Source organism: Demequina sp. NBRC 110052, assembly GCF_002090075.1.
GTDB lineage: Bacteria > Actinomycetota > Actinomycetes > Actinomycetales > Demequinaceae > Demequina.
In genome coordinates this window covers 1-230686 of the sequence record NZ_BBRI01000003.1, presented here as the reverse complement: position 1 = coordinate 230686, position 230686 = coordinate 1, and the positions used below count along the sequence as shown (strand labels likewise).

Annotated in this window: 199 protein-coding genes, 6 tRNA genes and 1 other RNA gene (1 of these 206 cut by a window edge); 122 read left to right on the top strand and 84 right to left on the bottom strand. The window is 69.1% G+C overall.

The window, feature by feature from the left end; genetic code table 11:
• Positions 1-1312, top strand: partial view of an excinuclease ABC subunit UvrA gene (locus B7K21_RS08490; protein ID WP_084075017.1) — the 3' portion only. The gene continues 1043 nt to the left of window position 1, outside the view; the window shows 1312 of its 2355 coding nt (coding positions 1044-2355); the start codon falls outside the window, past its left edge; it ends in the stop codon at positions 1310-1312.
• On the opposite strand, the gene B7K21_RS08485 is transcribed toward B7K21_RS08490, so the two are convergent.
• The 3 genes from B7K21_RS08485 to B7K21_RS08475 all read right to left on the bottom strand — a co-directional run bounded on the left by B7K21_RS08485 (position 1309) and on the right by B7K21_RS08475 (position 4582).
• Entirely contained in the window at positions 1309-1938 is a 630-nt protein-coding gene (locus B7K21_RS08485; RefSeq protein WP_144016148.1) for a vancomycin high temperature exclusion protein, read from the bottom strand. The two genes, B7K21_RS08490 and B7K21_RS08485, sit on opposite strands and share 4 nt — an antisense overlap.
• A 139-nt stretch (positions 1939-2077) precedes the next feature.
• Positions 2078-3784: a phospho-sugar mutase gene (locus B7K21_RS08480; RefSeq protein ID WP_084075015.1), complete on the bottom strand. Its 1707-nt coding sequence runs from the start codon at positions 3782-3784 to the stop codon at positions 2078-2080.
• On the bottom strand, positions 3785-4582 hold the full coding sequence (locus B7K21_RS08475) for a purine-nucleoside phosphorylase (RefSeq protein ID WP_084075014.1): 798 nt from the start codon (positions 4580-4582) through the stop codon (positions 3785-3787).
• 115 nt (positions 4583-4697) lie between these two features.
• On the opposite strand from B7K21_RS08475, the gene B7K21_RS08470 reads away from it, so the two are divergent.
• On the top strand, positions 4698-6083 hold the full coding sequence (locus B7K21_RS08470; RefSeq protein WP_234989256.1) for an NAD(P)H-quinone dehydrogenase: 1386 nt from the start codon (positions 4698-4700) through the stop codon (positions 6081-6083).
• A 12-nt stretch (positions 6084-6095) separates the two neighbouring features.
• Here B7K21_RS08470 and B7K21_RS08465 read toward each other — a convergent pair whose 3' ends face one another.
• The 12 genes from B7K21_RS08465 to B7K21_RS08410 all read right to left on the bottom strand — a co-directional run bounded on the left by B7K21_RS08465 (position 6096) and on the right by B7K21_RS08410 (position 17896).
• A complete protein-coding gene (locus tag B7K21_RS08465) occupies positions 6096-7091 on the bottom strand; it encodes a pirin family protein (protein ID WP_084075012.1) in 996 nt (331 codons plus the stop codon).
• 159 nt (positions 7092-7250) lie between these two features.
• Complete coding sequence (gene efeB, locus B7K21_RS08460; RefSeq protein ID WP_084075011.1) at positions 7251-8594, bottom strand: iron uptake transporter deferrochelatase/peroxidase subunit; 1344 nt, start codon at positions 8592-8594, stop codon at positions 7251-7253.
• Between the two features lie 11 nt (positions 8595-8605).
• Positions 8606-9766 carry an iron uptake system protein EfeO gene (gene efeO / locus B7K21_RS08455; protein ID WP_084075010.1) on the bottom strand — a complete coding sequence of 387 codons (1161 nt, stop codon included), beginning with the start codon at positions 9764-9766 and terminating at the stop codon, positions 8606-8608.
• Between the two features lie 22 nt (positions 9767-9788).
• Positions 9789-10646 carry an iron uptake transporter permease EfeU gene (gene efeU / locus B7K21_RS08450; protein WP_084075009.1) on the bottom strand — a complete coding sequence of 286 codons (858 nt, stop codon included), beginning with the start codon at positions 10644-10646 and terminating at the stop codon, positions 9789-9791.
• Between the two features lie 151 nt (positions 10647-10797).
• Positions 10798-11202, bottom strand: a complete 405-nt coding sequence (locus tag B7K21_RS08445) for a hypothetical protein (RefSeq protein ID WP_084075008.1) — start codon at positions 11200-11202, stop codon at positions 10798-10800.
• Positions 11203-11441: 239 nt separating this feature from the next.
• Entirely contained in the window at positions 11442-11927 is a 486-nt protein-coding gene (locus B7K21_RS08440; RefSeq protein WP_144016147.1) for a hypothetical protein, read from the bottom strand.
• 10 nt (positions 11928-11937) lie between these two features.
• On the bottom strand, positions 11938-12267 hold the full coding sequence (locus B7K21_RS08435) for a hypothetical protein (protein ID WP_144016146.1): 330 nt from the start codon (positions 12265-12267) through the stop codon (positions 11938-11940).
• A gap of 68 nt (positions 12268-12335) precedes the next feature.
• Entirely contained in the window at positions 12336-12806 is a 471-nt protein-coding gene (locus B7K21_RS12460) for a hypothetical protein (protein ID WP_144016145.1), read from the bottom strand.
• Positions 12807-12822: 16 nt separating this feature from the next.
• Positions 12823-13230, bottom strand: coding sequence for a hypothetical protein (locus B7K21_RS08425; protein ID WP_144016144.1), 408 nt, complete (start codon positions 13228-13230; stop codon positions 12823-12825).
• 337 nt (positions 13231-13567) lie between these two features.
• A complete protein-coding gene (locus tag B7K21_RS08420; RefSeq protein WP_084075003.1) occupies positions 13568-15352 on the bottom strand; it encodes a biotin carboxylase N-terminal domain-containing protein in 1785 nt (594 codons plus the stop codon).
• Positions 15353-15510: 158 nt separating this feature from the next.
• Positions 15511-16173, bottom strand: coding sequence for a nucleoside triphosphate pyrophosphatase (locus B7K21_RS08415; RefSeq protein WP_084075002.1), 663 nt, complete (start codon positions 16171-16173; stop codon positions 15511-15513).
• 58 nt (positions 16174-16231) lie between these two features.
• Entirely contained in the window at positions 16232-17896 is a 1665-nt protein-coding gene (locus tag B7K21_RS08410; protein WP_084075001.1) for an MFS transporter, read from the bottom strand.
• 123 nt (positions 17897-18019) lie between these two features.
• On the opposite strand from B7K21_RS08410, the gene B7K21_RS08405 reads away from it, so the two are divergent.
• Complete coding sequence (locus tag B7K21_RS08405) at positions 18020-18463, top strand: MarR family winged helix-turn-helix transcriptional regulator (RefSeq protein WP_159448458.1); 444 nt, start codon at positions 18020-18022, stop codon at positions 18461-18463.
• Between the two features lie 46 nt (positions 18464-18509).
• The gene (locus B7K21_RS08400) at positions 18510-18947 is read left to right on the top strand and encodes a MarR family winged helix-turn-helix transcriptional regulator (protein ID WP_144016143.1); all 438 of its coding nucleotides are present in this window, start codon (positions 18510-18512) and stop codon (positions 18945-18947) included.
• A gap of 15 nt (positions 18948-18962) precedes the next feature.
• On the opposite strand, the gene B7K21_RS08395 is transcribed toward B7K21_RS08400, so the two are convergent.
• From B7K21_RS08395 to B7K21_RS08380, 4 genes are read right to left on the bottom strand one after another with little or no spacing between them, the layout of a single operon-like run.
• Entirely contained in the window at positions 18963-19553 is a 591-nt protein-coding gene (locus B7K21_RS08395; RefSeq protein WP_084074998.1) for a vancomycin high temperature exclusion protein, read from the bottom strand.
• The gene (locus B7K21_RS08390) at positions 19546-20496 is read right to left on the bottom strand and encodes a hypothetical protein (RefSeq protein ID WP_084074997.1); all 951 of its coding nucleotides are present in this window, start codon (positions 20494-20496) and stop codon (positions 19546-19548) included. Before B7K21_RS08390 ends, B7K21_RS08395 begins: the two co-directional genes overlap by 8 nt.
• A 17-nt stretch (positions 20497-20513) precedes the next feature.
• A complete protein-coding gene (locus tag B7K21_RS08385) occupies positions 20514-20756 on the bottom strand; it encodes an acyl-CoA carboxylase subunit epsilon (protein WP_084074996.1) in 243 nt (80 codons plus the stop codon).
• A complete protein-coding gene (locus tag B7K21_RS08380) occupies positions 20753-22441 on the bottom strand; it encodes an acyl-CoA carboxylase subunit beta (RefSeq protein WP_084074995.1) in 1689 nt (562 codons plus the stop codon). Before B7K21_RS08380 ends, B7K21_RS08385 begins: the two co-directional genes overlap by 4 nt.
• A gap of 259 nt (positions 22442-22700) precedes the next feature.
• On the opposite strand from B7K21_RS08380, the gene mtlA reads away from it, so the two are divergent.
• The 15 genes from mtlA to B7K21_RS08305 all read left to right on the top strand — a co-directional run bounded on the left by mtlA (position 22701) and on the right by B7K21_RS08305 (position 41083).
• Positions 22701-23816 (top strand): mannitol-specific PTS transporter subunit IIC, encoded by a 1116-nt coding sequence (gene mtlA / locus B7K21_RS08375; RefSeq protein ID WP_084074994.1) that lies wholly within the window; start codon positions 22701-22703, stop codon positions 23814-23816.
• An 85-nt stretch (positions 23817-23901) separates the two neighbouring features.
• Entirely contained in the window at positions 23902-24213 is a 312-nt protein-coding gene (locus tag B7K21_RS08370; protein WP_084074993.1) for a PTS lactose transporter subunit IIB, read from the top strand.
• 2 nt (positions 24214-24215) lie between these two features.
• Positions 24216-24644, top strand: coding sequence for a PTS sugar transporter subunit IIA (locus B7K21_RS08365; protein WP_084074992.1), 429 nt, complete (start codon positions 24216-24218; stop codon positions 24642-24644).
• Between the two features lie 46 nt (positions 24645-24690).
• Positions 24691-25731 (top strand): zinc-dependent dehydrogenase, encoded by a 1041-nt coding sequence (locus B7K21_RS08360; RefSeq protein WP_084074991.1) that lies wholly within the window; start codon positions 24691-24693, stop codon positions 25729-25731.
• Positions 25732-25808: 77 nt separating this feature from the next.
• Entirely contained in the window at positions 25809-26570 is a 762-nt protein-coding gene (locus B7K21_RS08355) for a DeoR/GlpR family DNA-binding transcription regulator (RefSeq protein WP_084075458.1), read from the top strand.
• A complete protein-coding gene (gene pfkB / locus B7K21_RS08350; RefSeq protein ID WP_084074990.1) occupies positions 26567-27547 on the top strand; it encodes a 1-phosphofructokinase in 981 nt (326 codons plus the stop codon). Before B7K21_RS08355 ends, pfkB begins: the two co-directional genes overlap by 4 nt.
• Positions 27548-27551: 4 nt before the next feature.
• On the top strand, positions 27552-27827 hold the full coding sequence (locus B7K21_RS08345) for an HPr family phosphocarrier protein (protein WP_084074989.1): 276 nt from the start codon (positions 27552-27554) through the stop codon (positions 27825-27827).
• Positions 27827-29497 carry a phosphoenolpyruvate--protein phosphotransferase gene (gene ptsP, locus B7K21_RS08340; protein ID WP_144016142.1) on the top strand — a complete coding sequence of 557 codons (1671 nt, stop codon included), beginning with the start codon at positions 27827-27829 and terminating at the stop codon, positions 29495-29497. Before B7K21_RS08345 ends, ptsP begins: the two co-directional genes overlap by 1 nt.
• Before the next feature lie 57 nt (positions 29498-29554).
• The gene (locus B7K21_RS08335) at positions 29555-30376 is read left to right on the top strand and encodes a biotin--[acetyl-CoA-carboxylase] ligase (RefSeq protein WP_084074987.1); all 822 of its coding nucleotides are present in this window, start codon (positions 29555-29557) and stop codon (positions 30374-30376) included.
• Between the two features lie 340 nt (positions 30377-30716).
• Positions 30717-33083: a glycoside hydrolase family 3 N-terminal domain-containing protein gene (locus B7K21_RS08330; protein ID WP_234989255.1), complete on the top strand. Its 2367-nt coding sequence runs from the start codon at positions 30717-30719 to the stop codon at positions 33081-33083.
• 145 nt (positions 33084-33228) lie between these two features.
• Positions 33229-33642, top strand: coding sequence for a hypothetical protein (locus B7K21_RS08325; RefSeq protein WP_084074985.1), 414 nt, complete (start codon positions 33229-33231; stop codon positions 33640-33642).
• A gap of 166 nt (positions 33643-33808) precedes the next feature.
• Complete coding sequence (locus B7K21_RS08320; protein WP_234989254.1) at positions 33809-36781, top strand: glycoside hydrolase family 3 C-terminal domain-containing protein; 2973 nt, start codon at positions 33809-33811, stop codon at positions 36779-36781.
• A gap of 109 nt (positions 36782-36890) precedes the next feature.
• Positions 36891-39314, top strand: a complete 2424-nt coding sequence (locus B7K21_RS08315; protein ID WP_200806283.1) for a glycoside hydrolase family 3 C-terminal domain-containing protein — start codon at positions 36891-36893, stop codon at positions 39312-39314.
• Between the two features lie 17 nt (positions 39315-39331).
• Complete coding sequence (locus B7K21_RS08310; RefSeq protein ID WP_200806282.1) at positions 39332-40051, top strand: hypothetical protein; 720 nt, start codon at positions 39332-39334, stop codon at positions 40049-40051.
• A gap of 15 nt (positions 40052-40066) precedes the next feature.
• Positions 40067-41083: a glycosyltransferase family A protein gene (locus B7K21_RS08305; protein WP_084074983.1), complete on the top strand. Its 1017-nt coding sequence runs from the start codon at positions 40067-40069 to the stop codon at positions 41081-41083.
• On the opposite strand, the gene B7K21_RS08300 is transcribed toward B7K21_RS08305, so the two are convergent.
• The 4 genes from B7K21_RS08300 to B7K21_RS08285 all read right to left on the bottom strand — a co-directional run bounded on the left by B7K21_RS08300 (position 41080) and on the right by B7K21_RS08285 (position 45543).
• Entirely contained in the window at positions 41080-42417 is a 1338-nt protein-coding gene (locus B7K21_RS08300; RefSeq protein ID WP_084074982.1) for a sensor histidine kinase, read from the bottom strand. The genes B7K21_RS08305 and B7K21_RS08300 overlap by 4 nt on opposite strands.
• Positions 42414-43130 (bottom strand): LytTR family DNA-binding domain-containing protein, encoded by a 717-nt coding sequence (locus B7K21_RS08295; RefSeq protein WP_084074981.1) that lies wholly within the window; start codon positions 43128-43130, stop codon positions 42414-42416. Before B7K21_RS08295 ends, B7K21_RS08300 begins: the two co-directional genes overlap by 4 nt.
• 111 nt (positions 43131-43241) lie before the next feature.
• Positions 43242-43952 carry an SOS response-associated peptidase gene (locus B7K21_RS08290; RefSeq protein WP_144016141.1) on the bottom strand — a complete coding sequence of 237 codons (711 nt, stop codon included), beginning with the start codon at positions 43950-43952 and terminating at the stop codon, positions 43242-43244.
• A gap of 205 nt (positions 43953-44157) precedes the next feature.
• The gene (locus tag B7K21_RS08285) at positions 44158-45543 is read right to left on the bottom strand and encodes a hypothetical protein (RefSeq protein ID WP_084074979.1); all 1386 of its coding nucleotides are present in this window, start codon (positions 45541-45543) and stop codon (positions 44158-44160) included.
• Between the two features lie 357 nt (positions 45544-45900).
• Here B7K21_RS08285 and B7K21_RS08280 point away from each other — a divergent pair, with 357 nt between their 5' ends.
• Together B7K21_RS08280 and B7K21_RS08275 are read left to right on the top strand one after the other, a co-directional pair.
• Positions 45901-46716 (top strand): hypothetical protein, encoded by an 816-nt coding sequence (locus B7K21_RS08280; RefSeq protein ID WP_144016140.1) that lies wholly within the window; start codon positions 45901-45903, stop codon positions 46714-46716.
• 72 nt (positions 46717-46788) lie between these two features.
• On the top strand, positions 46789-47436 hold the full coding sequence (locus B7K21_RS08275; RefSeq protein WP_234989282.1) for an AbiV family abortive infection protein: 648 nt from the start codon (positions 46789-46791) through the stop codon (positions 47434-47436).
• A 211-nt stretch (positions 47437-47647) separates the two neighbouring features.
• Here B7K21_RS08275 and B7K21_RS08270 read toward each other — a convergent pair whose 3' ends face one another.
• From B7K21_RS08270 to B7K21_RS08260, 3 genes are all read right to left on the bottom strand, one after another.
• Positions 47648-48322 carry a DUF2290 domain-containing protein gene (locus tag B7K21_RS08270; protein ID WP_159448457.1) on the bottom strand — a complete coding sequence of 225 codons (675 nt, stop codon included), beginning with the start codon at positions 48320-48322 and terminating at the stop codon, positions 47648-47650.
• The gene (locus B7K21_RS08265) at positions 48315-50486 is read right to left on the bottom strand and encodes a DEAD/DEAH box helicase (RefSeq protein ID WP_084074975.1); all 2172 of its coding nucleotides are present in this window, start codon (positions 50484-50486) and stop codon (positions 48315-48317) included. The genes B7K21_RS08270 and B7K21_RS08265 overlap by 8 nt, the downstream gene beginning before the upstream one ends.
• A 517-nt stretch (positions 50487-51003) precedes the next feature.
• Entirely contained in the window at positions 51004-52299 is a 1296-nt protein-coding gene (locus B7K21_RS08260) for an ABC transporter substrate-binding protein (RefSeq protein ID WP_159448456.1), read from the bottom strand.
• Between the two features lie 255 nt (positions 52300-52554).
• Between B7K21_RS08260 and pflB the strand changes: the two genes are divergently transcribed.
• From pflB to B7K21_RS08200, 13 genes are all read left to right on the top strand, one after another.
• Positions 52555-54840, top strand: coding sequence for a formate C-acetyltransferase (gene pflB / locus B7K21_RS08255; RefSeq protein ID WP_084074973.1), 2286 nt, complete (start codon positions 52555-52557; stop codon positions 54838-54840).
• 99 nt (positions 54841-54939) lie between these two features.
• Complete coding sequence (gene pflA, locus B7K21_RS08250) at positions 54940-55761, top strand: pyruvate formate-lyase-activating protein (protein ID WP_084074972.1); 822 nt, start codon at positions 54940-54942, stop codon at positions 55759-55761.
• Between the two features lie 124 nt (positions 55762-55885).
• Complete coding sequence (locus tag B7K21_RS08245; protein WP_084074971.1) at positions 55886-56317, top strand: rhodanese-like domain-containing protein; 432 nt, start codon at positions 55886-55888, stop codon at positions 56315-56317.
• A gap of 135 nt (positions 56318-56452) precedes the next feature.
• Positions 56453-61432 (top strand): fibronectin type III domain-containing protein, encoded by a 4980-nt coding sequence (locus B7K21_RS08240; RefSeq protein ID WP_084074970.1) that lies wholly within the window; start codon positions 56453-56455, stop codon positions 61430-61432.
• Positions 61433-61617: 185 nt separating this feature from the next.
• Positions 61618-62991, top strand: a complete 1374-nt coding sequence (locus B7K21_RS08235; RefSeq protein WP_084074969.1) for an OFA family MFS transporter — start codon at positions 61618-61620, stop codon at positions 62989-62991.
• 1 nt (position 62992) lies between these two features.
• Positions 62993-63121: a hypothetical protein gene (locus B7K21_RS12860; protein ID WP_255373753.1), complete on the top strand. Its 129-nt coding sequence runs from the start codon at positions 62993-62995 to the stop codon at positions 63119-63121.
• Positions 63122-63359: 238 nt separating this feature from the next.
• Entirely contained in the window at positions 63360-66083 is a 2724-nt protein-coding gene (gene adhE / locus B7K21_RS08230; protein WP_084074968.1) for a bifunctional acetaldehyde-CoA/alcohol dehydrogenase, read from the top strand.
• A gap of 209 nt (positions 66084-66292) precedes the next feature.
• Positions 66293-67405, top strand: coding sequence for a peptide chain release factor 2 (prfB, locus tag B7K21_RS08225; protein ID WP_084074967.1), 1113 nt, complete (start codon positions 66293-66295; stop codon positions 67403-67405).
• A gap of 289 nt (positions 67406-67694) precedes the next feature.
• Positions 67695-68387, top strand: coding sequence for a cell division ATP-binding protein FtsE (ftsE, locus tag B7K21_RS08220; RefSeq protein ID WP_084075456.1), 693 nt, complete (start codon positions 67695-67697; stop codon positions 68385-68387).
• On the top strand, positions 68384-69295 hold the full coding sequence (ftsX, locus tag B7K21_RS08215) for a permease-like cell division protein FtsX (protein ID WP_084074966.1): 912 nt from the start codon (positions 68384-68386) through the stop codon (positions 69293-69295). The genes ftsE and ftsX overlap by 4 nt, the downstream gene beginning before the upstream one ends.
• Positions 69292-70605, top strand: coding sequence for a M23 family metallopeptidase (locus tag B7K21_RS08210; RefSeq protein WP_084074965.1), 1314 nt, complete (start codon positions 69292-69294; stop codon positions 70603-70605). Before ftsX ends, B7K21_RS08210 begins: the two co-directional genes overlap by 4 nt.
• A 168-nt stretch (positions 70606-70773) precedes the next feature.
• The gene (smpB, locus tag B7K21_RS08205) at positions 70774-71241 is read left to right on the top strand and encodes an SsrA-binding protein SmpB (RefSeq protein ID WP_084074964.1); all 468 of its coding nucleotides are present in this window, start codon (positions 70774-70776) and stop codon (positions 71239-71241) included.
• 68 nt (positions 71242-71309) lie between these two features.
• Positions 71310-73169 carry a DUF2207 domain-containing protein gene (locus B7K21_RS08200; protein WP_159448455.1) on the top strand — a complete coding sequence of 620 codons (1860 nt, stop codon included), beginning with the start codon at positions 71310-71312 and terminating at the stop codon, positions 73167-73169.
• 156 nt (positions 73170-73325) lie between these two features.
• Here B7K21_RS08200 and B7K21_RS08195 read toward each other — a convergent pair whose 3' ends face one another.
• Positions 73326-75995 carry an MMPL family transporter gene (locus tag B7K21_RS08195; RefSeq protein WP_084074962.1) on the bottom strand — a complete coding sequence of 890 codons (2670 nt, stop codon included), beginning with the start codon at positions 75993-75995 and terminating at the stop codon, positions 73326-73328.
• Between the two features lie 134 nt (positions 75996-76129).
• Here B7K21_RS08195 and B7K21_RS08190 point away from each other — a divergent pair, with 134 nt between their 5' ends.
• The 6 genes from B7K21_RS08190 to B7K21_RS08165 all read left to right on the top strand — a co-directional run bounded on the left by B7K21_RS08190 (position 76130) and on the right by B7K21_RS08165 (position 80891).
• Positions 76130-76717, top strand: coding sequence for a TetR/AcrR family transcriptional regulator (locus B7K21_RS08190; RefSeq protein WP_084074961.1), 588 nt, complete (start codon positions 76130-76132; stop codon positions 76715-76717).
• 75 nt (positions 76718-76792) lie between these two features.
• Positions 76793-77560, top strand: a complete 768-nt coding sequence (locus B7K21_RS08185; protein ID WP_084074960.1) for a nucleoside phosphorylase — start codon at positions 76793-76795, stop codon at positions 77558-77560.
• 115 nt (positions 77561-77675) lie between these two features.
• Positions 77676-78041, top strand: a transfer-messenger RNA (tmRNA) gene (gene ssrA, locus B7K21_RS08180).
• A 175-nt stretch (positions 78042-78216) separates the two neighbouring features.
• Positions 78217-79209, top strand: a complete 993-nt coding sequence (locus B7K21_RS08175; RefSeq protein WP_084074959.1) for a methionine ABC transporter ATP-binding protein — start codon at positions 78217-78219, stop codon at positions 79207-79209.
• Positions 79206-79949, top strand: a complete 744-nt coding sequence (locus tag B7K21_RS08170; protein WP_084074958.1) for a methionine ABC transporter permease — start codon at positions 79206-79208, stop codon at positions 79947-79949. The genes B7K21_RS08175 and B7K21_RS08170 overlap by 4 nt, the downstream gene beginning before the upstream one ends.
• 105 nt (positions 79950-80054) lie before the next feature.
• Positions 80055-80891 (top strand): MetQ/NlpA family ABC transporter substrate-binding protein, encoded by an 837-nt coding sequence (locus tag B7K21_RS08165; RefSeq protein WP_084074957.1) that lies wholly within the window; start codon positions 80055-80057, stop codon positions 80889-80891.
• 84 nt (positions 80892-80975) lie between these two features.
• Here B7K21_RS08165 and B7K21_RS08160 read toward each other — a convergent pair whose 3' ends face one another.
• Positions 80976-82040: an acyl-CoA desaturase gene (locus B7K21_RS08160; protein WP_234989253.1), complete on the bottom strand. Its 1065-nt coding sequence runs from the start codon at positions 82038-82040 to the stop codon at positions 80976-80978.
• A 170-nt stretch (positions 82041-82210) separates the two neighbouring features.
• Positions 82211-83086 carry a VOC family protein gene (locus tag B7K21_RS08155; RefSeq protein ID WP_144016138.1) on the bottom strand — a complete coding sequence of 292 codons (876 nt, stop codon included), beginning with the start codon at positions 83084-83086 and terminating at the stop codon, positions 82211-82213.
• Positions 83087-83180: 94 nt separating this feature from the next.
• Here B7K21_RS08155 and B7K21_RS08150 point away from each other — a divergent pair, with 94 nt between their 5' ends.
• The 11 genes from B7K21_RS08150 (at position 83181) to B7K21_RS08100 (ending at position 91456) form a co-directional block, all read left to right on the top strand.
• Entirely contained in the window at positions 83181-83663 is a 483-nt protein-coding gene (locus B7K21_RS08150; protein WP_084074955.1) for a MarR family winged helix-turn-helix transcriptional regulator, read from the top strand.
• Between the two features lie 66 nt (positions 83664-83729).
• Positions 83730-84701, top strand: coding sequence for a calcium/sodium antiporter (locus B7K21_RS08145; RefSeq protein WP_084074954.1), 972 nt, complete (start codon positions 83730-83732; stop codon positions 84699-84701).
• A 63-nt stretch (positions 84702-84764) separates the two neighbouring features.
• A complete protein-coding gene (locus tag B7K21_RS08140; RefSeq protein WP_234989252.1) occupies positions 84765-85520 on the top strand; it encodes an ABC transporter ATP-binding protein in 756 nt (251 codons plus the stop codon).
• Positions 85502-87160 (top strand): hypothetical protein, encoded by a 1659-nt coding sequence (locus B7K21_RS08135; RefSeq protein WP_084074952.1) that lies wholly within the window; start codon positions 85502-85504, stop codon positions 87158-87160. Before B7K21_RS08140 ends, B7K21_RS08135 begins: the two co-directional genes overlap by 19 nt.
• Before the next feature lie 32 nt (positions 87161-87192).
• Positions 87193-87477: a DUF3039 domain-containing protein gene (locus B7K21_RS08130; protein ID WP_084074951.1), complete on the top strand. Its 285-nt coding sequence runs from the start codon at positions 87193-87195 to the stop codon at positions 87475-87477.
• Positions 87478-87520: 43 nt separating this feature from the next.
• Entirely contained in the window at positions 87521-87808 is a 288-nt protein-coding gene (gene clpS / locus B7K21_RS08125; protein ID WP_084074950.1) for an ATP-dependent Clp protease adapter ClpS, read from the top strand.
• Entirely contained in the window at positions 87805-88476 is a 672-nt protein-coding gene (locus B7K21_RS08120; RefSeq protein WP_084075454.1) for a DUF2017 family protein, read from the top strand. The genes clpS and B7K21_RS08120 overlap by 4 nt, the downstream gene beginning before the upstream one ends.
• Positions 88469-89275 (top strand): glutamate racemase, encoded by an 807-nt coding sequence (murI, locus tag B7K21_RS08115; RefSeq protein WP_084074949.1) that lies wholly within the window; start codon positions 88469-88471, stop codon positions 89273-89275. The genes B7K21_RS08120 and murI overlap by 8 nt, the downstream gene beginning before the upstream one ends.
• Complete coding sequence (locus B7K21_RS08110; protein ID WP_084074948.1) at positions 89272-90039, top strand: MBL fold metallo-hydrolase; 768 nt, start codon at positions 89272-89274, stop codon at positions 90037-90039. Before murI ends, B7K21_RS08110 begins: the two co-directional genes overlap by 4 nt.
• A 75-nt stretch (positions 90040-90114) precedes the next feature.
• Positions 90115-90843, top strand: a complete 729-nt coding sequence (gene rph / locus B7K21_RS08105) for a ribonuclease PH (RefSeq protein WP_084074947.1) — start codon at positions 90115-90117, stop codon at positions 90841-90843.
• A complete protein-coding gene (locus B7K21_RS08100; protein ID WP_084074946.1) occupies positions 90800-91456 on the top strand; it encodes a non-canonical purine NTP pyrophosphatase in 657 nt (218 codons plus the stop codon). The genes rph and B7K21_RS08100 overlap by 44 nt, the downstream gene beginning before the upstream one ends.
• On the opposite strand, the gene B7K21_RS08095 is transcribed toward B7K21_RS08100, so the two are convergent.
• Complete coding sequence (locus B7K21_RS08095; RefSeq protein WP_084074945.1) at positions 91453-91998, bottom strand: DUF4916 domain-containing protein; 546 nt, start codon at positions 91996-91998, stop codon at positions 91453-91455. The two genes, B7K21_RS08100 and B7K21_RS08095, sit on opposite strands and share 4 nt — an antisense overlap.
• A 131-nt stretch (positions 91999-92129) precedes the next feature.
• Here B7K21_RS08095 and trxA point away from each other — a divergent pair, with 131 nt between their 5' ends.
• Positions 92130-92492, top strand: coding sequence for a thioredoxin (gene trxA / locus B7K21_RS08090; protein ID WP_084074944.1), 363 nt, complete (start codon positions 92130-92132; stop codon positions 92490-92492).
• Between the two features lie 78 nt (positions 92493-92570).
• Here trxA and B7K21_RS08085 read toward each other — a convergent pair.
• Positions 92571-92652, bottom strand: a tRNA-Leu gene (locus tag B7K21_RS08085).
• Positions 92653-92756: 104 nt separating this feature from the next.
• Here B7K21_RS08085 and B7K21_RS08080 point away from each other — a divergent pair.
• The gene (locus B7K21_RS08080; protein WP_084074943.1) at positions 92757-93533 is read left to right on the top strand and encodes an EAL domain-containing protein; all 777 of its coding nucleotides are present in this window, start codon (positions 92757-92759) and stop codon (positions 93531-93533) included.
• A gap of 30 nt (positions 93534-93563) precedes the next feature.
• Here the strand turns inward: B7K21_RS08080 and bcp are convergent, their stop codons facing one another.
• Positions 93564-94034 (bottom strand): thioredoxin-dependent thiol peroxidase, encoded by a 471-nt coding sequence (gene bcp, locus B7K21_RS08075; protein WP_084074942.1) that lies wholly within the window; start codon positions 94032-94034, stop codon positions 93564-93566.
• Between the two features lie 290 nt (positions 94035-94324).
• Here bcp and B7K21_RS08070 point away from each other — a divergent pair.
• Positions 94325-94397: transfer RNA gene (locus B7K21_RS08070), tRNA-Lys, on the top strand.
• A 269-nt stretch (positions 94398-94666) separates the two neighbouring features.
• Here the strand turns inward: B7K21_RS08070 and B7K21_RS08065 are convergent.
• The 3 genes from B7K21_RS08065 to B7K21_RS08055 all read right to left on the bottom strand — a co-directional run bounded on the left by B7K21_RS08065 (position 94667) and on the right by B7K21_RS08055 (position 97274).
• Positions 94667-95665: a glycine betaine ABC transporter substrate-binding protein gene (locus B7K21_RS08065; protein ID WP_084074941.1), complete on the bottom strand. Its 999-nt coding sequence runs from the start codon at positions 95663-95665 to the stop codon at positions 94667-94669.
• A 218-nt stretch (positions 95666-95883) separates the two neighbouring features.
• Entirely contained in the window at positions 95884-96615 is a 732-nt protein-coding gene (locus tag B7K21_RS08060; RefSeq protein WP_084075453.1) for an ABC transporter permease, read from the bottom strand.
• Positions 96612-97274, bottom strand: a complete 663-nt coding sequence (locus tag B7K21_RS08055) for an ABC transporter permease (protein WP_084074940.1) — start codon at positions 97272-97274, stop codon at positions 96612-96614. The genes B7K21_RS08060 and B7K21_RS08055 overlap by 4 nt, the downstream gene beginning before the upstream one ends.
• A gap of 109 nt (positions 97275-97383) precedes the next feature.
• Here B7K21_RS08055 and B7K21_RS08050 point away from each other — a divergent pair, with 109 nt between their 5' ends.
• A complete protein-coding gene (locus B7K21_RS08050; protein ID WP_144016136.1) occupies positions 97384-98142 on the top strand; it encodes an ATP-binding cassette domain-containing protein in 759 nt (252 codons plus the stop codon).
• Between the two features lie 12 nt (positions 98143-98154).
• On the opposite strand, the gene B7K21_RS08045 is transcribed toward B7K21_RS08050, so the two are convergent.
• The 3 genes from B7K21_RS08045 to orn form a co-directional block, all read right to left on the bottom strand.
• Positions 98155-98982, bottom strand: coding sequence for a DUF4126 domain-containing protein (locus tag B7K21_RS08045; protein WP_084074939.1), 828 nt, complete (start codon positions 98980-98982; stop codon positions 98155-98157).
• Between the two features lie 122 nt (positions 98983-99104).
• Positions 99105-99180 (bottom strand) — tRNA-His (locus B7K21_RS08040).
• A 61-nt stretch (positions 99181-99241) separates the two neighbouring features.
• Complete coding sequence (orn, locus tag B7K21_RS08035) at positions 99242-99853, bottom strand: oligoribonuclease (protein WP_084074938.1); 612 nt, start codon at positions 99851-99853, stop codon at positions 99242-99244.
• Between the two features lie 94 nt (positions 99854-99947).
• On the opposite strand from orn, the gene B7K21_RS08030 reads away from it, so the two are divergent.
• Genes B7K21_RS08030 through B7K21_RS08020 form a run of 3 tightly spaced genes read left to right on the top strand, consistent with a single transcriptional unit; the run spans position 99948 to position 101967 of the window.
• Positions 99948-100304, top strand: a complete 357-nt coding sequence (locus B7K21_RS08030; protein ID WP_084074937.1) for a GntR family transcriptional regulator — start codon at positions 99948-99950, stop codon at positions 100302-100304.
• Positions 100301-101188 (top strand): ABC transporter ATP-binding protein, encoded by an 888-nt coding sequence (locus B7K21_RS08025; RefSeq protein ID WP_084074936.1) that lies wholly within the window; start codon positions 100301-100303, stop codon positions 101186-101188. The genes B7K21_RS08030 and B7K21_RS08025 overlap by 4 nt, the downstream gene beginning before the upstream one ends.
• Positions 101185-101967 carry a hypothetical protein gene (locus B7K21_RS08020; RefSeq protein WP_084074935.1) on the top strand — a complete coding sequence of 261 codons (783 nt, stop codon included), beginning with the start codon at positions 101185-101187 and terminating at the stop codon, positions 101965-101967. The genes B7K21_RS08025 and B7K21_RS08020 overlap by 4 nt, the downstream gene beginning before the upstream one ends.
• Here B7K21_RS08020 and B7K21_RS08015 read toward each other — a convergent pair whose 3' ends face one another.
• The 6 genes from B7K21_RS08015 to B7K21_RS07990 all read right to left on the bottom strand — a co-directional run bounded on the left by B7K21_RS08015 (position 101968) and on the right by B7K21_RS07990 (position 107520).
• Entirely contained in the window at positions 101968-103077 is a 1110-nt protein-coding gene (locus B7K21_RS08015; RefSeq protein ID WP_084074934.1) for an NADH:flavin oxidoreductase/NADH oxidase, read from the bottom strand. It lies immediately after the preceding gene.
• Positions 103078-103166: 89 nt separating this feature from the next.
• The gene (locus tag B7K21_RS08010) at positions 103167-103778 is read right to left on the bottom strand and encodes a TetR/AcrR family transcriptional regulator (RefSeq protein ID WP_084074933.1); all 612 of its coding nucleotides are present in this window, start codon (positions 103776-103778) and stop codon (positions 103167-103169) included.
• Positions 103779-103807: 29 nt separating this feature from the next.
• Positions 103808-105217: a Re/Si-specific NAD(P)(+) transhydrogenase subunit beta gene (gene pntB, locus B7K21_RS08005; protein ID WP_084074932.1), complete on the bottom strand. Its 1410-nt coding sequence runs from the start codon at positions 105215-105217 to the stop codon at positions 103808-103810.
• Positions 105217-106770, bottom strand: a complete 1554-nt coding sequence (locus B7K21_RS08000; RefSeq protein ID WP_084074931.1) for a Re/Si-specific NAD(P)(+) transhydrogenase subunit alpha — start codon at positions 106768-106770, stop codon at positions 105217-105219. Before B7K21_RS08000 ends, pntB begins: the two co-directional genes overlap by 1 nt.
• Before the next feature lie 220 nt (positions 106771-106990).
• Positions 106991-107362, bottom strand: a complete 372-nt coding sequence (locus B7K21_RS07995) for a VOC family protein (protein WP_084074930.1) — start codon at positions 107360-107362, stop codon at positions 106991-106993.
• An 81-nt stretch (positions 107363-107443) separates the two neighbouring features.
• Positions 107444-107520, bottom strand: a tRNA-Arg gene (locus B7K21_RS07990).
• Positions 107521-107844: 324 nt separating this feature from the next.
• On the opposite strand from B7K21_RS07990, the gene B7K21_RS07985 reads away from it, so the two are divergent.
• The 12 genes from B7K21_RS07985 to ettA all read left to right on the top strand — a co-directional run bounded on the left by B7K21_RS07985 (position 107845) and on the right by ettA (position 125011).
• Complete coding sequence (locus B7K21_RS07985; protein ID WP_084074929.1) at positions 107845-108849, top strand: ABC transporter substrate-binding protein; 1005 nt, start codon at positions 107845-107847, stop codon at positions 108847-108849.
• A gap of 100 nt (positions 108850-108949) precedes the next feature.
• Positions 108950-110485 (top strand): sugar ABC transporter ATP-binding protein, encoded by a 1536-nt coding sequence (locus tag B7K21_RS07980; RefSeq protein ID WP_084074928.1) that lies wholly within the window; start codon positions 108950-108952, stop codon positions 110483-110485.
• Entirely contained in the window at positions 110482-111534 is a 1053-nt protein-coding gene (locus tag B7K21_RS07975; protein ID WP_084074927.1) for an ABC transporter permease, read from the top strand. The genes B7K21_RS07980 and B7K21_RS07975 overlap by 4 nt, the downstream gene beginning before the upstream one ends.
• Positions 111531-112565 (top strand): sugar ABC transporter permease YjfF, encoded by a 1035-nt coding sequence (locus B7K21_RS07970; RefSeq protein WP_084074926.1) that lies wholly within the window; start codon positions 111531-111533, stop codon positions 112563-112565. The genes B7K21_RS07975 and B7K21_RS07970 overlap by 4 nt, the downstream gene beginning before the upstream one ends.
• 50 nt (positions 112566-112615) lie before the next feature.
• On the top strand, positions 112616-114136 hold the full coding sequence (locus B7K21_RS07965; RefSeq protein WP_084074925.1) for a sugar ABC transporter ATP-binding protein: 1521 nt from the start codon (positions 112616-112618) through the stop codon (positions 114134-114136).
• A gap of 4 nt (positions 114137-114140) precedes the next feature.
• Entirely contained in the window at positions 114141-115148 is a 1008-nt protein-coding gene (locus tag B7K21_RS07960; protein WP_084074924.1) for a LacI family DNA-binding transcriptional regulator, read from the top strand.
• A gap of 35 nt (positions 115149-115183) precedes the next feature.
• Entirely contained in the window at positions 115184-116773 is a 1590-nt protein-coding gene (locus B7K21_RS12455) for a GTPase domain-containing protein (protein WP_144016135.1), read from the top strand.
• Entirely contained in the window at positions 116770-118083 is a 1314-nt protein-coding gene (locus tag B7K21_RS07955; RefSeq protein WP_144016134.1) for a GTPase, read from the top strand. Before B7K21_RS12455 ends, B7K21_RS07955 begins: the two co-directional genes overlap by 4 nt.
• A 222-nt stretch (positions 118084-118305) precedes the next feature.
• Entirely contained in the window at positions 118306-119847 is a 1542-nt protein-coding gene (locus tag B7K21_RS07950; protein ID WP_084074922.1) for an Ig-like domain-containing protein, read from the top strand.
• 32 nt (positions 119848-119879) lie between these two features.
• Positions 119880-122444: a LamG-like jellyroll fold domain-containing protein gene (locus B7K21_RS07945; protein ID WP_084074921.1), complete on the top strand. Its 2565-nt coding sequence runs from the start codon at positions 119880-119882 to the stop codon at positions 122442-122444.
• Between the two features lie 187 nt (positions 122445-122631).
• Positions 122632-123222, top strand: a complete 591-nt coding sequence (locus tag B7K21_RS07940) for a single-stranded DNA-binding protein (protein WP_084074920.1) — start codon at positions 122632-122634, stop codon at positions 123220-123222.
• A 106-nt stretch (positions 123223-123328) separates the two neighbouring features.
• Positions 123329-125011, top strand: a complete 1683-nt coding sequence (ettA, locus tag B7K21_RS07935) for an energy-dependent translational throttle protein EttA (RefSeq protein ID WP_084074919.1) — start codon at positions 123329-123331, stop codon at positions 125009-125011.
• A 340-nt stretch (positions 125012-125351) separates the two neighbouring features.
• Here ettA and B7K21_RS07930 read toward each other — a convergent pair whose 3' ends face one another.
• From B7K21_RS07930 to B7K21_RS07920, 3 genes are all read right to left on the bottom strand, one after another.
• Complete coding sequence (locus tag B7K21_RS07930) at positions 125352-126260, bottom strand: glycine betaine ABC transporter substrate-binding protein (protein WP_084074918.1); 909 nt, start codon at positions 126258-126260, stop codon at positions 125352-125354.
• 132 nt (positions 126261-126392) lie between these two features.
• Complete coding sequence (locus tag B7K21_RS07925; RefSeq protein WP_200806281.1) at positions 126393-127343, bottom strand: proline/glycine betaine ABC transporter permease; 951 nt, start codon at positions 127341-127343, stop codon at positions 126393-126395.
• Positions 127343-128638, bottom strand: a complete 1296-nt coding sequence (locus B7K21_RS07920; RefSeq protein WP_084074916.1) for a glycine betaine/L-proline ABC transporter ATP-binding protein — start codon at positions 128636-128638, stop codon at positions 127343-127345. The genes B7K21_RS07925 and B7K21_RS07920 overlap by 1 nt, the downstream gene beginning before the upstream one ends.
• Before the next feature lie 667 nt (positions 128639-129305).
• On the opposite strand from B7K21_RS07920, the gene B7K21_RS07915 reads away from it, so the two are divergent.
• Genes B7K21_RS07915 through B7K21_RS07895 form a run of 5 tightly spaced genes read left to right on the top strand, consistent with a single transcriptional unit; the run spans position 129306 to position 134654 of the window.
• A complete protein-coding gene (locus tag B7K21_RS07915) occupies positions 129306-130007 on the top strand; it encodes a hypothetical protein (RefSeq protein ID WP_084074915.1) in 702 nt (233 codons plus the stop codon).
• Positions 130008-130040: 33 nt separating this feature from the next.
• Complete coding sequence (locus B7K21_RS07910; RefSeq protein ID WP_084074914.1) at positions 130041-131054, top strand: BMP family ABC transporter substrate-binding protein; 1014 nt, start codon at positions 130041-130043, stop codon at positions 131052-131054.
• Positions 131054-132610, top strand: coding sequence for an ATP-binding cassette domain-containing protein (locus tag B7K21_RS07905; RefSeq protein WP_084074913.1), 1557 nt, complete (start codon positions 131054-131056; stop codon positions 132608-132610). Before B7K21_RS07910 ends, B7K21_RS07905 begins: the two co-directional genes overlap by 1 nt.
• Positions 132607-133746: an ABC transporter permease gene (locus tag B7K21_RS07900; protein ID WP_084074912.1), complete on the top strand. Its 1140-nt coding sequence runs from the start codon at positions 132607-132609 to the stop codon at positions 133744-133746. The genes B7K21_RS07905 and B7K21_RS07900 overlap by 4 nt, the downstream gene beginning before the upstream one ends.
• A complete protein-coding gene (locus B7K21_RS07895) occupies positions 133743-134654 on the top strand; it encodes an ABC transporter permease (RefSeq protein ID WP_084074911.1) in 912 nt (303 codons plus the stop codon). Before B7K21_RS07900 ends, B7K21_RS07895 begins: the two co-directional genes overlap by 4 nt.
• Before the next feature lie 18 nt (positions 134655-134672).
• On the opposite strand, the gene B7K21_RS07890 is transcribed toward B7K21_RS07895, so the two are convergent.
• From B7K21_RS07890 to B7K21_RS07875, 4 genes are read right to left on the bottom strand one after another with little or no spacing between them, the layout of a single operon-like run.
• Complete coding sequence (locus B7K21_RS07890; protein ID WP_084074910.1) at positions 134673-135434, bottom strand: creatininase family protein; 762 nt, start codon at positions 135432-135434, stop codon at positions 134673-134675.
• A 25-nt stretch (positions 135435-135459) separates the two neighbouring features.
• The gene (locus tag B7K21_RS07885; protein ID WP_084074909.1) at positions 135460-136350 is read right to left on the bottom strand and encodes an acyl-CoA thioesterase II; all 891 of its coding nucleotides are present in this window, start codon (positions 136348-136350) and stop codon (positions 135460-135462) included.
• Complete coding sequence (locus B7K21_RS07880) at positions 136350-136790, bottom strand: globin (RefSeq protein ID WP_084075452.1); 441 nt, start codon at positions 136788-136790, stop codon at positions 136350-136352. The genes B7K21_RS07885 and B7K21_RS07880 overlap by 1 nt, the downstream gene beginning before the upstream one ends.
• A 23-nt stretch (positions 136791-136813) precedes the next feature.
• Positions 136814-137992 carry a mechanosensitive ion channel family protein gene (locus B7K21_RS07875; RefSeq protein ID WP_159448454.1) on the bottom strand — a complete coding sequence of 393 codons (1179 nt, stop codon included), beginning with the start codon at positions 137990-137992 and terminating at the stop codon, positions 136814-136816.
• A 77-nt stretch (positions 137993-138069) separates the two neighbouring features.
• On the opposite strand from B7K21_RS07875, the gene malQ reads away from it, so the two are divergent.
• Positions 138070-140214 carry a 4-alpha-glucanotransferase gene (malQ, locus tag B7K21_RS07870; protein WP_084074908.1) on the top strand — a complete coding sequence of 715 codons (2145 nt, stop codon included), beginning with the start codon at positions 138070-138072 and terminating at the stop codon, positions 140212-140214.
• Positions 140215-140454: 240 nt separating this feature from the next.
• Here malQ and pepN (B7K21_RS07865) read toward each other — a convergent pair whose 3' ends face one another.
• Positions 140455-143028, bottom strand: coding sequence for an aminopeptidase N (gene pepN, locus B7K21_RS07865; RefSeq protein ID WP_084074907.1), 2574 nt, complete (start codon positions 143026-143028; stop codon positions 140455-140457).
• A 236-nt stretch (positions 143029-143264) separates the two neighbouring features.
• Between pepN (B7K21_RS07865) and B7K21_RS07860 the strand changes: the two genes are divergently transcribed.
• Positions 143265-145205 (top strand): hypothetical protein, encoded by a 1941-nt coding sequence (locus B7K21_RS07860; protein WP_144016131.1) that lies wholly within the window; start codon positions 143265-143267, stop codon positions 145203-145205.
• Positions 145206-145327: 122 nt separating this feature from the next.
• Here the strand turns inward: B7K21_RS07860 and pepN (B7K21_RS07855) are convergent, their stop codons facing one another.
• Entirely contained in the window at positions 145328-147934 is a 2607-nt protein-coding gene (pepN, locus tag B7K21_RS07855; protein ID WP_084074905.1) for an aminopeptidase N, read from the bottom strand.
• 132 nt (positions 147935-148066) lie between these two features.
• Here pepN (B7K21_RS07855) and B7K21_RS07850 point away from each other — a divergent pair, with 132 nt between their 5' ends.
• On the top strand, positions 148067-149416 hold the full coding sequence (locus tag B7K21_RS07850) for a carboxylesterase family protein (RefSeq protein WP_159448453.1): 1350 nt from the start codon (positions 148067-148069) through the stop codon (positions 149414-149416).
• A gap of 16 nt (positions 149417-149432) precedes the next feature.
• On the opposite strand, the gene B7K21_RS07845 is transcribed toward B7K21_RS07850, so the two are convergent.
• Positions 149433-150647 (bottom strand): MFS transporter, encoded by a 1215-nt coding sequence (locus tag B7K21_RS07845; RefSeq protein WP_084074903.1) that lies wholly within the window; start codon positions 150645-150647, stop codon positions 149433-149435.
• A gap of 193 nt (positions 150648-150840) precedes the next feature.
• On the opposite strand from B7K21_RS07845, the gene B7K21_RS07840 reads away from it, so the two are divergent.
• The 4 genes from B7K21_RS07840 to B7K21_RS07825 all read left to right on the top strand — a co-directional run bounded on the left by B7K21_RS07840 (position 150841) and on the right by B7K21_RS07825 (position 155188).
• A complete protein-coding gene (locus B7K21_RS07840) occupies positions 150841-152040 on the top strand; it encodes an SPFH domain-containing protein (protein ID WP_084074902.1) in 1200 nt (399 codons plus the stop codon).
• 21 nt (positions 152041-152061) lie between these two features.
• On the top strand, positions 152062-153384 hold the full coding sequence (locus tag B7K21_RS07835; RefSeq protein ID WP_084074901.1) for a TFIIB-type zinc ribbon-containing protein: 1323 nt from the start codon (positions 152062-152064) through the stop codon (positions 153382-153384).
• The gene (locus B7K21_RS07830; protein WP_084074900.1) at positions 153384-153731 is read left to right on the top strand and encodes a hypothetical protein; all 348 of its coding nucleotides are present in this window, start codon (positions 153384-153386) and stop codon (positions 153729-153731) included. The genes B7K21_RS07835 and B7K21_RS07830 overlap by 1 nt, the downstream gene beginning before the upstream one ends.
• 62 nt (positions 153732-153793) lie before the next feature.
• Complete coding sequence (locus B7K21_RS07825) at positions 153794-155188, top strand: MFS transporter (RefSeq protein ID WP_084074899.1); 1395 nt, start codon at positions 153794-153796, stop codon at positions 155186-155188.
• Between the two features lie 36 nt (positions 155189-155224).
• Here B7K21_RS07825 and B7K21_RS07820 read toward each other — a convergent pair whose 3' ends face one another.
• The 4 genes from B7K21_RS07820 to B7K21_RS07805 all read right to left on the bottom strand — a co-directional run bounded on the left by B7K21_RS07820 (position 155225) and on the right by B7K21_RS07805 (position 159781).
• Positions 155225-155788, bottom strand: coding sequence for a DUF3558 family protein (locus tag B7K21_RS07820; RefSeq protein WP_084074898.1), 564 nt, complete (start codon positions 155786-155788; stop codon positions 155225-155227).
• 132 nt (positions 155789-155920) lie between these two features.
• Positions 155921-157348: an MFS transporter gene (locus tag B7K21_RS07815; RefSeq protein ID WP_084074897.1), complete on the bottom strand. Its 1428-nt coding sequence runs from the start codon at positions 157346-157348 to the stop codon at positions 155921-155923.
• Complete coding sequence (locus tag B7K21_RS07810; protein WP_159448452.1) at positions 157345-158316, bottom strand: AraC family transcriptional regulator; 972 nt, start codon at positions 158314-158316, stop codon at positions 157345-157347. The genes B7K21_RS07815 and B7K21_RS07810 overlap by 4 nt, the downstream gene beginning before the upstream one ends.
• Before the next feature lie 85 nt (positions 158317-158401).
• Positions 158402-159781 (bottom strand): MFS transporter, encoded by a 1380-nt coding sequence (locus tag B7K21_RS07805; RefSeq protein WP_159448451.1) that lies wholly within the window; start codon positions 159779-159781, stop codon positions 158402-158404.
• A 105-nt stretch (positions 159782-159886) separates the two neighbouring features.
• Here B7K21_RS07805 and B7K21_RS07800 point away from each other — a divergent pair, with 105 nt between their 5' ends.
• Positions 159887-160462 (top strand): dihydrofolate reductase family protein, encoded by a 576-nt coding sequence (locus B7K21_RS07800; RefSeq protein ID WP_084074894.1) that lies wholly within the window; start codon positions 159887-159889, stop codon positions 160460-160462.
• 24 nt (positions 160463-160486) lie between these two features.
• Here B7K21_RS07800 and B7K21_RS07795 read toward each other — a convergent pair whose 3' ends face one another.
• Both B7K21_RS07795 and B7K21_RS07790 read right to left on the bottom strand, forming a co-directional pair.
• Entirely contained in the window at positions 160487-160960 is a 474-nt protein-coding gene (locus tag B7K21_RS07795; protein ID WP_084074893.1) for a tRNA (cytidine(34)-2'-O)-methyltransferase, read from the bottom strand.
• Positions 160961-160985: 25 nt separating this feature from the next.
• Positions 160986-162740 (bottom strand): chloride channel protein, encoded by a 1755-nt coding sequence (locus B7K21_RS07790; protein ID WP_200806280.1) that lies wholly within the window; start codon positions 162738-162740, stop codon positions 160986-160988.
• A 68-nt stretch (positions 162741-162808) separates the two neighbouring features.
• On the opposite strand from B7K21_RS07790, the gene B7K21_RS07785 reads away from it, so the two are divergent.
• The 3 genes from B7K21_RS07785 to B7K21_RS07775 all read left to right on the top strand — a co-directional run bounded on the left by B7K21_RS07785 (position 162809) and on the right by B7K21_RS07775 (position 167002).
• Complete coding sequence (locus B7K21_RS07785; RefSeq protein WP_084074891.1) at positions 162809-163282, top strand: MarR family winged helix-turn-helix transcriptional regulator; 474 nt, start codon at positions 162809-162811, stop codon at positions 163280-163282.
• A 104-nt stretch (positions 163283-163386) separates the two neighbouring features.
• Positions 163387-165234, top strand: a complete 1848-nt coding sequence (locus tag B7K21_RS07780; protein WP_084074890.1) for an ABC transporter ATP-binding protein — start codon at positions 163387-163389, stop codon at positions 165232-165234.
• Between the two features lie 67 nt (positions 165235-165301).
• The gene (locus tag B7K21_RS07775; RefSeq protein WP_084074889.1) at positions 165302-167002 is read left to right on the top strand and encodes an alpha-glucosidase; all 1701 of its coding nucleotides are present in this window, start codon (positions 165302-165304) and stop codon (positions 167000-167002) included.
• Positions 167003-167326: 324 nt separating this feature from the next.
• Here B7K21_RS07775 and B7K21_RS07770 read toward each other — a convergent pair whose 3' ends face one another.
• Together B7K21_RS07770 and B7K21_RS07765 are read right to left on the bottom strand one after the other, a co-directional pair.
• On the bottom strand, positions 167327-169261 hold the full coding sequence (locus tag B7K21_RS07770) for a M13 family metallopeptidase (RefSeq protein ID WP_084074888.1): 1935 nt from the start codon (positions 169259-169261) through the stop codon (positions 167327-167329).
• A 53-nt stretch (positions 169262-169314) separates the two neighbouring features.
• The gene (locus B7K21_RS07765; protein ID WP_159448450.1) at positions 169315-170568 is read right to left on the bottom strand and encodes a GNAT family N-acetyltransferase; all 1254 of its coding nucleotides are present in this window, start codon (positions 170566-170568) and stop codon (positions 169315-169317) included.
• 58 nt (positions 170569-170626) lie between these two features.
• Between B7K21_RS07765 and B7K21_RS07760 the strand changes: the two genes are divergently transcribed.
• Positions 170627-171076 carry a ribose-5-phosphate isomerase gene (locus B7K21_RS07760; protein ID WP_084074886.1) on the top strand — a complete coding sequence of 150 codons (450 nt, stop codon included), beginning with the start codon at positions 170627-170629 and terminating at the stop codon, positions 171074-171076.
• Positions 171077-171206: 130 nt separating this feature from the next.
• Here the strand turns inward: B7K21_RS07760 and B7K21_RS07755 are convergent, their stop codons facing one another.
• Both B7K21_RS07755 and B7K21_RS07750 read right to left on the bottom strand, forming a co-directional pair.
• Positions 171207-172466 carry a GNAT family N-acetyltransferase gene (locus B7K21_RS07755; protein ID WP_159448449.1) on the bottom strand — a complete coding sequence of 420 codons (1260 nt, stop codon included), beginning with the start codon at positions 172464-172466 and terminating at the stop codon, positions 171207-171209.
• Between the two features lie 113 nt (positions 172467-172579).
• Positions 172580-173062, bottom strand: coding sequence for a CoA-binding protein (locus tag B7K21_RS07750; protein WP_200806279.1), 483 nt, complete (start codon positions 173060-173062; stop codon positions 172580-172582).
• A 237-nt stretch (positions 173063-173299) separates the two neighbouring features.
• Here B7K21_RS07750 and B7K21_RS07745 point away from each other — a divergent pair, with 237 nt between their 5' ends.
• Positions 173300-173800 (top strand): Dps family protein, encoded by a 501-nt coding sequence (locus B7K21_RS07745; RefSeq protein WP_200806278.1) that lies wholly within the window; start codon positions 173300-173302, stop codon positions 173798-173800.
• Positions 173801-174077: 277 nt separating this feature from the next.
• Here B7K21_RS07745 and cysE read toward each other — a convergent pair whose 3' ends face one another.
• Both cysE and cysK read right to left on the bottom strand, forming a co-directional pair.
• On the bottom strand, positions 174078-174710 hold the full coding sequence (gene cysE / locus B7K21_RS07740) for a serine O-acetyltransferase (RefSeq protein WP_200806277.1): 633 nt from the start codon (positions 174708-174710) through the stop codon (positions 174078-174080).
• A gap of 40 nt (positions 174711-174750) precedes the next feature.
• Positions 174751-175686 carry a cysteine synthase A gene (cysK, locus tag B7K21_RS07735; RefSeq protein WP_084074884.1) on the bottom strand — a complete coding sequence of 312 codons (936 nt, stop codon included), beginning with the start codon at positions 175684-175686 and terminating at the stop codon, positions 174751-174753.
• A gap of 426 nt (positions 175687-176112) precedes the next feature.
• On the opposite strand from cysK, the gene B7K21_RS07730 reads away from it, so the two are divergent.
• From B7K21_RS07730 to B7K21_RS07710, 5 genes are all read left to right on the top strand, one after another.
• Positions 176113-176607: an SRPBCC family protein gene (locus B7K21_RS07730; protein ID WP_159448448.1), complete on the top strand. Its 495-nt coding sequence runs from the start codon at positions 176113-176115 to the stop codon at positions 176605-176607.
• Positions 176608-176693: 86 nt separating this feature from the next.
• Positions 176694-177113 (top strand): DUF1761 domain-containing protein, encoded by a 420-nt coding sequence (locus tag B7K21_RS07725; protein ID WP_084074882.1) that lies wholly within the window; start codon positions 176694-176696, stop codon positions 177111-177113.
• A 331-nt stretch (positions 177114-177444) separates the two neighbouring features.
• Complete coding sequence (locus B7K21_RS07720) at positions 177445-179505, top strand: bifunctional diguanylate cyclase/phosphodiesterase (RefSeq protein ID WP_159448447.1); 2061 nt, start codon at positions 177445-177447, stop codon at positions 179503-179505.
• Between the two features lies 1 nt (position 179506).
• The gene (locus tag B7K21_RS07715; protein WP_084074880.1) at positions 179507-180058 is read left to right on the top strand and encodes a DUF5317 domain-containing protein; all 552 of its coding nucleotides are present in this window, start codon (positions 179507-179509) and stop codon (positions 180056-180058) included.
• 256 nt (positions 180059-180314) lie between these two features.
• Positions 180315-181040, top strand: a complete 726-nt coding sequence (locus B7K21_RS07710; protein ID WP_084074879.1) for a hypothetical protein — start codon at positions 180315-180317, stop codon at positions 181038-181040.
• Between the two features lie 71 nt (positions 181041-181111).
• Here B7K21_RS07710 and B7K21_RS07705 read toward each other — a convergent pair.
• Positions 181112-181185 (bottom strand) — tRNA-Gly (locus B7K21_RS07705).
• Between the two features lie 75 nt (positions 181186-181260).
• Here B7K21_RS07705 and B7K21_RS07700 point away from each other — a divergent pair.
• The 3 genes from B7K21_RS07700 to B7K21_RS07690 all read left to right on the top strand — a co-directional run bounded on the left by B7K21_RS07700 (position 181261) and on the right by B7K21_RS07690 (position 183368).
• Positions 181261-181334 (top strand) — tRNA-Pro (locus tag B7K21_RS07700).
• A gap of 238 nt (positions 181335-181572) precedes the next feature.
• Positions 181573-182154 (top strand): hypothetical protein, encoded by a 582-nt coding sequence (locus tag B7K21_RS07695; protein WP_084074878.1) that lies wholly within the window; start codon positions 181573-181575, stop codon positions 182152-182154.
• The gene (locus B7K21_RS07690) at positions 182151-183368 is read left to right on the top strand and encodes a nucleotidyl transferase AbiEii/AbiGii toxin family protein (protein ID WP_084074877.1); all 1218 of its coding nucleotides are present in this window, start codon (positions 182151-182153) and stop codon (positions 183366-183368) included. Before B7K21_RS07695 ends, B7K21_RS07690 begins: the two co-directional genes overlap by 4 nt.
• Here B7K21_RS07690 and B7K21_RS07685 read toward each other — a convergent pair.
• The 4 genes from B7K21_RS07685 to B7K21_RS07670 all read right to left on the bottom strand — a co-directional run bounded on the left by B7K21_RS07685 (position 183353) and on the right by B7K21_RS07670 (position 187990).
• Positions 183353-184285 carry an aldo/keto reductase family oxidoreductase gene (locus tag B7K21_RS07685; RefSeq protein WP_084074876.1) on the bottom strand — a complete coding sequence of 311 codons (933 nt, stop codon included), beginning with the start codon at positions 184283-184285 and terminating at the stop codon, positions 183353-183355. The two genes, B7K21_RS07690 and B7K21_RS07685, sit on opposite strands and share 16 nt — an antisense overlap.
• A gap of 66 nt (positions 184286-184351) precedes the next feature.
• Positions 184352-185743, bottom strand: coding sequence for a DASS family sodium-coupled anion symporter (locus tag B7K21_RS07680; protein ID WP_084075447.1), 1392 nt, complete (start codon positions 185741-185743; stop codon positions 184352-184354).
• Between the two features lie 131 nt (positions 185744-185874).
• On the bottom strand, positions 185875-187476 hold the full coding sequence (locus B7K21_RS07675; protein ID WP_084074875.1) for a xylulokinase: 1602 nt from the start codon (positions 187474-187476) through the stop codon (positions 185875-185877).
• Positions 187477-187600: 124 nt separating this feature from the next.
• Positions 187601-187990, bottom strand: a complete 390-nt coding sequence (locus B7K21_RS07670; RefSeq protein WP_084074874.1) for a DUF1304 domain-containing protein — start codon at positions 187988-187990, stop codon at positions 187601-187603.
• A gap of 54 nt (positions 187991-188044) precedes the next feature.
• On the opposite strand from B7K21_RS07670, the gene B7K21_RS07665 reads away from it, so the two are divergent.
• Positions 188045-188638 (top strand): cation transporter, encoded by a 594-nt coding sequence (locus B7K21_RS07665; RefSeq protein ID WP_084074873.1) that lies wholly within the window; start codon positions 188045-188047, stop codon positions 188636-188638.
• 109 nt (positions 188639-188747) lie between these two features.
• Entirely contained in the window at positions 188748-190115 is a 1368-nt protein-coding gene (tig, locus tag B7K21_RS07660) for a trigger factor (RefSeq protein WP_084074872.1), read from the top strand.
• Positions 190116-190257: 142 nt separating this feature from the next.
• On the opposite strand, the gene B7K21_RS07655 is transcribed toward tig, so the two are convergent.
• Positions 190258-190593 (bottom strand): hypothetical protein, encoded by a 336-nt coding sequence (locus B7K21_RS07655; RefSeq protein ID WP_084074871.1) that lies wholly within the window; start codon positions 190591-190593, stop codon positions 190258-190260.
• Between the two features lie 185 nt (positions 190594-190778).
• On the opposite strand from B7K21_RS07655, the gene B7K21_RS07650 reads away from it, so the two are divergent.
• The 4 genes from B7K21_RS07650 (at position 190779) to B7K21_RS07635 (ending at position 194872) form a co-directional block, all read left to right on the top strand.
• Positions 190779-191363 carry an ATP-dependent Clp protease proteolytic subunit gene (locus tag B7K21_RS07650; protein ID WP_084075446.1) on the top strand — a complete coding sequence of 195 codons (585 nt, stop codon included), beginning with the start codon at positions 190779-190781 and terminating at the stop codon, positions 191361-191363.
• Positions 191360-192076 carry an ATP-dependent Clp protease proteolytic subunit gene (locus B7K21_RS07645; RefSeq protein ID WP_084074870.1) on the top strand — a complete coding sequence of 239 codons (717 nt, stop codon included), beginning with the start codon at positions 191360-191362 and terminating at the stop codon, positions 192074-192076. The genes B7K21_RS07650 and B7K21_RS07645 overlap by 4 nt, the downstream gene beginning before the upstream one ends.
• Before the next feature lie 232 nt (positions 192077-192308).
• Positions 192309-193571 (top strand): ATP-dependent Clp protease ATP-binding subunit ClpX, encoded by a 1263-nt coding sequence (gene clpX / locus B7K21_RS07640; RefSeq protein ID WP_084074869.1) that lies wholly within the window; start codon positions 192309-192311, stop codon positions 193569-193571.
• Between the two features lie 404 nt (positions 193572-193975).
• Positions 193976-194872: a DUF559 domain-containing protein gene (locus B7K21_RS07635; protein ID WP_144016130.1), complete on the top strand. Its 897-nt coding sequence runs from the start codon at positions 193976-193978 to the stop codon at positions 194870-194872.
• Positions 194873-194976: 104 nt separating this feature from the next.
• Here B7K21_RS07635 and valS read toward each other — a convergent pair whose 3' ends face one another.
• The gene (gene valS, locus B7K21_RS07630; protein ID WP_084074867.1) at positions 194977-197724 is read right to left on the bottom strand and encodes a valine--tRNA ligase; all 2748 of its coding nucleotides are present in this window, start codon (positions 197722-197724) and stop codon (positions 194977-194979) included.
• A 174-nt stretch (positions 197725-197898) separates the two neighbouring features.
• Here valS and B7K21_RS07625 point away from each other — a divergent pair, with 174 nt between their 5' ends.
• The 6 genes from B7K21_RS07625 (at position 197899) to B7K21_RS12770 (ending at position 202247) form a co-directional block, all read left to right on the top strand.
• On the top strand, positions 197899-198516 hold the full coding sequence (locus B7K21_RS07625; protein ID WP_084074866.1) for a hypothetical protein: 618 nt from the start codon (positions 197899-197901) through the stop codon (positions 198514-198516).
• A gap of 271 nt (positions 198517-198787) precedes the next feature.
• Positions 198788-199426 (top strand): hypothetical protein, encoded by a 639-nt coding sequence (locus B7K21_RS07620; RefSeq protein ID WP_144016129.1) that lies wholly within the window; start codon positions 198788-198790, stop codon positions 199424-199426.
• A gap of 39 nt (positions 199427-199465) precedes the next feature.
• Positions 199466-199882, top strand: a complete 417-nt coding sequence (locus tag B7K21_RS07615; RefSeq protein WP_084074864.1) for a carboxymuconolactone decarboxylase family protein — start codon at positions 199466-199468, stop codon at positions 199880-199882.
• Positions 199883-199982: 100 nt separating this feature from the next.
• Positions 199983-200375 (top strand): phage holin family protein, encoded by a 393-nt coding sequence (locus B7K21_RS07610; RefSeq protein ID WP_084075445.1) that lies wholly within the window; start codon positions 199983-199985, stop codon positions 200373-200375.
• Between the two features lie 168 nt (positions 200376-200543).
• The gene (locus B7K21_RS07605; RefSeq protein WP_084074863.1) at positions 200544-202091 is read left to right on the top strand and encodes an NAD(P)/FAD-dependent oxidoreductase; all 1548 of its coding nucleotides are present in this window, start codon (positions 200544-200546) and stop codon (positions 202089-202091) included.
• A gap of 12 nt (positions 202092-202103) precedes the next feature.
• Positions 202104-202247, top strand: a complete 144-nt coding sequence (locus tag B7K21_RS12770) for a hypothetical protein (protein ID WP_200806274.1) — start codon at positions 202104-202106, stop codon at positions 202245-202247.
• Between the two features lie 117 nt (positions 202248-202364).
• Here the strand turns inward: B7K21_RS12770 and B7K21_RS07600 are convergent, their stop codons facing one another.
• Positions 202365-203189 carry a DeoR/GlpR family DNA-binding transcription regulator gene (locus B7K21_RS07600; protein WP_084074862.1) on the bottom strand — a complete coding sequence of 275 codons (825 nt, stop codon included), beginning with the start codon at positions 203187-203189 and terminating at the stop codon, positions 202365-202367.
• Positions 203190-203391: 202 nt separating this feature from the next.
• On the opposite strand from B7K21_RS07600, the gene B7K21_RS07595 reads away from it, so the two are divergent.
• The 6 genes from B7K21_RS07595 (at position 203392) to B7K21_RS07570 (ending at position 209831) form a co-directional block, all read left to right on the top strand.
• Positions 203392-204693 (top strand): sugar ABC transporter substrate-binding protein, encoded by a 1302-nt coding sequence (locus B7K21_RS07595; protein WP_084074861.1) that lies wholly within the window; start codon positions 203392-203394, stop codon positions 204691-204693.
• Between the two features lie 81 nt (positions 204694-204774).
• Complete coding sequence (locus tag B7K21_RS07590; RefSeq protein ID WP_084074860.1) at positions 204775-205725, top strand: carbohydrate ABC transporter permease; 951 nt, start codon at positions 204775-204777, stop codon at positions 205723-205725.
• 1 nt (position 205726) lies between these two features.
• The gene (locus B7K21_RS07585; RefSeq protein ID WP_084074859.1) at positions 205727-206611 is read left to right on the top strand and encodes a carbohydrate ABC transporter permease; all 885 of its coding nucleotides are present in this window, start codon (positions 205727-205729) and stop codon (positions 206609-206611) included.
• 45 nt (positions 206612-206656) lie between these two features.
• Positions 206657-207517, top strand: a complete 861-nt coding sequence (locus B7K21_RS07580) for a ketose-bisphosphate aldolase (protein WP_084074858.1) — start codon at positions 206657-206659, stop codon at positions 207515-207517.
• Between the two features lie 20 nt (positions 207518-207537).
• Positions 207538-208836, top strand: coding sequence for an ADP-dependent glucokinase/phosphofructokinase (locus B7K21_RS07575; protein ID WP_144016128.1), 1299 nt, complete (start codon positions 207538-207540; stop codon positions 208834-208836).
• Positions 208833-209831, top strand: a complete 999-nt coding sequence (locus tag B7K21_RS07570) for a class I mannose-6-phosphate isomerase (protein WP_144016127.1) — start codon at positions 208833-208835, stop codon at positions 209829-209831. The genes B7K21_RS07575 and B7K21_RS07570 overlap by 4 nt, the downstream gene beginning before the upstream one ends.
• Here B7K21_RS07570 and ybaL read toward each other — a convergent pair.
• Positions 209828-211468 carry a YbaL family putative K(+) efflux transporter gene (ybaL, locus tag B7K21_RS07565; protein ID WP_084074856.1) on the bottom strand — a complete coding sequence of 547 codons (1641 nt, stop codon included), beginning with the start codon at positions 211466-211468 and terminating at the stop codon, positions 209828-209830. The two genes, B7K21_RS07570 and ybaL, sit on opposite strands and share 4 nt — an antisense overlap.
• A gap of 55 nt (positions 211469-211523) precedes the next feature.
• Positions 211524-212804 (bottom strand): alpha-amylase family protein, encoded by a 1281-nt coding sequence (locus B7K21_RS07560; protein ID WP_084074855.1) that lies wholly within the window; start codon positions 212802-212804, stop codon positions 211524-211526.
• A gap of 37 nt (positions 212805-212841) precedes the next feature.
• Here B7K21_RS07560 and B7K21_RS07555 point away from each other — a divergent pair, with 37 nt between their 5' ends.
• Positions 212842-213453 (top strand): TetR/AcrR family transcriptional regulator, encoded by a 612-nt coding sequence (locus B7K21_RS07555; protein ID WP_084074854.1) that lies wholly within the window; start codon positions 212842-212844, stop codon positions 213451-213453.
• A gap of 12 nt (positions 213454-213465) precedes the next feature.
• On the opposite strand, the gene B7K21_RS07550 is transcribed toward B7K21_RS07555, so the two are convergent.
• Both B7K21_RS07550 and B7K21_RS07545 read right to left on the bottom strand, forming a co-directional pair.
• Positions 213466-215196, bottom strand: coding sequence for an alpha/beta-hydrolase family protein (locus B7K21_RS07550; protein ID WP_084074853.1), 1731 nt, complete (start codon positions 215194-215196; stop codon positions 213466-213468).
• Positions 215197-215282: 86 nt separating this feature from the next.
• A complete protein-coding gene (locus B7K21_RS07545) occupies positions 215283-216590 on the bottom strand; it encodes an arginine deiminase (protein ID WP_084074852.1) in 1308 nt (435 codons plus the stop codon).
• Between the two features lie 86 nt (positions 216591-216676).
• Between B7K21_RS07545 and B7K21_RS07540 the strand changes: the two genes are divergently transcribed.
• Positions 216677-217765, top strand: a complete 1089-nt coding sequence (locus B7K21_RS07540) for a substrate-binding domain-containing protein (protein ID WP_159448446.1) — start codon at positions 216677-216679, stop codon at positions 217763-217765.
• A gap of 75 nt (positions 217766-217840) precedes the next feature.
• On the opposite strand, the gene B7K21_RS12765 is transcribed toward B7K21_RS07540, so the two are convergent.
• Positions 217841-218017: a hypothetical protein gene (locus B7K21_RS12765; protein ID WP_200806273.1), complete on the bottom strand. Its 177-nt coding sequence runs from the start codon at positions 218015-218017 to the stop codon at positions 217841-217843.
• Positions 218018-218211: 194 nt separating this feature from the next.
• On the opposite strand from B7K21_RS12765, the gene B7K21_RS07535 reads away from it, so the two are divergent.
• The 3 genes from B7K21_RS07535 to glpK all read left to right on the top strand — a co-directional run bounded on the left by B7K21_RS07535 (position 218212) and on the right by glpK (position 222737).
• Positions 218212-219366 carry a hypothetical protein gene (locus tag B7K21_RS07535; protein WP_084074850.1) on the top strand — a complete coding sequence of 385 codons (1155 nt, stop codon included), beginning with the start codon at positions 218212-218214 and terminating at the stop codon, positions 219364-219366.
• Positions 219367-219431: 65 nt separating this feature from the next.
• The gene (locus B7K21_RS07530; protein ID WP_084074849.1) at positions 219432-221174 is read left to right on the top strand and encodes a glycerol-3-phosphate dehydrogenase/oxidase; all 1743 of its coding nucleotides are present in this window, start codon (positions 219432-219434) and stop codon (positions 221172-221174) included.
• A 36-nt stretch (positions 221175-221210) separates the two neighbouring features.
• Positions 221211-222737, top strand: coding sequence for a glycerol kinase GlpK (glpK, locus tag B7K21_RS07525; RefSeq protein WP_084075443.1), 1527 nt, complete (start codon positions 221211-221213; stop codon positions 222735-222737).
• A gap of 22 nt (positions 222738-222759) precedes the next feature.
• Here glpK and B7K21_RS07520 read toward each other — a convergent pair whose 3' ends face one another.
• Entirely contained in the window at positions 222760-222993 is a 234-nt protein-coding gene (locus B7K21_RS07520) for a TM2 domain-containing protein (protein ID WP_084074848.1), read from the bottom strand.
• 13 nt (positions 222994-223006) lie between these two features.
• Positions 223007-224431 carry an MFS transporter gene (locus tag B7K21_RS07515; RefSeq protein WP_234989251.1) on the bottom strand — a complete coding sequence of 475 codons (1425 nt, stop codon included), beginning with the start codon at positions 224429-224431 and terminating at the stop codon, positions 223007-223009.
• 105 nt (positions 224432-224536) lie between these two features.
• Here B7K21_RS07515 and B7K21_RS07510 point away from each other — a divergent pair, with 105 nt between their 5' ends.
• Complete coding sequence (locus tag B7K21_RS07510) at positions 224537-226273, top strand: hypothetical protein (RefSeq protein ID WP_234989250.1); 1737 nt, start codon at positions 224537-224539, stop codon at positions 226271-226273.
• A gap of 89 nt (positions 226274-226362) precedes the next feature.
• Here the strand turns inward: B7K21_RS07510 and B7K21_RS07505 are convergent, their stop codons facing one another.
• The 3 genes from B7K21_RS07505 to B7K21_RS07495 are packed head-to-tail and all read right to left on the bottom strand — an operon-like array spanning position 226363 to position 227993.
• Positions 226363-226602, bottom strand: a complete 240-nt coding sequence (locus tag B7K21_RS07505; RefSeq protein ID WP_084074845.1) for a thioredoxin family protein — start codon at positions 226600-226602, stop codon at positions 226363-226365.
• A 22-nt stretch (positions 226603-226624) separates the two neighbouring features.
• A complete protein-coding gene (locus B7K21_RS07500; RefSeq protein WP_084074844.1) occupies positions 226625-227680 on the bottom strand; it encodes a permease in 1056 nt (351 codons plus the stop codon).
• Positions 227681-227684: 4 nt separating this feature from the next.
• Positions 227685-227993, bottom strand: a complete 309-nt coding sequence (locus B7K21_RS07495) for a helix-turn-helix transcriptional regulator (RefSeq protein ID WP_084074843.1) — start codon at positions 227991-227993, stop codon at positions 227685-227687.
• Between the two features lie 135 nt (positions 227994-228128).
• Between B7K21_RS07495 and B7K21_RS07490 the strand changes: the two genes are divergently transcribed.
• Both B7K21_RS07490 and B7K21_RS07485 read left to right on the top strand, forming a co-directional pair.
• Positions 228129-229064: a 5'-nucleotidase gene (locus tag B7K21_RS07490; protein WP_084074842.1), complete on the top strand. Its 936-nt coding sequence runs from the start codon at positions 228129-228131 to the stop codon at positions 229062-229064.
• Positions 229065-229146: 82 nt separating this feature from the next.
• The gene (locus B7K21_RS07485) at positions 229147-230412 is read left to right on the top strand and encodes a DUF2254 domain-containing protein (protein ID WP_159448445.1); all 1266 of its coding nucleotides are present in this window, start codon (positions 229147-229149) and stop codon (positions 230410-230412) included.
• The last annotated feature ends 274 nt before the right edge of the window (positions 230413-230686 follow it).

Below are 230686 nucleotides of genomic sequence, written 5' to 3'. Positions count from 1 at the left end.
GTTCGTCGAGATCGGTCTCGGCTACCTCTCGCTCGACCGCGCCGCCGGCTCGCTCTCGGGTGGCGAGGCGCAGCGCACCAAGATGATCCGCCACCTCGGCTCTGCTCTCACCGACATCACGTACGTGTTCGACGAGCCCACCGTGGGCCTGCACCCGCATGACATCGCGCGCATGAACCGCCTCCTGGAGCAGTTGCGGGACAAGGGCAATACGGTGCTCGTGGTGGAGCACAAGCCCGAGACGATCGCGATCGCCGACCACGTCGTGGACCTCGGCCCCGGCGCTGGCTCCGCGGGTGGCGAGATCACCTTCGAGGGCACCGTGGAGGAGCTCAAGGCCTCGGACACGCTCACGGGGCGCCACCTGGGTTACAAGGCGAGCCTCAAGCCAGAGGTGCGTACGGCGTCGGGCGTGATCGAGATCAGGGGAGCGAGCGCCAACAACCTGCGCGACGTGGACGTGGACCTGCCGCTCGGCGTGCTCACAGTGGTGACTGGCGTGGCGGGTTCGGGCAAGAGTTCGCTCATCCACGGGTCGATCCCGGCCGACGACGTGGTCACCATCGATCAGCGGCCTATCAAGGGCTCGCGGCGGTCCAATCCTGCGACCTACACGGGCGCGCTCGAGCCGATTCGCAAGGCCTTCGCGAAGGCCAATGGCGTCAAGCCCGCGCTGTTCAGCGCCAACTCCGAGGGCGCGTGCCCGGTGTGCAACGGGGCCGGCATGATCTACACCGAGCTGGGCGTCATGGAGACGGTCGCGAGCGTGTGCGAGGCGTGCGAGGGCCGACGCTTCAACGAGGACGTGCTGCGGTACACCCTGGGTGGGGCCTCCATTGCGGACGTCCTAGAGATGCCCGTGACCGACGCGCTCGCGCTCCTGTCCGAGGGCGACGCCAAGACGCCCGCCGCCGCGACGATCCTGCGCCACCTCGTGGACGTGGGGCTGGGCTACCTCAACCTGGGGCAGCCTCTCACGACCCTCTCGGGCGGCGAGCGCCAGCGCCTCAAGCTCGCGACGCACATGGGGGAGAAGGGAGGGGTCTATGTGCTCGACGAGCCCACGACGGGGTTGCACCTCGCGGACGTCGAGAACCTGCTGGGGCTCCTGGACCGGCTGGTGGACGGCGGCAAGACCGTGATCGTGATCGAGCACCACCAGGCGGTGATGGCGCACGCGGACTGGATCATCGACCTTGGCCCCGGCGCCGGCCACGACGGCGGCCTCGTCGTGTTCGAGGGGATTCCTGCCGACCTGGTGTCCCAGGGTGAGACGCTGACCGCACAGCACCTCAAGGAGTACGTGGGCTAGCCAGCCGCCTCGACCGAGGCGTCGCGCCCCGTCACGTGGTCGAGCACTGCCTTCGCGGTGGCGGGGACCTCGCGGATGTTGCCGATGATGGTCGAGTTCGTGAGGCGGATGCCGGGGAAGCGGCCCTGCGCGTCGAGCCCCATCTCGCCGCAGAGCCAGACTGCGCGTGCCATGTGGAACTCCTGCGTCGCGACGATCACGGACGATGCGCCGTAGACGTCGTGGGCGCGCGCGCAGGACGAGTAGGTGTCAAGGCCCAGGGGATCCTCGATGATCGCCTCGGCAGGCACGCCCATCGACTCGGCCACGGCGCGCATGATCGTGGGTTCGCCGAAACCTGACGAGTCGTCTCCGTCGCCGCTCATGATGAGCAGATCGACCTCGCCCGCTTCGTACAGCGCGACGCCGACCTCGATGCGTTCGCGCAGGAAGCGTGAGGGCGTGCCGTCCTCATAGACGCGCGCGCCGAGCACGAGCGCGGCATCGGCATGCTCGGCAGGCGCCCCCGATTGCTCGATCTCGCCGTAGGTGGTCAGGTGCGTGTACAGCCACGGCGCCGCGATGAGCGCCGGGATCAGCACGAGCGCCGCGATGTACCAGCGCATACGGGAATGCAGGCGGGTCACCCCGTCACGCTATCGCAGCACCGTCGGGGGTCTCGGGATAGTTGCCCGACGCTGTGTGCAACGTGTCGCGCCGCACCCTCCGAGAATCGACACCCAGTGCAATCTGTCGGGTGGGTGCGGTGGGTGCGGCGGGGTGGAGCTACAGTCCCAGCGCCGCGTGCACGTCCGAGTCGAGCGCGTCCATCGCCTCGGTGGCCCTGGCGCGCGCGGCCGCGACGTCTCCGTCGTCGCCGAGCGGCTCGATGACCTCGAGGTAGGCCTTGACCTTGGGCTCCGTGCCGGAGGGGCGGATGATCACGCGCGCGCCCGATGCGGTGGCCAGGTGCAGGCCCGTCGTCGGGGGCAGGCCCTGGAAGCCTTCGCCCATGTCGTCGGTCGCGACCACGTCGGAGCCGCCGAGGGAAGCCGGGGGAGCCGAGAGTAGCCGGTCCATCGTCTCGCCGATGAGGGACAGGTCCGCGAAGCGGGCCGAGACCTGGCGCGTGAGGTACACGCCGTACGAACGGGCGAGGTCGTCGATCGCGTCTGCGAGTGTCCTCCCCGAAGCCTTCAGCTCGGCCACGTAGTCGGCGAGCATCACGGCGGCGGAGATGCCGTCCTTGTCGCGCACGAGGTCGGGTGCGACGCAGTACCCGAGCGCTTCCTCGTAGCCGTAGACGAGGCCTTCCTCGCGGGAGATCCACTTGAAGCCGGTCAGCGTGTGTCGGTAGCCCAGTCCGTGCTCCTTGGCGATCGCTCCGAGCTGCTGCGACGAGACGACGGAGTTGGCGAGGACCGCGCCCTCCGGGTGGCCGCCGCGCGACGCGACACGCTCGCCCAGGAGCGATCCGACCACGTCGCCGTGAAGCATCGTCCAGCGTCCGTCGATGATGGTCGCGACGGCCGCACGGTCGGTGTCTGGATCATTGGCGATCACCACGTCGGCGCCCAACTCCTCGGCGAGTGAGAGCGACAGGTCGATCGCGCCCTTCTCCTCGGGGTTGGGGAACGACACGGTCGGGAAGTCGGGGTCGGGCTCGGCCTGCTGCGGCACGGTCGTGAGGTCTTCGAAGCCTGCACCGCGAAGTGCGCGCTCTACGGTCTCGGCGCCGACGCCGTGCAGCGGGGTGAGGACCACCTTCAGGGTCCGCCGGGCCTCGGCCAACGCGCCCGACGCTGCGGGCACCACGGCCGCCGCGGCCGCCACATAGGCGTCCACGACGTCCTCGCCCAGCACGGTCCAGCCCTCGGCGGCGCGGGGCACGGACTCGACGGACTCGACGGCGGCGATGCGCGCGGCGATCTGCGCGTCGTAGGGCGGCACGATCTGCGCGCCCTGGCCGGCGCCGGTGACGACGCGCCCGCCCAGGTAGACCTTGTAGCCGTTGTCGCGCGGCGGGTTGTGTGAGGCGGTCACCATGACGCCGGCGTCGGCGTCGAGGGCGCGCGTCGCGTAGGCGAGCACGGGGGTGGGAAGCCTGCGGGGCAGCAGCAGCGCCTCGTGGCCTGCCGCGGTCATCACCGCAGCGGTGTCACGCGCGAACTGCTCCGAGCCGTGGCGCGCGTCGTAGCCGATCGCCACGCGTGCGGGGCTCTCGCCGAGAGACTCGGTGAGGAACGCCGCGAGGCCCGCGGCCGCGCGGATCACCACGGCGCGGTTCATGCGGTGCGGGCCGGCGCCGATCTCGCCGCGCAGGCCGGCCGTGCCGAACTGCAGCAGCCCCTGGAAGCGGTCGGCGAGGTCGACCTGGGCGGAGTCGTCGCCGGACTCGGCGCGCTCGATGATCGCGGCGAGCTCCTCGCGGGTCACGGCGTCGGGGTCATCGGCGAGCCACGCTCGCGCGGTCTCGAGCAGTGCGGAGTCCATCTACATCACCTTCACGATCTCGGCGAGCAGCGCGGAGATGCGCGGCGCGGCGGCGGCGCCCGCGTCGAGCACCTCCTGGTGGTCCAGCGTCTCGCCGCCGAATCCTGCGGCGAGGTTCGTCACGAGCGACAGCCCCAGGATCTCCATGCCTGCCTCGCGGGCCGCGAGCGACTCGAGGGCGGTGGACATGCCCACGAGGTCGGCGCCCAGGATCGACGCCATGCGCACCTCGGCCGGGGTCTCGTACTGGGGGCCGGTGAACTGCATGTAGACGCCCTCGGGCAGCGAGTCGTCGATCGTGCGTGCGAGCTCGCGCAGGCGGGGCGTGTAGGTCTGCGTCATGTCGACGAACGTCGCGCCCTCGAGCGGGGTCGCCGAGGTGAAGTTGATGTGGTCCTTGAGCAGCACGACAGTGCCGGGGACGAAGTCCGGGTTCACGGAGCCGCAGCCGTTGGTGACCACGAGCTGCGTGCAGCCGGCAGCGGCGGCCATGCGGACCGCGTGCGCCACCGTCGACGCGTTGCGCGACTGGTAGAAGTGCTGGCGAGCGCCGAGCGAGAGCACGGTGCGTCCGTTCGGGGTGCGGAACGAGCGGTGCACGGCGTGGTGGCCGGCGACGGCGTGGCCGGTGAATCCGGGGATGTCAGCGGCGTTCACGGATGCGATCTCCTCGCCGAGCAGCTCGGCGGCGCCTCCCCAGCCGGAGCCCAGGATGAGGGCGATGTCGTGGTGCTCGATGCCGGTCTTCTCGGCAAGGACGCGGGCCGCCTCGGCGGCGAAGTCGTGGGCTTCAGTCATGCCTCCGAGCCTATCCGGGCCAAGCGGGGTCCGCCGCGCGCGGCAGCGGCGGGGACAAGGCGCGAACCCGGCCACGGCGTCGGGCATGTGGCGTCCGTGTGGAACGATGGCGGGCATGACCCATGTGGTGATCCTCGGCGGCGGACCCGGCGGCTACGAGGCGGCACTGGTGGCGCGCAAGGCCGGCGCCCAGGTGACGCTGATCGAGCGGCACGGGCTGGGTGGCAACGCGGTGCTGACGGACGTCGTGCCGTCCAAGACGGTCATCGCGACCGCGGAATGGCGCACCATCGCGGAGCGCGCACCGGAGCTCGGCATCGTCGGCGACGCGGGGCCGGCGAGCCTTCGCGTGGACCTCGGTGCCGTCAACGCGCGCGTGAAGTCTCTCGTGGAGCGCCAGAGCGGCGACATCGAAGCGCGGGTGACCGGCGAGGGCGTGCGCGTCGTCCGTGGTGAGGGCCGTCTCGTGGGGCCGCTCACCCTGGCGGTAGGGGATGAGGAGATCACGGCCGACGCTGTCCTCCTCGCGCTCGGCGCGCGCCCCCGCGTGCTTGATTCAGCCATGCCCGACGGCGAACGCATCCTCAGCTGGAACGACCTCTACACGCTTGAGGAGCTGCCCGAGCACCTCATCGTGGTGGGTTCGGGTGTGACGGGCGCGGAGTTCGCGGGCGCGTACCGGCTGCTGGGCTCCGAGGTCACGCTGATCGCGTCACACGACCGGGTGCTGCCGCGTGAGGACCCCGAGGCGTCGGCGATGCTCACCCAGGTGTTCAAGGACCGCGGCATGACGCTCGTCGGTGGTCGGGCGGCGGCAGCACGTCGCGAAGGTGACGGTGTGGTGGTCACGCTCGAGGACGGCCGCGAGGTGGCGGGCAGCCATGTGCTCATGGCAGTCGGCTCGATCCCGAACACCGAGGGTCTGGGGCTCGAAGAGGCGGGCATCGCGCTCGACGAGCGCGGCTACATCAAGGTCGACAGGGTGTCGCGCACCAGCGTGGCCGGCGTCTATGCGGCCGGCGACTGCACAGGAGTCCTGCCGCTCGCGTCGGTCGCGGCCTCGCAGGGGCGCATCGCGATGGCGCACGTGCTGGGCGACGCGGTGCACCCGCTGGAGCTTGCGACGGTGTCCTCGACGGTGTTCACCGCGCCGGAGATCGCGACGGTGGGCGCGTCGGAGGCGGAGCTGCGCGAGCGCGGCATCTTCTATCGCGTGGAGCGGTTGGATCTCGCGCGCAACCCGCGCGCCAAGATGCTCGGAATCGACCAGGGCTTCGTCAAGATCTTCGGCCACACGGTCACCGGGCTGGTGCTGGGCGCCGTCATCGTCGGCTCGCGGGCCTCCGAGCACATCTTCGCGCTCTCTCTCGCCGTGGCGAACCACCTCACCGTGGATCAGGTGGCCGACGCCTTCACGGTGTATCCCTCGCTGTCCGGCACCACGGGCGAGGTCGCACGGCGACTGCACGGCATCCGCGAGAGCGATCCTCAGGGCGTCTAGCGGGTCGCGAGTTCAGGCGCGAGGCCGGAGCCGCAGCGGAGGCAGGGTCGGCGCGGGCAGAGGCGCAAGCTCGCCCGGCGGGAAACTCCCGAACAGTGGGGGCTTGCCCTCGTCCGCGGGGTCCGCCGGCTCGAAGCCGAGCTCGGCCTGATACCGCCGCCGGAACTCGACGATCTCGTCGTGGTCGCGTCCCACGAAGTTCCACCACATGACGATGCGCTCGCCCAGCGGGACGCCGCCCAGGAGGATGACGCGCGCGCCGCGCGGTCCGGCGGTGACGTGGATCGTGTCCGACCCTGTGGGCACGTAGGCCAGCGAGCGGTGTTCGACCGCGGTGCCGTTGACGTCGATGTGGGCGTTCTCGGCCAGCAGCGCATGCTCGAAGTCGGCGCGCACGGGGAGGACCGCGGTGGCGCCCGGCTCCACGAGCAGTTCAGCTCCGAGTAGGTCTGGCGTCCTCGTCTCGACGGGCGAGGACGATCCGAGCAGCTCGCCGATGAAGACTCGGGCGGTCACGCCTGGAGCAGTGACCGGCTCGGGAACGTGGTGGAGGAACTGGTTCTCGCTGAACCGGGTGCTCTCAGGTAGCGCGAACCACAGTTGGACACCGTGCAGCACGCTTGTGCTCGCCGTGCTGATCTCGGAGTGAGTGATGCCGCGGCCCGCGATCATGAGGTTGAGCTCGCCTGGCCGCACGCGTGCGGCGTTGCCGCCCGAGTCGAGGTGGTCGATCCCGCCGGTGAACAGCCAGCTCACCGTCGCGAGGCCCGTATGCGGGTGGCGCGGCACCACCATGCCGCCGGACCCGGCGACGTCGTCAGGGCCGTAGTGGTCGAGGAAGCACCAGGCGCCGACGAGGGAGCGCTGCTTCTGGGGAAGCGTCCGGTAGACGGTCATGGCGCGTGGGCCGCCGAGAGGCACCTCGCGAGGTTCCAGCACTTCGACCCCGGCGCACGGTTGACCTTGTTCGAGCACGGACTCTTGCGGTCGGGTTTCGAGGTCGCTCACCGGGGCATGCCTCCCTCACGATCGTGCGAGCGGGACACCTGATCCGCCCGACGCTTCCGGCGAGGGGCCATTGTCACCGCACCACGAGCGTACGCGAGCGACGCCGACGGATGGTCGACTGTGGGGCCGAGGCGCGGCGACCGCGCCCGATGGCGCGTCTCAGGTGAACAAGCCCTGTCCGATGTAGGCACCGTCGGAACCGTCGAGCGTCGCACCCGCAGGAACCCCTGGTGGCACCGCGAAGAGCGCCGAACCCACTGCACGCACGTACTCGACTGTCATCGCGTCGGACGACGAGATCGCCGTCTGCATCGGGACGAACTGCGTCTCGGGGTCGCGCACGAAGGCCAGGAAGAAGAGGCCCGCGTCCAGCCGGCCCAGGTCGTCGGCGCCGTCCGTGTAGTTGTAGCCGCGCCTCAGCATCATCGCGCCGCCGTTCGCGCTCGGGTGCGCGAGCGCCACGTGCGAATCGGTGGGGATGAGCGGGCTGCCGTCCGCTCCCGGTCGCGTGAAGTCGGGGTCGGTGAACTCGTTTCCGCCAGACAGCGGCGCGCCGGATCCCTTGGTGCGTCCGACGAGCGCCTCCTGCTCGGACAGCGACGCGCGGTCCCAGATCTCGGCGAGGATGCGCAGCTTGCGGGCCACGAGGTACGTGCCGCCCGCCATCCAGTCGGCGCCGTCTGAGGCGTCGGCCCACAGCCACTCGCGGACGTTCTCCGTGTCCTCGGCCTTGAGGTTGCGGGTGCCGTCCTTGAAGCCCATGAGGTTCCGCGGCGTGGTCTGCTCGCGCGTCGTCGACGAGGTGCGGCCGAAGCCGAGCTGCGCCCACCGCACCGACGCGACGCCGAAGGCGAGACGCGAGAGGTTCCGGATCGCGTGCATCGCCACCTGCGGGTCGTCGGCGCACGCCTGGATGCACAGGTCACCTCCGGTGAGGCGGTCCTGGAGAGTGTCGCCGGGGAAGTGCGGCAGATCGATCAGCGCGGCTGGCCGGCGGCCGGCGAGGCCGAACCTGTCCACGCCGTCCTTGACGAACAAGCCGGGCCCGAACCCGAACGTGATGGTGAGGCCCGACGCGGGGAGCCCGGTGGCATCGCCCGTGTCCTCGGGCGGGGCGAGGGGGGAGCCGCCGGCAATGCCCGTGCCGAGCTCAGAGCCGGACATCAGCGTCGCGGCCGCCTCCGACCACGCGCGTAGCAGCCCGATCAGCGCGTCACGGTCGGACGTGGTGACGTCGAAGGCCGCGAAATGCATGCGGTCCTGCGCGGGCGTGACGATGCCGCTCTGGTGCTCGCCGAAGAAGTCGTACTGGCGCAACTGCATGGGCGACGCCGTCGCGCGCCCGGCAGCGAACCCGCCGCCTGCGAGCGCCGCCGCTCCGGCGACGACGCCCGCCCCGCCGAGCACGGCGCGCCGTGACGGCCCGCGACGAGTCTCCCCAGCGTCGGGCTGCTGGGACGTCGGGGCTGTCGCGCCGTGCTCGGGCGAGGAGGTGTCGTTCATGAGGGTCGCTCTCAGGCGGCGACTGCGGCGGCGGTGAGCTGCGAGAGTGACTCGCTGAGCGCCTCGACGAGGCGGGAGAGTTCGAGCACCTGGTCCTCGGTCAGCTCCGAGTAGGTGAGGAAGCCGGCCTCGAGCGAGCCGTACTGCGCGAGCTCGGCATCGAGCGCGGCGAAACGCTCCTCGATCTCGGTGCTCAGGTCTGTGTCGGTGAGGTCGGCGGCGGGCTTGAGGACGATGAAGGCCTCGTGGGCGCCGTCGAGGTTGGCGCGGAAGTCCCACAGGTCGGTGCCGGACCAGATCTCCTCCTCGCCGGTGATCTTGCCGGTCGCGACCTCGTCGAGCAGCTCCTTGGCTCCGTTGCCGATCTGGAAGGCCTCGAAGGTGAAGTCGTCCGCGTTCACGCGGGTAGAGAGCTCGGCGGTGTCGGCGACCAGGCGCTCGGCAAGGGCGGTGCGCTCGTCGACGGTGAGGGGCGTGTAGTCGGCGGGCTGCCACAGGTCCTTCTCCATGGCGTGCCAGCCGGTCCACTCCTCGCCCTCGGCGAGGTCGGCCTCGCGCAAGTCCATCGAGGGGTCGAGGTCGCCAAAGGACTCGGCGACGGGCTCGATCGCCTCCCAGTGGGAGCGTGCGGAGGCGTAGATGTCGCGCGCCGCGTCGTCGTCGCCGGCCACGAAGGCGGCGACGAACTCGTCGGTGGCGGTGACGAGTGCCGCGACCTCCTGCTGCACGTACGCCTTGTACGTGGCGGCTGCCTGGTCGAGCAGCGCCTGGCGCTCCTCGTCGACCTCCACCTCGCCGGTGGCTTCGGTGACGGTGAAGGCAGCGGGGACCGCGTCGGCGGTATCCGACTCGCGGCACGACGTGAAGTAGTCACCCGCAGCGACCTGCACGGTGAGATCGCGTGTGAGCCCGGGGCCGATGTTCTCGACCTCGGAGACGATCGACGAACCATCCGAGGCGAGCAGGTAGAACTCAGTCGCGGACGAACCCTCGTTGGACACCGAGAACACCAGGGTGCCCGCAGGCGCCTCGACGGCGGAGAGCGTGCAGCCCTCGTCGGTCGCGGTGACAGCGACGGCGTCCGCGCCGGCCGGTGTGTTGGGCACGCAGCCAGCGAGGGCGATGACGGCGCCGGTGAGGACGAGCGAGGGCAGAGCGAAGCGGGCGTTCATGCGGAGAGGAGTCCTTCGGTGATCAGGCCGCGGTCGCGGCGGTCTCGGTGACGCGCGGGGCGCCGGCGGGCTTCGGAGCGCCGCGGAAGGCGGTGCGCACGAACAGCCACATGACGGGAACGACGTAGAGGACCCACGCCACGGCCTCGAGCACGGTGGTCGCGGGGGAGAAGTTGAAGACGCCCTTGAGCACGGTGCCCAGCACCGAGTCGGAGGTGATCGTGCCGCTGACGTCGAAGGCGAGGGTGTTCAGGCCAGGCAGCACGCCGGCCTCCTGGAGGTCGTGCACGCCGTACGCGAGGACGCCGCCGGCCACGATGATGAGGAACACCCCGGTCCACTGGAAGAAGACGCGCAGGTTGATGCGCGCGGCGCCGCGGTACACGACCCAGCCGAGCACGATCGCTACGGCGAGGCCGAGCGTGGCGCCCAGAATCGGCGCGGTAGACGAGCCCGCGGACTGGATGCCAGCCCAGAGGAACAGCGAGGTCTCGAGTCCTTCGCGGCCCACGGCGAGCAGCGCCATCGCGATGACGGCTCCCTTACCGACGGCGATGGCCTTGTCCATGCTTCCTTCGAGGTGCCCGCGCAGGTGGCGCGCGGTCTTGCCCATCCAGAAGATCATCCAGGTGATGAGCCCCACGGCGACGATGCTGAGCGAGCCGCCGATGATCTCCTGCGCCTCGAAGCTGAGCCCTTGCGGGCCGAGCGTGAGCAGCGCTCCGAAACCGAGCGAGACTGCGATCGCAATGCCGACGCCGAGCCACACCTGCACCAGCAGATCGCGGCGCTCGATCCGCACCAGATACGCGACGAGGATGCCGACGATCAGCGAGGCCTCGAGGCCCTCACGCAGTCCGATGAGGAAGTTGGCGAACACAGGCGGCTCCTTGCGCGGCGGAAAATGGTAAGGCGTGCCTTACCCACTGCGGCGAGCGTAGGGGTGTCCGAGGTTGCGTGTCAAACTTCCGCAACATGACTGTTGCGTAATAGATAGGCCCGACGGTGGGGCCGGGTGGCCTCGCCGCTAGCTAGTTGTCGAGTTCGGTGTATTCGAGTTCGCCCGCCTCTGTGATCGTCAGCACCCAGTTCGGGCAGGCCCGCTCCTCGAGTCTGTCGAGTACTTCGCCTGAAGTGGTCTCCACTCGGATTTCGCTGCCCACGCAGTTCGGTACGAGAATGACGGTGGCATCACCCGCCTCTAGCGGCGTGTCCTCCTCTCGCGAACCGTTCCCGACCCAGACAACAACGTCTTCGCTGTATTCGTTCGAAATCGTCATCTCTGGTTTGGCGGAGTCGTAGTTGACCAGGCAGCCCGTGAGTGCGACAGTCAATGTGCCGATGAATGCGGCCGCGGGAAGTGCCTTCTTGACCTTCGTTCCCTTCGCTCGCGACCACGGCTTTCCGCTGTTCGACCGTGCTGATCGTGCGGTCATGATCTGGTCCTTTCGTCTATGTGGGGCTCCAGGTCGATCGTTGCTTTGGTAGCGAGCGCGCACATGCGGAAATGGTGCGGCGATGCACGACGTGCCGACGCGGCATGCCGGGCGGTGGTCGGCGCACCAGATGACCGGGAGGCGCCGTTGCCCGCCGAACTGACTGGGACTGTGTTCATGGTGGCCATGTCAGTTGGTCGACGTGACTGATTGTGTTCACGGTCTCGCGCGCATGGCACCTAACTCTTGTCCTCGTACGTGAGCGTTCCGTCTTCGTGGACCGTCAGTAGCCAGTTCGGGCAGGCAGGTTCGGTTGTCCGCCCCAGGACCTCGCCGGTCTCGGTTTCCACGCGGATGCTCTGACCGGTGCACACGTCTACCGAGGAGGAGCCCACCAAGTGCGGCTCGACGACCACAGCTTTGGCGTCTGGGCCTCCGTCGTTGTACTCGACCGTGAAGATCACTGTCTGATTGGAATCGTTGAAGAATTCGACAGTGGGGTGCGGGGGGTCGATGGCGAAGACGCAGCCGGTGAGAGTGAGTGCGGTGATCGCTGCGGTTGTCAGTGTGTGGATGAGCCGGCGCTGTGATGGGCGGGTCGTGGTGGTTCGCATGGTGTTGCGCAGTGCGTCGCCGGTGTCTGGCCGCGCCGGTCGGTCTCGTAGTGCACTGTGCTGACGTCCGGTCCCAGGCATGGCCGATATCTCTGGCTCGGGCTGATGCATCCCGCCTCCTTCAGTTGGACGGTGTGGGCTGGTAGGTGGGTGTTCCGATGGCGAACAGTCCGATGGTGTCGCCGCTGGTGGCTTGTGCTGAGACGACGTGTTCGATGTCGTGGAGGGCGAGTTCGGCAGTCTCACCGTTTGGCGCGAGGCCGATGTAGAGCGTGAATGCCACGGATTGTCCGACGGCGAGTGAGCCGAGGTTGAGTCGTGCCATCGTGCCTTGGTCGTCAGGGCCGCAAGTGGTGTCGAGTTCGACGGGTTCACCGATGTCGTCGACCTCTGCCAGCGGATCGCCGGAGTGGAATCCGTTGTTGCTGAGGTGTGCGATGTATGCGGGCACGGCTCCGGTGGTGGAGTGCCAGGTAGTCGACGTGCTTGATCGCATTCGTGGCCTCGCATGAACGGGGCCTAGCTCTTGTCCTCGTAGGTAAGCGTTCCGTCTTCGCTGACAGTCAACTGCCAACCTGCGCACGCCGGCCCATCTGTCGTGCCGACGACCTTGCCGTCCTCGCTCTCGACCCGGATCCTGTCACCAATGCAGTCATCTATCGATGTGAACTGCTCGGAATATGGGCTCACGACGAGTAGCACTGCTTCGCGAGTTTCGCCGTCGTACTCGATCGTGAACGTCAGCGACTCGGCGGTATCGTTCACGAACGTGGCGGTCGGGTGTGCCGGATCGATGGCGAAGACGCACCCGCTGAGCAGCATGGTGAGGACTGCGGTCGTGGTGAGCGTCTGAGTTGGGCCGCGAAAGCGCTTCCTGCGTGGGGTTTGGGGGCTGTCTGTGATGTCAGGAACCGCTGAGTCTTTCGTGGTCGTCTCGCCAGATGACCGGGAGTTGCCGTGACCCGCCGAACTGACTTGGACTGTGTTCATGGTGACTCTCTCATTTTTACGGTGTGGGTTGGTAGGTGGGTGTTCCGATGGCGAACAGTCCGATGGTGTCTCCGCTGGTGGCTTGTGCTGAGATGGCGTGTTCGATGTCGTGGAGGGCGAGTTCGGCAGTCTCACTGTTTGGCGCGAGGCCGATGTAGAGCGTGAATGCCACGGATTGTCCGACGGCGAGTTCGCCGAGATTGAGCAGTGCCATCGTGCCTTGGTCGTCAGGGCCGTTGGTGGTGTCGAGTTCGACGGGTTCACCGATGTCGTCGACTTGTGCCAGTGGATCGCCGGAGTGGAATCCGTTGTTGCTGAGGTGTGCGATGTATGCGGGCACGGCCCCGGTAGTGGAGTGCCAGGTGATCGACTCGTTGAAGACGTTGGGTGGCATGTCGAAGTCGAGCGCATAATCGAAGAGCACGTCGCCGCCCGTAGGATTCATCGTTTCGCGCTCTATAGTGACGTCGCCTTGTGCGGTGCAGTCGCAGGCGAGAACGACACGATCTGCGGACTCTCACCCGCCGCGGCCGCCGCGACAGGCGTCGCGAACATCGCAACCAGCGCCAGCAGTACCGACGCAGAAACCCCCTGTAAAGCACCCACCACGCGCCCCCCGGCGAACTGGCTCTTCGGCACAAAGCCGACGAATGTGCTCGCAACGTATTCCCGGCAACCTCACCACGTCAATGGAAGACGGTTCAGGAAGTGACAAACACCACCCCGTCACCCCGCGGCGACCGAGCACCCACGTCGGGAGGCTACGAAGCGTCGGCGATGTCGCAGATGACTGTGCCCGCCGAGACGCCCGCACCGACGGCGGCGGCGAGTCCCGTGATGACGCCTGCCTTGTGCGCGATGAGCGGCTGCTCCATCTTCATCGCCTCGAGGACCACCACGAGGTCTCCCTCGGCGACGGTCGCGCCGTCCTCGACGGCGACCTTGACGATCGTGCCCTGCATGGGGGAGGTGAGCGTGGTGCCGTTCGTGGTGCGGACGGGACCGCCGTTGCCACGCCGGCTCGAGCGTCGGGCTGGCCCGCCCGACGCCGCGGCAGCCCGGCCTGCCCGTGCAAGGGAGGCGGGGAGGACGACCTCGAGGCGCTTGCCACCCACCTCGACGACCACGCGCTCGGTGGCGGCGTCGTCCTCGTCGCTCGCGGCGGTAGAGCCGCCGCCGAGCGAGGCGACGGTCTCGGCGAACTCGGACTCGATCCACGTCGTGTACACGCCGAACGTGCCGTCCTCAGCCGTGTAGGCGGGGGAGCCGAGCACTGCGCGGTGGAAGGGCAGCACCGTGGGGATGCCCTCGACGTTCATCTCGGCGAGCGCGCGGCGGGCACGCTGCAGCGCCTGCTCGCGCGTGGCGCCGGTGACGATGACCTTGGCGATCATCGAGTCGAAGTTGCCGGAGACGGTGTCGCCCTGACGCACTCCCGCGTCCACGCGGACGCCGGGGCCCGAGGGGAAGTGCAGCCGGTGGATCCGACCGGGGGCGGGCATGAAGTTTGCCGCCGGGTCCTCGCCATTGATGCGGAACTCGATCGAGTGGCCGCGAACCTCGGGCTCGAGCACGGAGATCGGCTCGCCCGCGGCGATGCGGAACTGCTCGCGCACCAGGTCCACGCCCGTGACCTCCTCGGTCACCGGGTGCTCCACCTGGAGGCGCGTGTTGACCTCGAGGAAGCTGATGGTGCCGTCAGAGCCCACGAGGAACTCGCACGTGCCGGCGCCAAGGTACTTGGCCTCGCGCAGGATCGCCTGGCTCGATTCGACGAGGCGCGCGCGCTGATCGTCGGTCAAGAACGGCGCGGGGGCCTCCTCGACGAGCTTCTGATGCCGGCGCTGGAGCGAGCAGTCGCGCGTCGAGACGACGACGACGTTGCCGTGTGCGTCCGCGAGGCACTGCGTCTCGACGTGCCTGGGCTTGTCGAGGAAGCGTTCCACGAAGCACTCGCCGCGGCCGAAGGCTGCGACGGCCTCGCGCGTGGCGGAGTCGAACAGTTCGGGGATCTCCTCGCGGGTGCGGGCGACCTTGAGTCCGCGTCCTCCACCGCCGAAGGCCGCCTTGATGGCGACCGGAAGTCCATTCGCGTCGGCGAAGGCGACCACCTCGTCGGCCGTCTCCACGGGGTCAGGGGTGCCGGGCACGAGCGGTGCGCCTGCGCGCTGCGCGATGTGGCGGGCCGAGACCTTGTCGCCCAGCGCGTCGATCGCGTCGGGGGAGGGTCCGATCCAGATCAGTCCTGCGTCGATGACTGCGCGGGCGAAGTCCGAGTTCTCTGCGAGGAAGCCGTAGCCGGGGTGCACCGCCTCGGCGCCGGAGCGCTGGGCGACCTCGATGATCTTGGCGATGTCCAGATAGGTCTGGCGTGCGGTCGCGCCGCCGAGTGCGTACGCGTCGTCCGCCATGGACACGTGCGGGGCGTCGCGGTCGGGGTCGGCGTAGACGGCGATGGACCTCAGTCCGGCGTCCGCGCACGCGCGGACGATGCGGACCGCGATCTCGCCGCGGTTGGCGATCAGGACGCTGGAGAAGGCAGACACGCAGTCACGTTAGCGTGCGGCGGCTCGGCAGTCCTAGCCGGTGCCGGGTACCCCGGGCAAGTTTGGATGCGGGACCAAGGTCTCTCACCACGCGTTGTGGGATTCCGACAACGATTTTGGCTGGCCTTTACCGTACGGGGCCGTAGGTTGTCGGCGATCTACAAACTCGCGCCCTGATCGCGCTCCCACAGCTCGTGGAAGCGCACGCCGCATGGGGTCAGCAGGTGACGCAGCAGCGGCAGGGACACACCCACGACGGCGTGGAAGTCTCCGTCGATCGACTCGACGTACGGCCCACCCAGCGAGTCCACGGTGAAGGCACCCGCGACGTTCAGCGGCTCGCCTGTGGCCACGTACGCATCGATCTCGTCGTCTCCCAGGTCTGCGAAGCGCACCAGAGTCGAGGCGGTCTCGCCGATCGTCGCGCCGGAGCCACTCTCACGGTCGTCGACGAGCCAGTGGCCGGTGTGCAGCACGCCGGTGCGGCCGCGCATGGCCCGCCAGCGCTCGCGTGCGGTCGCCGCGTCCCCCGGCTTGCCCAGGATCTGCCCGTCGATCTCGAGCATCGAGTCGCAGCCCAGCACCAGCGCGCCCGTGTCGTGAGACGACGCGACCTCCTCCGCCTTGGCGCGAGCCAAGGCCAGCACCGAGGCGTCGAATGCGAGGTCCCCGAGCCCGGCGTCGGCGTGGTCGGCGCGCACCCGTGCGAGCACTGCGTCCTCATCCACGTGCGAGACGATCACGCGGGGCTCAACTCCGGCGGAGCGGAGCGTCGCCAGGCGGGCAGGGGACTGGGAAGCGAGGACGAGCGGCACGGCCATGGCCGCGAGCCTAGCCGTGCCTGGCGAGGTTCTCACATGCCCGACGCCGTGGCCCGGCTTAGTCGACGACGGCAGCCTCGTCGTGTTCCTCCTCCAAGCCCGGCGCGGTGCCGGGCTCGGCGGAGAGCGACTTGTCGCCGCGGGGCAGCGCGATGAGCATGAGCAGCGCCGTGCCGATGGCGATGATCGCGGAGATCAGCATGGAGTGCTGGTTGGCGTCCATGAACGCGGTCTGAGCGGCGAAGGCGATCTGTGCCGCCGCGTCGGCCGTCTCGCCCCCTGCCAGCGCGAGCTGGTCGGTGACCGCGATGGCCCCGGCAAGGGAGTCCTGCACCGCGCCAGCAGCCTCGGCGGGCAGGTCGGCGACGGTGGGGGCGATGTTGTCGGCGTACTGGTTGGCGATGAGCGAGCCGAGCACGGCGATGCCGAGCGAGGCGCCCAATTCGCGGGTGGTGTCATTCATGGCGGAGCCCATGCCGGAGCGGTTGCGCGGCACCGAGGACATCAGCATGTTGGTCGCGGGGGTCATGACCATCGCCATGCCCAGCGTCACGAGCGACATCGCGAGGAGGAAGTCCCAGTACGAGGGGATCGTGGGCCATGTGGTCATGAGCAGGAACCCGCCCGCGATGATGAGCAGGCCGGGGATGACCGTCCAGCGGGTGCCGAAGCGCTCCAAGTACTTGGGGATGAGCGGGCCGATGAACATCATCGGCAGCATCGACGGGATGAAGGCCACGGCAGTGGTGAGCGCGTCGTAGCCCATGACGAGCTGGAAGATCTGCGTCATGCCGAAGAAGGCGCCCATCATCGCGAAGAAGGTGAGCGTGACGGAGATGACGGAGAGCGAGAAGCGCGAACGAGCGAACAGCGTGAGGTCGAGCATCGGCTCGGCGACGCGGCGCTCCCACCAGATGAACAGTGCGAGGCTAACGGCGCCCACGGCCGCGGCGACGATCGTGAGGGTGTCGTCGAAGCCGTGCGACGGCGCCTCCATGATCGTGTAGACGATGCCGGCCAGCGCGAGCGTGATGAACAGTCCGCCGATCCAGTCCACGGGCGTGGCCTTCTCATCCACCGACTCGGGCACGATGAGCCACGTCACGGCGAGCGCGACCACGCCGAAGACGGCGCCTAGCAGGAAGGCCGAGTGCCAGTCGAAGAAGTGCAGCAGGATGCCTGTCAGCACGGAGCCGATCATCATGCCGACGCCGGAGACGGCCGCCCAGATGGCGATCGCCTTCGGGCGCTCCTTGGACGGGAAGACGACGTTCACGAGTGACAGCGTCGTCGGCATCACGAGCGCGCCGCCGATGCCCATGAGCGCGCGCGAGGCGATGAGCTCGCCGCCGGTGCTGGCGAAGAAGGGTGCGTACAGCGACGCGAGCACAAAGATGACGAGCCCGACGAGCATGACGCGCTTGCGGCCGTAGCGGTCCGCGATGGAGGCGGAGATGAACAGCAGCGCGGCGAAGACCAGGGTGAACGCCTCGACCACCCAGGTGAGCTGCAGCTGCGTCATGAAGAACTCGACCGCGAGCTCGGGCAGCGCGAGGTTGAGGCTCATGTTGGCGATCATCGCGGTCATGAGTCCCAGGCACAGGGTGGCGAGGATCGCCCAGCGGCGCTGGTAGACGGCGGCGCTGATGCCCTCGGCGAGCGCGTCATCGAGCGCGGCATCGCGCGGCGTGGCGTCAGTGGGCGAGGCAGGGGACGCTGACATGGGACCTCCGGGGTCGGTCGTCGGGGAAGGGGGTGGCCACGTCTGCGGGGCGTGCACCAATATAATTCGTGTGAGGCGAATCAACAACCCGGAGGCGGTGCTGGCATGGGAGGCTACGGCTCTATGGACGACTCCAGGGCTGCGCTCACCGCACGCGTCACCGCGCTGCAGCGCGAGCTCGTGATGTCCCAGATGCGCCCGCAGTCGGAGTCGCTGTTCAGCAGCGGCATTACCGTCGCGCAGCTGCACACGTTGCTGTACGTGCACGCCGTGCCGGGTCGCCCCACCGCGGAGGTCGCCGAGGCAGTCGGCATGAAGCCCAACATCGCGACCGGCGTGGTCCAGCGGCTCGCCGCGCGCGGATGGCTGGCTCGCACGCCCGACGCGCACGACGGCCGGGTGCGCAGGCTCGCCCTCACGCCCGAGGGCGCCGCGTTCGTGGAGAGCGTCGCGGGCGCTGCAGAGCAGCAGTTCGTCGACCACCTCGATGTGCTGAGTGAGGATCAGCTGGCACAGCTGGCCGACATGCTCGCGACCATCGCCGCGTCGATTCGACCCGGAGATTGACGATCCCGCCGCTAGAGTGGGCGCAATCGATGAGAGGGCGAGGCTGATGACGGACCGCGAGAGTCTGCTCGACACCACGGTGGCCGAGTTCATGCGCTTCCTTCACCGCTCGTCGCCGAACCAGGTGGGCGCCGTCGCACGCCTGGGGCTCACGCTCCACCAGTTCCGCGGAATCATTATCGTCTACGTCGAGCCGGGCATCACGACCTCGGACTTCGCGGACGCGATCGGCGTGCAGCCGTCCGTCGCCACCGGAGTGGTTCAGCGACTCGTCGCGCGCGACCTCGTGCGCCGCGAACTCGACGCCGACGACCGCCGCGTGCGGCGCCTGTACCTCACCGATCAGGGAAACGAGGTCGCCGAGGAGGCCGCCGGCATCGCACGATCGGCACGGCGCACGCAGCTCTCGGCGCTCGACGACGGCCAACTCGAGCAGCTCCGTGAGCTGCTCCGCGTGCTCGACAGCGGACTCGACCGGGCCTGAGTCACTCCACACCGCTCAGGAGCGCTCGAGCACACCCGCCTCGCCCAGCAGCGCCTTCCACGAGGCGGCCGTCTCACGCGCGTAGCCGAGCGCCGTGTGCTCCCTGAGCGAGATCGCAGGGTAGGCACCCTGCGCGTCGAGCCCGGCGCGGCCGCACAGCCACACCGCGCGCGGCAGGTGGAACTCCTGCGAGCAGACGATCACGCTCGCAAGATCGGCCTCGCACGCGTGCGAAGCCGAGGCGAAAGTGTTGACTCCGTGCGGGTCGAGCATGATCGCCGACTCGGGCACACCGAGTTCGAGAGCGGTGCGGCGCATCGACGCGGTCTCGTCGAGTCCCTCCCGGTTGCTCCCCGCGCCTGACATCAGCAGCGTGGGCACGAGCCCCGAGTGATACAACGTCGCCGCAGTCTCTACGCGCTCGCGCAGGAACCTGCTCGGACGGCCGTCCTCCCACACGCGCGCGCCGAGCACGAGCGCGGCGTCGGCGGCGTCGAGCTCGGGGGAGCCCACGGGATGCACGGCGCCGAAAGTCAGCGCGCGCATCGCCAGGTTCGGTGCGGCGATCGCCGCGCCCGCGAACCCGAAGGCGAGTTCCCTACGCATCGTCGCCCTCCGTCGCCTCGTCCGCGCCCGCGTGCGGTGGCAGGCCGTTCATGGCCTCCGCGAACGCTCCCGTGGCCAGCACCTTGGTGGAGCCGTCGGCCTCCGTCGCGGTCACCTGCTGCACCGCGCCGCGATACCACCAGAACACCTCGGGCGAGAGCGCTCCAGGCGCGCTCGCGTAGCCGTCGCGCGCGACGGCGGCGAGCGCGGATACGGCCTGCACGGCGCCCAGATCCTCGATCACGTGGAAGAGCAGACGGTGGCGGTCAGGCACCGCGACGAGCACCCCGCGCCGCGCGTCGCCGACGCGCTCGATCTCGTCTTCGAGCACCATCAGGCGGCTGGCGACGAAGTACGAGCCGCCGGCGAGGCGGTGGATGGGTCCGCCTGGCGATTCGAGCACGTCTCGCTCCTCGACCTCGACCGCGCGCAGCCGTGCGGTCGCCGCGCTCCAGGCGGCAGCCATGTCGGTGTCGGCGAGCACGCCCGCCGGAACAGTCATGACGGACTCGGGCGTGTCGACAGCGAGGACTGCGCGCATGCCCGCGCCGATCGTGGTCGAGTAGGGTGCCAGCTCGGCGTCCCAGCCGGCGGGCAGCGCCGCGCGATCCATGAGTCGCAGGCATGCACTGTCGAGCACCGTCTGCGGCGTGAGCGGCGACGCCGACTGCTGCGCGCGCAGCACCGCGCCCACGTGGTGGAACACCGCTCCCGCGCGCTCGTCCGGGGCGGCGGAGGAGAAGACGGCGGCGAGGTTGCGCAAGGGGTGCACCGCGCCGTCGGGGGTGCGCGCAGCATCGGGCCCCACCTGGGCGTCGACGCCCGACTGCCGGAACGCTGCGGTCACGAGAGCGCGCAGGTGGGCGCCCTCCTCCATCGTGAGGAAGGGGAAGGCCGGGTCGGCCGTGGGCGTGCGGTCCTTCTTGCGTCGGAACAGGGCCATGCTCGCACGCTACCCGGTCATCTCAGCGAGTGTCGCCAGGCGTCGTCTCCACGCCCCAGCGGGAGCATGATGCGCCGGCCCTGCATGCGGCGCGTGCGGTCCATCCACGCGGAGCGAGGCGAGCCGGGGCCGTCTGCGGGAGCATCGGCGGAAGCGACGGCGACCATGCCCGCGACCAGGGCCGCGAGCTCCGCCTCGTCCGGGGTGCCGCGCACCACGCGGAGCGAGGCTGCCGCCGCAGTGACGTCTTCGCCGTTCACAGCGGGATGTTCCCGTGCTTCTTGGGCGGCAGCGACGAGCGCTTGGTGCGCAGGGCCCGCAGCCCCTTGACGATCTGCGCGCGCGTCTCGTGGGGCTGGATGACGGCATCGACGTAGCCGCGGTCGGCGGCGTCGTACGGGTTGACGATGCGGTCCTCGTAGTCGTCGATCAGCGCCTGGCGCTCCGCCTCGACGTCCCCGCCCTTCGCCTCCACGTCGGCGAGCGTGCGCCGCGACAGGATGTTGACCGCGCCGGCCGCGCCCATGACCGCGATCTGGGCGGTGGGCCACGCGAGGTTGATGTCAGCGCCCAGCTGCTTGGAGGCCATGACGATGTACGCGCCGCCGTAGGCCTTGCGCGTGATCACTGTGATGAGCGGCACGGTCGCCTCGGCGTAGGCGTAGATCAGCTTCGCTCCGCGGCGGATGATGCCGCGATGCTCCTGCGCGACGCCCGGCAGGAAGCCGGGCACGTCCACGAACGTGAGCACCGGGATGTTGAAGGCGTCGCACGTGCGCACGAAGCGCGCGGCCTTCTCGGAGGCGTCGATGTCGAGGGTTCCCGCCATCTGCTGCGGCTGGTTCGCGACCACGCCCACGGAGTGGCCCTCGACGTGGCCGAAGCCCACGACGACGTTCGGTGCGAACAGCGGCTGCACCTCGAGCAGCTCGCCGTCGTCGAGCACGGTCTCGAGCAGGGTGCGCATGTCGTACGGCTGGTTGTCGCTGTCGGGGACGAGTGCGTCGAGCGCCATGTCCTCCTCGGTGAGCTCGAGCTCGGCGGGCTGCTCCCACGTGGGCGGGTCGGTGAGGTTGTTCTGCGGCAGGTACTGCAGCAGGTGCTGCACGTACTCGATCGCGTCGTCCTCGTCGGACGCGAGGTAGTGCGCGACGCCCGACTTGGCGTTGTGCGTCTCGCCGCCGCCCAGCTCCTCGAACGTGACCTGCTCGCCGGTGACCGCCTTGATGACGTCGGGCCCGGTGATGAACATCTGCGACGTGCCGTCGGCCATCACGATGAAGTCGGTGAGCGCCGGGGAGTACACGGCGCCGCCCGCGGACGGCCCGAGGATGAGCGAGATCTGCGGGATCACGCCCGAGGCGGCCACATTGCGGCGGAACATCTCCGCGAACTGCGTGAGCGCGGCGACACCCTCCTGGATGCGCGCGCCGCCGCCGTCCGAGATGCCGATCAAAGGCACGCCCGTGCGCAGCGCAAAGTCCTGCACCTTGGCGATCTTGTTGCCGTGCACCTCGCCGAGCGAGCCGCCGAACACGGTGAAGTCCTGGCTGAACACGGCCACCTGGCGGCCGTCGATGGTGCCGTAGCCGGTGACGACCCCGTCGCCGTACGGGCGGTTGCGGTCGAGCCCGAAGTTGGTGGAGCGGTGGCGCGCGAACTGGTCGAACTCGACGAACGAGCCCTCATCGAGCAGCTGGAGCACGCGCTCGCGCGCGGTCTTCTTGCCCCGCGCGTGCTGCTTCTCGCGGGCGGTCTCCTCCGGTGCTGTCACCGCGGCGTCGTGGCGCTTGCGCAGCGCGGCGGCAGCGCCTGCGGTGGTCTTCCTCGGCTCGGTGCTGGACACGTCTCTCCCTTGACTTGAACGGGGACAGCCTAGCCGGGAAGGCTCGCGCGGGGCCCGCCCGACGCGGGGGCTGGGGGAGTGCGAGCGTGACCCGGCCATGACGTCGGGCGGGCGGGAGAGCAGGCCTCAAACGGGCTGAATCGGGCGAGAAGGGCGTCGCATTGGTGACGCGTCGGCAGGGTTCCGTGAGCGCGACGCGCCTGTTTGCGGAAGCGAGGGAGTCCGAACATGCCCGTTTAAGTTTGACTCGCGCCGGTTTGCGCGCTACCGTCGGTCGCGTCAACGAAGACAGGCCCGCGGGCCAGCATGCGAACTGTCCGGTGCAGAGTGGCACAGGACGTGGAAAGGGAAGGCACGCATGTCACTACCTGATGCTCAGGTCAACAAGAACCGGGAGGGCGGCATGGGCGCCGCCGTCCAGAAGTTCGGACGATTCCTGTCCGCCATGATCATGCCCAACATCGGCGCATTCATCGCGTGGGGCCTCATCACGGCCTTCTTCATCGAGACCGGATGGGTGCCCAACGCGGGCTTCGCCGAGATGGTCGGTCCGATGATCACCTACCTGCTGCCGCTGCTGATCGGCTACACCGGCGGAAAGCTCGTCCACGACACCCGCGGTGGCGTCATCGGCGCCATCGTCACGATGGGGGTCATCACCGGCGCCGACGTGCCGATGTTCCTCGGCGCGATGATCGCCGGTCCCGCATCGGCCTGGCTGCTCAAGCAGTTCGACAAGGCCATCGAGGGCAAGGTCAAGGCCGGCTTCGAGATGCTCATCGACAACTTCTCGATCGGCATCCTCGGCATGCTGCTCGCCATGCTCGGCAAGCAGCTCATCGGCCCCGTGGTGAGCCAGCTCGTCGAGTGGGCGGGCAACGGCGTGGACTTCCTCGTCAACAACAGCCTGCTGCCGCTGGCCTCGATCATCGTCGAGCCCGCCAAGGTGCTGTTCCTCAACAACGCGATCAACCACGGCGTCTTCACCCCGCTGGGCAGCCAGCAGGTGCTCGAGGACGGCAAGTCGATCCTGTTCATGATCGAGTCCAACCCCGGACCCGGCCTGGGCATCCTCGTGGCCTTCATGTTCTTCGGCCCCCGGATGCTGCGCGCGTCCGTCCCCGGCGCGATCATCATCCACTTCTTCGGCGGCATCCACGAGATCTACTTCCCGTACATCCTCATGAAGCCGAAGCTGATCGCGGCCGCCATTCTCGGCGGCATGTCCGGCGTCCTCACCGGCGTCATCCTGGGCAACGGCCTCGTGGCGCCTCCGTCTCCGGGAAGCATCTTCGCCTACTTCACCTTCACGCCGAAGGGCGAGTACGTGGGCATGCTGCTCCAGGTCTTCATCGCCGCCGCGGTGTCCTTCGTCGTGGCGTTCTTCCTGCTCAAGTTCGACAAGGAGCTGCGCCAGGAGGCCCGCGAGGAGAAGGAGGCCGAGCAGGCCGCCGTCGAGCCCGCGAACGCGTAAGCGAGCACAATCACAGGTGACGGGGGCCGCAGCCGTGCGGCCACGGCCCCCGTCCCCCACCATCCCCCAGGAAGGAGCGGCAAGGATGCCCTCGATCAACGGATCCGACGTCAAGAAGGTCATCGTGGCCTGCGACGCAGGCATGGGCTCGAGCGTGATGGTCGCCAGCACGCTCAAGGGCAAGCTCAAGAAGTACGGCGTCGAGGTGTCCCACACCCCGGTCAACGAGATCCCCAAGGACGCAGGCACCGTCGTGCTGTGCCACCAGGGCCTCGCCGCTCGCGCACAGGCGACGGCGCCCGATGCAGTGGTCGTGCCGTTCGCGATCTTCATGGGCGACCCGGCGTTCGCGAAGGTCGAGCAGGCCATCGCGAACGGTCAGGACCTGGAGTCCTGAGCATGGCGATTCTCCCCGCCGAGGGCGTCCGTCTTGGCCTCACTGCCAAGGACAAGACGGACGCCCTGAACCAGTGCGGCGCCGCGCTCGTCGAGATCGGCGCCGCGAGCCAGGAGTACGCGGATGCGCTGCACGAGCGCGAGACGTCGGTCTCCACCTACATCGGTGAGGGCGTGGCGATCCCCCACGGCACCAACGAGAGCCGCGAGCACATCGCCCGCGCGGCCATCGCCTACCTGCAGTTCCCCGACGGAGTCGACTGGGACGGAAACGACGTGCGCGTCTGCATCGCGATCGCGTCCAAGTCCGAGGAGCACGTCGGCATCCTCCAGCAGCTTGCGGGCGTGCTGATGGATCCGGAGTCCGCGGCCGCCTTGAGGGAGGCGTCCACGGTCGACCAGGTCCTCGCACTGCTCGACACCGACGCCTAGGCGTCGACCACCCCTACACGCGTCCCCAGGAAGAAGGAACCCCACCATGAAGGCGCTCAAGTTCTATGCCCCCGAGGACGTCCGCATCGAGGACGTTCCCGAGCCGCAGGTCGGTCCGGGCGAGGTCAAGATCCGTGTCCGGAACTGCTCGACGTGCGGCACCGACGTCAAGATCTTCTACAACGGTCACCAGAACCTCACTCCGCCGCGCACCATCGGCCACGAGATCGCCGGCGAGATCGTCGACATCGGCGAGGGCGTCGAGGGCTGGGAGGTCGGCGCGCGCGTGCAGGTGATCGCCGCCGTGCCGTGCGGAGACTGCTACGAGTGCTCGCGCGGCTGGATGGAGGTCTGCCAGAACCAGACCTCGATGGGCTACCAGTACGACGGCGGCTTCGCGGAGTACATGATCGTGCCCCGCGAGGTCATGAAGGTCGACGGGCTCAACCGCATCCCCGACGGCGTCGGCTTCGACGAGGCCTCAGCCGCCGAGCCGCTCGCGTGCGCGATCAACGCGCAGCGCATCCTCGGCATCGAGGAGGGCGACACCGTGGTCGTGTTCGGCGCCGGGCCCATCGGCGCAATGCACATCCGGCTCGCCAGGGCCAACGGCGCGGGCCGCATCTTCCTCATCGACGTCAACGACGAACGCCTCGCCATGACGGCCGACGCGGTCCACCCCGACGAGGTCATCAACGGCGCCACGGTCGACGTGGTCGAGAAGGTCAAGGAGCTCACCGACGGCAGGGGCGCGGACGCGATCATCACCGCCACGGCGGCGAACATCGCGCAGGAGCAGGCCATCTCCATGGCGGCTCGCAACGGCAAGATCTCGTTCTTCGGCGGCCTGCCCAAGACGAACCCGACCATCACCTGCGACTCGAACCTCGTGCACTACCGGCAGCTGCGCATCTTCGGCGCGAACGGCTCGGCACCGCACCACAACAGGGCGGCCCTTGAGATGATTGCGTCAGGCAAGGTGCCGGTGAAGGACCTGATCACGGAGCACATTCCGCTCGAGAACGTGCTGGATGCCTTCGACATCGTCAAGCGCGGCGCCGCCATCAAGGTGACCGTCGAGCCGTGACGCGAGCCGTGGGCGCCGCGATGGCGCCCACGGGTCACGTCGGGGACGATGACATGAACGTACGAGGAGGTACCGCGTTGTATGCGGCGGAGCGTCAGCAGGAGATCCTGACCCAGGCACGCGCACAGGGACGGGTCGAGGTCGGCTCGCTCGCAGAGGCGCTCGGGGTCACGGTCGAGACCGTGAGGCGGGACCTCACGGCGCTCGAGAGGCTCGGCGTCGTGCGGCGCGTCCATGGCGGAGCGCTCCCCGTCGAGCGGTTGACGCTCGAGCCCAACCTGGCCGCGCGCGAGACCCAGCACTCCGAGGAGAAGCGCCGGATCGCCGCCCGCGCGGTGCTCGAGATACCCGAGGGGGGCTCGGTGCTCCTCGACGCGGGCACCACGACGCTCGCCATCGCCGAGCAGATCCCGCAGGACCTCAAGGTCACCGTGATCACCAACTCTGTGGTCATCGGCGCCCAGCTCGCGGAACACGCGAGCGTGGACCTGCTGCTGCTCGGGGGGCGCGTGCGCCACCGCACGGGCGCCGCCGTCGGCCCGTGGATGCAGGACGCGCTCGCGGGCACCTACGTGGACGTCGCGTTCCTCGGCACGAACGGCTTCGACCCCGAGCGAGGACTCACCACGCCCGACCAGGCCGAGGCCGCCGCCAAGCGCGCCATGGTGGCCGCGGGCCGCCGCGTGATCGCCGTCTCCGATGCGTCCAAGGCCGGCCACGTGCACCTCCACAGGTTCGCCGCCGCGTCCGAGGTGGCGATGCTGATCACCGACGAGGACCTGGACGACGACACCGTCGAGGACCTCGACGCCGCCGGCATGGAAGTGGTGCGCGCATGATCGTCACCCTTACGCCCAATCCGAGCCTCGACCGCACCATCGAGGTCGAGCGACTCGAGGTGGGCCAGGTGCATCGGGCGCTCGGCATCCGTGTGGATCCGGGCGGCAAGGGCGTCAACGTCTCGCGCGCGCTCGCGGCGAACGGTCGCCGCACCGCCGCCGTGCTCCCCGCCGCGGGCGGCGGGGCCACGCAGTTCGCCGAGCTCCTCGACGACGCGGGGGTCGAGCACGACTTCGTGCCGCTCGACGACGCGTTGCGCACCAACATCACGCTCGTCGAGTCGGACGGCACCACGACCAAGATCAACGAGAAGGGCCGCCGCTCGAGCGCCGCCGACGCGGAGGCGATGCTGGCCGCGGTGAGTCGTCGACTCGACGACGCACGGTGGCTTGTCGGCTCAGGCAGCCTCCCGCCCGGGCTCGACGCCTCGCTCTATACGGACCTCGTGGCGCTCGGCCGCTCCCGCGGCGTGCGCGTGGCGATCGATACCTCCGGACCCGCGCTCGCGGTGGCGGTCGAGGCGCAGCCCGACCTCATCAAGCCCAACCACGAGGAGCTCGAGGAGCTCGTGGGTGCCGCGCTGCCGACGGTAGGAGACGTCCTCGATGCCGCGCGTGCGCTCGTGGCGGCCGGCATCGGCGCGGTCGTCGTCAGCCTCGGCTCCGACGGCGCCCTCGCCGTCGACGCGGCCCGCGCCGTCCATGTGCGCGGCATCGTCGAGCGTCCGCTGTCCACCGTCGGGGCAGGCGACTGCCTGCTCGCAGGCTGGCTCGCGGCCACCGCGGAGGGTGCGCCGTTGGACGTGGCTCTCACTACCGGGGTGCGCTGGGGTTCGGCAGCGGTCGCGCTTCCGGGAAGCCGCGTGCCGTCGCCTGCCGACCTCTCTCTCGCCTCCGTCACGGAACCGCGCGAGCCCGCATCGGACACAGCCCTCACCGACCACCCGGCCACTCCGGCCACGATCACCGAAGGATGACACCATGACCACTCGCACCGTCGCGATCGGCTCTTCCGTCGGCCTCCACGCGCGCCCCGCCGCGCTGTTCGTGCAGGCCGTCAACGAGGCCGGGATCCCGGTCACCATCGCCAAGGAGGGCGGCACCCCCGTGCCCGCCAACTCGATGCTCGGCATCATGGCGCTCGGCGCCAAGTGCGGCGACGTCGTTGAGCTCACCTCCGACGCGGACGGCGCCGATGCCGTCCTCGACTCACTCGTCGAGCTTCTCGCCAAGGACCTCGACGCCGAGGGCTCCTGATGTCCGTGGGCGTCGTCCAGGGGATCGGAGTCAGTGCGGGCTCCGCCTTCGGGCCAGTCGTCAAGGTCGGTGCAGCCGTGCGTCCTCCCGCCGACGAACCGCCCGCTGACAACGGCGCGGAGAAGGTGGCAGACGCGCTCGAAGCGGTCGCGACCGAGCTCGAGCGTCGGGCGCTCACCGCCCTGGACACCGCCGCATCCATCCTCCAGGCCACCGCGATGCTTGCGCGCGACCCGGGCCTGCTCGCCGCCGCGACGACCGAGGTCGAGGGCGGCGCCGGTCCCGCGACCGCGCTCGACCGTGCCGTGCAGTCCTACATCGACCAGTTCACCGCGCTCGGCGGCTACTTCGCCGAGCGCGCCACCGACCTGCGGGACGTCGGCGACCGCGCGATCGCGCACGTGCTCGGGGTTCCCGCCCCTGGTGTGCCGACGCTGACCGAGGAGTGCGTGCTCGTCGCCGTCGACCTCGCGCCCGCCGAGACCGCGACGCTGGATCGCGCCAAGGTGCTCGGCATCGTCACCCAGGAGGGCGGCCGTACGAGCCACACCGCGATCCTCGCGGCGCAGATGGCGATCCCCGCAGTGGTGAAGGTCGCCGGCGCGACCGACCTCGAGGACGGCGTGCACGTGCTGGTCGACGGGGACACGGGCGAGGTGCACGTCGAGCCGACCCCGGAGCTCGTTCGCGAGCTCAGGCAGCGCAGCGAGCGCCGTGCGGCCGCGCTCGAGTCGACCACCGGCCCCGGACGCACCAGCGACGGCAGGGGAGTGCAACTGCTCGCCAACATCGGCGGCGTCGAGGACGCGGAGGCCGCAGGCAGGGAGGACCTCGAGGGCGTGGGACTGTTCCGCACCGAGTTCGTGTTCCTCAGCGCCTCGACCGCGCCCACCGTCGAGGAGCAGACCGACATCTACCGCAAGGTGTTCGCGCCCTTCGAGGGCCGCAAGGTGGTGGTCCGGACGCTCGACGCCGGAGCCGACAAGCCGCTCGCGTTCGCTGACCTGGGCGCGGAGGAGAACCCCGCGCTCGGCCGACGCGGACTGCGCCTCTCTGCCGAGCGTCCCGACCTTCTCGATGCGCAGCTCGAGGCGCTATCCATCGCCGCGTCCGAGACAGGCGCGGACGTGCAGGTGATGGCGCCCATGGTCGCGATCGTCGAGGAGGCGGCATGGTTCGCGCGCCGGGTCCGTGAGAACGGGCTTCCCAAGGTCGGCGTGATGATCGAGGTGCCGGGCGCGGCGATGCGCTCGGCGCACCTCATGGAGGAGGTCGACTTCGGCTCGCTCGGCACGAACGACCTCGCGCAGTACACGCTCGCCGCCGACCGCATGCAAGGAGAGCTCGCCGATCTGCTCGACCCGTGGCAGCCCGCGCTGCTCGATGTGATCGCGACCGCGTGCCACGGCGCCGCGATCAACGGCAAGCCGATGGGAGTGTGCGGAGAGTCCGGAGGCGACCCGCTGCTCGCTCTCGTGCTCGTGGGGCTCGGTGTGTCCAGCCTGTCGATGGCGCCCAGCAAGGTCCCCATGGTGCGCTTCGCGCTCGCGCAGCACACGTTCGCGCAGTGCCAGCGACTCGCGCACCTCGCGCGGTCAGCGCGCACCGCCTATGACGCCCGTGAAGCGGTGCTCGCGGAGGCGAGCCCCGCGCTGCGCGAGGTCATCTAGCTCAGCGGCGCGCGCGGGTCTCGCGAGACGGCGGGAGGAGCCGTCTACGCTGACGGCATGGACCCGCGCGCGCCGCTGACCCCCGACCTGGTCGAGCCGCTGATCGCCCCGCGCGGCCCGCTCGCGCTCGCGGCCGTCGTGCCCGACGAGCCCTCGACCAATACTGCGCTCGCGGCGGCGCTGCGCCAGAACCCCGACGCGTGGCCGCACCTGTCGGCCTACGTGGCGGACCATCAGACTGCGGGTCGCGGGAGGTCCGGTCGCGTCTGGGAGACGCCGCGTGGGGTGGCGCTGACCGCGTCGTTCGTGCTGCGGCCCCGCGCGTCGGGGCCCGACCTCGCGTGGGCGCCGCTCGTGGTGGGCCTGGCCGCGGTCCGCGCCGTGCGCGCGCTCGGCGTCGACGCAGCGCTCAAGTGGCCGAACGATGTGATCGTGGACGTCGCGGGCGCGGACGACATCGCCGGGTGGGGGACGTGGCGCAAGGTCGTCGGGATCCTGTGCGAGATCGTCGACGGTGCCGTCGTCGCGGGCGTGGGCGTCAACGTCGCGCAGGGGGCGCACGAGCTGCCCGTGCCCCACGCCGCGTCGCTCGCGTCGCTCGGGATGGAGGTGACGCGGGTCGCGGTGCTCGACCGGCTGGCGAGCGAGATCGCCGCCGCGTGCCGACTGTGGGACGCGGATCCGGAGGCGATCCGTGCCGAGGTGACCGATGTGTGCGCGACCCTCGGGCTGCCCGTCGCGGTGGACGCCGGTGGACCGTCTCCCGTGGTCGGAACCGCGACCGGGCTCGGGGGGGACGGCGCGCTCCTGGTGACCACGGCGTCGGGCGTTATCACCGCCGTGCTCGCCGGCGACGTGCGCGTGCGGCGCGCCCGCTGACCCTCGTCAAATTGTCACGCGTCCATCACGCGTATGTCACAAGGTGGTAACGAGGCCGCAGTTTGTGCATGGCAGGCGACAGGTTGTGCGACCGGCGAACCCGGTTCGATGCCGCGCTGTTTCACTTTTCTTCAGCGCGCCGACCAGCACGCACCACCGCAGGACACCGCCGTCAGACATCGGAGTCCCACGGCACGGGCATCTGGTCACCGCGTCAGAACGATCGCCACGCGATCGCGGCTCGGAAGCCGTCCGGGCTCACGCGAACGGGTGCGGTCATCGATCCAGCTCCACTGGACACAGGGGAGAACACGATGCAGTCAATGATGACGAAGGAGGCATGAGCATGAAGCCCATGCACATCAAGGGCGCGGCGGCGTTCGCGGGCCTGACGCTCGCGATCAGCCTGGCCGGATGCTCGACGGACGAGCCCGGCAGCACCGAGGCAGGTGGCAGCTACACCACCAGCGAGGTGTCCGATGGCGACACGACGTTCACCGTCGTGGACAACCCCGGCGACTACCCGGACCTGTCGTACGGCTCGGAGAGCGGCGTCACGCTGCTCGAGGAGGAGATCGACGGCTCCACGGTCGCGTTCAAGGACATGAACGCCAATGGCGAGCTCGACACGTGGGAGGACTGGCGCCTCGCGTCGACCGAGCGCGCGGCGGACATCGCCGGCCAGATGTCGATCGAGCAGATCGCGGGCCTCATGCTGTTCAGCTCGCACGAGCGTTCGCCCGGCGACGGCCTCACCGACGCCCAGAAGACCTACCTGTCCGAGTCGAACCTGCGCGCCGTCCTGAACGCTGCGGGCTCCGACGCCGGCACGACCGTCCCGTGGGTCAACGCGATGCAGGCCTACGTGGAGACCCTCGCGACCGAGGACACCCCGTACGTGCCCGTCAACTTCGCCTCCGACCCGCGCTCGACCGCCGGCTCCGGCGGCTACAACGCCGACGGCGCGGACATCTCGCGCTGGCCCTCGAACCTGGGCCTCGCGGCGACGTTCGACCCGGCCTACACGCTGCAGTTCGGTCAGATGGCCTCCGCGGAGTACCGCGCGCTGGGCATCACGACCGCGCTGAGCCCGCAGATCGACCTCGCCACGGAGCCCCGCTGGCTCCGCGTCGGCGGTACGTTCGGTGAGGACTCCGACCTCGCCGCCGAGCTCACCGCCGCGTACGTCTCTGGCTTCCAGGGCTCCGACGGCGCCGCTGACTGGGGAACCGAGTCGGTCAACGCGATGATCAAGCACTGGCCCGGCGACGGCCCCGGCGAGGGCGGCCGCGAGTCGCACACCGAGGTCGGCAAGTACGGCGTGTACCCGGGCGGCAACCTCGACGAGCACATCAAGGTCTTCCAGGCCGCACTCGACTCCGCTGCGGTCATGACCTCGTACTCGATCTCGCTGGACGGTGACGGACAGCCGCTGTTCGAGGACCGCATGGGCACCGCGTACGACACGGGCCTCATGTCGATCCTGCGCGACGACAACGCCTTCGGCGGCGTCGTCGTGACGGACTGGGGCGTCATGACCGGCAAGAACGACGAGGGCGCGTTCATCGCGACCGCGCACGGCGCCGAGGACCTGGCGCCGGCAGAGCGCTACGTCGAGGTGCTCGGCACCGGTCACGACATGTTCGGTGGCGTCAACGACGCGACGATCCTCCTCGAGGGCGCCGCGCTGTGGCAGGAGAAGTTCGAGGCCGGCGAGCTCGACGTGGACGCGGAGACCCGCTTCCAGGAGTCGGGTGCCCGCATCCTCAAGATGTTCTTCGACGCCGGACTGTACGAGTCCGCGTTCCTCGACCCTGAGGAGTCGGCCTCGGTGCTCGCCTCGGACGACAAGGTCCAGGCAGGCTACGACGCGCAGCTCGCGTCGATCGTCATGCTGAAGAACGACGGCGTCATCGCCGAGGGCGTCGACCCGTCGGAGCTCACCGTCTACATCCCGCAGTCTGAGGACAACGGTGTGGCGAGCCTCTTCGGCCCCGCCACCTACTCGCAGGGTCCGACCATGGACCTCGACGCGGCCGCCGAGATCTTCGGCACCGTCGTGACCGACGAGGTCGTGCTCAACGATGAGGGTGTGGCGACGTCGATCACTGCTCCCGACCTCACCGACGTGGACCTGGTCCTGGTCGGCATGGACAGCCCGAACAACGGAGACAACTTCTCCGGCGCGGGTCACGACGTGGAGACCGGCGAGTGGTACCCGTTCTCGCTGCAGTACCGCCCCTACACGGCGGATGGCGACAACGTCCGCAAGGTCTCGATCGCTGGCGACATCCTCGAGGATGGCACCCAGGAGAACCGCTCCTACTTCGGCAACACCTCGCGCATCTCGAACGAGGCCGACCTGGACGCCTTCGAGCGTGCGGTCGCGGCCGTCGAGGCCAGTGGCTCCGACATCCCCGTGGTGGCGGTCCTCAAGGCCGTGAACCCGATCATCCCCGCCGAGTTCGAGGCCGACGCTGACGCGATCCTGGTCAGCTTCGGCACCTCGGACAAGGCAGTGTACGACGTCGCGACTGGCGCCTACGAGCCGTCGGGCCGCCTGCCGATCCAGTTCCCCGCGAACATGGACACGGTCGAGGCCCAGCTCGAGGACGTCGCGAAGGACATGACGCCTTACACCGACGCCGCAGGCAACGCCTACGACTTCGGCTTCGGCCTCAACTGGTCCGGCGTCATCGCCGACTAGCACTCCCGGGTGTGGCCGGCGGCTCCGGTCGCCGGCCACACCGCCCGGGCCGAACGAACGCAAGTTCGCTCGGCCATACAACCGCATAGACCATAGACATGGACCGTGAGACCCCCTCGCGGCTCGATCCCCTAGAGGAGCAATCATGAACATCAAGAAGGTGCAGACCACGGGTGCTGCTCTGCTGATCGCCGCGATGGGTGCGTTCGGACTCGCCGCCTGCTCGAGCGACACCGGCTCGACCGGTGGCGAGGACGGCGGCGCCGCATCGGCCGCCTGCGAGGCGCTCACGACCGACCTGGAGACCGCGAAGACTGCCGTCGACGACGCTCTCGCCGACGATGACTGGGCGCAGGTCATGCTCGCGTCCGACGTCAGCGAGCCGACCGTCAAGTACGGCCTCATGGTGATGCCGTTCGTCAAGACGGACGCCGCCGAGCGCGTGACCGGCACCGTCAACATCGACGGTGGCAACTACGTGATCGAGGCCGAGGGCGCCGACGGCGTGCTCTGCCAGATCGACCAGGACGGCGCCATCACCGAGGCCGCCGCCGAGTAGTTCGGCCCCTGAGGCCCCACCGGTGTCGACCGGGGGAGCCTGCCCGCCCCTCAGCGGGGCGGGCGGGCCCCTGGTCCGCCGCAACCCAGACTTCACTGCCTCGAGCGGCCCCCGGAGCCGCTCGGCACCCACCTCCCATCCACCCGCGTAGCCAAGGAGAAGCACCGTGAGCGCGAGTCCGAAGAAGGACAAGGCGGCCAAGGCCCCGATGTCCAACAAGAAGTACCTGTCGATCTGGATCCCTGTGCTCGCACTCGTGACCGCGATCGCCGTCGTGGCGAACATGGCGCTGATCGTGGCCGGCGGCTGGGTCGGCTCGCAGTTCGGCAACGGCACCTACACCTTCACGAACTCTGAGGAGTCGGCTGGCTGGGACACCTCCTACTACGAGTCGGACTTCGCTGACATCGACGCCGTCGATGCGGCGGCACGCGACCTCGTCGAGGAGATCGCCGCCGGCGGCATCGTGCTCGCGAAGAACGAGAACGGCGCGCTGCCGCTCGACTCGGGCGCCGCGGTGACCATGCTCGGCCGCTCCGTGACGGACCCCGTGTTCGGCGGCTCCGGTTCGGGCTCGGTCGACACGAACACGGCCGTCACGCCCCGCGTGGGCCTCGAGAACGCCGGCTTCAGCATCAACGAGGACGTCTACAACGCTATCGAGGCGTACACCGCCGAGACCAAGCGCGGCCACATCGAGATGGACGTGCCGGAGAAGTCGACCTACACCGTCGGCGAGCTTCCCGTGTCCGACTACGAGGCCGTCTCCGGCTCGTTCGCGTCCTACGACGACGCGGCCGTGGTGTTCATCGGCCGCCCCGGCGGTGAGGGCGGCGACCTGACGCAGGACATGCAGGACATCGCGAACCCCGACAACATCGACCCGGCAGCCGCCGAGGGCGAGCACCAGCTCGAGCTCAACCAGGACGAGAAGGACCTGATCGCCCTGGCCAAGGCGGAGTTCGACACCGTCGTGGTCGTCGTCAACGCCTCCACCACGATGGAGCTGGGCGACCTCCAGGACGACGCGGGAGTCGACGCGATCCTGCTTGCGGGATCGCCTGGCGCGACAGGCTTCAACGCCCTGGGCTCGATCCTCAATGGCGACGTGAACCCCTCGGGTCGCACCGTGGACACGTGGGCGGCGGACTTCACTGCCGACCCGACGTGGAACAACTTCGGCGACTTCATCTACAACAACATCGAGGCCTCGTACCCCGTCTCGGCCACCGAGTCGGCCACGTCGAACGCCACCGTCACCCCTGACGCTCCGTTCGTGAACTACGCCGAGGGCATCTACTTCGGCTACCGGTACTACGAGACCGCTGCCTACGAGGGCTTCATCGACTACGACGAGGCCGTCGTGTACCCGTTCGGGTATGGCCTGTCGTACACCGACTTCGCGTGGAACGTGCTCGCCACCGACGCCGGCGAGGTCGACGGCAGCATCGTCGTCACCGTCGAGGTCACCAACACTGGCGATGTCGCCGGTCGCGACGTCGTCGAGCTCTACTACTCGGCGCCCTACACGCCGGGCGGCATCGAGAAGTCCGAGGTCGTCCTGGGCGACTTCGCCAAGACCGACGTGATCGCGCCTGGCGCGTCCGAGACGGTCCAGCTCGAGATCGCGGTCGAGGACATGGCGTCCTACGACTACCTCGGCGAGGCGGCGTACGTCCTCGAGGCAGGCGACTACGACATCACCGTCCAGACGAACTCGCACGACGTCGCCGGGGGCACCGAGCCCTTCGTCTACACCGTCGACGAGACCGTCGTGTACGCGGGTGACGACCACCGCGCGTCCGACGTCGGCGAGGTCACCAACCAGTTCGACGACGTCTCCGCGGAGTTCTCGACCATGGGCGGCGACATCCAGGCGTTCTCGCGTGCGGACTTCGCAGGCACCTTCCCGACCGCCCCGACCGAGGAGATCTACACCGCCTCGGACGCCACCGTCGCAGGCTTCGAGGCCTGGGACTACGACGAGGCCGCCGCAGGCTTCGAGGGCGAGATGCCGACCACGGGCGAGAGCTCGGGCCTTGCCCTCATCGAGTTGCGCGGACTCGCCAAGGACGACCCGAAGTGGGACGAGCTGCTTGACTCGATCTCGCTGGGCGACATGACGAGCATGCTGCTCAACGGCGCCTACCAGACCGAGGCGATCGGCTCGATCGCCAAGCCTGCGACCGTCGAGCCCGACGGCCCGGCCGGCTTCTCGTCGTTCATCAACTCGTCGATCAACGGCACGGCCTACCCGTCCGAGGTTCTCATCGCGCAGACCTGGGATGTGGACCTGGGCACCGCGATGGGCGTCATGCTCGGCGAGGAGGCCCTGCAGAAGGACCTCAACGGCTGGTATGCACCTGCGGTCAACCTGCACCGCTCGCCGTTCGGCGGCCGCAACTTCGAGTACTACTCGGAGGACCCGGTCCTGTCCGGTCAGATGGCCACCTCGGTGATCAACGGCATCGGCACCAAGGGCGTCTACACGATGCTCAAGCACTATGCGCTGAACGAGCAGGAGACCAACCGCGTCAACAACGGCATCGCGACCTTCGCGACCGAGCAGACCATCCGTGAGGTGTACCTCAAGCCGTTCGAGATGGCAGTCAAGGGCGTCACGATGGACGTGAAGTACATCGCCGACGACCAGGGCACCATCGCGGAGACCACGGTCGGCCTCGGCGGCCTGATGAGCTCGTTCAACCGTGTCGGCGCGACCTGGGCCGGAGGCTCGGAGGCGCTGATGACCGCGGTGCCGCGCGGCGAGTGGGGCTTCGAGGGCTTCGTGATCTCGGACTTCAACCTGTACCCGTACATGAACCCGAACCAGGGCATCCACGCGGGCACGGACCTGACGCTGACGTTCCAGCCGTCCAAGTCGTTCGGCGACACGTCGTCGGCGAAGGCGGTCACGGACATCCGTGAGGCGACCCACAACATCCTGTACACGGTCGCGAACTCGAACGCGATGGACGGCCTCGCGCCGGGTGCGACGGTCTCGTACACCCCGCCGATGTGGGTCTACATCCAGATCATCGCGACCTCCGTCATCGGGCTGCTGGTCCTCGGCGGCGTCGTGATGGTGTGGCGTCGCGTGTCCACCCACCGTGCGCCGAAGGCCTCCTCGGAGTCCTGACGCCTGACCACGCGTGGCGGGAGACCGTCGCGCAACCCTGACAGGGGAGGTGCCGGGTCGGTAGATCCGGCCCGGCACCGACCCGACAGTCATCTTGGAGTGAAGAATCGTGAAGTCCGTCGACGAGCTGACCACGCTTGAGAAGGCCGCGCTGCTGAGCGGCGAGACCGTGTGGGACTCGCGGCCCCTGCCGCGGGTGGGCCTGCGGTCCCTCGTGCTCGCCGACGGCCCCCACGGCGTGCGTCGCCAGCTGGGAGAGGGCGACCACCTCGGCATCAACGCGTCTGCGCAGGCCACGTGCTTCCCCACGTCCGCCACCGTCGCCAACAGCTGGGACCCCGCCCTCGCCGAGCGCGTGGGCCGGGCGCTGGGCTCGGAGGCCGCCGGACTCGGAGTCGACGTGCTGCTGGGCCCGGGGCTCAACATCAAGCGCAGCCCGCTGTGCGGACGCAACTTCGAGTACTTCTCCGAGGACCCGCTGCTCACCGGCGTCCTCGCGGCCGGCTACGTGCGCGGCATCCAGTCCCAGGGCACGGCCGCGTGCCCCAAGCACTTCGCGGTGAACTCGCAGGAGCACCGCCGCATGTCCTCCGACTCGATCGTCGACGAGCGGACGCTGCGCGAGATGTATCTGGCCGCATTCGAGACGGTCGTGCGCGAGTCCTCGCCGCGCTCGCTCATGTCCTCGTACAACAAGGTCAACGGCGCCTACGCGCACGAGAACCGACACCTGCTGACCGAGATCCTGCGCGACGAGTGGGGCTTCGACGGCGCGGTCGTCTCCGACTGGGGCGGCAGCAACGACGCAGTGGAGGCCATCAAGGCCGGCGGCACGCTCGAGATGCCCTCGCCCGGCTATGGGTCGGTGCGCGAGATCATGGCCGCGCTCGACGCGGGCGAGCTCACTGAGTCAGAGCTCGACGTGCGCGCCGCCGAGATGCTCGCCCTGACCGAGTGGATCGAGGGCGGCACCGCCGAGCCGGTGGATGCCGACGCGCACCACGCGCTCGCGCGCCAGGTCGCCGAGCAGTCGGCCGTCCTGCTGCGCAACGAGGACGCTGTGCTCCCGCTGGCCGCGGGCACGCGCGTCGCGGTGGTCGGAGACTTCGCCGAGACCCCGCGCTACCAGGGCGCGGGCTCGTCGCTGGTGAACCCCACGCGCCTCACGACGCCACTCGAGGCGCTCGGCTCCTCGGAGCTCGACGTCGTGGCCTACGCGCAAGGCTTCCGACGCGACGGCACGCCCGACGCTGCGCTCGCCGAGGCGGCGCTGACCGTCTCTGCCGACGCAGACGTCGTGCTGTTCTACATGGGACTGGACGAGACGCGCGAGTCCGAGGGCAAGGACCGCGAGGACCTCACGGTCGCCGCCAACCAGGTCGAGCTGCTCACGAGCCTCGCCGCTGCCGGCCGTCGCGTCGTCGTGGTCCTCGCCGCCGGCTCGGTGGTCGAGACCCCGTGGCTCGACAGCTGCGCCGCGCTGCTGCACGGCTACCTGGGAGGCCAGGCCGGTGCCGAGGCGGTGGTGAGCGTGCTGACCGGCGAGGTCAACCCGTCGGGCCGGCTCGCCGAGACCTACCCGGTTGCGCTCGAGGACAACCCCAGCCACGCCTACTTCCCGGGGCGCGGCCAGTACGCGCAGTACCGCGAGGGCCTGTTCGTGGGCTACCGGTACTACACGACGGCCGACGTGGCCGTCCGGTTCCCGTTCGGGTACGGGCTGAGCTACACCACGTTCGAGTACAGCGACCTCAAGATCACCACCACGGGTGCCTCGTTCACGGTCACTAACACCGGCGACCTGCACGGAGCGGAGGTCGCGCAGCTGTACATCTCGCGCGCCACCGCCGAGGGACTCCCGCGGCCCGCCCGCGAGCTCAAGGGCTTCCAGAAGGTGCAGCTCGCCCCGGGCGAGAAGGCGCGGGTGACCATCCCGTTCGACGAGCGCACGTTCCGCGCGTACGACGTGGAGGCCGACGCGTGGGTCGTGGAGACCGGCGAGTACCGCGTGCTCGTGGGCGCCTCGGTCGAGGACATCCGCCTCGACGGCAAGCGCAACGTCAAGGGCGTGGACCCCGTGGCGGCGGCCGTGCCCGGGACCTACCGGACGGGAGCCGTCACCGACGTCTCTGACGCCGACTTCGCCGCGCTGCTCGGCAGCGACGTACCGACCGAGTCGGGGGAGCGCCGTGACCTGGGGATCAACGACCCGCTGCTCGCGATGCACCAGGCAAAGAGCCCGCTCGCGCGTCTCGTGGCGCGCGTCCTGCGGTCGCTGATCGCGCGCTCGGAGGCCAAGGGCAAGCCCGATCTGAACCTGTACTTCCTGTACAACATGCCGTTCCGCGCCATCGCGAAGATGACCAACGGCATGGTCAGCACGGAGATGGTGACATCAATCACATCCATCGTGAACGGGCACTTCTTCCGGGGCGTCGGCGGCACCGTCGGCGGCTTCTTCCGGAACGCCCGCGAGACCAAGGCGCTGCGCGCGCGACTGACTGAGGGCGCGGCCCAGGCCGCCCACCGCTGAACCTGAGGGGAACGACGATGTTCAAGCCGATCACACGCATGTGGAACCGCTTCTACGAGAAGCGGCCGGGGCTCGCGCAGTTCCTCATGTTCTTCCTCCTGAGCAACGGCGTCACCGTCCTGCAGCTCATCCTCATGCCGATGTTCAAGGCCGCGTTCAACCAGACTGCCCTGGTAGACGTTCCCTTCCAGATCTGGCCGATCGGCTCGAACCTGGACGGCACCCAGTACTTCATCTTCGACTACCCGGCCGGCGAGGTGCAGGCCGACGGCACCGGCGGCGGGCTCGCGTACTTCCTTGCCGTGCAGATCACGATCGCCATCGCGCAGGTCATCAACTTCTTCGCGCAGCGGTCGATCACGTTCCGCGCGAACAACTCCGTGTGGAAGGCGGCGATGTGGTACTTCATCGCCTACGTCCTCATCACGATCTTCGCCGCGGCCGCCCAGGGCTTCTACAAGGTTCCGATCTACAACCTCTTCATCGATACCTGGGGCATGGGGTCCACCGGCGAGACCATCGCCGATGTCATTACAATGATCATCAACAGTGCGATCGCGTTCTGGGTGTTCTTCCCGATCTTCAAGGTCATCTTCAAGCAGGTGCCTGAGGAAGCGGAGGAGGACGCAGACGCCGTCACGGCTCCCGCCACGGGTTCCCCCCAGGACCTCTCCACGGCGCAGGGGCAGGAGGGCGCCGCGAACGCTGATGGCAACTCGGGCGTCCGCGCCCCCTGAAAGGTCCCTGGAACCATGACCACGCTCTCGGTCGTCGTGCCGTGCTACAACTCGGCCGACTACATGCGCCACTGCCTCGACACCCTGCTGACCGGCGGGGACGACGTCGAGATCCTCATCGTCGACGACGGGTCGCGCGACGCGACCTCTGACATCGCCGACGAATACGAGCAGAGGCACCCGGGACGCGTGCGCGCGATCCACAAGCCCAATGGCGGCCACGGCTCGGCGATCAACGCGGGCCTCGCGGTCGCCGAGGGCGAGTTCCTCAAGATCGTCGACTCCGACGACTGGGTGGACGAGAGCGCGTTCGCCGCGCTCCTCGCGCAGCTGCGCACATTCATCGCCGAGCGCACCGTGATCGACATGGTCGTCTCGAACTTCGTGTACGAGAAGGTCGGCAAGCGCAACAAGACCGCAGTGCGCTTCCGCGACGTGCTGCCCGAGGGGCGTGTGTTCGGTTGGGACGAGGTGGGCCGCTTCGGCAAGCGCCAGTACATGATGATGCACGCGCTCGTGTACCGCACCGCGCTGCTGCGCGAGGCCGGCCTGCGCCTGCCGGAGCACACGTTCTACGTGGACAACCTGTACGCGTTCGAGCCACTTCCGCACGTGCGCCGCATGTTCTACCTGGACGTGGACATGTACCGGTACTTCATCGGCCGCGAGGGCCAGTCGGTCAACGAGGACGTGATGATCTCGCGCCTCGACCAGCAGCTGCGCGTGAATCGCATGATGATGCGCCATCTGCCGCGCCGCGGCACCCTGCCCGCCGGCCTGCAGCGCTACATGAGCCACTACTTCGAGATCATCTGTGCCGTGTCCTCGACGCTCTCGGTGCGCGCGGGCACGCCCGCCGCGCTGGACCGCAAGGACGCGCTGTGGGACGACATTCGCGAGTGGGACCCCGAGCTGTACTGGCGCCTGCGTCGGCGCATGCTCAACCTCGTGATGAACCTGCCCGGGCGTCCCGGCCGCCAGGTGACGGTGCTGGCCTACAAGGCCGCGCAGAAGGCCGTGGGCTTCAACTAGCCCTGACGGCGTGAGCCGGCGCCAGCGTCGGGCACGGGCAGGAGCATCCGCAGCACGAACCAGCCGTCCTCGGACGCGATCGTGAGCGAGCCCCCGTACGCCTCGGCGACGTTGCGGATGTTCTTGAGTCCGTAGCCGTGGTGGTGCGCGTCGTCCTTCGTGGTGGGGGGCAGGCCGTTGACGAGCTCGACCGAGCCCGCGAAGTAGTTCTCGAACCTCAGCATCGCGAACGCGCCCTGACGGCTGACCGCGACCCGCACCAGTCGGCGGTCCTCCTCGGGCACGTGCTGCGTCGCCTCGATCGCGTTGTCGAGCGCATTGCCGAACACCGTGACGATGTCGATCACGTCCATGAAGTCGAGCGCCGCGCCGTCCACGACGCTCGTGACGGTGATGCCCTGCTGCGCCGCCTGCGTCGTCTTGGTGGTGAGCATCGTGTCCACGACAGTGTTGCCCGTGTCGAGAGAGACCGCCTCGTAGCCCTTGATCTGCTGCTCGAGGCGGTCCACGACGGCCGCGCGCACCTCGCTGTCGGGCTCCGAGCGGATCGCCTGCATGTACTGCTTGAGGTCGTGATAGCGCGAGTTCACCTCGTCCATCAGCTCGCGCGACTGCAGATAGCGGTCGTGCTGCGACTTGAGCAGGGTGTTCATGGACTGCACCTCGATCGCGCGCTGAACCTCAAGGCGCTGGCCGCGCTGCGCGTACAGCACCACGAAGCCCGCAAGGTCCACGAGGGTGCGGATGTACATCACCTCAGGCCCCAAGCGCCCGCTGAAGGGCGTCGAATCCGTGAGGAAGCTGAGGTTGGAGACGAAGAACGTGGCCGCCGCGATCGCCATCGACGTGACCAGCGCGCGGTTGTCGATCACCAGGTGCACGTCGCGAGGGAACTGCCGGCGCTCGAACAGATATGCGCCGCCGAAGCCGCCGGCGAAGACGACCAGAAGGACGATGATGCTGCTGGCGCCGAAGCTCGCGTCGCCCCGGAAGAACACGTGGAGCTGCCATTGGAGCGATGCGACGAGCTCCGCGAGCACGAACGCGCGCGCGACGAGGTCGCCCGCCTCGCGCGCCGTCACCTGCGCACACGCGAAGATCAGGGCGTACATGGACACGACCGCCATGAGCATGCCTGCGGTCCACAGGCCGAGCGGCAGCGAGCCTGCGATCTCCTGGACGCCCCAGATGATGACGAGGCCCGAGAGCAGCGTCGCGATGAGGGGCGCCGTGGGGATGCGCTTGCGCATCAGCAGGATGTAGACGACGCATGCCGACCATTCGGCGAGTGCGGTGATCCAGCGGGGGATGTCGGGGATGAGCTCCGGCGTCACGAGGGCTTGCCGCCCACGTAGTCGGTGAGCGCCTCGAGGAAGCCCTTCTTGCGCGGTCGGCTGACCTGCAGCTCGTCGCCGCCGAGCATGGTGCAGCTGCTCTGCTGCACGGCGCGCACGTGCTGCAGGTTCACCAGGTAGCAGTTGTTCGACCGGTAGAAGCCCTTGCCGTCCAGCTCGGCCTCGAAGGCCTTGAGCGTGCCGGTGAAGGTGAGCTCGCCCTGGTCCCTGGTGTGGACGATGATGCGGTGCCGGATGGACTCGATGTACACGATGTCCGGCAGGTCCACGCGCGTCATGCTCCCGCCGACGTTCAGCACGATGCTGGCCTCGTCGCGCGCGTTCAGCCGCGACAGGGACCGCGTGAGCTCCTGCGAGAGCGAGAAGTAGGGGACTGGCTTGAGCAGATAGCTCAGCGCGTCGACCTCGTAGCCCTTGATCGCGTACTGCGCCATGTTGGTGACGAACACGATGATGACGTCGGTGTCGACCTGCCGCACGTGGCGCGCGGCCTCGAGCCCGCCGACCTGCGGCATCTCGATGTCGAGGAACAGGATGTCGAAGTCGGAGGCGAACGTGTCGACGAGTTCGGCGCCGTCGGCGAACGTGCGCACGTCGAAGACCACGGAGTTCTCCTCCTGGTACCGGCGCAGGTGAGCGAGCAGCGCGTCGCGCGCGTACTCGTCGTCCTCGACGATGCCGATGCGGATCACTGCGTTCCTCGCCTCTCGTCGCTCGGGCGCCGCTGGTGGACGCGTGTCCTTCAGTCTATCGACGGCGGCGTGGTGCGACACCCTCGTCGAGCGCCCCGGGGCGCCGGCTCGCTACGCGGGCTCGATCAGCTCGGCTGAGTTGTGGCGCACTGAGCCGACCGCGCGGTCCACGGCATGCCATGCGAGCTCAGGCGCGGGCGCGGCGATCGCGTCGTGCAGAGCGGAGGGCTCGGACGTCGGGTCGAGCCAGGCCTCGAGCGCGTCCCGCGCGAGCATCGCGGGCTGGCGGTCGTGGATCTCCTGCATCTCGTCGCGCGACGCGACCGTCACGATCGAGCAGCTTGCCATCCACGGAGCCTCGTCACCATGCCCCGAGTCGACCAGCGTCTTGTCGCGCCAGAACTCGTACAGCCCCGCGAAGGCCAGGGGAGAGTCGTCGGCCGGGTGGATGTAGTACGGCGTCTTGCCCTCGGCGCCGGCCTTCCACTCGTAGTAGCCGGAAGCCGGGACGATGCAGCGTCGCTTGGTGAAGGCGGCGCGGAACGAGGGCTTCTCTGCCATCGTCTCGGAGCGCGCGTTGAACATCTTGGAGCCGATCGAGGGGTCCTTGGCCCACGACGGCACGAGGCCCCAGCGCGCCACCTCCACGCGACGCCCACCGACGGGCTGTTCGATGCGATCAGGCAGCACGATCGGCACCTTCTGCGTGGGCGCGATGTTCCACGACGGAGGCAGCAGCCGCGCGTCGTCCGCGATGACGGCGACCTCGAACGCGTCGATGAGGTCCTGCTCGGTGAGGAAGTTCGCGTAGCGGCCGCACATGCCCCCAGTGTGCCTCGCGCCTCTGACGCGCGGGGCCGATCGCATCCCGGGCTTCCCGCGCCTCGGTGAGCGCGTCCCTGGACCCCCGGCTCCTCCCGAAGTGACGGCTGCTCGCGCATCGTGTGCCGATACACGCCCGCGCGCGCCTTGCTGGCCGTCACTTCGGCGCGGGGCGGAGCGGCCTACGCCCGACGCGGCGGTCGGCTCAGACCGGGTCCACCGCCGGATCACTTGCGGGCTCGGGCGACGAGCCCGCGCTCAGCACGCCGTACGCGCCCGCGACGAGTGCGAGCAGCACTCCTGTGAGGGCCACGTCCCATGGCGTGAGCGGCTTGAGCAGCGCGAAGCACAGCGCGAGCACCGCAACGAGCGCCGTCCACAGCAGCCAGCGGTGCGACGCGAGCGCGCGTGCCAGGTCGGATGAGCGCCATCCCCTGGCATCCAGCCACGCCCCGAGGCGGTCGCCGACGCCCGCGCCCGCGCGTCGGGCGGATGCCGCGGCAGCGGAGGTTCCCGCGACGAGCCCGGCGACGAGCGCGACCGCGCCGGCGAGCGCGAAGGCGAGCGCGGCCGCAGTGACCGAGCCGGTGAGCCCGTCGTACAGCGCGCGCGTCGCGGCAGTCGGGATATCGGTGGCGAGCGTGGCGGCCGCAATCGCGCCCACGGCGGCGAGCACGCTCGCGACGACGAGCCCGACCACGAGCATGAGCGAGCCCGCGAGCACCACGGCGCGCGGACGGCGCGGATGCACGACCACGCCGATCACGAGCAGCCCGAGCACCGTCCACGGCAGCACGTCGCCGACGGTGGTGAGCACCGCATAGCCGAGCCGGGCGGTGGCGATCTGCGGCACCTCGGTGATGGTGATCGCGACGTCCACCGCGGGGATGCTCGCGGCGAGCGTGAAGCCCTGCTCCACGAGGTAGGGCTTGAGGGAGTCGAGGATCGGCTGGAGCTGGATGACGACGGCGCCGGAGTCGTCGATCGCGAGCGCGCCGTCGCCATCGCCCTCGAGCACGGCGACCACCTGGCTGTGCGTGAGCGTGAGCGTCTCGGTCCACACTGTCGCGAACTGCTCGGATTCGACGACCGCCGTCAGGGCCGAGCGCACCGCGGTGCGCGTCTGGTCTGCGAGCAGGGGCCCCAGCAGGTCCGCGGCGGCGGCCAGGCGCGGCGTCGAGTCCTCGTCGAAGACGCCGTCCAGCAGGTCGGCCACGAGCGCGTCCGTGTCGAGGGCGTCGTCGATCGCGACCGCCGCCTGGTCCACGACGAGCGACTGGATCGCAGGGTCCTCCGCGAGGGGAGCGAGCGTGGCGACGAAGCGGCCCGTGTCGCTGATCTGGCTCGCCGCGTAGCTCGCGACGGTGCTCAGCGGGGCGAGGATCGCGGCGATGACGATGAGCGTCGCGCCCAGGAATGCGCGGCCCCGGTGGCGTGGGGCGTCGGCGAGTGCAGCGCCGGGAGTGCCCGACGCGCGGGCGGGCTCGGGGGAGGGCGCGGCGGCGAGGTCGTCGCGAAGTCGGGCGTTCTCGGCTTCGAGCGCCGCGAGGCGCTCTTCCAGCTGAGCCTTGGTGAGCCTGCTTGCAGCCATAGTGGGACCCCCGGTGTGCAGTCGGCGCACCCCGCGGGCGCGACCCGTATCGTCGAGACTATCGGCGCGAATCGGCTCGCACGAGAGCGTCCGGCACCGCACGCTCGCGTCTGCTGCGGCGTGCGACCGCGGCTATCCGGTACCGCACCAGGCACGTCTTGTGTGCCGACTTGCCGATCCCCAGGGGCTAACCTGTGCAATCTGCAGGGGTGGCGGAGGGTGCGTAGTTCGACACCGAGACGTGGGGACGCCTTCGGGAAAGGGATGAGCTGTCCGCGTACGCTGTCTAGGGAGAGCCAGTCCAGGCTCCCAGTCACGAACTCCTGGAGGACTCTTGATATCGAGTGAGGGCACGGCGTGAAGGTGCTGGTCCGGAACCGAACGTCGCTCGTGCGTGGCATGCTCGCATTTGCACTCGTGGCGCTCGCCAGCGGCCTCGCGGCGATGGTGGCTTGGGGGGTCGTGTCTCGTGTCCCGGACGAACCTGTTGATCGGTGGATGCTCTTCGCGCAACTCGGCACTGCCATCGGGACGTCTCTGCTGGCGATCTCAACCCTCGTAACTGGGTTCGCCGCTGAGGACTCCGCGTCCGCGGCCGCGGACCTCGCGAGTGAGGGCAGAGTGCAGGCCGAACTCGCCCGGCGCTCGGTACTGGAAGCAGCGAAGACGCGTGTCGACGCAAGGTCCCCATTGATTGCCACTCTCGTGACTGTTCCGCGTGTCGTTTGGTTCGAAGGTGACCGCAGCGCTCGGGGAGTGAAGTTCGGAGAGTCTGCGTTCCCGCAGGCGATGAGTACTCCACACATCGAAGTCACGCTCAGGTTTGAGTTTGTGAACGTCGGACAGGGGCACGCGCGAGTTGAACTAAGGGGCGACGCGGCTACGTCGTCCCATGTGAGGCGCACAGGGCGAACCTACGCGTACCTCACTCCTCACACAGCGGGCTTCTCCACGGAGCTGAAGGTGCTGATCGACGCTAGCAAACCTGATGTGCGTGTCCCCGTGCACGTCGAGGCGACATGCACTTCACAGTTTGAGGGCGACGTACTCGACGCAATTGTCTACGACGCCCAGATCAGAGTCCGAGATGGAGGTCGCCTTGTGGAGCGTCCGGATCTTGTATCGTCTGATGGGCCTTCGATTCGGAGGACGTATCCCAGCCTCGAGCCGTAGCGCGACAGTTCAGCGCTTTGCGCCCGTCGGCCAGTGTTCGGTTATCTCTCGTAGTCTCTCAGTGTGATCAACATGTGTCCGGACGAGGCGCGCGAGTACTGGATGGCGCTTGTTGAGAACGCGACAGCACTTATCGAGGATGCCGCTACGCTCGCGCCATCCTCACCGGCCCGCGCGCAGTCGTTGCTTGTGCTCGCCTACGAAGAGCTGGGCAAGGCAGTATGGGTATACGACGCGTTTGAGACGGCTTGGCAGGAGGGCGCAGGCGAACCGGTGGCTGTGCCATCGCTCGGAGCTGGCGCAAGGCGCCACTCGGCGAAGTTCTTGAGTGCCTATTCGTTTAGTGACGTCCTCCCGCGCTTTCCGATTTGGGTAGTCAATGATGAGTACCCACGTCCACCTGCGGGCGATCCGCTTTGCGAGCGCTATCCCGGGATGGTCTTTGTGCCTCCGGAGATCCTCGAGCTTGCAGCCAAGCGCGCGAACGACGCGAAGCAGCGGGGATTCTACGTTGATAGGTCAAGCGACGGTAGCGTCCTGACGCCGGGCGAGGCGAGAGTCTTCGACCTGGATGTTCATCTTGGTCATGTCGCCGCCGCAGTTGTCACAATGCTCGTAGTTGACGAGTATGGAGCGCGACTAATGGGATCGTCACCTGAGCGGTACTCAACACTGATGTGGCGACTCGATCGTTTCGCACATGATGAGCACTACGCCTAGAACGGACCCCGTTGCTGGCAGCAGTGAACTGTTGGCGCAGCGGCCTTGCTCGGAACTGCAGGGAAGGTCCAAGTAGAAGCTCTCAGCACCTCGAGCGTCCCGCCGATCAGCACCTGGCTTCGGTTACCTGTCGCGGATGCAGCTCTTGGATGTTGCTTCGCGCGGACAGCCTTTGGGCGGCCGCTGCTTCGGGGCGCCTATCCTCTTCGCTTCACACACGCCTCGGAGCCCTAATGTGCAATACGTCCAGGCCTATCTGGGGCTCTGTGGGATCGAAGACGCGGTCAAGGTCCACCTCCACGACCGCAGGTACTACTCCCGGTGCTCTGTAAAAATGTCGAATGACGAAATCGACGAAGACATCCGGGGTCAGGGGTCCGCTTACTGGGACCCTGCAGTGACGGTACTGGCCTATCGTGAAGTGCGCTGGTGGATGATCGGGACCATCCGGCACATCCGGCCTGGCGTCGAAGTCAAAACGGAGTGGCACCGCAGTTGACTGGGAGCCAACGACTTCGACCCAAGGTACTTCAGCGAAGTACAAGTCGGGTTCGTCCTGGAAACGATCCAGGTTCGGTGAGGGGAGGAAGGCCAGTCGATGCCGCACCAATGCACTGCCCTCATACTCATAGCTCATCTGAACGAGCGCCCGATCGAGCATCACAAAGTTGAACGACCGCCTGTCGAGAATCGACTGATATAGGTCTTCGTACGAGACGCTCTTCAGGACCTCGGCGTTGACAGGCTTTGGGACGTCCACACGTTCGACCGAGCCGACACTCGAGAGCTTCGGCCACTCTTGGTCGTCGACGATGCCGCTTCGCACCAGCTGAGTAGTAATCGCGGTGATCGCCTTCAGCGTGGCCTTCGCTTGTGTGCTACCCATCGTCCTCGCCAAGTAGAGATCGGAGTCTTTCGCGGACTTCTGGGTCGAGGTCGTCGGCGAAGAACTGAGCATTCTCTAGGTTGTCGAGCAGTTGACGTGCGGAGTTGCGCCCCTCAGTGATCTTTCGCTCTTGTTCGGGCGATATCTCACGGTGAACGAGATTGATTCTCGCACGCTCGGCCTCAGTGGGGTAGTGGAACTGCAGAACAAACTCGCGGCGCCGAGTCTCCTCCAGCTCCTTAACCAATGCGTCCATATTCGGTCCAACTCCGACGATTCTCACCCAGGCTTTGCTCCGTGTAATCGCTGTGAAGAGTCGGTTTCGTACAGCCGCCTGATTGGTCAAGGCGTCCAGTCCTTCTTGCGCGTTGACTATGTAAACCATTCCGGCCTCATTGCCCTTCGCCCGGTGGATGCCAGTGAAGGTGACTGACTCTGAATCGCGGTCGAAGAACACATCCGCGGAGGTGTCGACCCCCGCGAGATGATTCGCGATACCCGCGTCGAGCAGTTGCGAGCGCAGTGGCGCAAGGTTATTCCGCGCTGTAATTCCGTTGGGGTTGATGACGACGATATCGTCATGACGGAGTTCATCGTCGTCCAGGTTGCGCCGGATCTGTTCCGCAACCCAACTGTTCTGCTCCTCAGCGGTAGTGAAGGACCTGAAGACGACGAGATCATCAGTCTTCGAGTGCTGTTCCAAGAATGCCGGGCTTGATTCCTCAGTCCTGGCTAGAGTGACGTCAGAGTCTTCCCTGAGGAAGCCAGCTTTCACCTCGTATCCGATGTCAGTCCAGAGTTGCTCGTTTCCAAACATCTGGACGAGCCCGGTAGTGCGGCCTGCTGGCGGCTGTCGGTACACGCCGAAACCCACGGCGTGCGCTGCCACGAGGATCGGGCGCGAGTTCCTGTAGCACTTCTGGAGGACGATGTCGCGGTTCGAAGTCGTCTCGGCACTGTCGACCAAGTCAACAAGCGGTGTTCCGTCGCGATCAGACCCGAAAATCTCGTCGGGAGAGGGTACCCCGCGGCCCTCGAGGCTCTGAAGCTCGTCATAGGCGTAGACGAGCCGCTTGTTCTCGTCAAGCATCAGGTAGCACATTCGAAGGAACTCCGGTGGCAGGTCCTGTGCTTCATCCACGAGGATCGCGTCGAAGAGGGCGCGCTCACTTGCACCTGCTGCGTTCAGCGCTGTCTCGCAGGCCCAGTCGAAGGCGAGGCCATTTGCTCCTGCGAAGGCGGCCGCGCTTCGGAAGTTGAAGTACTGGGTTCCCGCAGCCTCACAGAAGATGCTGTAAACGCCCGCACGGTCGCCGCTTCCGGGGCTCCCCCATGCCTGGAGAATCCTCAAGCGGGTCCAGTCGGGCTCTGCTCTCGTTTGCGAGATTGTGAAGTCGTTGATCAGTCGCCGAAACTGCTCCTTGAGCGACCGTGTATTGAATGTGACGGCAATTCTCCATTCGGGGTGAAGCGCGTGGAGGTAAGCCGCCTTCAACGCCAGGACCACGGTCTTGCCACTTCCAGCGAGGCCGCGCAGTCGCTGAACTCCGTCGACGCTCTCTATTACGGCCCGACTCTGCAGGTGATCGAGCGTCGCAATTGAGTCCTCAAGCTGCTTCAGTCGCGCGCCTCGGGAACCCTCAGTGACATTGTTCCGGTCTGTTCGCGATCGTTTCATTGTCGCGAGGTTGTGTATCGAAGAAAGCAGTGGCTCGTATGTATCCTGCTGCGGGAGCATTGGCTCGAGCGTCACGATGGTCTTGAACAGTTCGCCCCGGTTCGCGAGGGGATAGTCATCGTCGCCGTTGTCTCTTGCTGGCGAGATGGCCGGTGCGTACGTGACCGTATGCACGTCGACAGTCAGGCGACCCCGCTTCGCAAGGCCTTTCGCTTCGAGCAAGCGCATGCTGACCATTCGCGCAAGGTCGTCCTGGCGCGTCTTGAACTCGCCAAGAGTTGTGCCTTCGACGATGTCGAACACGATCGCACCGTATGTCGGGGAGACTAGTAGCGCGTCTGCAACGTCGATGTCGCCTATCCCTGGCAAGATCGGGAAGCCCGTGAAGAGTTCGCCCTCAAGTTCTTCGATGGCAAGCAGTTCGTCGACGAGTCGCTGAGTTGCGACTGGTTTCTTCGAGCTTCCATTGTTGACGTTCACAGTCATGCACGCATCCTATTGCGCCCAGAATGGCGACGCAGGCTCCCCCCCGTGAGGTGCCCACGCCCGGTACCCGCACTCGCACTCGCCTTTGCCGATGTCGGCGCAAGCGACTCCCGAGGGTGTTTCTCTGGGACAAGCGCTTGAACCGCTGAAGGGGGAGTCTGTTCTTGGTCGTCGCGTCCAATGGGCGCAGTCGGCGACAGTTGTGTCGGTCTGGCCCAAGGCTCGACTGGCCGTGGAGGCGGCATCACGTGGTTCACCTGCCTGCGGTCCGTGGGGCGCGCGCCGCTTCGCCCGCTCGCGAGCGGGCGTCGACAACGGCCAGCGTGCTTCCGCCGGGCGACAAGTGCGTCCCCAATCTCGAAGGAACTACTGCGAGTCGCCACTGCCGACGGTGCGCTGTCCTTGCACTTGAGACCGCCGTGACTCGGGCTCCAGGCGGTTCGACGAAGGAATCTGGTTGAACTCGTAGCGAACCCAGCCTCCCCTTGTCGGTCGTAGGTCCCGCTAGGAGCGAGCTCTACGAAGCGCCGGCCGCCTCTGCCGCCTCGACCGCTTTGGCCCACGAGTCCTCGACCGAGACTGAACCCACCGCGGTCTGCGCGAGCACCAGCTCGACGGCGGTGCGCACGGTGAGGTTGTCCATCGCGTAGTACACGGAAGGCGTCAGGTCGGCTGCGGTCTTCGTGAAGATCGCGCCCACAGGTGCGCCGTTGAAGAACTCGTTGGCGTAGGCCTGAACCCCGGAGTCCTCGTACAGCGCCGGGCGCGACGGGAACGTGCCGACGGACTGGAACATCGCCAGCTGCTGCGCGTCCTCCATGAGCCACTGGATGAACTCGTATGCCGCCTGCGTGGTCGCCTCATCGCCCTGCGCGGGGATCGTGTAGAAGTTGCCGGCCCAGTTGCCGCCCTCGCCCGGGATGTCCATGACGTCCCACTGGCCCTCGAAGTCGTCGCCGACAGTGGTCTCGATGTAGGAGGTCATCCACGAGGGGCACAGCACCGCGGCGAAGGTGCCGTCGCTGAGCGCCGCGTCCCACTCGGCGGACCACTGCGCGATGTTCGCGGAGATGCCCGCGCCGGCGACAGCCGTCGCGGTCGCGTACGGCGCCTCCACGGGTCCCATCGCGAGCGCGTTGTCGGCGTCGAAGTAGCTGACGCCCTGCTGCATGAGGATCGGGTTGAGCACGCTCGACGCGTTGTCGAGGAAGTGGCGGCCGCTCGCGGCGACGTACTGCTGGCCGACCTCGATCAGACCCTCCCACGAGTCGCCCATGAGGGTCGAGAGCTCCTCGCGGTCGCCCGGCAGGCCCGCGTCCTCGACGAGGTCGCGGCGGTAGCACAGCGCGAGGCCCGAGACGGTGGCGGGCAGGCCGATAGTGGCGGAGCCGTTCGCGTTGGTGGCCTCGCCCCACGCCCATGGCAGCACCTGCGACTCGTACTCGGCGGCACCCAGGTCCAGGAGGTTGACGAAGCCGTCGGACTGGCCCACGAAGCCCGGCATGTACGCCTCGTCGACGACCGCGATGGTGGGTGCGCCCTCGCCCGCGACGAGCGACTGCTGGAGAGAATCGTGCAGCGACGCATACGAGGTGGATGCGAGCTCGATCGTGACGTTGTCGTGCTCGTCCATGTACTTCTGCGCGAGCGGCTCGAGTCCGATGTCGCCCACGAAGGAGACGGTGAGGGTCACGTCGGGGTCGACGGTCGGGGTCGGCGAGGGGGCGGTGTCGACGTCGGGCTCGGCGCATCCGCTCACGAGCAGCGTCGCCGCCACGACGGCTCCCGCCGCCACCTTCGTCGTCCAGCTCATCGGCATGCTCCTCGTGTACTCCCTGCGTCCGGCCCGGACGCATCCCCAACTGTAGCCGTGGCGCTCGCGTCTCCAGCCCCGTCCTCGGCGTCTCCGTGCGGGAACTGGGGTCAAAAGTCCCGAGCAATCCGCACACCGCAGTCCTAACGTGAGGAGTGGACATACGGCCTACAGGGCCGCGTGATCGCAGCCCCGGCGGGGTCCAGAACCGCTGAGGCACGAGGCCCCACAGGGCCGAGAGATGAGGAGCACGCTATGACAATCACTTCCCCGGACCGCAACGCGAGCAGCGGCCCCGACCTCGACGCCCTCCGCGAGCAGGCCTGGCGCGGCTTCACCTCGGGACCCTGGCGCGACGGAATCGACGTCCGCGACTTCATCCAGCAGAACTACGTGCCGTATGAAGGCGACGACTCGTTCCTCGCCGGCCCCACCGCCCGCACCAAGGGCGTCTGGGACAAGCTGTCCGCGATGTTCCCGGAGGAGCGGGAGAAGGGCGTCTACGACGTCGACTACAAGACGCCCGCGACGATCACGGCGCACGCGCCCGGCTACATCGACAAGGACGCCGAGGTCATCGTCGGCCTCCAGACCGATGCGCCGCTGAAGCGCGCGATCATGCCGTTCGGCGGCTGGCGCATGGTCGTCAAGGAGCTCGAGACCTACGGCTACCCCGTGCTGCCGGAGCTCGAGGAGACCTTCTCCAAGTACCGCAAGACCCACAACGACGGCGTGTTCGACGCCTATCCGCCGAACGTCCGTGCGGCGCGCAGCTCGCACATCGTCACCGGCCTGCCCGATGCGTATGGCCGTGGCCGCATCATCGGCGACTACCGTCGCGTGGCACTGTACGGCGTCGACGCTCTGATCGAGGGCAAGAAGGTCGAGCGCATGCAGCTCGACATGGAGCGCTCCACCGAGGACATCATTCGCGACCGCGAGGAGAACTCGGAGCAGATCAAGGCGCTGAACGAGCTCAAGCAGATGGCGGCCTCGTACGGCTACGACATCGCAGGGCCCGCGAAGACGGCGCAGGAGGCGGTGCAGTGGCTGTACTTCGGCTACCTCGCCGCGGTCAAGGAGCAGAACGGCGCCGCGATGTCGCTGGGTCGCACCTCGACCTTCCTTGACATCTTCATCGAGCGCGACATCGCTGACGGCACCCTCACCGAGGAGACCGCGCAGGAGATCATCGACGACTTCGTGATCAAGCTGCGCATCGTCCGCTTCCTGCGCACCCCCGAGTACGACGCACTCTTCTCCGGCGACCCGACCTGGGTCACCGAGTCGATCGGCGGCATCGGCACCGACGGACGCTCGCTCGTGACGCGCACCTCGTTCCGCTTCCTGCAGACGCTGTACAACCTCGGCCCGGCCCCCGAGCCGAACCTCACGGTGCTGTGGAGCGACAAGCTGCCGCAGGGCTTCAAGGAGTTCTGCGCGAAGGTCTCGATCGACACCTCGTCCATCCAGTACGAGTCCGACGACCTGCTGCGTGGCCAGTGCGGTGACGACGCGGCGATCGCCTGCTGCGTGTCCGGCATGGAGGTCGGCAAGCAGATGCAGTTCTTCGGCGCTCGCGTGAACCTCGCCAAGGCGATGCTGTACGCGATCAACGGCGGACGCGACGAGGTCTCGGGCAAGCAGGTCTCGCCGGTGTCCGCGCCGGTCGAGGGCGACGTGCTCGACTTCGACGACGTGATGGAGAAGTTCGACGGCCTGCTCGACTGGCTGGCCGAGACCTACGTCGACGCGCTGAACTGCATCCACTACATGCACGACAAGTACGCGTACGAGCGCATCGAGATGGCGCTGCACGACCGTGAGATCCTGCGCACCATGGCCTGCGGCATCGCGGGACTCTCCGTCGCCACGGACTCGCTGTCGGCGATCAAGTACGCGAAGGTCACGCCGATCCGCGACGAGACCGGGCTCGTGGTCGACTACACGACCGAGGGCGAGTACCCCACGTACGGCAACGACGACGACCGCGCCGACAACATCGCGGTGGACCTGGTGCACCGCTTCATGGAGAAGGTGCGCAAGCAGCCCACGTACCGCAACGCGAAGCACACCCAGTCGGTCCTGACGATCACGTCGAACGTGGTCTACGGCAAGGCGACGGGCAACACGCCTGACGGTCGACGCAAGGGCGAGCCGTTCGCTCCGGGTGCGAACCCCATGAATGGCCGTGACAACCACGGCATCGTGGCCTCGGCCCTCTCGGTGGCGAAGCTGCCGTACGAGGACGCTGAGGACGGCATCTCGCTCACCACGACTGTCGTGCCCACGGGTCTCGGCCGCGACCGTGCCGAGCAGGTGAAGAACCTGGTCGGTGTGCTCGACGCCTACACGGTCAGCTCTGGCTTCCACATGAACGTCAACGTGCTCAACCGCGAGACGCTCGAGGACGCGATGGAGAACCCGGAGAAGTACCCGCAGCTCACGATCCGTGTCTCGGGCTACGCCGTGAACTTCGTCCGCCTCACGCGCGAGCAGCAGCTCGACGTGCTGTCCCGCACGTTCCACGCGGGCCTGTGAGAGACGGCCTGACACACTAGAAGTCCAAGGACGGAGCCCCGCCCTGATCAGGGCGGGGCTCCGCGTCCTTTCCTCACTTTCGGCAAGGAGATCCCCACCATGCCTGACGAGCCCACTCCCGTGACCCTGCTCACCTCTCCTCCGATGGAGATCGCCGACCAGGAGCTCGCGGACAGCGAGAAGCTCAAGTCCAACACCAGCGGTTCGGTCCACTCGTGGGACCTCGTGACAGGCGCCGACGGTCCCGGAACTCGCATGACGCTGTTCACCGCGGGCTGCGGCATGCGCTGTCAGTACTGCCAGAACCCGGACACGTGGCGCATGAAGGACGGCGTGCGGCACACCGTCGACGAGGTGATGGAGCGCGTGACTCGCTACGCGACCGTCATGAAGGTCACGGGTGGCGGCCTCACGATTTCGGGTGGCGAGCCGCTGCTGCAGTCCAAGTTCGTGATGAGCATCTTCCGTCGCTGCAAGGACCTCGACATCCACACTGCGCTGGACACCGCTGGCCTGCTCGGATCGCGTCTGACGGACGACGACCTCAACTACGTCGACCTCGTGCTGCTCGACATCAAGTCGGGGCTGCCGGAGACGTACCAACGCGTGACTGGTCGCCCGCTGCAGCCCACGCTCGACTTCGCGCATCGCCTGGATGCGCTGGGGAAGAAGGTGTGGGTCCGCTTCGTGCTGGTGCCTGGACTGACCGACGCGGTCGAGAACGTCGACGCGGTCGCGGACTTCGTCGCCGGGTTGGGCAACGTCGAGCGCCTCGAGGTGCTGCCGTTCCACCAGCTCGGCCGTGAGAAGTGGGAGCTGTCGGGGGAGCCGTACCTTCTCGAGGACGCGCAGCCGCCGTCCAAGGAGCTCATCGAGAGAGTCAAGCAGCAGTTCGCCCAGTGCGGCATCAACGTCATGTGACGCGCGCCGGCGTGCACCGAATGCGCCGCGGGCCGGCACACCGGATGCGCGCGTGCCCGACGCGCGGGTCGTCGGGGGAGCGGGGCTTGCGTACTTTTATACCCCCTGGGGTATAGTTGCGCGCATGAAGAAGCATCTTGTACGCGGCGCCCTCGCCGGCGCCCTTCTCGTCCTGTCCGCACCCGCCCTCGCTGCCTGCTCGTCGGAGCCTGTAGAGGTCGCCTCGCCGGCCGACGTCGTCTTCGATGGTTCCCACGTCGGGTACTCGACCTTCGCTGCCGCCACTGAGGTGGAGGGTGTCACCGTCGTCGACGTGCGCACCGCGGCCGAGTTCGCCGAGGGGCACCTGCCTGGAGCTGTCAATATCGACGTCAACTCGCCCGCCTTCGCCGATGAGATCGCCGCCCTGGACCCGGCGGCGGATTACGCCGTGTACTGCCGCTCGGGCAATCGCTCGCGCGCTGCCATGGCGCAGATGGCGTCTGCCGGATTCGAGTCGATGCTCGGCCTCGAGGGCGGCATCGGTGCATGGTCCGGCGAGGTTGTCGCGGGCTGAGGCGCTTCCCGACAGGGGGCTGGGCTGATCGCAGCCCGGCCCCCTCCTTCTTTCTTGCGTTCACTGAGAGGTCGGCTCTCTAGCAGGCAACATCGACACTTGCTCGGCAATTACATACCGACTAGTATCCACTACATGCGCACCCCGGAGATGTCTGACGCTGCCCCACGCCCCTCTCGCCCTGTCGCGGAGCCAGCCCGCTCCGGCCCTCGCGCAGCGGGTGTGCTCACGGTGTTGGCGGCTGTCTTCGCCAGCCTGCTCGTGGCAGCTCCCGCGAGCGGCGTCGACCGCGTGGCTTTGGTGCAAGCGGGAACGACGATCGATGCGCTCGAGGTCACTGGCGACGGCAGGTACGTCTATGCCGCGGGTGGCTGGTTCGGCAAGGACAATCACGAGATCGCGGTGCTCAGAGCGGCGGACCGCACCATCGTGGAGCGCTTCGAGATCGACTTCAACGTCGCGGATCTCGAGCTCGACAATGCCGCAGGCCTTCTCTACGTCGCCCGGTACGAGTCCGGCGGTTGGGGCGGAGTCTCGTACCACGACGATTTCACCGGTGAGCAGCTCGGGATGATCGCCACCGGCGACACCAGTGCAGGCATCGAGCTCAATGAGGAGTCCGGGTCTCTGTACATCGCGAACGGCGGCGCGGGATCTCTCTGGCGAGTCGACACGACCTCGTATGAGCGCACGGGTGGCGTCGCCCTCGACCGAGCGCTCTACGACCTGGCTCTCTCGCCCGACGGGTCGATGCTGGCCCTGATCGGAGCCTCGGGACTGATCCTCGTCGACGAGGAGACTCTCGAAGTGACGCACCGTGACTCCTCCTTCGCGTACACGTCCGGGGTCTCCTTCGGCCCCACCGGAGATCGCGTCTTCGTGGTCGAACCTGGTGAGGACACGCTCACCGTCATCGACGCCGAGGATGGCTCCGTGGAGCGAACGATCCACGTTCCTGGTGGTCCTGTCGCCGTCGAGGTGGCGCCGCGCGGCGACGTCGCGTACGTCGTCACTCCGCACACAGCCACCCGGGGCACGCTCACCGTGGTCAGTGTGGAGACAGGCTCCGTGCTGCAGGTGGTCAGGGTGACCGGCGGCGCCAACCCGAACCCGCGTTCCATCGTGCTGGACCCCGAAGGTGAGGAGGCGTATGTCGGAGTCTTCGGCACCGGTGAGGTGGGCGTCTTCGAGCTGCTGACGGCGCCGTTGGCACCAACCAGCACTGCGCTGAGCGCCACGGAGACGTCGCTGACCCTCACCTGGGAGCCTCCGGTGTATGACGGTGGCGCGGACGTCACGGGATACACCGTGAGCTATCGCGCGACAGGCGAGGTGAGTTTCAACGCGGTCGCACTGGGTCCCGCGGTGCGGTCCTTCACTCTCGACGGGCTGACCCGTGGCGAGGTCATGCAGTTCCGGGTGCGCGCCGCCAACGAGAGGGGCGAAGGGGCCGAGTCGCCGCTCCTGTATGGCGCCGCATCGGCGCCGCCCGGGGTGCCCAGCGACCTTCAGGCCCAGCCAGGAGACGGTCAGGTCGAGCTGACCTGGGCGAACTCCACCGACGACGGCGGATCCGCTGTGACCGACTACCGGATCGAGTACCGCGCCGGAGGCGGCGACTGGCGGGTTGGCTCGACGACGCCGGGCGGCAACGCCCCGCGACGTGTCGTCCACGGCCTCACCAACGGGACCGAGTACGAGTTCCGCGTGTCGTCAATCAATCTCGCCGGTGCGAGTGAGCCTTCAGAGTCGATCTCTGCGACGCCCTTCGTGATCCCCGCGGCGCCGACGGCGGTCACCGCGCGGCCGGGCGACTCCTCGTCGTGGGTCACATGGGACGCTGCCCCGAACTCGATCGTGGAGGCCTTCAACGTGACAGTGCGCCAAGGCGGCACGGTGGTGGCCGAGTACTCGATCGCCCCGCACCTCCGCGGCCTCACGCTCGAGGCGCTCGAGAATGACGCAACCTACTCGGTGACGGTCACGGCCGTCACGCCGTACGGAGACTCGGCTGCCTCGGCGCCCGTCGAGGTGACTCCCGTCGCCAGCGACCGCCCCAATGCCATGGCGCGCGTCCTTGCGGGAGGATTCCCCCGCATGTTCGGCTTCATGTCCACGCCCGACGGCGAGCGGTTGCTGCTTCCGCACTACTTGGACGACGAGGTCCACGTGATTGACACGGCGACCGGATCGCTGGTCGAGCGTCTGACCACCTTCCCGATCCCGGGCGCTGGAGTCGAGCCTGCGACCGCGATCGTCAGTCCCGACGGGCGCACCGTGTACACGCTCGACTTCTCCGGTGCCAGCGTGACGCACCTCGATCTGGCGACGGGCGAGCTGCGCGCCCGAGCGAAGCTGAGTGGGCTCCCGACGTCGGGTGCGCTCGCTCCCGATGGGTCTCGACTGTGGGTGGTCAACAACTTCGACGATGGCCTCGAGGTGCTCGATGCCGTCACACTGGAGGGCATCGCTGAGGTGTCCGCGCCGTACCGTGCCTCCGGTGCGGCCTTCTCAGCGGATGGCGCCAGGGTCTACGTCGGCTCCAGCTCGCCGTCGGTGAGGTCTGTCGCGGTCTACGACGCGCAGGCACTCACGCTCGTAGCGGAGATCGAGGTGGCCGGCGGACCCGTGGACCTCGACGTCACGCCCGACGGCAGCCGACTCGTGGTCATCTCGGAGAGCGAGAACGTGCTGACGGTGTTCGATCTGCGAGGCTCCGCCGACCCGGTGGTCATCCCGCTGGGAGGCGTCCCGCAGGGCGTGGCGACCAGTCCTGACAGCACCGTCGCCTATGTGTCTCTCCTCTCGGGCGGCGGCGAGACCGCCGTCGTGGACCTCGGGACGTATGAGATCGTCGACCGTATCCCCACGCCGGGAACACCCGAGGCGATTCACGTCTCGTCCGCATCGGGTGCGCTCTATGTCTCTCTCGTCGATCAGGGTGTTGCGGAGCTCGTGGAGGCGGCCATGCCGGGCGCACCCTCCGGCCTCACGGCGACGCGCGGAGATGGCGAGGTGTCCCTGGCCTGGACCGCGCCGGCGGATGACGGTGGCGGTGCGGTCCTCGATTACGTCGTGGAGTACGCGGACTCGACCGAGCAGTGGCAGGTGCTGAGCCGCTCGCGCTCCTCTGCGACGTCGGCCACGGTCTCCGGGCTCGCGAACGGTGAACTGCACGGCTTCCGCGTCAGCGCGGTCAACGGCGCCGGCACCGGTCGTGCGTCCGAGGTCGCCACTGCCACGCCGGCGGCCGTGCCGGGCGCAGTGACTGAGCTCGAGGCGACCGCGCGGGACCAGGCGCTGACGGTGACGTGGGAGGCGCCGGTGAGCGACGGCGGCGAGCCTGTCACCGGGTACCGCGTGGAGCTGCGGGAGGTGGGCGACGACACGGTGCTCGCCACCTCAACTCCCACCGAGATGACGGCCACGATGTCAGGCCTCGTCAACGGCGCCGCGTACGAGCTGTCCGTGATCGCCATCAACGCCGTCGGCGACTCCGCCGCCGCGACCGTGGAGGCGACGCCGCGCACTGTCCCTGGTGCCCCGACCGGCCTGGTCGCCGCGCGCGGCAACGGGCAACTGTCGTTGAGCTGGACGGCGTCCATCGACGACGGTGGAGACGACGTCTTCGACTACGTGATCGAGATCCGCGAGGCAGGCGGCACGTGGGGGAGCGTCGATGACGACGAGTCCGCTACGACGTCCGCGACCCTCACGGGGCTGACCAACGGCACGGCTTACGAGGTGCGCGTGAGCGCGGTCAACGGCGCAGGCAAGGGTGCGGCGTCCGGCGTGGCGAGCGGGGTTCCCGCGACGGCGCCTGGCGCCGTCGAGAACCTCATCGCGACGCCCGGCAATGGCGAGATCGCGCTTGCGTGGGATGCCTCCGAGGACGACGGTGGCGAGGCGGTGACGGGCTATCGCGTGCAGTGGCGCATCGCCGGTGGCACCTGGAGCACGGCCCAGCCTCTGAGCTCCCGCCGCGCCACGCTGGCGGGGCTCGCGAACGGTGAGGAGTACGAGTTCCGCGTGTGGGCCGTCAACGCGGTGGGCGACGGCCTCATCGACGCGGTCTTGGCGACGCCCCGGACGAGCCCCGATGCACCCACGGCGCTGGTCGCGACGGGTGGTGACGGTGAGATCGCGTTGACCTGGAACGCGCCGGGCGACGATGGCGGCGATGCCGTCTCTGACTACGTGATCGAACTCCGCGAGGCGGGCGATGCCTGGGAGACCGTCGACGACGGAGAGTCCGCGAGCACCGCGGCGACTGTCACGGGCCTGACGAACGGCATCACGTATGAAGTGCGCGTCAGCGCGGTCAACGCCGCCGGGCCCGGGCTCTCGGCGGAGGCGTCGGCCACTCCCGAGGCCCTGCCGTCCGCGCCTCTGGCTCTCGAGGTCACGCCTGCGGACGGTGCGCTGAGCCTGGCGTGGCAGGCGCCCGCCGACGACGGCGGCAGGGCCGTGTCGCACTATCTCATCGAGCATCGGGTCGAGGGCGGTGTCTGGGAGGGCATCGAGACCGCCGCCGACGACGGCACCGCGTATGAGCTTGGCGGGCTCGTCAACGGCACGTTCTACGAGGTGCGGGTGAGCGCCCGCAACAGCGTCGGCGTGGGCCCCGCGATCGAGGTGGTGGCCGCCGCTCCGAGGACGACGCCCGATGCGCCGACGGGCCTGGACGTGACCCCGGGCGCAGATCGGGTGCAGGTGCGCTGGGTCGAGCCGAGCGACGGTGGCAGTGCGATCACGGGGTATCTCATCGAGTACCGGTTGCCAGGCGGATCCTGGATGCCGTTCGTGCCGGGCGGGGGAGCGGGCGCCGGCGGGGTCGTGAGCGCGCCGGTGGCGCTCGCGGCTGTCGCGGACACCGAGGCCACGATCCTGGGACTGACGCCTGAGACGACCTACGAGGTCCGGGTCACCGCGCTGAACGAGGCTGGTCGATCGGCGGCGTCGGCTCCGGTCTCCTTCACGACGCTGGCAGCGGGAGCGGGCGGGCTGCCGGTGACCGGACCGGGTCCGACGCTCGCGTTCGCCGCGCTGGCGGCGCTGGTGGCGGCATCGGCTGGTCTCGCGCTGCGGCGGAGGGCCGTGGCGGTGCGTCGGTAGGGGTCGTATGGCCGAGGCGCGCGCCTCGGCCATACGACGGGATCTCGGGCCCTTGCACCATGTGCCACCGAGTGACGGACCTAGGTCCTTCATGATCGGCTCCGAAAGAGGGGACCATTCTCCACAAGGTCCGTCACGCGGATTCCTCGAACGGCAGTGTCGCCGCTCCCGGAAGGAGAACAACGATGTCCATCCTCGATCGCGAACGCACGGTGGCCCCACCGGGGTACAACCGTTGGCTGGTCCCTCCCGCCGCGCTCGCCGTGCACCTGAGCATCGGCCAGGTCTACGCCTACTCAGTCCTCAAGGACGCGCTGCTCGAGCGCTTCGACGCGTCCCACACCCAGATCGGCGTCGTCTTCTCGATCTCCATCGTCATGCTCGGTCTCTCCGCCGCCTTCGGCGGACGCTGGATGGAGCGGCACGGGCCGCGCAAGACGATGGTGATCGCCGCGGCGGCGTGGGGCAGCGGCTTCGCGATCGCGGCTGCGGGTGTGTCCATCGGGCAGTTGTGGATCGTGTACCTCGGCTATGGCGTCATCGGCGGCATCGGTCTGGGGCTCGGCTACATCTCGCCGGTGTCCACGCTCATCAAGTGGTTCCCTGACCGGCCCGGCCTCGCCACCGGTCTCGCGATCATGGGCTTCGGTGGCGGTGCGATGCTCGCGGCTCCGCTCACGCAGTATCTGCTGGGCCACTACGGGGCCACCGAGGTCGAGTCCCTGGTGCCGACCTACCTCACGCTCGGCGCGATCTACACCACGCTGATGCTGCTGGGCGCCGCGGTCGTCCGCGTTCCCCCCAAGGGCTATGTCCCGGAGGGTTGGGTTCCTACCGAGCATGTGTCCAAGGTGTCCAGCGGCGGGCAGGTCACTGCGCGCAACGCGATTCGCACGTTCCCCTTCTGGATGCTCTGGCTCGTGCTGTTCACGAATGTGACCGCAGGCATCGGCATCCTCGAGAACGCGAAGCCGATGATCGAGGACTACTTCCCGACCGTGACGGCTGCTGCCGCCGCTGGGTTCGTGGGTCTGCTCTCGCTCGCGAACATGGGCGGACGCATCGGCTGGTCGAGCTTCTCCGACGTCATCGGACGCAAGGCGACGTACATCATGTACCTGGGTGTGGGCGCGCTCGCGTACACGTCGGTGGCGCTGTTCGGCCCCGCGAACCTGGTGCTGTTCGTGATGCTGGTGTTCCTGATCATCACGTTCTACGGCGGCGGCTTCGCGACGATTCCGGCCTATCTGAAGGACGTGTTCGGCGAGCTCGAGGTGGGCGCGATCCATGGTCGCCTCCTGACCGCGTGGTCGGCGGCGGGCATCGCAGGCCCGCTCATCATCAACAGCGTGCTGGACCTGCTCGAGTCGCGCGGCCTGAGCGGGGCCGACCTGTACCGTCCGTCGATGCTTGTCATGGTCGGCGTGCTCGCGATCGGATTCATCGCGAACCTCCTGGTGCGTCCGGTGCACAGCCGGTGGCACGAGGCGCCCGAGATCGACGAAGCCGTCGATCAGATCGAGGACGACGGCCTCGTGGCCGCCGGGAAGGAGTCCTGAGATGGAGACTGAGAAGAAGGCCTCGACTGGCAATCCCCTTGCGGTGGTGCTGTGGGTCCTCGTCGCGTCGGGCCTCGCCTACGGCGTCGCCATGACGGCGATCAAGACCGCGGCGCTGTTCACCGGCTGAGGCCAGCCCGCGAGCGCTGAAAGGGCGCGCATCCAGTCGGATGCGCGCCCTTTTCCATGCCCGACGCGGGTGCGGGGCGGTCGGCATCCCTCCTGGTGATGATGCCCCTAGGGGTATGAAGTCCCTGGTAATAGGCCCATGGTCCCCGGGACCTAGGCCACGCGAGAACCGCGTGAACCCGACCTACATTCGAGAGTGTCGGGACCCGAACCGGGAACCGTAGGAGGAGAGAGTAGAGATGACCACCACAGCCCCCGAGAGCAAGGCAGACGCCCAGGTGGACGTCGCCGCCGCCATCGACCAGCTCGTCGCGAACGCGCAGCGCGCGCTCGACGCCTACAGCACCTTCACTCAGGACGACGTGAACCTGCTCGTCAAGAAGGCTTCCGTCGCGGCGCTCAACCAGCACGGCGAGCTCGCCGTCCTCGCGGTCGAGGAGACCGGTCGAGGCGTGTTCGAGGACAAGGCCGTCAAGAACATCTTCGCTTGCGAGCACGTGACCCACTCGATGGGCCCCATGAAGACCGTGGGCATCATCAACGAGGACCCGATCAAGGGCATCATCGAGATCGCGGAGCCCGTCGGCGTCGTCGCCGGCGTGACCCCCGTCACGAACCCCACCTCGACTGCGATCTTCAAGTCGCTCATCGCACTGAAGACCCGCAACCCCATCATCTTCGCGTTCCACCCGAGCGCTCAGAAGTCGTCCGTCGCGGCTGCCAAGATCGTGCGCGACGCCGCGATCGCCGCGGGCGCCCCCGAGCACTGCATCCAGTGGGTCGAGACCCCGTCGCTCGAGGCGACCGGCGCGCTCATGAATCACGACGGCGTGGCCCTGATCCTCGCCACCGGCGGCAACGCCATGGTGAAGGCGGCCTACAGCTGCGGCAAGCCGGCCCTCGGCGTCGGCGCCGGCAACGTGCCGTCCTACGTGCACAAGTCCGCCAACCTGGACCGCGCCATCAACGACCTCGTGATCTCGAAGGCGTTCGACAACGGCATGGTGTGCGCCTCCGAGCAGGCCGTCATCCTCGACGCCGAGGTCTACGACCGTGGACTCGAGCTGTTCGAGCGCCTGCACGCCTACAAGGCCACCCCCGCCGAGAAGGCCAAGCTGGAGGAGTTCATCTTCGGCGTCCAGGCCAATGGCGAGAACTGCGCCGGAGCCAAGCTCAACCCGAACGTCGTGGGCAAGTCGCCGCAGTGGATCGCCGAGCAGGCGGGCTTCGAGGTCCCCGAGGAGACCTCGATCATCCTCGCCGAGGTCTCCACCGTCGGCGAGAGCGAGCCGCTCACCCGCGAGAAGCTGGCCCCCGTGCTGGCCGTGCTCAAGGCTGAGACCACCGAGCAGGGCCTCGACTACGCCCAGCGCATGGTCGAGTTCCACGGCCTGGGCCACTCGGCCGCGATCCACGCGACCGACGAGGAGCTCATCAAGGAGTTCGGCAAGCGCTGCAAGGCGATCCGCATCATCGTCAACTCCCCGTCCTCGCACGGCGGCATCGGCGACATCTACAACGCCTTCCTGCCCTCGCTCACCCTGGGCTGCGGCTCCTACGGCCACAACTCGGTGTCGAACAACGTCACCGCGGTGAACCTGATCAACGTCAAGCGCATCGGCCGGAGGAACAACAACATGCAGTGGTTCAAGGTGCCGGCGAAGACCTACTTCGAGCCGAACGCCATCCAGTACCTGATGGACATGAACGGCGTGAACCGCGTCACCATCGTCACCGACGCGACCATGACGCAGATCGGCATCGTCGACAAGGTCCTGGACATGCTCCAGCGCCGCGACAACCCGGTCTCCGTGCAGATCATCGACAACGTCGAGCCCGAGCCGAGCGTCGCGACCGTCCGCAAGGGCACCGAGACCATGCGCGCCTTCCAGCCCGACACGATCATCGCCGTCGGCGGTGGCTCGCCCATGGACGCCGCGAAGGTCATGTGGCTGCTCTACGAGCACCCGGACATCGACTTCGCCGACCTGAAGGAGAAGTTCTTCGACGTCCGCAAGCGTGCCTTCCAGTTCCCCAAGCTGGGCGAGCTGGCCAAGCTGGTCTGCATCCCGACCACGTCGGGCACCGGCTCCGAGGTGACGCCGTTCGCGGTGATCTCCGACCCGGAGAACGGTCGCAAGTACCCGCTCGCCGACTACGCGCTGACCCCGACCGTCGCGATCGTGGACCCGGTCCTGACCGCGAACCTCCCGGCCCGCGTGGCCGCTGACTCCGGCCTGGACGCCCTCACGCACGCCACCGAGGCGTACGTGTCGGTCTACGCGAACGACTACACCGACGGCCTCGCGCTGCAGGCCATCAAGATGGTCTTCGAGAACATCGGCGAGTCGGTCAACACCGGCGGCTCGGCGGTCAAGGCCCGCGAGAAGATGCACAACGCCGCGACGATCGCTGGCATGGCCTTCGCCAACGCCTTCCTGGGACTGGTGCACGCCATGAGCCACGTGACCGGCTCGACGTTCCACATCGCGCACGGCCGCACCAACTCGATCTACCTGCCCCACGTGATCCGCTACAACGGCAAGGTCCCGACCAAGCCCACCTCGTGGCCCAAGGCCGAGTCCTACGTGGCGCCCGAGCGCTACCAGGAGATCGCGAAGCACCTCGGCCTGCCGGCCTCGACCCCCGAGGAGGGCGTCGAGTCCTACGCGAAGGCCGTCGAGGAGCTGCGCGCATCGATCGGCGTCGAGGGTTCCTTCAAGGAGGTCGGCGTCGACGAGGCCGAGTTCATGTCCTCGCTCGACACGCTCGCGATGAACGCTTACGCCGACCAGTGCGCGCCGGCCAACCCGCGTCTGCCGATCCTCGAGGACATGAAGATCATGATGGAGGCCGCGTACTACGGCACCACCTGGGACGAGGTGAAGGCCAACCGCAAGCAGGAGGCCGCGCCCGCCAAGGCCGCCGCCAAGGCTCCCGCGAAGAAGTCCGCCAAGAAGTAGCGGCGGCCGCCTCGCACGGCAGCTGAGCCTCGCCGGCTCTGGACACGCCGGCGACACCGACGAAGCCCTGGTCCTGACCTCCGAAGGACCGGGGCTTCGTCGCGCCCGCCCGACGCGGCCGCGACGTGAGGACCGCCCTCGCCGCAGCGTCGGGCGGGCGCGACGTATGCGTGGATGGCCTCGTGGGCCCGCGACTAGACTGGAGCACCGTGGCTACCGACTTCCCGACCGAGATCGCCGCGCTGCGCGGCACCTTCGAGCAGATCGAGGCGGTGCTCGAGCCGACCAAGCTCAAGGAGCGCATCGCCGACCTGGAGCGTCAGGCCTCTGCGCCGGACCTGTGGGACGACCAGGACAACGCGCAGGCCGTCACCAGCGCCCTGAGCTCCGCGAACGCCGAGCTCGCGCGCATCACCGGGTTCGGACGTCGCATCGACGACCTCGAGGTGCTCGTCGAGATGGCAGAGGAGATGGACGACGAGGACACGCTCGCCGAAGCGGACGCCGAGCTCGAGAAGCTCCGCAAGGACCTCTCCGCGATGGAGGTGCGCACCCTCATGTCGGGGGAGTGGGACGAGCGCAACGCCGTCGTCACGATCCGCTCGGGCGCGGGCGGCGACGACGCGACCGACTTCGCCGAGATGCTGCTGCGCATGTACCTGCGGTGGGCCGAGCGCCACGGCTACGGCACGAAGGTGCTGGACACGTCGTACGCGGAGGGTGCGGGCATCAAGTCGGCGACGTTCGAGGTCAACGCGCCGTACGCGTTCGGCACGCTGTCCGTCGAGGCAGGAACGCATCGCCTCGCGCGCATCAGCCCGTTCGGCTCCGCCGACAAGCGTCAGACGTCGTTCGCGGCAGTCGAGGTGATCCCCCAGATCGAGTCGACCGACCACATCGAGGTCGCCGAGGCGGACATCAAGGTGGACGTGTTCCGCTCCTCCGGTCCTGGCGGCCAGTCGGTCAACACGACTGACTCGGCCGTGCGCCTGACGCACCTGCCCACCGGCATCGTCGTCTCGATGCAGGACGAGAAGAGTCAGATCCAGAACCGGGCCGCCGCGATGCGCGTCCTCCAGTCGCGACTGCTGCTCCTCAAGAAGGAGGAGGAGGCCGCGCAGAAGAAGGAGCTCGCGGGCGACATCAAGGCGTCCTGGGGCGACCAGATGCGCTCGTACTTCCTGTACGGCCAGCAGCTCGTCAAGGATCTGCGCACGGGCTACGAGGTGGGCAACCCGCAGGTCGTGTTCGACGGCGACCTGGACGGCTTCATCGACGCGGGAATTCGCTGGCGCCGCGCGCAGCAGACTCAGCAGGACTGACGCGCGCCGCTGCGGTACAGGAACGTCCACTGCGAAGCGGTGCATGACCGAGAACGGCATTGAGCGTCCACATGGCGACGCGGGCTGCGCGCCAGGAGTGGACGCCCAGTGACGTTCTCATGCCGTTCATGCGTCCCAGTGGACATCGGTGTACCGCGGATCGCCCGCGCGCAGTGTGACACTTCGGACACCGCGCACCTTCGGCGGCGCGCCCTGACAGGTTCGCGCCCGGCGCCTGCTTACCATGCACGCAGGAGGCATGGGTCCGTCCCCCCGTGCCCGGATGGCTGTGATTCGTCTAGAGAACGTGACCAAGGTCTACTCGCGTGGAGCTCGACCGGCGCTTGACGCTGTGGATGTCGAGGTCGAGCGCGGGGACTTCGTGTTCCTCGTGGGCTCCTCCGGCTCCGGCAAGTCGACCTTCCTCAAGCTGATCCTGCGTGAGGAGCGTCCCACGGGCGGCGACGTCTACGTGGCGGGTCGCCACCTGAACCGGCTCTCCGCGTGGCGCGTGCCGCACCTGCGGCGCGAGATCGGCGCGGTGTTCCAGGACTTCCGGCTGCTGCCGAACAAGACCGTGTATCAGAACGTGGCCTTCGCGCTGCAGGTGATCGGCAAGGGACGCCGTGAGATCGACGCGACCGTGCCGGAGATGCTCGAGCTCGTCGGGTTGGCGGGCAAGGAGCGCCGCTTCCCGCATGAGCTCTCCGGCGGTGAGCAGCAGCGAGTCGCGATCGCGCGTGCGTTCGTCAACCGCCCGCCGATCCTGCTGTGCGACGAGCCGACGGGAAACCTCGACCCCGGCACCTCGGTGGGCATCATGCGTCTGCTGGACCGCATCAACCGCACAGGCACGACTGTGCTCATGGCCACGCACGACGACGAGATCGTGGACCAGATGCGCAAGCGCGTCATCGAGCTCAAGGGCGGCCACCTGGTGCGCGATCAGGATCGCGGCGTGTACGGGCTGGAGCGCGCATGAGGCTGCGGTTCATCTTCGGCGAGGTGATCAACGGTCTTCGCCGGAACTCGACGATGGCGCTGTCAGTGGTGCTGGTCACATTCGTGTCGCTCACGTTCGTGGGCGCGGCCTCGCTGATCCAGGCGCAGATCGGGCAGCTCAAGGACGACTGGTACGGGCGCGTCGAGGTGTCGATCTTCCTGTGCCCCACGAACTCGCTGCAGGAGCAGTGCGCGCAGGGCGAGGCCACGCCGGCGCAGGAGGCCGCGATCCTCGACGTGCTCGAGAACGGCGCGGTCGCTGACCTCGTGGAGACCGTCGAGTACGAGTCCAAGGAGGAGGCGTACGAGAACCTCGTGGACCGCGGCGACTCGTCCGTCACCGACTTCCTCACCGCAGACGACATGCAGGCGAGCTTCCGCGTCAAGCTCACCGACCCCGAGCAGTTCCAGGTGGTCGCGGACGCGACCGCGGGCCTCGTGGGAGTCGAGTACGTGAAGGACCAGCGCGAGATCTTCGACGACCTGTTCGCGGTGCTCAATGCAGCGACGCTCGTGGCCGCCGGGCTCGCCGCCGTGATGCTGCTGACTGCCGTGCTGCTGATCACCACGACCGTGCGCCTCAGTGCGCTCAGCCGCAAGCGCGAGACGACGATCATGCGCATGGTCGGCTCGTCTCGCACGCTGATCCAGCTGCCGTTCATGCTCGAGGGCGCCGTCGCGGCTACCGCCGGTGCCGTGCTCGCGATTACAGGTCTGTGGCTTTCCGTCCGATATCTCGTTCAGGACTGGCTGGGCTCGTCCGTGGGCTGGGTCGACTACGTCACGGGCGACGATGTGCTCACGATCGCCCCGTGGCTGCTGCTCATCGCCGTGGGGCTCGCGGCCTTCGCGTCCCTGCTGACACTTGGGAGGTACACGCGCGCATGACGATCTCGCGCCGCATCACCACGCTCATCGCACTCATCCTCGCCACCGCCGTCGCGGGCGGCCTGCTCGTGGGTGCGGCGTCAGCGCAGGGCACGCGCACGCCGACGGCGTCGTCGTACGACGACGAAATCGCCGACGCCAAGAAGGAGCAGCAGTCGAACGAGCAGAAGCTCGATGACTTGGAGAGCGCGCTCGAGAACACCGATGCGGCGATCGTGGAGGCGAACCGTCAGCTCAAGGAGCTTGAGGGCAGGCTGCCGGTCGTGCAGGCCGAGCTCGAGCTCGCGCAGGAGCGCTACGACTCCGCGGTGCTGGAGCAGAAGATCGTCGCGGACAAGCTCGCGGCCGCGCAGGCGCAGGACGAGGCCCTGACCGCGCAGATCGCCAAGGACGAGGAGCGGATCGAGCTCATCCGTCAGGCGATCGCGGTCCTCGCGCGTGAGAGCTACGTGGGAACCGACATCTCGAGCCTGGGCGTCGTGTTCGGCGCGCAGTCCGCGCAGGAGTTCGTGGATGACTTCGCGGCGCGCAGCTCCGCAGAGCGCGTGCAGGCCAACGCGCTCGCGGAGATGGAGCAGATCGCCGCGGTGAACGTGAACCGCGCCGCTCGCCAGGAGGCGGTGCGCGAGGTGATCGAGGAGCTCAAGCGACAGGCCGACGCGCTGGTCGTCGAGACCGAGACCGCGCGGGTCGCGGCCGAGGAGAAGAAGGCCGAGGTCGAGAAGCTGCTCGACGAGGCCCAGGACCTGCGCGACTACCTCGAGTCCAAGCGCCAGGAGTACCTCGCGAAGCAGGCTGAGCTCGAGGCGCAGCAGGAGGCGGTGCGCAACGAGCTGCGTGACCTCCTCGCCAAGAAGGCGGCCGAGGAGGCAGAGCAGAGCACGTCCACGCCGGTCGGCAAGGGCATCATGAACTTCCCGACGAAGGTTCCCTACGTCACGTCGAGCTACGGCTGGCGCCTGCACCCGGTGTACGGCTACTACCGCCTGCACGCGGGCACCGACTTCCGCGCGTACTGCGGCACGCCGATCTACGCCGCCGCGGACGGCGAGGTGCTGTGGGCGAAGACCGTAGGCGGGTTCGGCCAGCAGGTGATGCTCAACCACGGGCGCTACAACGGCGACTCGGTCGCTTCCAGCTACAACCACCTGAGCCGGTTCGCCGTCAGCACCGGCCAGTACGTGCTGAAGGGCGACCTGGTGGGCTACTCGGGCACCACGGGCACGTCCACCGCATGCCACCTGCACTTCGAGGTGTACGTCAATGGCTCGACCGTGGACCCGATGAGCATCCTGGGCCCGGTTCCCTGATCCGTCGACGCGAGTCCCAGCCGCCGCGTCGGGCATATGCCCGACGCTGAGGCGGGGGAGGGCGACACGTCCCACCTGGGTGCGGGGCAGGTGGCGTAGACTCGTTCCTCGCGTCTCCACGGCTGGAGGCGCATACGCCCGCACGGGCCGGATCCGAGGAGGTGAGTCATGGCGGACGGCGTGAAGGTGATCGCGACCAACAGGGCCGCGCGTCACGACTACTTCATCGACGACGTCTTCGAGGCAGGGCTGGTGCTCATGGGCACCGAGGTGAAGTCGCTGCGCATGGGGCGCGCGACGATCGGCGAGGGCTACGTCTACGTGGATCGCGGCGAGGTGTGGGCGGAGAACCTGCACATCCCCGAGTACGTGCAGGGGACCTGGACCAACCACTCGGTGCGACGCAAGCGCAAGCTGCTGCTGCACGCGCACGAGATCGAGGACCTCGCCCGCAAGACGAGCGAGAAGGGCTTCACGATCGTCCCGTTGCGCCTGTACTTCAAGGACGGCCGCGTGAAGCTCGAGATCGGGCTCGCGCGAGGCAAGAAGCTGCACGACAAGCGCCAGACGCTGCGTGAGAAGCAGGACCGTCGCGAGGCCGAGCGTGCGATGAGCCTGCGCCGCCAGCGCGACTGACGTGCCGCGTCGGGCCGGCGGGACCAGAGGTCCTGGCCGTACTGCCTGATAGAGGCATGATGGGTGGCATGACGCGTCTGCTTCGACTGACCGCCCTTCCGTTCGCTCTCGCCATGGCCGCTGCTGGATTCGCAGCCACGTCCGCGGCCGCGGACACCGACCACCCGGACTTCCGCCACGTGGACCGGTGGGATGCGACCTACGAGCTCACCGACGACGGGAGCGTGTACGCGCACGTCGAGATCGACTTCGACTTCGCAGGCGAGCCCGGACACGGCATCTACCTGAACCTGCCGACCACGCAGCCGGTGGACGACGAGCTGGAGCGCGTGTGGGACATCACGGGACCGTGGGTGTACAGCCCCACCGGCGCGCCCGATCTGGTCGACACCCAGGAGGCCGATGGATGGCTGTCGATCCGCATCGGCGACCCTGGCATCGGGGATGTCTCTGGCGTGCAGACCTACGTGATCGAGTACGCCGTCGCGCACGTCATGAACGCCACCACCGCTGACGAGACCGATGCGGGCGTCGCGGGTGACGAGTTCTACTGGAACGTCATCGGCTCTGCATGGGACACCCCGATCAGCGACATCCACGTGGTCGTGACCGCGGAGCCGGACGTGCTCGACGCCGCGTGCTTCGCTGGCTACGAGGGCTCGAGCGAGCCGTGCGCGTCGCTCGGCGTCGACGGCTCGACCGCGGAGTTCACGATCGATGCGCTCGACCCGCACGAGCCCGCCACGGTGGCGGTGCTCTACCCCGAGGGGACGTTCGACACGACGGCGAAGGTGCGTGTGGCCGACGACTTCCAGCGCGCGTTCGCGCTCACGCCGTGGACGGTCGGCGGCGCGATCCTCCTGCTGGGCGGCGGCATCGCGCTGCTCGTGCGGCAGCTGCGCCGCACCGCGTTCGACGTCGAGTACGCCGACGAGGTGCCGGGTCTCGCGCCGGCGCCGGGGGCATCGGGCGCGACGAGGCGCCGCCGCAAGCGCGCGGTGACCGTGCAGTTCGAGCCGCCCGAGGGGCTGCGGCCCGGGCAGCTCGGCACGCTCATCGACGAGAAGGCCGACGTGCGCGACGTCACCGCCACGATGGTGGATCAGGCGGTACGTGGATTCCTGCGCATCGACCCCGTCGGCGACGCGGAGAAGCCGGACGACTACCGGCTGGTGCGCCTGCGCGATGCGGACGACACCATGCCGGCGTACGGGCGCACGTTGTTCGACGCGCTCTTCGACGGGCGCGACGAGGTGCTGCTCAGCGAACTGAAGACGACGTTCGCTGCGGATCTCGCCAAGGTGCAGGCCGAGATGTACCGCGACGTGACCGATCGCGGCTGGTTCCGTCGCAACCCCAACACCGCGCGGCTCACGTGGGCAGGAGCCAGCGTCGCCGGGCTCGTCGCGGGAGTGCTCGCGACGGTGTTCCTCGCCGTCTCCACGAGCGCGGCGCTGCTGGGCGTGGCGCTCGTCGTCGTCGCCATCGTGGCGCTGTGCATGAGCCCTGTCGCTCCCGCGCGCACCGCCGAGGGCACGCGCATCCTGCACCAGACCGAGGGATTCCGGCTCTACCTGACCACGGCTGACGCGAACCAGCTGCGGTTCGAGGAGGGCCAGGACATCTTCAGTCGCTACCTGCCGTTCGCGATCGCGTTCGGGGTGGCGGACAAGTGGTCCAAGGTGTTCGAGCAGCTCGCGCGCGAGGGCCACGACGTGCCAGCGCCCTCGTGGTACGGAGGGATGTACGCGCCTGCGCTGTTCTGGACCTCGGCGCACTCGTTCGGGTCGCAGATGCAGGACTTCACGCACACGGTGGACACGGCGATCTCCGCGCCGACGCCTGGATCGAGCGGCGGCTCAGGCTTCTCGTCAGGCGGCGGTTTCAGCGGCGGCGGCAGCTTCGGCGGCGGTGGCGGAGGCTGGTGAGTCGCGACTGGCTCCTGTGAGGCACTGAGTGCTCTGGCGCGGCCGCAGAGAGCACTGGTTGCCTCACAGGGCACAGGCGCGAATGGTCATGTGCTGCGGATGCGCGAGGGGCCGCGAACCTCACGGTTCGCGGCCCCTCGCGCTGGCCGGGTCGGGTCAGGACTTGGCGTCATCCTCGGGCGTGCCCGACGCCGGGGCGGGGTCAGCAGGCGCGGTGACCGGGGCGTCGGACGAGTCCTCATCGTCGTAGTGGTGCGTCACCGGGTGCGAGCGCTCGAGCGCGGCGCCCTCGACGTCCACATCCGGGACGATGCGGTCGAGCCACTTCGGCAGCCACCAGGCCTTGTCGCCTGCGAGGTGCATGAGCGACGGCATGATGAGCATGCGCACCACGAACGCGTCGAAGAGCACTCCGATCGCGAGGCCGAAGCCCATGGGGCGGATCAGTGCGATGTGGGAGAACATGAACCCGCCGAAGACGGACGCCATGATGATCGCGGCAGCCGTGACGACCGCGCGCCCGTGGTTGAGTCCCGCCACGACGGCTTCCCGTGCCGGCGTGCCGTGCACATAGGCCTCGCGCATGCCGGTGGTGAGGAACAGCTGGTAGTCCATCGCGAGGCCGAAGAGGATTCCGGTCAGCAGGATGGGCAGGAAGCTGAGGATCGGGCCCGGGTCGTGCACGCCGAACAGTGAGCCGAGCCAGCCCCACTGGTACACGGCGGTGAGCGCCCCGAACGCGGCGAAGAGCGACAGCACGAAGCCGAGCGTCGCGATCACGGGGACCAGCAGCGAGCGGAACACGATGATCAGGATGATGAGCGAGAGCCCCACGACGATGGCGAGGTAGAGCGGGAGCACCGAGTCGAGCTTCTCGGACACGTCGATGTTGCCCGATGCCTCGCCCGCGACGCCGATCTCGGTGCCGTCGTCGAGCGGCGACTGCGCGCGTAGGTCGTGCACGAGCTGCACGGTGGACTCGCTCGACGGTCCCTCCACGGGAATCACCTGGAATGCGAGGAAGTCGTTGTCCTCCGAGACGCCCGCGGGCGCGACCGCGGCGATGTCCTCGTTCTCCATGAGCGCGTCGATGAGCTCGACCTGCGTGGCAAGAAGATCGTCGTCGGTCACTGCCTCCGGGAGGTCGGCCGTCACCAGCAGCGTGCCGTTGACGCCTTCGCCGAACTTCTCGCCGACGGTCTTGTAGGCGATGTACTGCGTGGAGTCGGTGGGCTCCTGGCTGCCGTCGGGCAGGCCCAGGCGCATGGACAGCGCGGGGATCGCGATGACGAGCAGCGCGGCCACTGCGGCGACGAACGACACGACCGCGCGACCGGTGCTCATCGCCTTGGCGGGCTCCTCGTGGTGCTCCGCCGAGCCGATGCTGGCGCGGTCCTTCTTGGACAGCACGCGCGTGCCCATGAGGCCGAGCAGCGCGGGCGTGAGGGTGACGGCGGTGAGGACCGCGATGCCGACGCTGAACGCGGCGACCGTGCCCATGATGCCCAGGAAGGGGATGGCGGTGATGTTGAGCGCGAGCAGCGCGACGATGACGGTAGCGCCCGCGAAGACCACTGCATTGCCCGAGGTGCCGTTGGCGAGGCCCGCGGACTCGTGCACGTCCATGCCGGTGCGCACCTGCTTGCGGTGGCGGTTGACGATGAACAAGGAGTAGTCGATGCCGACGGCGAGCGCCAGCATGACGCCCAGCACGGGGGTGACAGACGACATCTCGACGACGTCGGAGAACGCGAGCGCCGTAGCGACGCCGACTCCGACGCCGATCACAGAGGTGAGGATCGGCTGCGCGGCCGGCAGGATCGCGCGCATCATGACGAGCAGCACGGCGAACGCGAGGAGAACTCCCACGACCTCGCCGATGCCCAGCACGCCCGAGACGTCCGTGGCGATGTCGGCGGAGAAGTTGACCGTGACGCCGTCGAGCGGCGCCGACGAGATGGCCTCGAGGACGGCGTCCTTGTCCTCCTGGACCACCTCGTACACGTTGGTTCCGAACTGGATGATGCCGAGTGCGGCGGAGCCGTCCTCGGACACCGTGCTGATGCCGGAGGCCGCCTCGGCAAGGCTCGTCGAGAACTCGAGCTGCTCGGTCTGTGCGGCGAGCTCGGCGGCGCCGTCATCGAGCTGTGCCTGCTGCTCATCGATGGTCGCCTGGTTGGCGTCGATCTGCTGCTGCTGGGAGTCGAGCTGTGCGAGCCCGGCGTCGATCTCGGCCTGCTGCTGCGCGAACTGGTCAGCGGCGAAGTCGTAGGTGCCGTTGGCCTGCGCCTCGGCGATCGCGGCGTCGAGCTGCTGCTGGCCCGCCTCGAGCTGGGCGCGTGCAGCGTCGAGCTGCTCCTGGCCGGCGTTCAGCTGCTCCTGCGCGGCGTCGAGCTGAGCCTGGCCGTCATCGAGCTGGGCCTGCGCGTCGGCGATCTGCTGTGGCGCGCCCTCGAGCTGGGCCATCTGCTCCTCGAGCTGGGCCTGCGTGGCGAACGGGTCGATCACCCCGGTGACCGAGGAGACCTCGGTGGCGGCCTCGAGCGCGGCGCTGACCTGCTCCTTCTGCGTGCCTGTGAAGGGTGAGCCGTCCTCGGTGGCGAACACGGCGCGCGACGAGCCTCCGACGAGGTCGGGGATCTCCTCCGCGAGCTGGTCGGTGACCCGCTCGGTCTCGAGCCCGGGGATCGAGAAACTGTCGGTGAGGGTGCCTCCGAAGCCGAGGAACGCGGCGCCCGCGATCAGGAGCGTCGCGAGCCACGCGCCGATGACGACGAACGGGTGCCGGGACGACGAATGTCCCAGGCGGTAAAGGAAATTGGCCACGTCAAAGCCTTTCTCAGACGAGGGGTGGGGAGATGGCGACGATGCCTGACCCCACTGTAACCCGGTTCCGCACGTTGCCCAACACCTGTCGGTTTTTGGTGGCAAGCGCACACCCGACCTGGCACCATGGGGCCATGGACGCCCGCGTCGTGAGGACCCGCCGTCGCCTGCAGCAGGCGTTGCTCGCGCTCGCGCGCGAGCGTCCGCCGAGCGAGATCTCGGTCAGCGACATCGCGGAGCGCGCCGAGGTCAACCGCAGCACGTTCTACCAGCACTATGCGGATCGCGACACGCTCCTCGCCGACGCCCTCGACGAGGCGGCAGCCGCCGCGGGCGCGCAGCTCATGCATGTGGACCTCGATCCGCACACGCCTCCGCAGCTGCTCATCGACTTCCTCGCGCACATCGCGGAGAACGCGGAGATCTACCGTCAGACGCTGTCCGGCGCCGCCAGTGGGGCGGTGATCGTGAGGCTGAGGGCGCGCGTCGCCGAGATGGTCCAGGTCAGCGCCGTGCCGGATCCTGACGGGCACATCCAGGGCGTGCCGCTGGACGTCGTCTCCGCGGGGCTCGCGGGCTCGGTGCTCGGCGTCATCACCGCGTGGCTCGCGCGCGATCCTCTTCCGCCGGCGGCGGAGGCCGCGGGCTGGGCGTGGAGCGTGCTGTTCAGCCCGGGGCGTGCGCTCGATCCGCGCAACGTCGCCGAAACACCGCAGTCGTAGCATCGCGATCACGCAGGCCCTCCGCTAGGGGCGGGCCCCGCCCCTCGGGTCCTGCGACGGAAGGTCCCCACGACCATGACCGACATCGTCGACAAGTCCGCAGTCGGACTCGATGCCCGCCAGTACCACATCGACGTCGCGCCGGGGGAGGTGGGGACGGTCGCGCTGCTGCCAGGCGACCCGTTCCGCGTGCCCTTCGTCGCGGAGTTTCTCACCGACGTGAAGGACGTCGCGCACAAGCGGGAGCATCGCACCATGACCGGCTACTACAAGGGTCGCCTCATCACCGCGACCTCGACGGGCATGGGCTGCCCGTCGACGGCCATCGCGGTCGAGGAGCTCGCGCGCGTGGGCGTCACGAGCTTCATCCGCGTCGGCTCCTCCGCCGCGCTCCAGCCTGGAATCGAGCCCGGCGACCTGCTCGTCTCAGAGGGCTCTCTGCGCAACGACGGCACCACCGCCGCGTACGCGCACCCTGGCTATCCGGCGGTGCCTGACCTCGCGATCGCGCAGTCGCTCAAGGCCACCGCGGCCGCGGTGATGGAGGGCAAGGAGCGCACCGTGTTCTCCGGAATCAACGCGACGGACGACGCCTTCTACGCCGAGGGGCCCGAGTGGATCGCCGAGCTCGCGAAGCTGGGCATCCTCAACGTCGAGATGGAGAGCTCTGCGATGTATATCGTCGCGCGGCTGCGCGGCCTCCGAGCGGGCATGGTGTGCGCGTGCTCGTCCAACCTCGTCACGGGTGACAGCGTGTACGGCGACAAGAACGCGCGTCTCAAGGAGGGCTGGATGGCGTCCATCGAGGCGGCCCTCGAGACGGCAGTAGCGCTTGAGCTGTAGGGCGCCGGCCCGACGCTGGGGTGAGGTGCGTACGTGGCCCGCCCCCGCGTCGGGCCTGTCCCCAGGCGCTTCCCAGGGCGCGACTGGCCACGTACAATGGTGGGACAACTCCACAGGGGATGATCGGTTTCGACGTGTGTTTACTTCCTAGGGGAAGCGGGCCGAGAATGCAGAGTTATCTCGTTAACGCCCTCTGCAAACCATAGGTGCCGATTCCAAGCGCACCGACTTCGCCCTCGCTGCCTAAGCGAGCTTCGAAGTCCGTCAGCCCAGGCTAGATCCCGACCTGGACCCTGGCGTCATCTAGGGAACTGGCTGCACCTCCTCGTCGTCGGGAGGTGCGGGACTCTTAGACGACTGGGCCTATCTCACTTGCTCGCCTGATGCGGGTGAGGGGCCGAGAAACATCTCTCAGGCTGCGCCCGGAGAAGACCTGGGTTTGAACATGCGGACGCGGGTTCGATTCCCGCCATCTCCACTCATCCCTGTTGTAGGCAGAAGGCCGCCGCACCCGGTCCGGGTGGGCGGCCTTCTGCGCGCCACGCGCCGTTGCGGCAGCCACGATTTGGACAACGTGTCTCGACTGTCGGTACTCTTGGGCGGTTCCCTTGCGCTCAACGGTGTGCGCCTCCGCGCCGTACATCCTTGAGGAAGCAATGATCACGCTCGAGCAGGTCTCCAAGACCTTCGCCGCCCGTTCCGGGCCTGTGCGCGCGCTCGACCAGGTCAGCCTCGAGGTGCAGCAGGGCGAGATCTACGGTGTGATCGGTCGCTCCGGCGCCGGCAAGTCCACCCTCATCCGCACTGTCAACATGCTCGAGCGTCCCGACTCGGGCACGGTCACCGTGGACGGCGTGGACCTGACTGGCCTGGGCGCCGCCGAGCTGCGTCGCGCGCGCCAGGGCATCGGCATGATCTTCCAGCAGTTCAACCTGCTCGAGTCGCGCACCGTGCGCGGCAACGTCGAGCTCGCCCTCGAGATCGCAGGCGTGGATCGCGCCGCGCGGCGCGCCCGCAGCGGGGAGATTCTCGAGCTCGTCGGGCTCACAGACCGCGCCCATGCGCGCGTGTTTGAGCTCTCTGGCGGCCAGAAGCAGCGCGTCGGCATCGCCCGTGCGCTCGCGGCGGACCCCAAGGTGCTGCTCTCCGATGAGGCGACCAGCGCGCTCGACCCCGAGACCACGGCCTCGATCCTGGGCCTGCTGCGCGAGCTCAACCGCGAGCTCGGCCTCACGATCCTGCTCATCACCCATGAGATGGACGTGGTCAAGACCCTATGCGACTCGGCTGCGCTCATGCGCGACGGACGGATCGTGGAGCACGGCCGCCTCGACGACATCGTGCTGCGCACGGACTCGGTGATGTCGCGGGACCTCTTCCCGCTGGGCGAGCTGCCCGAGCCGCGCGGTACCGCGATCATCGAGATCACGTTCGTGGGCCTCGCCTCCGAGGAGCCGGTCATCTCGCGCCTCGCCCGCACGCACGAGCTCGACGTGAGCCTGCTGGGCGCCGCGATCGAGACCATTCACGGCCGCCAGACCGGCCGCACGCGCCTCGAGCTCTCCGGCAGCGCGGCACAGATCGACGCCGCCGTCGCGGACCTGCAGGGTCAGGGCCTCACCGTGAACCGGGTGAGGGAGGCCGCATGATCGACAGCAGCGATCCGGACTTCTGGCCCGACCTGTTCGCGACCGTGTGGAAGGCCACAGGGGAGACCCTCTACCAGGTGGGGTGGACCCTCCTGCTGACCGCAATCCTCGGCGTGATCGTCGGCACGCTCCTCGTCGTGACGGACAAGGGCGGCATGCTCGAGCGGCCCCTGGGCTCGCGCGCACTGGGCCGGACCATCAACGTGGTGCTTCAGCTCATCGTCAATCTGGGCCGCTCGATCCCGTTCATCATCCTGATGATCGCGCTGATCCCGTTCACGCGGCTGATCCTCGGCACGGCGTTCGGTGTGACCGCCGCGATCGTGCCGCTCACGGTGGCCGCCGTGCCATTCTTCGCGCGCATCGTCGAGATGTCGCTGAGAGAGGTCGCGCCGGGTCTGCTCGAGGCCGGCAGCTCGCTGGGTGCGACGCGCTGGCAGCTCGTCTCCAAGGTGCTGCTGCCTGAGGCGCTTCCCGGGCTCATCCTCGGCTTCACCACGACCGCAGTGTCCGTGGTCAACTTCTCCGCGATCGTCGGCACCATCGGCGGAGGCGGACTCGGCGACGTGGCCATGCGCTACGGCTACCAGCGCTACTCCACCGAGTACATCGTCGTCGTCATCATCGTGCTCGTCGCCATCGTCGCCTGTATCCAGGCCCTCGGCGGCTGGATGTCGAACCGAATGCGTCGGGGTGGCACCCCTTCCGCGCGCTCTGCCGCCGAGGTGCCGCCCGCCTAGGGTGCTGGGCCCCGCCCTGCACCCTCCCCCGCAGAACCCTCGGGCCTGCGCACGTCCTCGGACGCGCGTCGGCCCTCTTCACCGACACGAAAGCGATACCTCATCATGCGCAAGAACTTCCTGCCCCTCACCGCCCTCGCCGCGACCGCGGCCCTCACGCTCGCGGCCTGCTCCGGCTCGGCCGATGCGGACTCGACCGCCACGGGCGAGTCCGGCGCCGAGCTCCAGACGCTGCTGGTCGGCGCCACCGCGGTGCCGGCGGGCGAGCTCGTCCAGTACGTCATCGACTCGGGCCAGGCCGAGGCCGCCGGTCTCGACATCCAGGTCACCGAGTTCTCGGACTACAACACGCCCAACCCGGCGCTGTCCGAGGGTGCGGTGGACGTCAACCTGTTCCAGCACGGCCCGTTCCTGGACCTCTACAACGAGAACGCGGGCGATGACCTCGTGAACGTCGGCGAGGTCTACCTCCCGCCGCTCGCGCTCTACTCGAAGACCGTCGAGTCGCTTGAGGACCTGCCGGAGGGCGCGACCATCGCGCTCCCGAACGACGCGTCCAACGAGTCGCGTGCGCTGCTGCTGCTGGCCGCCGCTGGCCTCATCGAGGTGACGGACGCCCCCTCGACCGTCAACGACATCACCGCGAACCCGAACGGCTTCGAGTTCCTCGAGGTCGACGCGGCGAGCCTTCCGGCCGCGCTCGACGACCAGGATGCTGCGATCGTGAACTTCTCGTTCGCCTCCGCCGCGGGCCTGTCGAGCGACCTGCAGCTCCTGTCCGAGGGCGAGGAGTCGATCTACTTCAACATCCTCGCGACCCGCGCCGAGCTGGCAGACGACGCCCGCGTCGCCGCGTTCTACGACGCGCTGACCTCGGAGGAGACGCAGGCGTGGATCCTTGAGACCTACAACGGCCTCGTGGTCCCCGCGTCGGTCGCGTAGCCGACGCCGCACAGCGCAAGGCCCCCGTCCTCCTGGTGAGGGCGGGGGCCTTGCGTATGCCCGACGCGCGGCCCGGCGGTCCTGTCAGCGGCCCATGGCGACGCGCTCGGGGCAGTCGAACGGGTCGCGCGCCGCGAGGCCGACGCGGTTGAGGTAGGCGATGACGATGCCGTACGACTCGACGAGCCTGGTCTCGGTGTAGGGCATGTCGATCGAGGCGCAGTGCTCGCGCACGATCTCGCGGGCGCGTGCGAGGTGCGGGCGCGCCATGTTGGGGAACAGGTGGTGCTCGATCTGGTAGTTGAGGCCGCCCATGAAGATGTTCATGAACCAGCCGCCGCGGATGTTGCGGCTGGTGAGCACCTGCTTGGAGAGGAAGTCGAGGCGCGCATCGGCGGGCACGAGGGCCATGCCCTTGTGATTGGGGGCGAACGACGCGCCCATGTAGACGCCGAAGACCGCCATCTGGACGCCGACGAAGGCAAAGGCGAGTCCGAGCGGCAGGAACAGGAACACGGGCACCAGGTACAGGCCGAAGTGCAGGGCGATCGACGGCAGCTCAGTCCACTTCTGGCGGCGGCTGCCGTGCATGATCAGCGAGGCGACGGAACGGTAGTGGAGGTTGAGTCCCTCGAGCGTGAGCAGTGGGAAGAACAGCCAGCCCTGCCGCTGCGTGATCCAGCGGATCGGCCCGCGCGCGGCGGCGGCGTCCTCCTCGACGAACGAGATGGTGTCCTTCTCGATGTCGGGATCGGCGCCGCGCTTGTTGGGGTTCGCGTGATGACGCGAATGCTTGTTCATCCACCACTGGTGGCTGATGCCCACCACGACCGTGCTGAGGAAGCGTCCAAGCCTGTCGTTCGCGGGACCGGTCGAGAGGACCGCGCGATGCGAGGCCTCGTGGCCGACGAAGGCGACCTGGGTGAGCACGATGCCGAGCGCAGCAGCCATCAGCAGCTGGAACCACGAGTCCCCCAGCAGGATGAAGCCGGTGATGACTCCGCCCAGGGCCAGCGCGAGGGCGGCGCCGTAGAGGGCGTAGAACACCGGCGCGCGGCGCAGGAGCCCGGTGTCGCGGACCGTGGCGGCGAGTTCGGTGAACGAGCGGGTGACGTGGTTGACGGGCGGCAGAGGGTGCGTGGAGGTCACGTGCGGCTCCAGAGGTCGGGTCGGGGGAACGTCGACTTCTCAGCCGAATGCCTCGCGCGGGGCTTTCGCCGCGCTCGGTTCCCCTCACCCTACGTCACCGTAGGTTCGATGTCACCGACCTCGTGGAGATTGCACGGAGGGTCAGTTGCCTGTGGTGCACGCGCGCCTTGTCACGCGTCGACGGTGACACGGATGCGCGAGCCCCAGGGGTCGGCGAAGGTGGCGGCGAGGCCGTCGTCGACCACCGCGACGCCCCGGGAGGCGAGACGGTCGTGCAAGGCGCCCAGCGCGTCGGGCGTGGGCAGGACGATGTCCATGCGGCCCAGGCCGAGCGAGGCGGCGCGCGGGCCGGCTCCTCGCGAGTTCCACGTGTTGAGCCCCACGTGGTGGTGATAGCCGCCCGCGCTCACGAACAGTGCGGAACCCATGTCCATCACCTCGTCGAAGCCGACGGCGTTCACGTAGAAGTCCTTCGCTGTGGGGATGTCGCCGACCTGCAGATGCACGTGCCCGACGCGGGCGACACCGGTCGGCGCGCTCGCCTCGGTCTCGGACAGGTGGGTGGTGAGGTACTGGTTCGCGTCCAGGAAGAGGGAGTCCATCAGCGGACGACCTGTCGCGTCCCGCTGCCAGGACTCACGCGGGCGATCGAAGTAGAGCTCGACCCCGTTGCCTTCGGGGTCGTCGAAGTAGAAGGCTTCCGAGACCAGGTGGTCGGCGGAGCCGGTGTAGCGGCCGAGTCCGGACTGCGCGACGCGGGCGACCGCGGCCGCGAGCGCCTCGCGAGTGTCGAACAGCACGGCGGTGTGGAACAGTCCCGCGCCCGAGCGTGCGAAACGGGGCAGTCCGGGCGTGTGCCGGAGGCTGACTGTCGCGACGCCGTGGCGGCCGAGCAGGTGGGCGCCGTCGATCTCGGCGAGGTGGTCGAGCGCGAGGACGTCGCGGTAGTACGCGAGCATCGCGTCGAAGTGCTCGACGTGCAACTCGACTGGTCCCATGCGCGTCCCTGCTGCGAGCGCGTCTTCGTGGGGGCGCGAGAGGGGCATGTTCGCCTTCTTACTTGAAAGTTGAAATAATCCGCGTCTCGGCACTCTAGGCGGCAACACTTGAACTGTCAACTAATGCGCGTATGATCGTCACATGACCACCGAGCAGCTCGACACGCGTGAGGCCTCCCTGTGGCAGGACCTCATGGCGTTCAGCACGCTCATGCCCGCCGCGATCGAGGAGGAGCTGCGGCGCGACGCCGGACTGAGCCTGTTCGAGTTCTCCGTGCTCGCGCTGCTCGCGCGCTCCCCGGAACGTACCGAGACCATGTCACGCGTCGCGGAATCCACGCACGTCTCCGCCTCAAGGCTCTCGCACGCCGCCGCACGACTCGAGGAGCGCGGGCTCATCGAGCGCACGGCCTGCCCCACGGACCGCCGCTCCGTGTTCGCGGTCCTCACCGACGCCGGGCTCGAGAAGCTCGAGGTCTCGCTTCCGATCCACACCGCGGGCATCCGACGCGTCGTACTCGACGCGCTCGACGACGCCGACCGCGACCACCTCGCCCGCATCCTCGCGACCCTGCTGCGCCACGACCGCATCGGCGGCGAGGCCTGCGCGACGGACGAGGCGTAGCCACCGCCACCCGCGCATCCACCCGGCCGCCGCGTCGGGCATGCACGCGCCGGTAGGCTCCAGTCCATGGCCCTCGCAGTCGTCGCCACCGTCGTCGGCCTCGCGGCCCTCGCATTCAGCGCGGACCGCTTCGTCGCTGGCGCAGCCGCCGTCGCACGCTACCTGGGCCTCGCGCCCCTGCTGATCGGCATGCTCGTCATCGGCTTCGGCACGTCTGCCCCGGAGCTCGTGATCTCAGGCATCGCCGCCGCGCAGGGAAACCCCGGTATCGCGCTGGGAAACGCGTTCGGCTCCAACGTCGCCAACATCGGGCTCATCCTGGGCACCACAGCCATCATCGTGCCCATCGCGGTGCACCGCGGCGTGCTGCGCCGTGAGCTGCCGATCCTGCTCGTCGCCACGATCATCGCGGGCCTCCTGCTGGCTGACGGCGCGCTGTCCCGCGCCGACGCGGCCGTGCTCGCGGGCACGCTCGTGCTCTACCTCGCGTGGTCGCTCATCGTGGCACGGCGGGCATCCCGAGACGAGCTCGCGCGCGAGGTCGCGGTCGCCGCCTCGGGGATGTCTCGCCGCGCGGCGTGGACCACGATGCTGGTGGGCCTCGTCGCGCTCGTGATCTCGTCCCGGGTGCTCGTGTGGGGAGCGGTCGGGATCGCGGAGCGGCTGGGCTGGTCCGACCTGATCATCGGTCTCACCGTCGTCGCCGTCGGGACCTCGGCGCCGGAACTGGCGTCGGCGCTCGCGGCCGTCCGCAAGGGCGAGAACGACCTCGCGCTGGGCAACGTCATCGGGTCAAACCTCTTCAATACGCTCGGCGTGCTCGGCCTCGCCGGGCTCATCGCCCCCACGGTCGTCGGCTCGGAGATTCTCACCCGCGACCTGCCGGTGCTGCTTTCGCTCACGGTGCTGCTCCTGCTGTTCGCAGTGGGCATCCCCGGCCGACGCGATGGGCGCGGCCGCATCAATCGGGTCGAGGGTGCGGTGCTGCTCGCCGTCTGGCTCGGGTACACGGGCTTCCTGCTCGCCACCGCAGGCTGAATGCAGGATGGGGTGTCTCACAGACACCCCCGTGAGGAGGCGTGCGGGCGTTAGCCTGTGGCGGTGACTCCCGCCCTGACCCTCGCAGGCCTGCGCAAGGTGTTCGGCGCCACCGTCGCGGTCGACCGCGTCGACCTGGAGATCCCGCAAGGCTCCTTCTACGGAGTCGTGGGTCCCAACGGCGCCGGCAAGACCACCACGCTGTCCATGGCCACCGGACTGCTCGTGCCGGACGCCGGCACCGTCCACGTGCACGGCGTCGACCTGTGGCGCGACCCGGAGGCCGCCAAGCCGCTGCTGGGCGTGCTGCCGGACGGTCTGCACTCGTTCGATCGCCTCACCGGCTCCGAGCTCATCAGCTACGCAGGCCTCCTGCGCGGCATGCACCGAGACGTGGTGGAGCAGCGGCGAGACGATCTGCTTGCGGCGCTCGACCTCGACTCCGCGGGCCGCACGCTCGTCTCGGACTACTCGGCTGGCATGACCAAGAAGGTCGCGCTCGCGTGCGCGCTGGTGCACGCGCCCCGCGTGCTGGTGCTTGACGAGCCCTTCGAGGCGGTCGACCCGGTCAGCGCCGGCGCGATCCGGCGCATCCTCGCGTCATTCGTCGAGGGCGGCGGCACGGTCGTGATGTCGTCGCACGTCATGGCGCTCGTGGAGCGGCTGTGCGACCGCGTCGCGATCGTCGGGTCCGGGCGGGTGCTCGCCCACGGCACGCTCGACGAGGTGCGGGCCGGTGCCGACCTCGAGGAGAGGTTCGTCGCGCTCGTGGGAGACGTCGCCGATCAGCGGGACCTGACGTGGTTGCGCCGGTCCTGAGTCTCAAGTGGCGCTCGACGCTGCACTCGATGCGCCGCGACTGGTGGCGCGTCCTCGTGCTCGTCTCCGGCGTCATCTGGTCGATCACGCTCGTGCCGTCCGTATGGTTCGCGCAGCGCGTGCTGTCATACCAGCACCCCGATCTCAAGACCGATGCGCTCGTCGCGACAGCGTCCGTCCTCGTGCTGGGCTGGTGCGTGGTGCCGCTGCTGCTCACCGGACTCGACGACACGCTCGAGCCGACGCGCTTCGCCTCGCTCGGCGTCTCCGCCCGGCGTCTCATGCCGGGGATGACCGTCGCCGCCTTCCTGACCGTGCCCGCGCTGTTCTTCCTCGCGGCCATGCTGGTGCTCGCCCTCGCGTGGGAGCCCGAGCCGTGGCCCGCGCTGCCCGTCGCGCTCGCGGGAGCCGGGCTCACCGTCGCCGTCATGGTGATGAGCGCCCGGGTCGCCGTCGGCTGGGGCACGCGCGTGCTCGGATCGCGTCGCGCGCGCCTGGTCGCGCTCGCTGCGGGCGCCGTCATCATCGCGGCCCTCGCGCCAGCGGCAGTCCTGCTGTTCCGCGACGGGCTCGAGCTCGTGCTCGACTACGACGTGCCGGTGCTGATCTCCTCGCTCGGAGCCACACCGATCGCCTCGGGCATGGCCGCGCCGCACGCCGCGGCCGACGGTGACCTCCTCGGCGTCGCGTGGCGCCTTGCCCTGCCGGCGGCCTGGGTGGTGCTGCTGCACGGCGCGTGGCGTGCGTCGGTCGCCCATGCGCTCGTGCATCCACGCCAGCGCGGTGGGGGAGAGCGCCGCCGCGACGACCGCATCCTCGCCACGCAGGCGCGATCCGAACGCTGGGATGCGACGCTCGCACGCGTCCCGGGGCCGCTCGGGGTCGCGGCTCGACGCGTGCGCGCGAGGGCGGCAGCGCCACCCGCAGCACGAGCGGTCCGCAGCCGCGCGTTGCGTGCCTGGGCGTCGGACCCCCGGTATCTCTCCGCGGGAGTGGGCGCGATGGTGTTCCCGCTGCTGTTCTTCGCTGTCGTGATGCCCTCGCTGGGGCTCGCGACCTGGTGGGCGTATGCGGTCCCGCTGCTGCTCGCCGCCTCGATCGGCTGGGGCAGGCACAACGACGTCGCGTACGACTCGACGGCGATGTGGCTCGACCTCGTCAGCGGGCGTCGCGGCCACGCCGTCATGCGCGGGAGGGTCGAGGCGACGCTCGCGTGGGCAGTTCCGGCTGTGCTCGCCGCATGCGTGCTCGCGGTGCTCGCGACCGGCGAGTGGGCCCTCGCGCCGGGGCTCGTCGGCGCCGCGATCGGTGCGCTGGGCGCGACCGTCGGCGTCTCCGCCGTGATGGCGGTCGCCATGCCCTATCGCGCTCCGCAGCCAGGGTCAAATCCGTTCACGGCGGAGGTCGGGTCGCTCGGCGCGGGCCTCGCCGCGCAGGTCGTGTCCTCGTTCGCGTCGGCGGCGATCGCACCTCTCGTGACGGTGCCGTTCGTGCTCGGCGTGATCGTGCGTCCCGCATGGGCCGGCGTGAGCGCCGTCACCGGCCCCGTGCTGGGCGTCGCGGCGGTGGTGCTCGCGGTGCGCGTCTCCGGCACGCTCTACGACTCGCGCAGCGGCCGCCTGCTGGGCGCCGTCGCCTGAATCGCACGCGCCGCGCGACTACGATGGGCCGCATGAGCGAGCCGAACTCTCCCGTCGAGCAGCCGCAGGGCGGCACCGCCACCATCGAGCGCACGGACACGCGTCAGGTCGTCGAGCCCGGCGACGCCGAGCGGTTCTCGCACTACGTGCGCAAGGAGAAGATCCTCGAGTCGGCGATGACGGGCGACCCCGTGATCGCGCTGTGCGGAAAGGTGTGGATCCCCGGACGTGACCCGCAGCGCTTCCCGGTGTGCCCGGCGTGCAAGGAGATCCTCGACGGCCGGTTCGGCCCCGAGGACGGCGACGGCGAGTCCTGACCGCTTCCATGGCGGCGAGCGGACGCTGACCTAGGCTGGGACCGTGGCCTTCCAAGAGGAGCTCGAGCCCGAGGGCGGGGTCGCCACGCGCCCGGACGACGCGTGGGTCACCCTCGTGTGGAACGACCCCGTCAACCTCATGAGCTACGTGACCTACGTGTTCCAGACCTACTTCGGCTTCTCGCAGGCCGAGGCCGAGCAGCGTATGCGCGAGGTGCATGAGAACGGCCGATCCGCGGTGAGCACCGGCTCGCGCGAGAAGATGGAGGTCGACGTGCAGGCGATGCACGGGTACGGCCTGTGGGCCACGCTGCAGCGGAGCGGCGAGTGAGGGGCTTCGAGCCGCGCGACGCCGCCATGGTGGCCGAGCTGGACGACGAGGAGCGCACGGTGCTCGCACGCATCGTCGCTGACGTGGGCCTGCTGCTGGGCGGCGAACGGTTCGGCCTTGAGGGCGAGGGCGAGCCCGAGCCGATCGACTCCGAACGCGCGCTGTTCGCGGCATTGCAGGGACTCGAGGAGGCCCTCGCCGAGCCAGACGACCCCGCCATCCTGCGGCTGCTGCCCAACGCGTCCCCCGAGGACCGCGAGGTGGCGGACGAGTTCCGGCGGCTCACCGAGGCCGACCTCAGGGGCCTCAAGGTGGACAGGCTGCGCCGCATGTGGCGCCAGCTCAGCGAGGACGGCGAGCAGTGGCGCGTCGAGCGGGTCGAGGCCGATGCGACGGCCGCGGCGCTCACCGACGTGCGCCTGGTGCTCGCCACGCGCCTGGGCCTCAGCACCGATCTGGAGGTCGATGCGCTGCACGCCGAGATCGACCTGGCTGTGCGCACGCTCGACGAGGATGAGGACGCGACCGGCGTCGACCACGAGCGCGTGTGGCTCGGCATGCTGTACGAGGCGCTCACGTGGCTCCAGGAGTCGCTCGTGCGCTGCCTCATGGACGGCGACGAGCCCGACGCCGCCCGCTCACAGGACCTAGGGGAGGACGATGTCTGACGCGCCCATCGGGGTGTTCGATTCAGGCGTGGGCGGCCTCACCGTCGCGCGCGCCATCATGGACATGCTCCCGCACGAGTCGATCCACTACGTGGGCGACACGAAGTACGGCCCGTACGGCCCGTTGCCCATCCGCGAGGTGCGCGAGCATGCGCTGTCGATCATGGACGCGCTCGTGGACGACGGCGTGAAGCTCCTGGTGATCGCATGCAACACCGCGTCGGCCGCGGTGCTGAGAGACGCGCGCGAGCGGTTCTCTCGCGAACGCGGAGTGCCCGTCGTGGAGGTGATCGTGCCGGCCGTGCGCCGCGCCGCGACGCTGACCCGGTCCGGGCGCGTGGGTGTGATCGGCACCAAGGCGACCATCACGTCGGGCGCGTACGACGACGCGCTCGCGGCGGCGCCGGGCGTCGCGATCACGAGCCAGGCGTGCCCGCGTTTCGTCGAGCTCGTCGAGGCGGGCATCACGAGCGGACCCGAGGTGATCGAGGTCGCCGAGGAGTACCTGGCGCCCCTCAAGGACGCGCAGGTGGACACCGTGATCCTGGGCTGCACGCACTATCCGATGCTCGCCGGCGCGATCGGCTACGTGATGGGACCCGACGTCACGCTCGTCGACTCCGCGACGGAGACTGCGATCGATGTGTACCGCGCGCTGACCAAGGCGGGGCTCGAGCGCCCCGTGGACGGTGAGCCGCCGCGTCACCGCTTCTTCGCGACTGGGGAGTCGGAGCGCTTCGAGGCGCTCGCACAGCGGTTCCTGGGCCCCGTGGTGGGTGCGGTGGAGCCGCTCGGATGAGGCTGACCGTGGTCGGCTGCTCCGGCTCCGCGCCGGGAGCGGCGTCTCCGGCCTCGTGCTACCTCGTCGAGGCGGATGACGCCGACGGGCGCACGTGGCGCGTGGCGCTCGACCTGGGCTCGGGCGCCCTCGGGCCTCTGCAGCGCTACGCGGATCCGCGCTTGCTCGACGCGATCCTCATCTCGCATTCGCACGCAGACCACTGCGCGGACCTCGCCGTCATGGACGTCTACCTCAAGTACCACCCCGACGGTGAGGCGAGCGTGCCCGTGCATGGTCCCTTCGGGCTCGGCGGGCGGATCGCGGAGCTGCGCGGCGTCGCCGAGACGACCGCGGCGCTCCCGGTGACGGCCTGGCAGCCGGGAGCACCCGTGACAGTGGGCCCGCTCACGGTGACGTGCGCGGCGGTCGCCCATCCCGTGCCCGCCTACGCGATGCGCCTCACCGGGCCGTCCGAGAGCGGGGGAGAGGCGACGCTCGTCTACTCCGGGGACACCGATGTGTGCGACGGCCTCGCGGAGCTCGCGTGGGGAGCCGACCTGTTCCTGTGTGAGGCGTCCTTCCTCGAGGAGGAGGACGGGCCGCGCGGGCTGCACCTGACCGGTGCGCGTGCCGGTGCCGTCGCCCAGGAGGCGAGCGTCGGGCGTCTGCTGCTCACGCACGTGCCGCCCTGGACCGATCCGAACGCGATCGTCGCCGAGGCCGCCGAGCAGTTCACGGGCCCTCTGCAGGCGGCGCACCCAGGGCTTCGCAGGAGCCTGTAGCGCTCGCCCGTCCGACGCGCGGTGCGGGGCGTCTCGGCGGCCGGGGCGTCAGCGCTCGCCGGTAGGCTCGTGCGCATGACGACTCGTGCCGATGGACGACTTCCCGACCAGCTCCGACCCGTGACGCTTCAACGTGGCTTCCAGGCCAATGCCGAGGGCTCGTGCCTCGTGACGTTCGGAGGCACGCGAGTGCTGTGCTCCGCCTCGTTCACGGAGGGCGTGCCGCGCTGGAAGAAGGGCTCGGGCGAGGGTTGGGTGACCGCCGAGTACGCGATGCTTCCGCGCGCCACGAACACGCGCAACGACCGAGAGAGCGTGCGCGGCAAGATCGGCGGACGCACCATGGAGATCTCGCGCCTCATCGGCCGCTCGCTGCGCGCCGTCGTGGACGTGAAGGCGCTCGGCGAGAACACGATCGTGCTGGACTGCGACGTGATCGACGCCGACGGCGGCACGCGCACCGCGGCCATCACCGGCGCGTACGTGGCGCTCGCCGATGCGATCGCGTGGGGACGCGCGAAGGGAGCCATCGCGTCGGGCGCGAAGCCGCTCACCGGTTCCGTGTCCGCGATCTCGGTGGGGATCATCGACGGCACACCCATGCTGGACCTCCCCTACGTGGAGGACGTGCGCGCCGAGACCGACATGAACGTCGTGATGACCGGCGTGGGCGGCTTCGTGGAGGTGCAGGGCACCGCTGAGGGCGCGCCGTTCAGCAAGGCCGAGCTCGACGCGCTGCTCGCGCTCGCGACTGCGGGCAATGCGGAGCTCGCGCAGCTGCAGGCCGCGGCGCTCGAGGGCTGACGTGGCACGCCTCGCGATCGCGACCCACAACGCGCACAAGGTCGACGAGATCTGGGCGATCCTCGCTCCGCTCGTGCCGGGTCTGACGCGTGAGGACGTGGCGTCCGCCAAGGAGCTCGACGCACCCTCGCCCGTCGAGGACGGTGTGAGCTTCGCCGGCAACGCGCTGATCAAGGCGCGTGCGCTCGCGGCGTCGACGGGGCTGCCGGCGATCGCCGACGACTCCGGCATCGCGGTGGACGTCATGGGTGGCGCCCCCGGCATCTTCTCGGCGCTGTGGTCGGGGCGTCACGGCGCCGACCGCGAGAACCTCGAGCTGCTGCTCGCGCAGATGGCTGACATCCCCGACGAGCACCGCTCCGCCGAGTTCGTGTGCGCGGCGGTGCTCGTGACGCCCGACGGACGTGAGTTCACGCAGGTGGCGAACCTCAGGGGAGAGCTGCTGCGTGCGCCGGCGGGCGAGGGCGGCTTCGGCTACGACCCGATCTTCCAGGCCCACGGCGAGTCCGTGTCGAATGCCCAGATCAGCGCCGAACGCAAGAACGAGATCTCGCACCGCGGGAAGGCGTTCCGGGCGCTTGCACCGATCGTCGCGCAGGTCCTCGGGGACTAGGCGGGCAGCGCGCCGACGTGTGCGAGCGCCTGGCGTACCACGAGGTGCTGGCCGCCGGACATCTCCTGGGCGACGTCGTCGGAGGCGGCCTCCTCGGGGGTGAGCCACACGATGTCGAGGGCGTTCTGGCTGGGCTCGCACGTGCCCTCGACAGGCACCACGTAGGCGAGCGCGACGGCGTGCTGGCGCGAATCGTGGAACGCCGTGACGCCGCGCGTGGGGAAGTACTCGGCGATCGTGAACGGCGTGGGAGACAGCGGCACCTGTGGCAGCGCGATCTGGCCCAGGTCCTTCTCGAGATTGCGGATCAGTGCGTCGCGGACCGTCTCGTGATACATCACGCGGCCCGCGACGATGGCGCGCGTGATCATGCCTTCGTCGGCTCGCAGCAGCAGTCCGACGTGCGTGACTTCGCCGCGGGGATTGATTCGGACCGGAACTGCGTTCACGTACAGCATGGGGAGGTTCCCGCGCACGTGGGCGAGTTCACGGTCGGGTAGCCAGCCCTGCGGCTCCGGCGGAAGTTCGGCCATGTCCGTCATGAGTCTTTTCTACAACGCCGGTGCGTAAGCCTCGCGATGCGCGCCGGTGAGTGACATGGTGAATACGGAATAGCAACGTCGAAAGAGACGTTAGAATACCCCCTAGGGTATTCATTCGACGAGAGGAACACATGGCTACTGTCGAGCTGACCACTGACAACTTCGAGGACACCGTCTCCAAGGACGGCATCGTCCTCGTCGACTTCTGGGCCGACTGGTGCGGCCCCTGCAAGCGCTTCGCGCCCATCTACGAGGACTCGTCGAACGAGCATGCGGACATCGTCCACGGCAAGGTCGACACCGAGGCCCACCAGGAGCTGAGCATCAAGTACGGGATCACCGCGATCCCCACTCTCATGGCGTTCCGCGACGGCATCATGGTCTTCAACCAGGCCGGCGCGCTCCCCGGTCCCGCGCTCAAGCAGCTCGTGGACGCGGTCGAGGGCCTCGACATGGACGAGGTCCGCGAGAAGATCGCCGAGCAGCAGGGCTGATCGGCCCCGGGCGGAGCGCCCGGCACAGACTCCACGCGGGGGTCGGCACCATGCCGGCCCCCGCGTCGTCGTCTCAGGTGCGCGAGGGGGGACTTGAACCCCCACGCCCGAAGGCACTGGAACCTAAATCCAGCGCGTCTGCCAATTCCGCCACTCGCGCGCGAGCGGCAGTCTACGCGGCAACGGACACGCGCCGCGGCCCTCCATGCGCCCGACGCGAGGCGCGCCTAGTCTGAGAGCGCTGGGGAGAAATGGGGTTGCGCCATGAGGGGCCGCCGCGCAGGGCACGACGCCCGCTGGCTCGCGCTGCTCGACGACGCGCTCACCGGCGACGGGGTGGACATCGAGGTCCAGCCGATCGTCGACATCGTCGCGGGCCGCACGGACGGATACGAGGCGCTCGCGCGTTTCGAGCATGAGGACGCCGAGGGAGTGGGCCCGGATGTGTGGTTCCAGCGGGCGCGCGAGCACGAGCTGCTTGCGGAGCTCCAGGCAGCCGCGGCCGTCAAGGCGCTCGCGCTCACGGGCAGCCTCGCGTCCGATCGGTTCATCGCGATCAACGTCGAGCCCGACGCCATCCCGCACCCCGCCGTGCGCGCCGCGCTCCTTGACCACGGCGACCTCTCCCGCGTCGCGATAGAGCTCAACGAGCACGCCGTCTGGCACTGGGAGCAGATGGCCCCCACGATCGCTGAGCTGCGCACCCGCGGCGCCTCGTTCGGCATGGACGATGCGGGCACCGGCGCCGAAGGCCTCGCTCACCTCGAGAGGCTCGCGCCCGTGTACGTGAAGGTGCATCGCGACGTGATCGACGGCATCGCCAGCGACCCGTCGCGCGTCGCCGTCCTGGGCGTGGTGCAGCAGTTCGCCGCGCGCGTCGACGCGGGTCTGGTCGGCGTGGGGGTGGAGCGGCTCGAGGATGCGCTCGCCCTGCGCTCGCTCGGCGTGCGCCACGCGCAGGGCTACGCGCTCAGCCCTCCCGCGCCGCCGTGGCCCGACGCCGATCCGGCAGCGCTCGGCAGGCTCGCACTGGGGGAGTGAGGCCCCGCAGCAGGCGTCTGCGCCCGAGCGTCAGTCGATCCCCAGGTCGCGGCGCAGCTTGGCCACGTGGCCGGTCGCCTTCACGTTGTACTGCGCCAGCGCGACGGTGCCGTCCTCGTTCACGACGACGGTCGAGCGGATCGACCCCTCGACCTCCTTGCCGTACAGCTTCTTGAGGCCCCACGCGCCGTACGCGTCCTGCACGGCACGGTCCTCGTCTGACACCAGCGTGAAGGTCAGGCCCTCCTTCTCGCGGAACTCCGCGAGCTTCGCGGGCGAATCCTTCGAGATGCCCACGACCGTGTAGCCGGCGGCGTTCAGCGCATCGAGGGAGTCGCGGAAGTCGCACGCCTGGGTGGTGCAGCCCGGGGTCATGGCCGCCGGGTAGAAGTACAGGATGACCTTCTTGCCCTGGTGGTCCGACAGGGTGAAGGAGCCCTCGTCGGTGGCGGCGGTGAAGTCGGGGGCGGCGTCGCCCTTGCTCAGTCGGTTCTCGCTCATGATGCCGCCAACGCTAGCGGAGCCGTGCTGATTCCAGCCGACGCGACGGTCCGGTACGCCGCCGTCCACTGGGGCCCATGCGAGTCGCGAAAGCGTCACTGACTGTCCACTTGCGCCTGGTGCGGAGCTCGCCGCGGGGGCTCTCCCCGTGGACGCTCAGTGACGGTTCTGAGCGCCCCGTGCACCGCAATGGACGCTGTTGTACCGCGCGTCCGGCACCCCCGCACAGCCGATTTCACACATCGCGCGAGGCCTGCTAAAGTTGACTCTCGCGCACGAGCGCAGCACGAGCGCCTCTAGCTCAATTGGCAGAGCAACTGACTCTTAATCAGTGGGTTCGGGGTTCAAGTCCCCGGGGGCGTACGAACAGCGAAGGCCCGGTCCGAATGGACCGGGCCTTCGTCGTTCCTCCGGGGAGTGAGAACTCTCAGTCGAGCTCGACCCAGCGGTCGATGGACCACGCGATGGCGAGTGCGATGGCCGGGTCGAAGCCGTCCGCGACATCGAGCGTGTACTGGTCGCGCGCACGCGCGTCACCGATCACGCGGGCGGCGCGGCAATGCCGGGGCGTCCAGATGCGACGCGGGGCCGGTCCCCGAAGGAACCGGCCCCGCGTGCGGAGGAGGTGAGCGTCAGCCGAGCGCCGCGTCGGACGAGAACACGAGGCCGATGGCGACCTGCCCGTCAGTGATGGCGGTCTTGGTGAGCGGGCCGCCCGGGTCGAGCGACAGGAACGAGTCGATCTCGATCCCGTAGGTGTTCTCGAGGCCCACCTGGCAGAAGTCGCGCTCGGGGCACTCGGCGGGGCCGCCGAGGACGATCGGGCCGCAGGTCTCTGCGAGCTCGGAGAGCGTCGTCACGCCGTAGGCGTCGATGAACCCCTGCGTGGTCGCGAAGGCGTTCTGATCCTGCGCGGCCGAGGGCTCGCCGAACACGATGCCAGCCTGCTCCGCGAGCGGTGCGGCGGCTGCGAGGGTCTCCTCGACGTCGCCGCTGGCGACCGTGGCAGCCTCGGCGCCGTTGATCGACTTGTTCAGGTACTCGGTCGCGGTCGCGGCGTACTCGGGGACGATGTCCACCTCACCCGACTGCAGCGCGGGCATGTACGTCTCGCGCGTGCCGATGGTGCGCACCTCGACGGTGTACCCGGCGGTGCGCAGCACCTCTGCGTAGATCTCGCCGACAGTGATCGCCTCGCTGAAGTTCGCCGTGCCGATCACGAGGCTGCCCTCGCCGGTGGAGGGTGCCGTCAGGCCGTTGTCGGCGACGAACTGCGCGGCCACGTCGCCCGAGGTCTGGCGGTCGATGTCCACGGACTTGTTCAGCTGGATGAGCGTGGGCGTATCGAGCGAGTCGGAGACGACCGCGAGGGCGCTGAGGACGGGCTCGGTCGCCGAGTCCGCGTTGACGGCGGGCACGACGTTGTCGGACAGCTGGAGCTGAAGGTCGTCCTCGAGCACCACGATCGTGTCGCCCGCGACGGGCGTGCACTCCTGGGCCATGGCGGTCTCGGACATGGAATCGGAAGGAGTGGCGGAGCCGCTTGACTCGCCCTCCTCGTAGCTGGTGCAGCCGGCGAGGGCGATCACGGAGATCGCCGCTGCCGCAAGAATGCCGGAACGGGTGTGCATGGGTGCTCCTCGTCGAGAGTGTCGGTCGTCGGGGACAACCCGGCGACGACCCAGGTTGTTCCCGCCCGGGCCCGCCGATCAGGCCCGGCGAGGTTCGTTGCCAGGGGCCGCACGGATGGGTGCCGGTCGGTTCCAGTCAATCGCGGATTGCCTTGGCGTGCAGGCGAAACACCCGACGCTGTGGTCCGGCGCGCGCTCGACTGGCCGTCGTTGGGGGCCTAGGACGCGATGAGCGTGCGGTGGCGCAGGGCCGCGGGGGTGAGGCGCCGCTGCAGGAGCCCCATGAGCGCGTCGACGCCCAGGCACACGACCGCGACGATGAGGCCGCCCGCGAGCACCTGCCCGTAGCGCTGGGTCGCGAGCCCCGTGTTGATGATCACGCCCAGTCCTCCGCCGGCCACGAGCGCCGCGAGCGGCACGGTCGCGACGGTCTGGGTGGTCGCGGTGCGCAGGCCGGCGGCGATGAGCGGCCACGCGAGCGGCAGCTCGACCCTCGTGGCGACCTGGAAACGCGTGAGGCCTTGACCGAGCGCGGCCTCGCGCAGGTCCGGGTCCACATCCGCCATGCCGGTGTACGCGTTCGTGAGGATCGGCGGGAACGCGAAGATGGCGGCGGCGAGCACCACGGCGCGATTGCCGAACCCGATGGCGGACGCGGCGAACAACGTGAGGAGGGCCAGCGTCGGCATGGCGCGCGAGACGTTGGAGACGATGACGGTAGCCGCACCGCCGCGTCGGACATGGCCCAGCAGCACGCCGAGCGGCAGCGCGAGAGCGGCCGCCGCCAGCACGGCCCCTGCGGACATGCCGAGGTGCTCGATCGTGAGCGCGAGGATCGAGTCGCGGGGCAGCACCCACTCGCCGGGGGAGACCTCGCGCAGCACGCCGTAGTCGCCGAGCCAGCTGTGCGGATCCGTGAGGTAGGCCCACGCGTCGCCGAGGGTGCTCATGCGGCCCTCCTGCGCGTCCACGGCATCGCGAGGCGGCCCGCGAGCACCAGCAGCAGATCCAGCACCAGCGCGAGCAGCAGGCACAGGAGCGCGCTCGTGGCGATCTGTGCGCGGTAGTCCGACTGGAAGCCGCGGAACATCAGCTGCCCGAGCCCTCCGTAGCCCACGACGACGCCCACCGTGACGAGCGCGACCGTGGAGACCGTGGCGATGCGCAGTCCCGCGAGGATCGCCGGCAGCGCGTTGGGCAGCTCGACTGACACGAGCAGCCTCGTAGGGGTGTAGCCCAGGCCGCGCGCGGCGTCCACGACGTCAGGGTCCACGCCCTGCAGCCCCACGACGATGTTGCGCACCAGCACCAGGAGCGCGTACACGACGAGGCCGATCAGCACGGTGGTGCGCCCGATCCCCGTGAACGGCGCCAGGAGCGCGAACAGGGCGAACGAGGGGATCGTGTACAGCACGGCGCTCGTGCCCAGGATGGAGCCGGCCAGGCGAGGCACCCGATGCGCGAGCACCGCGAGCGGGATGGCAATCAGCAGTGCGATCGCGATCGCCTGGAGCGTCAGCGTCGTGTGAATCGTCAGCTGACGGATCACTTCCTCGCTGTTGCGCTCGACGTAGTCCCACGACAGCCAGGGATTGGGGACCTCGTCCATCCGGCCACTGTAGCGGCCATCCCCGACGTCGGGTCCAGCGCGCGTGGGGCGGCTCGCCCGACGCGCGGGCCAGGTGCGCTCGCTGCCCTACAGGCGCTAGCGTGGCCGGATGGCCACCACCGGCATCGTCCTGACCGACGTCACCAAGACCTACCCCGACGGCACCGTCGCGGTCGGGTCGCTCTCGCTCGAGGCGCGCCAGGGCGAGGTGCTCGCGCTCGTGGGGCCGTCGGGCTGCGGCAAGTCGACGACGCTGCGCATGGTCAACCGGCTCGTCGAGCCCACGTCGGGCACGATCGAGGTGGGCGGCGAGGACGTCATGGCCGCCGACGCGGTGCAGCTGCGCCGCAGCATCGGCTACGTCATCCAGCACGTGGGGCTGTTCCCGCACCGCACCGTCGCGCAGAACGTCGCGACAGTGCCGGGGCTACTCGGCTGGGACAAGGCCCGCACCGCCGCGCGAGTCGACGAACTGCTCGCCATGGTGGGGCTTCCCCGTGAGACGTACGGCGCGCGCTACCCGCACGAGCTGTCCGGGGGCGAGCGTCAGCGCGTCGGCGTGGCACGCGCCCTCGCGGCCAGGCCTTCGGTGCTGCTCATGGACGAGCCCTTCGGCGCCGTGGACCCCCAGGGTCGCCGACGCCTGCAGCGCGAGTTCCAGGCGATCCAACGCGACCTGGGCACCACCGTGATGATGGTGACGCACGACATCCGTGAGGCTGTGCTGCTGGCGGACCGCATCGCCGTGCTGTCGCGCGGGGGAGTGCTCGAGCAGCTCGGCACCCCTGACGAGGTCACGGGCGCGCCCGCGAACGACTTCGTCGAGGACTTCCTCGCGGACTTCGACGTGGAGCCGAAGGCGTCCTGAGCCGCGGAGGCGTCAGGCCTCGGGACGGTGACTCTCGCCTGCGGGAGGTGCCGACGCCGCGTCCTGGCGTGACGTGTCGAGTGCCTCCTCCAGCGCGGCCGCCTCGTTGCCGCCGTGATCGCCGTTGTCGCCCGAACGGCCTCCGATGCGCTCGCGATACTCTCGCGTCCACGCCCGCCAGCGTTCGCGTCGCGACCCGCCGGTGGCCTCCCGCTCCGCCTCGTCGGCCTCGCGCGCCTGCCGGCGCTCGGTCTGGAGCAGTTCCTTGTGCCGTCGCCTGCGCCGTCCCGTCGTGACGATGCGGTACACCGCGATGCCCATCGCGATGAAGACCAGCACCACGAGGAAGGGGATGAAGATCGCGAGGAACGACAGCGCGACGGACACGGCATCCTCCGCGAAGGACGCGAGCGGTGCACCCGTGCCGCCCGTGGCGGCGTTCACGGCGGGGCGCGAGGCGGCCTTGGCGGTGTGCACGATCGCGGTGATGATCGCGCCGACGACGCCGGCGATCAGCGGGTTGTCGGACCAGAAGCTCGCGCCGTCCAGCTCCGCGGCGGCCGAGGTCGCGGCGAAGATCACGCCGCCGACCAGGGGTCGCACGGCAGTCTGGATGAGGTCGTTCACGTGGTCCACGCCGGGGATCTTGTCCAGCACCACATCAGCGGCGAGCAGCAGCAGCGCGATGATGAGCGTGGGCCATGACTGCAGCCACATCAGCTCGGCGGGCAGCGTGATCACGTCCGTGAAGCGGGCGAACAGGCCCACGATCACGAGCGGGATGAACGCGTTCAGACCCGCCGCAGCGGAGAGCCCGGCGCCGGTCAGCGCTGCGATCATGGAGGACCTCCCTTGTCCCCGGGCGGGGAGATGACTTCCCGGCTATCTTCCCACTCCCGCGAGCCAGGCGGCGCATGCGGCACCAACACGAAGGGCCCCTCCGGAGAGGGGCCCTTCGACAGTGGGGTGGCTGACGGGACTTGAACCCGCGGCCCTCGCGACCACAACGCGATGCTCTACCTGCTGAGCTACAGCCACCATCGGCTCTCAAGGAGAGCCAGCGAAAAGTGTACCGTGCCGCGGCAGGTGGCGGCGACGCTCAGGGCGCCGACGCGTCGGGCGAGACGGAGGTGGCTGCGGCCTTCGCTGCGTCGGAGTCAGGTCCGGGCAGTGGAACGAGCACGGTCTCGCGGTAGTAGCGGAGCTCGCGGATGGAGTCCTGGATGTCGCCGAGAGCACGATGCCCGCCAGTCTTCTCCGGTGCGTTGAAGAACACGCGGGGATACCAGCGGCGCACAAGTTCCTTGAGCGAGCTGACGTCGACCACGCGGTAGTGCAGGCGTCCCATGAGGTTCGGCATGTCGCGCTCGAGGAACGCCTTGTCCATGCCGACGGTGTTGCCCGCGAGCGGCGCGCGTGCGCCGGCAGGGACGTGCGCGTCGACGTACTCGCACACGAGTCGCTCGGCCTCCTCCATCGTCATGCCGTGCTCGAGCTCGGGCAGCAGGCCGGACGTCACGTGCATGTCGCGCACGAAGTCGTTCATCTGCGCGACGGCCGCGGGGGAGGGCTTGATCACCACCGAGACTCCCTCGCCGAGCACGTTGAGCTCGGCGTCCGTGACCAGGCAGGCGACCTCGACGAGCGCGTCGTTCTCGAGGTCGAGCCCGGTCATCTCGCAGTCGATCCACACCAGATGATCAGAGGCCATGGAGCCACTCTAGGGGGTGCTCGCGGGCTCGCAGTTGACATTCCTCAGGTCATGTGGTTAGTTAGTTGAGTAACTAACCAATACGGAGGTTGTCGTGGACGACTCCAGACCGCTGTTCCAGCAGATCGCCGAGGCCCTCGAGGGCGCGGTGCTGGACGGCTCCATGCCCGAAGGGTCCCAGGTGCCGTCGATCAACGAGCTCGCCGCATTCCATCGCGTGAATCCGGCGACCGCGCTCAAGGGCGTGACGCTGCTCGTCGACGCAGGGATCCTCCACAAGAGAAGGGGGATCGGAATGTTCGTATCCGAGGGGGCGAGGGCGCAGCTGCTCGCCGCCAGAAGGGCCGACTTCGTCGAGCGCCACGTGGCGCCCGTCGTGGCGCAGGCCCGCGCACTCGGCCTCACCGCCGCAGAGGTGTCGGCACTGATCGTGAAGGAGATGGAGCGATGACAGCAATCCTCGAGGCTCAGGGCCTCTCGCGGCACTTCGGGCCGGTCAAGGCCGTCGACGACGTGTCGTTCCGCATCGACGAGGTGGGCATCCACGGTCTGCTGGGGCGCAATGGCGCAGGCAAGTCGACCCTGATGAACCTGCTCACGGGTCAGGACTTCGCGACGGCGGGCTCGGCGCGAGTGCGTGGCGAGAGCCCCGTGGAGAACCCGCGTGCGATCGGCGAGGTCGCGCTCATCAAGGAGTCCCAGGTCTACCCCGAGGGGTACAAGGGCAGGCACGTCCTCAAGGCCGCGTCGTGGATCTTCCCGCACTGGGACGACGACTTCGCCTCCCGCCTCGTCGAGGACTTCCATGCGCCGCTCGACCGCTACATGAAGAAGCTGTCGCGCGGTCAGCGCTCGTCCATCGGTGCGATCGTCGCCCTCGCCTCCCGCGCCGAGGTGACTCTTCTCGACGAGCCGTACGCAGGGCTGGATGCCGTCGCGCGCCAGCTCTTCTACGACCGGCTGCTCTCGGACTTCGCCGAGCACCCCCGCACGGTCCTGATGTCGACCCACCTGATCGACGAGGCCGCGGATCTCTTCCAGAGGGTGCTGGTGATCGACGACGGCCGCCTCGTGATCGACGAGGACGCCGACGCGCTTCGTGGCACGGCGCTGCGGATCGTCGGCCCCGTCGACGCGGTCGAGGCCGTGGTCCGCGGGCACCAGATCCTTCACCGCGAAGCGCTCGGCGGCACCGCCGCCATCACCATCGACGGCGCGAACGGCGAGCTGCGGGCCGCCGCCGTCGCGGCGGGGCTCGAGCTCGCGCCCGTCTCGCTTCAGCAGCTCATCGTGCGCCGCACCGGCGCGCCGTTCACCCAGGAGGTGGCCTCATGACCGTCTACACCGAGACTCAGCCCGCCCCCGCGTCGGGCCCGACCGCCGCGCCGGTCGTGCACCGTATGCGTGCCGTGCTGCGCATCCACATCGCCAACCCTTGGCAGACGCTGATCCTGCCGTGGATCATCACGCTGCTGATCTTCGGTGGCAACGCCGCGATCTGGGGCATGATCACGTACTCCGCCGGCGGCTCCGACAACGTCGAGACCTCGGCGTTTCAGTCCAACGGCGGCATCACGTGGATCTACGTGTACATGCTGATCGTGGCTGTGCAGGCGATGCACTTCACCTTCCGCTTCGCGCTGGGCTTCTCCGTCACGCGCCGCGACTACTACGCGGGCACTCTGCTCTACTTCATCACGCTCGCCGCGTACTACACGGTGGGCCTCACCGCGCTCGTGCTCCTCGAGAGGGCCACGGATGGCTGGTGGCTCGGCGGGTCCTTCTTCGCTCCACTCGGCCTGACGACTGCGCCCGTGGCCTCCGTGGCCTACACGAGCTTCGCCGCCATGCTCCTCGCCTTCGGCGTCGGCGCCGCCTCGGCTGCGGTGTGGGTGCGCTGGGGCGCGCCGGGACTGTACTGGATGTTCGGCATCCTCACCGTGGTCGGCATCGTCGCGCTGTGGGGAGCGACGGTGCTCGAGGCGTGGCCCACGGTGTGGGAGTTCCTGTCCACGACGTCCGTCGTGGCACTCGTGAGCTGGACCCTGCCTGTGACTGCGCTCGCCGCTCTCGCCGGCTACGTGCTGCTGCGCAGGTCGCCCGTCAGGTCCTGATCAGTCCTCAGACGCCACCGTCGCGGGGCGCGAGTCGAACGTCCCGCGACGGAACGGCGCCGGCCAGTAGTCCACCTCGACGCCCAGCTCGTGAGCCGCGCGCAGCGCGAAGCGCGGATCGCGCAGGAACTCACGGCCGGCGAACACCGCCGTGGCCTTGCCGCTCGCGACGATCTCCTCGGCCTGAGGGCCGTCGACGATCTGGCCGACCGCGGCCGTCATGATGCCGGAGCGCTCGTGCACGGCGGCGGCGTGGGGAACCTGGTAGCCGGGGCCGACGGGGATCGAGGCGCCCGGAAGCAGCCCGCCCGACGACGTGTCGATCAGATCGGCGCCCGCCTCGCGCAGCCAGGCCGCGAGCGTGACGGTGTCCTCGAGGGTCCAGCCCTCGGGCTCGAGCCAGTCGGTCGCGGACACGCGCACGAACAGAGGCACGTCCGGTCCGGCGATCGCGCGCACCTCACGCACCACGTTCAACAGCAGTCGCGCGCGGTTGACGATCGAGCCCCCGTAGTCGTCGGTGCGGTCGTTCGACAGAGGCGACAGGAACTGGTGGATTAGGTACCCGTGCGCCGCGTGCACCTCGAGTACGTCGAAGCCGGCAGCGAGCGCTCGGGCGGCCGACTGGCCGAAGGCGTACACGACGTCGTTGATCTCGTCCGTCGACAGGCCGTTGGGCTCGGCGTAGCCGGGGAAGGCGATGGGCGACGGCGCGACCGTCGTCCAGCCCCCGTCCTCGACCGGCACGCTGCCGTGTCCACTCCAGTCGCGATACGTCGAGGCCTTGCGGCCCGCGTGCGCGAGCTGGATGCCCGCCTTTGCGCCCTGCGAGTGGATGAAGTCCACGACCCTCTTCCACGCCTCCTGCTGGTCGTCTTCCCAGATGCCGGGGCACCACGGGCTGATCCGACCCTCCGGCACCACTGCCGTGGCCTCCGCCATCACGAGCCCCGCGCCGCCCTGCGCGAACGAGCCGAGCGTCGCAAGGTGCCAATCGCCGACCACGCCGTCCCTGTCCTCGCACGAGTACTGGCACATCGGGCTCACCCAGAGCCGATTGCGGAACTCAGTCGAGCGGATGGACAGCGGCGAGAACAGCACAGAGGTCATGGGGACATCTTTGCGCAGATCTGAAGCGGTGCGAACCCTCGTCCTCCGGTGACCGGCGAGGGCAGGGGTGCCCGCCGCGTCGGCCCTGCTCAGGCGCCGATGCTGTCCGCGAGCGTGAACCAGTAGCGCGGGGTGGCCTCGATGATCGCCTCGACCGCGAAGGAGGCGTCGCGCGGCTCCGGGGAGAGGAGCCAGGCCCGCAGCGCGCCGACGAGGCCATGACTGGTGAACGCGGCCTCCATGGCGAGCCTCGTGCGGTCGTCCGTGCTGAGCTCATCGAGGGGGCGCACGCCCGCCGCGAACGCGAGCAGCGTCGCCTCGAAGTGGCGCGACAGAATCGACGCGAGCGCGGTGCCGTGACCCTCGGGAGTGGGCGTGAGACCGGTGCGGTAGACCCGTTCGTGCGTGAGCACGTGCGAGATCAGCGCGTGCTCGGAGGCTCGCCACGATGCCATCAGATCGGTGGTGTCGCTCACGGCCTCGAGGAACTCGCGGCGCACCTGGTCGAGGCCGGTCTCGACGGCGCGCGCAAGCAACTGCTCGGGGGAGTCGGCGTGGTTGTAGAACGTGGCGCGCGTGACGCCCGCCGCGCGCGCGATGTCAGCCACCGCGAGCGACTCCACGGGCCGCTCGGCAGCGAGCGCGAGCACGGCCGCTCGCAACGCCTCGGAGCTGCGCACGAAGCGCGGATCATCGCTCATGTGCACACCCTAGCGGCGCTCCGGCATTCTTAGGCGTGCGCGCCCTCGGCGGAACGCACCTCGGTGAGGATCTCCTCGACCTTGGTCTTTGCGTCACCGAACAGCATCGCCGAGTTCTCGCGGAAGAACAGCGGGTTCTGCACTCCTGCGTAGCCAGTGGCCATGGAGCGCTTGAAGACGATGCACTGCTTGGCCTTCCACACCTCGAGCACGGGCATGCCGGCGAGCGGCGAGCCCGGGTCCTCGAGCGCGGACGGGTTGACGACGTCGTTCGCTCCGATCACGAGCACCACGTCCGTCTCGGGGAAGTCATCGTTGATCTCGTCCATCTCGAGCACGATGTCGTACGGCACCTTCGCCTCGGCGAGCAGCACGTTCATGTGTCCGGGCAGGCGCCCCGCGACGGGGTGCACGCCGAACCTCACCTCGACGCCGTGCGCACGCAGGTTCGCCACGAGGTCCGCGACGGGGTACTGCGCCTTGGCCACCGCCATGCCGTAGCCGGGAACGATGATCACGGACTTCGCCTCGGTGAGCAGCTGGGCCACCTCGGGCACCTGCACCTCGGTGTGCTCACCCTGCTCGGCGTCGCCGGAGGACGTGCCGCTCTCGGTCCCGAATCCGCCCAGGATGACCGAGATGAACGCGCGGTTCATGGCCTTGCACATGAGGTAGGACAGGATCGCACCCGAGGATCCGACGAGCGCGCCGGTGACGATGAGCAGGTCGTTGCTGAGCATCAGGCCTGCCGCGGCGGCGGCCCAGCCGGAGTACGAGTTCAGCATGGACACGACCACGGGCATGTCGCCGCCGCCGATCGCGGCGACGAGGTGGAAGCCGAGCAGCAGCGCGATCGCAGTCATGATCAGCACCGGCACGATGCTGTCGGTCGCCATGTAGACGAACATGAGTCCGACGCTGACGACGATCGCGCCGAGGTTCAGCCAGTTGCGGCCAGGCAGGGTCAGCGGGCTGGACTTCATGCGCGCGGAGAGCTTGAGGAACGCGACGATCGATCCGGTGAGGGTGACGGCGCCGATGAAGATGCCGAGGAAGACCTCGATCTGGTGGATCGCGTCGGCGTGGGTGGCGGTGAGGTGCGAGTTGAAGCCCACCAGCACCGCGGCCGCGCCCACGAAGCTGTGGAGCATGGCGATGAGTTCGGGCATCTGCGTCATCTCGACGGTGCGTGCCCGCCAGATGCCCACGCCTGCGCCGATGGCGAACACGCACGCGATCAACAGCGCCGTGACCAGCACGGAGCGCTCCGACACGTCGAGGGAGAGGATGACCGTGGCGGCCAGCGCGAGACCCATCCCGACCATGCCGAGCATGTTGCCGCGTCGGGCAGTCTCCTGCTTGGACAGGCCCGCGAGGGACAGGACGAAGAGGACGGCTGCCACGACGTAGGTGGCCTGGGCGAGCGAGGTGAGGGTCATCACGCGTCCTTCCTGAACATGCCGAGCATCCGGTACGTCACCAGGAAGCCTCCGAAGATGTTGATGCTGGCGACCGCCGCGGCGACGAACGCGAGCGTGGACACCAGCGCGTCGGACGAGCCGATCTGCAGGAGCGCGCCGACCAGGATGATGCCGGAGATCGCGTTGGTCTGGCTCATGAGCGGCGTGTGCAGCGAGTGCTTGACGTTGCTGATGACGTAGAAGCCGACGATCACGGCGAGGGCGAACACCGTGAGGTGCTGCACCGTCGCGGAGTCGGCGAACGACAGCAGCAGGAGCGAGGCGACGGCGCCGAGCCCGTACAGGATGTTGCGCCGCTTGGACTTGCGATCCGCCTCCTCGGCTGCGGCAGCGGCCTTCGCCGCGAGCTCCTCGTCGGAGGGCCCCGCGGGCGCCGGGGGAGCGGCGGAGACCGAGACGGGCGGCGGCGGCCACAGGATCTCGCCGGCATGTGCGACGGTCATGCCGCGCTGCACCACGTCCTCGAGGTCGAGCGTGAGCTCACCGTCCTTGCCTGGGGTGAGCAGCTCCATGAGGTGCACGATGTTGGTGCCCAGCAGCGTGGACGTGTGGCGCGGCATGCGGCTCGTGAGGTCGGTGTAGCCGACGATCGTGACCTCGTTGTCGGAGGTGACGGTCTTGCCAGGCACGGTGAGCTCGCAGTTGCCGCCGCCCGAGGCCGCGAGGTCCACCACCACAGAGCCGGGCCGCATCGACGCGACCATCGCGGCGGTGATGGTGGTGGGAGCAGAGCCGCGCACGAGCGCGGTGGTGATCACCACGTCGGCGTTCGCGGCCTCCTTGGCGTACACGTCCATCGCCGCCGCCTGCTGCTCTGCGGTGAGGGGCTTCGCGTAGCCGTCGGCGCTGATCTCCTGCTGCGCCTCGGGGGCGACGACGAACTCGCCGCCCATCGAGCCGATCTGCTCCGCAACCTCAGGCCGGACATCGAACGCGCGCACCTGGGCGCCGAGCGAGGCCGCCGCGCCGATCGCCGCAAGGCCCGCGACGCCAGCGCCGATGACGAACACCTTGGCCGGCGCGGTCTTGCCCGCCGCCGTCACTTGGCCCGTGAACATGCCGCCGTAGACCTCGGCCGCCTCGATCACCGCGCGGTAGCCCGCGACGTTGGACATGGTGGACAGCACGTCGATCGACTGTGCGCGGGAGATGCGCGGCACTGCGTCGAGCGCGAGGGCCGTGACGCCCTTCTTCGCGAGCGTCCCGACCAGCTTCTCGTTGGACTGCGGCGCCATCGTGGCGACGAGGGTCGCTCCCTCGCGCAGCAGCTTGATCTGCGCGGGCTTGGGCGCGTTGACGCACGTGACGATGTCAGCGCCCCACGCATCGGCCGCGTCGACCAGCGTCGCGCCAGCGGCCTGGTACTGCTCGTCGAGGAAGCTCGCCTGCGTGCCTGCGCCCGCCTCGACGGCGACCTCGTAGCCCAGCTTGATGAGCTTCTCGACTGACGCCGGGCTCGCGGCGACCAGCCGCTCTCCGGCGCGGGTCTCCCGAGGGACACCGATTCTCATGCGCGGTCCTTGTCCGCCGCCCCAGGCGGACCGCCGTGCGGCGGCACGCGGGTCCGGGGCGACCTTGCTGAGTCGGGCGGCCGTCGCGCCGGGGGAGCGCGGGCCGTCTGTGGACTTCCGTCGCTCGCACCCTATCCAAGTGGACAGGTCCCCGACGTGGTACCTAAGGCCCGGTGTGCACGTCGTCACCGCGATTGCCCGACGCTGCGGCCAGCTGCATTCAGGCCTCGCCGACGTCGGTGGTGCCCTCGTACAGGCCGATGACGTTGCCGTCGGGGTCGGCGAACGCCGCCCACCAGCTCGTGTCGGAGATCGGGTCCTTCGGGATCAGCACGATCACCCCGCGCTCGACCGCGGCCGCGAGCGTGGCGTCTATGGAGTCGACCTCCACGTAGCTGCGCGGCTGCGAGAAGCCCTCGGACCGAGGAGCGAGCCCGCCGCCGCTGATCTCGTTCGGCGCCTGCCACATGGGGTAGCCCTCGAAGCCGGGCGGCGCCGCGATCTGCCAGCCGAACAGCGCGGCGTAGAACTCCTTCGCCGCGTCGATGTCCGCGACGGGGATGTCGATGTGGGTGATGTCGCCGTGAGCCATGACGCCTCCTCGAGCGGCCGGCTCCGGGGCGGGCCGGTCCACGGCACGATCGTCGTACGGCCGGCGCGGCTCGGCAAGAGGTGGCGCCCCCGGCAGGATTCGAACCTGCGACCAACGGATTAGAAGTCCGACGCTCTATCCAGCTGAGCTACGGGGGCGGGCGCGCTCGTGCGCGGCACCAGCGTATCCAAGTGCGCGGGGCGCTCAGGCGCCTCCCGCGCGTGTGAGAGTCGTCGCGCGCGGGAGGAGGGCGCTTGGGTGCGCGTGGCCGGAAAATTGTGAGCACTCACATTTGCGACGTGGGCGGATACCGGTTCGACGCCCGCGTGTGCGTGTGCCGTTACAGAAACGTGACCTGTGAGCAGTTGATAGCGCTCACATTGTGAGCGCTAATATGCGAGTACACGGTGTCATCGACGACGCCGTGGATCATCGCTCTCGATCCGGCAACGTCGCCGGAACGGAACAAGGAGGTTCTGAGCATGAAGAAGCGTTTCCTGTCCACCCTCGCGTTCACTGCCACGGCAGCGCTCGCACTTGCCGCTTGCTCGAGCGGCTCTGACGGCGGCACCGACGCAGGCACCGACGGAGGCTCCGACGGAGGCTCCAGCGGCGACGTCATCACCGTCGGCTTCGCCCAGACCGGCTCGGAGAGCGGCTGGCGCTCGGCCAACACCGAGTCCATGAAGACGGCGTTCTCCGCAGAGAACGGCTTCGACCTGGTCTTCAACGCTGCGGACAACGACCCCGCCGCACAGATCCAGGCAGTCCGTAGCTTCATCAACCAGGGCGTCGACGCCATCGTCATCGCTCCCATCGTCGAGGACGGCTGGGACGACGTGCTGCAGGAGGCCAAGGACGCGGGCATCCCCGTCATCCTCGAGGACCGTACCGTCACCGCCAGTGACGACCTCTACGCCTCGTGGGTCGGCCTCGACTTCGAGCTCGAGGGCCAGAAGGCCGGCGAGTGGGCCGCGGCGGAGTTCACGGAGCCGACCAACATGGTCGTCCTCGAGGGCACCACGGGCTCGGCTCCTGCGAACGACCGTGCCACCGGCTTCGACAACGCCATCGCAGGCTCGTCCATCACCAAGCTCGACTCGCAGACGGGTGACTTCACCCGCGACGGCGGCAAGACGGTGATGGAGGGCTTCCTGCAGAAGTACGGCGTCGACGAGATCGACCTGGTCTACGCGCACAACGACGACATGGCGCTCGGCGCCATCGAGGCGATCGAGGCTGCCGGTGCTGAGCCGGGCGTCGACATCAAGATCGTGTCGATCGACGCCGTGCGTGACGGCATGCAGGCTCTTGCCGACGGCAAGATCAACTACATCGTCGAGTGCAACCCGCTCCTGGGCGAGAAGGCGGCCGAGCTGGTGAAGGCCGTGCTTGCTGGCGACGACGTCGACAAGCGCACCATCGTCGAGGACCAGGCGTTCGACCAGGCCGCTGCTGAGGCAGCCCTGCCGGACCGCAAGTACTGATCTCCTCCAGAGACAGCCAGTGACGGCGCTGGCCCGCCGGGGACTCACCTCTCCAGGTCCCCGGCGGGCCGGCCCACTCGACCAGAAAGCTGCACATCACATGACCGCGGACAATGACGTCCCCCCGATCGTCGAGATGCGGGGAATCACCATCCGGTTCCCAGGCGTCCTCGCGCTCGACGGCGTCGACTTCACGCTCCGACCCGGCGAGGTGCACTCGCTCATGGGCGAGAACGGAGCCGGCAAGTCCACGCTGATCAAGGCGCTCACCGGCGTCTACTCCATCGACTCCGGCACCATCGTGGTCGGCGGTGAGCGTCGCGCATTCGCGACGGCCGCGGACGCGCAGGAGGCCGGCATCTCCACGGTGTACCAGGAGGTCAATCTCTGCGAGAACCTCACCGTGGGCGAGAACGTCATGCTCGGTCACGAGCCGCGCGTCGGCGGCGTGATCGACTGGCGCGCGACCCACGAGGCCGCGACCCACCACCTCGACAGCCTTGGACTGCGCATCGATCCGCGCTCGCGCCTCTCGAGCCACTCGATCGCCATCCAGCAACTCGTCGCGATCAGCCGCGCGATGGTGCTCGAGTCCAAGGTGCTCGTGCTCGACGAGCCCACCTCCAGCCTGGACCGCGGCGAGGTCGAGCGACTCTTCGACGTCATCCGCGGCCTGCGGGACAAGGGCGTCGCCATTCTCTTCGTCTCCCACTTCCTGGAGCAGGTGTACGAGATCTCCGACCGCATCACCGTGCTGCGCAACGGCGCGCTCGTCGGTGAGCATCCCATCGCGGAGCTCCCGCGCGACGCCCTGGTGACCAAGATGATCGGCCGCGAGCTCGACGACCTCGCGACGCTGTCGAGCTCGGCGCACCGCGACATCGACCGCACCGGCACGCCCGTCGTCAAGGCGAGCGGCCTGGGCAAGCGAGGGATCCTCGAGCCCGCTGACCTCGAGGTGTACCCGGGCGAGGTCGTCGGCCTCGCCGGCCTCCTCGGGTCAGGACGGACCGAGTTGGTCCGCCTGCTCTATGGTGCCGATCGGGCCGACGAGGGCTCGATGGAGATCCACGGGCAGCACGCGAAGGTGCACTCCCCGCGCCACGCCATCGACCACCGGATCGCCTTCTCGTCTGAGAACCGACGCGAGGAGGGCCTCGTCCCCGACCTGACCGTCGCAGAGAACATCGTGCTCGGCATGCAGGCCCGCCAGGGGTGGGTGCGGCGCCTGGGCAAGGCAGAGTCCGATGCGGTCGTCCACGGATGGATCGAGGCGCTCGGCGTCCGCCCCGCGAACCCGCACGCGCTCGTCGGCAACCTGTCCGGGGGCAACCAGCAGAAGGTGCTGCTCGCACGCTGGCTTGCCACCGCACCCGAACTCCTCGTGCTCGACGAGCCCACTCGCGGCATCGACGTCGGCGCGAAGGCCGACATCCAGCGCAAGGTGTCCGAGCTGTCCGCCGACGGACTCGCCGTCGTGTTCATCTCCTCCGAGCTCGAGGAAGTGCTTCGATTGGCACAGAGGATCGCCGTGATGCGCGACCGTCGCAAGATCGGGGAGCTCGAGTCCGCCGACGTCGACATCGACGGCCTCATCGACTACATCGCCAACGAGGGCGAGGGGAGCGCAGCATGAACCGCATCTACAAGCATCGGCTCTTCTGGCCGGTGCTCTCGCTCCTGGTGCTCATCGTGGTCAACACGATCGCGCGCCCCCAGTTCATCGAGATCACGCTGCAGGACGGCCGTCTGTACGGTGCGTTGATCGACATCCTGCGCAACAGCGCTCCGCTGATGCTGGTCGCGCTGGGCATGACCATCGTCATCGCTACCCGCGGCATCGACCTCTCCGTCGGCGCCGTGATGGCCGTCTCCGGCGCGGTCGCGCTCACGATCATCGACAGGTCTGGGTCCCCTGGCGCCGTCGGGACCGTGTTCGTGGCAGTGATCGTCGCGATCCTCGTGTCGCTCGTGCTCGGAGCATGGAACGGGTTCCTGGTTTCCGTGCTCAAGATCCAACCGATCATCGCGACCCTGGTGCTGATGCTCGCGGGCCGCGGCGTCGCGCTGCTCATCACCGGCGGCTTCATCACCACCGTGAACTCGGAGCCGTTCGCGTTCATCGCGAGCGGATACGTGCTGCTGCTTCCCGTCGCCTTCTTCATCTCGATCGCGGCGATCGCCGCCGTCGCCCTTGTGGAGCGACGCACGGCGCTGGGCGTGCTCACCGAGTCGGTCGGCATCAATCCCGAGGCGAGCAGGCTCGCGGGCGTGCGCTCGCGCGGCATCATCTGGGGGGCCTACATGGTCTCGGGCACGCTCGCGGGCGCGGCCGGAGTCATCTACGCGTCCAACATCAAGGCGGCTGACGCGAACGCGGCGGGACTGTTCATCGAGCTGTACGCGATCCTCGCGGTCGTGCTCGGTGGCACGTCGCTCGCTGGAGGGAAGTTCTCCATCGCCGGCACCGTGATCGGCGTGTTCATCATCCAGACGCTCGAGTCGACGATCCTCTTCCTCGGAGTGCCGTCCGCGCAGAGCCCCGTGTTCTTCGCGGTGGTCGTGGTGGTGGTCGTGGTCGCACAGTCGCAGCGCATGCGAGGGGCGATCGCGCGAGTCGGTGACGCATTCAGGAAGCAGGACGCGCCCGAGCGCGACGACGAGAAGGTGGAGGTGGCGCGATGACCGCGACGATGACCCGCAGCGAGGGTCGCAGCGAGAAGCGCACCGGCGCCTCCGTGTCCGTCCAGGGATTCTTCACGCGGCACTCCGCGCTGATGCCCACGTTCGCCGCACTCGCGATCCTCCTGCTGCTGTTCGCCGGCGCGGAGGCGTTCCTCAGGGGCGACTTCATCACGCCGCGCAACATCTCGGCACTGCTGCTCGACAACGCGTATTTGCTGATCCTCGCGGTCGGCATGACGTTCGTGATCGTCACCGGAGGCATCGACCTCTCGGTGGGCTCGGTGATGGCCTTCACAGGAATCCTCGGCGCCAAGCTGCTTGCGGAGGGAATGCCCGTCGCGATCGCGATCCCGGTGATCCTCGCGGGCGGCGCGGTGATCGGTCTGATCATCGGCGTGCTCGTCCAGTACTTCAACGTGCAGCCGTTCATCGCCTCTCTCGCGGGACTGTTCCTCGCCCGCGGCCTCGCGTTCGTGGTGAGCCTGTCGTCGATCAAGGTCGAGGAGCCGGCGATCCTGTGGCTGCAGTCCACGCGTTTCAGCGTGGGCGGCTGGTACATCACGCCCACGGGCATCATCGCGCTGCTCGCCGTGGCGGTCGCTGCCTTCGTCATGCACCTGACCCGCATGGGTCGCACCGTGTATGCGATCGGTGGCTCCGAGAGCTCCGCCCGGCTCATGGGTCTCAAGGTCGCGCGCACCAAGGTGATGGTCTACGTCATCTCGGGCTTCTGCGCCGGACTCGCGGGCCTGGTGCTCACCGCATACTCGGGTGCGGGCTATCCCCGCAACGGCATCGGCACGGAGCTCGACGCGATCGCCGCCGTCGTGATCGGCGGCACACTCCTCACGGGAGGTCGCGGCTACGTGATCGGCTCGATGATCGGCGTGTTCGTCTACGGCACGATCAAGACGATCATCACGTTCATGGGCGCCGAGCAGTCGTGGATGCAGATCATCGTCGGAGCGCTGCTACTGCTGTTCATCGTGGTGCAGCGCGCGATCGTCGCACGCTCGGAGGGTCGAGGCTGACCGCCGCGTCGGTCACGGGTGTGCCTGGTCCTCCCCCCGATAATGGGGGCGTGGACCAGGCACATCCGCTTCTCGAGCTCACCGGTGCGACGGTGCGCTTCGGCGCGGACGCGGCGCTGCGGGATGTCAGCCTCAGGCTCTTTCCCGGTGAGGTCCACTCGCTCATGGGTGAGAACGGCGCGGGCAAGTCGACGCTGATCAAGGCCGTCACGGGCGCGCTGCGGATGGATGAGGGCGAGCTGCGGCTCGACGGCGAGCGCGTGGAGTTTGCGACGCCGCACGAGGCGCAGCGCGCCGGCATCAGCACGGTGTATCAGGAGATCGAGCTCCTGCCGAACCTCTCGGTCGCAGAGAACATCTTCATCGGCCGCGACGTGGGTCGCTCGGGCCTCGTGAGCCGCGGCGAGATGGTCGCGCGGGCGCGCGAGGTGCTGGGCGGGCTCGGTCTCACCGACGTCGATCCGCGCGCGCTCCTCGGCTCGCACTCGGTCGCTGTGCAGCAGCTCGTCGCCATCGCGCGCGCCGTCACGGCGGACGTGAGGGTGCTGGTGCTCGACGAGCCGACCTCGAGCCTCGACGTCGATGAGGTCGCCGAGCTGTTCCGCGTGATCCGCGAGCTGCAGTCCCGCGGCGTCGCGATCCTGTTCGTGTCGCACTTCATCGAGCAGGTCTACGAGATCTGCGACCGCATCACGGTGCTCCGCGACGGCGTGCTCGTGGGGGAGTACCTCACGCGCGAGCTGCTCCGCATCGATCTGGTGCACAAGATGCTCGGTCACGACGCCACCGCGCACCGCGAGCGCGAGAATCCGAGCGCGGACAGGCCCGAAGGCGAGGTTCTGCTGAGCGCCAGGGGGCTGCGCGTCGGGCAGTCGCTCGAGGCCGCGGACGTCGATCTCGGCAAAGGGGAGGTGCTGGGGGTCGCCGGCCTGCTGGGCTCGGGCCGGACGTCGCTCGCGCGGGCGCTCACGGGCGTCGCAAGGGCCGACGCGGGGATCATCCGCATCGAGGAGCATGCGGTCGATCTCGACTCGCCTCGGCGCGCGATCACTCTCGGCGTCGTGTACTCGTCGGAGAACCGACTGCGGGACGGCATCGTCGCCGAGCTCTCGGTGCTCGAGAACATCACGCTCGCGCTGCAGGCCGAGCGCGGTGCGCTCAAACCCATTCCGATGGACAGGCGTCGCGAGCTCGCGCAGAGCTGGGTCGATGCGCTGGACATTCGACCCGCCGACCTTGACCGGCCTGCGGGGCTGCTGTCGGGCGGCAATCAGCAGAAGGTGCTCCTGGCGCGTCTGCTCGCGCTGTCGCCGCGGCTGCTCGTGCTCGACGAGCCCACCCGCGGCATCGATGTGGGGGCGAAGGTCGAGGTGCAGAACCTCGTGGGCGAGCTCGCTGACAACGGCGTCTCCGTCGTGTTCATCTCCGCCGAGCTCGAAGAGGTCATGCGGGTCGGGGATCGGGTGGCGGTGCTGCGTGACGGGCGCATCGTCGACACCCTCGCCTCCGGCGAGCTCACGGCCGACGCGCTGCTCGCCCTGGTCGCGCAGCCCGAGGACGAAGGGGAGTAGGCGCGTGGCGGAGGAGCGCAACGGCAAGGCCGCGAACATCTTCGATGTGGCGCGCCTCGCGGGCGTGTCCCACCAGACCGTGTCGCGCGTCCTGAACGGCCTGCCGAACGTGCGCCCCGCCACCAAGGAGCGCGTCGAGAAGGCGATCGCGCAGCTCGACTACAGTCCGTCGCCGGCTGCCCGCGCGCTCGTGACCCGCCGCACGCGCACGATCGGCCTCATCATGCCCAACAACGTCGACTACGGGCCGGCGTCCATCGCGATGCAGGTCAACATCGCGGCGCGCGAGGCTCGCTACAGCGTGGATGCGGTGTCCGTCGCGAGCGACGACGGGCCCGCGGTGCGCGCGAGCATCGAGGCGCTCCTGCGGCAGCGGGTCGACGCCGTCGTGGTCGTCGTGGCGCACGATGCCGCGCTCGAGGTGGTCAACTCGATCGACGTCTCGATCCCCCTCGTCGCCTCCGCCTCCGCGCCACGGCGCGGGCCGCGCCTGGTCGCGATCGATCAGTACCGCGGCGCGCGCAGCGCGGTCACGCATCTCGCCGAGCTGGGATACGAGCGCATCCTCCACCTCGCCGGGCCCGAGCATGCGCCCGACGCGTCGGAGAGGGTGCGCGGATGGCGCGACGAGCTCGGCGCTCGCAGGCTCGAGGTGATCGAGCCGACGCACGGCGACTGGTCCGCCGCGAGCGGTCACCGCATCGGCGGGGAGCTCGAGATCACGCCGGGCACGGCCGTCTTCGTGGGCAACGACCACATGGCGATCGGCCTGCTGTCAGCGCTGCGCCAGCGCGGACTGCGCGTCCCTGACGACGTGTCCATCGTCGGCTTCGATGACATCCCCGAGGCGGGCTTCCTGTATCCGCCGCTGACGACCGTGAGGCAGGACTTCGCGGCGTTGGGCCGCAGCATCGTGCAGAAGGCGCTCGTCGATCTGGAGGAGGGCGAGCAGTCAACCGTGGAGACGCCGCTGCCGACCAGCCTCATCGTGAGGGAGTCCACGGGACGGTAGCCTGGGACCATGATGCTTAGGCGGGGATACCAGGCATGAGCATCCGGCCGATCAAGACGTGGTCGTACCCCGGTGCGCTCCTGGACGCTCTCGTCGACACGCGCAGGGTCGTGGCGACGACGGAGCTGCCTTTGCCGACCGGTCACGCGGGCGAGTCGGGCGAGCTCATGGAGCACATGCTCGACCAGCTGGACCACCATCTGATCCCGCGCGTGCGCGAAGAGGCGTCGCCCGCGATCGTGGTCGTGGCCGGCTCTACCGGGGCCGGCAAGTCGACCGTGGTGAACGCCCTCATGGGAGCCGAGCTCACCGCGTCGGGCGTGCTGCGTCCCACGACGAAGGTGCCGCACCTGTTCCACCACCCCCTCGACACTCAGCTGCTCACCGAGGTGGAGCGCCGCGCGAAGGTGATCTCGACCGAGGAGGTGCCGCGCGGTCTCGCGATCGTCGACAGCCCCGACATCGACTCCGTGTCCGGCGAGAACCGCGACGTCGCGCACGAGCTGCTCGAGACGGCAGACCTGTGGCTCTTCGTCACTACTGCCGCGCGCTACGGTGACGCCGTGCCGTGGGAGGCGCTGCGCAGGGGAGCAGAGCGCGGCGCGTCGATCGCGGTCGTGCTCAACCGTGTCACCGCGGATGTGGCCGCGCAGGTGCGCCGCGATCTCGTGGACAGGCTCCAGGCCGAGGGGCTCGAGGGGCTCCCGCTGTTCGTCATCCCCGAGGACCCGGACGGCCGCGGCTCGGTGCCGCGTGATGTGGTCGGCTCGCTCGCGCGCTGGCTCGAGTCCGTCGCCGCCGCCTCGGCCGAGTCCATCGTGGAGCGAACGCTGCACGGCGCCGCAGAGTCCCTCAAGGAGTGGCTCGAGCGGCTCGCCGAGATCATGGACGACCAGTCCGCCGCCGCGAAGGACGTCCGAGCCGAGGTGCGCCGCTGCGCTGCCCAGGCCGAGGCGCGCGGCGGCGACGAGTGGTACCTCGGAGTGCCCACGTCGTCGCTGCAGGCGCGATGGCAGCGCGCTGCCAGCGAGGGTGGCCCGCTGTTCCGCCTGCGCCGCTCCATGTGGACCAAGCGCCGGCTCGCGCGCGAGGAGCGCGAGGAGGTGCTCGACGCCGTCCGCAAGGAGATCGTCGAGGCCGTCGAGGCGCACCTGGTCCTCGCCGCGTCGGACGCGTCCGACGCGATGGTGAACGCCCTCACCGAGGCCGGCAGCGGTCCCGGCCCGTGGCTCGCCGCGCAGCGCGACCCCCGCACCGCACGCGAGGTGCGCGAACGCAACGCGGCCGACGCGGTGCGCAGCTGGCTCGCGCGCGTCGACGAGCTCGCCGCCTCCCTTCCCGGAGCCGAGCGCGCCGCCGAGCTGCTCGGCTCGCAGGGGGTCTCCACGTGCCTCGCCTCGGTGGCGCTCGGCATCGAGCCTGCGCGCACGTTCCTGACCGTGGTCGTCTCTGGTTCCGTGTCCGACGCGGCGACCGAGGCACGCGCCGAGCTCACCTCCGCGCGCAGATACGTGATCAACCGGGAGGCGCTCGACATGATGAAGCCCACCGACGTCACGTCCCTGCTTCCCGAGGCCTCCGCCAAGGTGCGCCTGCGACGCGCCGAGCTCAGAGGCCTGCTGTGAGCCCCACCTTCCGCGAGCTGGAGCCCCGCACCGAGACGACGCGGCTGCGCGAGCGGCTCGACCGCCTGCGCGCCTCCATGGAGTGGGCGTCCGACGCGATCCCGCGCGACGTGCGCGCCGAAGTGCGCGAGACCATCGGCCGCTGCGACGAGCGACTCTCTCTGGGGGTCGACTGGACCATCGTCGCGCTCGCGGGCGGCACCGGCTCGGGGAAGTCCAGCCTGTTCAACGCCATCACCGGCTCCGATTTTGCCGTGCCGGGCGTGACGCGACCCACGACGTCCCACGCGTCGTCGGCCTCGTGGTCGCGCGGCTCCGGCGGGCTGCTCGACTGGCTGGGGGTGCAGGATGAGCACCGCTTCGAAGTGCCGCACGCGCCCGAGGCGCTCGCGGGCTTGGTCCTCATCGACCTGCCCGACCACGACTCGATCAACGTCGCCAACCGCGACGTCGCCGACCGCATCGTGCCGCTCGCGGACCTGCTCGTGTGGGTCGTCGACCCGCAGAAGTACGCCGACCACGCGCTGCACTCCGCGTACCTGCAGGTGGCTTCCGTGCACGGGCAGCCGTCGCTCGTGGCGCTCAACCACACGGACCGCCTCTCCGACGAGGACACGATGGCGATCGTCCAGGACCTGCAGCGCCTGCTCGGCGAGGACGGCCTCGTGGAGGTGCCTGTGATCCCCGTCAGCGCACGCACGGGACGCGGGCTCGACAACCTGCGCGCCGAGCTCGCAGGCGCCGTCGAGTCCCGCACCGTCGCGTCGGAGGCCGTGCGCGCCGACCTGGTATCCGCAGGCAAGGCTCTGGCTCGTGCGCTCGCGAAGGACGCCGAGCCCACGATGCCCGACCCGGCCGAGATCGTCGGGTCGCTCGCGCGCCTTGCCGGCATCGACGCGCGCGCCGAGGCGGCCGCCGCTGTCGCTGCGGGGCGCGCCCACGCCATCCCCTCGCTCGAGCCGATCTCGCTCGCGTCAGTCGAGCGCGAGCGGCTCGACTGGGTCGACGCCGCCACGGACGGGCTGCCGCTCACGTGGCGTCGCGTCCTGACTGACACCATCGCGACCGGCGAGGAGCTCACCGCATCCCTCAACGAGGAGCTCGCGGCGATCGAGTGGCCCGAGGTGACCGCTCCCTCTGGCTGGCGTGCGCGCCTGAGCCGTGGACTGCGCGGAGGCGCCGAGTCGAAGGCGGTCGCGGCGATTGGCCGCGAGGCGGTCGCGCGCGTGGTGCGCCGCTCACTGCACGACCCGACGCTGATGATCCACCAGGCCTACCGCAACCTCGACGAGCTCACCGAACTCGACTGAGCCTCCTCGCCCGACAGTTCGTGCGGCGGACGCGACAACGTTCCCACTGGCCACCGGACCGTCACCCGCTAGACATCTGACCAGCACCGTGCCGTCACCTGCGCGACCTAGAGTCACCGCGTCTGCGTGGGGGCGGCAATGTCTTGGAGAGACATCTGATCTCTCGCGCCCCTTCGCAGTGGCGCGCCCCTTCCCCCGGGGCGGCGGAAAGGGACGGAAACGATGGCTTGGAAGAGACCTGGTCTCAGGGCAGGCGCCGCCGCTGCGCTGACCGCGATGGCGCTCACAGCGGGAGTCGGCGCGATGGTGCACGCCGCCGGAGCAGGCGGACTGCTGCCGCAGGGCGAGCAGCTCACTGGCGAGCTCATCGGCGCACCGACGCCGGTGCTGCTGGAGAGCGCATATGCCACGGGAAAGGTGGCAACGATCATCGGGGACGCGGCGCCCGTCGAGAGCCGCACGATCGCGGACGACGCCGCTGGCGTGCTCGCGCAGACCGTATGGATGTACCCCGTCGTCGGTGCTGACGACACCTTCGTGCTCGCGGCCGGCGACGGCGAGGTCCTCAGCCGCCAGGACGGCTCACGCATGGTCGAGCTGCTCGACATCACCGGCGACGAGGCCGCCGAATCCGGCCTGTCCACCTGGATCCAGGGGGCCAACGGCTCGTCGGCCAAGTTCCTCAACGTCGCACCGTTCGACGGCATCATCCAAGCGCTCGACCTCTACGACTGGGATACCAGCGAGAACGCTGACGTCAATACGTGGGACGACAGCGGTGCGGCAGTGCAGTCATGGACCGTGCACAGCTTCGACGCGCAGACCGACACCGTCGGTTCCCTCGTCGAGCCCGGTACCGTCCCGGACGTCCCGACCACAGCGACAGCCACCTACAGCTGGGGGATGACTACCGAGCTTGTCGGCATCGACTGGACAATGCCCGAAGCGACGGTATGGGACGCGGACGGCGTGGTCGAGTTCACGGGCACCGCGCCCGGTGCCTTCGGCGAGACCGTCACGGTCGAGGCCTCCTACCGGGTCGGCACCGTGGGCGACGCGGTCGACAGCACACTCGACACGTACGTCGGAGTGACCGTGAGCCAGCTGAGGATGGCGGCGCCGCGCACCGTCGAGCGGCCCATCTCGGGCTCGACGCTCACGGTGACCGCAGACGTCACCTGGGATTGGGCGAGCGTGTCCGATGCCGACTTCTCGTCCGTCGGCGAGGTGCGGATCCCCGCCGTCGAGGGCACTGGCTTCGCCGCCACCCTCGTGGTCACCGTGGCCGAGGCCGAGCCGGTCAACCTGCTGCGCTCCGGTGTGGCCTTCCACGCGATCGCGGAGGTCGGCAGCGGCGTCGGCGGCCTCACGGACGGCAGCCGCACCTCGGGAGGACTGTACGACTGGCGAAGCGGAGGCGCGGGCAACCGTGCGAACCCCAACCTCGTCACGTTCTACCTGGACGTCCCGCAGCAGATCACCGGCGCGGGCGTCTACGCCCTCGTCGATGACCCCCAGAACCGCAACGTCGGCGCCGTGACCGTGCAGTACCGCGACCTCATCGGCGGCTGGTACGACCTGCCGATCGCCGACGGCGCCTGGCCCCTCGCCAACGAGGGCGCGGGGCTCTCGCTCGAGGTCGAGGCCGCTGAGCCCGTCGTCGCGACCGCCGTGCGCGTCCGCTTCTGGAACAAGTCGAACGACACGTGGATGGGCCTCAGCGAGATCGAGATCCTCGGTCCGCGATCCGCCCAGGCCCGTTGACCCGGCTCCGTCACCTACGAGAGAGACCCCTGATGACTTCGCGCTTCACCAGATCCGCCGCGGCCGCCGCGGCGTTGCTCGCGGGCGCCGTGGTGCTCGCGCCGACCGCCGCCTCCGCGACCAGCGCTGCCACCGCGTCCGCCCCCGCGGCGCCCGAGGAGCCGGCCGCCACGTCGAGCTTCACGCTGCCCGTGCTGCCGGACACCCAGTTCTACTCGCGCTACAGCGCGTCGCAGTTCTACCCGCAGTACGGCACCAACCCGTTCGAGGTGCAGACCCAGTGGCTCGTCGACCACCAGGACGAGCTCGACATCCCCTTCGTCGTGCACGTTGGCGACGTCGTCGACCAGGAATGGGTCGGCGGCGAGTGGGACGCCGCAGTCAAGGCCATGAACATCCTGACCGACGGCGGACTCACCTACTCGGTGCTCCCGGGCAACCACGACGTCGCGGACATGGGGGCCCGCTCATCCGTCGGCAACTCGTGGCAGTACCTGCAGCGCTTCGGTGCGAGCCAGCTGCAGGCGCAGGGCGGCGATGCGCTGCTCGGTACCTTCCAGGAGGGGCTCTCGTCCGCCTACCTGTTCGAGGCCGAGGGTCACGAGTGGATCTCGCTCGCGATCGCCTGGAACGCGTCCGACGACACCTTCGCGTGGGCTCAGGGCATCCTGGACGCGCACCCGAACACGCCCGTCGTGCTGTCCTCCCACGCCATCATCAACATCGCCGAGGATCAGGTATCGCCTGCGTACTGGTGGTGGGGCGACAACCTGTGGGAGAACCTCATCCGCGGCAACGACCAGATCATCGTGACCCTCAACGGGCACTTCCACGGCTCCACGATGCAGCAACGCACCAACGATGCCGGCAACCCCGTCTACCAGATCCTCACCGACGCGCAGATGGCCGCTGACGGGGGCAACGGCATCATGACGATGCTCGAGTTCGACCTCACCCACGACCGCATCGACGTCGAGACCATCTCGCCGTGGGTGACGGTCAAGAAGCCCGAGGCGCGCGCATCGAGCGACACGCCCGTGCTTGACGGCACCTGGCAGTCCTTCTCAGTCGACATGGACTTCGGTGCGCGCTTCGGTTGGTCCGATCAGGCTGTTGCCGACGGCCCTGACCTCTCCGAGCTGGCGAAGACGCTCGTCTCCGCAGGCTGGGACGGCGAGGGCTCCGGCAGCGCCATCGAGGCCGCAGGCGCGCGTGAGGACTACATCCAGGTCGACGGCACCATCGCGCACTGGCGCTTCGGAGGCCTCGCGGAGGGTGTCGTGGACGAGAGCGTGGAGATCCCCGACGTCGCAGGCGCCTCGCCGATGCGCCGCAGCCCGATCGACGCCACCGACGCTCCCGACGAGGTGGAGGACGTGACGATCACCCACGACGACGTCCCGTTCTACTCCTCCGACGCTGGCGCCATCTGCTTCGACAACGTCTCCCGCAACGCGCAGGGAGGGGAGCGACTCGCCTACGTCTCCACCGAGTTCGGCGCGCCGGCCACCTTCGCCGAACTCGACGCCGGGTCCGGATACACGATCGAGACGTTCCTCAAGCTCGACGCCGACTGGGCCGAGGGCGACAACCGGTGGGGCGCGGCGCTCACCCGCGGCGGAGCTCGATCATGGATCGGCATCAACGACTCGGCAGACCCCGGCGCGGGCGCCTCGTGGCTCGGCATCTCGAGTCTGCGCGAGTACCAGTTCTCCGCAGGCGACAGCACCTCCGGCAACTCGTACACCCTGTGGTCGGGCGAGATCATGCCCACCGCGTGGCACCACGTGGCGATCGTCAACGATCCCGTGGACCGCACCGCGATCATGTACGTCGACGGCGTGCCCGTGCTGCGCAACGCCTCGAACGTGGCCGGCATGATGGCGGCCGACTACATGCCCTGGGTCATCGGCACGTCCACGTGGAACACCGAGCCTGATCACGGCTGGTTCGGATGCGTCGGCGAGACGCGCATCGTCGATCATGCGCTGACGGCGGACGAGTTCCTGACGGCCCGCGCCGACCTCGACGCGACGGGCGAGCACTTCTCGGTCGACGACGCGCCCTCGGGCGAGCTTCCCGCCGGCACCGAGATCGCGCAGCTGTCCGGCACCGGCTACCCGGGTGCGGCTGTGCGTGTCGAGGTGACCGATGCTGTGGGCGCCGGAGCAGGCATCCTCACCGCGCCCACCGTCGGCACGGTGCTCGGCACCGCGACGGTTGCTCCGAACGGCACGTGGTCCATGTCGCTCGCGACCCCCGTGGCCGGCTCCGGTGCGCATCTGCTCAACCTCGTACAGAGCATCGGTACGCGCGACGGAGCGCCGGGGTCCCTCGTCTTCAGCATCGCGGCGCCGTCTGAGCCAGGAACGGGCGGCGGCGAACCTGGTGGAGGCGGCGATGGCGGTTCCGGAGGCGGCAGTGCCGGCGACGGTCCCGATGGCGGCGGCGCAGACGGCGCCGTGGGCGGAGACCTCCCGCGCACGGGAGTGGACGACACCGTGTGGGCCACGCTGCTGATCTCGGGTGTGCTGATCGGAGCAGGTGGATTGGCCCTGTACGGGCTGCGACGCTCGCAGAAGGCGCGGCTCTCGTGAGTCTCTAGCGCTCAGCGACGGTGCGGGGTCCTACGTGTTCGCCGGGGCCCCGCACCGAACGTCGTCCCCAGCCCCGCGCGCACCCCCGCCTCTCCACGGATCCGGCGCGACGCGTCGGGCTGGCGGGAGCGTCGCCTCACCCTGGACCTGGCCGCACCGTGCGGCGCACGGATCCCAGGAGGGGCGCATGAATGAACTGACCATCGCAGTGAGCGGGTGGGTCGCCACCGACCCCACGCTGCGCATCGGTGCCGGCGGCACCACCATGACCACGTTCCGCATCGCTTCCACCGCGCGATATTTCGATCGCGATCGGAAGCAGTGGGTGGACAGCAAGACGGAGTGGTTCAACGTCAGGGTCTTCCGCGGCAACGCGATCACGGTCGAGAAGTCGCTGTTCAAGGGCCAGCCGGTCGTCGTCACCGGGCGGCTGCGGACGAACGTGTGGGAGTCGCAGTCAGGCCCGCGCACCGACCTCGTGATCGACGCGCACGCGGTGGGCCACGACCTCACCAAGGGCATCGCCACGTTCACGCGAGCCACGGGGGACGCCACGCTCGACGCCGAGCCGGCCACACCGGGCGCGCCAGCAGACGCAGACGGCGCGGCGGACGAGGGCGCGGCAAGCGTGCGTTCCGTCGACGAGGCCCCGACCGACGCGCTCGAGGTGCCCGACGGCGAGCAGCAGGACGACGGCTACGCGGACCTCGATCTCGAGGACGAGCAGACCGGTGACGCGGTCGAGGACGACGACCTCGAGCCTGCGGCCGCGCGCTGATCCCAGGGCGGCGGGCCGATGGCCCGTCGTCCCCGGTGCCGCGTAGGCTAGGGGCGTCGAACGCGGGCCGCAGAGGCCCTCCCACCCCATCCCACACGGAGCTTCAGTGGCTGAGTTCATCTACACCATGCAGAAGGCGCGCAAGGCGCACGGCGACAAGGTCATCCTCGATGACGTCACCATGGCCTTCTACCCCGGCGCCAAGATCGGCGTCGTCGGACCCAACGGCGCAGGAAAGTCCACGATCCTCAAGATCATGGCGGGGCTCGAGCAGCCGTCCAACGGAGAGGCGCGCCTCACGCCGGGCTACAGCGTCGGCATCCTGCTGCAGGAGCCGCCGCTGAACGAGGAGAAGGACGTCATCGGCAACGTGCGGGAGGGCATGGGCGAGCTGTACGGCAAGCTTGAGCGCTTCAACGCGATCTCCGAGGAGATGGCGAACCCCGACGCCGACTACGACACCCTGCTCGCCGAGATGGGCGCGCTGCAGGAGGACCTCGACAACGCGAACGCGTGGGACCTCGACTCCCAGATCGAGCAGGCCATGGACGCGCTCCAGTGCCCGCCAGGGGACGCCGATGTGAAGGTGCTGTCCGGCGGTGAGCGCCGCCGCGTCGCGCTGTGCAAGCTGCTGCTCGAGAAGCCCGACCTGCTGTTGCTCGACGAGCCCACCAACCACCTGGACGCCGAGTCCGTGCAGTGGCTCGAGCAGCACCTAGCCAAGTACCCCGGCGCCGTGCTTGCCGTCACGCACGACCGCTACTTCCTCGACCACGTCGCAGAGTGGATCTGTGAGGTCGACCGCGGTCGCCTGTACCCGTACGAGGGCAACTACTCGACCTACCTCGAGAAGAAGCAGGAGCGCCTGCAGGTGCAGGGCAAGAAGGACGCCAAGCTCGCCAAGCGACTCAAGGACGAGCTCGAGTGGGTGCGTCAGAACGCCAAGGGCCGTCAGACCAAGTCCAAGGCGCGACTCAACCGCTACGAGGAGATGGCCGCCGAGGCAGAGCGCACCAAGAAGCTCGACTTCGAGGAGATCCAGATCCCGCCGGGCCCCCGACTGGGCAACATCGTGCTCGAGGCGAAGAACCTCCAGAAGGGCTTCGGCGATCGCAAGCTCATCGACGGACTGTCGTTCACGCTGCCGCGCAATGGCATCGTCGGCGTCATCGGCCCCAACGGCGTCGGCAAGACCACGCTGTTCAAGACCATCGTGGGTCTCGAGCCGCTCGACGGGGGAGACCTCAAGGTCGGCGAGACAGTCAGCATCTCGTACGTCGACCAGAGCCGCGGAGGCATCGACCCGAACAAGTCGCTGTGGGAGGTGGTCTCCGACGGGCTCGACTACATCCAGGTCGGCAAGGTCGAGATGCCCTCGCGCGCATACGTGAGCGCGTTCGGATTCAAGGGCCCGGACCAGCAGAAGCCCGCAGGCGTGCTGTCCGGTGGTGAGCGCAACCGCCTCAACCTCGCGCTCACGCTCAAGGAGGGCGGCAACGTGCTGCTGCTCGACGAGCCGACCAACGACCTCGACGTCGAGACGCTCGGCTCGCTCGAGAACGCGCTGCTCGAGTTCCCCGGCTGCGCAGTCGTCGTCAGCCACGACCGCTGGTTCCTGGACCGCGTCGCGACGCACATCCTCGCGTACGAGGGCACCGACGAGGACCCCGCGAACTGGTTCTGGTTCGAGGGCAACTTCGAGGCGTACGAGAAGAACAAGGTCGAGCGCCTCGGCGCCGAGGCCGCGCGCCCGCACCGCGTGACCTACCGCAAGCTCACACGCGACTGATAGCGCTCCGCCGAACGCCCCCGCCTCTGTGGTGGGGGCGTTCGCATGTCCAGTGCGCGTGTCGCACAGACTCGCCGGTCACTGAGCGTCCACTGCCGCGCGCGCTGGCGGCGGGAACGTCACTGAGCGTCCACTGCCGCGCGCGCTGGCGGCGGGAACGTCACTGAGCGTCCACAGGGGCACGGGTGCAGGGAAGTGGACCGCCAGTGACGCTCCGGAGCCCGCCGTGCATCGCAGTGGACAGTTCTGTACCGCGCGACTGCCCGTATGCACGACGAAGGCCCCGGGGCATGCGCCCCGGGGCCTTCGTGTTCCGACGCGTCAGCGCCGCGAGTGAGACTTACGCGGTGAGCGAGTCGACCCACTCCTGGTTGTCGGCGATGAAGCCGGCGACGATCTCGGGGTACTCCGACTCACCCGAGGCCGCGTTGAGGCGGTTCTCGAGGTCGTACAGCAGGTCGGACTCCATGGTGAAGCCGGCGAGCCAGCCCTCGACCTCGGCGAAGTCGTCACCGAAGCCGTTGCGGGAGTAGGTGTAGATCGACTCGGCGTCACCCAGGGTGCCCTCCGGGTCCTCAAGGTTCTTGAGGTCGTAGGCGCCGTAGGCCCAGTGCGGCTCCCACAGCGTGACGGCGATGTTCTCGCCATCCGCCATGGCCGAGTCGAGCTCGGCGAGCATGGCCGGGGTCGACGAGGTGATGAAGTCCATGCCCTCAAGGCCGTAGACCGGGATCGCACCCTCGACGGCGGCGGTGAGGCCGGCGCCGGGCTCGATGCCGACGATGCGGTTGCCGAACGCGTCCGCGTTGTCTGCGAGCTCGGCGAGCGAGTCGATCGGGGCGTCGGCGTTCACGGCGACCGTCAGGGCGGCGCTGTCGAACCAGGCTCCCACCTCGGTGATGTCGTCGCCGAACTCCTCGAGGTATGAGGCGTGCGTCGCGGGCAGCCACACGTCGGTGACCAGGTCGTAGTCGCCGTCGGCGAGGGCCTGGAAGGTCACGGCGGGGTCCGCGTACTCGAGGGTGACGTCGTAGCCCTTGTCCTCGAGGATGGCCTCCCACAGCAGCGACGAGGCAACCGACTCGTCCCAGCCGTTGAACACGCCGAAGGTGATCTCGCCGCCGGCGGTGTCCTCGGTCGAGGTGGCCGAGTCAGTGGGCTCGGCGTCGTCCCCGGTCGAGGAGCAGCCCGCGAGCACGAGGCCCGCGGCGGCGGTGAGGGCGAGAGGCGCGAAAGAGCGCATCTTCATGATGAGTGTCCTTTCCCAACGAGGGGAGTCTCCCCACGTCGTGAGCACCGGTTCCGCCCATCGGTCGGGGCGGGGTGCGCGCGATCCGACACGAATCGCGAGGTCTAGTGGTGTGCGGTCAGGGGATGGGGGTCAGCGGCCGGGGTTGCGGCGGTTGCCCGAGTTCTCCGCGAGGATGCGCTCGGTGTCCTTGCCCTCGGTCTCCTTGATGGGGGAGTCCTTGAGCACGGTGCCGCGGATCCTGCGGATGAGGTGCAGGCCGCGCTTCTGCCCGAACGCGCCGGTGAAGCGGTCCAGGATGATCGCGAGGATCACCACGGAGATGCCTGCCTCGGCCCCGATGGCGATGTCGAGGCCCGAGACGGCGCGGGTGACCTGGCCACCGAGTCCGCCGGCGCCGACCATTCCGGCGATGACGACCATCGACAGCGACAGCATGATGACCTGGTTGACGCCGGCCATGATGGACGGCATCGCCAGGGGCAGCTGGATCTGGCGCAGGATGCGTCGAGGCGAGGCGCCGAAGGCCTGGCCGGCCTCGACTACCTCCTTGTCCACGTTGCGGATGCCGAGCTCGGTCAGGCGCACGCCGGGAGCGATCGCGAACAGCACGGTGGCGAAGATTCCCGGGGCCACGCCCACGCCGAAGAAGGCGATCGCGGGGATCAGGTAGACGAACGCGGGCATGGTCTGCAGGAAGTCCATGACGGGCTTCACGATGTTGGACACATGCTGGTTGCGCGCCGCCCAGATGCCGAGCGGGATGCCCAGGAGCAGTGCGAGCACTGCGGAGACGAGCACCAGGGACAGCGAGTCCATGGAGTTCTCCCACTGGTCGACGCCGATGATGAACACCAGGCCGGCCACGGTCCCGAGCGCGAACTTCCAGCCGCGGGCGAAGAGTGCCGCGATGGCAAGCACGATGATGATCGCGATCGCGGGGGGCGTCGCGAAGACCCAGTTGACCGCGTCGTACATGCCGGTCCACAGGTCGCCGAGGAAGCTCAGCAGCCAGTCGAGGTTGTTCTCGATCCAGTCCTTGCCGGTCTCGATCCACGTGCCGAAGGGGATGCGGAATTCCATCACTGCACCTCCTTGGTGTCGATCGAACCTGAGTCGACGGCGGCCTCCAGGGCCTTGTCGACCACGTCGGTGGGAAGCGGGTCAGGGCGCGCGGCCGCCTGCGCCGCCGCGTCTGGCTCGCCACCCAGCGTCGCGAGGAGCGTGACGCGCGGGATGACTCCCACGAGGCGGCCCTTGTCGTCCTGCACGCCGAGCGGCAGCTGCGACTCGAGCGCGGGGATGAACAAGTCGGACAGCGAGGTGTCGGCGGGTACGGCGCCGTGGTCCTCGCGCACGATGCTGGTGAGGTCGCGCTCGCCCTTGCGTACCAGCTCGAGTGCGTCGCGGTCGCTGACCCAGCCGACGAGGCTGCGGTCGCGCTTGGTGACGTACACCGCGCTGAGCTGCTCGTCGCGCATGATCTTGAGGGCGCCGTGCGGTCCTGCGGAGGGGTGCACGACGGCGCGCGGCTTGCGCATGACCGACTCAGCGGTCAGCACGCGGGTGCGGTCCACGTCGGCCACGAACTGCTCGACGTACTCGTTCGCCGGGTCCGTGAGGATGTCCTCCGGCGAGCCGATCTGGACGATGCGGCCGTCGCGCATGACGGCGATGCGGTCACCCAGGAACATGGCCTCGTTCAGGTCGTGCGTGATGAAGATGATGGTCTTGCCGAGCGTGCTCTGGAGCTCGAGCAGCTGCTCCTGCATCTCGCGTCGGATCAGCGGGTCGAGCGCGGAGAACGCCTCGTCCATGAGGAGCACCTCGGTGTCAGCGGCGAGTGCGCGGGCGAGGCCGACGCGCTGCTGCATGCCGCCGGAGAGCTGGCTGGGGACCTTGTCCTCCCAGCCGGCGAGGCCGACGATCTGGGTGACCTCGCGGGCCTTCGCTTCGCGCTCGGCCCTCGGCATGCCCTGGATCTCGAGTCCGTAGGCGACGTTGTCGAGCACGGTGCGGTGGGGCAGGAGCGCGAAGTGCTGGAACACCATGGACACGCGCTTGCGGCGGATCTCGCGCAGCTTCGCGGCCGGGATGTCGGTGATGGTGTCGTCGGCGATGGTGACGGTGCCCGCGGTCACGTCGTGCAGGCCGTTGAGCATGCGGATGAGCGTCGACTTGCCCGAGCCGGACAGGCCCATCACGACGAAGATCTCGCCGCGCTGCACCTCGAAGGAGGCGTCGATCACGGCGGCGGTGGTGCCGGAGCCGAGCTGGTCGCGAGGGGTGCCCTCGCGCAGACGGTTCACGGCCTGGTCAGCGTGCTTGCCGAATACCTTGAACAGGCCTTCCGCACGCAAAGCGATGCTGTCGCTCACAGATTCGTCCTCAGCTTTCGCGCATGTCTGCACGAAACTTCAGTCGCGGTCCGGGCCCCGCGCGGAGATCGGGACGCGAAGCGCCCGCACGATCCCTCGCTGCGCCGCCGGATAGCGGCACCAACGCGGGTGGCCATACGCGCCTCGCCTCAGAGAGCGAGGCCCGCGGACCTGGGTTTCATTGACCCGCGCGACCTGCACGGCGAGGTGCAGTCCTGGCACGGATCCTTGTCGAAGGTAACAACTGCAAAACAGGCAATGCAATTCCTTGACCAAATTGTGACATTCGAGGTCCATATGTCGATCGAGTCATCGCGCCTGCTATGGGGCCAATCTCGTGGGCGATGAGGTGCCTGGGGACCTCCCGCCGATCGGTGCACCTCCGAGGCGTGCCCCTCGTGTGCTCTTCGTGACGTGAAGGGGGCGTGAAGGGCAGGGTTGTGGTGGGCGTGAAGCGCGGCCGCCGCACGCATCACATTGCCGACATGTTAACAAGCAGTTTCCCGGGCGGCGCGGGCGGGCTCAGTTCCGTGCTTGGAGAGCCATGTGACGTTACTTCCATGTAAATTCCTGGGCCAATCGTCACGTACTTGTCAACAAGTTGCGTACGGTGATCGCAATGCCGCCACACCCCTGACGGTGGCGCACCCGAGTCTGGAGAGGGCGCATGAGCTCCATCACCGCCGCAACGCAGGGGGCCTCCCTGCCCCGCGTCGGCGGCGTGCGCCTGCTCCTGATCGGCATCGCTGCGGTGGGCGTCGGACTGCCTCTGCTTCTGACGCCTGCCGCAGCGGGAGCCGCAGACGGTGACACGGTGGATCTTGCCGGCATCGTCGCGCAGTGGCCCCACGCCTACACGGTCACCGCGACCAAGTCCGAGCCCACGTACGTGGAGCACATCACCAGCACCCGCGACGGCGATGACTTCGCCCTCGAGATCGTGATGACAGCACAGGGGACCGGCGCGGGAGGCACCTCGCATGCGCAGGTCCAGGTGAGCGCAGACGGCGCCATCGTCTGGGGCCAGGGCTGCACGGCGAGCGACTGCGACGACGCGCGCACTCTGCGGGGCTTCCTGTCCACGGCGCTGATCGTGTCCGCGCAGCAGCAGGGGCGGCTCCCCGCGACCGGAACCCTGCGCACGCTCGGCTCCCATGACGTCGTGTGCGTCACCGACGCGGCTCTCCACCCCGATGCCCCCGCCACTCTCGACCTCGAGCCGTGCTTCTCCGTCACTACCGGCGCGGTGCTCGGCCACTACTCGCCTCAGGTCGCCGCCTTCGTGGGCGCGACCATGAGCGCGACCACGATCGATGAGAGCTCGCAGCCCGCTGTGCGCCTCCTCGCAGGCGTGCCGTCCTCCTCCTGACTGCTCGCCCCGAACCCGAAAGGAACACTCCCCATGTTCAACACCCACCGACGCGCCGCACTCGGCGCTGGCTTCGCCGCAGCTTCGGCGCTCGCGCTCTCCGCCTGCGCCACCGAGACGGAGGGTGCCACTCCCGCCGCAGAGGCGGGGGAGGGTGCCGAGGTCCTCAAGGTCGCAGCGCTCACCCCGGGCACCACCACCGACGGCGGCTTCAACCAGGTCGTGCTCGAGGCGCTTACGGCTCTCGAGAGCGAGGGTCTCATCGAGTTCGAGATCCGTGACGAGGTCTCCGACTCCGCGACCGCGGAGCCCATCATGGCCGACTACGCGAGCCAGGGCTACGACCTGATCATCGGTCACGGCATCGAGCTCGGCGACGCAGTCTTCGCTGTCGCCGAGGACTTCCCGGACGTCATGTTCACCGCGTCGGGCGGCATGGACATCCTCGACAAGCACACGGATAACGTGGAGACGTGGACCTACTCGTCCGCGGACCAGGGCTACCTGTCCGGCTACATCGCCGGCGCGTCGGGCCTCAGCCCCGTCGGTCGTGTCGAGAGCCTCGAGCTCGACTTCGTCGTCGCCACCGACGTGGCGTTCATGGAGGGGCTCGCCGACGCGAACCCTGACGCCACCGCGCTGGACGTCATCTACACGGGCAGCTTCGACGACGCCGAGGCGGCTGCGTCTGCCACGTCCGGCCTCATCGCGCAGGGCGCCGAGCTCATCTTCACCACCGGTGACGGCATCGCCACCGGTGTGGGGTCTGCAGCGTCCGACGCGGGCGTCGCCACGGTCGGCGTCTCCGAGGCTGCCGGCGAGGCGGCCCAGGCGGTCAACATCGCGACGGTGAACCTCGACATGACCCCGATCTTCCGCACCTGGATCGAGGAGGTCGCCGCGGGCGACTTCGGAGGTCGCGGAGTCACGTCGACGATCGCCAACGGCGGGCTCGTCGCCACCGAGATCGCGGATGCCGAGATCGCGGCCGCGGTGGAAGACCTCATCGCGGGTCTGCAGGACGGCTCGATCACGATCGACGGCTGATGGTCGCATCGCACCAGGAGACGGACCACGTCGCGCTCGCGGCGTGGTCCGTCTCCAAGTCCTTCGGAGCCGTTCAGGCTCTTACCAAGGTGGGGATCGATGTTCAGCCGGGCCGCGTGCACGCGCTCGTCGGCGAGAACGGCGCGGGCAAGTCGACGCTCGCCAAGATTCTCGCGGGCATTCAGCCCGCGGACTCGGGGCAGCTGCTGCTCAACGACCGCGAGGTCGAGATCAGCGGGCGCGCTCACGCGAAGAGCCTCGGCATCAACATGGTTCCCCAGCAGCTCAGCCTCGTGCATGACCTCTCGCTCGTGGACAACCTGCTGCTCGCCTCGCCGCGCCTTCGCGCCCGCAGGTCCGACGCGCGCGCCGCCCTCTCGCGCACGCTCGACTCCGCGGGGGTCCAGGTGGACATCGATGCGCCCACCGGAAGGCTCGGGCTTGCTCACCGGCAGCTGGGCGAGATCGTGGTGGCGCTCGCGGAGGGCGCACGCCTGCTGATCCTCGACGAGCCCACCGCCAGCCTGGGGCCGCATGAGGTGGGAGGCCTCTTCGCGCACCTGCGCGCGCTGTGCGCCCAGGGCACCGCGATTCTGCTGATCACGCACCGCGTGGACGAGGTGCTGACCGTCGCGGACGACGTCACCGTGCTCTCCCACGGACACCAGGTCTTCACCGGTCCCACGGAGGGGCTCGACGCCAACCGCATCGCTCACCTCATGGTGGGCGAACTCCCGGAAGCGATCGCACGCGCGCCCCGCGAGCGCGGTGATGCCGTGCTCACCCTCACCGAGGTCGATGCGGTCTCCGACGTGGATTCCGATCTGCAGCAGGTGAGCCTGGAGGTGCGCCGCGGCGAGATCGTGGGAGTCGCGGGCGTCGCAGGCTCAGGCCAGAACCTGCTCGCCGAAGTGGCGGTCGGGATTGCGCCGACGCAGGCAGGCGAGGTCGTGCGGGCAGGCTCCACGGCGTCGGATGCTTCCGGAGCGCTCGCCGCGGGCGTCGCCTGGATCCCGGACCATCGCGCCGACGCCGTCGTGCCCGGCATGAGCGTCGGCGAGAATCTCACTGTCTACGCCGCCTCGGTGGACCCGGCTCCGCGTGCGCGCGTCCGTACGCGCTTCTCCGGACGCCGCGCGCAGGCCGTCGCTGCCCAGGCCGCGGTGCTCACCGAGTATGACGTGCGTCCCCACGATCCGACATTGGCGGCAGGCAACCTCTCGGGCGGCAACCAGCAGAAGCTGCTGGTCGCGCGCGAGCTCGACGCCGCGTGGAGCGCCGAGTCGCCGGCATCCCTCGTCGTCGCCAACGGACCCACGCAGGGCATGGATCTGCGCGCCTCCCAGGCGATCCGCGCGCGACTCGTCACCGCGGCGGAGCGCGGCGCCGGCGTGCTCGTCGCGTCCCACGACCTCGATGAGCTGCTCGACATCGCCGACCGCGTCGTCGTGCTGGTCGGCGGCCGCATCGCCGACGACATCCCCGCCGACGAGGCCACCGCGGCGCGCATCGGCCGCGCCATGTCGGGGCTGGCGCGGGCAGGAGCGAACTCATGAGCGCCGCCACGCTGCGCCGTCTGACCACCATCATCGCCGTCGTCCTCGGATCATTCGTCGCGGCCGGCGCGCTCATCGCTCTCAGCGGGGCCAACCCCCTGGTCGGACTGCAAGGCTTCGTCGAGGGAATCGTCGCATCGCCGTACCGCTTCGGCGAGCTGCTCGTGGGAGCGGTGCCCATCGGCATCGTCGCGCTCACGCTGATCCCCGCGCTGAGGGCCGGGATCTTCTCGATCGGTGCCGAGGGGCAGGTCGCCATCGGCGCCCTCGCCTCGGGCGCGGTGATGCTCTCACTCGGCGACGGCGTCCCCGCTCCCGTGCACTGGTTGCTCGGCGCGCTCGCGGGCGCGCTCGGTGGCGCGATCTGCGCGCTCCTGCCGGCGTTCCTGCTGGAGCGCTGGGGCGTCAACGAGATCCTCTCGACCCTGCTGCTGAACTACATCGCCGCAGGATTCCTCGCCTTCTCCCTGCGCACCTACCTCGGCACGGAGGAGAACGTCGCGACCCCGCAGAGCGACCCACTTCCCGAATCCGCTGAGCTCCCCGCGCTCATCCCCCAGACCCGTGCGCATGTGGGTGTCCTGCTGGTCATCGTGATCGCCGTCGCGTTCGCGTGGTGGCGTCGCACCGCGTCCGCGACGCGCATCGCCGTCTTCGCCGAGCGCCCCGCGTTCGCGAGGCGCCTGGGAGTGTCCCGCGCACGCACCATCTACCGCACCATGCTCGTCTCCGGGCTCGGAGCCGGGCTCGTCGGCTATCTGCAGCTGGCGGGACTCAACTCCCGCCTCTACACGTCGGTGACCGGTGGCGTCGGCTTCAGCGGAATCGCCGTGGCACTGCTCGGCGCGCTGCTGCCGGCAGGCATCGTCGTCTCCGCGTTGCTGTTCTCCGCGCTGACGGTCGGCGCCGCCGGCATCCAATCCGCGACGGGCTCGATCCCGTCGTCCATCGCGGACGTGATCAAGGCGGTGATCCTGCTCGGCATCGCCGGCGCCATGGGCGCGACGTCGCGCCGCGAGGCACGACGCGCCGCCCAACTGCCGCGAGAGGACCCGGAACCGCCCGACGGAAGACCCGACGCGTCGGCCGGGGAGAACGCCGCCATCGGCCAGCTCGGTGAGAGGGGAACGTCATGAACTCCGCACTCTGGATCGCGATCGCCGCCGGCGCGATCGCGCTCGCGACCCCGCTGATCATCGCCGGGCTCGGCGAGACTCTGGTGGAGCGTGCGGGGCGCCTCAACCTCGGCATCGAAGGCATGATGGCCATGGGTGCGTTCGTCGGCATCTGGGCCGCGAGCGCGGTCGGCCCATGGATGGGGCTGCTCGCTGCTCTCGCTGCAGGCGTGGTCATGGCCGCGGCGATGAACCTCGCCGTCTACCGATTCGGCGCGAACGAGGTGGTCGTCGGCCTCGCGATGACCATCCTGGGCCTCGGCCTGAGCACGTACCTGTACCTGATGTGGATCCCTGCGGGCGAGGTCAACCGATCCGTGGAGACCCTCCCGACGGTCTCCCTGGGCCCTCTCGCCGATGTCCCCGTCCTCGGCCCTGTGCTCTTCCAGCACGACATCATGGTGTACCTGCTCGTGCCTCTAGTCCTCGGCTTCTGGGCCCTGATGCGCCACACCACGGTGGGGCTGCGCATTCACGCGGTCGGCACGGACCCCGAGTCGGCGCGGCTGCGCGGGGTGCGCGTCGAGCGCGTGGGCCGGGGGACCCTGCTCGCTGGCGGCGCGATGGCGGGACTCGCCGGCGGAGTCATCACGGCCGGCTCCATCGGCTCCTTCACACCGGACATCACCGCAGGCAGGGGCTACATCGTGCTCGCCGTGGTGATCATGGGGAGGCTCTCGCCGCTCGGTGTCACGGGAGGCTCCCTGCTGTTCGCGCTGTTCCAGAGCTTCGCGTTGCTTGGTCAGGGGCTGGGGCTGGGACTGCCGAGCGAGGTGTACACGACCCTTCCCTATGTCGTCACGCTCGTGGTGCTCGTACTGTCCTCGCGCGCACTCGTGCGTGCTCGCCTCGCGCCCATGCGCGCGTGACGTCGAGGATCAGCGCTGTCAGCGCTGGCCCGGATCCGACGCCGATGAGCGTGCCATCGCCGCCAGGTGCGCCTGCACTGCCGCGATCGAGCGCGCGGTGACGCCCTCGAGGATCCGTTCTCCCTTGCCCGCCGTGGCGGAGCGCGGGTCGCCGAACACGCCTGAAGGCGACAGCGCGTCGAAACGGAGGGGGCGCATCCCGAAGTCCTCGGGCATCTCCGGATAGCACTCGACCATGCGGTCGCCCTGCACCAGCTCGGGGCGCAGCGCCATCACCATCGAGGTCTCGATCTCGTCGGCGTGGCACAGGCCGGGAGCGGCCCACGGCGTGTCCTTGACCTCGTCGCCGATGTCCGTCAGACCTGGATAGTCGAGCACGATGGCGTCGAGGCCCTCCGTGACGAGCTGGTGTGCCGCGGTGTGAAGAGGCAGGCGGTTGCCGTAGTCGCCGTTGACGATGACCACCGTCGTCACCCCGAATCCGTGCGCGGCTCGCACGATGTCGAGGCACACGGCCGTGGTCGTCGCGGGCGAGAGGGAGAGCGTTCCGGGGAAGCCAGCGTTGTCCCACGTCTGTCCGTACGGCACTGCAGGGAGCAGAAGAGCATTGAACTCCTGCGCGACCCGCCGGGCGATGGCCTCCGCCTGGAGCGTATCCGTCGACAGGGGCAGGTGCGGGCCGTGCTGTTCGAGAGCGCCGAACGGCAGGATCGCCAGTGTTCCGCCGCGCGCCACGTGGGACTCGACGTCGGTCCAGGAGCAGTGCGCGAGCTCGATCATCGTGAGGTCCCTGGCTCGGCGGTTCTCAGGCAGACGGCTTCGAGACGCGGAACATGCCCTCCTGCGCGACGGAGGCCACGAGACTGCCGTCCTCGGCGAAGACCCAGGCGCCGGCGAGGCCCCGCCCGCCCTGCGCTGTCGGGGCGTCCTGCACGTAGAGCAGCCACTCGTCGGCGCGCGCGGGGCGGTGCCACCACATCGCGTGGTCAAGGCTCGCGAACGAGATGTCCCGCGTGGCCCACGACAGGCCGTGGCGGCGCAGCACGGGCTCCAGGATGATCTGGTCGGAGGCGAAGGCGAGCAGCGCCCGATGCTTCAGCTGGGGGACGTCAACGGGCCGACGTGCGCGCACCCAGGCGGACTGGTACTGGCGCGGCTGCGGATCCGGCTTGAGGAAGATCGAACCCTCGACCTGACGCACGTCGAACGGCGCGCGCTCGAGCCAGAAGTCGGCCTGCGGGTGTCCGGCGAACGGCGCGAAGATGTCCACGCCGGAGGGCAGCTCGTCGGGGCCGGGCACCTCGGGCATCGCGACCGCGTGCTCGGGCCCCGTCTGCTCCTCCTGGAACGACGCGATCATCGACAGGATCGGCTTTCCGTCCTGGAGCGCGTGCGTGCGCCGCGCGGAGAACGACCTTCCGTCTCGCAGCACCTCGACCTCGAAGTCGATCTCCTTGCCTGTGTCGCCTGGCCGCAGGAAGTAGCCGTGCATCGAATGCACCTGGCGCGCCTCGTCGACCGTGAGGCCTGCGGCGACGATCGCCTGCGCGAGCACCTGCCCGCCGAAGACCCTGCCTCCCGGCATCGGCAGCGAGATGCCGGTGAAGCTCGTGTCGCCCGTGCGCTCCAACTCGAGAGCGGACAGGCCCGACGCGACGGCGCTGTCCGCCCAGGTGTCCTCGCGGTGCTCGACCATCACTTCTCCTCGCCCGCGGCCGCGCGCGGGGTGTCCTCGAAGGTGTTGATCATCGAGTGCGCGGCGCGCTCGAGGTAGTCCATCAGGGTGACGGCGTGCAGCGGGGCCAGATTCGCTCCCGCGACGGCCGCGCGCATGTGGCCGATCCAGCGGTCGCGCGCTTCGGGGTTCACGTGGAAGGGCTGGTGGCGCATGCGCAGCCGTGGGTGCCCGCGCTGCTCCGAGTACGTCGTCGGACCGCCCCAGTACTGCTCCAGGAAGGCCGTGAGGCGCCAGATCGCGCCCTCCCAGTCGTGCGCGGGGTACATCGGTGCGAGCACGTCGTCCGCCTGGACGCCCTCGTAGAAGCGTCGGACGATGCCCTCGAAGGTCTCGTGTCCGCCGACCGCGTCGAAGAAGCTCTCTCCGGGTTCCTGGGGCGCTCCTGATCCGACGGTCATGCCGGGAGCGGGCTCGGTCGCGCTCACTCGTCTCCCTCGGGAGCGACGTCGCCACGCACGACGTGCCCGCCGCGTGTGGTCTCTCCGATGCCCTGGTGGGCGGCGGTGTCGGTCGGCGCCTCGGTCGACTTCGACTTCGGGCGGCGGTCGCCTCCGGCCGGTGCGGCGGGCGGCGTGTCGAGCTTGAACGCCTGGTGGGGGATCGCCATGCGGATGCCGCGCTCGTCGAAGATGCGGCGCATCTCGCGGCGCACGGTGCGCATGACGTCCCACTGCGACACGGGCTGCACCTGGATCAGCAGTCGCACCGTCACGGCGTCGTAGTCGAAGGACTCGATGCCGGGCACCTCTGGTTCGGACAGAATCGACTGGTCGATGCCCTCGTCGGCCTCGCGCGCGGCCTGCACCGCGTCGAGCATGGCCTGGCGGGCCTCCTCGAGGTCCGTGTCGTAGCTCAGGCGCACCTCGATCAGCGCGCGCGACCACAGGCGTGTCATGTTGCCCACGCGGACGATGTTGCCGTTGGGGACGTACCACATGGTGCCGTCGATCGAGCGGAGTCGCACTGACCGCAGGCCGATCTCCTCGACCACGCCGGAGGCCTCTCCCACGTCGATGATGTCGCCCACGCCGTACTGGTCCTCGACCAGCATGAACAGCCCGGAGAGCAGGTCCTTCACGAGCGACTGGGCGCCGAATCCCAGCGCGACGCCGATGATTCCCGCGGACGCGAGCAGCGGGGCGATCGAGATGCCGATCATGTCGAGCACGATGAGCGTCACGGTGGTCACGACGACGACGGCGAGCACCGAGTTCAGGACCACCCGGATGGTGCGTGCGCGCTGCTTTCGCCGCTCACGCTCGAGCCGCGCGTCGAGGGTGTCGACCTCGGGCAGCGCGATCCGTGCCTTCTTGAGCGCCGCACGCGCCTTGCGCTCCGTGACCGGAAGGCCCTCTTCGATCGACCGCGTGAAGATCTTGATGAACCAGCGGCCCAGCGCGAGCACGATGACGCCGACGAGGATGATCGCGCCGATGAAGGCGAGGTTGCCCACGCCGTCGCCGAAGAGGTCCTGGAACCACTTCTGGGCGTCCTCGATCGTCTCACCGGTCTGCTGAAGCGCGGGACCCGCCGACGGTTCCGCCGAGGGATCCGTGGTCGACAGTGGCAGCAGGGCGGTGGGGATCAGATTCGAGAGCACCCGACCAGGGTATCCAGGCCTCCCGACACGGCAAACCCTCGCTGCGGCCCTGTCGGCGACGTGCCTGCTCTGGCAGGATGGTGGAGGTGACAGAACCCGACGCCTTGGAGGCCCTCCCGTCGCCCGCGCTCGAGGAGCTCGCGCGGGCCTGCAGGGTCTCGCTCGAGTACACGGCGGCGTCCGGCGAACGCACTCGATGCACGGCCGAGGCGATCCGCGCGGTGCTGCGTGCCCAGGGCGTCGACGCGCACGACGACGAGGCGTGCGCCGAGTCCCTGGTGCGTCTCGAGGACGCCCGGTGGGAGCGCATCGTGCCTGCCGTGACGGTGGCGACCCAGGGCGAGCCACGTGACCTTCCCGTGCACGTGCCGCATGGCTCGCCGGCCACGGCGCGCGTGCGCCTCGAGACCGGCGAGGAGCGCGAGCTCGAACAGCTCGACGTGTATGTGCCGCCGCGCACCGTCGGCGGCCGCGAGGTGGGTCGCGCGACGTTCCGGTTGCCTGCGGACCTGCCGCTCGGCTATCACCGTCTCGAGGGCACCACGACCGGCATGCGCGGTCGCGGGTGGGTGATCGTGACCCCCGCGCGCCTCGAGGTGCCGCGCGAGATCCGCGAGGCGCGACCCTACGGCTTCCACACGCAGCTGTACTCGGTACGGTCCTCACGCTCGTGGGGTCTGGGCGACTTCGCCGACCTGGGCGACCTGTGCGCGCTCGCGAAGGTGCGCGCTGGCGCCGACTTCGTGCTCGTGAACCCGTTGCATGCGCCCGAGCCCGTGCCGCCGCTCTCGAACTCGCCGTACAGCCCATCGTCGCGGCGCTTCCTCAACCCCACCTACATCCGCGTCGAGGACATCCCCGAGGTCGCGTATTTGCCGAGTCAGCAGCGGGCGCTGCTCGAGTGGGAGTCGGAGCGGCCGCGTGCCGTGAACGACACCGCCGACCTGCTGGATCGCGACGGCGCGTGGCGCGCCAAGTCCGCGGCGCTCGAGCAGGTCTTCCTCGCTCCGCGCACCCCCGGGCGCGACGCGCAGTTCGAGGCATTCTGCCTGCGCGAGGGCCGGGCGCTCGAGGATTTCGCGACATGGTGCGCGCTCGCGGAGGCACATCGCGGCGTGCCGTGGCCCGACGAGATGTCGCGGCCGAACTCGCCTGCGGTGTCGGCGTGGCGGGACGAGCATGCGGACCGCATCCTCTACTACGCGTGGTTGCAGTGGGTCGCCGAGGAGCAGCTCGCGCGAGCGCAGGATCGCGCGCTCGAGTCGGGCATGCGACTGGGCATCATGATGGATCTGGCCGTGGGCGTGCACCCCGAGGGTGCCGACTCGTGGTCCCTGCAGGGCGTGCTCGCGCGCGGCGTCGGCATCGGCGCCCCGCCCGATGCGTTCAATCAGAAGGGTCAGGACTGGTCCCTTCCGCCGTGGAACCCGCGTGCGCTCGAGGCGGTCGCCTACATGCCGTTCCGCGATCTGGTGCGCGCCGCGGTGCGGCACTCCGGCGCGCTGCGCATCGACCATGTGCTGGGCTTGTTCCGGCAGTGGTGGGTGCCCCAAGGGCACAGCCCCGTGGACGGCGCGTACGTGCAGGTGGACCACGAGGCTCTGATCGGCATCGTCGCTCTCGAGGCGCACCGTGAGGGTGCGATCGTCATCGGCGAGGATCTCGGCACGGTCGAGCCGTGGGTGATGGAGTATCTCAACGCGCGCGGGCTGCTCGGCACCGTGGTGCAGCGGTTCGAGTGGCGCGACGGCAGGCCGCTCGCGCCAGAGGACTACAGGTCCGATGTGCTCGTCGCGATCACGACGCACGACCACCCGCCCACGGCCGCGTACCTCGCGGGCACGGACCTCGACCTTCCGGAGGAGCTGGGGCTCCTCGTCGGGGACGTGGACGAGATGCGGGCCGAGGGCCGGCGTCAGGTCGAGGCGCTCACGGAGTTCCTCGACGAGCGCGGCCTGCTCCCGGTGGAGCACGAGGACGAGGATGTGCTCGGCGCGATGCACTCGCTCGTGCTGTCCTCTCCTGCGTTGCTCACGGCGGTCTCGCTCGCGGACGCGGTGGGGGAGACCCGGACGCAGAATCAGCCCGGCACGTTCCTCGAATACCCCAACTGGCGCATCCCGCTCACCGACTCGAATGGTGTTCCTGTGCTGCTCGACGACCTGTTCGAGCACCCGCGAATGCGACGCCTTGTGGAGAGGCTGCGCGCGGCGCGGTCCTGATCCCCACCGCGCCCTCGACCGTGAGGTGCGCACGCGGGAGACGCGCCGGGCAGTCCCCCCTTCGGTCCGCCCGGCGCGCCGCGCAGCGCAGCGTCCTGAGGGTGCGACCGCCGGAACGGTACAGCCGCGACGCCGTCGAACTACGCTTCGCCAGAGTGCCAGGCGGCGCGGCGTTTGCCAATGGCAAGCGAGAGGGATGTGAGGCAGTCGTCACGTCCCGCATGGGGCGTTCGCGCGCGTTCAGGCGCGCTGCGCCGCCAGCGCCCGATGCACCTCGTCGCGGCCCTCGATGACGACCTTGCGCAGCACGGAGGGGGCCTCCGCGTGCTCGAGCAGCCACGCGTCGAGCCTGTCCTCCAGTCCGTCGACCCGGCCGGCGAGCGCCACGGGGAAGACGTAGCGCGCGACGCGCGCGCCGACGAAGCCCTCGTTGGCGAGGTAGTACGCGAGCAGGTCGTCCAGCAGGTCGTCCACGAGCGGCGCGAGGAGCGCCGGGTCATTGGCGCGAGCGAGTCCGAGCGCGACTTCGTACTGCGTGGCGTTGTTGAGTGCCGCTCCCTCGGGGTGGGCGAGTGAACGCCAGGCGTCGCGCTTCGCCTCGAGGGTGCCGATCGCTGCCTTAGCTCCCGCCGCACGGCGCCGGCCCGCGGCCGTGTCGTCCGTGCACAGGTGGGCGTCGATGCCCGCGGCGTCGATCGCGTTCGTGGCGGCGAGCGACTGCACGAGCAGCCAGCCCAGGTCTGTGTCGATCGTGAGCTCGGCGAGCACGACCGCGCCGTCCAGGATCTCGCGGACCCGCGCGGACTGCTCGGGCGTGCGGGCCACCTGGGCGTACGCCTTGAGCAGCTGGAGCTGCGTGTCGGATCCGGGCGTCGCGTCTGCGAGAGAGCTCCACAGGCGCTCGCCGGCTGCGGTGCCGACCGTCGTGACGCGGCTTGGGTCTGTGTAGCGCGTGAGCGCGGTCACGAGAGTGCGCGCGTGAGACTCCGCGGCCGTCGAGTTCGCCATGACGGGCAGCGCCGTGAGGACGGCGTCGATGTAGCGCTCGGCGGGCAGCTGCGCGTCGCGGCACATGTGCCACAGCGCGTCCAGCACGATCGCCTGCGGCTTCGCCTCGGTGAGGTCGCCGAGGTGCGCGGCGGCGGTCTCGAGCGAGCGCTCGGTCAAGCGCAGCTTGGCGTAGGTGAGGTCGGCGTCGTTGACGAGCAGGAGGTCGGGCAGCGACCTGCCCTGCGCGTCGGGCACGTCCGCCGAGCCGTCCTCCACCGAGATGTCCTGAGCCCAAGCGCGCGTGAACGCGCCGTCGGCGAAGCCGTAGCCCGCGACCGTGATCCGGTGGGGGTGCGCGACGGGGAAGGCGTCCGCCGCGTCCTCGACGACCGTGAGCGAGGCGATCGACCCATCGGGCGCCTCCCGTACCTCGGCGCGCAGCGTCGGCACCCCGGGGGTCTCGAGCCACGCGTGGGCCCACGCGTCGAGCGGGCGGCCAGCGGACGCCTCGACCTCGGCGAGGAACTCCGCGAGCGTCGCGTTCCCGAACGCGTAGCGGCGCAGGTACGACGCGACGCCACCGAAGAACGCTTCCTCCCCGACGTAGGCCGCGAGCTGCTTGAGGGCGGACGCCCCCTTGGCGTACGTGATCATGTCGAAGGCCGAGACGGTCGCCTCCGTATCGGGCACCTCGGTCACGATCGCGTGCGTCGTCGGCAGCTGGTCCTGCACGTACGCGACGGACTTGCGGCTCGCGCCGAAGGTCACCCACGCGTCGGAGAACTCCGTGACCTGCTCCGTGGCCCACGTGCCCACCCACTCGGCGAACGACTCGTTGAGCCACAGGTCGTCCCACCAGCGCATCGTCACGAGGTTGCCGAACCACATGTGCGCGAGCTCGTGCAGCACGACGTTGAGCCGCATCTCGCGCTCGCCCTCGGACGGCCTCGAACGGAACAGCAGGCGGTCCTCCGAGATGGTGACGGCGCCCACGTTCTCCATCGCGCCAAGGTTGTACTCGGGCACGAAGATCTGGTCGTACTTCTCGTACGGGTACGGCGTGCCGAACACGCGCTCGTACAGCTCCAGGCCGGCCTGCACCGTGCCGAGCAGCTCATCGGCGTCGAGGTGATCGGCGAGCTGCGCGCGCCCGTAGACGCGCGCGCCGATCTCCCCCTTGGCGGTCGCAAGCGTGCCGCCGGCGGAGGCGTACGGACCGGCGATGACCGCGGCCACGTAGCAGGGCAGCGGCACCGTGGGAGCGAAGGTCCAGCGGTTCACGCCGGTCATGCCCGACGCGGCGACCGGGGTGGTCGCTCCCGGCACTACCGCAGGGTCGGGGGTCGGGGAGTTAGAGACGACGACCCAGTGCGCGGGCGCGTCGACCGTGAACGCGAACGTGCCCTTGATGTCGGGCTGGTCGAAGCAGGCGAACGCGCGCCGGGCATCGTTGGCGGCGAACTGCGTGTAGAGGTACGTCTCGCCCGTCTCGGGGTCCACGAAGCGGTGCACGCCCTGGCCATCGGTGCGGTACGCGAACGTCGCCTCGACCTCGACTGTCGTCCTTCCCGTCAGTCCGGTGAGGGTGAGTCTGCCGTCGCTGACGACCGCCGCGGGATCGCGCTCGACGCCGTCGACGGCGACGCGCGTGACGTCCTCGGCGACGACGTCCAGGAAGGTGTCTGCGGCGTCGGGCGCGGTGAACGTGAGCCGCGTGCGCGAGGCGAACGCGTCGCCCGGCAGCGTGAAGTCCAGCGCGACCTCGTAGGCCACGTCGGAGATGACGGCCGCGCGCTCCGCGGCCTCGGACTTGGTGAGGTTCATCCCAGGCACGGCTACGAGTCTCCCACGGCTCGACTTGCGACATGAGGCGAGCGGGATGACGATGAGGTGTCGCGCGAAATGTGAGATATGTCACAAAGACGTCGCATGTCCACACCGCCGACGCTCCAAGGCACACGGACGCCGCCTGTCCTCGAAGGGGATTCACAGGCCGACGACGGTCCGGCGCCTCGACTGGTGCCAACCGCATTCATGCGATCCAGTCTGAGGAGAGAGAAGTGAATATCACAGTCCCCATGCGAGCGCGCCTCGCACTGCTCGCGGTGGCGGCACTCGTCATCGCCGTGCTGACGGCGCTGCCAGCCAATGCCGCGTTGCCCGCAGCCTTCACGTGGGACCCGACGGATGCAGATCCCTCGTCGGAGCTCAGTGACGGCGTGACCGTCGATCTCGGGTATCCCGACGAGGGCTCGGGCAACGACAAGGAGCTCGGCCCCAAGAACGGCGCCGCGACCAAGGTCGCCCCGATCAACCTCGCACCGCTCCCAGTGCTCGACACCTCCAACCCGAACCCTGGCACCGACTTCACCCGGGTTCTCATGGACTTCGCCACCGACGGCTCCGACCTGTGGGGCTACTTCGCGTTCAACATCGAGAAGTTCAGCACAGGCCAGTCGGCGTGGGAGTTCATGCAGGATCCAGCGCCGCCCGAGTGCGACTACGAGCAGAGTGACGACTACCTCAAGGCCAACTGCAACCCGTGGCTCCACCGCCAGGCCGGCGATTTCATCCTCGTCGCGGACTACCAGGGCAACGGGGTTGAGCTCGGCTACCGCGTCTGGGAGGACGATCCCGACGGGCCCGAGGGCGCGCTCAGGCTCGGTCCGCTCTTCGACATCACCGAGGAGTACGGCATCGGCTCCGTCGATGGCGGCTCGGGATGGGTCGAGATGGCCGTCAACATCACGCAGGCCGTGTACGGAGGAGCGCAGGACAAGTGTCTGACCATCGGAAACATCATCCCGAGCACCCTGACCGGCAACTCCGATGAGGCCGACTACAAGGACGTGGCGCTCGTCGACATCACCGACTACATCACGTTGCAGTCGTGCGGCTCGGTGAAGATCACGAAGATCCTCAATACGACCAACTCGTACGACGACCTATACAAGTACACGCTCGACCGCACCGGCGGCACCATGCGTTACGCGGACGACGTGACCACGGAGAACCCCGCCAACGTAGACACGGGTTACGTCGTCCCAGGTGCGAGCGGAGTCCCCGGGACGGCCGTGGTGGAGACCAAGCTCAAGGCCGGCACCGACTACACGCTCGCCGAGCTCATCGAGGCCGGAACCGATGGCACCGTGTCGACTGAACTCGTGAGCCTCGTGTGCACCACGAACGACGGCGCCGGCACGGCGTACACGCTCGTCGACAACACTCCTGGCTCTACGGCGACCATCTCGACGACGTTCCCCGTGGTCGCAGGCCAGACCACCTCGTGCGTCATCACCAACAAGGAGCAGATCGGAACCCTCAAGGTCTACAAGACCGTGGTCAACGACGACGGCCTGACAGCGACGGCGTCCGCGTTCCGCGTGGACATCACGGGGCCGAACTCGTACTCGATGCTCAACCAGGTGTTCGGCGACGAGACTCCGAGCGACGCTGACCCGCTGACCGGGTACCTCGAGTACACGGTGCCTGCAGGCGCATACGCTGTGACCGAGGACCTTGCGGATGACAGTCCGTACGACTTCCCAGACGGCTACTCCACGAGCCCGACCTACTCCTACGATGACGGGAACGGGCCGGTCGCCAGCTGTGCCAGCGTCGTGGTGCCCGCAGGAGGAACGGCCGAGTGCTACATCACGAACGCCGACACGCCTGCCTCGCCGACGGCGAGCACGACCCAGTCCTGGGTGCTGCACGACGCGGTGACGTTCACCGGCGTCAGGGCGGGCGCGTCCGACGCGCCGACTCAGGTCACGTTCGGGCTCTACACCACCGCGGACTGCACCGGCACGCCCGTGGGCACTGAGACCGTGACGCTCAACGCTGACGAGACCGCCGCGACCAGCACGGGCATCTCTGTGAGCGCGCCGGGCACGTGGTACTGGAAGATCGTCCGTCCCGCGGACGACTACAACAACGCGGTCACGTACTGCAACGAGACCACGACCATCACGGCCGACGACGACGTCGCCGGCGGGTGAGTGAGAGAAGAACTCCTGCTGACGCGGGGAGCTGAGCTCCGCTGAGGCAGTGCTGAGGAAGCACGAGGCCCGGGACCACTGCCAGATCCCGGGCCTCGTCGCGCGTGTGCGTCGCGCAGCGGCTACGCCTCGTACGCCGCGTCCGCGGCCTGGTTCACGAGCGACCGGCGCACGCCGTCCTTGCCCTCGATCACCAGACGCTTGAGCGCGTCGTGCGCGTCGGCGTTCGCCTCGAGCCACGCGAAAGCGCGGTCCTGCAGGTCCGGCACGCGGCCCGCGAGGAGGGTCGGGTAGAGCCCCTCGATCAGGTTGGTCGCCATCTCGTTCGTCTTGTCCTTGTAGATGCGGCGCAGCATCGAGAAGTACTGGTCGACGAAGGGCTCGAGCACGTGCACGTCATGCACGTGGTTGAAGCCCGCGGTGGCAGCGAACTGCAGTGCGTTGGGCAGATCCTCGCCCTCGGGGGCGTTCACGAGCGCGTCCCACGCGGCCTGCTTGCCCTCGGGCGTGGGCAGTGCGGCGCGGGCGTGCGCGGCGCGGCGCTGGCCCGACGCGGTGGCGTCCTTGGACAGCTGCAGCTCGATCGCGACCTCTCCGGCACGGCCGCCCGCGACGAGCGCGGTCAGCAGATCCCACGCGAGATCCGTGTCGATGGGAAGGCCCTCGAGGTGGATCTTGTCGTCGAGGATCGCCTGCACGGTGTCGAGCTGCGAGCCCGACGAGGCGAGCGCCGCGAAAGCCTTGAGGAACTGCAACTGGTTGTCCGAGCCGGCCTCCGCGCCGAGTGCGAGCGACCACAGTGCATCGGCCGCATCCTCCGACACCTCGTCCGCCTTGGCGGGCGCGACGTACAGCGACAGTGCCGTCTGCAGCTGGCGCAGCAGCATCATGGTCACGGTCGACTGGTCCTCGGCGGCGATGCAGCCGAGCACCAGCGCGATGTACTGACGCGCGGGCATCTCGCCGTCGCGCGTCATGTCCCAGGCCGCCGCGAGCACCATGGAGCGCGGCAGCGCTTCGGTGAAGCCGCCCACGTGCTCGACGGCCGTCGCGAGCGACACCTCGTCGAGGCGCACCTTCGCGTAGGCCAGGTCCCCGTCGTTGACGAGGATCAGCGCGGGCCGGGCGATGCCGACGAGCTCGGGGATCTCGGTGCGCTCGCCCGCGATGTCCACCTCGACGAACAGCGTCTGCTTGAGCACGTGCTCGCCGGCGTCGTCGGTGACGACGTCGTAGCCTCCGATGCCGATGCGGTGGGGACGCTGCGTCGGCCACTCCTCGGGCACCTCCTGCACCACCGAGAACGCGGCGATGTCGCCGTTGCTGTCCTCCTCGATGACGGGTCGCAGCGTCGTGACGCCCGCCTTCTGCAGCCACACGTCGGACCACGACGCGAGGTCACGGCCGGAAGCGGCCTCGAGCTCGACCAGCAGGTCCTTGAGCGTCGCGTTCGCGTGGTGGTGCTTGCGGAAGTACTCCGCGACGCCCGCGAAGAACTCGTCCTGGCCCACGTAGGCGACGAGCTGGCGTAGCACGGACGCGCCCTTGGCGTACGTGATGCCGTCGAAGTTCACCTCGACGTCCTCGAGGTCCTTGATGTCGGCCATGATCGGGTGCGTCGACGGCAGCTGGTCCTGGCGGTACGCCCACGACTTCTCGAGCGAGTTGAACGTGACCCACGCGTCGGCGTACTTGGTGGTCTCCGCGGTGGCGAGCGTCGAGGCGAACTCGGCGAACGACTCGTTGAGCCACAGGTCGTTCCACCACTTCATGGTGACCAGGTCGCCGAACCACATGTGCGCGAGCTCGTGAAGCACGGTCACGGTGCGGCGCTCGATGCGCGCCTGCGCGGTCTTGGAGCGGAACACGTAGTCCTCGAGGAACGTGACGCAGCCCGCGTTCTCCATGGCGCCCGCATTGAACTCGGGCACGAAGATCTGGTCGTACTTCTCGAACGGGTAGTCCATCTGGAACTTCTCCTCGTAGAAAGAGAAGCCCTTCTGGGTGTCGTCGAGGATGACGTCGGCGTCGAGGAACTCGGCCAGAGCCTTGCGGCAGTACACGTTGGCGCTCAGCGTGCCCTTGCGCGACTCCACGGTGCCGGGCACCTCGTGGTACGGGCCCGCGACGATCGCGGTGACGTAGCAGGGGATGCGAGTCGTGGGGGAGAAGTCCCAGCGCGCGATGCCACGCTGCTGGCCCGCGTTGATGACCGTGCCCTCGACCTCGGTGCGGGTGGAGGGCGAGTTGGACAGCACGTGCCAGTGCGCCGGCGCAGTGACGTGGAACGTGAAGCTCGCCTTGAGGTCGGGCTGCTCGAACACCGCGTACACGCGGCGAGTGTCGGCGACCTCGAACTGCGAGTAGAGGTAGACCTCGTCGTCCTCGGGGTCGACGAAGCGGTGCAGGCCCTCGCCGGTGTTCATGAAGGCGCAGTCGGCGACGACCGTCAGCTCGTTCTCCACCTTGAGGTTCGGCAGCGCGATGCGGCTGTCAGCGAAGTGCTCAGCGGCGTCCAGCTCCTCGCCATTGAGGGTGATGCTCAGCACGGCGGGCGCGATGAGGTCGATGAACGTCGACTCCCCGGGGGTGGCGGAGAAGCGGACGGTGGAGGTCGAGCGGAACGTCTTCTCAGAGGTGGTGAGATCGAGCTCGATGTCGTAGGCGTCGACGGTGACGACGCTGGCGCGGGCCTCGGCCTCGGCGCGTGTGAGGTTGGTACCTGGCATGGATGGATTCTGTCACGCCCGGGTGACGTCGCGGTGGCCGAGTTCGCCCACAGGTGAACGATGCCCAGTCATCTTCCGGGCGTAGAGTCGAGGAGGGGGCGGTGAGGGCAGAAAATGCAGGGAGAACGAGCCATGTCCAGTGAAGACACGACGGTGGTCGAGACGGCGCTCGGACCGGTCGTGGCGCATCGGGACGGCGATCTGTGGCGCGCTCGCGGCATCCCTTACGCGACGGCGGAGCGCTACGCGCGGCCCTCGCCTGCCACCCCTTGGTCCGAGCCGTTCGACGCCTCCAGGCGCGCGTCCGTCAGTCCGCAGCATCCGGACGGGCTCATGGCCTCCGTCAGCCCCGACTACCTTGAGCGGCTCGGCATGGACGAGCAGTGCCAGCGCGTCACCGTCACATGGCCCGCCGAGCCCGCGCCCGACGCGGGGGACGGCTCCGCGCGGGGCCTCCCGGTCGTCGTGTGGGTCCACGGCGGCAGCTATCTCACCGGCGGCGGCGATCTCGACGGCTTCGACCCGGCGCTGCTCGCGCGTGAGCAGCGCGTCATCGTGGTGAGCGTCACGTACCGGCTGGGGCTGCTGGGTTGGGTCGGCGGCGGCGATGTCCCCGCGAATCTCGGTCTGCTCGACATCCTCGAGGCGCTGCGGTGGGTGCGGGCGTGCGCGATGAGCTTCGGGGGCGACCCGACCCGCATCACCGCGATGGGCCAGTCGGCGGGTGCGGACGCGATCGCCGCGCTGCTGACCGTTCCGGAGGCGCGCGGGCTCTTCCGGCGCGCGATCCTCCAGTCCGCGCCGCTCGGCATCGGAGGCCGACGCGACGCGATGTACCGCACGATTCTCAGGGCCGTCGACCGCCCCGAGCGTGACGGCGACCTCGACATCGACCGTCTTCACGAGGCCCACGAGCGCACCTATGCGGTCGCGCGACGGCATGGGCTCAAGGGGCTCATGCCGCTCGGTCCGCAGTGGGGCCACTACCCGCTTCCGCTTGAGCGCGAGCGGACGGCCGCCCTCGAGGAGGCCCGCGACGTCGACCTGATGGTGGGCCACATGAGCGACGAAGGTGTGCTTGCAGGCGCGGCCATCCCCGCGCTGGGGCGAGCGTTCAGGGCGCCGGTCGTCGGCGGGACGGTGCGCAGGGCCACTGCGGGCCGACTGCAGGAGGCCGTGTACGAGCGGTCGGCCGCGCGGCTCGTCGCATCCCATCGGGAGGCAGGCGGTCGCGCGGTGCACTACGTGCTCGGCTGGCGCGCCACCGGCTCCCGCATCGCGGACGGCCATGGCATGGACATCCCCGTGCTGCTGGGCGAGCCCGAGGCGTGGGTGCACGCCGAGGCGTTGAAGAAGGAGACCCCAGACAGGCTGAGGAAGATCGGCGCCGCGTTGCGGCAGGCGTGGGGCGACTTCATCCGGGACGGTGAGATTGCGCCCGCGTCGGCGACCGCGGCGTCGGAGTGGCTCACGCTGAGCTGAGCTGCCGCCGAGCGCGTCAGCGCTCCACGGGGATCTCCCGCATGCCGCGCAGCGGCGAGAGCAGCACGATCGGTACCGAGCCGAGGATGATCGCCGCGCCTAGCCAGAAGGCCGCCGGGACTCCTGCCCACGAGGCGACGGCGCCTCCCAGCAGCGCTCCCAGCGGGCCCGAGCCCTGGACCGCGAAGCTCATCGACGCGTTCATGCGCCCCTGCAGCTCGGGTGGGCACAGCTCCTGCCGGAGCGTGCGGCCCGTGACCGAGTACACCGTCACGGCTCCCAGGCTCAGGGTCTCCGCCAGCAGCAGCGTGGCGATGTCCCAGCCGCGCGGCAGCGCGAGCGACATGGGATAGAGCAGCGCTGAGAGCCCTCCCACCACCGAGGCGACCACCACGACGCCACCATCGCCGAAGCGTCGGGCGAGTGCGGGGCTTGCCGCGGCGCCCAGAATGCCGCCGACGCCCGAGACGCCGAGCACCAGGCCGAGCGCGAGTGCGTCGTAGCCCATGGTCCGCACGACCGCCACCGGCATCATCGTGACGATCGCCATCATCCCGATCATCGCGGTCGCGCTGCGCAGCAGGATGCGGTGCTGCAGCGGATGCGACAGCACGTACCGCAGCCCGTCGCGGATGCGCGGCGGCGAGGCGTGGACGTGGCGGCGCGGCTCGGGCAGGCGCAGTGCCGACGCCGCGGTCACCACGGTCGCCAGGGCCGCCACGAGCGGTAGCAGGGGAGCGGCCAGGAACCTCCCGAGCGCGCCGCCCGCCAGCGGTCCGACGGTCGACGACACGTGGGCGCCGGTCTCGATGCGCGCGTTCGCCGCGCCGAGGGTGCCGGCCGGGACCATGGCCGGCACGGCGGATTGCGCCACCACCACGTACGTCGTGGACGCGAGCCCCGCCACGAAGGCGAGCCCGAGCAGCCAGGGCTCCGTGAGCCACCCGACGCCCCACGCGACCGCGATCAGTGCGAGCGCGATGCCGCGGAGGGCGGCGCCAGCGGCCATCAGCCGCCGCGGCGAGGTGCGATCCGCCCACAGGCCCGCGGGCAGCGCCACGAGCAGCGGCGCGACGAACAGCGCCGCATTGATCGTGCCGATCCACAGAGGAGAGGCCGCGAGAGTCACCGTCGCGACGAGCGGGATGCCCATCATCGCGAGCTCGTCCGTCAGCCGCTCCGCCACGCGGCCCGTGACGAGCGCGCGCAAGGGGGACCGGGCGTCGGGCATGGCCACAGTATTGCCTGTGGCACCGACACGGCGGCGAGCCACGTGTGCGACGCCGTCCGAGGGTTGAGGTCGACCGGCGCGTCACCGGTTGTCACCGTCAGGGCGCTTGGATAGATTCGCTGAGCGGGTCCGGCAGGGCTCGGAGGGGAGCGGGCGGAACGCATCCGCCCGCGCGAGACGACGGGAGTCGACCGTGGGATTCATTCAGATCGCGCTCGGAGCGGGATGGGACGCGCTGAAGTCGTCCTTCGGGGACCAGTTCCTCGACTTCCTCGTGCCGCCCGCGAACATCGGCGACACCGACGTGCTGTTCCCCGCCGTGACCCAGGGGACCAACGCCGGACGCGGCCAGAACACGCGCGGCTCGGACAACATCATCACCAACGGCTCCGTGATCGTGGTGCCTGAGGGCTACGGCCTGCTCACGTTCCAGGACGGCGCGGTCACCTCTGTGGTCGCCGAGGCGGGCGCGTACCGCTGGGACTCGGACTCCCAGGACTCCAAGTCGGTGTTCTCCGGCGGCGGCCTGCTGAACTCGACCTTCACGACCTCGTGGGAGCGCTTCAAGTTCGGCGGGCGCCCCATGGGGCAGCAGCTCGCGTTCTACGTGAACCTCAAGGAGATCCCGAACAACAAGTTCGGCACGCAGAGCCCCATCTACTGGGACGACCGCTACCTCAACACCCAGGCGGGAGCGATCACGCGCGGCACCTACGTGCTGGAGATCGCCGACCCGATCCTGTTCGTCAAGACGCTGGTGCCCGCGAGCTACCTGTCCGCGGGCGCGCGTCCGTTCGACATCACGCAGACCGACAACCCTGTGTCCGAGCAGCTGTTCAGCGAGGTCGTCGGCTCGCTCGCCGGCGCGTTCTCGCGCTACGTCAACGACCCCGACAAGGGTCACCGCATCACCGCCATCCAGGGCGACTCGGTCGGCTTCGCGAAGTCGCTGTCAGAAGAGGTCGAGAAGAACTACCAGTGGACCACCGAACGTGGCCTGGAGATCAGCTCGGCCACGCTCGTCGCGATCGAGTACGACGCCGACACGCAGGCGCTGCTGTCCGACGTGCGCAAGGCCGACGCGCTCAGCGGCGGGCGCGCGGACACGTTCCTCAAGCAGTCGGTCGCGCGCGGCGTGGAGTCCGCAGGCGAGACCGGCGGCGGCACGGGCCTGGCCATGATGGGCATGGGCATGGGAGCGATCGGCGGCATGGTTCCCCAGACTCCCGGCGCGCCCGCAGGAATGGCAGCAGCCGCGGCCTCGCAGGAGCCTGCCGCTCCCGCCGCGCCGGACCCGCACGCGCAGCTCGCCTCCGCGAAGAAGATGCTCGACGACGGGCTCATCACGCAGGACGACTACGACGCGCTCAAGAAGAAGGCCCTCGGCCTCTAGCCCCGGAAGACGCCTCTCACCGTGAATCGAGACGACGACCTGCCCGACTTCCTTCCGCACGGCATCGTGCCCGGACTCGGCGCCGCGGGTTCGACCGCGGAGCCCGGACGGATGGCCGCAGGAGAGCCTGCCGAAGCCCGCGCCGACGAGGACCAGGTGGCCGCCGCGTCGGGCGGCGACAACGTCATCGCGACGCCTGACGGAAGCCGCGACGGCATCAACCGGTGCCCCAAGTGCGGGGCGAGCGACGTAGTGGAGCTCGAGGGCCGCGGCGAGTTCATGTGCGAGTTCTGCCGCCACCGGTGGGGTTTCACGCGCATCGACGAGGCCATGGGGCTGTCCGAGGGCATCGCGGACCTGCGCGGCACGCACCGCTCCACCGCCGCCGCCGACATCGCCTCCGACGACACCCTCATCACCCTCAAGTGCGACGGGTGCGGGGCGGACGTCATCATCGACACCTCCCGCACTTTGAAGTCGCGGTGCCACTGGTGCAAGCACACCCTGTCGCTCAACAACAAGGTGCCCAACGGCGCGGTGCCGGACGGCATCCTGCCGTTCGCGATCACGCGCGAGCAGGCGATGGCGAACATCGCCGCGTTCGTGCAGGAGCGCAAAGCGTTCGCGCTGCCCGCGTTCGCGGACACCTTCACACCCGAGAATGTCATGGGCGTGTACCTGCCCTACATGACGGTGGATGGCAACATCAGTGCGCGGCTGGATGGCATGGGGGAGATCCTGCGGCACACCACGCACTCCAAGGAGCGCGGCACGACGTATCACGTGGACCGCTACGCCGTGACGCGCGAGCTGGACATCGAGATCGACGACCTCATCGTCGAGTCCTCGTTCGACAAGGCGAACATCCACTCCGCGATGAGCACCAACAACATCATCAACGCGATCCTGCCGTTCGACGTCAAGAACCTGGTGCGCTTCGACGCGCACTTCCTGGGCGACGACTACACCTCGGAGCGCCGCGACATGGACATCGACGAAGCCGAGTCGATCGCAGGGGGACACTTCCTCACCGTCGCCCGCGGGGCCGCGACGCAGTCCGTCAGCCGCTACCGGCGAGGCGTGCGCTGGGACGCCGAGCAGGTGCGCATCGACGGCGCGCGCTGGACCTCCGCGCTGCTGCCCGTGTGGCTGTACGGGTACGTCGAGAAGACGAAGAGAGGCGAGGAGATCACCCACTACATCGCCGTCAACGGAAGGACTGGCTCCACGATGGGATCCGTCCCGATCAACCGCAAGAAGGCCGCCATGGCCGCGTGGGGCACCGGCATCGCCGTGTCCCTCGTGACGTGGCCCATCGGCTTCATGATTCTGGCGGCCTCGTGATGAGCGGCGACTCGGACTCCGGCCTCATCGGCCTGCTTCTCCTCGCGGTCGGGCCAGCCTCCGGCGTGGGCGTGTACATGTGGATCCAGGCGCGCTACCGCAACCGGGCGGCCCGCTACCGTCCCGACCAGACTGTCGCGTACACGGTCTCGAGCCTCACCGGCGACGACCAGCCGCGCGGGCGCTACTCGACGAAGTCGGGCAGCATCAGCGGTCGCAACGAGAACCAGCCCGACGCGCGCGCCTCCGTCTCCCGGATGTTCCACGGCGAGCTGCCCCAGCCACCTGACACCGCGGACGACGACGGCGAGCGCGAGGGAGACGCGGAGCCTCCCGAGGCTTCGTAGTTGCCGCAGCGCCTCGCAGTCGACGGCCGCTCGGCGTCCCGCGTGCGATCTAGACTCTTCCGGTGACCGAGACCGACGACACCCCCGCGCAGCGGCCCGCCGACTCCGGCGCAGCGCCCGCAGGCAAGGGACGCAGACTCGTCGACCTCGCCCCGCTCAAGGCGAGCCCGGCCTTCGCGCGGCTGTGGATCGGCGGCGCGATCGCGAGCATCGGTGCGCAGATGTCGATCGTCGCGGTCGGCCTGCAGATCTACGACATCACCGAGTCGACGTTCATGGTCGGGCTCGTGGGCGGGGCCTCGCTGATCCCCATGATCATCGCCGGGCTCTGGGGCGGGATGCTGGCCGACGTCTTCGACCGCCGTCGCCTGCTGATCGTCTCGTCGCTGGTCTCGTGGGCCTCCACGCTGGGCCTGGTCGCCCTCGCGCTGTGGGATGTCGCCGCGATCGCCGCAGGGGGTCGCGCTGAGGCGTGGCCATTCCTCGTCGTCACCACCGTCAACGCGGTCGCCGCCACCATCTCGGGCGCGACGCGATCAGCCCTCGTGGGGCGCATCCTCCCGCACGAGCTCGTCTCGCGGGCGAGCGCGCTGAACGGTATCTCGATCGGCATCGCGCTGACCGTGGGCCCTGCACTCGCGGGCGTGCTGGTCGCGACCTCCGGATTCGTCTGGACCTTCGCGATCGACGCTCTGCTGTTCACGGCCGGATTCCTGGGCGTGTGGATGCTGCCGGCGCTTCCGCGACTCGGCGAGAAGGCCGACGCGGGCTGGGCGATGCTCATGGAAGGCCTGCGCTTCCTGCGCCACGCGCCGAACCTGCGCATGAACTTCCTCGTGGACATCATCGCGATGACGTTCTTCCGCCCGTACGTGCTGTTTCCGGCGCTGGGTGCGACCCTCGTGGGCGGCGGGGCGCTCGCCGTGGGTGCCCTGACCGCCGCGGGCGCGGTGGGGACCATGCTCACGTCGCTTTTCTCCGGCCCGGTCGCGCGCGTGCACCGGCACGGTGTGGCGATCTGGCGCGCGAACACAGTGTTCGGTCTGTTCGCCGTGGCGTTCGGCGTGATCGTGCTCGTCGCGACGCGGCTCGAGCACGAGCCCGTGGAGGGCTGGGGAGGTGTCCATTGGCCCACGCTCATCGCCCTGTGTCTCGCGATGGCGGGCATGGGCGCCTCGGACGAGGTCTCTGCGATCTTCCGTCAGACGATGATGATCCAGGCGGCGCCCGATCAGATGCGAGGCCGCATGCAGGGCGTGTTCATCGTGGTCGTCACCGGCGGTCCGCGCCTGGGCGACATGTACGCAGGGGTGCTCGCCACGGCCGTGGCGCTGTGGTTCCCGCCGCTGCTCGGCGGCTTGGTGATCGTGGCCGCTACCGCGGTGCTCGTGCGCGTGCGCTGGAAGCCCGACCTGCGGCGCTTCCTCGACTACGACGCGCGCGAGCCGCGGCCGTAGGGTGCCTCAGCCCGAGCGTCGGGCTGTGGCGTGGGCTCAGAGAGCGGCGGCGACCAGCGCGGCGATCGCGGAGGTCTGGGCCGTGAGGTCCTCCCACGCGTCGGTGTAGTGCAGCACGTAGACGGCCATGCCGTCCTCGAGCAGGCCCACGACCGTGCCATCCTGTGCGGAGAACGCGCCATCGACGCCCGCAACGGAGACGTCCACCGTGGGGCCGTAGTACTCCTCGGCCCACGCGCGCTCCGCTGCCAGGTCGCGGTCCGTCGCGCGCAGCGTGAGCTGCACGGACGCGTAGGCCTCGCCGCTCGCGTTCCACTCGCAGATCGTCTCGGTCTCGCTCGAGAGGAAGCCGTTGTAGAGCCCGGCGCCGAACTCGAGGCCCACCGCGTCGGCGATGTCTCTCGCGCTCAGCAGGGTGCAAGGATCGGGCAGCTCGGGTGCGACCGCCTCCGCTTCGCGCGTCGCCTGCGCGGCCGCGTCCTCGACCACGTAACCCGTGGCCGTCGGCTCCGGAGCCTCTGCCTCGGCGGGCGAGCAGGCGGACAGCGCTGCGGCGCCCAGCAGGGCGAGGGCGATGGCGACGGACGTGCGGGAGCGCATCGGGCGATTCCTTGGAGAGGGTGGCCGCTGCGGTGCGGCGAGTCGAGGGAGGCGTCGACGGTGACGCCGACCGCGTCAGGATAAGCCCTTCCGCACCCCGCTGCCGTACCTGGGCCGCGTGTCAGGCGCGTCCTATGCGCGGGGCGGTCGTCCGGAAGGCACGACGGGTACGTCACCCATGCGCCACAGGGGCGACGCCATGAGGATGAGCAGGCCCAGTGCGTTGCCGATCCCGCCGATCCAGAACGCAGGCTCGAGCCCCCAGTGCTCGGCCACCACGCCGGACAGGAGCGCGCCGAGGGGGCCGATGCCCCAGATCACGACGCGGATCGACGCCGTCATGCGGCCGATCATGCGCGGCGGGCACTGCTTCTGTCGCATGGTCACCTGGACCACGTTGAACGACACGATGGAGAACAGGCCCACGACCATGCTGAGGGTCAGCACCGCGAGCGCCACGGTGCGAGGCAGGTGGAACGTGAGGATCGGCATCACGAACGACACGGCGTTGACGACGTAGGTGACGGGGATCGCGTGACCTGCGCCGAAGCGGCGAGCGAACCACGGTGCGGCGAGCGCGCCGAGGATGCCGCCTATCGAACCCGCCGTGAGCAGTAGGCCCCAGCCGATGGGACCCACCTCGAAGTGGCGCAGCACGAGCACGGGGAACATCGTGAACGCGACGGAGGAGAACAGGTTGGACACCGCGGTCGCGATCACGACTGGCCTGATGAACGGGTGGTGGAACACGAAACCCAGGCCGTCGGCGATCTCGCGGCGCAGCGTCGTGTCGTGCACGCGGGGAGGCGGCTCGTCGGCCGGGATGCGCCAGATGGCGAAGGCAGACACGAGGTAGCCGACGGTCGCGAAGATAGGCAGCAGGGGAGCGGTGAGCGCCTTCGCGAGCACGCCGCCGAGCCCTGGCCCTGCGGCGCGCGCCACCTCGTTCGTCATCTGCAGCCGCGAGTTGGCCTCATTGAGCTGATGCTCGGGCACGAGAGACGGAACGATCGACATGTAGGCCATGTCAAAGAAGACCTGCGCTCCCGACATGACGAGGGCGATGAGCATGAGCCAGTGGACCTCGAGCACGCCCAGGAGCCACAGCGTCGGGATGGCCGCCATAGTGAGCGCGCGTACGACGTTCGCAGCGACCATGACGGCGCGGCGCGAGACGCGATCCACCCAGGCGCCCACCGGAAGGCTGAGGACCAGGAACGCGATCCCTTCCGCCATCCCCAGGATGCCGATTTCGAGCTCGGTCGCCGTGAGGTAGGTGATCGCGATGATGGGCCATGCGACCTGCGCGATCTCCACCGCGACATTGCCGACCGTCTCGCCGGTCAGCAGCGCCATGTACGGGCGGTTGCGCCACAGCGACGGCGCCTGCTCGGTCTCGCTCAGGTCCGACGCGTCGGTCACCACCTCGGCAGGCTCGGCCTCGCCGGGGCGCGGGTCGATCGTGACGGCGCCGTCGTCGAGGTCGTCGCCGCTGAGAGGCGCGGGACGTGTGGACGCGACGTGCTCGGGGGCGGGGGTGTCGTCGGATCCGTGGCTCACTCGGAGCTCCCTTCGGTGCGTGCGGCGCGCCGGTAGGCCGCCGGGGACGTGCTGTGCGCGCGCCGGAAGGCGCGGCCGAAGCCAGCCCCGGATCCGTATCCGCAGCGGGCGGCGATTGCGGCGACGGTGTCGTCGCTCGTACGAAGCATGTGGGAGGCGAGTGCGAGTCGCCGCTCGGCGACGAGGCGAAGCGGGGTGGTGTCGGTGACCTCGGCGAACCGAGCGGCGAAAGCCGAGCGCGACATCCCCGCGCTTGCGGCCATGTCGGCGACGGTCCATGGCTCGGCCGGCATGGCGTGGATGCGCGCGACGACTGCGCCGATGCGCTCATCGGTCCACGCGCGAGGCGCCCCACCGTCGTAGTCGGCCTGCTCGAGCCAGGTGCGTGTCATGAAGAGCACGAGCAGGTCAGCGAGGCGGGTCATGACCTCATCAGAGGCGGTGCGCCGGTCGACGGCCTCGCGCACGATCATCCGCACGGTGGCGGGCACCCACAGGGAGGCGAGCTCGTCCTTGGGGAACACCTTGATGACCGGCGGCAGCTGGCGGAGGACCCGCAGGCCAGGCCCGGGAGCGATCTCGAGCGTGCCCATGAGCAGGCGGCAGCGGGGCCCCTCGCCGCGCTCGGCCACCGCGGCGAACGTGTCGGTGACGGGGTGGCGCAGCGGTTCGCTGGTGCTGCGCGGGGCGTCGACCGACGAGGCCACGTCGTGCGGCATGGTGCCGGGCACGAGCGCGAGCTCGCCCGGGCCGAGCGTCACTTCCATGCCCTCGATCGGAGCGACGACGCACTCGCCCTCCGTCACGACGTAGAGCCGGAAGCTCCCGGGTTCCTCCTCGCGACGATACCGCCACGGAGCTTCGAGCGATGCGTCGAGGAAGCTCGAGGATGCGAGGCGCAGCGAGCGCAGGGTGTCCCGCAGCTCTGGCCTGTCGCCGACGGGGGAGGCGGCGGGTTCCGGGGACATGCCCCGATCGTCGCGCACGAGGGTGCACAACGTCCACTTGGCTGGACGATGTGCACAATGATTGGGACTGGCGGTCGCGCGGCTGCTACTCGGGGAGCGTGTCGTCCAGGTCGGACGCGGCCTTCGTCTCCCACGGTTCGCCGGGCTTGACATCCTTGATGCGCGATCCCGCCGACCGGTCCCTCCGCCACGTCGCCGGGTGGTCCTGGCGTGCGAGCCAGTCCTCGGCGGAGCGCACGCGGATCACGGGGGACAGGGCCACGATGAGCCAGCCGATCACCGACCCGACGAGCGCGATCACGAACGTGGGGCCCAGCCCCAGGCGCGCGCCGAGCTCTCCGCCGACGAGCGCGCCGATGGGCATGACGCCCCACATCGCGAAGCGCATCGTCGCGGTCATGCGGCCCAGCATGCGAGGCGGGCACAGCTGCTGACGCATGGTGACGTGGGAGATGTTGAACACCGTGATGCCGCCGAAGCCGAGCAGCATCGACACGAGGATGACGGTGTATCCCGCCGCGGGCGAGACGACCAGCGCGATCGGGTAGGCGGCGGTGCCGGCGACGGAGAGTCCGAAGCCCCATACGAGCGTGCGGCCCGTGCCGAACCGGCGTTGCAGCCATGGCGCGAGCCGGGCCCCGCCGAGCGACGCGAACGCCGCGAGCGTGAACAGCAGTCCATAGGCCGTCTCGGAGATGCCCATCTCGCGCAGGATCAGGATCGCCAGGAGGGCGCGCGCCAGGTTGTCGAACAGGCCCACGACCGCGGCCGAGGCCGTGGTGCGGGACAGCAGCGGGTGGCGGAACACGAACGATGCGCCCTCGCGGACCTCTCCCCACAGCCCGGCCGCGGAGCGCTCGCCCCGCGCCTCTTCTCCGCGGATGCGCGAGACGGCGAACGCGCTCGCGAGATAGCCGACGGCTCCGGCGCCCAGCAGGTTGGGCGCCGCCATGACCTTGGTGAGCAGTCCCGCAGCGCCGGGGCCGGCGACCTGCGCCACGATCCCGACGGTCTCGAGGTTCGCGTTCGCCTGGCCCAGATGCTCCTTGCGCACGAGTGAAGGCACCACGGACAGGTACGCCACGTCGAAGAACACGGTGGCGAAACCGAGCGCGAGCGCGATTCCGATGAGCCACTCGATCGTGAGGTGGCCGGTGAGGTGCATGACGGGGATCGTGGCCATGAGTCCGGCGCGCGCGAGGTTGGCCGCAATCATGACGCGCCGCTTGGGAAGGCGGTCCACCCAGGCGCCGGCCGGCAGCCCGATGAACAGGAACGCCGCGGTCGACGCCGCCATGATGAGACCGGACTGGCGCTCGTCCGCGCCCAGGTAGTTGACGGCGGTGATCGGCAGTGCGAGTCGCGCCACCTGCACGCCGGCGTGCGAGATCGCCTCGCCGGTGATCAGGGTGGTGAAGCTGCGATTGCGCCAGAGGGAAGGGGTGGTCTCCGTCTCTGCCGTCACGAAGAGAGTCTGACATATGTCAGGCAATGCGCCGCGCGCCATTCTCGCGACGGGGAAGGTGCACCATGCAACAGACCGGACACAACTCGCCGGTACCGTAGGGGCATGACCGCACCCCCCGGCCGTCTCGTCGCGTACCTCGCCACCTCCGCCGACGGATGCATCGCGGGCCCCGACGACGCGGTCGGCTGGCTCCAGGAGCCTCGCAACTCGGGCGTCCCCATGGCGGTGGGCGCGTGGGCCGAGCGCGAGTCCGACGGGCTGCAGTTCGAGGAGTTCATCGAAGGCGTGGGCTGCCTGCTGATGGGGCGCCGCACGTTCGACATCGCGTGCGATTTCGGCACATGGCCCTACGGCGAGACCCCGGTGCTCGTCGCGACGCACCGCGACCTGTCGCAGGCCCCCGGCTCCGTGACGTCCTGCTCGGGCGACATCGTCGAGCTCGTGGAGCAGGCGCAGGCGGTCGCCGGCAGTGCGCATGTCTACGTCGACGGCGGCTCGCTCGTGCGGCAGGCACTCGTCGCGGGCCTGCTGGACGAACTCATCGTGACGGTGCTGCCCACGGTCCTCGGCGACGGGGTGAGGCTCTTCGAGTCACCGCTGCCGCGCACGGATCTCGCCGTCGCCGACGTGCGCAAGTACGGCGACGGCTACGTCCAGATCCACTACTGCCGCCGCTAGCGCCCGCCCGACGCTCGGGCCGGGTCAGACGTGACCGTCGAAGCCTGCCTGTCGCGCGGCTTCGTACGCGGCGATCGCCGCCGAGTTGGACAGGTTGAGCGAACGGCGCCCCGGCAGCATCGGGATGCGCACCCAGGCCGTGATGCGAGGGTGGGCGAGCACCGCGTCGGGCAGGCCCGTGGGCTCGGGCCCGAACAGCAGGATGTCCGTCGGCTCGTAGGTCACGTCCGTGTAGCGCGTCTCGCCGCGGCCGGTGAAGGCGAACACGCGCGCCTCGGGGAACTCCTCGAGCATCGCGTCCAGGCTCGGGTGCACCGTGACCGTCGCGAGGTCGTGGTAGTCGAGGCCGGCGCGGCGCAGCTTCGGCTCGGACAGGTCGAAGCCGAGCGGCTCGATCAGCCTCAGCGGCGAGCCCGTGACGGCCGACGTGCGGATCGCGTTCCCGGTGTTGTTCGGGATCCGCGGCTCGAAGAAGGCGATGGCGGGCAGCGCGTTCATGGCCGCAAGTCTCCCACGCGCCGGGTCACGCCCTGGCTGACATGCGCCGCAGCACCGCCTCGGCGCGCAGCCACCCGACGAGCGCGCCTTCGGCATCCAGCACCGGGAGGCCATCGTTGGACTCGCCCTCGAGCAGGCGGTCCAGCACCTCCTCGACGGGCGCCTCGGGAGCGACGTAGTCGCGCCATTCGATCAGCTGGGAGACCGTGACTTCGCGCGCGTCCTCATCCTCAGTGATGGCCGACGCTGCGGCGGCCAACGTGACCACGCCCACGTACTCGCCGTGCTCTGTGACGACGGGCAACGACTTGCGACCGGACTTGAGCAGCCTGTCGACGGCCTCGGTGGCCGACATGCGCGTGGACACGGTGCGCGGCGCCGTGCGCATGAGGGACTCGACCGAGACGCCGGCGAGCGCGGCGGCGCCCGGCCGGCGCGTCAGGTCGACGCCGCGGCGACGCAGCTTCGCCGTGTAGATCGAGTCCTTCGACACGTGCGAGGACAGCATGGTGGAGACGACCACGGCCAGCAGCAGCGGCAGGATGATCGTGTACTCGCCCGTGAGCTCGAACAGGATGATGACCGCGGTGATGGGTGCCCGCGAGGCGCCCGCGAAGACGGCCGCCATTCCCACGAGGGCGTACGCGCCAGGGGTGAGCCCCGCGTCGGGCAGGATCGCATCGAGCGACTGGCCGAACGCCGCGCCCAGCATCGCGCCTAGGAAGAGCGAGGGGGCGAAGACGCCGCCCGAGCCGCCGATCGCGATCGTCAGCGACGTCGCGACGATCTTCGCGAGCAGCAGGAGCACCAGGAAGCCGATGACGTAACCGCCCATGACGGCGTTCTCGAGCACGGGGTAGCCCACCCCGTACATCTGCGGGATCGCGAGCAGCAACAGGCCCAGCAACAGGCCTCCGACGCCGGGCCGCAGCCACTCGGGCCCCTTCCAGATCCTGTCCGCAGCGTCCTCGAACCAGTACAGCGCCTTCGTGAACCCGACGGCGACGAGCGCAGCGACCAGGCCCAACAGCGCATACATGCCGTACTCCCACACGTGCGCGACGTGGAACTCGGGCAGCACAAGGAACGCCTCGTCGCCCAGGACCGCGCGCGCGATCACCGACGCGGTCACGGAGGACAGGACGACCGCGGCGAACGTGCGCGCCGCGAAGCTCACCAGGAGCAGCTCCATCGCGAAGAACACGCCCGCGATGGGGGCGTTGAAGGTGGCCGCGATGCCGCCCGCAGCGCCGCAGGCGACGAGCAGCCGGACCTGCGACTCGTTGAGCCTCACGGCGCGGGCGAGGCTCGAGCCCAGCGCGGAGCCGATCTGCACGATCGGGCCCTCGCGCCCCACCGAGCCGCCCGAACCGATCGTGATGGCCGAGGCGAACGCCTTGACGAACGCGACCTTCACCGGGATGCGCCCGCCGCGCTTGGAGATCGCGTACATGACCTCGGGCACGCCGTGGCCACGCGCCTCGCGTGCCCAGCGGTGGATGATCGGGCCGTAGATGAGGCCGCCTACGGCGGGAGCGAGCACCACGAAGAGGCCGCCGAGCCACGGCACCCACGGGTGCGGCGCGTGGTCCGTGACAGCCGAGTAGTCAGCGTGGCCCGAGAAGAACAGCGTGGCGGACTCGATCAACCAGCGGAACGCGATCGCGCCGAGCCCGGCGGCGGCGCCGACGACGAGCGAGAGCGCGATGAGCGCCGAGTTCTCGGAGCGGCGGACCCAGGCGAGGGCGCGCTGCGGCAGGGATACGGGGGCGGGCGGCACGGGTGATTCCTCACGTGTAGACATGCAACTGTTGCACGGTAGCACGCGAGTCCGGCTAGCCTGGACGGATGGCACGGCCCACCTCACCGCTCGACGACACCGCGAGCGCCACGATCCTCGCCTCCCGCTCGCTCCTGGGCTACGTGGTGCGCTCGCTCGCCCCCGCGCTCGAGGAGCTCACGCTGGTCCAGTTCCGCGCGCTCGTCGTGCTCGACGGGCACGAGGGTGCGCGCATGTCCGACGTGGCGGCCCGCCTGGGGGTGCATCCCTCCACCCTCACGCGCACCATCGAGAGGCTCGAGGCGGGCGGCTGGGTCACCCGTACCTCGGTCGAGGGCAACCGCCGCGAGGTCCGCGTGGACCTCACGCCGCGCGCGCGCGACCTCGTCGCCCAGGTCACCCGTCGCCGCAGGGAGGAAATCGCCGGCACCCTCGCGACGATGAGCGCAGACGATCGCGAGGCCGTGCGCCGCGGCATGGAGCTGTTCGCCGCCGCCGCAGGCGAGGCCGCCCCGGACGAGCTGCTCGAGCTCGGGCTCTAGCCGGGAGGGAATGCCGGAGGCTGGCCGTACGCTGGCATGCACACGGCGGCGCGTCAGCCGCCGCACGACGAACGCGAGGCACGGTGGCACCAGGCGGCAGGGGAATGGTCCGGAACGAGGACGAGGCGCGCCGCCTCATCGCGGAGGCGCCCGCGATCCCGCACCTGTGGAGCCGCATCGGGCGTCTGTTCGCGCCCTACCGCGGGCACCTGGTGCTGACGGCGGCTCTCGTGATCGCGGCCTCCGGTGCGACCGTGGTGCCGCCCCTGATCGTGGAGCGCATCTTCGACGAGGCGCTGTTCCCGGCTGATTCGCTCGGTGGCACCGGCACGCCGGATCTGGGCCTGCTCGCCGAGCTGGTCGGCATCATGATCGCGATCTTCATCGCGGCCGCGATGCTCGGCGTCTGGCAGACGTACGTCACCTCCACCGTCGGCAATCGCGTCACCGGCGACCTCCGCGTGCGCCTGTTCACGCGCCTGCAGTCGATGGAGCTCGCCTTCTTCACGCGCACCAAGACCGGAGTGATCCAGTCGCGCCTCCAGAACGATGTGGGCGGGGTCGCGGGCGTGCTGACCACGTTCGTGCAGTCGATCGTCGGCAATGTCGTCACGGTCGTCGCGAGCCTCGTGGCGATGCTGCTGCTCGACTGGCGGCTCACGGTGCTCGCGGTGATCCTCATGCCCGCGCTCGTCGTGGTGCAGCGCCGCGTGGGCCGCGTGCGCCAGCGCATCGCCGCGCGCACGCAGGAGAGCCTGTCCGAGATGACGGCGATCACGCAGGAGACGCTGTCGGTCAGCGGCATCCTGCTGTCGAAGACGTACAACAGGCAGCGGTTCGAGACCGCGCGCTACTCCGACGAGAACTCGAACCAGATCCGCCTCCAGGTCAGCCAGGCCATGAGTGGGCAGTGGTTCTTCGGTCTGGTCAACGTGGTCATGTCGTCTGTCCCCGCCGTGGTCTACCTCGCCGCCGGCTGGCTCATCGCGCGCGGCTCTGGCGATGCGGCCGGCACCACTCTCACGGCGGGAACCATCGTCGCGTTCACCACTCTTCAGGCGCGGCTGCTGTTCCCGCTGATGGCGCTCATGCGCGTCGCGCTCGAGGTGCAGACCTCGCGCGCGCTGTTCGCGCGCATCTTCGAGTACCTGGACCTGGAGCCGCAGATCGCGGACGCGCCCGACGCGGTGGCCGCCGACGATGCGCCAGGCCCCATGGGGCAGGTCGAGTTCCGCGGCGTCGGGTTCACGTATCCCGGCGCGCGCGAGGACGCGCCGCCGACTCTCGCCGACGTGTCCTTCGTGGCGCGCCCGGGCGAGACGCACGCGTTCGTGGGCCCCTCGGGGGCCGGCAAGACCACCGTCGTGTACCTGGCCGCTCGTCTCCACGAGGCGTCGGAGGGTGCGGTGCTGTTCGCAGGCGAGGACGTGCGCAATCTGACGCAGGAGTCCGTGGTGGACCGCATCGGGGTCGTCACGCAGGAGACCTACCTCTTCCATGACACGATCGCCGCGAACCTGCGATACGCGAAACCAGACGCGACGGACGCCGAGCTCGAGGCCGCGTGCCGCGCGGCGAACATCCACACCACCATCGAGGGCTTCGCCGAGGGCTACGAGACCGTGGTGGGCGAGCGCGGCTACAGACTCTCGGGAGGCGAGAAGCAGCGCATCGCGATCGCGCGCGTGCTCCTCAAGGACCCGCCGGTGCTCCTTCTCGACGAGGCCACGAGCGCTCTCGACACCGTGAGCGAGCGCGTGGTCCAGGAGGCGCTCGACGCGGCCGCGCGCGGCAGGACTACGCTCGTCGTCGCGCATCGGCTCTCGACCGTGGCCGGCGCCGACGTGATCCACGTCGTCGAGCGCGGCCGCATCGTCGAGTCAGGCAGCCACGCGGAGCTGGTCGAGCGCGGGGGCCTGTACGCGACGCTCGCCGCCGGTCAGAGTCACTAGAGGGCAGCGCGGCCGAGCGGCCGTCCTAGGCTGAGAGGCGACGACGTCGTCGACGAAGGGAACCGCCATGGGTGCCGACTGGTTCAGGTCTGCGGTGGTCTATCAGATCTATCCGCGCAGCTTCCAGGACTCGAACGGGGACGGGATCGGCGACCTTCCCGGCATTCGTCGTCGCCTTCCCTACCTGGAGGCGCTCGGCATCGACGTGCTGTGGCTCTCGCCCATCTACGCCTCCCCGCACGCGGACAACGGCTACGACATCTCCGATTACCGCGCGATCGATCCAGCGTTCGGCACCATGGCGGACTTCGACGCGCTGCTCGCGGACGCGCACGCACGTGGCATCAGGATCGTCATGGACCTCGTCGTCAACCACACCTCGGACGAGCACCCGTGGTTCCTCGAGTCGCGCGCCTCCAGGCACAGCGCGAAGCGCGACTGGTACTGGTGGCGCCCACCGCGCGAGGGGCGCGAGTACGGCGACCCTGGCGCTGAGCCCACGAACTGGCGCAGCTTCTTCTCCGGCCCCGTATGGGAGGGCGACGACGACACGCAGGAGTACTACCTGCACCTGTTCCACACCAAACAGCCGGACCTCAACTGGGAGAACCCGGAGGTGCGCGAGGCGGTGTACGACATGATGCGCTGGTGGCTCGACAAGGGCGTCGACGGCTTCCGGATGGACGTCATCAATCTCATCTCCAAGGTGCTGCCGCTCGCGGATGGCGAGCCCGGCGCGGTCGGCCACGCGGATGGCTCGGCTCAGTACACCTCGGGGCCGCGGATGCACGAGTTCCTCCAGGAGATGCACCGGGAGGTCTTCGCGGAGCGCGAGGCGCAGCTGCTCACCGTCGGCGAGATGCCAGGCGTGACCCTCGAGGACGCACTGCTCGTCACCGACCCCGACAGGCGCGAGCTCGACATGGTCTTCCAGTTCGACCATGTGGGCGTGGACCACGGGCCCGGCGGCAAGTTCGATCCCCGCCCACTCGATCTCGCGCGCCTCAAGGCGATCCTGGGCCGATGGCAGACAGAGCTGGGAGAGCGCGGCTGGAACAGCCTGTACTGGGACAACCACGACCAGCCGCGCATCGTGTCGCGCTACGGCGACGACGGCGAGCACTGGGCGCGCTCGGCGAAGGCGCTCTCGGCCGTGCTGCATCTCATGCGCGGCACGCCATACGTCTATCAGGGCGAGGAACTCGGCATGACGAACGCGGGGTTCGGCTCGATCGAGGACTATCGCGACGTCGAGTCGCTCAACGCGTACGACGAGCTGACCTCCCACGGATGGGAGGCGGGCCGCATCCTCGCGGGCCTGCGCGCGCAGAGCCGCGACAATGCGCGCACGCCGGTGCAGTGGGACTCGTCGCGCCATGCGGGCTTCACGACGGGGGAGCCGTGGCTGAAGGTCACGGCGAACCACACGTGGCTCAATGCCGAATCTCAGGTGGGCGACCCGGACTCGGTGTGGACCTTCCACCGCGACCTCATCGCGCTGCGCCATCGCGAGCCCGTGGTCGCAGACGGAGACTTCACGATGCTCGTGCCTGACGATCCGCAGGTGTTCGCGTATCGACGCACGCTGGGCGGCGCTGAGCTGACGGTGGTCGCGAACCTCTCCGGAGAGCAGGTGACCGCGCCGATCGCGCTCGAGGGCGAGGAGGTCCTCGCGAACGTCGCCCAGGCGGATCGCCTGCCCGACGCGGGGGCCGGCTCGGTCGCGCTGGCGCCGTGGGAGGTGCGCGTCCTCCTGCAGGAGGCGTGAGCGCCCTGGCTGAGGCCGCACGGGGTGTGAGGAGGCGTGAGCGCCCCGGAACGCCGAAAGCGGGACCGAGCCCTCAGGCTCGATCCCGCTTCCGGTCTTGAAGTTCTAGGGTCGACTCACTGGCCGCAGCCGCAGCCTCCACAGGCGCATCCGCCCGAGGACTGCTCGGCAGCGGGCGTCTCGGCCTTGATGTCGATCAGGTCGATGCTCTTCACGTCTGCCATAGGGTGCTCCAATCTCTCGGGGCGGACCGGTACAGGTCCGTAGCGACACTGTACGTCACGTGCGCGCCGCGCGGAACGCCCCGGCGCGCACGTGTGGACGTCACCAGATGCTGACGCGCTCCTCGGGATCGAGCCACAGGTCGTCACCCTCGGTCACGCCGAACGCCTCGTACCAGGCGGCGACGTTGCGCACGATGCCGTTGACGCGGAACTCGCTCGGCGAGTGCGGGTCGGTGTTGAGTCGCGTGATGAGCGCCTCGTCGCGCGTGACCATGCGCTCGGTCAGCGCGTATCCGATGAAGAACCGCTGCGCGGCGGTCAGTCCGCCGACCTCGGGGGCCTCTGCAATGGGGTGACCCAGCGCGATCTCGTACGCCTTGAGCGCGATCTCGACGCCCGCGAGATCGCCGATGTTCTCGCCGACCGTGAGTGCGCCGTTGACCTTGTGCTCGTCGGACAGCTGCGCGGGGGAGTAGCCGTCGTACTGCGCGATGAGGGCCTTGGCGCGCTCCATGAATGCCTCGCGGTCCGCCTCGGTCCACCAGTCGTCGAGCTTGCCGGTGCCGTCGTACTTGGAGCCCTGGTCGTCGAAGCCGTGGCCGATCTCGTGGCCGATCACGGAGCCGATTCCGCCGTAGTTCACGGCGTCGTCCGCCTCGGGGTGGAAGAACGGGGGCTGCAGGATCGCGGCGGGGAACACGATCTCGTTGGCCATCGGCAGGTAGTACGCGTTGACCGTCTGCGGCGTCATGAGCCACTCGGTGTGATCCACGGGCTTGCCGATCTTGGACCACTCCCAGTCCTCCTCGAACGCCGACGCTGAACGCACGTTCCCGAGCAGGTCCTCCGAGCTCACGGCGAGGCCCGTGTAGTCGCGCCACTTCTCGGGATAGCCGATCTTCGGGGTGAACTGCGCGAGCTTGGCCAGCGCGCGCTCGCGAGTCTGCGGCGTCATCCACGGCAGGCTCTCGATGGACGTGCGGTACGCCTCGATGAGGTTCGCCACGAGGCGGTCCATGTGCTGCTTGTGGTCCGGCGGGAAGTGCTCCTTCACGTACTCCTGGCCCACGAGCTCGCCCGCGACGGCCTCCACGAAGCCCACGCCGCGCTTCCAGCGGGCCCGCTGCTCGGTCGCGCCGGACAGCACGGTGCCGTAGAACTCGAAGTTCGCCTTCGAGATCTCCTGCGTCAGGTAGGGGGCGCGCGAGTTGACGATGCGCCACCGCAGGTACGTCTTCCACGTCTCGAGGTCGATCTCCTCCCACAGCGCCGCGAAGGCCTCGAGGTAACTGGGCTCGCTCGCGATCAGCAGGTCGTGCGCGGCCTCGGGCAGCAGGATTGCCTCCGCCCATGCGCGCCACGGGAAGCCGGGCGCCTCGTCGGCGAGGCCTGCGAGCGTGGTGGGGTTGTGCGTGAGTTCCGCCTCGCGGGTCTTCACGACGTCCCAGTGGTGCTTCGCGAGCGCCGTCTCGAGCGCCATGACGGACTCGCCGGTGAACTCGATGCCCGTGAGGTCGGCCATGCGGTCCAGATGGGCGACGTACTTGCCGCGCGTCGCGGCGTGCGCGTCCTCTCGGTAGTACGCCTCGTCGGGCAGGCCCAGGCCGGACTGCGACAGGTAGACGACGTTGCGGTCCGGGTCGAACTTGTCGGCGAACACGTAGTAGCCCACGGTGCCCGTGACGCCCGCGCGCTGGAGCACGCCCAGGGCGGCGGCGAGCGCGTCCTTGTCAGCGGCGTCCTCGACGAGCTGGAGGTCGGCGTCGAGCGGCTCGGTGCCGAGCGTGTCCAGACGCTCGACGTCCATGAAGGACGTGTAGAGCGCGCCGATCAGGTCGTGAGCGTCGGCCGCCTCGATGATCTGGCGCGTGTGCTTCTCCGCCTCGTCGCGGAGCGTGTAGAAAGAGCCGTCGGCCGCGCGATCCGCAGGGATGACGTGGTTCGCGACCCAGTCGCCGCTGACGTAGCTGAAGAAGTCATCGCCGGGGCGGACGGTGGTCGAGAGCTCGGAGGTGTCGATGCCGGTATGCGTCATGCGTCCACCCTAGGCGGGCGCGCGAACACCCACGGCGAGGTTTCGCTGTCGGCCTAGAAGTGGAAGTTCGCGCCCGGCATCACATCCCCCTGAAGCGCTCGCGACAGCTCGGCGGCCGCGCCCGCGCGCCGCTCGTCGATCTGCCCTGCCTGGTGCAGCGACCGCACCGTGACCCCGCCCCAGTACACGCTGGACAGCTGCTGGATCGTCAGCGCGAGATCGGCCTCGGTGTCTGGGATGTCGACTCGCTGGATCCGGCCGCCCTCGCCCGCGTCGCACGTGAGCCGCCACACGCCGGCGTTCTCCGGCAGCACCTCGTCCTCGAGCGAGAACGTCACGGAGGCGTCGGCGCCGTAGGCGCGTGCGGCCATGCAGGCCTCGACGTCCAGCAGGCGCGCCCAGATGCCGTCGTAGACGTGCTTGACGACGCCGCGGTGCGGGCCGATGAGGCGCAGCAGCGGATGGTCGGGCGTGAACATGTCGGTCTCGACCTTGCCGCTCAGGTCGATCGTGGTCAGCACCTCCCAGAGCCGGCGCTCGGCCGCCGGCGTGATCGCGGCGTGGAAGCCCACACGCACCACGTCGCCGGGCACGCCTCCCTCCCACTTGCTCTCGCGGCGGAACGTCGCGACCGCGACAGGCTCGTCCCCATCCCGCACCACGACCACGCGGCGCGGCTCCTTCTCACCACGGGCGTGTGGCAGCTCGATCGTGTACCAGCCGAGCACCTCCGCGTCCATGGCCGCACTGCCCGGGCGGTCCATGGAGGCCGCGAGGTGGGACAGGATCGGTCCGTGGGTGTCCGGCTCCAGCGTCTCGATCTCGACGGAGAGCGCATCCGCACCCTCGACGGGTGCGAGCGTGACCCCGCGGCCCACGCTCAGCTCCAGGCACTCGCCGATCATCCCGTAGCCGAACCGCCCATAGATGGCCTGCTCGGCCGCCCACAACGTCGACATGATCGCGCCGTCGCGCTTGGCGACCGCGAAGTGGTCGCGGATGAGGCGCGAGAGGATGCCGCGGCGCCGGTGCCCGGGGTGCACTGACACGATCGTGAGCCCCAGGTTCGGCACGCGCGCGCCTCCCGGCACGATCGTCGGCATCTCGAACGCGCCATAGTCGCCGCGATAGCGGCCCGTCGCGATCTCCTCCGCCACGCGCGTGAAGCGCCACGGCACGTGCGCGTCGGCGATCGGCTCGTCGCCTGCGGCGACGCCCTCGGCGAAGCCCATCGCCAGCAGCTCGTTGACGTCGCGGCGCCGGTCTTCCGAGGGCGTGACGATGCGGTAGGTCGAGTCGAAGTCCATGACGACAGTGAACCACCAGGGTGCGACAGACGCCCGACGACGCTGGCATGATGTCCCCATGCGTCTCCACATCGCCGCGGACCATGCAGGCTTCGAGCTGAAGCAGCACCTCATCGAGCACTTCTCTGCCGCCGGGGTCGAGGTCGTCGACCATGGCGCGTACGAGTACGACGCGCTCGACGACTATCCATCGTTCTGCATCTCGGCGGCTGAGGCCGTGAAGGAGACGCCCGGGGATCTGGGCATCGTCATCGGCGGCTCGGGCAATGGCGAGCAGCTCGCCGCCAACCGGGTCGCGGGCATCAGGGCGGCGCTGATCTGGTCGGTCGAGACTGCGAAGCTCGCTCGCCAGCACAACGACGCGCAGGTGGGTTCGATCGGCGCGCGCATGCACTCGCTCGAGGACGCCACGGCGATCGCGGAAGCGTTCGTCTCCGAGCCGTTCAGCGGCGACGAGCGCCACCAGCGCCGGATCGATCTGATGCTCGACTACGAGGCCGGTCGCTAGAGCCGCTCCGCCGTCCACCGCGGCGGCGTCGTCTCCCCAGCGTCGGGCATGCGCCCCGGGGTCGCGTCGCGCATCGTCACCCGTGGACCACCGGCGGCGCGGTCTCGCCGCCGGTGCCAGGGCGACCCCTTCAGAAGTCCCAGTTCGCCAGAGGTGCGACGGGGGACATCATCGCCACCGCCAGCTCGCGCGCCTGGCCCGCCGTGTGCTCGCGTACGAGGCCGGCCGCGGAGAGCGACTCGACGGACGTGCCGCCCAGGTACACCGTGGACAGATGGCGCACGTCCATAGACAGGTCCGCAGGCGCGTCGGTGCGCGTGACCTCGGCCTCGCCACCGTCGATGCGCAGGCGCCACGTCCCGGCGTTGTCAGGCACGTGCTTGTCGGTGAGCGCCACGGTCACGTCGCAGTCGTGGAAGTACTCGCGCGCCTGCAGCGCCGCCGGCACGTCGAGCAGGCGGATCCACAGGTTGTCGATCACCTTCGAGCGCGCGCCGCGTGCGTCCTTGAGCTGGTGCAGCAGCGGGTCGTCGGTGGCGAGGTTCTCGGTGTACGTCGTCTCGACGAGATCGAAGTCCGTGAGCGTCTGCCACAGGCGCTGGGACGCGGCGGGGGTGAGCGCGCCGAACTCCCTCACCTGACACACGCCGTCGTGGATGCCGATCGACGAGTCCGCGCGGCGGCGGAAGAACGCGTAGGCGACGGGCTCGCCCCTGTCCTCGACGATCGCGAGGCGCCACTTCTCCATGCCCTTGCGGTTGCCGACGGGGTCCGTGAAGCGCGCGTTGCGGCCCGAGCCGACCGGATTCAGGATGGTGCCGGGGCGCGTGAGCCGCGCCTGGAGGTCGGAGACGAGCTGGTCGTGCTGGTCGAAGTCGGCGCGCTCGAGCCTCACCGTGAGATCGTCGGCGCCCTCGACCGGCCACATCTTGGAGCCGCGCGGGATCTCCGCCTTCACCGTCTGTGCGCCCATGCCGTAGCCGAAGCGCGAGTAGATCGCGGCCTCCATGGCGTACAGCGCGCTCACGGCCTCGCCTCGCGCGATGCTGCGGGAGAAGTGGTCGTGCATCATCGCGGTCATGAGGCCCCGGCGGCGGTGCGCGGGGTGGACGCCCAGCCAGGACAGGCCTGCGGTGCTGACCCGCCGCGCGTCTGGCACGATCATCTCGGTGCCGAAGCTCGCGTGCACGGCAGCGATCTCTCCGAACTCGCCGCGGCGCTCGTCGGTGACCTGCAGGCCACGCGCGCGCTCCACCGGCAGGGCGTCCACGTAATCCTGGCGATCCTCGAGGAGCCATTCACCCACGAAGGCCCACTGGACCACCTGGAAGAACTCGTCGAGGCGTTCCTCGGGGACGGAGATGGACTGGTAGCCGGCTGCCTTCTTCATGACTCCACCTTTTCGAACTTTGCTGTTCTTTTCCATTCCTGTGGATATGGTCACGCCTCGGAATACGTCCGACGCGGCTCCCGGCCGTGCGACTGAGGCGCGGCGGGGAGGGCTCAGCGACGCGCCGCCGCGATGCGGTCCGCGAGGCGCGCGTACTCGACCTTGAGGCAGCGGTTCTGCACCACCGTCGCGCCTGCCGTCGAGGCGGCGGCGGCCGCCGCCGCATGACGGATGCCGAGCTGCATCCACACGATCGGAGCGCCCACGTCGATGGCTTCGTCGACCACCGGCGGGACGTGCTCGGATCGACGGAAGATGTCCACGATGTCGGGCTCGACCGGAAGGTCCGCGAGCGAGTCGTAGAACGCGTGCCCGCGGATCTCCGTGTCGCCCGCGGCGGGGTTGACGAGGTACACCTCGTAGTCGGTGTGGTCCATGAGCCACAGGGCGATCTGGTGGCTCGTGCGGTCCGCGCGCGGCGATGCGCCCACGACCGCGACAGTACGGGCCCGCGCGAGCAGGTCCACGAGAACGCCGTCGTCCGGAGCGTCGGACGACGAGGGCATCGGACAGGCGAGCTCTGCATCGATCGTCATACGGATCGCAACCCCTTCGCGCGGACGGACATTCCTGCAGCCCATTCGACCACGGTCGCGGCGCAGCACCGAATCGAGGTCCGCTCCGGGTGCCCTCAGCGCGCGTGCCAAGGCCTGCGGACGGACACTGGAGGAGGACGCGGGCGCGGACGGACGGCGTGGAATGCGGACCGGGCCGCACCTGTTGCCCACCCATGAGGGGCGACCAGCCCCCACCCGAGACGAAGGAGGATTGACATGGCGTCGAACAAGCCCGTGCAGACCGCCGAGGACGCCCCCATGATCGGCATCAAGGCAGAGGATCTGCGAGCCATCAACCAGGGCCTCGCGCAGGTGCTCTCCGACACCTTCACCCTGTACGTCAAGACGCAGGGCTACCACTGGAATGTGACGGGCCCGCACTTCCGTTCGCTCCACCTCATGTTCGAGGAGCAGTACGTCGAGCTCCGCGACGCGGCTGACGAGATCGCTGAGCGCATGCGTGCGCTGGGCTCCGGCGCGCCCGGTTCGTTCGCCGAGTTCCTCGAGCACGCGTCAGTCAAGGACAACCAGCCCCAGACCGACGCGATGACGATGGTGACCACGCTCGCCGACGACCACGCGACCATCGCGCGCCTCGTGCGTCCGCTGGTGGACGTGGCGGAGGAGGCAGGCGACGGCGCTACGGCTGACCTGCTCAACGCGCGTCTCGCCGCCCACGAGCAGGCGGCGTGGATGCTGCGGTCGTTCGCGGCCTGACCCGCGACCCCGCGCAGGGGAGCGGAAGCAGGGCATAAGAAACGGGCCCCCGCCTCACGGCGGGGGCCCGTTCTCCTGAGCGCGGCTGAGGGGTTCGCGCCAGGTCTAGCGGCCGAGTCCCAGGCTCGAGGCGGCACCGGCGATCCTGGGATCGCCCCCTTCGGCCCGCCCCCTGTTCCGGGACCGACAATACGGACAGTCTAGGTCGGTGGCTCGGCCCGCGTCAGGCCGGTGTGAGGAATTCCGCATCCGTGTGCGGGGCCGTCCTGCGAGTCGTCTAGATGTAGTACATCGCGGGCTCGTGGCCCACGTCGTCGGCGTGCACGTGGGAGTCGCCCTCGTCCACGCACGAGGCCGCAGTGTGGGCCTCCGCGGGCTTCGGGTGCTCGCGCACCTTCGCCGGGATTCCGACGGCGGTGGCGCCGTTCGGGACGTCCTTGACCACCACGGCGTTGGCGCCGATGCGGGCGTCGGAGCCCACGTACACCGGGCCCAGGATGCGTGCCCCCGCGCCGATGACGACGCGGTCACCGATCGTGGGGTGTCTCTTGCCCGGGCTCATGGACGTGCCGCCGAGGTTGATGTTGTTGAACATCAGCACGTCGTCGCCCACGACGGCCGTCTCGCCGATGACGACTCCCATGCCATGGTCGATGAAGACGCGCCTGCCCAGCTGCGCGCCCGGGTGGATCTCGATGCCCGTGCGGCGGCGCGCGAACTGCGACACGAGGCGGCCGAGAGAGCGGCGCCCCCGCATCCACAGCCAGTGCGCCACCCGGTGATACCAGACGGCGTGGACGCCCTGGTAGGAGACCCAGATGACGAACGACGAGGGCGCGGCAGGATCGCGGTGACGCGCGGCAGCGACGTCCTCCGCCATCAGCGCGAGTCCGCGCGGCCTGTCAGTCATCTGGGTCTCCTCTCCGGGTAAGGATCGTGCGGTGGTGATGTCAGTCCATCAGGTCCGAGTAGAGGACCGACGAGAGGTAGCGCTCACCGAACGACGGGATGATCGCGACGATGGTCTTGCCGGCGTTCTCGGGGCGCTTCGCGACCTCGATGGCGGCGTGCAGTGCGGCTCCCGAGGAGATGCCCACGAGCAGGCCTTCCTTGCGGGCTGCCGCGCGAGCGGTGGCGACGGCGGTCTCGGCGTCCACGTCGAAGATCTCGTCGTAGATCTCGGTGTTGAGGATCTCAGGCACGAAGTTGGCGCCGATGCCCTGGATCTTGTGGGGGCCGGGCTGGCCGCCGTTGAGGATGGGCGACTCCGCGGGCTCGACTCCGATGATCTGCACGCCGGGCTTCTTCTCCTTGAGGACCTCGCCCACGCCGGTGATCGTGCCGCCGGTGCCGATGCCGGCGATCACGATGTCGACCTCGCCGTCCGTGTCGTTCCAGATCTCGAGCGCGGTGGTCTTGCGGTGGATCTCGGGGTTCGCCTCGTTGGCGAACTGCTTCGCGAGGATCGCGCCGGGGCGCTCCTCGACCAACTTCTCTGCGGCCTGTACCGCGCCGCGCATGCCCTCGGGCCCCGGCGTCAGGATCAGCTCGGCGCCGAACGCGCGCAGCAGGGCACGGCGCTCCTTGGACATCGTCTCCGGCATCGTCAGCACGATGTTGTAGCCGCGCGCGGCGCCGACCATGGCGAGCGCGATGCCGGTGTTACCGGACGTGGCCTCGACGATGGTGCCTCCGGGCTGCAGGTCGCCGGACGCCTCGGCGGCGTCCACGATCGCCACGCCCAGGCGGTCCTTGACGGAATTGGCGGGGTTGTAGAACTCAAGCTTGCCGAGGATCGTCGCGTCGACGCCTTCGGCGAGAGCGTTGATGCGGACGAGGGGGGTGTTGCCGATGAGCTTCGTCGCGTCGTCGTAGATGCGTGCCATGGTGAGTGGTTGTCCTTACCTGTCAGTGATTTCCGGGGTGGGTAACGCAGTGGTGCGCGTGCGACATTCCTGGTGATCAGGATGCCGGGGCGAGCGCTGGCGGCGGGCGGCCGTGGTCTCCCTCACCGTGAGGTGTGGTCGCCAGCGCTCTACAGACAGCAGCAGGCGGCGCGCATGCAGGGCATGCACGGGGCAGCACACATCGCGAGGGCAGGAGCAGGCGTCGTGATGACGCGGCTCTCGATGCTCATCTCGCGTGCCTTTCGTGTGCGGACCTGGCCAGGGTAGCCCTCTCGCGCACGCACCGGCAAGCCTCGTCGCCCGCCCGACGCGGTGACCACGCCTCGTACGGCCCCCGCCGCCGCGTCGGGCATGTCCGTGTCGCCCGTAGGCTGGGTGCCGACCGTCCCGGCCGAAGGAGGATCCGTGGGAGCAGTGCCTTACATCGAGGAGCACACCGTCGAGGGCTTCGTGCGCGCGACCGCGCTCGAGCTGTGGGACCTGCTGACGGACCCCGAAGCCCTCGCGGAGGCGAGGTCGGAGATCACGTCGATCGAGCTGCTCGACGGCGAGATGGGTGAGGTCGGCGGGCGTACGCGCACCATGCTGAAGGTGGGCCGCACGGAGTTGATGCTGACCGAGGAGACGACGGCCGCCGAGCGTCCCCGGCTGCTCGCGCGCTCCGCGATGAACCCGCGCGTGACGTCGCAGTGGGAGTGGACGCTCGAGGACGCCGACGGCGGCTGCAAGGTCATCGCAGTGTCCCGCCTCGAGGCTCAGCTCGGCGCACTGCAGCGGTGGGCCGTCAAGCGCCAGCACCTCTCCCGGGTCAAGGACGCGAACGAGAGCCTGCACCGTCAGTGCGAAGAACTGAGCGCGTACTTCGACGAGCGGCGCGCGACCACCTCGTTCGATATCTAGGCTCGCCGCCCAGCGCGCGAGGCGTGCCGCGGCCATACTGAGGCCAGGCGCGCAGCACCCCGGCTGCAGCCCAGAGAGGGATCGCCATGGAGTGGCTCTCGTTCGCAGGCGTCGACTGGCTCGGCGTGCTGCTCGCCTTCGTCGCATCGTTCGTGTTCGGCTGGCTGTGGTACTCGCCTTTCGCCCTCTTCCCCGTCTGGAGCAAATGGGGCGAGCTCGACGAGGAGAAACTGAAGAACGCCAACATGGGAGCGGTGTTCGGGCAGATGATCGTCGGCAATGCCATGGGGATCCTCGGGGTCGCATGGCTCATGGCGGCGCTCGGCGTGAGCGGCGCGCTCGAGGGGCTCGTGCTCGGCCTGGTGGTCGGCCTGCTGTTCCGCGCAGGCGCGCACCTCGTGCACAACGGATTCGCGCAGAGGCACTCGGGCGTGACACTCATCGATTCGGCGCACGACACGCTCGCGCTCGGCATCGCCGGACTTGTACTCGGCCTATTCATGTGACTCGCTAGCGCGCGGAATGCCTGCTTCGCATGCATTCTCCGGCGTGGGAACGTGCGGAAAACCGCACTCTGTGCTGGCCATGAGGCCGCAAATGCGGGACTATTGACGAAGTCGCGCAGTGCGGCTGAAAGGTATGGACGATGGCAACGTTCCGGAGCACCCTCAGCGCGGTGGGGCAGGCGACCACCGCATCGCATCGGCGCGGAACCACCGTTCCTCAGCACAAGGAGTGAACGATGAACAAGTGGAGCATCTTCAACAACAGCAAGGTCGTCCGGGCCACCGCGAGCGCGGGCACGATCGTGGCGGTCGCCGCGATCGTCGGCGCCGGATGGAAGTGGGTCTGACCACCCCGGATCGTGAGGGCGGCGCCCCGGAGAAGTCTCCGGCGCCGCCCTCACATCTTGCGCTCTACCTGTTACTCGTCGGGGTCGCCGGCATCGGAGGTGTGGTCGCCGTCACGGTGCGAACGCCCTGGGCAGACACCCTCTCCGCGATCCCGTGGTGGCCCGTGGTGGTCATGGGCGCCGCAGCGATCGCTGGTGAGCTTCGCCCCATCAAGCTCGTGCTCGCGGGGGCGGAGACGAGGCGTCTGTCGACATCGGCGCCCTTCGTGCTTGCGCTGATCCCCATCGCGGGGATCACTGTCGCCGTCCTGGTGCAGATCGTCGCAAGCATCGCGGATGACGCACTGCACCGTCGCGAACTCCGCAAGTCGATCTTCAACACGAGTCAGTACGCCGTGAGCGTGCTCACGGCTGGCCTGGTGTTCACGGCGTTGTCCGGCGAGCGGATGCTCGCGGGACCGATTGCATTCGACGTCGCACACCTGCCCGCGCTTCTCGCGGCGGGCGTGGCGATGGTCGCCGTCAACTGGGTGCTCGTCGCGACAGTGGTGTCTCTCGCGATGCGCGTTCCACTGGCGGTCGTCCTGCGTTCCGATGCGAAGCACTCGTTCTTCACGCACTTGGTGCTGCTGAGCGTCGGCGGCATCGCGGCGCTCGTCGCCGACGATGGTGTCGGCGCACTCGCTCTCCTTGCCGCCCCCACCGTGGCGGCCCACATGTTCTCGGCCGCTGCAGCGCGCAATGCTCACGAGGCGACTCACGACACCCTGACAGGCCTGGCGAACCGGAGTCAGATGGAGCATGCGCTCTCGCGCCTTCTCGGGCAGGGCGGCGACGTCGGGCCGACCCTGGTTCTTATCGACCTAGACCATTTCAAGGACTTCAACGACACGCTCGGGCACCCGGTAGGCGATCGAATCCTCCAGGAGGTCGCGAACAAGCTGGCGAAGACAACGCCGCCGGAGGCGTCGGTCCACCGGCTCGGCGGCGACGAGTTCGCGGTCGTCATCGACGCCGACGCCGACGAGGCCCGCGTGACGACGCTGGAGCTGCTCGGTTCGCTCGACCACCCGCTGGAGGTTGGCGACCTCGAGCTGCTGGTGCGTGCAAGTGCGGGCATCGCCGCCGCGCCCGCGCACGGCCAGGACGCCGAGACACTCATGAAGAACGCGGACATCGCGCTGTATCACGCCAAGCTCGAGCGCGATCGGATCAGCGTCTACTCCGACGAGTACGACATCAACACCGTCGAGCGTCTCAAGTTGCTCGCGGACCTGCGCACCGCGCTCGACAGGCGCGAGCTGCATCTGGTGTTCCAGCCGCAGGTCGACCTCGCTACGGGGCGCACCGTCGCTGTTGAGGCCCTGGTGCGCTGGCAGCACCCCGAACACGGCATGATCGGCCCCGACGAGTTCATCCCTCTGGCCGAGAACTCGGGTCTGATCTTCCCCTTGACCACGTTCGTGCTCGATGACGCGCTCGCTGAACTCGCGCGGTGGACTGCTCAGGGGCACGACGTTCGCATGGCAGTCAACCTGTCGGCACGCCACCTCGCGGATCTGGCCCTGCCGGGGCAGGTGCTGGCGGCGCTCGATCGCCATGACGTGCCGGCCAGCTCGCTGGTGCTTGAGGTGACGGAGACTGGCATCCTCTCCGACGCGGTGCGCGCCGACATGGTCATTCACGCGCTGCGGGAGGTCGGCGTCGAGATCGCGATCGACGACTACGGCACCGGCAACGCCTCGCTCAGCTACCTCAAGCGCCTCGAGGTGGACGAGCTCAAGGTGGACCGTTCCTTCGTGGGAAACATGCTCCAGGACGAGCACGATCAGGTGATTGTGCGCTCCACCATCGAGCTCGCGCTCGCGCTCGGGCTGAGGGTCGTCGCCGAGGGCATCGAGGATGAGCCCACGGTGACCGTCCTCGCGGGCCTCGGCGGAGTCATCGGCCAGGGCTACCACCTGGGGCGGCCCACGACGCCGGACGAGATCGACGTGCGGTTGGCCGCCGAGGCCGCCACCGCGTCGAGCTCGCGGAACGCCTGACATGCTTCTGCTCGCGGTGTGTCTGATCGCCGTGCTGTCGCCCCTTGTCGCGGGCCGGTGGCCCGCGGGGCTGCTGCTCCACAAGTGGCGCTGGGCGTGGCTCGTGTGGGCGTCGCTCCTGCTTCAAGTCCTGATCATCCAGTTCGACGTCGCCCCGGTGCTCGCTCCGGTGCTGCACATCGCCACCTACGTGGCCGCGGGAGCGTTCCTGTGGCTCAACCGCGAGGTTCCCGGGGCGCTCGTGGTCGGCGCGGGTGCCCTGTCGAATGGCGTGACAATCGCGCTCAATGGCGGCACCCTGCCGGCCCGCGCAGGCGCCGTCGAGGCTGCGGGCCTGGACCACGACGGTTCGTTCGCCAACTCGGCGGTGGTCGAGAACCCCGTGCTGCCGTGGCTCGGTGACGTGTTCGCGTGGCCCGAGCCGCTGCCGCTCGCCAACACCTTCTCCGTGGGCGACGTGCTCATCGCCGCCGGCGTCTTCATCGCGGCATGGGCGGGCTCGCGCAGGATCGGCGCGCGTGACGCGGGCGAACCCGTGGCCCAGACCGACTGACGGCGGACGCTCAGCCTGGCCGTGGCGTCGGGCACGTGCCGACGCGGCTGCTACTCGCAGACGATCCCGTCGCCGCCGTCCCGGTACCAGTCGTACTCGGGATCGACGCCGTCATCCATGTGCTGCGGCGACTCCTGACGGGTGTGGCGAATGCCGCTCGCAGGCAGCCGGGACCTTGAGCGGGGCTCGGGGGCGTGTTCGTCCCACTACGGTGGGGGCGCGCCGTGCCGAGGGGGCATGCCGCAGAGAGGGGAACATGAACGTCCGAATCGCAGCCGCCGTCACGTGCGCAGCCCTTGCCCTGGCAGCCTGCTCCGCGCCCGACGCCCAAGAGACTCCCGAGGCGACGCTCACCGCGACGGAGACCGAGCAGGCCGAGCCCGCGCCCACCGAGACCGCGGAGCCGACGCTGGCGGAAGAGATCGCCGCGCAGTGGCCCGACGAGGACTGGGCACCCGCCGAGTCGCCGGCCCTCACGATGACGGCCGAGGAGCGCGAAGAGCTCGTCATGGAGCTCGCCGGAGAGGACCCCTCGGCGTTCACCGACGTGGACCTCCTAGGCGCCGGCACCGACGACGAGCAGACGGCGCTCGCGTTCGCCGCGCTCGCCGACATCGCGGGCGCGATTCCGAGGGTGGGTCGCGACGCGATCCTCGTGTCGATGCTGCTTGACTCGGGCGAGACGCTCGAGAACGGCGACGTCTTCACCGCCGACGACGCGGCCGCGATGCTCGAGTACGGGTGGGGCATCTGCACCGACGTCGAGGGCGGCATGGACTACGCCGAAGCGTTCGGCACCCGCTTCGTCGAGGCCCTCGGGCTCACGTTCAGCGCCGCGTTCGAGACGGACGAGTCCGCCACCGCGGAGGCCGAGCGTGCCGCCACCGCCGCATTGCTCGGCGCGATGCTCGCGCACCTCCAGTGCCCGCAGTACGCCGACGTCGCGACCGACGCGCTCGCGACGATGGGCGAGGGGCAGTAAGCACGGGCTGGCCAAGAGAACGACGAAGCCCCTGGGGGCGGGCCGAGAGGCCGCCTGCCAGGGGCTTTGCGTGGAGCGGGTGACGGGAATCGAACCCGCACCATCAGTTTGGAAGACTGAGGCTCTACCATTGAGCTACACCCGCGCTGTGCCGCCGAGACCGGTCCGGCCCTTGCGTCAGCCGTACTAGAGTAGCGGAGCCTGGCGACAGTCGGGTAACCGGGGTGTAGCGCAGCTTGGTAGCGCATCTGCTTTGGGAGCAGAGGGTCGCAGGTTCAAATCCTGTCACCCCGACGGTGTGATGTGTCGGGACATCCTTCACGGGTGTGTCGAGATATCGTGCGCATGAGGGCCCCTCCTTCGGGAGGGGCTTTCGTGCTTCGTGGGTGTGCTGTCTCGCGACATGAACTGGCGCACCGGGCCTGATGCGGACCCGCGCGTCCCCTCGCGGTCCGGGTCTGGCCAACGGAAATGATCACAGATAGACTGCATCTGTTAATGTTTCTGTCGGACTGGTAGGAAGGGTTCGGTCATGGCTCGATCGGCGGCGCCCGTGCTGCTCGCGTATGAGTCGCTCGCGGATCACGGGCTGACGCGGCACCGACTGGACCGTCTGATCAGCGCGGGGGCGTATGAGCGCATCGCGCCGGGACTCTTCCTCCGTGCGGGTGCGGCAGATGACACGACTGCGGCGTGGATGGCGACCGCTGTCAGGCGCCCCGAGGCTACGCTCTGCCTGCTCTCAGCTCTCGCCTTGCATGACCTGACGGACGAGATTCCTGCTCGCTCCCACATTGCGATCCCGCGCGGGATGGGACCGATCGAGTCGCCTACGGCTCCGATCACATGGCACCGTTTCGATGCGGCGACGTTTGGCATCGGGCGTCGCGAGCACCGTCTTCCCGGCGGTTTGTCCATCGGCCTGTACTCCGCTGAGCGGACGATCATCGACGTGTACCGGTTGCGCCATGAGTGGGGGAGCGATCTCGCTACCGGGGCGTTGAAGCGGTGGCTTCGCCTCCACCGGGGTAGCGCCGGTGCGCTGCTCACCATGGCCGCATCTTTCCCCAAGGCGCAGCCCGCGATCCGGAACGCTTTGGAGATTCTGCTGTGAGTCCGAACCCTCAACGCGGCACACCCGACGGGGACGCACTTCTCGCCATCCGTAGCCTTGCGCGAGCGACCGGCGGGGACGTCCAGGAGCTCCACACTCTGTATGTCCTGGAGGCGTTCCTTTCCCGGATCGCTGCGAGTGAGCATCATGACGACTTCGTGCTCAAGGGAGGCGTGCTGCTCGCTGCGTTCGCGCTCAGGCGGCCCACGAAGGACATCGATCTGCAAGCCACGGGTCTCGCGAACGATGCGGACGACGTCGCAGAGCGAGTCCGGGCGATCGCATCGATCGACATGGCGGACGGTGTCATCTTCGATACCGCCAGCGTGGTTTCTGCCGCGATCCGCGACGAGGAAGAGTATGCGGGGGTCCGGGTTCGACTCGTCGGACACCTCGGGCGCTCTCGCGTCACCATCGGCATCGACGTCAACTTCGGCGATCCGATCTGGCCCGCCCCCACGGTAGTGGAGGTGCCTCGGCTGGTCGCGCTCGGCGAGTTCGGCCTTCTCTTCACGCTGCCCCTGCTGCTGCAGAACGCGCTCGGATACTCGGCGCTCGGCACCGGCTGGCTGGTGCTGTTCCTCGCGATCGGGACGTTCCTCATCTCGGGTGCGACGCCGCAGCTGACGGCGCGGATGGGCGCCCGTGCTGTGGTGCGCATCGGACTGGCGCTCGAGGCGATCGCGGTCGGCGGTCTGGCGCTGACGCTGTCCGCAGACATCTCGGGCGCGGCGATCGCCGCCTGGCTGTTCGTCTATGGCGCGGGCGTGGGCATGGCGACCGCGCAGCTCACGAACGTGATCCTGGTCGAGGTGCCCGTCGCGGAGTCCGGGCAGGCCTCGGGCCTGCAGAGCACGTTCCGCCAGCTCGGCTCCGCGCTCGGGGTCGCGATCCTCGGCACGCTCCTGTTCGTCTCGCTCGGCAAGTCGACCGACGCGCACCTCGCCGACGCCGGAGTCCCGGCCGACGCGCGGCCCGCCATCGTCGAGACCGTGCGGCACTCGGCCGGCGCGGTGATCCCGTCGCTGCAGGCAGACCAGGCGACGGCGGTGGCGGGAGACGCGGCCGCCGAGGCGATGATCACCGCCTCACGCATCACCACCGGCATCGCGACCGGGGTGATCCTCGTCGGCCTCGCTGCCACGTTCGCCCTGCCCGACGCCACGCGCCGGCGCGAGGAGGACGACGAACCTGCCGGTCAGGGAACGGTGTAGCCCGCCGCGCGGAACATCTCGTACCACTCCGCGCGGGACAGGTGGACGTCCGCGCCCTTCGCGGCTGCGGTCACTCGCTCCGGTGTGGTGGTGCCCAGCACCACCTGCATGCGCGCCGGGTGGCGCGTGAGCCAGGCTACGGCGATCGCCTCGACGGGAACCTCGTACTTCCAGGCGAGCCGGTCGATCACCTTATTCAGCTCGGGGTAGCTCGGGTTGCCGAGGAACGGTCCGTCGAAGAACCGCGACTGGAACGGCGACCACGCCTGCAGCGTGATGTCGTGCAGTCGGCAGTAGTCGACGACGCCGTTGTCACGGTCCACGGACTGGTCCAGGTCGCCCATGTTGGCCGCGACCCCGGCAGCGATCGCGGGCGCGTGCGTGACCGACATCTGGATCTGGTTGGCAACCAGCGGCTGCTTCACCGAGCGGCGCAGCAGCTCGATCTGGCCGGGCGTGTGGTTGGAGACGCCGAAGTGCAGCACCTTGCCCGCGTGGTGGAGGTCGTCGAAGGCCCTTGCCACCTCGTCGGGCTCGACCAGCGCATCGGGCCTGTGCAGCAGGAGGATGTCCAGGTAGTCGGTGCCGAGCGCTTCGAGCGATCCCTCGACCCGCTGGACGATGTGCTCGTACGAGAAGTCGAAGTACGGACCCTCCTTGACGATGCCGGCCTTGGTCTGGATGGTCATCGCATCACGCTCCGACGAGGTCAGCTGCAGCGCCTCCGCGAACCGGCGCTCGCAGCCGTGATACGACGACCCGTACAGGTCCGCGTGATCCATGAAGTCGATACCCGCGTCGAGCGCGGTGCTGACGAGCGTGCGCACCTCGTCGTCGGTCTTGTCCTGGATTCTCATCAGGCCCAGGACCACCTGGGGCGCCTCGATCTCCGTGCCTGGCATCGTGAAGGTCTTCATGGCTCCCAACCTATGCCCGACGCGGCGGTCGCCACTCCGTGAACCGGCACGGGCGTCGGGCGTGCGTCACGCGAGGAACGTCACGAGCACCGCCGTCGCCGCGAGGCCGAGCACGCCGATCGGCAGCCCCGTGCGCACCATGTCGCGTGTGGTGACCTTGCCCGTCGAGTACGCAAGTGAGTTCGGGGGAGTGGAGACGGGCAGCGCCATCGCGAGCGAGCACGCGAAGGTGGTCATGATCAGCGCGGGCAGCGCGCCGCCGATCGACTGCAGCGCGGGGGAGGAGGCGCCGAGCGCGGCGACGAGCGGCAGGAGCAGGGCTGCGGTCGCCGTGTTCGAGATGACGGTGCTCATCACCAGCGCGAGGACCCCCACGGTCGCCACGACCACCCAGCCGGACATCGACTCGAAGGGCACCAGCGCGACGAGTGCGGCGCTCAGCCCCGTGTCGAACATCGCGTTGCCCAGAATGACGCCTCCCGCGACCAGCCACAGCACCTCCCAGTTCAGGTTGCGCAGATCGAGCGCCGTCATGACGCCGGTGACGAGCAGCACGGCGATCGGCAGGATCGCGATCACTGCCGCAGGGACGCCATGCCAACTGCTCGTGAGCCACAGCAGCACGGTCGCCGCGAAGGTCGCGTACACGATGATCGCGCGCGGGCTGCCGTCCCACGTCGAATCGATCGTCATCGCGACGTGTCGCGTGCCCGAGCGGAAGCGCCACCCCAGGATCGCCCACGCCACCGCGAGCATGACGATCACGAACGGCACGGCGAACAGCATCCACTCGGCGAACGTGATCGGCTCGACCCCCACGCGGTTGCCTGGCCCCACGTAGTTGATCGCCAGCGCGTTGGGCGGGGTGCCGATGGGGGTGCCGATGCCGCCGACGTTGGCGCCGATGGGGATCGCGAGCACGAGCGCTCTGCGCGCGCGATCCCCGGGCTCGAGACTCGCGATCACGGGCGCCGCGACGGCGAGCATCATCGCTGCGGTGGCGGTGTTGGACATGAACATCGAGAACACCGCGGTGATCGCCATGAGCGCGAGCACCACCATGGGGGTCCGCGTGCCGAACGGACGCAGGATGAGTCGCGCCAAGTTGCGATCCAGTTGGTGCTTAGTCGCGGCGGCGGCCAGGAAGAACCCGCCCAGGAACAGGATGATGACCGGGTCCGAGAACCCCGCGAGGATGTCCACATGGCTGAGCGTCGTGCCGTCCAGCGGCGCCCACCAGCGCGGCACCTCGTCCGAGATGAGCATCAGCTGCGCCGCGATCACCACGATCGAGGTCGCGTAGATCGGGAACGGCTCGAGCACCCATCCCAGGACCGCGAACGCGAAGATCGCGAGCAGGCGGTGCTGCACGGTATCGAGCCCGGCGACGGCTGGCACCGCGAGGATCGCGAGCGGCACGACTGTCACGACGGCCGCGCGCCACCATCGCTCCAGCATGCTGCGTCGCCCCATCGCGTCACCGTCCCCGTCGTCGGTCCTGACTCCAGGTCTAGCCGACGAAGCGGCGGCTGATCAGGGGCGTCGGTCCCGGTTGCGGGGCGCTTCGGGCCGCCCGTCCGACGCGACGGCTAGCTGATCGCCTCCGTCGCCGCACGCTCGATCGCGAGCCCGGCGCGGTACTGGGCGAGCCAGGCCGCATACCCGGCCACGTCGTCGGGCACGGGGTCGGCGACCTGCACGTCCGCGTCGGCGAACACCGACTGCGACAGGTAGTCGCCGAGTGATCCCTCGGCGCCCTTGCGCAGGTACTCGGCGAGCACCGCCATGCCCCACGGCCCGCCCTCGCTGGCCGTGTCTCCCACGGTCACGGGGGCGTCGATCGCCGCCGCGAGCAGGCGCTGCGCCACGCCCGCGGTGCGGAACATGCCACCGTGCGCGAACATCGAGTCGAGCTTCACACCCTCGTCGTGCAGCACACGCATGCCCAGGCTCAGGGTGCCGAAGGCGCCGTACAGCTGGGTGCGCATGAAGTTGGCGAGCGTGAGGCGGCTGCCGGGCGTGCGCACGAACAGAGGGCGGCCCTCCTCGAGGCCGGTGATCGGCTCACCGGACAGGTAGTTGTAGGCGAGCAGTCCACCGCCGTCCGCGTCTCCCTCGAGCGCAGCGGAGAACAGCGTGCCGAACACGGCGTCCGAGCCGCCCTCGAAGCCCATCGCGCTCGCGAACTCTCCGAACACGTTCGCCCAGGTGCCCAGCTCGCTCGCGCCGTTGTTGCAGTGCACCATCGCGACCAGGTCGCCGCCGGGAGTGGTGACGATGTCCAGCTCCTCGTGCACCGACTCGAGCGGCTGCTCGAGCACGACCATCGCGAAGATCGAGGTGCCAGCGGAGATGTTGCCCGTGCGGGGCGCGACGGCGTTGGTCGCGACCATTCCGGTGCCCGCGTCGCCCTCCGGCGCGCACAGGGGAGTGCCGGCCTTGATCGCGCCGGTCGGATCGAGCAGTGCGGCGCCCTCGGCGGTCAGCGCGCCCGCGTCCTCGCCTGCGACGAGCACCTGCGGCAGCAGGGCCGACGCTGCGAGGCCAGGCCTGCGCGCCGCGACCAGCTCGTCGAAGCGCGCCAGCATCGGGGCGTCGTAGTCGTGCGTCGCGGGGTCGATGGGGAACATGCCAGAGGCATCGCCGACCCCCAGCACCTTGCGGCCGGTGAGCTTCCAGTGCACGTAGCCGGCCAGCGTCGTGAAGAACGCGAGGTCCGCGACGTGCGGCTCGTCGTCCATGAGCGCCTGGTACAGGTGCGAGGCGGACCAGCGCAGCGGGAAGTTGAAGCCCAGATGCTCGGTCAGCTCCGCCGCGGCCGGCCCGGTGTTGGTGTTGCGCCACGTGCGGAACGGCACGAGCAGCTGGTCGTCCGCGTCGAACGGGAGGTAGCCGTGCATCATCGCCGAGAACCCGAGCGCCCCCACGCCCGGCAGCGGCGCGCCGTAGGTGGCCTCCACGTTCTTCAGCAGCGCCGCGACGGCGCCGCGCACGCCCTCCCAGATCGCCTCCTCGGAGTACGTCCACAGACGGTCCACGAACTGGTTCTCCCACGCGTGCGACCCGGTCGCGAGCACCGCATGATCCGGTCCGATCAGCACGGCCTTGATGTTCGTGGACCCCAGCTCGATGCCGAGCGAGGTGGTGCCGGCTGCGATCGCCGCAGCCGCGTCGGTGGTGTGCTCCGCCATCGGTTCTCAACTCCCTTGTCTCGTCGCCCGCCGCGATGCGGACGCCCGATGTGAACGTTCGACAATCACTCTACGGCGCGCGACGCGTCGGGCGCGACCCACAGGTCCCAGACGCAGCCCACCGCTAGAGGAGCAGCGAAGCCGCCAACGCGAGCACTGCGACCAGTGGCAGCGTGCCCTGCAGGGCCGCGGGCCGCGCGAACGCACGCGACTTGGTCACGAGTACGACGGCAGCGGCGAGCATCGAACCGGCGCCGGCGAAGACCAGGGCCGCCCCCGCGTCGGACATGCCCGACGCGATGAGCACCACTCCCACGATGGTCACCACGGCGAGGAACAGGTTGTAGAAGCCCTGGTTGTACGCGAGCGCTCGCGTGTGATCCGCCTGCTCCTCGGAGTGCACGCCGAACGTGGCGCGGGCTCGCGGCGTGTCCCACGCGACCGACTCGAGCCAGAAGATGTACACGTGCACGAGCGCCGCGAGGCTTGCGGCGACCAGGGCGAAGACGGTCATCAGGACTCCTTGTCGGGGCGCCCTGACGGCGCCGCTGACTGCCACGATAGGGGCATGGCCCCCACCGCGCTCCGCCGCGCCGTGCTCGCGGTCGCGCTCATCAACCTGGCGTACGCGATCGTTGAGTTCACGGTGTCGCGCCTCATCGGTTCCGTCGCGCTCGTCGCCGACTCGATCGACTTCCTCGAGGACGGCGTGCTCAACCTGCTCATCTTCTTCGCCGCCGCGTGGCCGCTGCACCGGCGCGCCCGCGTCGGGCATGCGCTCGCGATCGTCATCCTCGTGCCCGCCGCCGCGACCCTCATCACCGCGATCCTCAAGATCCTCGACCCCACGCGTCCAGAGACGATCCCGCTGACGGTCACGGCTCTCGGCGCGCTCGCCGCGAACCTCACCGCGGCCGCGATCTTGTCGCGCCACCGCCACCACGCGGGCTCGCTCGCGCGCGCCGCGTGGCTGTCCGCGCGCAACGACGCGCTCGCGAATGTGGCGATCCTCGGCACGGGCATGGTGGCGCTCGCGTGGGTCTCGGGCTGGCCGGACATCATCGTCGGCGTCGGCATCGCCGCGCTCAACGCCGACGCGGGTCTCAAGGTGTGGCGGGCCGCCACGAAGGAGCGTCTCGAAGCCAAGTACGCCGAGGCCTGAGCGCTCCCGATTGGGGTCGCGAGCACATCCCTTATAGGATTGGCGGGTTGCCCGTATACGGGCCCGCCCCGGTACCCGGGCCACATCCCAGCCACCCAGGAGTTTTTCAGTGACCAGCGCCCTTGAGAAGATCGACGACACCACCGTCAAGCTGACGGTCACCCTCACCGAGGAGGACCTCAAGCCCGCCCTCGCCCACGCCTACGAGCACATCGGCGAGCAGGTGCAGATCCCCGGCTTCCGCAAGGGCAAGGTGCCCCCGCGCATCCTCGAGCAGCGCGTCGGCAAGGGCGCGGTCATCGAGCACGCGGTCAACGAGGGCCTGCCCGGCTGGTACTCGGACGCCGTCCAGGAGCAGGGCATCCGCCCGTTCGGCCAGCCTGAGGTCGAGGTCACCAAGATCCCCGGCTCTGTCGAGGGCGACGAGGGACTCGAGTTCACCGCCACCGTCGAGGTGCGCCCCACCGTCGAGCTGCCTGCGGCCGACGCGCTCACCGTGACCGTCGAGCCCATCGAGGTCTCGGACGAGGACGTCGCCGAGCGCCTCGACACGCTGCGCGAGCGCTTCGGCTCGCTCAAGACCGTCGACCGCCCCGCGGCCGAGGGTGACTTCGTCACGCTCGACCTCTCCGCCGTCGTCGACGGCAACGACGTCGACTCCGTGCAGGGCACGTCGTACCAGATCGGCGCCGGCAACATGCTCGAGGGCCTCGACGAGGCCGTCACCGGCCTGTCCGCCGACGAGGAGACCACCTACGAGGGTCCGCTCGCCGCCGGCGACCACGCCGGAGAGACCGCCACCATCACCGTCAAGGTCACTGCCGTCAAGGAGCGCGAGCTCCCCGAGGCCGACGACGACTTCGCGCAGCTCGCCTCGGAGTTCGACACGATCGAGGAGCTCCGCGAGGACCTCACCGAGCAGGCCAAGCGCATCAAGACCAACAACCAGGCCATGGAGGCCCGCGAGAAGCTGCTCGAGGCGCTCACCGAGGCCGTCGGCGACTTCTCCGTTCCGCAGAAGGTCGTCGAGGCCGAGGTGCACCAGCACCTCGAGAACGAGAACCGCCTCGAAGACGACGAGCACCGCGCCGAGGTCACCGAGGAGGCGAACAAGGCGCTGCGCACGCAGATCCTGCTCGACCAGCTCGCCGACGACCTGGACATCCAGGTCGAGCAGCAGGAGCTCCTCGACTACCTGCTCAACGCGTCGCGCCAGTACGGCATGGACCCGGGCCAGTTCATCCAGCAGGTCGAGCAGGCCGGTCAGATCCCCGCGATCGTCGCCGAGGTCGCACGCTCCAAGGCCACCGCGTTCGCGCTGCGCCGCGCCACCGTCGTCGACACCGCCGGTGCCTCCGTGGACCTGTCCCCGGTGATCGGCTCGATCGAGGACGAGAACAAGGACGACTCGGAGATTAACGCCGAGGCCGCCGCCGCGATGGTCGCCGAGGCCGCCGGCGAGTCCGACGCCAAGTAGTCCACGCGTCACGCACGAGGGCCCCGGTCCCGCAGGTTCGCCTGCAGGGACCGGGGCCCTCGGCGTTCGTGCGGAGCACATGCCCGACGCAGCGATCAGTCTCGCCATGCCGGGCCGATCCTTGCCCGTCGCCGTGGTGCCGTCAGGTGCGCAGCAGGAACAGCGTCGCCGGGACGTAGAGCGCCATGCCGATCACGGCGATCACGAGGCCGGCGATGCCCGCCCACCGCTGCGACGCGTTCCCCCGCGCCGCAGCGCGCGTGCCGAGCAACCCCAGGACGACGGCCGCAATGTGACCCACGATCGAGACGTAGGGCAGCAGCAGCGACCCGAGCGCGAGCCAGAACGCGGTCAGGTTCATCCAGCTCGCATCGCGGCGCACGGGACCGGCCTCGGCGGGGCGTTCGCCCGCCTGCCACGGTCCCATCCCCAGCGGGCCGCGCTTGTTCTGATCGAACCTCACTGCATCGAACTCCACGGTTCACCCTGACCCGGCACCCCCTGCGCCGTCCCTGACCACCCTAGCCGCCGCGTCGGGCGTGTTCACCCCGTAGCGAAAAGGGCGAGTTTTCGGCATGGACCGTCAATGCGCGCGGTTAGGTTTGTCGCAGGACCCGAGAAGGAAGGACCGGCGTGAACGAGATCACGGCACGCTCCGAAGGCATGGGGATGGCGCTCAACGACTCCATCTTCAACCGCCTGCTGCGAGAGCGGATCATCTGGCTGGGCGACGAGGTGCGCGACGACAACGCCAACGCCATCTGCGCGCAGATGATGCTGCTCGCGGCAGAGGACCCGGACAAGGACATCTACCTGTACATCAACAGCCCCGGCGGCTCGATCACCGCGGGCATGGCGATCTACGACACCATGCAGTACATCAAGCCCGACGTGGCGACGGTGGCCATGGGCATGGCGGCGTCGATGGGGCAGTTCCTGCTCTCGTCCGGCGCCCCCGGCAAGCGCTTCGCGACCCCGCATGCGCGCGTCATGATGCATCAGCCCTCGGGCGGCATCTACGGCACCGCGACGGACATCCGCATCAACGCGGAGCTGATCATGCACATGAAGAAGACGCTCGCCTCGCTGACGGCGGAGCAGACCGGCAAGACGCTCGAGCAGATCAACAAGGACGCGGACCGCGACCGCTGGTTCACCGCCGACGAGGCTCTGGAGTACGGCTTCGTCGACAAGGTCATCAAGCACGCGGCCGAAGCCGGCGACAAGTCCCAGGGAGGCAAGGCGTGAGCAACGAGTACCAGGCCATCCAGGCAGCCGCACGCACCGCAGGCTCGCTCGGCGGCGCCGCAGGCTTCGGGGGAGCGGCTCCGACCGGCCCCTCGTCGCGCTACATCCTGCCGTCGTTCGAGGAGCGCACCGCCTACGGCTTCAAGCGTCAGGACCCGTACGCAAAGCTGTTCGAGGACCGCATCGTGTTCCTCGGCGTGCAGATCGACGACGCCTCGGCGGACGACGTGATGGCGCAGCTGCTCGTGCTCGAGTCCCAGGACCCCGAGCGCGACATTAAGATCTACATCAACAGCCCCGGTGGCTCGCAGACCGCGCTCACCGCGATCTACGACACCATGCAGTACATCAAGCCCGAGGTGCAGACGGTGTGCCTGGGCCAGGCCGCCTCGGCTGCCGCCGTGCTGCTTGCCGCGGGAGAGCCAGGCAAGCGCCTCGCGCTCCCGAACGCGCGCGTCATGATCCACCAGCCGCGCATCGAGGGCGGCTCCCGCGCGCAGGCCTCGGACATCGAGATCTACGCCGAGGAGATCCTGCGCATGCGCGAGTGGCTCGAGCAGACGCTCGCGCTGCACTCGGGCCAGACGCCGGAGAAGGTCCGCGAGGACATCGAGCGCGACACGTTCCTCTCGGCCGCCGAGGCCAAGGAGTACGGACTCGTGGACGAGGTCCTCGAGTCGCGCAAGCACGCGGCGCTCATCGGCAGCAAGTAAGACACCCCTCGCGGTTCGGCGCGTGCGCCTGGGGCCCGGCCGTCTGGCCGGGCCCTTCGGCGTCTCCGGAGGCCCTTCGCGGGTGCGACGAGCGCTCCTGAGCGTGCGCGGCGAGCTGTCCGCCGCGTCGGGCGTATGCATCGATACGGTCACGATGGCGGCGCGTCCGCCGCCCCCGTGTCAGAGGGCGTCGGTAACCTGGACAACGATGGCACGGTTGGAAGGAGACCGCATGTCCCGCCCCACGGACACCGGTGATCTGCTGAAGTGCACGTTCTGCGGCAAGACGCAGAAGCAGGTGCGCAAGCTGATCGCGGGACCCTCCGTCTACATCTGCGACGAGTGCATCGGCCTGTGCAACGAGATCCTCGAGGAGGAGTTCGCCGAGCAGGTCGAGGCGGAGCTCACGGACCTCCCCAAGCCGCGCGAGATCTACGACTTCCTCGAGCAGTACATCGTCGGGCAGACGCAGGCCAAGCGCGCGCTCTCCGTCGCGGTCTACAACCACTACAAGCGTGTGCGCGCCGCGGAGACGATCGTCAAGGGCGAGGACTCGGTGGACATCGCCAAGTCCAACGTGCTCTTCATCGGCCCCACCGGCACCGGAAAGACCTATCTCGCGCAGACGCTCGCGCGCATGCTCAACGTGCCGTTCGCCATCGCAGACGCGACCGCGCTCACCGAGGCCGGCTACGTGGGCGAGGACGTCGAGAACATCCTGCTCAAGCTGCTCCAGGCCGCTGACTACGACGTGGACAAGGCGCAGCACGGCATCATCTACATCGACGAGATCGACAAGGTCGCTCGCAAGGCGGAGAACCCCTCGATCACGCGCGACGTCTCGGGAGAGGGCGTGCAGCAGGCGCTGCTCAAGATCCTCGAAGGGTCCGTGGCGTCCGTGCCCCCGCAGGGCGGACGCAAGCACCCGCACCAGGAGTTCATCCAGATCGACACGACGAACGTGCTGTTCATCCTCGGCGGCGCCTTCGCGGGCCTCGAGGAGATCATCTCCTCTCGTGTGGGCCGCAAGGGCATCGGGTTCGGAGCGACGCTCAAGGAGGCCGACAACTCGGACCTCTTCTCGGCCGTCACACCTGCCGACCTGCACAAGTTCGGTCTCATCCCCGAGTTCATCGGACGCATGCCCGTCATCGCGACCGTGTCCCCCCTGGACGTGGACGCCATGGTGCGCATCCTCACCGAGCCCAAGAACGCCCTCGTGAAGCAGTACCAGCGGATGTTCGAGATCGACGAGGTGGATCTCGAGTTCGAGGACGACGCGATCCGCGCGATCGCCGAGCAGGCGCTCGAGCGGGGCACCGGCGCTCGCGGTCTGCGCGCGATCATGGAGGAAGTGCTTCAGGAGACCATGTTCGAGGTCCCCGGCCGCGAGGACGTGGGACGCGTCGTCGTGACCCGCGAGGTCGTCATGGATCGCGTCGCGCCGGCCTTCCTCGCGCGCCCCGCCGAGGACGAGCACGAGGGCGCGGCCTAGGCGCAGCCTTCACGCCTCACCGCCGCGCGTGGCCCATGTGCGCCATGCCCACCCCGCTGGGTCGCCCTGTTGCGCCCCCCACGCGCGCAGCGGGGCCGTGCCTGCACCGCGTCCCGTCGCCAAGCCCCACTCGCACCCCGCCGCCGCGACCCCCACGCGAACCGCGCCGCCGCGACCCCCCACGCGAACCGCGCCGCGTTGTGGACGCTCAGTGACGTTCTTCCGCTCCGACTGCATCACAGTGGACCATCCTGTGCCATCAGGCTGCCCGCTAGCGTCGTCCCCAGCCTCGTGCCGCTCGAGTTCAGTCCACCGCCGCAGACCTCGAGCGCGCCTGGGGTCAAGCGCGGAGGTGAACTTGGCGCGTGCGACCCCTGCGAGCCATGCCTGCGAGCGGCAAACCCATGTCCGCGCTGCTCGCGGCCTCGCCCCAGTGCTTCACCTTCGAGGAGCTCGTCGCGCTGTCGTCGCACCGTGCGGCAAGGACTGCGATCGAGAGCGGGCACGCGGTGCGACTCCTGCCGAACTGCTACGTGGGCGTGTGGCACGCGGAGTCGTTCACTGCGCGCGCCGGCGCGGTGCTGCAATGGTTGGGAGACGGGGCGGCTCTCACCGGGTGCGCCGCGCTCTTCGCCTGGGGCGTGCTGACGCGAGCGCCTCGCCAGATCCGCGTCCTCGTCACCGCCGAGCGGCGTCCGCGACCGCCCGAGTGGGTGCGTGTCACGCGCTCGCGCCACGAGGTCGAGACGACCACGCAAGGCGGCTACGCGGTCGTGCCGCTCGCCGTGGCTCTGGTGCGTTCCTTCGAGGAACTCTCGGACGGTGAGGCGCAAGGCGTGGTCTACGAGGCGGTGCAACGGAGGAAGGTCACACCACGTGCACTCGACGAGGCTCTACGCATTCTGCCGCGAGTCGCGCGTCGACGCGAGATACAGAGTCTCGTCGACGACGTGACTGCGGGAGCGCACAGCTACCTCGAGAGCGTCGCGTTGCACCACGTGTTCTTCGGAGGGATGTTCGAGCGGCTGTTGCGCCAGCACACCGTGGTGGTCGAGGGCCGCAAGTGCGTACTGGACATGTACGACCCGGCGACACGTACCTGCATCGAGGTCGATGGAGCGGCTCATCACTCATCGCCGGCTGCCCGTCAGAGTGACGTGGAGCGCGACGTGATGCTCGCGACAATCGGCGTGCAGACGCTCCGCTTCACTTATCGCGACATTGTCGATCGGCCTTCGTGGTGTCGGGCGATGGCGTCGCTGGTGCTGCGGCTACGTGTGGTCACGGCCCCTGGTACATGAGTGTCCACTGGGGTGCACGCGGGCGCGGATTCCGTCACTGAGCGTCCACTCGGGAGATGCGAGCGGGGCCCGACGCGATGCGCCGAGCCCCGCTCCGCTCAGCCTCAGGAGTCGGCGAGGACTGCGTTCTCCGTGCGCACCACAGTCGTGTCCGCGATCTCGTCCGCTTCGCCGTCCTCGGGCGACAGGCCGTCGACGCCCGGCTCGAGCGCCGCCACGGCGTCCACGATCTGCATCGACTGCACCTTCGCGCACGCCATGAGGTCGGCCGATGCGGCGCGCACCAGCTCCACCTGCGACTCCGGCACGAGCAGGTCCACGGACACGATCTCGGTGCGCTGTGCGACCTTCGCCTCGGACTTGACCTTGCGCAGCGCGGAGAGCGCAACGCCTGCCGCAGGGAGCATCTCGGCGGCCCCGTCGCCTGCGGCAGCGCGCAGAGGAGCCGAATCCGGCCACGCGGCGCGGTGCACCGATCCCTCGCGGAACCACGACCACACCTCCTCCGTCGCGAACGGGAGCACGGGAGCGAACAGGCGCAGGAATGACTCGAGTGCGAGAGTGAGCGCGGCGCGTGCCGAAGCGGCCTCGGGCGAGCACGGCGCCGACGGGTCGATCGCCTCGCCGGGCGCCGCACCGTCGTACGCGCGAGCCTTCACGAGCTCGAGGTAGTCGTCGCAGAAGGTCCAGAACAGGGTCTCAGTGACCTCGAGAGCCTTCGTGTGGTCGTACTTCTCGTATGCGGCGGTCGCCTGGTCGACGACGTCGGCCAGCGCCGCGAGCATCGCCTTGTCAAGGGGCTCGGTGACGGGCTTGGCCATGACGGCGTCCGATGCGGTGACGCCGGCGGCCAGCGAGTCGTTCGCAGCGGTCGCGATGCCGGTGGCTCCGAGCACGAACTTCGAGGCGTTGAGGACCTTCATCGCGAGGCGACGGCCGATCTTCATCTGGCCCTCGTCGAACGCGGCGTCCGTGCCGAGGCGAGCGGATGCGGCCCAGTAGCGCACAGCGTCCGAACCGTGCTGCTCGAGCAGACCCATGGGCGTGACGACGTTGCCCTTCGACTTGGACATCTTCTTGCGGTCGGGGTCGAGGATCCAGCCGGAGATGGCCGCGTGCTTCCACGGGAGCACGTCGCTCTCGAGGTGCGCGCGCACGACGGTCGAGAACAGCCAGGTGCGGATGATGTCCTGGCCCTGCGGGCGCAGGTCCATCGGGAAGACCTTGGCGAACAGTTCAGGGTCGTCGCGCCATCCGCCCACGATCTGTGGCGTGAGGGAAGAGGTGGCCCACGTGTCCATCACGTCCTTCTCGCCCATGAAGCCGCCGGGCTCGCCGCGCTGCGACTCGTCGTAGCCAGGAGCAGGCTCGGACGACGGGTCCACGGGCAGCTGGTCCTCGGACGGCGCGATGGGGGAGTCCCACACCGGCTCGCCTGCATCGTTGAGCGGGTACCAGACCGGGATCGGAACACCGAAGAAGCGCTGGCGAGAGATGAGCCAGTCGCCCGTGAGCCCATTGACCCAGTTCTCGTAGCGCTTCCCCATGTGCGAGGGAACGAAGTTCAGCTCTTCGCCGCGCGCGATGAGCTCGCTGCGCAACTTCTCGTCCTTGCCGCCGTTGGCGATGTACCACTGGCGGGACGTGACGATCTCGAGCGGCTTGTCGCCCTTCTCGAAGAACTTCACCGGGTGGGTGATGGGCTTCGGCTCGCCCTCCATGATCCCGGCTTCGCGCAGCATCTCGACGATGCGGGCCTGCGCGGAGAACACCGTCTTGCCAGCGAGCTCGGCGTAGGCCGCGATTCCCTCGGGCGAGTCGATCGCAGCGGGCGGCTCGGACAGGAAGCGACCGTCCCAGCCGATGCATGCGCGGGTCGGGAGCTGCAGCTCGCGCCACCACACCACGTCGGTGACGTCACCGAAGGTGCAGATCATCGCGATGCCGGAGCCCTTGTCGGGCTGCGCGAGGCGGTGGGGGACCACAGGCACCTCAACGCCGAACAGCGGAGTGCGGACGTGCTTGCCGAACAGAGGCTGGTAGCGCTCGTCATCGGGGTGCGCGACCAGTGCGACGCACGCGGGGAGCAGCTCGGGGCGAGTCGTCTCGATGTAGACCGACCCGTACGAGCCGGTGGCCTCCTCGAGGTCGGCCGCGGGCTCGAACGCGAGACGGTGGTACGCGCCTGGGCGCTCGCGGTCCTCAAGCTCGGCCTGCGCGACGGCGGTGCGGAAGGTCACGTCCCACAGCGTCGGCGCTTCGGACTGGTAGGCCTCGCCGCGTGCGAGCGAGCGCAGGAACGCCTGCTGCGCCACCGCGATGGAGGACGGAGAGATCGTCTGGTAGGTGCGCGACCAGTCGACCGAGAGGCCCAGGTGGCGCCACAGCGACTCGAACTGCTTCTCGTCCTCCTCGGTCAGACGCTCGCAGAGTTCGACGAAGTTCTTGCGCGAGATCGGCACCTGGTCCGCGGCTTTGATCGACTTGCCTTCGCCGCCGATGTGCGGCGGGACGAAGTCGGCGTCGTAGGGCAGCGTCGGGTCGCATCGGACGCCGTAGTAGTTCTGCACGCGGCGCTCGGTGGGCAGGCCGTTGTCGTCCCAGCCCATCGGGTAGAAGACTTCCTTGCCGCGCATGCGCTGGTAGCGCGCGACCGTGTCGGTGTGCGTGTAGCTGAACACATGGCCGACGTGGAGGGAGCCCGAGACAGTGGGGGGCGGGGTGTCGATCGAGTAGATCTCCTCGCGGGTCTTCGAGGGATCGAAGCGGTACGTGCCCTGGTTCTCCCAGGCGCCGTTCCAGCGGTCCTCGAGCCCGTCGACAGTGGCCTTGTCAGGGATGCGCGACGTCATGCGGGCCATTCTTCCAGAGGGTCGCGCGCGAGCGAACCTGCACGGGGGTCCTCGGGAGTATCGGTGCTGGTTGCGTGCGCTCGGGGATGCCGCCGACGCGTCTGCTGGGTCGTTGTCCACAGCCCCCAGGTGTGGGGATGACTCCTGGGTGATATGCCCGATACGCTCCCCGGCATGGGGGCAATGACTACTGCTGTGCGCGCTGCGGGTGCGCTTGTTCTTGTCGCGCTGCTCGCGGGCTGCACTGGGGACGACGGGATCGTGACGACAACTCCGACGCCCACGGTGGTGGCGGGCTCTGAGGAGCCGGGCACGACGCCGTCGCCGACGCCGAGCGGTGGCGGAGAGTTGACCGACGAGGAGCTCCTGGTGCTGATGCCCGAAGGTGCCGGCGACCCCACGTGGGAGGGCGCCGTCAGCACGGTTCTGTTCCTGCTCGACGAGTACCCGCGCGCGCTCAGGGAAGTTGACTCACGGGCGCTCGAAGCCCTGTCGCTCCCGGAGTGCAGGTTCTGTGCCGGCCTTGTCGACGACGTGGTTCAAGTGGACGGTGCAGGGCTGCGCCTCGACGAGGGCTCGATGACTCCGGACTTCTTGGGGCTCGACGGGTTCCTCGAGAGCGAGGGCCACGCACGGGTGGTGTTCCCGGTCCGGCAGTCCGACTTCCGCTACGTGGACTCGGGCGGTGTCGAGCAACGCACGACCAACGGTGCGGATTTCCTGATGTACGTCGAACTTCGATTCGTGGACCCAGCCTGGAAGATCGCGGGTGTCGAAGTTGTGGCGCCCTGAGCGTAAGTCGGCAGTCCTGTGGGCTCTGTTGCTGTGGTCCACCGTGATGGCAGGTCCGACGGCATACGCGGATGCACCCCCGAGCGACGAGGATGTGCCCGGGGGCTGGCTCGATCAGGGCGGGTCCATCAATGACGAGGGCACGGCGTTCGATCAGGGCGCTTCCGCCGGGTCGCCGGGGACTCAGACCTCGACGTCGGACTCCGCGGGTAGCACCCGCCCCGGAAGTCACTACGAGTACATGCGCCACGACTGTCTCGAGGAGGCTTCGATGGGCGCAGATCGACCGGCCTGCCCCGTGGGCTGGGCGATCATCGTGGTCTGCCCGAGTGGCTTCCCCTCGAGCATCCCGATCTATGGGCGGTGGGTTGACGAGGCGACGGGCGTAGCCGAGCCCTGGTCGCTGGTGGAGTGGTACACGTGTCCCGACGAGGCGGATATCCGCGCGCTGGTGCTCGACGAGTGGACCAGTCTTGCTCCGACCCCGACTCCGTTGAATCTGCAGCCGAACACCGGCTGGGTGTATGCGACGGTGCCGACGATTGCTTTCACAGATGACACTCCGCTGATCCATCAGGCGACGCTGCTAGGTGTGCCGGTGAGGATTCGTGCGACGCCGTCGCAGTTCACCTGGTCGTGGGGAGATGGGTCGGAGACGGACACCGCAGATGCCGGCAGTCCGTACCCGGACTACTCGGTGTCGCACACGTACCTGCACTTCGAGGGCGAGGTCGTTGTGGCGCTGGAGACGACGTGGAGCGGCGACTACTCGGTCAACGGCGGTCCGTGGATCGCCATCGATGGCACCCTCGCGACTCACAGCGGCCCCGTGACGGTCGAGGTGCACGACCCGCGGAGCCGCCTCGTCGACTGCGACCTCAACAACAACTGCATCGTCGGCCAAGGCTGACATAGCACGCAAGTCGGACGCTCTTGCTAGGGTGCCGCAGTGGCAGATGCGAGGCTCAGGCCCGAATTCCTCAAGGCGCTCGAGGACTTCGACGGTGAGGTAGGACGCGCGCTCAAGCCGGGACTGCGCGCCATGGTGCGGCTGAGGTGCAGCCACATCAACGGCGATGCGTACTCGGTACGGATGCACTCGGAGGAGCTGGCGCGCCTCGGTGCGCGTCCCGATCTCATCGCCGCGCTCGGTCGCCCCGTGAAGCTCATGCGTGCGGACCTCGTCACCCCTGGGCAGGCAGCGGCGCTCCGCTTCGCGGAAGTCCTCACCGACTATCCGCGCGGGCTCGAGATTGAGGCTCGTGACGAGGTGCGTGAGCACCTCTCCGCTCGCGCAGTCGGTGCGCTCATCGAAGTGATCGCCGTCACCAACGCATGGAACAGAGTGACGCGCGGCTCGGAGTAGGTCGTGCCGGCCCGACGCGGTGGCGGAGGATTCCTGCGTCGTCGCCGCAGGGGTGCCGCTCGCCGCGCGCGAGGGCTTCACCAGGGGTAATGTCCGAAACATGGTGCGATTGATTCTGAATGCGGTCATCTATCTCGGGTCGGCAGCAATCGGCCTGTTCGTCACGTCGCTGATCCTCGGCGACGACTTCAAGCTGCCGATTGCGGCGCTCCTGCTGGGCACGGTGCTGTTCGCCCTGTTCCAGATGATCCTGGGTCCGTTCATCTTCAAGATGACGCACAAGTACGCGTCCGCGCTCACTGGTGGGGTGGGTCTGGTATCGACCTTCGTTGCACTGCTCCTGACCGACATCCTGGTGGCCGACTTCAGCATCACCGGCATCAGCACCTGGCTGGCCGCGGTCGTGATCGTGTGGCTGATCACCGCGCTCGCGACCTGGCTCCTCCCGCTGTTCCTTCTCAAGGAGGCTGCGGACAACCGCAAGGACAAGTGACAGGCAAGTACTGCGTCGGGCATGTCCCCGGTGACCGATGCGCCCCTCGACGGCGCGTCTCCCGGTGGCGTCGACACGGGACGTAGGTCCTAGGACCTATGCCCCTGGGGGTATAGTTTCGGGAGACGGTCGCAACGGAGCGACCGCTATCCGATTGAGGTGATCCCCATGGCCCGCGTGGTCGTCCTCGGAGCAGGAGTCTCCGGACACACCGCCGCCCTCTACCTGCGCAAGCGCCTTCCGCGTGAGCACGAGGTCGTCGTCGTGTCGCCCAACTCCCAGTACAACTGGATCCCGTCCAACATCTGGGTGGGCACCGGCAAGATGTCCACCGATGACGTGGTCTTCCCGCTCGCGCCGATCTACGCGAAGAAGGGCATCACGTTCGTCCAGGCGAAGGCCGTGGCGCTATGGCCTGAGGGTGACGCGCACGTGGAACCCGACTCGCCCGGCGCACAGGCATACGGCGTGAGTGCCGACGCTACCAAGACGAAGTCTGTCGTGGCCGGCGAACACGGCTCAGCGCAGCCCGCAGTCGACGTGGAGCACACGAGCCCCGAGCGTGTAGGCGAGGTCGAGCGACTGCGCTACGACTACGTCGTCAATGCGACCGGCCCCAAGCTCAACTTCGGGGCAACTCCCGGCCTCGGCCCGGAGTCCGGCTACACGCTCTCGGTGTGCACGCCCAGTCACGCGAGCCAGGCGCACGGGAAGCTCGACGAGCTCATCGATGCGTGCAAGGACGGGGCGAAGAGGCGCGTCGTGATAGGCGTCGGCCACGGCACGTGCACATGCGAGGGTGCGGCCTTCGAGTACACGTTCAACGTGGAGCACGAGCTGCGCGAAGCCGGAGTGCGCGACCAGGTGGAACTCGTCTACTTGACCAACGAGAACGAGCTGGGTGACTTCGGCGTGGGCGGCATGCAGTTCGATCAGAACGGCTACCGCACCACCAGCCAGCTGTGGACCGAGTCGCTGTACCGTGAGCGTGGCGTGAAGGCCATCACCGGCGCCGCGGTCACGAGCATCGAGCCCGGGGTCATTCACTACGACCAGCTCGACGGCTCTCACAACGACCTCGAGTTCGACTTCGCGATGCTGCTGCCGCCGTTCAAGGGCAGTGATTGGAAGGCGTACGACGCTGCGGGAGCCGACATCACGGACACCGTGTTCGCGCCGTCGGGCTTCATGAAGGTCGATGCGGACTACTCGAAGAAGGCGTACGAGGAGTGGAGCGCCAAGGACTGGCCGCGCACCTACCAGAACCCGACGTACCGCAACGCGTTCGCCGTCGGCATCGCGTTCGCGCCGCCCCATCAGATCTCCAGGCCGCGGGCCACGCCTGATGGCGTCGCGGTGGCACCCAGCCCGCCCCGCACCGGCATGCCGTCAGGGACCATGGGCAAAGTCGTGGCGCACACCATCGCCGACATGATCCTCAAGGGCGCGACCGAGCCCACGCACTCAGCGTCGATGGCGGAGATGGCTGCCGCGTGCGTCGCATCGGCCGGTCACGGCATGCGCACCGGCACGGCCGCGGCCATGACGATGAGTCCCGTGGTGCCCGACTGGGAGAAGTACCCGGAGACGGGCCGCAACCTCAAGGAGACCTTCGGCGAGATCGGGCTCGCGGGCCACTGGGTCAAGCGGATGCTCCACACCCTGTTCATCTACAAGGCCAAGGTCAAGCCCGGCTGGACCTGGATCCCGGAGTAAGGAGGAGGCGTCATGGACACGACCGACGAGAGGATCGCGGCTGCGCCGTTGCCCACCGGGGGAGAGCTGCGTCGTCGCCGCAACCCGGTCCTGCAGTTCACGCGCTTCATGCGCATCAACTGGACGATGTGGCGGCTCGCGCGCAAGCACCACTAGTCCGTCTGGAATGTCGGCCGGGGGTGCGGCGAACGGGGATCTCGCCGCGCCTCCGGCCGACTTGCGCGCAAGTTCGGTGCCGATCTGCGCGCGCTGCGCGTCTCGGCGCCAGGGGAGTCAGGCGAAGATGACCTCGACCCCAGCCTCTGCGAATGCGCGGGTGAAGTCCTCCGGAGGTTCCGTCTCAGTGATCACGTAGTCGACATCACCCAGTGCGGCGAAGGTGGCGAAGAGTTTGCGATGGAACTTCGTCGAGTCGATCAGGATGCCGACCTTGTCGGCGTGGTCCATCATGTCGCGCATCACGCCTGCCTCGGCGAGGTTCGAGGTAGCGAAGCCGCCCTCGATCGTCGCGCCGCCGACTGCGATGAGTGCGAGGTCGGCATGCACGTCCACGGCGTGCTCGCCAGCGCCCCCGAACGAGACTTTCCCGACCGTCGCCTGCGAGCTGTCGCGCACCATCCCGCCGAACACGTAGAGGTTGCGGTAGGACGAGGGTGAGATCTCGCTGGCGAACAGGAGGTTGTTCGTGGCGATCGTGAGGTCGTGGTGCTCGCGAAGGCTCCTGGCGACGGCGAGCGTGGTGGTGCCGCCGTTGATCAGCAGAGATGAGTCGTCCTCCACCAGCCGCGCTGCGAGCCGGCCGATCGTGTCCTTCGCGCTGGTCTGGACGCGTCGGCGGATGTCGAGGCCGGACTCTGGCTTGGGGAGCGCGTCGGGGCTGACTGCGCCGCCGTGGGTGCGGATGACGACGCCGTCCGCGTCCAGCCGGTCGAGGTCGCGACGGATCGTGTCCACTGACACTTGGAAGCGTTCGGCGAGTTCGGCGACGGTCACCTGGCCAGCCTCGGCCACGGCGGCAGCAAGGCGTGCCTTGCGGCCCGCGGGCAGGCGCGGCTTCTGGGCGTCGTTGCGTGCAGGCCGCGTCGATTGCTGAGTCACGACTACGTTTCTAGCATGAAACAGCAACAAACGGCAGTGGGAGCGGTCTCATCCGGCAAGCGAACCGCTTCGATGCCGTTTTAATGCATGATAATGCCGTGAACCCGCTTGACATTGCATGAATGCGTGTTCTAACGTGCAGGAAGCCGCATAACCCCGCATCCAGGCGCAGAAAGCGGCAGAACTCGAAGGAGAGTCTCAGATGAGCAATGGCGCTCGTAACCCCAACAGGTGGTTGGCGTTCTCCGCCAGCATCGCTGTGGTCGCCCTCACGGCGGCCTGCAGCTCAGGTGGCACCACCGCATCCCCCGACACTGGAACCGGCGACGGCGGCTCCGATGGAGACGTCGTTCTCGAGTTCGCGCAGTGGTGGGAGCCGGAGCTCCCCGATGGTGTCCTGCGCGGACTCATGGACGAGTTCGAAGCCGAGAACCCCGGCATCACTGTCGAACTCCTCTCAGGACCGTACGCCTCCACCAAGGAGCAGGTCGTCGCAGGCGCAGCCTCGGGCACGATGTCCGACGTCGTCGGCCTCGACGGCGCGTGGGTCTCAGACTTCGTCCAGCAGGGCGCGATCGCTGACCTGTCTGCGCTCATGGACGATGCCGGCTACGACCAGACCCAGCTGGCGAGCCAAGTCCAGCTCGACGGCAGCACCTACATGGTCCCCGTCGTCAACTTCGCATACATGCTGTTCAGCAACGATGCGATGCTCGCCGATGCAGGCGTCGACGTTCCGTCGACCCGGTCGGAGTTCGCTGACGCCGCGGCGGCCCTCACGAGTGGCAACACCACCGGGTGGATCCTGCCGCTTTCGCTCGAGGCGCCCAACGGCATCCAGAACGACGTCATGTCGTGGGTGTGGGCTTCGGGCGGCTCGATGCTGGACAACGGGCAGCCGGACGTGACCAACGACGATGTGAAGTCCGCCGTCGAGTTCATCGTCGACCTCGACTCCGCGGGCGTGATCGCGCCCGGCGCCGCGACCCTCAAGGAGCAGGACAAGGTTGAGGAGTTCACCAACGGCCGTGTGGGAATGATGATCTCGTCGCTCGCCCACATCAACACGATCCGCGAGTCGAACCCTGATCTCGAGTTCACGATCTCCGCGCTTCCTGCAGCGGACGGCTACAGCGGTGAGCGCGGCACGCCCTACGCCTCGTGGGGAATCGGCGTGGCTGAGAACTCGGAGCACAAGGCTGAGGCGTGGAAGCTCATCGACTTCCTCATGAGCGAATCCTCGAATGCGCAGCTCGCCGATGCTGCCAACGCGTTCCCCGGCAACACGACCGCCCGGCCGGAGTTCGTGGACAACGACCCGATCTTCCAGGAGGCCTTCGACGTCTGGCAGGCCGGCTACCCGGCGAACGAGTTCGTCGGACTACCGGTCGCCGAGCAGCTGATGCGCGACTTCTCCGAGCAGCTTCAGCGTGTGCTCGCCGGAGAGATCAGCGTCGACGAGGCGCTCGAGAACGCTCAGGCCGCCTGGACGGACGAGTTCTAACCCCCCTGACAGAACCGTCCTCAGGTCCGCGCCGGGCGCTCGGCGCCCGGCGCGGACCTCACCCCCAAGGAGCATCCAGACATGACTGCCACCCTCACCCCCGAGGTGGAGGCCGCCGATCGCCAGCCGACGCCCCCGTCGTCGCGCGTGCGACTGCGGCGGCTGTGGGACAGGCTCACCCCCTTCGGGTTCCTGTCGCCGACCCTCATCCTGCTGATCATCCTCATGGTCACGCCGATCGCCATGGTCGTCGGCTACTCGCTGATGGACCGCGTGATCACCGCGCCGGAGTCGAACTTCGTCGGTTTCGAGAACTATGTCGAGGTCCTCACCGATCCAGTCTTCGCGACGGCCGTGAAGAACACGATCTACTTCGCCGGCGTCAGCGTCGTCGCCCACTTCGTGCTCGGCATGGGCTTCGCGCTGATGCTGAACTCACCCATCCTGAGCCACCGGCTCAAGGCCGTCTTCCGCACGATCTACATCCTGCCTTGGCTGTTCACGATCGCGATCGTGGCAGTGCTGTGGCGCATGCTGTTGAGCCCCAACGGCATCGTGAACTACCTGGTGACTACCTTCGGCTTCACGGAGAGCAGCGTCGAATGGCTCTCAGACCCGAACCTTGCGCTCCACGCAGTGACGTTCATCAATATCTGGTCCGGCTACCCGTTCTTCATGATCAGTCTTCTCGCCGGTCTCCAAGGGATCCCTCGCGACCTGTACGAGGCGGCGCGCATCGACAGGGCGGGCCCGATCAAGCAGTTCCTGCACGTGACGCTCCCGCAGCTCAAGCCGATCGTGATCTCCATGGCCCTGTTGGACTTCATCTGGACCACGCAGCAGTTCGCGTTGATCTGGATGACGACTGGCGGCGGTCCGATCAACCGCACCGAGATGGTCAGCACGTACACGTACAAGCTGGCGTTCGCCACCTACGACTTCTCCGTCGCTTCTGCGGCCGCGGTGATCGTGCTCGTGCTGTCCATGGTGCTCGCCTTCTTCTACGTCCGTCACCAGAAGTCGAGGGATTGACATGACTGCCTTGTCCGCTGGCGCACCCGTCGCCGCACCCACTCGCGCTGACATCGTCCGTCGGCAGCGCCTCAAGAAGATCGCCCTGATCGTCGCCCTCGTCCTCGGCGCAGGCTTCCCTGCGCTGCCGATCCTGTGGATGCTCTCGAGCTCCTTCAAGACGAACGGTGAGATCTTCGAGTATCCGCCCCGGATCATCACGGAGAACTTCTCGTTCGACGCCTACCAGGCAATCCTCACCGACCCGGAGAAGCTGCGGTTCTTCTTCAACAGCTACTTCATCGCCGGGTCCGTGACGGTGCTGACGCTGATCGTCGCGGTGCTCGCCGCGTACGCCTTCAGCAGGTTCCAGTTCCCCGGCAAGCGGATCATCAACGTGATGGTGATCTCGGTGCAGGCGGTGCCGCCGATCACGCTGCTCATCCCGTACTTCGGGCTCGTGGTGGCGCTCGGCCTGTACAACACCTATCCGGGCCTGATTCTCACGTACATGGTCTTCACCCTTCCGTACGCGATCATCATGATGACCGGCTACTTCAACACGCTTCCCAAGGAGCTGGACGAGGCCGTGAAGGTCGACGGCGGCCGCCCGTTCACGGCGCTGTGGAGGGTGCTCGTCCCTGTCTCCGTCCCCGGCATGGTCTCGGTGGGCGTGTACACCTTCATGATCGCGTGGAACGAGTACCTGTTCGCGCTCACGTTGACGCGCACCAACGACATGCGCACGGTGCCCATCGGCATCCAGCTGCTCATGGGCCAACACGCCTATGAGTGGAACCAGATGATGGCGATGAGCGTGCTCGGATCCATCCCCGTGCTCGTCCTCTTCCTCTTCTTCCAGCGATATTTCATCGGCGGCATGGCCGCTGGCGCCGTCAAGGCGTAGCTGAGCGCTGGACGCAAGGCCCCACCCAACCCGAAAGGAACTCTCATGCTCACCTCCGGCGACGCCATCCTCCAGGTGGCTCACCAGCACTCGTTCGCAGTCCCGGCCTTCAACATCTCGGACTGGAACATGTGCCGCGGCATCGTCGAGATCAGCGAGGAGAAGAACGCTCCGCTGCTGATCGCCATCCACCCCGACGAGCTGAGCCACACCACGGACGCGCTGATGCCCGCGATCCGAGAGCTGGCTCACCGTGCATCGGTCCCGGTGGCCATCCACTTCGATCACGGTGCCACCGTGGACCAGATGGTGTGGGCGGTGCAGGCCGGCTTCACCTCGGTGATGCTCGACGGCTCGATGCTGCCGTTCGACGAGAACGTGGCGCTCACCAAGGCGGCCGTGGACGTCGCGCACGCCGTGGGCGTGTCGGTCGAGGGCGAGTTGGGCACGATCGGCAAGACCGATGCGGAGGCCGAGGACGGCGCCGCCGAGATCATCTACACGGTCCCGGAGGACGCTGTGAGGTTCGTCGAGCTCACGGGCGTCGACTCGCTCGCGGTCGCGATCGGCACCTCGCACGGCATCTACCCGTCGTGGATGAAGCCGGAGCTGAAGCTCGATCTGCTCCGCGAGATCAAGAAGGCGGTCGACATTCCGCTCGTCCTGCACGGCGGCTCCAACAATCCCGACGCTGAGATCGGCCAGTCGGCGACGCTCGGCATCAACAAGATCAACATCTCGTCCGACATCAAGGTCGCGTACCACCGTCGGATGCGCGAGATCCTGGCGGACGAGTCGCTGCGGGAGCCCAACACGATCCAGCCGCCCGCGATCGAAGCGATGAAGGCCGAGGCTGCCCACAAGATCGACCTGTTCGGCGCGGCTGGCAAGGCCTCGCTGTTCTGACGAGACGGAGGGCGGGTGACGTGAGTTCCGGGATGGACGGTTGGGCTGAGGTGGCTGCTGGGCGCCGGGCGGGCGATGCTCGCCCAGGGCGTCAGGCAGAGGCTCCGTCCCCAGAGATCGCGGCGGGGGCTGCGGTGCTGGGGATGGGCGGCTGCCTCGACTACGAGATCACCTGGGACTCGACCGCGCTCGAGGCGCTCGCGGCCGAACATGGTGTCGCGGCCGGGGACCTCGAGCGAGGTGACGTCATCCGCTCAGCGCGCGAGCTGATCTGCTCCATGCTCGCGTTCCTCCGGGATGGTGTCGGGGGAGAGCGGGCAGTCTCCTCCCTCGACACCATCGAGGAGGTGTCGGGCCACTTCTCGCGGCGGATCGCGGTGGGCGGCACCAACGTTCGTGCCGCCATCGCGATGAGCAGGATCGGCATTCCCAGCACCCTGCATCTCGTGAGCGTCGAGGACGTCTTCCGGAGCCTCCTCCCTCCGGACGTCGCCTACGTCTGCTCAGGCGACGGCGACAGCCTCAACCCCCACCTGATCGTGCAGTTCCCTGAGGGGGCGCAGGTCAGGCTGGGGGATGAGGTGATCGTCGCGCCACGCGCGAACCGTCTGATCTACGTGTGCGACGAGCCGAATGCCCGGATGGTCGTGGATCCCACGCTGGGCGATCTGCTCGAGAGCGCGCGCGTGTTCTTGGTCTCGGGATTCAACGCCATGGTCTCCGAGTCGGAGCTGCGTGAGCGGATCTCCGCGATGAAGGCCGCGATCACACGCCTCCCGGCGGACGCGGTCGTGATCTTCGAGGACGCCGGCTACCACCTGCCTGCGCTGAGCGAAGTGCTCATCGAGGAGTTCGCGTCCAGCGTGGACCTTTACGGGATGAACGAGGATGAGTTGCAGGCGCGTGTCGGTCGGGACCTCGATCTCGACGACCCGGTGGTGATCGCGGAGGCGCTTGCGCAGGTCGCGAGCGCCATCCCGAGCCCCACCCTCATGGTCCATACCGCTCAGTGGGCGCTCGCGTACGGAAATGAGGCGGCGCGCTACCGCGGCGCGCTCGAAGGAGGCATCGCGCTCGCAGGCACGCGCTACCTGGTGGGCGATGCGCTCGATGCATCGGCGGTGGCGCGCACGCGAGCATTGCCGATGCGGCCCGAGGGCGTCCAGTTCGCGACCGAGATCGAGCGGCTGCTCGGCGATCGGGTCGCATGCATGCCGACCTACGTTCTCGACACGGACAGCCCCACGACGATCGGACTCGGGGACACGTTCGTGGGCGGCGTGGTCGCGGCCCTCGTCCAGCAGGCGAGGCGAGCGTGAGCGCGAAGAGTCAGGTGCTCGGCGCGAATCAGCCAGCGGACCGCTTCTATCGCGGAGGCGAACGCATCGCAGCCTTCCGACGCAGCGGCACGGCAGCGTCCCGCACTCCGGAGGATTGGGTGGGCTCCGTCACGCCGCTGTTCGGCGAGGTTCACCTCGGACGCACTGTGCTCAGCGACGGCGATCTCCTCGCCGATGCTGTGGCGGCGGACCCTGTTGGTTGGCTCGGCGCCGCGCACGTCTCGCGTTTCGGTACCGACACCGCCCTGCTCGTGAAGCTGTTGGACGCGGGCGAGCGGTTACCGGTGCACGCACACCCCGACGTGCCGTTCGCACGCCGTCACCTGGGACTCGTGCATGGCAAGACAGAGGCGTGGATCTTCCTCGAGGGCGCCGAGGTATCGCTCGGCTTCTCTCGCGACGTAGGTGTCGAGGAGCTGGCGGAGTGGGTCGAGCGCCAGCGCGTGGAGGACATGCTCGGCGCGATGCACACCTTGCGCGTGACATCCGGCGACGTCGTGTTCGTGCCGGCGGGTATGCCGCACGCGATCGGCGAGGGAGCACTGCTGGTCGAGCTCCAAGAGCCGACTGATCTGTCGATCCTCATGGAATGGCGGGGCTTCGCGATCGATGGCGAGTCCCATGGGCACCTCGGGCTGGGATTCGAGACTGCGCTCGCGGCAGTCGACCGCCGAGGGCGGACGCGCGCGGAGCTCTCCTCGCTCGTGACGGCCACCGCTGGCGACGTCGGAGATTTGCTCGCGCCCGCGTCGGACTTCTTCCGCGCCGAGCGCCTGCGGGGGTCGACGCCGTGGGATGAGGGGTTCTCGGTCGTCGTGTGCGTCGACGGCGAGGCGATGGCCACCGCCGAGTCCGGCGAAGTGCTCCGTCTGGAGCGCGGCACGACGGCGCTGACGGCCCACGCGAGCGGCGCGTGGAGTGTCGCAGCAGGCGGTGACTTCGAGGCGATCCGCTGTCGCCCTCCGCGCGCCTAGACTCCCGGCTCCTCGGGATCCGCTGCGGAGGCGACCATGAGATCGGCGACTTCGTAGACGCCGATGATGACGCGGTTCGCGCCCAGCTCCGTCAGGTAGTCGTGGTCCACTTCACTTTGGCCGCGGGCGACGATCGTCACGTCGGGCGAGAGCCGGCGGATCTTCGCGACGACGGCACCCGCCTGGATCGGGTCGGGGATGCCGACGAGCACGGTGTGTGCCTTCTCGAGGGCTGCGGCGCGCAGCACCTTGGAGCGGACGGCGTTGCCGAGGATCGCCTCGTGGCCGGCGTCGCGGATCTCCTTGACGTGGTCCTCGTCGTCGGAGACGACGACGGCGGGCATGCCGCGCGACCATAGCCCTTCGGCGATGCGGCGCCCGACGCGGCCGAACGTGACGACGATCGTGTGGCCCTCGCCGACGTAGGCGACGGGCCCGGTCTCACCGCTGGCCTGGTCGTCGGTTACTTTGGCGACGTAGGAGCGCGACGCCCAGGCGAACAGCGCGGGGTTGACCACGATCGACAGGATCGCGCCCGCGAGGACGAGGTCCTGTGCGTCGGTGGGGAGGATCTCGTACTGGCCGCCGAGTGTGACGAGGATGAAGGAGAACTCGCCGATCTGCGCGAGCGACGCGGCGATGACGAGGCTCATCGACTTCGAGTACTTGAGGACCCTGACGAGCGCGTAGGCGCCGATGAACTTTCCGACCACGATCGCGAGGAGGGTCGCGAGCAGCGCGAGCGGGCGCTCCCACACGATCGCCGGATCCACGAGCATGCCGACGGCGACGAAGAACAGCACCGCGAACGTGTCGCGCAGTGGCTGGGAGTCCTCGGCGGCGCGATGTGCGAGGTGGGAGTCCTTGAGGATGGTGCCGGCGAAGAAGGCGCCGAGCGCGAGGGAGACTTCGAACAGCACGGCGGCGCCGACGGCGACGCCCAGGCTAAGCGCGAGAACCCCGACGGTGAACAGCTCGCGTGATCCGGTGTCGGCGACGCGCGCGAGGATCCACGGGATCGCGCGTCGGCCGAACAGCACCATGACCGCGACGAATGCGCCCACCTTGAGGGCGGCGAGCCCGAGTTCTCCGGCGAGTTCGGCGGGGGAGGCCGCACCTTCTCCCACGACGGGGATGATGACGAGCGCCGCGACCATCGCGAGGTCTTCGACGATCAGCCATCCGATGGCGATGTGGCCCGCGCGGGTGTCCAGCAGGCCGCGGTCCTCGAGCGCGCGCAGCATGACGACAGTGGATGCGACGGAGAGGGCGAGGCCGAACAGCAGCGACGGCCCCCAGCCCCATCCGAGCCAGTGGCCGAGCAGGGTGCCGAGCACGGTGGCGAGCGTCATCTGGACCACGGCGCCAGGGATGGCGACCTTCTTGACGCTCAGCAGGTCCTTGAGAGAGAAGTGCAGTCCCACGCCGAACATCAGCAGGATCACGCCGATCTCGGACAGCTGCTGTGCGAGCTCGAGGTCGGCACGGAAGCCGGGGGTGTGCTCACCGATGAGGAGGCCCGCAGCGAGGTAGCCGACGATGGGTGAGAGGCGTAGCTTCTGCGCGGCGAATCCGAGGGCGAAGGCGCCCACGAGACCTGCGGCGATGGTCAGCAGGAGGGGCGCGTGGTGCAACATCTCACGATTCTACCTGGGCCGATGGGGACCCCGTGCGCTCGCCGCGGATGGCGCTCTAGGGGCGCGCGGTGGCGTGCGTGCGCCACAGCTCGCTGCCGTGCGAGTCCTCGACCACTGCGGTGGGGGCGTCGGAGAGATCGAGATGCACGTCGAGGAAGGCGCTGCCGTCCCTGGCGGTGACTCGGTAGCTGTACCGCGCATTCTCGAGCGCGAGCGCCTCGGTGCTGGCGGTGGTGAGCCACGGGCGGTCCTTGCGCAGCGCCACGAGTTCCTGGTGGGCGCGGTGGACGTGCGCGCCCCATGGAGCGAGCAGGTCGGGAGAGTCGGGGAAGGCAGGGCGCACGGCGTCGTCGCCGCCGAGGCGTTCCTCTTTGAGCCCTGTGAAGGCGTGTTCATCGCCGTAGTACACCGATGGCGTGCCTCCCACGGTGAGCAGCACGGCGAGCGCGACGAGGGCCCCCTCGGGTCCCACCCTCGAGGCGATTCTCGTGACGTCATGGTTGCCGACGAAGGTCTGGGGCGTGAACGTGCGCAGGAACTGGTCGTGCCGCTGGAGCGCCCAGTCGAGTTCGAACATGTTGCGGTCCTGGATACTCGACCAGATCGCCTTCCACAGCTCGTACTGAGTCACGGTGTCCACGGTCGAGTGATCCACGAAGCCCGCGTAGTCGCCATGGATGACCTCGCCGAGGAACCATGCCCGGGGGTGGTCGTGTCGGGCGCGCGTGAGCACCTTGGCCCAGAACTCGGTCGGCACTGAGTACGCCGCGTCGAGGCGCCAGCCGTCGGCGCCGCGTTCCAGCCAGTGGCGCATGATGTCGGTGACGAAGTCGGCGGTAGAGGGCTGCGCGTGGTTGAGACGGACGAGCGAGTCGTGTCCCTCGAAGACGCGCGGTGCGGGTCCGTCCTGCGCGTTCCAGTCGATGTCGATGAGGTCGGCTGCGGGGTCCTCGGAGAGGGCGCGCCGCACCAAGGGGTGAGTCGACGAGACGTGGCTGAAGACGCCGTCGAGCACGAGGGAGAGGCCTCGATCGTGGCATGCGCGTGCCAGTGCCTCGAAGTCCGCCTCGGTTCCCAGGCGCGGGTCGATGCGATGGTGGTCGACCGTGTCGTAGCCGTGCGTCTCGGACGCGAAGATCGGTCCGAGCAGCAGGCCGGTGACGCCCAGTTCAGAGGCGTAGTCGAGCCAGTCGATGAGCTTGCGCAGGCGGGGCCGAGGCTCTCCGTGGGGGTCGCGGATGGGGGCGCCGCAGAAGCCGAGGGGGTAGACATGCCACCAGATCGCGTCCGCGTGGCTGACCCTCGAGAGTTCTATTGAAGTCTGTTCACTAGGCATTTAGTGAGCATAGTTCACTAACGGTAGGATGACCAACATGCCGCGCACCGATCGCACACCTCGTCGCCGCCTGGACCCCGAATCGCGCCGCGCCGCGATCCTCTCCGCGGCGACCGAGGCCTTCTCCGACCGGCCGTACGGCGACGTCACGCTCGCGTCGATCGCCGCGTCGGCGGAGGCCTCCGTTCCGCTCGTGTACAGGTACTTCGACGGCAAGGAGGGCCTCTACACGGCGGTGGTGCGCGAGGCGGTGGCCACGCTCGGCTCCGCCCACGCGGCCGCTCAGGAGCGACTCGCGCCAGGGGTCTCGGCTCGAGACCGGGTGCGGGAGTCGATCACGGTCTACCTCGATCATGTGGCCTCGCACCCCGACTCGTGGGCGCTGCCGATGCGCCACCCAGGCAGCGAGCCTGCCGAGGCGATCGAGATCCGGCTCCAGGCGCGTCGGGATTACGTCGAGCTCCTCGCGACGCTGCTGGCCCCGAACAGGAGCGCCCGCCATGACTTCGCCCTGTGGGGCTACTTCGGCTTCCTCGATGCCGCCTGCCTGCGCTGGGTCGATCGAGGGTGTCCTGCAGATGATCGGTGGGCGCTGGTCGACGCCGCCTTGGGGTCACTCGAGGGTGCGCTCGGCGACTGGGCGGCCTAGCGCGCCTCGCCGTCAGTCGTTGAGGTTGTCGAGGTAGTCCTCACGCGCGGCGGCGTAGTCCTCGAGGTGTGCGGCGAGGTTGCGCGTGTCGACGAACGTCCAGCCGCCGGGGTCGGTGACGCCGACCCACGCCTGGAGGTTCGCGGTGTACGAGTACAGGTGCCCGTAGCCGTCGGGGATGGATCCTGCCGCAGGCATGTCGAGCAGCACCTGCCACATGGTGACGACCGGGAACCAGCTCATCTGGTTCGAGACGTCGGGTGCGCGCTCTGACCCTTTGAGCCAGTCGGGCTCGCGGAACGCGAGCTCGGGCGAGAAGAACACCACCGGGTCTGAGCCGTGCTGCAGGTACACGACGCGCGTGTCGCCCCACACTCCGGCGGGCAGGTCGAGCGAGTCCTCCTCGCCCGTGAACCGCACGGTGCGGCCTTCTCCGACGACGGGCAACCAGGCGGAGCTGCCGGCCGCGCGAGCGTCGGTGAGTTCGGTGTGGAGGGGGTTCACGAATGGCGGTCCCGCCATGAGCGCGCCGTCGATCTGCTCGTTGAGGATGTCGATCGAGCCGAGCACGGCCTCGACGCCGAACGAGCCGAGCGAGAGTCCGTACAGGTACAGCTCGGGGCGCTCGTCCTCGGGCAGTGTGGCCCAGTAGTCATAGACGGTGCGGAACGTCCTGAGCGAGGTGTCGCGCGTGACCTGCTGGTCGGCGAGCAGCGAGATCCAGCTGGGCAGGTACGAGTACTGCACGCCCGCGATCGCCACGTCGCCGCGAAGCAGGTACTCGAGCGGGTCGACGCCCGCCGGGTCGAGGTAGCCAGTGCCGGTGACGGTGCCGAGCACGAGCGCCTCGCGCTCGAACGCGTCCGTCCGTATCAGTTCGTCGAGCAGCAGGTCGGCGCGCTCCTCGAGCGTGTCAGCCGAGCGCAGCCCGACGTACACGCGGATCGGCTCCATGGAGCCCGAGCCCCAGTAGCCGTCCAGATCCTCGACGGTGGGGCCCGAGGACACGAACGATCGGCCCTGCCTGCCGAGGTCCTCCCACGCGACGAGCGAGCCCTCGCCGCCCGAGCGCAGCGCACTCGTCGGCTGCTCCACGCCGGGCTTGTCGGCGCGGTCACGCACGGAGAACAGTGCATTGGAGGCGGCGAAGAAGCCCTGCACCAGCAGACCCGAGAGGACGAGCCACAGCGTCACGGACGCCAACGTCACGCCCAAGGCGATCGACAGACGACGGGGAAACCATCGGTCAAGCAGGTGGTTCGCGACGCGGAACAGCTTGCGCATGAAGCGCGAGACGATCAGCACGATCGCCGCGATCATCACGCCCACGCCGATGACGATGGGCCACGCGGTGGGGCTCACATCGGGCATGTCGAAGGTGTGGCGGATCTCGTTCTGCCAGCCCACCCATCTCCAGATCGCGAGCCCCAGCGTCACCCCGATGATCGCGAGCAGCGAGCCTCCCACGATGAACCGTGCGCGCCCCCTGATGTTCGGGATCTGCAGGTAGTTCCATACCGAGTGCCCGCTCGCGCCGAGCGCGTAGCCCACCATGAACGACACGCCCGATGCGATGCCCTGCACCCAGGCCACGCGCGGCAACAGGGAGGGCCCCAGGGAGACGGCGACGAAGAACGCGCCGACCACCAGTCCGACGCCGGAGAAGTTCGGCTCCAGGATGCCGGGCGGGCGCCTGCCTGCCCAGCCCTTGCGCGCGTCGGGCAGGCGCAGCCTTCCGCTCATGCGTCACCCCTTCCTGGCTCGACGATAGCCCGCGCGGTGCAGGCCCGGTGGTGCCGCGTCGGGCCCATGCCCGACGCTGAGGCCGGCTAGAACGGCACAGAGTCCCTGGACAGGGGGCAGGTCATGCAGTGTCCGCCGCCGCGCCCGCGCCCGAGCTCGGCGCCCACGATCTCGACGACCTCGATGCCTGCGGCGCGCAGGCGGTCGTTGGTGTGAGTGTTGCGGTCGTACGCGACGACCACACCTGGCTCGAGCGCGACCACGTTGTTGCCCGAGTCCCACTGCTGACGCTCCGCCGCGTAGCGGTCACCGCCGGTCTCGATGACATTGAGCCGGCCGAGCCCGAGCGCGTGCGCAACGACGTCGACGAACGGCTCGCGCTCGCGGACCACGTCCAGCAGCGTCGGCGGCTCAGCCGGGTAGAGCGAGAAGGTCTCGATGTCGTCCACGATCCCAGGGAAGGCGGTGGCGACATCGCGGTCGGCGAGCGTGAACACGGTGTCCAGGTGCATCGCCGCACGCAGCCGCGGCATCTTCGCGACGATCACGCGATCCGCGGCGTCGGCGGCGAACAGCTCCGCTGCGACCTGCGTGATCGCCTGACGGCTGGAGCGCTCCGACATGCCGATCAAGACTGCGCCGTTGCCGATGGGCATGACGTCGCCGCCTTCGAGCGAGGCGAGACCGTGATCGCGTTCGGGGTCCCCCCACCACACCTTGACCTGGCCCGCGAAGCGCGGGTGGAAGTCGTAGATCGCCTTCATCACGAGCGTCTCGGCGTGGCGCGCCGGGTAGTACAGCGGGTTGAGAGTGACGCCCTCATAGATCCAGCTGGTCGTGTCGCGCGTGAAGAGCGTGTTGGGCAGCGGCGGGATGAGGTAGTCGCGCATGCCGGACTCCTCGCGCACCAGTTGCACTGCGGGGGCGGCGAAGTCGCGCGGGAGGTCGGCGACCGCGAGTCCGCCGAGCATGTACTGCGCCAGCGAGAACGGATCGAGCGTGTCCAGGAAGGCTCGCACGTCGCCCGTGAATCCCACGCCCATCTCGTGCGGCGCGAGCTTGCGCTCGGTCAGCCACGCGCGCGCGTGCTCGAGGCCGAGGGTTTCGGCGAGCAGCGTGTGCAGGTCGAGCACCTCGATGTCGCGCTCGCGCATGAGCTCGACGAACTCGGCGTGGTCGCGGATCGCGTTGTCTACCCACATCACGTCGTCGAACAGGAGGTCCGCGGCGTTCGAGGGCGTGAGGCGGTGATGCGCGAGCCCGGGGGCGCAGGTGAGGACCGTGTTGAGGCGCCCCACCTCGGAGTGCACGCCCAGAGGAGTGATGACCTCCTCGGACGTCGCGAGCGGATCTGGCAAGGCGACCTCCTTCGCCTCGAACCTAGCATCGGGCATGCGACGCCGTAGGCTGGCACCGTTCACACCCAGGGGGAATGCGACCGATGCCCGACGCGCGGGATCGGTCAGGAAGGCGGGTGACGGTGGCCGAGCACCGCAACGTGACGCTCGCGGCGGTCGCCGCGGCCGCAGGCGTGGCCAAGTCCACGGCGTCTCATGTGTTCACGGGCAAGCGCGCGGTCGCTCCGGAGACCGCTGACCGCGTGCGGCGCGCCGCGGCAGCGCTCGGCTACGACGGACCTTCGGCGTTGGGTCGCGCGCTCGCCTCCGGGCGCACGCATCTGGTGGCCGTGATGACGTACGCGGTGCTCGAGGATCCGGACACTGATCCGCTGTCGCTCGGCGTGCTCGACGGGCTGCAGCGCGAGTTCGCGCATGCCGGATACGGCACGGTCCTGCTGCCCCCGATCACGGATGAGGCGTCGCGCACGCTCGCGCATTCGGTGCTGTTCGACGGCGTCGTCTCGGTGCGCCGCCTCGTGGGCTTCGAGGAGACCGACGCGTACCTCGCGTCCCGGCACGTGCCTTGGATCGCGCTCGACGGCGCGATGACCGAGGAATCTGCGGTGGCGATGGATGACGCGGCGGCCACGGAGAGGCTTGCGCGACTCGTGCTCGAGGCGGGTCACACGCGGATCGCCATCGCGGGCTACACGTTCGCGACCCACGAAGATGCCGACAGCATCGTCCCTTTGGAGCTGCTGCTTGCAGAGGCGCCCGCGAACGTGGCGCGCCGCATCGAGGGCTTCCTGCGTGCCGGGGTCGAGCCGGTGGCGGTCTACCGCTGCGGCGCCGTGACGCGAGAGAGCGGTCAGCACGCGGCGCGAGCGCTCCTGGACCTTCCTCAGCCGCCGACGGCGATCCTGACGACGGCGGACATCCACGCGGCCGGCATCGTCGATGTGGCGCGCGAGCGTGGGCTGAGCGTGCCGCGGGATCTGAGCCTGACCGGCTTCGACGCCGTGCCGCTGGCGGGCCTGGGCGACCTGGAGCTCGCGACCGTCGAGCAGAACGGACGCGCCAAGGGAGAGATCGTGGCGCGCCGCATGCTCGCGATGCTGGACCGCGAGCTCGCCGAGCGTGACGGCCTCGAGATCGAGCCGATGCCCGCGGTCGAGGAGCTGCCGCTGCCGGTGCATCGCGGTGGGACGATCGCGCCGCCTGCTGGCTAGCGCCGACCCCGAGGGGTGAGACGACGAAGGCCCGGTCCATGCGGACCGGGCCTTCGTGCGAAGTTCAGCGGTGGATCAGCGGCCGAACATGCGGCCGAGAATGCCGTTCGCCGAGGCGCCGTTGCCGGCGGCCGCGGAGTCGCACGAGCAGCGCTGCGCGGCGGGGACGCCGGCGAGGGCCTGCTCGATGTGGTTGCCGCAGCCGGTCCAGGTGGTCTTGCCGCAGCGGGGGCAGGTGGCGGGGGAGCACATGGGCGTGTTCCTTTCGTCGGTGTACGTGTTGTCGTCGTGCTGACCCGATCAATATACCCCTAGGGGTATGCGAGTGCAAGCCATGCCGCGAAATCGACAGTTCGTGACGGACTTGCGGAATCCGCGTCATCGTCCGCGCCTTCGTCCCTCTCATCATGCGACGGAACCGATCGCTAGGCCAGAAGGGGGAGATCGTGAGGGACGCGTCCGTGAAGTCGGCGAGGGCCACCAAGGCTCTCGCCAGCCGCCTCGGCCTCGACTACGCCGACAAGCGTGACCTTCGCCTCCCCGCGCCCTTGCGCCTCGACCCCATCGCGCGCCACGCCGCGCGCGGCACGCGACTCGCCATGACTGGCACGTGGCGCGGGCACCGTGCGCACCGCCTGGTGGTGGGCGACTACGTTCTCGAGGCCCTCGAGCTCCCGGTGTCCCTCCCCACGCTCATGCTCGTGCCCGCCGACCGGCCCGCGCTCGAAGTCTCCGAGGCCAGGCCCTCCGGCGTCAGCGACATCGAGTTCGACATGCGCTGGCACGTGGTCGCCTCCGACATGAGGCTCGTCGCCGAGCTCGCCGCGTCTCCCGCGCGCGAGGTCCTCATGCACGAGGCCGCACGCGGTGCCGCGATCACCTTCGACGGCCCTCTCGTGTACCTGTGGCGCGACCTGGACGACGCGGTCCTCGCGGACACGCAGAACCGGCTCGACCTGCTCACGATCCTGCTGTCTCGCATCCCCGGCGAGCTGTGGTCGCGCTACGGGGTGCCTACAGCCCCGGCGCCGGTGCCCGCCGCGCCCGCGCCGGCTCACGCCGCGCAGCCGATGGCGCCGCAGCCGCACGCCGTGCAGGCGCCTGCCCCGCAGCCGCCTGCGCAGACCTTCGCGCCGGCCGCCGCGTTCCAGCCCGAGCCGGTGGACGAGGAGGCCTCATACCTCTCGGCGGGCTTCCGCGCCCAGGGTGGAGATCCGTACGCCGCGCCCGTGTCGCACGTGCCCGGCGCCGCCACGCCGCCGCGGGGCGTCCCCGTCCCGCCCGTGGCACAGCCGGCAGCGGCGTTCGCGCCGCAGGCCGCCGCACCGGCGGCCCCGACTCAGCCCCCGGCTCAGGCGACCTTCGCTCCCCAGCCGCCCGCAGCGTCGGGCGTGCCCGTTCCTGCTCCCGCGCCGTCACCCGCGTTCCCCGGTGCGCCTGCCGCGCAGGCCACGTTCGCACCGGTGCCCGCCGGATCCTTCGCGCCCGACGCGTCGATGTCCTTCGATGACGGCCCCGGCTGGATCGGTGGCGACGACCAGAACGACCTGTACTGGAGCACCGGCCCGCGCATTCGCGGGCAGGCCCGCATGCGCGGTTGACCCCGTGCGGCGGCGAGTCGCCCCGAACCGTTGCGCCGCTGACTCTCCTGTGAGCACCATGGCGTATGACTCCCCGAGCGTCCCGTCGTCTCCGCCCTGAGGTCCGCGCCCTCGTCGACCGGCCGCGCGCCGATGTGCTGGTGATCGGCGCGGGCATCAACGGCGTCGCGATCGCGCGCGACCTCGCACTCAACGGTGTGGACGTGGTGCTGGTGGATCGCGGCGACGTCGCCGCGGAGACCTCGGCGGCCTCGTCGCGCATGGTGCACGGGGGCGTGAGGTATCTCGAGAACGGCGAGTTCCGGCTGGTACGGGAGTCGGTGGAGGAGCGCAACCGGCTGCTGGCGAACGCGCCGCATCACGTGAAGCCGCTGCCCACGACGATCCCCATTCGGAACATCTTCGGAGGCGTTGCCAATGCGCCGCTGCGATTCCTGCTGGGACGCCAGCCGCGGCGTCAGAGGCCGCGCGGCGCGTTGCTGATCAAGACGGGCCTGTGGCTGTACGACGCGTATTCGAATGCGGGCCGTGCGGCGGACGGCACGAGCGTGCCGCGCCACCGCTTCGTGGGGCGTGCCCGCACTTTCGAGGAACTGCCCGACCTGCACCCGGCGACGCGCTTCACGGCGACGTACTTCGACGCGATGGTCTCCCGGCCGGAGCGGTACGCATGGGATCTCGCGTCCGACGCGGCGCGCACCGGGGGCCTGCGTCTGGCCACCTACGTGGAGGCGGTGGGTCACGAGGGCGAGGCCGTGACGCTGCGTGACGAGCTCACGGGTCACGAGTGGGGCGTGCTTGCGGACGTGGTCGTGAATGCGTCGGGCCCGTTCACTGACCTCACCAACGGGGCCCTGGGTGAGCGCACCGCGTACATGGGCGGCACCAAGGGCTCGCACATCGTCGTGGACAATGCCGAGTTGCTGGCCGCGTGCCGCGGACGCGAGATCTTCTTCGAGAACGCGGACGGCCGCATCGTGCTCGTCTACCCGATGCACGGGCGCGTGATCGTGGGCACGACCGACATCCCGGCCGACGCGTCGGACCCGGTCGTGTGCACCGAGGAGGAGGTCGACTACTTCCTCGAGCTCGCCGCGCACGTCTTCCCTGGCATCCCGGTGACGCGCGCCCAGATCGTGTTCCGCTACGCCGGCATCAGGCCCCTGCCCGCGGCCGATGCCACGGAGCCCGGGCGTATCAGCCGCGACTACCGCGTGGAGCCGGGGACGCTGCCGGGCACGGCACTGCCCGTGCTCTCCGTCGTGGGCGGCAAGTGGACCACGCACCGCGCGCTGGGCGAGCAGGTGGGCGACCGCGTGCTCGCGCTGCTGGGACTCGACAGGTTCGTCGCGACCGATGCGCTCACGGTCGGCGCCTCGCGCGGCCTTCCCCGGCCCGACGACCAAGACGCGTGGGTGCGCGCGCGGCTCCCCGGCGTCGGGCAGGCACGGGGGCGCGAGCTGCTGGCGCGCTACGGCGCCGACGCGATCGGCGTCGCCGGAGCCGAGGTCGCCACGAAGGCGACGGCGCGCCGCCTTCGCACGCTGCCCGCATACTCGGTGGGCGAGCTGTCGCATGTAGCGCGCACCGAGTGCGTCGTGCGGCTCGCCGATGTGGCGCTGAGGCGCACCACGCTCGCGTTCGAGGGACTGCTCACGGAGGAGTCGGTCGACGAGCTCGCGGACATCGTCGGAGACGCCCTGCACTGGTCGCGCCGACGCCGCCGTGACGAGGTGGAGCTGCTGGTGAACCGACTGCGCGAGGCACATGGAGTGGATCTCAGGCGCAGGCACTCGGTGCCTCGCTAGGGTGAGGTGACGGCCGACGAGTCGAAGGGGGCGAGGATGCCCGGCGGCAGCTATGTGATCGCGATCGATCAGGGCACCACCTCCACGCGCGCCATCGTGTTCGACCATGCCGGGCGGCCCGTCACGTCGGGTCAGTTGGAGCATCGCCAGCACATGCCGCGACCAGGGTGGGTGGAGCACGACCCGCTGGAGATCTGGGCCAACACCAGGCGCGTCGTCGCGGAGGCCCTCGCGAAGGCTGACATCACCCGCCTGGACCTGATCGCGGTGGGCATCACCAACCAGCGCGAGACGACGGTCGTGTGGGACGCCCGCACGGGGGAGCCGGTCCATCCCGCGATCGTGTGGCAGGACACGCGCACGCAGCCGATGATCGACGCGCTCGCGGCGGAGTCCGAGCTCGGTGCCGACCGCTTCCGCGAGATCACCGGGCTGCCGCTCGCTACGTATTTCTCGGCGACCAAGATCGCGTGGATCCTGGATCACGTGCCGGGTGCACGCGAGAAGGCCGAGGCGGGTCATCTCAAGTTCGGGACGACGGACTCGTGGCTGGTGTGGAACCTCACCGGGGGAGTCAACGGCGGCATTCACGTGACCGACGTGACGAACGCGAGCCGGACGCTCCTGATGGATCTGGACACGCTCGACTGGTCGCCCGAGCTTGCGGCCGCGTTCGATGTGCCGCTCGAGATGCTGCCGGAGATCCGCTCCTCGTCGGAGGTCTACGGCCATGTGGGCGGGCACTCGCTGCTGCGCGAGGTGCCCATCGCTGGCATCCTCGGCGACCAGCAGGCGGCGACGTTCGGGCAGGCGGCGTTCGAGCCGGGCGAGTCCAAGAACACGTACGGGACGGGCAATTTCATCATCGTCGGCACCGGTGAGGAGAAGGTGCTGAGCGAGCACGGGCTGCTCACGACTGTCGCGTTCCGGCTGGGCGAGGAAGCGCCGCGGTACGCCTTGGAGGGCTCGATCGCTGTTACCGGTTCGCTCGTGCAGTGGGTGCGCGACAACCTCGGCATGATCTCCACCGCTGCGGAGATCGAGGAACACGCCGCGTCCGTGCCGGACAACGGCGGGGCCTACTTCGTGCCCGCCTTCTCCGGGCTCTTCGCCCCCTATTGGAGGCCCGACGCGCGGGGTGCCATCGTGGGCCTCACCTCCTACGTGACGCGCGGCCATCTCGCGCGGGCGGTGCTTGAGGCGACGGCGTATCAGACGCGCGACGTGATCGAGGCTGTCGAGGCGGACATGGGACGACGCGTCAACACCCTCGCGGTGGACGGCGGGATGACGGTCAACGAGCTGCTCATGCAGTTCCAGGCTGACGTGCTCGGGATCGACGTGGTGCGACCCGTCGTGGCCGAGACCACCGCGCTCGGCGCCGCTTACGCCGCCGGACTCGCGGTGGGCTATTGGCACGACCTGGACGAGCTGCGGGACAACTGGCAGGAGGATCGGCGCTGGGAGCCGCAGATGCGTCGGGGCGAGGCGGACAGGCTGTATCGCAACTGGCGCAAGGCCGTCGCGCGCACGCTCGACTGGGTCGACGAGGACGTCGACTGACTCGTGAGGTGCCGCCCGTGGCTCAGCTGATGCCGACGGCGCGCTGGGCGTTCACGTTGCGGAGCTGGCCAGGGATCGTGAACAGGTCGATGAGCCACATGATCCCGAACACGCCACCGGTGAGCAGGTAGAGGATGCCGCGGCCGATCTTGCCCATGTAGAACTGGTGCACTCCCAAGAGTCCGAAGAAGAACCACAGCAGATAGGTCACGCCCGTGCTCTTCGGCGGGAGGACCGGGTGCGGGGTGTAGTTCATGCGTCGCTCCGTCTCAATCGGTGAGGGACTCACTCGATGGTACGTCCGGCTCGCGTGCGGGGTTGCGGATGCCGATCCAGCTGACGATGCCGCCGGCGGCGAGCAGCGCGGCGGTCACGGCGGTCGCTCGGTGGAATCCGTCCAGGTCGAGCATGCCGCCGACGATCGTGCCCAGCAGCGCGACCGTGATGAGGCCCGCGATGCGGCTCACGGCGTTGTTCACTGCGGAGGCGATGCCTGAGCGGGAAGGATCGACGGCCCCGAGGATGGCCGAGGTCAGCGGAGCGACCGTCAGGGCGAGTCCGGCACCGAACACGATGACGCCAGGGAGCACCTGGGTCCAATAGTTGAAGTCGTCGGCGACGGTGAGCAGCAGCAGGGCGCCGCCCGCCATCACGAGCGGGCCGATGGTCATGAACAGGCGCGGCCCGTGCTCGCCGGACAGGTGCCCCACCCGCGACGACGTGAGCATGAGGATCAACGTGATCGGCAGGCTCGCCAGTCCGGCCGCGGTGGCGGGAAGCCCAGCGCCCTCCTGCAGGTAGACGCCTAAGACGAAGCCATTCAGCGTGAGCGCCCCGTACACGAGGAACGTCGCGGCGTTGCCCCACGCGACGTTGCGGGTGCGGAACAGCGGCAGCGGCAGCATCGGCCGGGCGACGCGCGCCTGGCGCACGAAGAACACGGCCAATAGCCCGACGCCGGCCGCGCCCAGTCCCCAGATGACCGGGTGGTGCCAGCCGAGGTTGGGCTGCTCGATGAGGGCGGCGACGATGCCGCCGAGCCCGAGCGCGGCGAGCGCTGCCGAGGCCAGGTCGACCCGGGCGTCGGGCGCGCGGCGGTCCACCGCGTCGGGCATGCGCCCCAGCCGGGCGAGCAGCCACAGGGTGACGGCGATGGGTAGGACGTTGATGAGGAAGGCGAGTCGCCAGGACGCGAGGTCCACGAACAGGCCGCCGACGAGGGGGCCGACCACCATGGCGGCCGACGTGGCGCCCGTCCAGGTCCCGATCGCACGGCCCTGCGCGGTGCCGCGGAAGTGGGTCATGATCAGCGCGAGGCTCGAGGGGACGAGCAGCGCTCCGGCGGCGCCCTGGGCGAGGCGTGCGCCGATGAGTACCTCAGCGGTGGGCGCGGCGGCGATGATCACCGAGGTGACCCCGAAGCCGATCAGCCCCCACCGCAGCACGCGCAGGCGGCCGTACGCGTCCGAGATGGAGCCCGCGACCAGGATGAGCGCGCCGAGAGTGAGCATGTAGGCGTCGACCGCCCACTGCTGGGTGGAGATGCCGCCGCCGAGCTCATCGACGATCGCGGGGAGGGCGACGGTGATGACGGTGCCGTCCAGGAACGACACGAAGGAGCCGAGCACGGCGATCCACAGCACGAGCGACTGGGTCGGCGTGCGGGGGGCGGCGGGGAGGGGGGACTGTGCCACGCCTTCAGGGTAGGGCTCGGAGTCGACCGGCGACGATGCTTGTAAATGAGAAGAACTATCCGTTAATCTGATGCGGATCCCACACGCGTCGCCAAGGAGCCCCCAATGCCCCGCCTCTACCCGCACAGCCTTTCTCGGCGCACACTGCCCGCCACGCTCACAGCGACGGGTGCTCTTGCGCTGAGCCTGGTGGCGGCCCCCGTCGCCCACGCAGCGGAGCCCGAGGTGGTGTCCTACACGGCCGGCATCGCGACCGAAGTGCACGATGCGACGACCGGCGCGGTGCTGGCGCCGGGCGAGATCGAGGCAGGCGACCTCATCGAGTACCAGTTCGGCCTCACGAATGACGGCAACGTGACGCTCGACGGAGTGCTGCTGTGCCAGACGTGGGGCGACGGCCTGACGGACTATCGCAAGGACGGCGGCGCCGGCGTCACGCCCGGGGACGACCTCTCGACGAGCTCTATCAGCGCGTTCAACTACAGGTCGCGAGGTTGGGGCGTCTTCGGCAACTTCTCCGCCTACAAGATCACCGAAGCCGACCTCGACCGGGGCTGGGCTGAACTCGATTCCTTCTATGTCCATGCCGCGCCTGAGAGTCCACTTGCCGACTGTGACGCCGCATCCGCGCCCGGCTCGGGCGCACAGCGGATCGTGCCGCACATCATCGTCCGTGAGCTCGCGGCGTCCGTGGAGATGACGCTGCAGGACACGAACGGTGACGGCGTCGGGCAGGAGGGCGAGCAGGTCGAGATCACGTGGACCGCCACGAACCTGACCGGCACGGGCCAGGCGATCACGATCGACCGTGCGCAAGAGACGGGCAACGCGCCCGCGCTCGGCACCGTGTTCGACGGCGTCACTCTCGACCCGGGCGCATCCACAGCACACTCAGAGACATTCGCCATCACCGCCGCGATGGAGTCCGCCGGTTCGCTCGACGCGGCAGTGGAGTTCGACTACACGGGTCTCACCGATGACGAGCAGCGCACCAGCGAGACGGCGACCGCCACGAGTGTGCCGACGGGCGCGTATGTGCGACCGGACAATGGGCTCGACCTCGACTTGGAAGCCGTGTATGCCGACGCCAACGGGGACGGAGCGCCGTCGATCGGCGAGACTGCGACGATCACCGTGACCGTGACGAACATCGGGCTCAACACATTGACGGACGTGACGGTGGCCAATGGCGCAGCGGCCGATGTGGCAGGGCTGCCGAGCATTCGTCCCTACGACACGCCGTCAGACGGAGTCCAGGCCTGGCAGTTCACACACCTCCTGACGGCGGCGGACTTCGCGCGCGGTTCGATTCTGTTCGCCGCTGAGGTCACCTCGAACGAGATCTGGAACCCCATCGAGGCCTCGGCCTCGCTGACCCCGATCACATTCGCGGCCTATGAAGACGACCTGGAGCCCGGCGCCGCGGGCGGCATCGCGGTGTGCTCGCCCGCAGGGGAGCCGGTGTCCGAGGCGTCGCCCGGCGACCCGATCGTCGTGACCCCGGACGACTGCGCGTACGCGGGCGCGAGCGAGGGATACCGCGTCGTCATGGCGTCCACGCCGACCGTGCTCTCGACCGGCGCTTTCGCGGCATCCGTGCCGACGGATGCCGAACTGGGCGCGCACCGCATCGGGCTCTACGGGCCTGATGGCGCGCTCATCGGATGGCAGGCGCTCGAAGTGGTCGCCGCGTCGGAGTCGGAGCCAGACCCGCAGCCTCAGCCGAGTGCCGGCGGCGAGCTGCCGTCCACGGGCTTCGGCTCGGCCGGTCTCGCGGGCGGCGCGGCGGCGCTGGTGCTGCTCGGCGCTGGCGCGATGGGCCTCCGCCGACGCTTCGCCTGACCGCTCGCGCGCCAGTAGTCGTTCAGTGACGCGAGACGGCGGTTCCGCCGCACTGAATGACTACCAGCGCGCCGCGATAAGCGGGCTGCTCAGACGAGCGGCTCGAGCAGCTCCTTGACCTGCGCGGCGGTGGGCACGCGGCCGGAGACGAGCAGCTGCTCGTCGACCACGAGTCCCGGCGTGCGCATGACGCCGTAGCCGACGATCGAGGCGTCGTCTTGGACCTTGGTGAAGGTGGCGTCGACTCCGAGCTCGTCGGCTGCGGCGCGCGCGGCCTTCTCCAGGTTGGCGCAGTTCGCGCATCCGTGTCCGAGGATCTTGATCTCCATGAGGTGTCCTTCCAGTGGTGGTTCAGGCGGGTATGACGGCGTTGAACAGGTAGCCGACCGCGACGATCCCGACCGTCACGACCGCGATGAACAGTCCGATGAGCTGCGGCTTCAGCACGCGGCGCAGCAGGATCATCTCGGGCAGCGACAGCGCGACGGTCGCCATCATGAACGCGAGCAGGGTGCCCATGGGCAGTCCCTTGTCGAACAGCGCCTCGACCATCGGGAGGATCCCTGCGGCGTTCGAGTACAGCGGCACACCGAGCAGCACGGCGAGCGGCACCGCGAACAGGTTCTCGGGACCGGCGTGCTCGGCGAACCACTGCTCGGGCGCCCATCCGTGGATCGCGGCGCCGATGCCGATGCCCACGAGCAGGTAGGGCCAGATCTTCTTGAGGATCTCGCCGACCTCCTCGAGCCCCATCTGTATGCGGTCGTTCCACGTGAGCGACATCCCGGGGTCGATGGCGTGCCCGCCGATCTTGGTCTCGAACACGAACGGCTCGATCCACCTCTCGGGCTTCATGCGCCCCAGCACGAATCCGGCGACGATTGCGATGGTGAGGCCTGCGCCCACGTAGAGCAGCGTCGGGCCCCAGCCGAACAGTCCCAGCAGCAGCGCGATGGCCACCTCGTTGACCAGCGGGCTCGCGATGAGGAAGCTCATGGTGACGCCGACGGGCACGCCGGCGGCGACGAAGCCGATGAAGGCCGGCACGGCGGAGCATGAGCAGAAGGGCGTGATCACGCCGAGGCCCGCGGCGGCCACGTTGCCGACGCCCTCGCGCTTCCCGCCCAGGAGCGCGCGCGTGCGCTCGACCGACATGAAGGAGCGCAGCACGGTCACGAGGAAGATGATTCCGGTCAGCAGCAGCAGGATCTTGACGGTGTCGTAGAGGAAGAAGTGGATGCCTGATCCGAGCCGCGACTCGAGTTCCAGGCCTGCGGCGTCCCCGAGCAGCCAGTCCCAGAACGGCAGGTTGACCGAGTACAGCGCCCACCACGCGACTGTCGCCGCTCCCAGCCGCACCCAGCACTGCCGGGGGCTGGCGGTGTGCACGCGGTCGATCACGGTCATGGTTTCAGGCCTCCACCAGTTCCAGCGTGGTGCGGTCGCCAGCCGTCACCCCGACGCCGGGCATGGCCCGTGCGAGCCTCGCCTGCGCGTCGGGCGCGAGCGAGTAGTCCACCCAGCGTCCGCGTCGGGCGGTGGTGACCAGCCCGGCGTCGCGCAGGATGCGCAGGTGATAGCTGAGGAGCGTCGGTGAGACATCGACGTGCTCCTGCAGGTCGCACACGCAGCGCGTGCCGTGCGCGAGGCGGTCGAGCACGGTCCAGCGCACCGGGTCGGCGGCGGCCTGCAAGAGCTCGACGGACGACAGTTGAGTCATATTTGAATCGTCCGCCTCCCACGCCCGACGCGGTGGGGACCTTGGTCCCTTCGTCGCGAGCCGCGGTGGCAACCTGCCCGTCACCTGGCGGGGGTAGGGTGGCTGCTCCGCCCACCACTGACTCGGAGGTCTTGCATGCCCGCCTATGAGCTGAACGACAGGCTCGTGGTGGGCGTCGCCTCTAGCGCGCTGTTCGACCTTGCGGAGTCCGACGCGTATTTCCGTGAGCACGGTGAGGCCGCGTATGCGGAGTATCAGAACAGCAACATCGATGTGTCCCTGCCGCCCGGCCCGGCCTTCCCCTTCATCAAGCGCCTGCTCACTCTGAACGACCTGCGGCCGCGCGACCCCCTGGTCGAGGTGATCGTGCTGTCGCGCAACGACGCGTCCACAGGGCTGCGGGTGATGCGCTCCATCGAGCGGCACGCGCTGGGTGTGACCCGCGCGCTGTTCATGCAGGGCGGGTCGCCGCTGGACTACATCCCGGCGCTGGGCATGAGCCTGTTCCTCACGAGCAACCTGGACGACGTGCTCACGGCGGTGCGGGCGGGCCATCCGGCGGGCCACGTGCTGCCGAACACGGCGGCCTACGACGACTCGGACCGCCAGCTGCGCATCGCCTTCGACTTCGACGCGGTGCTCGCGACAGACGAATCCGAGCGCGTCTACCAATCGGAGGGCATGGACGGCTTCGTCGCGAATGAGGTGGCGAAGCGCGAGGTCGCGCACGCGCCGGGCCTGCTCCAGCCGCTCGTCGCTGACCTCAACCGCATTCAGCGGCTCGAGCAGGAGCGCCAGGCGAAGGAACCGAGCTACGAGCCGCGCCTGCGCATCGCCCTCGTGACGGCGCGCGCGGCGCCCGCGCATGAGCGCGCGGTGAACTCGTTGCGCAGCTGGGGTGTGACCGTCAACGACGCGTTCTTCCTGGGCGGCATCGAGAAGGCCAAGGTGCTGCAGGTGATGCAGCCGCACCTGTTCTTCGACGACCAGGATGTGCACCTCAGCGGTGCCGTCGAGCACGTGGCCGGCGTGCACGTCCCGTATGGCGTCGCGAACGAGAAGCTCTTCTAGCCAGCCCGACGCGCGGGCGACCTCTTGGCGCAGCCTCGCCGCGGCGTCGGGCATGCTGGGGGCAGAATCCCCGGGAGGGCTCATGGGCGCGTTCGACTGGCGTACGTTCCTGGCGCGGCTGCCACGCCGCATCGGGTTTCGGCTGTCGCTGTTCACGGTGGGTGCGCTCGCGCTCGTATTCGTGGCCGCGTGGGCGGCGCCGCTGCTGGAGGGGACGCTGTCGTTCGACTTCGGGCAGGACGCGGTGGCGAATCTGCTGCAGATCCTCGCGACGTCCATGCTTGCGGTCACGACGTTCTCGCTGACTGCGATGATCTCCGCGTATGCCGCGGCGGCCCAGGGGACGACGCCCCGCGCGACGCAGCTGCTCATCGCGGACACGACGTCGCAGAACGCGCTCTCGACATTCCTGGGGGCGTTCGTGTTCGCGATCGTCGGGCTGGTGGGGCTGTCGACCGGCGGCTTCGGGGATGCTGGCAAGTCGGTCCTGTTCGCCGGCACGCTGATCGTGATCGCCGTGGTGGTGGGGACTTTGCTGCGATGGATCCACCACTTGACGACTTTCGGGCGGGTGCCCGACGTGATCGATCGGGTGGAGGCGGCCGCGACCGACGCGGTGCGTGCCTTCGCGTGCGATCCTCACCTGGGAGGCGTGGCGCCTGTGGCCGTGCCGGACGGTGCGGCGGCGGTCGGCGCGCGCTCAGCCGGGTATGTGACGGGCATCGATATGGCGCGGCTTCACGAAATGGCCGACGCGGCTGGGGTCACGGTGCACGTGGACGTGCTGCCCGGGGCGTTCGTGGGGCTTGGCACGGACCTGGGGCGCGTCACCGGCACGGGTGCCGACGCCGACGTGCTCGAGCGCATGTGCGGATGCTTCCGGGTCGAGAAGCACCGCACGTACGAGCAGGACCCGCGGCTGGGGCTGGTGGCGCTCGCCGAGATCGGCTCCCGTGCCCTCTCGCCTGCGGTGAACGATCCGGGCACTGCGGTGGAGGTGCTCGGGGCGATCACGCGTGTGATGACGGTGCTGTTCACCGAGTCTGCCGGCGACGATGACGCGCCGTACCCACGCATCCATGTGCCGCAGGTGACTGTGGGCGAACTGACCGAGGATGCGCTGCGCCCGCTCGCGCGTGATGGAGCGGCGCAGGTGGAGGTATCCCTGCGTATCCAGAAAGTGCTGGGTGAGCTCGTGCGCCTCGCCCCTGATGACGACGCTGTGCGTGCCCTGGGGGAGGCTTCCGTGAGGGCGCTGAGGCGGGCGAAGGCAGGGCTCACGGACGAGTCCGACGCTGCTCTGGTGGAGGCGGCTGCGGCGTCTGTGCGGGGGCACGCGGGGGCGTGACACGCCGTGCCACGATCGATTTGACACTGGCCAGGGGCGCCGAGTAACTTTCAGGGGTTGCTTCGCCAAGGATGGCAAAAGCCGCCCGGGGGTTCTGAGGAGCCTCGCAGGGTGCCACGCCCGCTGGACTGCACAAGGCCGCGGAGTACTTCAGGCAAGCAACCTTCTTCTCACCTCGTGAGGTCGCTGATGCGCCCGAACGGATGTAGGATGAAGTTCCCTCTCTGACCAGGAGACACGCCGGCAAGGCGAGTTGACAGGGAAGAGAAAAAGG

Bases quoted from the DNA above. Each gene is read 5' to 3' on its own strand.
- trxA (WP_084074944.1), top strand. From the start codon at position 92,130: ATGGCTACTGTCGAGCTGACCACTGACAACTTCGAGGACACCGTCTCC.
- bcp (WP_084074942.1), bottom strand. From the start codon at position 94,034: ATGAGCGAGAACCGACTGAGCAAGGGCGACGCCGCCCCCGACTTCACC.
- B7K21_RS08305 (WP_084074983.1), top strand. From the start codon at position 40,067: ATGACCACGCTCTCGGTCGTCGTGCCGTGCTACAACTCGGCCGACTAC.
- B7K21_RS07980 (WP_084074928.1), top strand. From the start codon at position 108,950: ATGACCGCGGACAATGACGTCCCCCCGATCGTCGAGATGCGGGGAATC.
- B7K21_RS07680 (WP_084075447.1), bottom strand. From the start codon at position 185,743: ATGCTGGAGCGATGGTGGCGCGCGGCCGTCGTGACAGTCGTGCCGCTC.
- B7K21_RS07775 (WP_084074889.1), top strand. From the start codon at position 165,302: ATGGGTGCCGACTGGTTCAGGTCTGCGGTGGTCTATCAGATCTATCCG.
- B7K21_RS08010 (WP_084074933.1), bottom strand. From the start codon at position 103,778: ATGAGCGATGATCCGCGCTTCGTGCGCAGCTCCGAGGCGTTGCGAGCG.
- B7K21_RS08470 (WP_234989256.1), top strand. From the start codon at position 4,698: ATGACCCATGTGGTGATCCTCGGCGGCGGACCCGGCGGCTACGAGGCG.
- B7K21_RS07995 (WP_084074930.1), bottom strand. From the start codon at position 107,362: ATGGCTCACGGCGACATCACCCACATCGACATCCCCGTCGCGGACATC.
- B7K21_RS08045 (WP_084074939.1), bottom strand. From the start codon at position 98,982: ATGATCGCAGCGCTGACCGGCGCCGGGCTCTCCGCTGCGGCGGGTCTG.
- B7K21_RS08020 (WP_084074935.1), top strand. From the start codon at position 101,185: ATGACCGTCTACACCGAGACTCAGCCCGCCCCCGCGTCGGGCCCGACC.
- B7K21_RS08080 (WP_084074943.1), top strand. From the start codon at position 92,757: ATGAGGGGCCGCCGCGCAGGGCACGACGCCCGCTGGCTCGCGCTGCTC.
- pflA (WP_084074972.1), top strand. From the start codon at position 54,940: ATGCCTGACGAGCCCACTCCCGTGACCCTGCTCACCTCTCCTCCGATG.
- B7K21_RS08390 (WP_084074997.1), bottom strand. From the start codon at position 20,496: ATGGCCCTGTTCCGACGCAAGAAGGACCGCACGCCCACGGCCGACCCG.
- B7K21_RS07945 (WP_084074921.1), top strand. From the start codon at position 119,880: ATGACTTCGCGCTTCACCAGATCCGCCGCGGCCGCCGCGGCGTTGCTC.
- B7K21_RS07495 (WP_084074843.1), bottom strand. From the start codon at position 227,993: ATGACTCAACTGTCGTCCGTCGAGCTCTTGCAGGCCGCCGCCGACCCG.
- B7K21_RS07820 (WP_084074898.1), bottom strand. From the start codon at position 155,788: ATGCGCTCCCGCACGTCCGTCGCCATCGCCCTCGCCCTGCTGGGCGCC.
- B7K21_RS08100 (WP_084074946.1), top strand. From the start codon at position 90,800: ATGCGGAGCTCGCGCAGCTGCAGGCCGCGGCGCTCGAGGGCTGACGTG.
- pflB (WP_084074973.1), top strand. From the start codon at position 52,555: ATGACAATCACTTCCCCGGACCGCAACGCGAGCAGCGGCCCCGACCTC.
- B7K21_RS12860 (WP_255373753.1), top strand. From the start codon at position 62,993: ATGGAGACTGAGAAGAAGGCCTCGACTGGCAATCCCCTTGCGGTGGTG.
- B7K21_RS07725 (WP_084074882.1), top strand. From the start codon at position 176,694: ATGGAGTGGCTCTCGTTCGCAGGCGTCGACTGGCTCGGCGTGCTGCTC.
- ybaL (WP_084074856.1), bottom strand. From the start codon at position 211,468: ATGTTGCACCACGCGCCCCTCCTGCTGACCATCGCCGCAGGTCTCGTG.
- B7K21_RS07610 (WP_084075445.1), top strand. From the start codon at position 199,983: ATGGTGCGATTGATTCTGAATGCGGTCATCTATCTCGGGTCGGCAGCA.
- B7K21_RS07755 (WP_159448449.1), bottom strand. From the start codon at position 172,466: ATGAAGAAGGCAGCCGGCTACCAGTCCATCTCCGTCCCCGAGGAACGC.
- B7K21_RS07665 (WP_084074873.1), top strand. From the start codon at position 188,045: ATGGCCCCCACCGCGCTCCGCCGCGCCGTGCTCGCGGTCGCGCTCATC.
- B7K21_RS08395 (WP_084074998.1), bottom strand. From the start codon at position 19,553: ATGCGTAGGGAACTCGCCTTCGGGTTCGCGGGCGCGGCGATCGCCGCA.
- B7K21_RS07585 (WP_084074859.1), top strand. From the start codon at position 205,727: ATGACTGCCTTGTCCGCTGGCGCACCCGTCGCCGCACCCACTCGCGCT.
- B7K21_RS08345 (WP_084074989.1), top strand. From the start codon at position 27,552: ATGACCACTCGCACCGTCGCGATCGGCTCTTCCGTCGGCCTCCACGCG.
- B7K21_RS07760 (WP_084074886.1), top strand. From the start codon at position 170,627: ATGCGTCTCCACATCGCCGCGGACCATGCAGGCTTCGAGCTGAAGCAG.
- B7K21_RS08200 (WP_159448455.1), top strand. From the start codon at position 71,310: ATGACGCGTCTGCTTCGACTGACCGCCCTTCCGTTCGCTCTCGCCATG.
- B7K21_RS12460 (WP_144016145.1), bottom strand. From the start codon at position 12,806: ATGAACACAGTCCAAGTCAGTTCGGCGGGTCACGGCAACTCCCGGTCA.
- B7K21_RS07830 (WP_084074900.1), top strand. From the start codon at position 153,384: ATGAGCGGCGACTCGGACTCCGGCCTCATCGGCCTGCTTCTCCTCGCG.
- B7K21_RS07650 (WP_084075446.1), top strand. From the start codon at position 190,779: ATGGGGATGGCGCTCAACGACTCCATCTTCAACCGCCTGCTGCGAGAG.
- B7K21_RS07895 (WP_084074911.1), top strand. From the start codon at position 133,743: ATGAACTCCGCACTCTGGATCGCGATCGCCGCCGGCGCGATCGCGCTC.
- B7K21_RS08285 (WP_084074979.1), bottom strand. From the start codon at position 45,543: ATGGCTGCAAGCAGGCTCACCAAGGCTCAGCTGGAAGAGCGCCTCGCG.
- B7K21_RS07550 (WP_084074853.1), bottom strand. From the start codon at position 215,196: ATGAGCGGAAGGCTGCGCCTGCCCGACGCGCGCAAGGGCTGGGCAGGC.
- B7K21_RS08400 (WP_144016143.1), top strand. From the start codon at position 18,510: ATGACGGACCGCGAGAGTCTGCTCGACACCACGGTGGCCGAGTTCATG.
- B7K21_RS07950 (WP_084074922.1), top strand. From the start codon at position 118,306: ATGGCTTGGAAGAGACCTGGTCTCAGGGCAGGCGCCGCCGCTGCGCTG.
- B7K21_RS08055 (WP_084074940.1), bottom strand. From the start codon at position 97,274: ATGGACGAGGTCCCCAATCCCTGGCTGTCGTGGGACTACGTCGAGCGC.
- B7K21_RS07635 (WP_144016130.1), top strand. From the start codon at position 193,976: ATGTCCGCGCTGCTCGCGGCCTCGCCCCAGTGCTTCACCTTCGAGGAG.
- B7K21_RS08405 (WP_159448458.1), top strand. From the start codon at position 18,020: ATGGACGACTCCAGGGCTGCGCTCACCGCACGCGTCACCGCGCTGCAG.
- B7K21_RS08165 (WP_084074957.1), top strand. From the start codon at position 80,055: ATGCGCAAGAACTTCCTGCCCCTCACCGCCCTCGCCGCGACCGCGGCC.
- B7K21_RS12770 (WP_200806274.1), top strand. From the start codon at position 202,104: ATGGACACGACCGACGAGAGGATCGCGGCTGCGCCGTTGCCCACCGGG.
- pepN (WP_084074907.1), bottom strand. From the start codon at position 143,028: ATGAACCTCACCAAGTCCGAGGCCGCGGAGCGCGCGGCCGTCATCTCC.
- B7K21_RS07785 (WP_084074891.1), top strand. From the start codon at position 162,809: ATGGCACGGCCCACCTCACCGCTCGACGACACCGCGAGCGCCACGATC.
- orn (WP_084074938.1), bottom strand. From the start codon at position 99,853: ATGGCCTCTGATCATCTGGTGTGGATCGACTGCGAGATGACCGGGCTC.
- B7K21_RS08245 (WP_084074971.1), top strand. From the start codon at position 55,886: ATGAAGAAGCATCTTGTACGCGGCGCCCTCGCCGGCGCCCTTCTCGTC.
- B7K21_RS07915 (WP_084074915.1), top strand. From the start codon at position 129,306: ATGAGCTCCATCACCGCCGCAACGCAGGGGGCCTCCCTGCCCCGCGTC.
- B7K21_RS07590 (WP_084074860.1), top strand. From the start codon at position 204,775: ATGACTGCCACCCTCACCCCCGAGGTGGAGGCCGCCGATCGCCAGCCG.
- B7K21_RS12455 (WP_144016135.1), top strand. From the start codon at position 115,184: ATGAGCATCCGGCCGATCAAGACGTGGTCGTACCCCGGTGCGCTCCTG.
- efeO (WP_084075010.1), bottom strand. From the start codon at position 9,766: ATGAACGCCCGCTTCGCTCTGCCCTCGCTCGTCCTCACCGGCGCCGTC.
- B7K21_RS07845 (WP_084074903.1), bottom strand. From the start codon at position 150,647: ATGCCCGACGCCCGGTCCCCCTTGCGCGCGCTCGTCACGGGCCGCGTG.
- B7K21_RS08360 (WP_084074991.1), top strand. From the start codon at position 24,691: ATGAAGGCGCTCAAGTTCTATGCCCCCGAGGACGTCCGCATCGAGGAC.
- B7K21_RS08190 (WP_084074961.1), top strand. From the start codon at position 76,130: ATGGACGCCCGCGTCGTGAGGACCCGCCGTCGCCTGCAGCAGGCGTTG.
- B7K21_RS07770 (WP_084074888.1), bottom strand. From the start codon at position 169,261: ATGACGCATACCGGCATCGACACCTCCGAGCTCTCGACCACCGTCCGC.
- B7K21_RS07520 (WP_084074848.1), bottom strand. From the start codon at position 222,993: ATGAACTACACCCCGCACCCGGTCCTCCCGCCGAAGAGCACGGGCGTG.
- ptsP (WP_144016142.1), top strand. From the start codon at position 27,827: ATGTCCGTGGGCGTCGTCCAGGGGATCGGAGTCAGTGCGGGCTCCGCC.
- B7K21_RS08365 (WP_084074992.1), top strand. From the start codon at position 24,216: ATGGCGATTCTCCCCGCCGAGGGCGTCCGTCTTGGCCTCACTGCCAAG.
- cysK (WP_084074884.1), bottom strand. From the start codon at position 175,686: ATGGCACGCATCTACGACGACGCGACGAAGCTCATCGGCAACACCCCC.
- B7K21_RS08265 (WP_084074975.1), bottom strand. From the start codon at position 50,486: ATGACTGTGAACGTCAACAATGGAAGCTCGAAGAAACCAGTCGCAACT.
- B7K21_RS07505 (WP_084074845.1), bottom strand. From the start codon at position 226,602: ATGGAGATCAAGATCCTCGGACACGGATGCGCGAACTGCGCCAACCTG.
- malQ (WP_084074908.1), top strand. From the start codon at position 138,070: ATGGTGGAGGTGACAGAACCCGACGCCTTGGAGGCCCTCCCGTCGCCC.
- B7K21_RS07985 (WP_084074929.1), top strand. From the start codon at position 107,845: ATGAAGAAGCGTTTCCTGTCCACCCTCGCGTTCACTGCCACGGCAGCG.
- B7K21_RS07970 (WP_084074926.1), top strand. From the start codon at position 111,531: ATGACCGCGACGATGACCCGCAGCGAGGGTCGCAGCGAGAAGCGCACC.
- B7K21_RS08150 (WP_084074955.1), top strand. From the start codon at position 83,181: ATGACCACCGAGCAGCTCGACACGCGTGAGGCCTCCCTGTGGCAGGAC.
- B7K21_RS07605 (WP_084074863.1), top strand. From the start codon at position 200,544: ATGGCCCGCGTGGTCGTCCTCGGAGCAGGAGTCTCCGGACACACCGCC.
- B7K21_RS08260 (WP_159448456.1), bottom strand. From the start codon at position 52,299: ATGAGCTGGACGACGAAGGTGGCGGCGGGAGCCGTCGTGGCGGCGACG.
- smpB (WP_084074964.1), top strand. From the start codon at position 70,774: ATGGCGGACGGCGTGAAGGTGATCGCGACCAACAGGGCCGCGCGTCAC.
- B7K21_RS08475 (WP_084075014.1), bottom strand. From the start codon at position 4,582: ATGACTGAAGCCCACGACTTCGCCGCCGAGGCGGCCCGCGTCCTTGCC.
- B7K21_RS07715 (WP_084074880.1), top strand. From the start codon at position 179,507: ATGCTTCTGCTCGCGGTGTGTCTGATCGCCGTGCTGTCGCCCCTTGTC.
- B7K21_RS08440 (WP_144016147.1), bottom strand. From the start codon at position 11,927: ATGCATCAGCCCGAGCCAGAGATATCGGCCATGCCTGGGACCGGACGT.
- B7K21_RS07885 (WP_084074909.1), bottom strand. From the start codon at position 136,350: ATGGTCGAGCACCGCGAGGACACCTGGGCGGACAGCGCCGTCGCGTCG.
- B7K21_RS07695 (WP_084074878.1), top strand. From the start codon at position 181,573: ATGGCTCGATCGGCGGCGCCCGTGCTGCTCGCGTATGAGTCGCTCGCG.
- B7K21_RS07670 (WP_084074874.1), bottom strand. From the start codon at position 187,990: ATGACCGTCTTCGCCCTGGTCGCCGCAAGCCTCGCGGCGCTCGTGCAC.
- B7K21_RS07850 (WP_159448453.1), top strand. From the start codon at position 148,067: ATGTCCAGTGAAGACACGACGGTGGTCGAGACGGCGCTCGGACCGGTC.
- rph (WP_084074947.1), top strand. From the start codon at position 90,115: ATGACGACTCGTGCCGATGGACGACTTCCCGACCAGCTCCGACCCGTG.
- cysE (WP_200806277.1), bottom strand. From the start codon at position 174,710: ATGACTGACAGGCCGCGCGGACTCGCGCTGATGGCGGAGGACGTCGCT.
- B7K21_RS07675 (WP_084074875.1), bottom strand. From the start codon at position 187,476: ATGGCGGAGCACACCACCGACGCGGCTGCGGCGATCGCAGCCGGCACC.
- B7K21_RS08130 (WP_084074951.1), top strand. From the start codon at position 87,193: ATGAGCGAGCCGAACTCTCCCGTCGAGCAGCCGCAGGGCGGCACCGCC.
- B7K21_RS08155 (WP_144016138.1), bottom strand. From the start codon at position 83,086: ATGCCCCTCTCGCGCCCCCACGAAGACGCGCTCGCAGCAGGGACGCGC.
- B7K21_RS07710 (WP_084074879.1), top strand. From the start codon at position 180,315: ATGAACGTCCGAATCGCAGCCGCCGTCACGTGCGCAGCCCTTGCCCTG.
- B7K21_RS08050 (WP_144016136.1), top strand. From the start codon at position 97,384: ATGGCCACCACCGGCATCGTCCTGACCGACGTCACCAAGACCTACCCC.
- B7K21_RS12765 (WP_200806273.1), bottom strand. From the start codon at position 218,017: ATGTGCTCCCCCGCCACCTGCCCCCGCTGCGGCAAGACCACCTGGACC.
- B7K21_RS07625 (WP_084074866.1), top strand. From the start codon at position 197,899: ATGGGGGCAATGACTACTGCTGTGCGCGCTGCGGGTGCGCTTGTTCTT.
- mtlA (WP_084074994.1), top strand. From the start codon at position 22,701: ATGTCACTACCTGATGCTCAGGTCAACAAGAACCGGGAGGGCGGCATG.
- B7K21_RS08310 (WP_200806282.1), top strand. From the start codon at position 39,332: ATGTTCAAGCCGATCACACGCATGTGGAACCGCTTCTACGAGAAGCGG.
- clpX (WP_084074869.1), top strand. From the start codon at position 192,309: ATGTCCCGCCCCACGGACACCGGTGATCTGCTGAAGTGCACGTTCTGC.
- B7K21_RS08110 (WP_084074948.1), top strand. From the start codon at position 89,272: ATGAGGCTGACCGTGGTCGGCTGCTCCGGCTCCGCGCCGGGAGCGGCG.
- B7K21_RS08275 (WP_234989282.1), top strand. From the start codon at position 46,789: ATGTGTCCGGACGAGGCGCGCGAGTACTGGATGGCGCTTGTTGAGAAC.
- B7K21_RS07545 (WP_084074852.1), bottom strand. From the start codon at position 216,590: ATGCCCGATGCTAGGTTCGAGGCGAAGGAGGTCGCCTTGCCAGATCCG.
- B7K21_RS08335 (WP_084074987.1), top strand. From the start codon at position 29,555: ATGGACCCGCGCGCGCCGCTGACCCCCGACCTGGTCGAGCCGCTGATC.
- B7K21_RS07595 (WP_084074861.1), top strand. From the start codon at position 203,392: ATGAGCAATGGCGCTCGTAACCCCAACAGGTGGTTGGCGTTCTCCGCC.
- B7K21_RS07890 (WP_084074910.1), bottom strand. From the start codon at position 135,434: ATGATCGAGCTCGCGCACTGCTCCTGGACCGACGTCGAGTCCCACGTG.
- B7K21_RS07795 (WP_084074893.1), bottom strand. From the start codon at position 160,960: ATGAACGCGCTGCCCGCCATCGCCTTCTTCGAGCCGCGGATCCCGAAC.
- B7K21_RS08025 (WP_084074936.1), top strand. From the start codon at position 100,301: ATGACAGCAATCCTCGAGGCTCAGGGCCTCTCGCGGCACTTCGGGCCG.
- B7K21_RS07880 (WP_084075452.1), bottom strand. From the start codon at position 136,790: ATGACCGTCGGATCAGGAGCGCCCCAGGAACCCGGAGAGAGCTTCTTC.
- B7K21_RS07685 (WP_084074876.1), bottom strand. From the start codon at position 184,285: ATGAAGACCTTCACGATGCCAGGCACGGAGATCGAGGCGCCCCAGGTG.
- B7K21_RS08240 (WP_084074970.1), top strand. From the start codon at position 56,453: ATGCGCACCCCGGAGATGTCTGACGCTGCCCCACGCCCCTCTCGCCCT.
- adhE (WP_084074968.1), top strand. From the start codon at position 63,360: ATGACCACCACAGCCCCCGAGAGCAAGGCAGACGCCCAGGTGGACGTC.
- pntB (WP_084074932.1), bottom strand. From the start codon at position 105,217: ATGACCCTCACCTCGCTCGCCCAGGCCACCTACGTCGTGGCAGCCGTC.
- glpK (WP_084075443.1), top strand. From the start codon at position 221,211: ATGCCCGGCGGCAGCTATGTGATCGCGATCGATCAGGGCACCACCTCC.
- B7K21_RS08480 (WP_084075015.1), bottom strand. From the start codon at position 3,784: ATGGACTCCGCACTGCTCGAGACCGCGCGAGCGTGGCTCGCCGATGAC.
- B7K21_RS07510 (WP_234989250.1), top strand. From the start codon at position 224,537: ATGCCCCGCCTCTACCCGCACAGCCTTTCTCGGCGCACACTGCCCGCC.
- B7K21_RS07530 (WP_084074849.1), top strand. From the start codon at position 219,432: ATGACTCCCCGAGCGTCCCGTCGTCTCCGCCCTGAGGTCCGCGCCCTC.
- B7K21_RS07810 (WP_159448452.1), bottom strand. From the start codon at position 158,316: ATGTCCCCGGAACCCGCCGCCTCCCCCGTCGGCGACAGGCCAGAGCTG.
- B7K21_RS08270 (WP_159448457.1), bottom strand. From the start codon at position 48,322: ATGGGTAGCACACAAGCGAAGGCCACGCTGAAGGCGATCACCGCGATT.
- B7K21_RS07940 (WP_084074920.1), top strand. From the start codon at position 122,632: ATGAATGAACTGACCATCGCAGTGAGCGGGTGGGTCGCCACCGACCCC.
- B7K21_RS08000 (WP_084074931.1), bottom strand. From the start codon at position 106,770: ATGAGAATCGGTGTCCCTCGGGAGACCCGCGCCGGAGAGCGGCTGGTC.
- B7K21_RS07555 (WP_084074854.1), top strand. From the start codon at position 212,842: ATGCCGCGCACCGATCGCACACCTCGTCGCCGCCTGGACCCCGAATCG.
- B7K21_RS08175 (WP_084074959.1), top strand. From the start codon at position 78,217: ATGATCACGCTCGAGCAGGTCTCCAAGACCTTCGCCGCCCGTTCCGGG.
- B7K21_RS07620 (WP_144016129.1), top strand. From the start codon at position 198,788: ATGGGCGCAGATCGACCGGCCTGCCCCGTGGGCTGGGCGATCATCGTG.
- B7K21_RS08445 (WP_084075008.1), bottom strand. From the start codon at position 11,202: ATGACCGCACGATCAGCACGGTCGAACAGCGGAAAGCCGTGGTCGCGA.
- B7K21_RS08330 (WP_234989255.1), top strand. From the start codon at position 30,717: ATGAGCATGAAGCCCATGCACATCAAGGGCGCGGCGGCGTTCGCGGGC.
- B7K21_RS07780 (WP_084074890.1), top strand. From the start codon at position 163,387: ATGGTCCGGAACGAGGACGAGGCGCGCCGCCTCATCGCGGAGGCGCCC.
- B7K21_RS07975 (WP_084074927.1), top strand. From the start codon at position 110,482: ATGAACCGCATCTACAAGCATCGGCTCTTCTGGCCGGTGCTCTCGCTC.
- B7K21_RS08370 (WP_084074993.1), top strand. From the start codon at position 23,902: ATGCCCTCGATCAACGGATCCGACGTCAAGAAGGTCATCGTGGCCTGC.
- pfkB (WP_084074990.1), top strand. From the start codon at position 26,567: ATGATCGTCACCCTTACGCCCAATCCGAGCCTCGACCGCACCATCGAG.
- B7K21_RS08145 (WP_084074954.1), top strand. From the start codon at position 83,730: ATGGCCCTCGCAGTCGTCGCCACCGTCGTCGGCCTCGCGGCCCTCGCA.
- B7K21_RS08170 (WP_084074958.1), top strand. From the start codon at position 79,206: ATGATCGACAGCAGCGATCCGGACTTCTGGCCCGACCTGTTCGCGACC.
- B7K21_RS07765 (WP_159448450.1), bottom strand. From the start codon at position 170,568: ATGGACTTCGACTCGACCTACCGCATCGTCACGCCCTCGGAAGACCGG.
- pepN (WP_084074905.1), bottom strand. From the start codon at position 147,934: ATGCCAGGTACCAACCTCACACGCGCCGAGGCCGAGGCCCGCGCCAGC.
- B7K21_RS07490 (WP_084074842.1), top strand. From the start codon at position 228,129: ATGCCCGCCTATGAGCTGAACGACAGGCTCGTGGTGGGCGTCGCCTCT.
- B7K21_RS07800 (WP_084074894.1), top strand. From the start codon at position 159,887: ATGACCGCACCCCCCGGCCGTCTCGTCGCGTACCTCGCCACCTCCGCC.
- B7K21_RS08185 (WP_084074960.1), top strand. From the start codon at position 76,793: ATGACCGACATCGTCGACAAGTCCGCAGTCGGACTCGATGCCCGCCAG.
- B7K21_RS07580 (WP_084074858.1), top strand. From the start codon at position 206,657: ATGCTCACCTCCGGCGACGCCATCCTCCAGGTGGCTCACCAGCACTCG.
- murI (WP_084074949.1), top strand. From the start codon at position 88,469: ATGTCTGACGCGCCCATCGGGGTGTTCGATTCAGGCGTGGGCGGCCTC.
- B7K21_RS08325 (WP_084074985.1), top strand. From the start codon at position 33,229: ATGAACATCAAGAAGGTGCAGACCACGGGTGCTGCTCTGCTGATCGCC.
- B7K21_RS07560 (WP_084074855.1), bottom strand. From the start codon at position 212,804: ATGCCTAGTGAACAGACTTCAATAGAACTCTCGAGGGTCAGCCACGCG.
- B7K21_RS08060 (WP_084075453.1), bottom strand. From the start codon at position 96,615: ATGAGCACCCTCGGCGACGCGTGGGCCTACCTCACGGATCCGCACAGC.
- B7K21_RS07750 (WP_200806279.1), bottom strand. From the start codon at position 173,062: ATGACGATCGATGCAGAGCTCGCCTGTCCGATGCCCTCGTCGTCCGAC.
- B7K21_RS07500 (WP_084074844.1), bottom strand. From the start codon at position 227,680: ATGACCGTGATCGACCGCGTGCACACCGCCAGCCCCCGGCAGTGCTGG.
- B7K21_RS08290 (WP_144016141.1), bottom strand. From the start codon at position 43,952: ATGTGCGGCCGCTACGCGAACTTCCTCACCGAGCAGGACCTCATCGAC.
- B7K21_RS07905 (WP_084074913.1), top strand. From the start codon at position 131,054: ATGGTCGCATCGCACCAGGAGACGGACCACGTCGCGCTCGCGGCGTGG.
- B7K21_RS07745 (WP_200806278.1), top strand. From the start codon at position 173,300: ATGGCGTCGAACAAGCCCGTGCAGACCGCCGAGGACGCCCCCATGATC.
- B7K21_RS08415 (WP_084075002.1), bottom strand. From the start codon at position 16,173: ATGGCCGTGCCGCTCGTCCTCGCTTCCCAGTCCCCTGCCCGCCTGGCG.
- B7K21_RS08235 (WP_084074969.1), top strand. From the start codon at position 61,618: ATGTCCATCCTCGATCGCGAACGCACGGTGGCCCCACCGGGGTACAAC.
- B7K21_RS07930 (WP_084074918.1), bottom strand. From the start codon at position 126,260: ATGAAGATGCGCTCTTTCGCGCCTCTCGCCCTCACCGCCGCCGCGGGC.
- B7K21_RS07910 (WP_084074914.1), top strand. From the start codon at position 130,041: ATGTTCAACACCCACCGACGCGCCGCACTCGGCGCTGGCTTCGCCGCA.
- B7K21_RS08095 (WP_084074945.1), bottom strand. From the start codon at position 91,998: ATGACGGACATGGCCGAACTTCCGCCGGAGCCGCAGGGCTGGCTACCC.
- valS (WP_084074867.1), bottom strand. From the start codon at position 197,724: ATGACGTCGCGCATCCCTGACAAGGCCACTGTCGACGGGCTCGAGGAC.
- B7K21_RS07720 (WP_159448447.1), top strand. From the start codon at position 177,445: ATGGAAGTGGGTCTGACCACCCCGGATCGTGAGGGCGGCGCCCCGGAG.
- B7K21_RS07900 (WP_084074912.1), top strand. From the start codon at position 132,607: ATGAGCGCCGCCACGCTGCGCCGTCTGACCACCATCATCGCCGTCGTC.
- ftsX (WP_084074966.1), top strand. From the start codon at position 68,384: ATGAGGCTGCGGTTCATCTTCGGCGAGGTGATCAACGGTCTTCGCCGG.
- B7K21_RS08015 (WP_084074934.1), bottom strand. From the start codon at position 103,077: ATGACCTCTGTGCTGTTCTCGCCGCTGTCCATCCGCTCGACTGAGTTC.
- efeB (WP_084075011.1), bottom strand. From the start codon at position 8,594: ATGAACGACACCTCCTCGCCCGAGCACGGCGCGACAGCCCCGACGTCC.
- B7K21_RS08380 (WP_084074995.1), bottom strand. From the start codon at position 22,441: ATGGCCGGGTCACGCTCGCACTCCCCCAGCCCCCGCGTCGGGCGGGCC.
- B7K21_RS07485 (WP_159448445.1), top strand. From the start codon at position 229,147: ATGGGCGCGTTCGACTGGCGTACGTTCCTGGCGCGGCTGCCACGCCGC.
- B7K21_RS07925 (WP_200806281.1), bottom strand. From the start codon at position 127,343: ATGGAATTCCGCATCCCCTTCGGCACGTGGATCGAGACCGGCAAGGAC.
- B7K21_RS08065 (WP_084074941.1), bottom strand. From the start codon at position 95,665: ATGCACACCCGTTCCGGCATTCTTGCGGCAGCGGCGATCTCCGTGATC.
- B7K21_RS08410 (WP_084075001.1), bottom strand. From the start codon at position 17,896: ATGTCAGCGTCCCCTGCCTCGCCCACTGACGCCACGCCGCGCGATGCC.
- B7K21_RS08210 (WP_084074965.1), top strand. From the start codon at position 69,292: ATGACGATCTCGCGCCGCATCACCACGCTCATCGCACTCATCCTCGCC.